Annotated in this window: 158 protein-coding genes and 2 tRNA genes (2 of these 160 cut by a window edge); 80 read left to right on the plus strand and 80 right to left on the minus strand. The window is 40.2% G+C overall.

What is annotated here, in order from left to right; translation table 11 throughout:
* From ACPUEN_RS05625 to ACPUEN_RS05710, 18 genes are all read left to right on the plus strand, one after another.
* On the plus strand, positions 1-108 hold the end of the coding sequence (locus ACPUEN_RS05625) for an alpha/beta hydrolase fold domain-containing protein (RefSeq protein ID WP_425639133.1). It extends 741 nt beyond the left edge of the window; the window shows 108 of its 849 coding nt (coding positions 742-849); its start codon lies off the left edge, out of view; the stop codon is at positions 106-108.
* A 199-nt stretch (positions 109-307) separates the two neighbouring features.
* Positions 308-1,342: an arabinan endo-1,5-alpha-L-arabinosidase gene (locus ACPUEN_RS05630; RefSeq protein WP_425639134.1), complete on the plus strand. Its 1,035-nt coding sequence runs from the start codon at positions 308-310 to the stop codon at positions 1,340-1,342.
* A 994-nt stretch (positions 1,343-2,336) separates the two neighbouring features.
* A complete protein-coding gene (locus ACPUEN_RS05635) occupies positions 2,337-5,474 on the plus strand; it encodes a SusC/RagA family TonB-linked outer membrane protein (RefSeq protein WP_425640155.1) in 3,138 nt (1,045 codons plus the stop codon).
* An 11-nt stretch (positions 5,475-5,485) separates the two neighbouring features.
* Positions 5,486-7,336 carry a RagB/SusD family nutrient uptake outer membrane protein gene (locus ACPUEN_RS05640; RefSeq protein WP_425639135.1) on the plus strand — a complete coding sequence of 617 codons (1,851 nt, stop codon included), beginning with the start codon at positions 5,486-5,488 and terminating at the stop codon, positions 7,334-7,336.
* Between the two features lie 13 nt (positions 7,337-7,349).
* Complete coding sequence (locus ACPUEN_RS05645; RefSeq protein WP_425639136.1) at positions 7,350-8,027, plus strand: DUF3823 domain-containing protein; 678 nt, start codon at positions 7,350-7,352, stop codon at positions 8,025-8,027.
* Positions 8,028-8,314: 287 nt separating this feature from the next.
* A complete protein-coding gene (pnuC, locus tag ACPUEN_RS05650; RefSeq protein ID WP_425639137.1) occupies positions 8,315-8,941 on the plus strand; it encodes a nicotinamide riboside transporter PnuC in 627 nt (208 codons plus the stop codon).
* Positions 8,919-9,992 carry an acyl-CoA dehydrogenase family protein gene (locus ACPUEN_RS05655; protein WP_425639138.1) on the plus strand — a complete coding sequence of 358 codons (1,074 nt, stop codon included), beginning with the start codon at positions 8,919-8,921 and terminating at the stop codon, positions 9,990-9,992. Before pnuC ends, ACPUEN_RS05655 begins: the two co-directional genes overlap by 23 nt.
* Positions 9,993-10,206: 214 nt before the next feature.
* Positions 10,207-11,709: a rhamnogalacturonan acetylesterase gene (locus ACPUEN_RS05660; protein ID WP_425639139.1), complete on the plus strand. Its 1,503-nt coding sequence runs from the start codon at positions 10,207-10,209 to the stop codon at positions 11,707-11,709.
* 57 nt (positions 11,710-11,766) lie between these two features.
* A complete protein-coding gene (gene rhaM, locus ACPUEN_RS05665; protein ID WP_425639140.1) occupies positions 11,767-12,084 on the plus strand; it encodes an L-rhamnose mutarotase in 318 nt (105 codons plus the stop codon).
* Between the two features lie 10 nt (positions 12,085-12,094).
* A complete protein-coding gene (locus ACPUEN_RS05670) occupies positions 12,095-14,872 on the plus strand; it encodes a glycosyl hydrolase (RefSeq protein WP_425639141.1) in 2,778 nt (925 codons plus the stop codon).
* Between the two features lie 106 nt (positions 14,873-14,978).
* Positions 14,979-16,403: a purine-cytosine permease family protein gene (locus tag ACPUEN_RS05675; RefSeq protein ID WP_425639142.1), complete on the plus strand. Its 1,425-nt coding sequence runs from the start codon at positions 14,979-14,981 to the stop codon at positions 16,401-16,403.
* A 2-nt stretch (positions 16,404-16,405) separates the two neighbouring features.
* Entirely contained in the window at positions 16,406-16,588 is a 183-nt protein-coding gene (locus ACPUEN_RS05680; protein WP_425639143.1) for a hypothetical protein, read from the plus strand.
* A 161-nt stretch (positions 16,589-16,749) separates the two neighbouring features.
* Entirely contained in the window at positions 16,750-18,027 is a 1,278-nt protein-coding gene (locus tag ACPUEN_RS05685) for a sugar isomerase (protein WP_425639144.1), read from the plus strand.
* Between the two features lie 374 nt (positions 18,028-18,401).
* Positions 18,402-18,632, plus strand: a complete 231-nt coding sequence (locus tag ACPUEN_RS05690) for an acyl carrier protein (protein ID WP_111611097.1) — start codon at positions 18,402-18,404, stop codon at positions 18,630-18,632.
* Positions 18,633-18,733: 101 nt separating this feature from the next.
* Complete coding sequence (locus ACPUEN_RS05695; RefSeq protein ID WP_425639145.1) at positions 18,734-19,945, plus strand: hypothetical protein; 1,212 nt, start codon at positions 18,734-18,736, stop codon at positions 19,943-19,945.
* 246 nt (positions 19,946-20,191) lie between these two features.
* Positions 20,192-20,773 (plus strand): RNA polymerase sigma-70 factor, encoded by a 582-nt coding sequence (locus ACPUEN_RS05700; protein WP_425639146.1) that lies wholly within the window; start codon positions 20,192-20,194, stop codon positions 20,771-20,773.
* A gap of 3 nt (positions 20,774-20,776) precedes the next feature.
* Entirely contained in the window at positions 20,777-21,760 is a 984-nt protein-coding gene (locus ACPUEN_RS05705) for a FecR family protein (RefSeq protein WP_425639147.1), read from the plus strand.
* A 91-nt stretch (positions 21,761-21,851) separates the two neighbouring features.
* The gene (locus ACPUEN_RS05710) at positions 21,852-23,621 is read left to right on the plus strand and encodes a hypothetical protein (protein ID WP_425639148.1); all 1,770 of its coding nucleotides are present in this window, start codon (positions 21,852-21,854) and stop codon (positions 23,619-23,621) included.
* A gap of 221 nt (positions 23,622-23,842) precedes the next feature.
* Here the strand turns inward: ACPUEN_RS05710 and ACPUEN_RS05715 are convergent, their stop codons facing one another.
* The gene (locus ACPUEN_RS05715; protein WP_425639149.1) at positions 23,843-24,787 is read right to left on the minus strand and encodes a DUF4097 family beta strand repeat-containing protein; all 945 of its coding nucleotides are present in this window, start codon (positions 24,785-24,787) and stop codon (positions 23,843-23,845) included.
* Positions 24,788-25,097: 310 nt separating this feature from the next.
* Here ACPUEN_RS05715 and ACPUEN_RS05720 point away from each other — a divergent pair, with 310 nt between their 5' ends.
* A complete protein-coding gene (locus ACPUEN_RS05720) occupies positions 25,098-25,415 on the plus strand; it encodes an antibiotic biosynthesis monooxygenase family protein (protein WP_425639150.1) in 318 nt (105 codons plus the stop codon).
* Positions 25,416-26,006: 591 nt separating this feature from the next.
* Here the strand turns inward: ACPUEN_RS05720 and ACPUEN_RS05725 are convergent.
* On the minus strand, positions 26,007-26,576 hold the full coding sequence (locus ACPUEN_RS05725; RefSeq protein WP_425639151.1) for a hypothetical protein: 570 nt from the start codon (positions 26,574-26,576) through the stop codon (positions 26,007-26,009).
* 133 nt (positions 26,577-26,709) lie between these two features.
* On the opposite strand from ACPUEN_RS05725, the gene ACPUEN_RS05730 reads away from it, so the two are divergent.
* Together ACPUEN_RS05730 and ACPUEN_RS05735 are read left to right on the plus strand one after the other, a co-directional pair.
* Positions 26,710-27,297, plus strand: coding sequence for a hypothetical protein (locus tag ACPUEN_RS05730; protein WP_425639152.1), 588 nt, complete (start codon positions 26,710-26,712; stop codon positions 27,295-27,297).
* Between the two features lie 4 nt (positions 27,298-27,301).
* Complete coding sequence (locus tag ACPUEN_RS05735) at positions 27,302-28,369, plus strand: alpha/beta hydrolase (protein WP_425639153.1); 1,068 nt, start codon at positions 27,302-27,304, stop codon at positions 28,367-28,369.
* A gap of 47 nt (positions 28,370-28,416) precedes the next feature.
* Here the strand turns inward: ACPUEN_RS05735 and ACPUEN_RS05740 are convergent, their stop codons facing one another.
* From ACPUEN_RS05740 to ACPUEN_RS05795, 12 genes are all read right to left on the minus strand, one after another.
* Positions 28,417-30,318, minus strand: coding sequence for a sialate O-acetylesterase (locus tag ACPUEN_RS05740; protein ID WP_425639154.1), 1,902 nt, complete (start codon positions 30,316-30,318; stop codon positions 28,417-28,419).
* 96 nt (positions 30,319-30,414) lie between these two features.
* Positions 30,415-32,199: a glycoside hydrolase family 9 protein gene (locus ACPUEN_RS05745; protein WP_425639155.1), complete on the minus strand. Its 1,785-nt coding sequence runs from the start codon at positions 32,197-32,199 to the stop codon at positions 30,415-30,417.
* Between the two features lie 8 nt (positions 32,200-32,207).
* Positions 32,208-35,495, minus strand: coding sequence for a VCBS repeat-containing protein (locus ACPUEN_RS05750; protein WP_425639156.1), 3,288 nt, complete (start codon positions 35,493-35,495; stop codon positions 32,208-32,210).
* Positions 35,496-35,680: 185 nt separating this feature from the next.
* Positions 35,681-36,910 carry a glycan-binding surface protein gene (locus tag ACPUEN_RS05755; RefSeq protein WP_425639157.1) on the minus strand — a complete coding sequence of 410 codons (1,230 nt, stop codon included), beginning with the start codon at positions 36,908-36,910 and terminating at the stop codon, positions 35,681-35,683.
* Positions 36,911-36,976: 66 nt separating this feature from the next.
* Entirely contained in the window at positions 36,977-38,641 is a 1,665-nt protein-coding gene (locus ACPUEN_RS05760; protein ID WP_425639158.1) for a RagB/SusD family nutrient uptake outer membrane protein, read from the minus strand.
* Positions 38,642-38,659: 18 nt separating this feature from the next.
* The gene (locus tag ACPUEN_RS05765; RefSeq protein WP_425639159.1) at positions 38,660-41,821 is read right to left on the minus strand and encodes a SusC/RagA family TonB-linked outer membrane protein; all 3,162 of its coding nucleotides are present in this window, start codon (positions 41,819-41,821) and stop codon (positions 38,660-38,662) included.
* A 516-nt stretch (positions 41,822-42,337) separates the two neighbouring features.
* Entirely contained in the window at positions 42,338-43,330 is a 993-nt protein-coding gene (locus ACPUEN_RS05770; protein ID WP_425639160.1) for a glycoside hydrolase family 5 protein, read from the minus strand.
* Between the two features lie 941 nt (positions 43,331-44,271).
* Positions 44,272-48,372 (minus strand): hybrid sensor histidine kinase/response regulator transcription factor, encoded by a 4,101-nt coding sequence (locus ACPUEN_RS05775; RefSeq protein ID WP_425639161.1) that lies wholly within the window; start codon positions 48,370-48,372, stop codon positions 44,272-44,274.
* Between the two features lie 152 nt (positions 48,373-48,524).
* Positions 48,525-49,838, minus strand: coding sequence for a xylose isomerase (gene xylA / locus ACPUEN_RS05780; protein WP_111611113.1), 1,314 nt, complete (start codon positions 49,836-49,838; stop codon positions 48,525-48,527).
* 42 nt (positions 49,839-49,880) lie between these two features.
* Entirely contained in the window at positions 49,881-51,383 is a 1,503-nt protein-coding gene (locus ACPUEN_RS05785) for a xylulokinase (protein ID WP_425639162.1), read from the minus strand.
* Positions 51,384-51,395: 12 nt separating this feature from the next.
* Positions 51,396-53,039, minus strand: coding sequence for a sodium/sugar symporter (locus ACPUEN_RS05790; protein ID WP_425639163.1), 1,644 nt, complete (start codon positions 53,037-53,039; stop codon positions 51,396-51,398).
* A 121-nt stretch (positions 53,040-53,160) separates the two neighbouring features.
* Entirely contained in the window at positions 53,161-53,985 is an 825-nt protein-coding gene (locus tag ACPUEN_RS05795; protein WP_425639164.1) for an aminotransferase class IV, read from the minus strand.
* A gap of 156 nt (positions 53,986-54,141) precedes the next feature.
* Between ACPUEN_RS05795 and sdaAB the strand changes: the two genes are divergently transcribed.
* The 3 genes from sdaAB to ACPUEN_RS05810 are packed head-to-tail and all read left to right on the plus strand — an operon-like array spanning position 54,142 to position 57,493.
* Positions 54,142-54,819, plus strand: a complete 678-nt coding sequence (gene sdaAB / locus ACPUEN_RS05800) for an L-serine ammonia-lyase, iron-sulfur-dependent subunit beta (protein WP_425639165.1) — start codon at positions 54,142-54,144, stop codon at positions 54,817-54,819.
* 7 nt (positions 54,820-54,826) lie between these two features.
* A complete protein-coding gene (locus tag ACPUEN_RS05805; RefSeq protein ID WP_425639166.1) occupies positions 54,827-56,176 on the plus strand; it encodes a TolC family protein in 1,350 nt (449 codons plus the stop codon).
* A 3-nt stretch (positions 56,177-56,179) separates the two neighbouring features.
* Positions 56,180-57,493 (plus strand): efflux RND transporter periplasmic adaptor subunit, encoded by a 1,314-nt coding sequence (locus ACPUEN_RS05810; RefSeq protein ID WP_425639167.1) that lies wholly within the window; start codon positions 56,180-56,182, stop codon positions 57,491-57,493.
* Between the two features lie 94 nt (positions 57,494-57,587).
* Here ACPUEN_RS05810 and ACPUEN_RS05815 read toward each other — a convergent pair whose 3' ends face one another.
* Genes ACPUEN_RS05815 through ACPUEN_RS05825 form a run of 3 tightly spaced genes read right to left on the minus strand, consistent with a single transcriptional unit; the run spans position 57,588 to position 60,952 of the window.
* Complete coding sequence (locus ACPUEN_RS05815; RefSeq protein WP_425639168.1) at positions 57,588-58,175, minus strand: Maf family nucleotide pyrophosphatase; 588 nt, start codon at positions 58,173-58,175, stop codon at positions 57,588-57,590.
* Positions 58,159-59,454 (minus strand): DUF1015 domain-containing protein, encoded by a 1,296-nt coding sequence (locus ACPUEN_RS05820; RefSeq protein WP_425639169.1) that lies wholly within the window; start codon positions 59,452-59,454, stop codon positions 58,159-58,161. The genes ACPUEN_RS05815 and ACPUEN_RS05820 overlap by 17 nt, the downstream gene beginning before the upstream one ends.
* 1 nt (position 59,455) lies before the next feature.
* A complete protein-coding gene (locus ACPUEN_RS05825) occupies positions 59,456-60,952 on the minus strand; it encodes an acetyl-CoA carboxylase biotin carboxylase subunit (RefSeq protein WP_425639170.1) in 1,497 nt (498 codons plus the stop codon).
* 178 nt (positions 60,953-61,130) lie between these two features.
* On the opposite strand from ACPUEN_RS05825, the gene ACPUEN_RS05830 reads away from it, so the two are divergent.
* On the plus strand, positions 61,131-62,381 hold the full coding sequence (locus ACPUEN_RS05830; RefSeq protein WP_425639171.1) for an aminotransferase class I/II-fold pyridoxal phosphate-dependent enzyme: 1,251 nt from the start codon (positions 61,131-61,133) through the stop codon (positions 62,379-62,381).
* A gap of 102 nt (positions 62,382-62,483) precedes the next feature.
* The gene (locus ACPUEN_RS05835; protein WP_111611123.1) at positions 62,484-62,660 is read left to right on the plus strand and encodes a histone H1; all 177 of its coding nucleotides are present in this window, start codon (positions 62,484-62,486) and stop codon (positions 62,658-62,660) included.
* 67 nt (positions 62,661-62,727) lie between these two features.
* Here ACPUEN_RS05835 and ACPUEN_RS05840 read toward each other — a convergent pair whose 3' ends face one another.
* The 15 genes from ACPUEN_RS05840 to ACPUEN_RS05910 form a co-directional block, all read right to left on the minus strand.
* Complete coding sequence (locus ACPUEN_RS05840) at positions 62,728-64,569, minus strand: M1 family metallopeptidase (RefSeq protein WP_425639172.1); 1,842 nt, start codon at positions 64,567-64,569, stop codon at positions 62,728-62,730.
* A 187-nt stretch (positions 64,570-64,756) separates the two neighbouring features.
* Positions 64,757-80,989, minus strand: coding sequence for an HYR domain-containing protein (locus ACPUEN_RS05845; protein ID WP_425639173.1), 16,233 nt, complete (start codon positions 80,987-80,989; stop codon positions 64,757-64,759).
* Positions 80,990-81,173: 184 nt separating this feature from the next.
* The gene (locus ACPUEN_RS05850; RefSeq protein ID WP_425639174.1) at positions 81,174-81,764 is read right to left on the minus strand and encodes a hypothetical protein; all 591 of its coding nucleotides are present in this window, start codon (positions 81,762-81,764) and stop codon (positions 81,174-81,176) included.
* A gap of 19 nt (positions 81,765-81,783) precedes the next feature.
* Positions 81,784-82,488, minus strand: coding sequence for a hypothetical protein (locus ACPUEN_RS05855; protein ID WP_425639175.1), 705 nt, complete (start codon positions 82,486-82,488; stop codon positions 81,784-81,786).
* Positions 82,489-82,508: 20 nt separating this feature from the next.
* Positions 82,509-85,544, minus strand: a complete 3,036-nt coding sequence (locus tag ACPUEN_RS05860) for a hypothetical protein (protein ID WP_425639176.1) — start codon at positions 85,542-85,544, stop codon at positions 82,509-82,511.
* A 17-nt stretch (positions 85,545-85,561) separates the two neighbouring features.
* A complete protein-coding gene (locus ACPUEN_RS05865; RefSeq protein ID WP_425639177.1) occupies positions 85,562-85,912 on the minus strand; it encodes a DUF4870 domain-containing protein in 351 nt (116 codons plus the stop codon).
* 26 nt (positions 85,913-85,938) lie between these two features.
* Positions 85,939-86,748, minus strand: a complete 810-nt coding sequence (locus tag ACPUEN_RS05870; RefSeq protein ID WP_425639178.1) for a hypothetical protein — start codon at positions 86,746-86,748, stop codon at positions 85,939-85,941.
* Between the two features lie 123 nt (positions 86,749-86,871).
* Positions 86,872-88,818: a hypothetical protein gene (locus ACPUEN_RS05875; protein ID WP_425639179.1), complete on the minus strand. Its 1,947-nt coding sequence runs from the start codon at positions 88,816-88,818 to the stop codon at positions 86,872-86,874.
* Between the two features lie 189 nt (positions 88,819-89,007).
* The gene (locus ACPUEN_RS05880) at positions 89,008-89,508 is read right to left on the minus strand and encodes a hypothetical protein (RefSeq protein ID WP_425639180.1); all 501 of its coding nucleotides are present in this window, start codon (positions 89,506-89,508) and stop codon (positions 89,008-89,010) included.
* Positions 89,509-89,697: 189 nt separating this feature from the next.
* On the minus strand, positions 89,698-90,318 hold the full coding sequence (locus ACPUEN_RS05885) for a hypothetical protein (RefSeq protein WP_425639181.1): 621 nt from the start codon (positions 90,316-90,318) through the stop codon (positions 89,698-89,700).
* Positions 90,315-90,908 (minus strand): hypothetical protein, encoded by a 594-nt coding sequence (locus ACPUEN_RS05890; protein WP_425639182.1) that lies wholly within the window; start codon positions 90,906-90,908, stop codon positions 90,315-90,317. The genes ACPUEN_RS05885 and ACPUEN_RS05890 overlap by 4 nt, the downstream gene beginning before the upstream one ends.
* An 11-nt stretch (positions 90,909-90,919) precedes the next feature.
* On the minus strand, positions 90,920-91,516 hold the full coding sequence (locus ACPUEN_RS05895; protein WP_425639183.1) for a hypothetical protein: 597 nt from the start codon (positions 91,514-91,516) through the stop codon (positions 90,920-90,922).
* A 152-nt stretch (positions 91,517-91,668) separates the two neighbouring features.
* Entirely contained in the window at positions 91,669-93,189 is a 1,521-nt protein-coding gene (locus ACPUEN_RS05900) for a histidine kinase (protein ID WP_425639184.1), read from the minus strand.
* A 12-nt stretch (positions 93,190-93,201) separates the two neighbouring features.
* Positions 93,202-94,698, minus strand: coding sequence for a sensor histidine kinase (locus ACPUEN_RS05905; RefSeq protein ID WP_425639185.1), 1,497 nt, complete (start codon positions 94,696-94,698; stop codon positions 93,202-93,204).
* Positions 94,698-95,414: a LytR/AlgR family response regulator transcription factor gene (locus ACPUEN_RS05910; protein ID WP_425639186.1), complete on the minus strand. Its 717-nt coding sequence runs from the start codon at positions 95,412-95,414 to the stop codon at positions 94,698-94,700. Before ACPUEN_RS05910 ends, ACPUEN_RS05905 begins: the two co-directional genes overlap by 1 nt.
* A 547-nt stretch (positions 95,415-95,961) precedes the next feature.
* Between ACPUEN_RS05910 and ACPUEN_RS05915 the strand changes: the two genes are divergently transcribed.
* The 3 genes from ACPUEN_RS05915 to ACPUEN_RS05925 all read left to right on the plus strand — a co-directional run bounded on the left by ACPUEN_RS05915 (position 95,962) and on the right by ACPUEN_RS05925 (position 102,766).
* Positions 95,962-99,933 carry a two-component regulator propeller domain-containing protein gene (locus ACPUEN_RS05915; RefSeq protein ID WP_425639187.1) on the plus strand — a complete coding sequence of 1,324 codons (3,972 nt, stop codon included), beginning with the start codon at positions 95,962-95,964 and terminating at the stop codon, positions 99,931-99,933.
* Between the two features lie 192 nt (positions 99,934-100,125).
* Positions 100,126-101,949, plus strand: a complete 1,824-nt coding sequence (locus ACPUEN_RS05920) for a Xaa-Pro dipeptidyl-peptidase (RefSeq protein WP_425639188.1) — start codon at positions 100,126-100,128, stop codon at positions 101,947-101,949.
* Positions 101,950-102,286: 337 nt separating this feature from the next.
* Positions 102,287-102,766, plus strand: a complete 480-nt coding sequence (locus ACPUEN_RS05925; RefSeq protein ID WP_425639189.1) for a hypothetical protein — start codon at positions 102,287-102,289, stop codon at positions 102,764-102,766.
* Positions 102,767-103,509: 743 nt separating this feature from the next.
* Here the strand turns inward: ACPUEN_RS05925 and ACPUEN_RS05930 are convergent.
* The 3 genes from ACPUEN_RS05930 to ACPUEN_RS05940 all read right to left on the minus strand — a co-directional run bounded on the left by ACPUEN_RS05930 (position 103,510) and on the right by ACPUEN_RS05940 (position 109,376).
* Positions 103,510-104,169, minus strand: coding sequence for a DNAJC11 domain-containing protein (locus ACPUEN_RS05930; protein WP_425639190.1), 660 nt, complete (start codon positions 104,167-104,169; stop codon positions 103,510-103,512).
* Between the two features lie 33 nt (positions 104,170-104,202).
* Entirely contained in the window at positions 104,203-107,385 is a 3,183-nt protein-coding gene (locus ACPUEN_RS05935) for a type ISP restriction/modification enzyme (protein WP_425639191.1), read from the minus strand.
* Between the two features lie 458 nt (positions 107,386-107,843).
* The gene (locus ACPUEN_RS05940) at positions 107,844-109,376 is read right to left on the minus strand and encodes a Ppx/GppA phosphatase family protein (RefSeq protein WP_425639192.1); all 1,533 of its coding nucleotides are present in this window, start codon (positions 109,374-109,376) and stop codon (positions 107,844-107,846) included.
* Between the two features lie 534 nt (positions 109,377-109,910).
* Between ACPUEN_RS05940 and ACPUEN_RS05945 the strand changes: the two genes are divergently transcribed.
* From ACPUEN_RS05945 to ACPUEN_RS05960, 4 genes are all read left to right on the plus strand, one after another.
* On the plus strand, positions 109,911-110,441 hold the full coding sequence (locus ACPUEN_RS05945) for a CIA30 family protein (protein ID WP_425639193.1): 531 nt from the start codon (positions 109,911-109,913) through the stop codon (positions 110,439-110,441).
* Positions 110,442-111,055: 614 nt separating this feature from the next.
* Positions 111,056-113,443, plus strand: coding sequence for a TonB-dependent receptor (locus ACPUEN_RS05950; protein ID WP_425639194.1), 2,388 nt, complete (start codon positions 111,056-111,058; stop codon positions 113,441-113,443).
* 89 nt (positions 113,444-113,532) lie between these two features.
* Positions 113,533-114,513 carry a DUF4249 domain-containing protein gene (locus tag ACPUEN_RS05955; protein ID WP_425639195.1) on the plus strand — a complete coding sequence of 327 codons (981 nt, stop codon included), beginning with the start codon at positions 113,533-113,535 and terminating at the stop codon, positions 114,511-114,513.
* Between the two features lie 37 nt (positions 114,514-114,550).
* The gene (locus ACPUEN_RS05960) at positions 114,551-115,618 is read left to right on the plus strand and encodes a DUF4249 family protein (RefSeq protein WP_425639196.1); all 1,068 of its coding nucleotides are present in this window, start codon (positions 114,551-114,553) and stop codon (positions 115,616-115,618) included.
* 175 nt (positions 115,619-115,793) lie between these two features.
* On the opposite strand, the gene rfbB is transcribed toward ACPUEN_RS05960, so the two are convergent.
* The 6 genes from rfbB to ACPUEN_RS05990 all read right to left on the minus strand — a co-directional run bounded on the left by rfbB (position 115,794) and on the right by ACPUEN_RS05990 (position 121,075).
* Complete coding sequence (rfbB, locus tag ACPUEN_RS05965; RefSeq protein ID WP_425639197.1) at positions 115,794-116,849, minus strand: dTDP-glucose 4,6-dehydratase; 1,056 nt, start codon at positions 116,847-116,849, stop codon at positions 115,794-115,796.
* A gap of 63 nt (positions 116,850-116,912) precedes the next feature.
* Positions 116,913-117,965 (minus strand): NAD-dependent epimerase, encoded by a 1,053-nt coding sequence (locus tag ACPUEN_RS05970; protein ID WP_425639198.1) that lies wholly within the window; start codon positions 117,963-117,965, stop codon positions 116,913-116,915.
* A 38-nt stretch (positions 117,966-118,003) separates the two neighbouring features.
* Positions 118,004-119,170: a glycosyltransferase family 4 protein gene (locus ACPUEN_RS05975; protein ID WP_425639199.1), complete on the minus strand. Its 1,167-nt coding sequence runs from the start codon at positions 119,168-119,170 to the stop codon at positions 118,004-118,006.
* 89 nt (positions 119,171-119,259) lie between these two features.
* The gene (locus tag ACPUEN_RS05980) at positions 119,260-120,204 is read right to left on the minus strand and encodes a hypothetical protein (RefSeq protein WP_425639200.1); all 945 of its coding nucleotides are present in this window, start codon (positions 120,202-120,204) and stop codon (positions 119,260-119,262) included.
* A 130-nt stretch (positions 120,205-120,334) separates the two neighbouring features.
* Positions 120,335-120,535, minus strand: a complete 201-nt coding sequence (locus ACPUEN_RS05985; protein WP_425639201.1) for a helix-turn-helix transcriptional regulator — start codon at positions 120,533-120,535, stop codon at positions 120,335-120,337.
* A 123-nt stretch (positions 120,536-120,658) separates the two neighbouring features.
* Positions 120,659-121,075 (minus strand): hypothetical protein, encoded by a 417-nt coding sequence (locus tag ACPUEN_RS05990; protein ID WP_425639202.1) that lies wholly within the window; start codon positions 121,073-121,075, stop codon positions 120,659-120,661.
* Positions 121,076-121,258: 183 nt separating this feature from the next.
* Here ACPUEN_RS05990 and proC point away from each other — a divergent pair, with 183 nt between their 5' ends.
* Positions 121,259-122,059 (plus strand): pyrroline-5-carboxylate reductase, encoded by an 801-nt coding sequence (gene proC, locus ACPUEN_RS05995; RefSeq protein ID WP_425639203.1) that lies wholly within the window; start codon positions 121,259-121,261, stop codon positions 122,057-122,059.
* Between the two features lie 285 nt (positions 122,060-122,344).
* Here the strand turns inward: proC and ACPUEN_RS06000 are convergent, their stop codons facing one another.
* From ACPUEN_RS06000 to alaS, 3 genes are read right to left on the minus strand one after another with little or no spacing between them, the layout of a single operon-like run.
* Positions 122,345-123,454 carry a redoxin domain-containing protein gene (locus tag ACPUEN_RS06000; protein WP_425639204.1) on the minus strand — a complete coding sequence of 370 codons (1,110 nt, stop codon included), beginning with the start codon at positions 123,452-123,454 and terminating at the stop codon, positions 122,345-122,347.
* Positions 123,455-123,457: 3 nt separating this feature from the next.
* Positions 123,458-124,918, minus strand: coding sequence for an Asp-tRNA(Asn)/Glu-tRNA(Gln) amidotransferase subunit GatB (gatB, locus tag ACPUEN_RS06005; protein ID WP_425639205.1), 1,461 nt, complete (start codon positions 124,916-124,918; stop codon positions 123,458-123,460).
* Between the two features lie 22 nt (positions 124,919-124,940).
* A complete protein-coding gene (gene alaS, locus ACPUEN_RS06010; protein ID WP_425639206.1) occupies positions 124,941-127,565 on the minus strand; it encodes an alanine--tRNA ligase in 2,625 nt (874 codons plus the stop codon).
* Between the two features lie 432 nt (positions 127,566-127,997).
* Here alaS and ACPUEN_RS06015 point away from each other — a divergent pair, with 432 nt between their 5' ends.
* Positions 127,998-129,104 (plus strand): alanine racemase, encoded by a 1,107-nt coding sequence (locus ACPUEN_RS06015; protein WP_425639207.1) that lies wholly within the window; start codon positions 127,998-128,000, stop codon positions 129,102-129,104.
* Between the two features lie 85 nt (positions 129,105-129,189).
* On the opposite strand, the gene ACPUEN_RS06020 is transcribed toward ACPUEN_RS06015, so the two are convergent.
* The 4 genes from ACPUEN_RS06020 to ACPUEN_RS06035 all read right to left on the minus strand — a co-directional run bounded on the left by ACPUEN_RS06020 (position 129,190) and on the right by ACPUEN_RS06035 (position 135,715).
* Positions 129,190-129,582, minus strand: coding sequence for a response regulator (locus ACPUEN_RS06020; protein ID WP_425639208.1), 393 nt, complete (start codon positions 129,580-129,582; stop codon positions 129,190-129,192).
* A gap of 344 nt (positions 129,583-129,926) precedes the next feature.
* Positions 129,927-130,361 (minus strand): response regulator, encoded by a 435-nt coding sequence (locus tag ACPUEN_RS06025; protein WP_425639209.1) that lies wholly within the window; start codon positions 130,359-130,361, stop codon positions 129,927-129,929.
* Positions 130,362-130,368: 7 nt separating this feature from the next.
* Positions 130,369-134,376, minus strand: coding sequence for a CheR family methyltransferase (locus ACPUEN_RS06030; protein WP_425639210.1), 4,008 nt, complete (start codon positions 134,374-134,376; stop codon positions 130,369-130,371).
* Positions 134,360-135,715: a sensor histidine kinase gene (locus tag ACPUEN_RS06035; RefSeq protein WP_425639211.1), complete on the minus strand. Its 1,356-nt coding sequence runs from the start codon at positions 135,713-135,715 to the stop codon at positions 134,360-134,362. The genes ACPUEN_RS06030 and ACPUEN_RS06035 overlap by 17 nt, the downstream gene beginning before the upstream one ends.
* 535 nt (positions 135,716-136,250) lie before the next feature.
* On the opposite strand from ACPUEN_RS06035, the gene ACPUEN_RS06040 reads away from it, so the two are divergent.
* The 5 genes from ACPUEN_RS06040 to ACPUEN_RS06060 are packed head-to-tail and all read left to right on the plus strand — an operon-like array spanning position 136,251 to position 141,011.
* The gene (locus tag ACPUEN_RS06040) at positions 136,251-138,386 is read left to right on the plus strand and encodes a polysaccharide lyase 8 family protein (protein WP_425639212.1); all 2,136 of its coding nucleotides are present in this window, start codon (positions 136,251-136,253) and stop codon (positions 138,384-138,386) included.
* Between the two features lie 9 nt (positions 138,387-138,395).
* Positions 138,396-138,587 (plus strand): hypothetical protein, encoded by a 192-nt coding sequence (locus ACPUEN_RS06045; protein WP_425639213.1) that lies wholly within the window; start codon positions 138,396-138,398, stop codon positions 138,585-138,587.
* Positions 138,588-138,618: 31 nt separating this feature from the next.
* Positions 138,619-139,260, plus strand: coding sequence for a DUF2306 domain-containing protein (locus ACPUEN_RS06050; RefSeq protein WP_425639214.1), 642 nt, complete (start codon positions 138,619-138,621; stop codon positions 139,258-139,260).
* A 43-nt stretch (positions 139,261-139,303) separates the two neighbouring features.
* The gene (locus tag ACPUEN_RS06055; RefSeq protein WP_425639215.1) at positions 139,304-140,020 is read left to right on the plus strand and encodes a DMP19 family protein; all 717 of its coding nucleotides are present in this window, start codon (positions 139,304-139,306) and stop codon (positions 140,018-140,020) included.
* A 37-nt stretch (positions 140,021-140,057) separates the two neighbouring features.
* Positions 140,058-141,011: a CorA family divalent cation transporter gene (locus ACPUEN_RS06060; protein WP_425639216.1), complete on the plus strand. Its 954-nt coding sequence runs from the start codon at positions 140,058-140,060 to the stop codon at positions 141,009-141,011.
* Between the two features lie 71 nt (positions 141,012-141,082).
* On the opposite strand, the gene ACPUEN_RS06065 is transcribed toward ACPUEN_RS06060, so the two are convergent.
* On the minus strand, positions 141,083-141,670 hold the full coding sequence (locus tag ACPUEN_RS06065) for a hypothetical protein (protein WP_425639217.1): 588 nt from the start codon (positions 141,668-141,670) through the stop codon (positions 141,083-141,085).
* A 479-nt stretch (positions 141,671-142,149) separates the two neighbouring features.
* Between ACPUEN_RS06065 and ACPUEN_RS06070 the strand changes: the two genes are divergently transcribed.
* The 6 genes from ACPUEN_RS06070 (at position 142,150) to ACPUEN_RS06095 (ending at position 148,917) form a co-directional block, all read left to right on the plus strand.
* Complete coding sequence (locus ACPUEN_RS06070; protein WP_425639218.1) at positions 142,150-143,244, plus strand: DUF922 domain-containing protein; 1,095 nt, start codon at positions 142,150-142,152, stop codon at positions 143,242-143,244.
* A gap of 267 nt (positions 143,245-143,511) precedes the next feature.
* Positions 143,512-144,372: an ATP phosphoribosyltransferase gene (gene hisG / locus ACPUEN_RS06075; RefSeq protein ID WP_425639219.1), complete on the plus strand. Its 861-nt coding sequence runs from the start codon at positions 143,512-143,514 to the stop codon at positions 144,370-144,372.
* A gap of 40 nt (positions 144,373-144,412) precedes the next feature.
* Positions 144,413-145,708 (plus strand): histidinol dehydrogenase, encoded by a 1,296-nt coding sequence (gene hisD / locus ACPUEN_RS06080; RefSeq protein ID WP_425639220.1) that lies wholly within the window; start codon positions 144,413-144,415, stop codon positions 145,706-145,708.
* Positions 145,705-146,772 (plus strand): histidinol-phosphate transaminase, encoded by a 1,068-nt coding sequence (hisC, locus tag ACPUEN_RS06085; RefSeq protein WP_425639221.1) that lies wholly within the window; start codon positions 145,705-145,707, stop codon positions 146,770-146,772. Before hisD ends, hisC begins: the two co-directional genes overlap by 4 nt.
* Before the next feature lie 114 nt (positions 146,773-146,886).
* A complete protein-coding gene (gene hisB / locus ACPUEN_RS06090) occupies positions 146,887-147,984 on the plus strand; it encodes a bifunctional histidinol-phosphatase/imidazoleglycerol-phosphate dehydratase HisB (protein ID WP_425639222.1) in 1,098 nt (365 codons plus the stop codon).
* A gap of 120 nt (positions 147,985-148,104) precedes the next feature.
* Positions 148,105-148,917, plus strand: coding sequence for a tetratricopeptide repeat protein (locus tag ACPUEN_RS06095; RefSeq protein ID WP_425639223.1), 813 nt, complete (start codon positions 148,105-148,107; stop codon positions 148,915-148,917).
* On the opposite strand, the gene ACPUEN_RS06100 is transcribed toward ACPUEN_RS06095, so the two are convergent.
* A complete protein-coding gene (locus ACPUEN_RS06100) occupies positions 148,914-149,789 on the minus strand; it encodes an ATP-grasp domain-containing protein (RefSeq protein WP_425639224.1) in 876 nt (291 codons plus the stop codon). The two genes, ACPUEN_RS06095 and ACPUEN_RS06100, sit on opposite strands and share 4 nt — an antisense overlap.
* A 100-nt stretch (positions 149,790-149,889) precedes the next feature.
* On the opposite strand from ACPUEN_RS06100, the gene ACPUEN_RS06105 reads away from it, so the two are divergent.
* Positions 149,890-150,645 carry a polyprenol monophosphomannose synthase gene (locus tag ACPUEN_RS06105; RefSeq protein ID WP_425639225.1) on the plus strand — a complete coding sequence of 252 codons (756 nt, stop codon included), beginning with the start codon at positions 149,890-149,892 and terminating at the stop codon, positions 150,643-150,645.
* On the opposite strand, the gene ACPUEN_RS06110 is transcribed toward ACPUEN_RS06105, so the two are convergent.
* Positions 150,620-151,837, minus strand: a complete 1,218-nt coding sequence (locus ACPUEN_RS06110) for an ABC transporter permease (protein ID WP_425639226.1) — start codon at positions 151,835-151,837, stop codon at positions 150,620-150,622. The genes ACPUEN_RS06105 and ACPUEN_RS06110 overlap by 26 nt on opposite strands.
* Before the next feature lie 236 nt (positions 151,838-152,073).
* On the opposite strand from ACPUEN_RS06110, the gene fmt reads away from it, so the two are divergent.
* The 8 genes from fmt (at position 152,074) to ACPUEN_RS06150 (ending at position 161,877) form a co-directional block, all read left to right on the plus strand.
* Positions 152,074-153,000 carry a methionyl-tRNA formyltransferase gene (fmt, locus tag ACPUEN_RS06115; protein ID WP_425639227.1) on the plus strand — a complete coding sequence of 309 codons (927 nt, stop codon included), beginning with the start codon at positions 152,074-152,076 and terminating at the stop codon, positions 152,998-153,000.
* A gap of 97 nt (positions 153,001-153,097) precedes the next feature.
* A complete protein-coding gene (locus ACPUEN_RS06120) occupies positions 153,098-154,030 on the plus strand; it encodes a DUF4412 domain-containing protein (protein ID WP_425639228.1) in 933 nt (310 codons plus the stop codon).
* Between the two features lie 64 nt (positions 154,031-154,094).
* Complete coding sequence (locus ACPUEN_RS06125; protein ID WP_425639229.1) at positions 154,095-154,595, plus strand: dihydrofolate reductase; 501 nt, start codon at positions 154,095-154,097, stop codon at positions 154,593-154,595.
* A gap of 1 nt (position 154,596) precedes the next feature.
* Complete coding sequence (locus tag ACPUEN_RS06130) at positions 154,597-155,382, plus strand: SDR family oxidoreductase (protein WP_425639230.1); 786 nt, start codon at positions 154,597-154,599, stop codon at positions 155,380-155,382.
* A 4-nt stretch (positions 155,383-155,386) separates the two neighbouring features.
* Positions 155,387-156,637, plus strand: a complete 1,251-nt coding sequence (locus ACPUEN_RS06135) for a competence/damage-inducible protein A (RefSeq protein WP_425639231.1) — start codon at positions 155,387-155,389, stop codon at positions 156,635-156,637.
* Between the two features lie 95 nt (positions 156,638-156,732).
* A complete protein-coding gene (locus ACPUEN_RS06140; RefSeq protein ID WP_425639232.1) occupies positions 156,733-158,028 on the plus strand; it encodes a dihydrolipoamide acetyltransferase family protein in 1,296 nt (431 codons plus the stop codon).
* Positions 158,029-158,911: 883 nt separating this feature from the next.
* Complete coding sequence (locus ACPUEN_RS06145) at positions 158,912-161,455, plus strand: ligand-binding sensor domain-containing protein (protein WP_425639233.1); 2,544 nt, start codon at positions 158,912-158,914, stop codon at positions 161,453-161,455.
* Entirely contained in the window at positions 161,452-161,877 is a 426-nt protein-coding gene (locus tag ACPUEN_RS06150; protein WP_425639234.1) for a response regulator, read from the plus strand. Before ACPUEN_RS06145 ends, ACPUEN_RS06150 begins: the two co-directional genes overlap by 4 nt.
* 137 nt (positions 161,878-162,014) lie before the next feature.
* Here ACPUEN_RS06150 and ACPUEN_RS06155 read toward each other — a convergent pair whose 3' ends face one another.
* From ACPUEN_RS06155 to ACPUEN_RS06175, 5 genes are all read right to left on the minus strand, one after another.
* Positions 162,015-164,885 (minus strand): ATP-binding protein, encoded by a 2,871-nt coding sequence (locus tag ACPUEN_RS06155; protein WP_425639235.1) that lies wholly within the window; start codon positions 164,883-164,885, stop codon positions 162,015-162,017.
* Positions 164,882-165,880 carry a hypothetical protein gene (locus ACPUEN_RS06160; RefSeq protein WP_425639236.1) on the minus strand — a complete coding sequence of 333 codons (999 nt, stop codon included), beginning with the start codon at positions 165,878-165,880 and terminating at the stop codon, positions 164,882-164,884. The genes ACPUEN_RS06155 and ACPUEN_RS06160 overlap by 4 nt, the downstream gene beginning before the upstream one ends.
* Before the next feature lie 22 nt (positions 165,881-165,902).
* A complete protein-coding gene (locus ACPUEN_RS06165) occupies positions 165,903-166,142 on the minus strand; it encodes a hypothetical protein (protein ID WP_425639237.1) in 240 nt (79 codons plus the stop codon).
* Positions 166,142-166,555: an OsmC family protein gene (locus ACPUEN_RS06170; protein ID WP_425639238.1), complete on the minus strand. Its 414-nt coding sequence runs from the start codon at positions 166,553-166,555 to the stop codon at positions 166,142-166,144. The genes ACPUEN_RS06165 and ACPUEN_RS06170 overlap by 1 nt, the downstream gene beginning before the upstream one ends.
* A 76-nt stretch (positions 166,556-166,631) precedes the next feature.
* Positions 166,632-170,009, minus strand: coding sequence for a methylmalonyl-CoA mutase family protein (locus ACPUEN_RS06175; protein ID WP_425639239.1), 3,378 nt, complete (start codon positions 170,007-170,009; stop codon positions 166,632-166,634).
* 239 nt (positions 170,010-170,248) lie between these two features.
* Between ACPUEN_RS06175 and ACPUEN_RS06180 the strand changes: the two genes are divergently transcribed.
* The 3 genes from ACPUEN_RS06180 to ACPUEN_RS06190 all read left to right on the plus strand — a co-directional run bounded on the left by ACPUEN_RS06180 (position 170,249) and on the right by ACPUEN_RS06190 (position 173,824).
* Positions 170,249-171,541, plus strand: coding sequence for an acetyl-CoA hydrolase/transferase family protein (locus tag ACPUEN_RS06180; protein WP_425639240.1), 1,293 nt, complete (start codon positions 170,249-170,251; stop codon positions 171,539-171,541).
* Positions 171,542-171,624: 83 nt separating this feature from the next.
* Positions 171,625-172,971: a sugar porter family MFS transporter gene (locus ACPUEN_RS06185; RefSeq protein ID WP_425639241.1), complete on the plus strand. Its 1,347-nt coding sequence runs from the start codon at positions 171,625-171,627 to the stop codon at positions 172,969-172,971.
* Complete coding sequence (locus tag ACPUEN_RS06190; protein WP_425639242.1) at positions 172,961-173,824, plus strand: carbohydrate kinase family protein; 864 nt, start codon at positions 172,961-172,963, stop codon at positions 173,822-173,824. The genes ACPUEN_RS06185 and ACPUEN_RS06190 overlap by 11 nt, the downstream gene beginning before the upstream one ends.
* A gap of 53 nt (positions 173,825-173,877) precedes the next feature.
* Here the strand turns inward: ACPUEN_RS06190 and ACPUEN_RS06195 are convergent, their stop codons facing one another.
* From ACPUEN_RS06195 to rsmA, 5 genes are all read right to left on the minus strand, one after another.
* Positions 173,878-174,270 carry an HIT family protein gene (locus tag ACPUEN_RS06195; protein ID WP_425639243.1) on the minus strand — a complete coding sequence of 131 codons (393 nt, stop codon included), beginning with the start codon at positions 174,268-174,270 and terminating at the stop codon, positions 173,878-173,880.
* A 42-nt stretch (positions 174,271-174,312) separates the two neighbouring features.
* Entirely contained in the window at positions 174,313-174,786 is a 474-nt protein-coding gene (gene greA, locus ACPUEN_RS06200) for a transcription elongation factor GreA (protein WP_111611179.1), read from the minus strand.
* Between the two features lie 151 nt (positions 174,787-174,937).
* The gene (locus tag ACPUEN_RS06205) at positions 174,938-175,873 is read right to left on the minus strand and encodes a 2-hydroxyacid dehydrogenase (RefSeq protein ID WP_425639244.1); all 936 of its coding nucleotides are present in this window, start codon (positions 175,871-175,873) and stop codon (positions 174,938-174,940) included.
* Positions 175,874-175,884: 11 nt separating this feature from the next.
* Complete coding sequence (gene mgtE / locus ACPUEN_RS06210) at positions 175,885-177,252, minus strand: magnesium transporter (RefSeq protein ID WP_425639245.1); 1,368 nt, start codon at positions 177,250-177,252, stop codon at positions 175,885-175,887.
* Entirely contained in the window at positions 177,239-178,024 is a 786-nt protein-coding gene (gene rsmA, locus ACPUEN_RS06215; protein ID WP_425639246.1) for a 16S rRNA (adenine(1518)-N(6)/adenine(1519)-N(6))-dimethyltransferase RsmA, read from the minus strand. The genes mgtE and rsmA overlap by 14 nt, the downstream gene beginning before the upstream one ends.
* Positions 178,025-178,145: 121 nt before the next feature.
* Between rsmA and pdxA the strand changes: the two genes are divergently transcribed.
* The 10 genes from pdxA to ACPUEN_RS06265 all read left to right on the plus strand — a co-directional run bounded on the left by pdxA (position 178,146) and on the right by ACPUEN_RS06265 (position 189,989).
* The gene (pdxA, locus tag ACPUEN_RS06220) at positions 178,146-179,168 is read left to right on the plus strand and encodes a 4-hydroxythreonine-4-phosphate dehydrogenase PdxA (RefSeq protein WP_425639247.1); all 1,023 of its coding nucleotides are present in this window, start codon (positions 178,146-178,148) and stop codon (positions 179,166-179,168) included.
* Positions 179,169-179,277: 109 nt separating this feature from the next.
* Entirely contained in the window at positions 179,278-179,847 is a 570-nt protein-coding gene (locus ACPUEN_RS06225; RefSeq protein ID WP_425639248.1) for a YceD family protein, read from the plus strand.
* A gap of 18 nt (positions 179,848-179,865) precedes the next feature.
* On the plus strand, positions 179,866-180,057 hold the full coding sequence (gene rpmF / locus ACPUEN_RS06230; RefSeq protein WP_057938136.1) for a 50S ribosomal protein L32: 192 nt from the start codon (positions 179,866-179,868) through the stop codon (positions 180,055-180,057).
* Between the two features lie 227 nt (positions 180,058-180,284).
* A complete protein-coding gene (locus ACPUEN_RS06235; RefSeq protein WP_425639249.1) occupies positions 180,285-181,283 on the plus strand; it encodes a beta-ketoacyl-ACP synthase III in 999 nt (332 codons plus the stop codon).
* A 28-nt stretch (positions 181,284-181,311) separates the two neighbouring features.
* Positions 181,312-181,875: an elongation factor P gene (gene efp / locus ACPUEN_RS06240; RefSeq protein WP_111611186.1), complete on the plus strand. Its 564-nt coding sequence runs from the start codon at positions 181,312-181,314 to the stop codon at positions 181,873-181,875.
* 95 nt (positions 181,876-181,970) lie between these two features.
* Positions 181,971-182,450 (plus strand): acetyl-CoA carboxylase biotin carboxyl carrier protein, encoded by a 480-nt coding sequence (gene accB, locus ACPUEN_RS06245; protein WP_425639250.1) that lies wholly within the window; start codon positions 181,971-181,973, stop codon positions 182,448-182,450.
* Between the two features lie 24 nt (positions 182,451-182,474).
* On the plus strand, positions 182,475-183,824 hold the full coding sequence (accC, locus tag ACPUEN_RS06250; protein WP_425639251.1) for an acetyl-CoA carboxylase biotin carboxylase subunit: 1,350 nt from the start codon (positions 182,475-182,477) through the stop codon (positions 183,822-183,824).
* A gap of 259 nt (positions 183,825-184,083) precedes the next feature.
* Positions 184,084-186,396, plus strand: a complete 2,313-nt coding sequence (locus ACPUEN_RS06255; protein ID WP_425639252.1) for a PSD1 and planctomycete cytochrome C domain-containing protein — start codon at positions 184,084-184,086, stop codon at positions 186,394-186,396.
* Position 186,397: 1 nt separating this feature from the next.
* Complete coding sequence (locus ACPUEN_RS06260; protein ID WP_425639253.1) at positions 186,398-187,852, plus strand: DUF1501 domain-containing protein; 1,455 nt, start codon at positions 186,398-186,400, stop codon at positions 187,850-187,852.
* Positions 187,853-187,859: 7 nt separating this feature from the next.
* Positions 187,860-189,989, plus strand: coding sequence for a c-type cytochrome domain-containing protein (locus ACPUEN_RS06265; RefSeq protein WP_425639254.1), 2,130 nt, complete (start codon positions 187,860-187,862; stop codon positions 189,987-189,989).
* A 9-nt stretch (positions 189,990-189,998) separates the two neighbouring features.
* Here the strand turns inward: ACPUEN_RS06265 and ACPUEN_RS06270 are convergent, their stop codons facing one another.
* Entirely contained in the window at positions 189,999-190,883 is an 885-nt protein-coding gene (locus ACPUEN_RS06270) for a PPK2 family polyphosphate kinase (RefSeq protein WP_425639255.1), read from the minus strand.
* A 114-nt stretch (positions 190,884-190,997) separates the two neighbouring features.
* Here ACPUEN_RS06270 and ACPUEN_RS06275 point away from each other — a divergent pair, with 114 nt between their 5' ends.
* The 4 genes from ACPUEN_RS06275 (at position 190,998) to ACPUEN_RS06290 (ending at position 196,144) form a co-directional block, all read left to right on the plus strand.
* The gene (locus ACPUEN_RS06275; protein ID WP_425639256.1) at positions 190,998-192,119 is read left to right on the plus strand and encodes an acyltransferase family protein; all 1,122 of its coding nucleotides are present in this window, start codon (positions 190,998-191,000) and stop codon (positions 192,117-192,119) included.
* A gap of 77 nt (positions 192,120-192,196) precedes the next feature.
* On the plus strand, positions 192,197-193,198 hold the full coding sequence (locus tag ACPUEN_RS06280; protein ID WP_425639257.1) for an endonuclease/exonuclease/phosphatase family protein: 1,002 nt from the start codon (positions 192,197-192,199) through the stop codon (positions 193,196-193,198).
* A 5-nt stretch (positions 193,199-193,203) separates the two neighbouring features.
* Complete coding sequence (locus tag ACPUEN_RS06285; RefSeq protein WP_425639258.1) at positions 193,204-193,758, plus strand: DUF4287 domain-containing protein; 555 nt, start codon at positions 193,204-193,206, stop codon at positions 193,756-193,758.
* A gap of 100 nt (positions 193,759-193,858) precedes the next feature.
* A complete protein-coding gene (locus ACPUEN_RS06290; protein WP_425639259.1) occupies positions 193,859-196,144 on the plus strand; it encodes a prolyl oligopeptidase family serine peptidase in 2,286 nt (761 codons plus the stop codon).
* Between the two features lie 155 nt (positions 196,145-196,299).
* Here ACPUEN_RS06290 and ACPUEN_RS06295 read toward each other — a convergent pair whose 3' ends face one another.
* The 3 genes from ACPUEN_RS06295 to ACPUEN_RS06305 all read right to left on the minus strand — a co-directional run bounded on the left by ACPUEN_RS06295 (position 196,300) and on the right by ACPUEN_RS06305 (position 201,431).
* On the minus strand, positions 196,300-198,408 hold the full coding sequence (locus tag ACPUEN_RS06295) for a plastocyanin/azurin family copper-binding protein (RefSeq protein ID WP_425639260.1): 2,109 nt from the start codon (positions 198,406-198,408) through the stop codon (positions 196,300-196,302).
* A 15-nt stretch (positions 198,409-198,423) separates the two neighbouring features.
* Positions 198,424-200,301, minus strand: a complete 1,878-nt coding sequence (locus tag ACPUEN_RS06300) for a family 16 glycoside hydrolase (protein WP_425639261.1) — start codon at positions 200,299-200,301, stop codon at positions 198,424-198,426.
* Positions 200,302-200,531: 230 nt separating this feature from the next.
* Positions 200,532-201,431 (minus strand): DUF3078 domain-containing protein, encoded by a 900-nt coding sequence (locus ACPUEN_RS06305; RefSeq protein WP_425639262.1) that lies wholly within the window; start codon positions 201,429-201,431, stop codon positions 200,532-200,534.
* Between the two features lie 49 nt (positions 201,432-201,480).
* On the opposite strand from ACPUEN_RS06305, the gene ACPUEN_RS06310 reads away from it, so the two are divergent.
* Both ACPUEN_RS06310 and ACPUEN_RS06315 read left to right on the plus strand, forming a co-directional pair.
* Positions 201,481-201,756 carry a YidH family protein gene (locus tag ACPUEN_RS06310; protein ID WP_111611200.1) on the plus strand — a complete coding sequence of 92 codons (276 nt, stop codon included), beginning with the start codon at positions 201,481-201,483 and terminating at the stop codon, positions 201,754-201,756.
* A gap of 3 nt (positions 201,757-201,759) precedes the next feature.
* Entirely contained in the window at positions 201,760-203,541 is a 1,782-nt protein-coding gene (locus tag ACPUEN_RS06315) for an SLC13 family permease (RefSeq protein WP_425639263.1), read from the plus strand.
* A 130-nt stretch (positions 203,542-203,671) separates the two neighbouring features.
* On the opposite strand, the gene ppk1 is transcribed toward ACPUEN_RS06315, so the two are convergent.
* The 5 genes from ppk1 to ACPUEN_RS06340 form a co-directional block, all read right to left on the minus strand.
* Entirely contained in the window at positions 203,672-205,795 is a 2,124-nt protein-coding gene (gene ppk1 / locus ACPUEN_RS06320) for a polyphosphate kinase 1 (RefSeq protein ID WP_425639264.1), read from the minus strand.
* Between the two features lie 107 nt (positions 205,796-205,902).
* Positions 205,903-207,861 (minus strand): DNA topoisomerase (ATP-hydrolyzing) subunit B, encoded by a 1,959-nt coding sequence (gene gyrB, locus ACPUEN_RS06325; RefSeq protein ID WP_425639265.1) that lies wholly within the window; start codon positions 207,859-207,861, stop codon positions 205,903-205,905.
* Positions 207,862-208,029: 168 nt separating this feature from the next.
* Positions 208,030-208,398, minus strand: coding sequence for a CoA-binding protein (locus ACPUEN_RS06330; RefSeq protein WP_425639266.1), 369 nt, complete (start codon positions 208,396-208,398; stop codon positions 208,030-208,032).
* A 1-nt stretch (position 208,399) separates the two neighbouring features.
* Positions 208,400-209,359: a GNAT family N-acetyltransferase gene (locus ACPUEN_RS06335; protein ID WP_425639267.1), complete on the minus strand. Its 960-nt coding sequence runs from the start codon at positions 209,357-209,359 to the stop codon at positions 208,400-208,402.
* Complete coding sequence (locus tag ACPUEN_RS06340; RefSeq protein WP_425639268.1) at positions 209,352-210,173, minus strand: 1-acyl-sn-glycerol-3-phosphate acyltransferase; 822 nt, start codon at positions 210,171-210,173, stop codon at positions 209,352-209,354. The genes ACPUEN_RS06335 and ACPUEN_RS06340 overlap by 8 nt, the downstream gene beginning before the upstream one ends.
* A gap of 331 nt (positions 210,174-210,504) precedes the next feature.
* On the opposite strand from ACPUEN_RS06340, the gene ACPUEN_RS06345 reads away from it, so the two are divergent.
* The 3 genes from ACPUEN_RS06345 (at position 210,505) to msrB (ending at position 213,097) form a co-directional block, all read left to right on the plus strand.
* Complete coding sequence (locus tag ACPUEN_RS06345; protein ID WP_425639269.1) at positions 210,505-211,401, plus strand: class I SAM-dependent methyltransferase; 897 nt, start codon at positions 210,505-210,507, stop codon at positions 211,399-211,401.
* A gap of 14 nt (positions 211,402-211,415) precedes the next feature.
* Positions 211,416-212,606, plus strand: coding sequence for an aspartate aminotransferase family protein (locus ACPUEN_RS06350; RefSeq protein WP_425639270.1), 1,191 nt, complete (start codon positions 211,416-211,418; stop codon positions 212,604-212,606).
* Positions 212,607-212,677: 71 nt separating this feature from the next.
* Complete coding sequence (msrB, locus tag ACPUEN_RS06355; RefSeq protein ID WP_425639271.1) at positions 212,678-213,097, plus strand: peptide-methionine (R)-S-oxide reductase MsrB; 420 nt, start codon at positions 212,678-212,680, stop codon at positions 213,095-213,097.
* A 16-nt stretch (positions 213,098-213,113) separates the two neighbouring features.
* Here msrB and ACPUEN_RS06360 read toward each other — a convergent pair whose 3' ends face one another.
* The 10 genes from ACPUEN_RS06360 to ACPUEN_RS06405 all read right to left on the minus strand — a co-directional run bounded on the left by ACPUEN_RS06360 (position 213,114) and on the right by ACPUEN_RS06405 (position 227,058).
* Positions 213,114-214,262 carry a DUF4221 family protein gene (locus ACPUEN_RS06360; protein ID WP_425639272.1) on the minus strand — a complete coding sequence of 383 codons (1,149 nt, stop codon included), beginning with the start codon at positions 214,260-214,262 and terminating at the stop codon, positions 213,114-213,116.
* A gap of 132 nt (positions 214,263-214,394) precedes the next feature.
* Positions 214,395-214,955, minus strand: coding sequence for a 1-acyl-sn-glycerol-3-phosphate acyltransferase (locus ACPUEN_RS06365; RefSeq protein WP_425639273.1), 561 nt, complete (start codon positions 214,953-214,955; stop codon positions 214,395-214,397).
* Complete coding sequence (locus ACPUEN_RS06370; protein WP_425639274.1) at positions 214,952-215,755, minus strand: patatin-like phospholipase family protein; 804 nt, start codon at positions 215,753-215,755, stop codon at positions 214,952-214,954. Before ACPUEN_RS06370 ends, ACPUEN_RS06365 begins: the two co-directional genes overlap by 4 nt.
* Positions 215,745-216,584 (minus strand): MBL fold metallo-hydrolase, encoded by an 840-nt coding sequence (locus ACPUEN_RS06375; RefSeq protein WP_425639275.1) that lies wholly within the window; start codon positions 216,582-216,584, stop codon positions 215,745-215,747. The genes ACPUEN_RS06370 and ACPUEN_RS06375 overlap by 11 nt, the downstream gene beginning before the upstream one ends.
* Positions 216,585-216,635: 51 nt before the next feature.
* Positions 216,636-217,583 carry an acetyl-CoA carboxylase carboxyltransferase subunit alpha gene (locus tag ACPUEN_RS06380; RefSeq protein ID WP_425639276.1) on the minus strand — a complete coding sequence of 316 codons (948 nt, stop codon included), beginning with the start codon at positions 217,581-217,583 and terminating at the stop codon, positions 216,636-216,638.
* A gap of 140 nt (positions 217,584-217,723) precedes the next feature.
* Positions 217,724-217,797: transfer RNA gene (locus ACPUEN_RS06385), tRNA-Asp, on the minus strand.
* Between the two features lie 60 nt (positions 217,798-217,857).
* A tRNA-Asp gene (locus ACPUEN_RS06390) sits at positions 217,858-217,931 on the minus strand.
* A gap of 209 nt (positions 217,932-218,140) precedes the next feature.
* Complete coding sequence (locus ACPUEN_RS06395) at positions 218,141-222,490, minus strand: PAS domain S-box protein (RefSeq protein ID WP_425639277.1); 4,350 nt, start codon at positions 222,488-222,490, stop codon at positions 218,141-218,143.
* Positions 222,491-222,806: 316 nt separating this feature from the next.
* Positions 222,807-223,814: a UDP-glucose 4-epimerase GalE gene (gene galE, locus ACPUEN_RS06400; protein ID WP_425639278.1), complete on the minus strand. Its 1,008-nt coding sequence runs from the start codon at positions 223,812-223,814 to the stop codon at positions 222,807-222,809.
* Between the two features lie 139 nt (positions 223,815-223,953).
* The gene (locus ACPUEN_RS06405) at positions 223,954-227,058 is read right to left on the minus strand and encodes a PKD domain-containing protein (protein ID WP_425639279.1); all 3,105 of its coding nucleotides are present in this window, start codon (positions 227,056-227,058) and stop codon (positions 223,954-223,956) included.
* Between the two features lie 167 nt (positions 227,059-227,225).
* Between ACPUEN_RS06405 and ACPUEN_RS06410 the strand changes: the two genes are divergently transcribed.
* The 3 genes in view from ACPUEN_RS06410 to ACPUEN_RS06420 are tightly spaced (at most 10 nt apart) and all read left to right on the plus strand, a layout consistent with a single transcriptional unit that may run on beyond the window.
* Positions 227,226-228,845: an ABC-F family ATP-binding cassette domain-containing protein gene (locus ACPUEN_RS06410; RefSeq protein ID WP_425639280.1), complete on the plus strand. Its 1,620-nt coding sequence runs from the start codon at positions 227,226-227,228 to the stop codon at positions 228,843-228,845.
* 10 nt (positions 228,846-228,855) lie between these two features.
* Positions 228,856-230,253: a sodium:solute symporter family protein gene (locus ACPUEN_RS06415; RefSeq protein ID WP_425639281.1), complete on the plus strand. Its 1,398-nt coding sequence runs from the start codon at positions 228,856-228,858 to the stop codon at positions 230,251-230,253.
* Positions 230,240-230,686 carry the beginning of a class I SAM-dependent rRNA methyltransferase gene (locus ACPUEN_RS06420; RefSeq protein WP_425639282.1) on the plus strand. It continues 735 nt past the right edge of the window, so only the first 447 of its 1,182 coding nucleotides appear in the window; the start codon lies at positions 230,240-230,242; its stop codon lies off the right edge, out of view. The genes ACPUEN_RS06415 and ACPUEN_RS06420 overlap by 14 nt, the downstream gene beginning before the upstream one ends.

The following is a 230,686-nucleotide window of genomic DNA, read 5'->3' on the forward strand; positions in this document are numbered from 1 at the left end:
ATAGAATATATAGAGGTAAGTGGTGGTCATGATGTGGCATATTCAAGCCAACTCGAAGTGACCGATCCCGCAATCGAAAAGTTTTTTGGCAAACACCTGAAGCCATAAACCTAGAAATTCAAGAAGAATCTGTAACCGCAAAACACCAAAGCACTTCTGATTTATTCAGTATCATAAATAAGTTTTGGTTCAGTTCATCTCTGAGTATTGACTTTGAAAACTACATTTCCATTTCGTTGACATATAAATATTCAGATGGTTAAAATTATTATTTCCTCTGTTTATGCTACATAAAAATCTTACCCAAATGACTAATCCTAATCAAACAAAATTTAAACTAGCTCATTATACAGCTGCTTTTTTTATTGCCTACCTGCTTTTTGCCACAGGACTTATGGCCCAACGTGTTCAAGATGATAGCAAAGGATTAATTGTTCACGATCCGGTGATGATGAAGCAGGATAGTTTATACTACCTTTTTATGACTCACGGTGGAGTGGCAAAGAGTAGTGATTTAGAAAATTGGACCAGAATAGAACCACTTCCTAGAAATCTGGAATGGGTGACTAATGATATTGTTCCAGGTTATAGAGGTGGTTTCTGGGCTCCAGATATTCAATTTTACAATGGCCTTTATTACCTCTATTATTCACCTTCTGCCTTTGGGAAAAACACCTCTGCGATTGGCGTCATGACAAACAAGACGCTGGATCAAACAAGCTCTGATTATAAATGGGAGGATCAGGGTATGATCTTACAATCAGTTCCAGGAAGAGACTATTGGAATGCGATTGACGCAAATGTGATTTTTGTCGAAGAGGAAACAGGTACAACTACAGGCTGGTTGTCCTTCGGTTCATTTTGGGGAGGTTTGAAGTTGGTTAAACTTGGGCCAGATATGAAATCAGTGGCAGAACCACAAGAGTGGTACGGAATTGCTCAACAAGAGCGCACCTTTGGAAGGGCAGACGATAATGCTGGAAATGGTGCAATTGAAGCCCCTTATATCTACCAAAGAGAGGAATATTTTTATCTTTTTGCCTCTATAGATTATTGTTGCAAAGGCTTGAATAGCACTTATAAAACAATAGTTGGTAGGTCAAAGGATATCCGTGGACCTTATTTAGACAAGGCGGATAAACCTATGTATGCAGGTGGTGGAGAGCTAATCGCAGGTGAGACCGATAAATATGCAGGTATTGGACATTGCTCGGTATATGATTACGATGGCAAAACACTATTTGTAGCCCATGGATATGACAAGGAAGATAACGGACGGTCCAAGCTGGTTATCAAAGAAATTGACTGGGATGAAGAAGGTTGGCCTACTATTAAATTTTGAAACCTAAGGTTAACATGCTTATTAATACTCTTCACAAAAAGTAATTTGCTTAAATTATCTTTTATGAGTATATCGATAACTTCTACTTTAAGCTAATTTACTTGTGGTTTAATTTGCTATAATTTTCCCTGTAAAAGGATATAAAAATAATGCTATTTAGGGAGGAATTATTAGTATGAAATTTATAAAATAATTACATTCAATTGAAATAATCCATAAAAATCAAGTAGTTAGGGACAAGGTCTTGATGTTGTGCCTGCTATCCTCTTGAATTCCTGATACAGATCCAATGGTATTTGCATATAGTACAATTACCTGAGAATACTTGTATGATTTTTTCCTGCTAAACTGACTTGATTTCATATCTATTATGAGATGTTCCAAAAAATATTTTTAGAAAATACTCTAGCCAAAACATACTTTAATAATTTAATTTTTGGTCATAAAACAGTAAATAAAAGGTTTTATACAGTTGGTTTTTTAAAATCTATATCGAGAAATTAGTATCGAGTAAATAGTAAAATAAAAAAAGATCTGGTCTAGCCAAATTTGAAAACCAACCAGGCCAAGTCGCAAAATGAAAATTTACCTTCGACTTCACTTCAGCAGGAAGATTCGTCGAAGAATAAATTGGACATATTTTGTTTTAATTATTTGTCTAACTAAACCCAAAAACCAATGTCAAAACACTTCATGCAGGCTGTATTTACCTGCACACATGGCTTTCTCTGAGAAGCTCTCCACAAAACTCACAAGAGTTCCCTAAAAAATTTTAATAATCTGGATATCAGCAGATTAATTCGATTTCATAATCTAATGTAGAAGAGTAGTTTTTTCAGAATTTTTCTTCAATGATTTTGAATTTCGTGCTAATGGTACTTGCCTAAAATTAGGCAGGGTAGAATAATATTGATTTTAAAATAATGTTTATTTCAATCTAACACATAATAATATGAAATGTAATTCTTTACAAAAGAGTGCCTTTTTTATCTGTATGTTGTTGTTGTCAAGTTTTATAAGTATCACCGAGAGTATTGCTAATAAGTTAGAGTCAGCAACTATTACTATGGATGATATGGCTATAGATGTCAGCGGCACTGTATATGATGCTAAAGGTTTCCCACTACCTGGTGTCACTGTAATGGTGAAAGGCACGACTACAGGTGTAGCAACAGATTTGGACGGAAGGTATTCCCTCTCGGTGCCAGACTCTGAAAGTACTTTGGTATTCACCTTCATTGGATTTAATTCACAAGAAATCCAGGTAGGTAATCAATCCACAATTAATGTAACACTTACAGAAAATCTTGCCGATCTCGAAGAGGTTTTGGTTGTAGGATATGGTGTTCAGAAGCGAGGCACTATTACAGGAGCTGTCAGTGAAGTAAAAGCAGAAGATCTTTTACGAACTCCAGCTATCACTACTTCTGGTGCTTTAGTAGGTAAAATGCAAGGTGTGACTGCAAGGCAGACAGATGCGCGTCCAGGAGCTAGTACATCCATTCAAATTAGAAATATGGGTGCTCCCTTATACGTAATTGACGGGATTCCCTCAGATGCAGCGCAATTTAATAACCTAGGACAATCTGATATTGAGACTATCTCTGTATTGAAAGATGCATCAGCTGCAATTTATGGTATGAGAGCTTCCAACGGTGTGGTGCTAGTTACTACCAAAAGAGGTAGCCAAAATAGAAAACCTGAAATCTCATTATCAGGATATTATGGACTACAAAACTTTACCAGATATCCTCAGCCAGCCAATGCTTTTCAGCACGTTCGCGCAAATGCCGAATCAGAAGTAAACTTGGGAGGAACACCAACCATCAGTCCTGAGGATTTGGCAAAATGGGAACAAGGAACTGAGCGGGGATTTCAAAGCTTTGACTACTATGATTTCATCATGAAGCCAAACGTCCCGCAATCCTCAATCAATGCAAGTGCTACCGGAGGATCTGAAAACACGAAGTATTTCTTCTCTCTTTCTCATTTGGGACAAGACGCACTTATTGATGATTACTTATTCCAGAGAACTAACTTTCAGTCGAATATTGATATGACACTGGCAGATGGATTTACTGTAGGTACTCAACTTAGTGGTCGTCTGGAAAATAGAGAGCAGGTAGGTGTACCTGGACTAGATGATTATTTCAATCCATTCTTGAGTATTTTCACCATGTGGCCAACTGAAAGACCATATGCGAATGATAATCCAAATTATGTAAATGGAGATGTTCACAATATCAATGTGAACCCTGCAACCTACACGAACGAAGTTACAGGCTACGTTGATGAAATCAATAGAGCAATTAAGGCTAACTTCTTCGCGCAATATGAATTTGACTTCGGGTTATCCTTAAAAGCTACATACTCTTATAGTTTCAATAATTTTGATTTTGATGGATTCGAATATACCTATGATGGTTATATCTACAATGAGGATACTGGAATCTATGAAACTCGACCGGAATGGGGAAATCAAAACCCTTGGAGGGAAAGAAGAAAGCGTAATACGATTGATAAAGTAGCTCAGCTTCAAGCTAATTACAGCAAAAAATTTGGAGATCACTTCCTTTCAGCAATTGGTGTATATGAGCGTTGGAGTCAAGATTCTCACTACATGGTAGTGCATACCGTGCCACCAAACAATTACATACCTCTCATGTCTTTCGCGGATCAGGATCTATTAATTGATCAGATCTACCAGGAAGCCAGAGAAGGATATCTAGCCAAAATAAATTATAACTACAAAGAGAAATACCTATTAGAGGTTTTTGGTAGATATGATGGAACCTTCCTATTTGACGAAGAAAATCGCTATGGTTTCTTCCCTGGAGTATCTGCAGGATGGCAAGTATCAAATGAGTCATTCATGGAAAATGTAAAGGGCAAATTCCTAAGTGGATTGAAACTGCGTGCATCCTGGGGACAAACAGGAAGTGATCGTACTGGCGGATTCATTGTAGACCCATTCAGCTATTATTCTGGATATAATTTTATCCCGACTGCGGGCGGAAGCGCAATTTTGAATGGTTCATTCGTGCCCGGAGTTGATCCTAGAGGAATTCCAGTTACCAATCTTTCCTGGATTGTCAATACCAACATAAACTTTGGATTGGATTCTTATTTCTTTGATAATAAGTTGTTTTTACAGGCAGATATCTTCGAAAGAAGAAGAACAGGCCTTCCTGCTGGACGATACGATGTGCTTCTTCCTGCAGAAGTAGGTTATGGTTTACCGCCTGAAAACCTAGAATCAGATGCCCATAGAGGCGTAGAGGGTATTATTACCTATGCAAGCAAAGTTGGCGAATTGAATTTCAGCGTTAGTGCTAACGCAACTATCTCGAGATTGAAAACTATAGATCGCTACAAGCCTAGATTTGGTAATTCTTGGAATGAGTACAGAAATGACCAAGAAGGAAGATGGGCAAATATCAACTGGGGCTATGAGGTAGAAGGCAGATTTGAAAGTCAGGAACAAATCAACAACCACCCTGTCAATATTGATGGGCAAGGAAATAGAAACCTGCTCCCAGGTGATTTCATCTACAAAGATGTGAACGGAGATGGTTTGATAAATGGCATGGATGAGCGACCTATTGGATATTCGGAAGGAGCCAATCCATATGCGAGTTTCGGTATTAATGCTTCGATGAACTATAAAGGTTTTGATGTCTTTCTTGGTTTTGCTGGTGCTTCTATGCAGACATTCAACAGAAACTGGGAGCTTAGATATCCATTCCAAAATAATGGTACTTCTCCAGACTTTATGTTTGAAGACAGATGGCACAGAGAAGATTTATACAACGCAGACAGCGAGTGGATTCCAGGTCACTACCCTGCTATCAGAAGATTTGGAGCAGATCACTTGTACAATAGAAAAAACACATTCTGGTTGACCAATGTGAAGTACATGAGACTTAGAAACCTAGAAGTAGGATACCGCTTATCTCCTGCTACTTTGGATAAAATCGGAATAACTGCTCTTCGTATCTACGCCAATGGTACTAACCTTTTCTCTTTTGACAATGTGAAGGAGTTTGGAATTGATCCAGAGATCGGAGCAGCTAACGGACTCGTTTATCCACAACAACGTTTGTTCAACTTTGGATTTAGCATAACCCTGTAAACCCAAGACTTATGAAAAAATTCAATATTTATATAATAGGATTAGCACTTATAGGTGCTGTCACAACTTCTTGTGATCCAGATTACCTGGAGCTTGAGCCACCAAATATTCTACTTGATAATCAAGTTTGGAATGATACCAAATTGGTAACTGGAGTCCTTTCAAATTATTATGATAGACTCCCTTCTCACACTAGTCTAACTGGTGGTTGGGCAGATTTTGCAGCCTATGACGAAGCGATGTGGTCAGGTTATTCAGGAAACGATGGACTAAATAACATCGGTTCATATGGTTTTAATCGCTGGCAAATATGGGATTACGGCTTGATTAGAGATATAAACCTCTCAATTAACAAGTTAAACACCATATCTACCCTGCCAGACAATCAAAAAACTCAATTCCTAAGTGAGCTTCGATTTATCCGAGCCTACGTTTATTTTGAGCATGTAAAACGTATGGGCGGAATACCTATCATCACAGAAGAATTAATCTATGACTTCAGTGGAGATCCAAGTTACCTGCAAAACCCAAGGAATACAGAAGCTGAAGTATATGATTTCATCATCAGTGAAATGGAGGAGATCATACCTACGATTGGTAACAATGGGAGCAATACCCGTGCAAATAGGTTTACTGCCCTGGCTGTGATCAGCAGATCAGCACTTTATGCTGGTTCTTTGGCAAAGTATAACTCCGCTATGAGTGCTCCTATTCAGTTACCTGGAAATGAGGTAGGCATAGATGGCTCGCGTGCTCAGGGGTATTACACTAAATCACTGTCGGCATCCAAAACTATTCTTGAAGAAGGTGGATATAGTCTATATAAATCTAATCCAGATTTAGGTGAGAACTTCTATGAAGCTGTCATCAACAAAAATGGAAACCCTGAAGTAATTTGGGCACAGGATTTTCTTCTTTCAGCTGATAAGCGCCATGGATTTACCTACGACAATGTGGCTAGATCTGCTCGTGAAGATAACTTAGGTTCCTCAGCTATTACTCCTAGTCTTAATTTAGTAGAAGATTACGAATACTTAGATGGAAGCTCAGGAGAACTAAAAATCCGTACTCCAGATGATTCAGACTATATTTACTATGATGAGGTAAGTGATATTTTCGAAGGTAAAGATGCCCGCTTATACGGAACAATCATCTATCCTGGTGCCACTTTTAGAGGTCAAGAAATCTTCATGCAAGCTGGCGTAATGGTTTGGAATGGAAATAGTTATGACAGAATTGAATCTGATGGATTAGCCACAGAATATATTGATGGCGGAACTCTAGTAGCGGCAGGTGGCCCACATAGATCTATTCAAGAAGTATCTAATACTGGTTTCTACCTTAGAAAATATGTGGATAATGCCGTTGGTGCAAGTACAAGAGGTATTCGAAGTGAAGTTTGGTGGGTAAGATTCCGATTAGGAGAAATTTACCTAAATGCCGCAGAAGCTGCGCTAGAACTAGGTCAAACAGGGGAAGCTTTAGGCTATATCAATACCCTAAGAGAAAGAGCTGGATTTGGTGCGAATAGCCTCAGCAGCCTGACTATGGAGGATATCATGCATGAGCGAAGAGTAGAGCTAGCTTTCGAAGACCATGTAGTCTGGGATTATAAAAGATGGAGAGTTGCCCATGAAAAGTGGTCTGGCAGCACAACTAATCCTGAAAGCATGATTTATAGTCTTTATCCTTATCGTGTGGTACGCCCAGGAGATCCTCGTGATGGAAAATTCATCTTCATGAAGTCCGTTGCACCAAGATTCCGCGCACCGAGATTCTTTCAGTTGGGAAACTATTACTCCGAGATTAGTCAAGGTGTAATTGACGCCAACCCGAAAATCGTAAGAAACCCATTCCACTAAAACAGGAAACGCTATGAAATTAAAATCAATAAATACTTATTTGATCCTACTGATAGGCCTAGTGGCTGCCAGTTGCGAGTTTGATAACTTCGAAGAACCTAAATCCACCTTGTCTGGAAGAATAGTTTATAACGATCAGCCTTTGGGGCTAAGAAGCAACGGTGTACAACTGGAACTTTGGCAAAGAGGCTATGACCTCTTTCAGAAGATACCTGTTTATGTCGCTCAAGATGGTACATTCTCAGCTGTGATTTTTGATGGGGATTATCAGATGACCTTGATTAGAGGTAATGGCCCTTGGATGGACAGAACTGATTCAATTGCTGTACAAGTAAGAGGATCACAGATGATTGATGTTGAGGTGCAGCCGTATTTCGTGATCAACGATACTAGTTTTGATGTAAATGAAAACTCTATTTCAGTAACCTTTACTCTTGAGAATACTAACAGTGGTAGAAACTTGGAGTATGCATCAATTTACATGGGTAGAACCATGCTCACTGATGCTGTCAGAAATGATGGGGTTTTTAGAGTACCAATGGATCAGATAGTATACGGGACACCAATCACAGTAAATGTTCCTATCCCAGGAGGATTAGCTTCTAGAAGTGATATTTTCGTAAGGGTAGGCGCCAAAACAGCCGGTGTAGCCGAACTTGTCTATTCACAAGCACAGAGCAAACCATTATAATTCTTTAGCATAGGGTACAATGTATAGGCCGGTTGACGAAAGTTGACTGGCCTTTTTTTAAAGGACTACTGAAACGCGCATATTTTTCAAACTATTTTATCCTTCATCTTTCTCTCGAGGAAATTAATATTTTCTATATTTGAACCATCAAATGAGGGGTGCCCTAGAAGTTACGGGCTGAGATCATACCCATCCCGATTTATCGGGAGCACCTGATCCGGGTAATGCCGGCGTAGGGACTAGATTGCTGTTCTCCCTTTTTTGAATAATCATAAAACGTTATTCAAATGTTATTTTCTATTGACCTGAATCTGCTACTTGAGCAGATCAAAGCCACCAGTTTACTGGAATGGATTGGTGTGAGTTTTGGAGTCACAGAAGTACTCCTTGCTAAAAAAAATAATGTCCTACTCTACCCTGCAGGCATTATTGGAATTCTGTGTTCAGGATTTCTGCTGGTCGATGCCAAGCTGTATGCAGAAACCTTACTTCATGCCTATTACTTGGTAATGAGCATTTATGGCTGGGCAATGTGGAAAAATCGCTCTGCCAGCGGAGCTTCCCAAATCTCCCGAAGTACTGCTAAGGAAAAGAAAATCACCTGGGCCATCGCTGTTCTTGGCTGGGGTTTTCTGTACTTTATGCTCACCAACTTTACAGACTCTGACGTGCCTATTGTAGATGCTTTTGTGTCGTCTACAGCTTGGGCTGGCATGTGGCTTTTGGCCAAAAGAAAGCTGGAAAACTGGATTTGGCTGAATGTATCCAACATAATAGCCATTCCTTTACTCTTTCATAAAGAGTTGATTTTAATGTCATTACTAACCATATTCCTTTTCGTGGTAGCTATTTTTGGCTATTTCGATTGGAAAAAAGAACTGGACCAACCCGATGCAAAACTCGCAACTGTTTAACCATGAACTAGCCCAAAAAGCAGAAAAACTAGGACAGCTTCCCGAAGAGTGGCTGACTGAAATTTATGCGGAAAAATGGTTTAAGCTCTTCGTCCCTAAGGATTTGGGGGGTCTAGGATGCACCTTGCCTGAAGCGCTTAAAATTGAAGAGAAATTAGCAAAGCTGGACGGAAGTTTGGGATGGACGGTGACTCTTTGCGCAGGAGCTGCTTGGTTTGTGGGCTTTATGGATGAATCCGTTCGAAAAGACATTTTTCCTGACGAAAAACTATGTCTGGCAGGTAGTGGATTTGTGGGAGGAAAAGCTAACAAGGTTGGTGATAGATACATCATCACTGGAAGCTGGACCTATGCTTCCGGTGCTTTGCATGCGACACACCTCACAGCCAACTGTGAAATCTTAGAAGATGGTAAGCCACTTTTGGATAAAAAAGGAATGCCAGTGATCAAAGCCTTCGTCTTGGATCGAAAAGATGTGGAGATTCTGGATGGCTGGAATTACATGGGAATGATCGCAACCGGAAGTCATGCTTTCAAGTGCGAAAATCTATCCGTTCCACTAGACAGATGTTTTGAAATTCTTCCTGAGAAAGCTCAGCTCATCGCTCCTATTTATCAATACCCCTTCTTGCAATTTGCAGAAGCTACACTAGCGGCAAATATTCTGGGAATTTCTAAACATTTGATAGAACTGATTGAACATTCCTTTTGGAAGAGACATGAGTATAGAAAGTACGATAAAAAACACCTTCGCTATTTTCAAAACCTCCTTAGTCAACAAGACAAAAAACTTCAAAAACTACGGGATGAATTTTATAGTCAAGTAGACTCATCCTGGAAAGAACTTAATGAAAATGGCAAAATATCGGAGTCTAGATTAAAGAAAGTCAGTAAAATCAGTAGAAAACTCACACAAAAATGTAGAGAGATAAATGGAAAGCTTTATCCTTTCGCTGGTTTGGAAGCTGCAAAAACCCATACAGAAATGAATCGGGTTTGGCGGGATTTCAATACCGTTGGACAACATGCACTGTTGATATTTCCATTTTAAATTATTTTTTTTCCGCAGATTTTCGGAGATCAATCCCGCAGATTTACGCAGAGTAGAAGTTGACGACAATAAAATCTGCGAATATCTGCGTTGGTTTTCTGCGTCAATCTGCGGGAAAATTTTTCTTAGGACACCACAGGTTATTCCCCTTCTATTCTTTTGTTAAATTGGGCTCCTTAAAATTTGTAATTCTTTTCGCTCAGCCTAGTAATTGATGAATCTCAGCAAACCCACTAATTCCGTATTAATACTTGTTTTAGCTCTCCTACTCACTGCTTTTCATCAACCTTTTGGTGAAAAGAAAACCATTTACCTCATCGGAGATTCCACTGTTAGAAATGGTGGTGAAGGCAATTTACAGCGAGGTTGGGGGAATTTTTTACAGGAGTTTTTTGACAGCACAAAAGTAGAAGTCAGCAATCAAGCCATGGCAGGAAGAAGCACCCGAACCTTTATCAAAGAAGGAAGATGGGAAAAAGTGCTGGAAACCCTGAATCCAGGTGATTATGTCATCATGCAATTTGGGCACAATGAGGGATCTGTCACCGACACTACCAAAGCTGGTTACAGAGGTGTTTTAAGAGGAATGGGTGATGAAACGAAGGAGCTCACTTGGCCGGATGGCACCAAAGAAACTGTCCATACTTATGGCTGGTATTTAGAGAAATTCATCAGCGATACCAAAGCTAAAGGCGCCACTCCGATCGTGGCGTCCATGATTCCTCGCAACACATTTCAAGACGGAGAAGTCGAAAGAGCCAATCAGGATTTTGGCAAATGGGCTAGAGATGCAGCCAGAAGGCAAGGCGCTTTTTTCATTGACCTGAATTCAATAGTGGCAGATCAATACGATAAATGGGGTCAGGAGGTTGTAAAAGGCCTTTTTGAACGAGATCACACGCATACCAATGAAGCTGGAGCCAGGATCAATGCTTGGTCTGTTACTGAGGGCTTGCGGGGACTGAAAGACTGTGACATTAAAGATTATTTGAAAAAGGATAAACCTACCCTATTCCTGATTGGCGATTCTACCGTCAAAAATGGTCAAGGTGATGGAGCTGGCGGACTTTGGGGATGGGGTGATTTTATAGCTCCTTATTTTGACTCAGACCAAATCAAAGTGCAAAACCATGCGCTGGGCGGCACGAGTAGCCGTACGTTCCAGACATATGGAATGTGGCAAACGGTATTGGATAAATTAGAACCTGGTGATTATCTCATCATGCAATTTGGTCACAATGACTCCAGCCCACTTGACGATGAAGCTAGGGCACGTGGTACGATCAAAAGTGCCGGTTTGGAAGCTCAAAACATTTACAATCCAATCACCAAAAGCCAGGAAACAGTGTATTCTTACGGACAGTATTTGAGGCAGATGATTTTGGCAGCCAAAGCAAAGGGTGTCACTCCTATCGTGTGCTCTCTGATTCCAAGAAATAGCTGGGAAGAAGGAAAAGTTGTCACTGCAGAAAAGGACTATGGCCTTTGGGCTAAGCAAGTCGCTGAAGATACCGAAACAACCTTTATAGATTTGAACCAGTTGGTGGCTGATCAGTATGATGAGTTGGGTGAAACCTATGTAAAAGCACACTACTTCATTGACACAGATCACACGCATACCATTGAAGCAGGCGCAGAATTGAATGCGAAGATTGTAGCGGAAGCAATTGAAAGTCTCAATGGAATTGACCTAAAAGACTTTTTAAAAAATGAATAGCTTTAACTTAATTTAGCTAAACTCTACCTCCTTTTCAATCAACAAATTCAACCCAACATGCCTCAAAAACTAGCCTTTCGAATGAAACTCATTCGCGGATTCGAAGAAGAATACGAACGAAGACATCGTGAGATCTGGCCTGAATTAGTCACTTTACTCAAGGACACAGGAATCATTGATTATCAGATATTTTTGGACAAAGAGACATCTAATCTTTTCGCCTATCAAGTAATCGAGGGGGAAGCCAATTCCCAGGATCTGGGAAGCACAGAAATCGTTCAACGTTGGTGGAAATACATGGCTGACATCATGGAAACTAATCCTGACAACTCTCCTATTTCAGTGGCACTGCCAAATGTTTTTGACTTACAATAACCCATTACCTATGTTCTCAAAATCCAAATACCTCCTACTCCTTTTTCCCATCCTAGCTTTTTTGGGCTTTCAACTTTTAGATAAAAAGCCGCCTGCTTCAGCTGAATGGCCAGAAATCACCCAGACCGCAAAACCTTGGACTCGCTGGTGGTGGATGGGAAATGCCGTGGATGAAAAGAACCTGTCCAAACTATTGGAAACGTATAATGAAGCTGGACTTGGAGGAGTGGAAATCGCACCTATTTATGGAGCAAAAGGCTATGAAGATCGCTACCTAGAATTTCTTTCAGAAGAGTGGTTGAGCATGTTGGATTTGACTGTAAACAAAGCTCAGTCTCTTGGAATGGGTGTTGATATGACTCAGGGAACGGGTTGGCCTTATGGAGGACCTCAGGTAAGTGTGGAAAATGCCGCAACAAGAATGGTGATTCAGGACTATGAAAAGGCTGATGGCCAAGCATTTTCAACTCCTATTAAATTCCAAAAGAGAAGAGAAAATCAATACGATGCTAAGCTGATCGCTGTGATGGCTTACGACAAAGACTTAAATGCAAAAGATATCACCTCGTCTGTGACTGCCGATGGGCAACTTGATTGGAATGAAGCCGGATCTTGGCAGATCAAGGCTATTTTCTTAGATAAAACAGGTCAAATGGTAAAGCGTGCGGCTCCAGGCGGAGTCGGATTTACTTTAGATCACTTCAGCAAATCTGCGGTTGATTCCTACAATTCATATTTCGAAAAAGCATTTGCCGGAAAGGATTATGGTATTCGGTCATTTTACAATGACAGTTTTGAAGTTTACGGAGCAGACTTTACAGCCAGCTTTTTTGAGGAATTTGAAAAACAAAGAGGATACGATTTAAAAGAGTTCCTGCCCTTTTTGGAAAGTGAAGAAAAGACTGAGAAAGTTCGGAGAGTAAAATCTGATTATAGAGAAACGATCAATGACCTTTTGTTGACCAACTTCACTAAAAACTGGACGAGTTGGGCACATAGTCAATCCAAACTCACCAAGAACCAAGCACACGGTTCCCCAGGGAATTTGCTTGATCTTTATGCTGCGGTGGATATCCCGGAGTGTGAGACTTTCGGCTCCAGCTACTTCCCTATTCCAGGTTTGCGAAGAGATAGCGCAGACATTAGAAATGTAGATCCAGATCCTATCATGTTGAAGTTTGCCTCTTCTGCGGCACATTTGACAGGCAAAAATCTAGTTTCATCCGAGACCTTTACTTGGCTGGGTGAGCATTTCAAATCTTCATTTTCCCAGATGAAACCTGAGGTAGAGCAGGCATTCTTGGCAGGGGTTAATCACATTTTCTATCATGGTGTGACTTACAGTCCAGAGGATATTCCTTATCCTGGTTGGTTGTTTTACGCTTCGCTGAATCTTACTCAGCAAAACAGTCTTTGGCCTCACTTCAAGGGCTTTAATGAGTACATCGCTAGATCACAGGCTATTTTGCAAGCTGGCAAAGCAGATAATGAATTGTTGGTTTACTGGCCGGTGTATGATGTCTGGGCGGAGCCAAAGGGCAAAATGGAAATGATCACAGTTCATGCTGTCGATGAATGGCTGCATCCTACTGAATTTTATAAGCAGTCCAAAAGCCTGATGGAAGCAGGTTATTCCCTTGATTTTATCTCGGATGATATGATTGGTAAATCATCCGTGAAAGATGAGTTGATTCATACCTCTCCTACTAACTCAGCGAAAGTTTTGCTTATTCCAGAAACAGAGTTTATGCCCATTGAGACTTTGAGAGACATCCTGAAATTGGCGGTAGATGGTGCAAAAGTGATTTTCCAATCCAAGCCAAAATCCATCCCTGGTTATCATTCTGACCAAGAGTCAAGGCAAGCTGAGTTTGATGCTTTATGGGCTTCTTTGGTATTTCAAGGTGGAAAGGTAAACATGGGAAAGGGTCAGGTCATTCTAAATCAAGACTCCCGTAATGCTTTAGAAGATTTAGGGATTTATAGGGAAAAGCTAGTGGATTCTGGGTTGGATTTTATCCGTAGAAAAGTGGCTGATGGTACTTACTATTTCTTGGTGAATCACAGTGCGAATACTATTTCCCAAACCATTTCCCTAAACACAAAAGCAGGAACTGTAATGGCCATGGATCCGCTGACCGGAAAAACTGGAGAAATTCCTACTTCAAGTGCCTCTGAAGGCACAAGTGTTTCTATCTATCTAAAATCCGGAGAATCCATTTTCCTCAAGACTTTTGATGAGAAAGTTCAATTAAACATTCCAGCTTGGCCAGATTACAGCAAAGCATTTTATACTACGGTTATTTCTAAAAACTGGGAACTGACTTTTACCCAAGGCCAGCCTAAAGTTCCTGCTTCCCAAAAGATGGAAACAGTCAAACCTTGGACTGATAACAATTCCCCAGAAGCGGATGATTTCTCAGGACAGGCAAGTTATACCAGCGAATTTGATATCAAAAAAACTGAAGGAAAGCAGTATTTAATGACGATCGATAAGGTATATGAATCTGCCAAAATCTGGATCAATGGAGAATACGCAGGTAATATTTGGAGTATTCCTTATCAACTGGATATCACTGAGGAATTACAAAACGGCAAAAACACCATTAAAATAGAAGTAGCAAACCTGATGGCGAATAGCATCAGGTACTTGGATAGAAATGGAATTGAATGGAGAAATTACCATGAAATCAACTTTGTCAACATCGATTATAAGCCTTTTGATGCAAGTAACTGGAAAACCATGCCTTCTGGCTTGGGTGGCAAAATCGAAATCGCTGAATTTTAGCTCCAAAGCTAATTAAAAAGATGTTTTCGTTTAAAAAACCCATATAGCACAGGATACATGACAGCATCTCCAAACCTAATTTGAACGCTAGCTCAAAAGAAAACCTATGTCATCAAACCAAAACTTGAAACAGCGGCTCGAAGCTGTCAACGAATACGAGCGAACTCCAATACCAAAAAACAAACTTAAAGGTTGGAAAAGCTTTATCGGAACCTATGCCGGAGAACATACCGCAGGGACTGAATTTGTACTTGGTCCACTTTTCGTCGCTCACGGTGCTTCTGCAGGTGATTTGGTGAGCGGACTTATTGTAGGTAATATTTTAGCAGTTTTGAGTTGGGCATTTTTCACTGGAAAAGTAGCTGTTAAGACTAGAACGACCCTTTATTACCAGCTGGAAAAAATAGCTGGAAACAGATTTACTCTTGTTTATAACGTAGTAAACGCTGCGCTTTTTTGCTTTTTGGCTGGTTCTATGATCGCTGTTTCAGCCACAGCTGTTGGAATACCTTTCAACCTTCAGATGCCCTCTCTTACTGATGTGTATCCAAATAGTATAGGCTGGGTTATTACGGTTTTTGGTATTGGAACCATTACCACAGTAGTAGCCATGTTTGGTTTCAATGTGATTTCAAAATTCGCGAATATCGCAGCGCCATGGATGATTATGATCTTTATCGCAGCAGCTGTAGGCGTATTGCCAAGATTAGGAATCACTTCCTTTTCTGAGTTTTGGCCTGTAGCCGACAGCACGATTTGGAATGGAGTTCCACTGGAAGGGCAAAGCAAATTCACATTTTGGCATATCATGTTTTTTGCCTGGTTTTGTAATATGGGTATGCATATCGGAATGGCCGATATGTCTCTCCTACGCTATGCAAAGAAATGGACGTATGGATTTTCATCCGCTACCGGTGTTTTCTTAGGCCACTTTATCGCTTGGATGGCTTCAGGCATTTTGTATTCTCTTTTCCTTTTGGAGTCCAAAGGCAGTTTAGTATTCGCCCCAGGACCTATCGCTTATGAAGCTGCTGGAATAGCAGGAGCAGTTTGCGTAGTGATCGCAGGCTGGACGACCGCAAACCCCACTCTATATCGGGCTGGACTTGCTATCCAATCTATCAATCCGAAATGGAAGACTTGGAAAGTAACTCTCTTTGTAGGTTTGGTGACAACGATCGCCGCCTGTTTCCCTGCCTTGGTGATGCAGCTGTTAGAATTCGTAGCACTTTATGGATTGATCCTGATGCCACTTGGCGCAGTGATTTTCTTGGATGTATTTGTGTTACCAAAAATGGGACTTGTCAGCAACTATGCTGAACTGACCAAATCCAACTTCAATCCTGCTGTGGGAATCACTTGGGCAATATCTCTTATCTTTTGTTTGGGCTTGAATATTTATGGAGGAGTGGAAATTTTCTTCCTTGGACTTCCAGGCTGGTTTGTAGCTGTATTTGTTTATCTACTAGCTTCAAAAGCGCTACAGAAAAAGACTACAAACGTCTCTCCTACCATTCCTTTAACTTACTGATTGTGAAAAATATACTAAAAATAATATCATTCGCTGCTTTAGCACTGACACTGTCTCCATCCTTTCTGGTTTTCAAAGGAATAATTACTCCCGAACTTTCCAAAACACTGATGTTAATCGGGACGATAATATGGTTCTCCACAGCTTCCCTTTGGATGAATAAGTCTGAAGAGGAAGAAGTTTAATTTGTCTACAGTAAACAGTCAACAGTCCACGGACCACAGAACTATTTTAGTAACTGAGATAGTAAGTACTTAAATTACTATTTCTGCACTCATTTCTGTTGACGGTCGTCTGTGGACTGTCGACAAAATTCAAATATGTCTAATACGAATAAATCATCCCAATGAAACTTACCCTCGATCAAATACAATCACAAAACAACTCCCAAAGTGCAGAGCACAACAGAAGCTTTGAATTCCTAGCGGAAAGTCTGGACAAAAAAGGAGTTGATGTAGAAGCTCTAATTTCCAAGGTTCAAGCTTTGCAAATTGCAATTCCAAGTTGGGCTCTGGGAACAGGCGGCACACGGTTCGGGAGATTTTCTGGAGGCGGAGAACCGGCCACTTTGATACAAAAAATCCAGGATGTAGGAATCATACATGCTCTTAATCAGTCCAGCAACGCTGTTTCCCTGCATATTCCTTGGGATATCCCAAGTGATTATCAAGCCATCAAAGACAGTGCTTCGGAAGTTGGTATCAGTTTCGATGCGGTAAACTCCAATACTTTTCAGGATCAGGCAAATCAAGCTCATAGCTATAAATTTGGTTCTCTAGCGAATTCTGAGCAAGCTGTTCGAGAATTGGCAGTAGAGCATAATAAGCAGGTAATTGAGATTGGGGAAAAATTAGGTTCCAAAGCATTGACTGTCTGGTTGGCTGATGGAAGCAGTTTCCCTGGACAGCATAGCTTGAGAAAAGCGCTGGAAAACACACATTTATCTCTTCAAGAGATCTATAAGGATATTCCTGAAGACTGGAAGCTACTGATTGAATATAAACCTTACGAGCCGAATTTCTACAGCACCGTGATTCATGATTGGGGAACATCTTTTTTACTAGCTAACAAACTGGGTAAAAAGGCTTATACGCTAGTTGATCTAGGGCATCATCTGCCTAACACAAATATTGAACAGATTGTCACCACGTTAATGTCTGAGGAGAAATTGGGTGGATTTCACTTCAACGACTCCAAATACGGTGATGATGATCTTACTGTGGGCAGTGTCAAACCGTACCAATTATTCCTGATTTTCCAGGAACTGGTAAAAGGTTTTGAAGAGACAAACAATCCCCCACTTTCTTGGATGATCGATGCAAGCCACAATCTGAAAGACCCAATGGAAGACTTGTTGCAATCCGTGCAAGCTATCAAATTGGCATATGCTCAGGCACTTTTAGTGGACAGCAAGTCTTTGGAAGCAGCTCAGGAAGTCCATGATGTGGCAGGAGCACAAGAGATTTTGCAGGATGCTTATAGAACTGATCTCCGACCTTTACTAGCTGAAGCCATCAGAAGATCTGGAGGGGCAATTGACCCTATCCAAGCATTCCGATCACTTAAAGTAAGAGAAACACTGATTGAAGAAAGAGGCTTAAAATCAATAGCTTCTGGGTTGTAAATAAGCTATTTTTTTTTCAAATATTCCGTCAATTCCTTAATCGAAAATTCATTGTGGATTGAAATCCCCCTAACCCCCTTAAGAAGGGGGATTGCCTCAAATGGTACTTCGATCTTTCTTGTAAATGGAATCCATTTGAGAAATTTAACTCTGAGGTTCAAGTTGATGTAACTCTCCCTTTACAAAGGGGGCAGGGGGATTTTTTTCATAAAGCCCAGAAGTTTTTTCAAATAACATTTTGGTTTTTAACACAGTGCGCTCTCTGCGTAACACTCTGCGATCACTGCGGTTAAATTTTTATCGTTTTTTTCTTTCCCACTAAGGGTAATCCCCAACCCAGCTGTCATAAAAGCAACATCACAAAAAATGACAACATGGGAAAATATAGCCAACTCCGAAAAATCACTCAAGTCTTCAGCGAATACGGAATCGTATTGACAGGCCAGAGAAAACACGACCACTTCCTCTTCGATCTACGAATGGACAAGATCTTCCTCAATGGATTGATTTACGAATTGGAATATGCACTCAACATTGAGCTAGAAGATAAAAAGGTAATCAACATTGATGCACCCTCTCAATTGATCGCGCTTCTGCTCGATTAATTACACAAGCAAAATTTCACTATTCAAACTCCTGCAAAATCTCCAAGGCCAGCATTCAATGCTGACGCCTTAGGAAGGTGGAATTACTAAAACTCACTCTCATGAAAACTCTCGTTTTGAAATCATCTCTCTTCTCACTTATTTTCTTCACACTCCTTTCAATTTGCTTAGCTCAGGAAAAAAGCCCTACTCATCTTGGCGTATTCTACCCTATTTCCACCCATGGCACGAAAGCCGAAGAGTACACCAACAATTTCAGTTTACATGTGCTTACTGGCTTGTCAGGCGGTGAAAATGGTGCAGCAATTTATGGTCTGGCAGGAATGGTCAAAGGAGATGTAAACGGAGCTCAGATCTCCGGACTCTGGAATCATGTCTCTGGAAATGTCACTGGATTTCAGGCGGCTGGAATCCTCAATCAAAGTGAAGATGCAACTCAGGGTGCTCAATTCTCGGGTATCGCCAACATTAACCAAGGCAATTCAGCTTTTCAGGCAGCAGGAATTTTCAACCTTGCAAAAGATGTGGACGGAGCTCAATTTGCTGGTATTACCAACATTGCTGATACGCTAAGCGGAATTCAGGCGGCGGGAATATCCAGTTTGTCCAAATCTGTAAATGGACTGCAAATCGGAGGAATCACCACCATTTCTCAAAATATTGATGGAGGACAAATTGCAGGAATAGCCACTGTAGCCAAAACCGTCAAGGGAATCCAGATCGCGGGGATTTCTAATGTAGCTGAGCAAGTAGATGGTCTTCAAATAGCCGGATTGGTAAACCAAGCCAGAAAAGTAAATGGCATGCAAATCGGCTTAATTAATATTGCTGACAGTAGTGACGTCACGATAGGTCTGGTCAACATTGTGAAAAATGGAGATCACAGACTTGGTGTATCCATCGATGAAAACTTCAATTCCTTTTTGACCTTTCGCTCTGGAGGGAAGCGTGTATATGGAATTGTCGGTTTAGGTACGAATGTGGAAGTAAAGGATTTACCGTTCGGGTTTGAAGTTGGATTAGGGCTGAATTTGACAGAATCGAATCACTTTCGCTTGGATGCCGAAGTAGTTAGCAAATACCTGACTGATTTTGAAGGCAATGATTTCAACAAATCAAGCTTACAACTACTTCCTGCATTAAAGATCTCTCGGGGCATTCATCTGTTTGCTGGACCAAGCCTTTCCTATATGCACTCCAATGAACTCGATACCGTTGACCATACAGGATTGACAATTTGGGATGATCACTGGAATGGAAATTACCACACTGTCCTTTTGGGATTTACTGCGGGGTTGAATGTAAGATTTTAAAAAAGACAGGAGACGGAAGACAGGAGACAGAAGAATTGTAGCATCTTACGACATTCGCTATCAGTTAGGCTAATCGTTAAGTCAAAATTTCTCTAACTAGTTCTATGAAAAACCACCGTTTAAGGCCACTTCGGTCTCCCGTCTTCGGTCTTCCAGCCTACACTAATTCTTGCTATTTTTACTAAATGCACTAAGGGTAAAGCCAGTTCAGCTTGTCATAGCTATGAAAGCATCAAAAAATCGAAGGTGACCGAGAAACTATTACATCCGTCAAACACATCCACTCTCGTCGATGAAGAGTCGTTCGAAGCAGTTTTTAAGATTTATTTCAAGGCTTTGCACGCCTACGCAATGGCTATTTTGAAAGAGTCGGAATCTGCAGAGGAAATAGTCCAGAGCGTATTTCTCAAGCTTTGGGAAAAGCGGGAATCCTTAGAAATCAACAGTTCGCTGAAGGCTTACCTCTACCGAGCTGTTTACCATGACAGTCTGAACCATATCAACCATCAGAAAGTGAAACGGAAGCATTGGGATCATGCACACTACGAAATGACACAGGGAAAACCTGAGCAAGTCGGTGAGCAGATCAAAGGGCAAGAAAATGAATTATATGAGCGCTTTCAATTGGCGCTGGAAAAACTACCTGAGAAATGCCGAATGGTATTCAATCTCAGCAGGTTTGAGGAACTGAAATATCAGGAAATAGCCGATAGGCTAGACATCTCCATCAAAACGGTGGAAGCGCATATGGGTAAAGCACTGAAAACACTGCGAGTAGAATTGGCAGAGTTTCTTCCGCTGCTTTTGATGTTTTTGATAAATCTATAAGCTATGGAAACCATGAACGAAGAAAAATTAATCAAATATTTGCTTCAGGAAAGTGATTCGGAGGAGACCAAGGCTGTTCAAGAGTGGATTTCAGAAGATGAATCAAATAAAAAGCAATTTGAAGAAATTCAGTGGGTTTGGAACTCCAGTAAGGTTTTACTTGAAAAAAGCGAGTTGGATGAAAATCAAGCTTGGCAAAGGTTCACTGACCTTAGAGACAAGAAATTAGCTATTGCTCCAAAACAAAACCAGCGCTTTTTACAAAGTAATTGGTTTAGAGCAGCCGCGGCAATAACCTTACTATTTATATCAGCTTGGGTCTATTCGGCTTTTCTACCACAATCAGGAAGAGCCTATTTCAGTTCTGTTGAACTTCAGTCAGAAGCTACTCCTATTGAAGTTCCGCTACTTGATGGTACAGCGATTACTTTGAATAGAAATACATCCCTAAGCTACTCACAAATGCTTTTTGCCAAAGAAAGAAAAGTAATCCTAGAGAGCGGAGAGGCCTTTTTTGATGTAAAGCGAAATGAGCAAAAGCCATTTGTTATTCAATCTGAAGCTGTTCAAATAACTGTGTTAGGAACAAGTTTCCACGTTAAAACAACAGGGAATATCACTGAAGTAATTGTCGTGACTGGGTCCGTCCAAGTTGAGATTGATGGTAAAAAAGAGGTGCTGAGGCCTGAAGAAAAACTTTCTGTAAATCAGGAATCCGGAGAGATGCTAAAGACTATTCCTTCCAATAACCTGTACAATTATTACGTCAGTAAGAAATTCCAGGCAGATGGAATTCCATTGCAGGAATTAGTCACCTCCTTGAATGAAGCCTACGATTCAAACATAGAAATTGCTAGAGAGGAATTGAAAGTTTTAGCAATCACCACCACTTTGGAATTTGACTCGCTTGACAAGAATCTAGAAGTGCTTCGAGAAACGCTAAATCTTACCATCATTCGTCAAGACGGAAAGATTATCATTCAGTAAACAGCCTTTTCATGGAAATAAAGGACTATGGTTGAAAAAATCATAGTCCTTACTTTGTTAAATTACCCCAGATTTTAATCCCAAGTTTTCAATGTTGAGATTCAACCCACTTTTTCGGTACACTCTCCTACTTTTGGTTTTTTTGATGAATTCATTGGAAGGTTTTTCTCAGATGATGCTGGAGAAAAAAATCCAATTTGAAAGTAAAGATGCATTTAGCCTTGGACAGATGCTGGATACACTTTCATCCAAAAACGATTTTTATTTTTCCTATGAAAGCGCTTTGCTACCATTGGACAACCCTCTATCAAATGAAAACTATTCAGGAACCATTGGTGATTTTCTTCTAAAAGAGCTTGGAAATGAATATGAGTACAAGGAATTGCCTGGTTATATTATCATCCGCTATGCGCCGGAAAAATTGGATCTGGATGCAGAAATGGACAAGCGATTCAATACCGTCACCGTAAAAGGATACATTAGAAATAGCAGTACACAAGAAGCGGTAAGCCGGGCCAGTATTTATGATAAAAATAGCCTTGCTTCGACATTGACGGATCAGAATGGCTATTTCAAGCTGAAATATAAAAAGCAGAATTCTTCGATTTGGCTTACGTTGAGTAAGGAAAATTACCGGGACACCACTTTTTTGCTAATGCCCACAGTAGATATTGTAGCGGAAAAAGAGAACCGCCGATTTCGATACATCCCTGGCGATAGCACTACCAAGGCTTTGGAAGAGAGTTTTCTTGGAAAAGCTTTTATCGGTTTCAAACAAAGGCTTCAAGGAATCAACATGGGTAGCTTCTTTGCCGAAAGCCCTGTGCAAATGTCGCTCATTCCAGGTCTGAGCACCAAAGGAATGTTCAGCAGTCAGACGATTAGCAAGTTTTCGCTTAACCTAATCGGCGGATATACTGCTGGAATTGAGGGAATGGAAATAGCGGGGATTTTCAACATCAACAAGCGGGATGTTAAATCTCTTCAAGTTGCCGGGATTTTCAACTTGGTTGGCGGAAGTTCCAAAGGTCTGCAGGTCGGTGGAATCTACAACTCTGTCTATAAAAATGTAGACGGACTTCAAGTTGGTGGGATTTTCAATCAAGTAAAAGGCAGTGTAAAAGGACTTCAGGTGGGAGGAATCGCCAACTATGTCCAAGATACAGCTGCTGTGCAAATTGCAGGAATTGTAAATCACGCTGAAAAATCAAAACATTTTCAACTTGCCGGAATCACTAATAACACCTCAAAATCCGCTGGCTTCCAATTAGCTGGAATTTCAAATCTTGCCGGAGACTCTGTTGACAATCAACTCACATCCATTGTCAACCGAGCCAAAATTGTCAATGGATTTCAATTTGCGCTGATCAATGTGGCCCAAGAAAGTGATTACCCTGTTGGCTTACTTAACATTGTCAAAAATGGAGAAAAGAACTTAGGTCTTTCGATTGATGAATCTGGTTTTACACATTTTGACTTTAGGTCAGGTGGGCGAAAAATGTATGGGATTCTTGGATTGGCTTACAACCTGAGAGACATCAACACTCCGATCGGACTGGAAGCAGGATTGGGAATTCATTTGATTCCAGACCGGAAGTTTACATTGGACACAGAGTTTGTGTCAATGACAGCAAGCGATTTTGTAGAGGTCACAAATCATATCCAATCGTTTCGACTTATCCCTGGCTTTAGATTCGGAAACCATCTTCGTGCTTATGTTGGCCCAAGTTTAAACTTCGCCTTCCTGGATCCTGGGCAGGATGATTTCACAAGCGGTTGGAATATCCTCGAAAAAACGACTACCAATGGTATTTATAGAAGTTTCGGAGGAGTTAGTGGAGGGTTGCAAGTGATTTTTTAAAATTAAGCAATCTGGTGCATGTCTTCAGACCCGTCCGATGGCAAGAGAGCTTGAACCAAAATCATTGATCTCTTCACACTCCTTTATAATAATATCAGACGAAAATGTTTCGCCCCAATTGTACTCCTTTGCGTATACTTCAGCGATCAATGTGATTCAAAATTACACATAAAAAACCCGACCTCGGTCGGGTTTTTGGGTGGTTTGAAAACAACCTTTCACTAGTTTTCTATTTTAATGTTGCCACTAGAGACAACACCTGACACAGTATAATGAGAACCGTTATTTATTTTCAAAGAGCCTGAAGAGGTACTCTCTCCTACTCTGATATTTCCGCTGGAAGTTTTAATGTCAAAATTAAAATCACTTAAGTGGGAGTCTGTCTGTATGTCAAAATTTCCTGAAGAACCTTCCAATTTGGTGGTAGATCCAAAATAAGAATCATTTACGGTGTAATTTCCTGAAGAAATTTTCAACCTCCCAATTTCCTGAACTCCGTTCAAAACACCATTTCCAGAATTAAGTGAGCTATTTACCTTACCCTTAATCATTTTGAATGTAAACTTCCCGCTTGATCCGACTGCATTTAGATCTCCTTCAAGGTTTGAAATAGTGGCATTTCCTGAGGAAATTTCCAGCTCCACATTCCCCACAAGATCATAAGCATTAATCCTACCCGAACTTAACTTCAAATCCAGTTCCGGTGCACTGATATCTGACAATTCCACATTTCCGGAACCTCCATCAAACTCGAATTCATTTGCAATCACCTGGCTGATTTGAATATTCCCAGATCCAGCTTCCAGCTCTATATCCATCAGTTCTGGCCCTGTAAGGTTAATATAACCTCGATTATTGCCAGCCCCGGAGCCATGGCGCTCTACCTCTATGATCAACTTGTTCTTATCTACTTTGTACTCGATAGAATAATTTCCTGCCCTGCTGGATTCCAAAACTCCAATAAGCTGCACAGACTCCAAATTTGGATTACCTATATAGGAAACATCCAAAAAAGATGATTCTATTTCTATAGAATTCACTTCGGTGAACTCTTCATTAATTGACTGTACCAACTCGAGGTTAGTATCACAAGACGTCAAAGAAGCAATCGTATAACTTACTAGCGCAATTGCTAAAACTCGAAATTTAATTTGCTTTGTTTTCATAAACAGAAGGTTTTCAGAATTAACTGTTGAATGTTTTTTATCACCTATTCTGCTTGCATACTATGGTATGCCGATTTAATAAATCCTGTTTTCCAAAATTCAATTCCTTGATATTAGTTAAACCCAATTATTCAAGTGAAAGATTAATTAAACTTTCAGAAGAAGTTAATCTCAAACTTATAAAAGCGGTTTACCTAAAATTGGCTAAACAAGAAAGTTTTGAATTTTTGTAATAGAATTTCAAATCATCTTTAGCAGATAAAAGTATGACAGTTACATTTGCTCCTACCCCTAGTCCAAATCAAAAAAAATGATAGCAGCAACACCAAGCCCTCCCTATTACGCTGTGATTTTCTCAAATATGCGTACAGAAATCAATGATGGATATGCAGAAACAGCCGAAGAAATGGCAAGGTTAGCTGAAGCTCAAGAAGGATATTTAGGACACGAAAGTGTAAGAGATGAGTTGGGAATTACTATAAGTTATTGGACCAACCTAGAAGCTATTCGCAGTTGGAAGCAGCAAACAGATCATCTACTTGCCCAAAGAATGGGAAGAGATAAATGGTACTCAGCTTATAAAACAAGAATTTGTTTAGTTGAGAGGGATTATGAGTTTTCAATTTGAAGGTACTACCCTGACTTTTGTGGAGAAGCTAAGTGAGTTCTAGCTCAAATTTATATTAGAGAATTAAGGATCTATGTTGTGAAAATTTCCTTGCAATTCAGAACTTTACACTTTTGAGCATATTTAATCGTTAGCTAGTGGTTTTTCTTTGTCACTTTTTGGCGGCCAAAAAGTAATCAAAAAACCCTGAGCCTCGGTCTTTTCTTTCCGCTGGGAGGTTTATTGCTATTTTGAGCTGAGTAGACAGCGGAATTTTGTACTGAATTTCACACCTAAAAATGACTGGATCTCTCTCGTACCTCGTGAGCTAAGTCATTTTCTTAACGGCGTTCAATCCAGTACAAAACCGAAAATCCCGTAAGGCTCACCCATCCGGATGTTAGCCTCCGGAAACGTTCATCATAAAAAATCAGCTGTAACCTCCATTAAAATCGTGGTAGTACCAATTTGAATATTAATTAAGGAATAATTTGAATTGATATTCAATTACCTCAGTAAAAGCAAGCCTGGTATCATACTACTAAAATAGGCTTAGGGTTTATAACCCTAAGCCTATTTTATCATTAAACTTATACTAATTAAAATCTTTGCTTAAAAAGCATACCCAAGACCAACTCCTGCAAATAGAGGCCAAAATCCATTTTTATTAAAGATCGGGTTCAAGTTTATTTTCCACATAAAGCCCCCATCTGTCGGTACTCTTCTATAACCAAAATTCATCACTCCCATAATTGAAGGAGAATTGTCTATATCAAGAATGAAGCTGGTATAACCACTTTCTGAATAGGAGTCGCAGACATAATTTCCATTACCGTCATAATAACAACTTTCGTAATAGTAATTTTGATTATTGAATGCCAAAAAAGTTGCGCCAAACCCCATTTCAAAAAAATGGTTTCCTTTTCCATAAAGCTTATTTACCATTACAGGAAGAGAAAAAAATGAATCACCATCCACAGCATATCCCCCGAAACCTACTCTCATTCCCCAAGAGTCAATTTTAGTTTTGTCAAATCTGAAATCATAGTTAAAACTATAAGGAAGTCCTGGCCCACCCAATTCCATATAAATTGCCTGAGTTGCCAATTTGGGTTCGACTTCTTGAGCGTGTACTACCTGTGTACTAATTAGCAATAGCAATCCTAGTATTAAACGTTTCATAAATGTTGGTTTAAGATATATTAATACGAAATAACGCTATTTGCTTTAAATAGATGGTTAGATTTGATTAAATTTTACTGTTTAATTAGTTTTTAATTTTTCAAAATTATTATCCTGACCTAAGAATACTAGTATGAATGCAAAAAAACTGAAATTGACTGGGGGGGTGATTTCTGCCTACATGTTGTTGATGGTTTTTGTGTCATGTGTAAATGACCCCGAAATCAATCCTTTTGGTGAATGTGGAGGACCTAGGAAGGCAAATGCTACGGATTTAACCTTATACTATGAACCTTCACAAAATAGTGCTTCCGCTACGGAGTCTGATACAGTAAATTTTAAAGACTTCAATATTTATCTTAGAATCAACTGGGAATTAGTATCTGAAGCTTCAACTGGCTCGAGTTTTCCGGGGATGGCATTCGCTCTTTCCTGCGCTCCAAATTTAAATTTTCAAAATATTACTGGCCTTAGAATAGAACTGCTTGCGCCCTATGGAGGTCAAGAAGCAGGTACAGATATTTCTAATTTAGTCAGCACTCACGACGATATTAAACTATCCGAGCTGAAAGATTTTAACGGCTCTATGGGTCAATATAGGCTAACAGTTGACCTTGAACCTAGCAATCAAAGTCAATTGAAAACCAGAACTGTTTTAACCCTTAAAAATGGCTCAGAGAAAATCTTAGAATCCACTTCTCCAGTACTTTTAACAAACTGATCTTATGCTAAGAAAAATCCTTTTAGGTGTTTTTGCCGCAGCAATGGTACTTGCCATTGTGTACATGCTGGGTCCTAAGCTAAAGGATCAAGAAATAACCATTGAGTATCCGCAGGTGCCGACTCGCCTGACCGAGTTACAAGACTATGTAAATCAGAGGGAAGATACTGTGATAGGTCTTAAGCCAGGCAATGAAGCCTATATAGTCTGGGCAGATAGCATGAATAAGCACAAAACTCCCTATTCAATTGTATATATCCATGGTTTTGGTGCCAGTCCAATGGAAGGAGATCCAGTTCATCGGTTTCTTTCAGCACATTTTGGAGCCAATCTTTTTGTGACGAGGCTTCCAGATCACGGCGTAAGGAGGGAGAATGGCTTAGAATATGTAAGTGCACAGGCATTGGCAAACGCCGCCGGTGAAGCATATCAAATCGGGAAAAGTCTAGGAGATGAAGTAATCGTAGTTGGGACCTCCATGGGAGGAGCTTTGACTCTACTATTGGCAAGTCAACAACCCGATATCAAGGCGGTAACAGTATATTCTCCTGCTGTTCGGGATTATGGTGAGAAGCTTTCTGCATTTTTTTCCCCTTGGATGCAAAAATTGATGCAATGGACGATGATGAAAAATAAAATAATTCATCAAGATAGAGAAGGTGAAAAAGCAATGTATTGGTCAGAAGACTACCACATGAACATTTACGAAAGTCTGGCAATCATCCTTTACAGTAATATGAATGAAAGCACCTTCACTAAAATTAAACAGCCATTTTTTCTGGCTTATTATTACGAAGATGAGCAAAATCAGGATGATGTGGTCTCAGTGCCCAAAATGCTGGATATGTATGAGCAGATAAGTACCCCATCCGAAATGAAAAGAAAGAAAGCATTCCCAAAAGCTGCTGATCATGTAATTGCCAGTTCAATTACCTCTGGAGATTGGGAAGGAGTTCTTTTTAGTACAATTGATTTCTTAGAAAATGTGGTGAAAATCCCAGCCAAACCGGAATATCAGGAAAAAGTGAATGAATTGCTGATGGTGCAGGAGTCACAAGGAAAAATAGACTAGAAAAACACAAAAGACCAAGCTGTAAAACTTGGTCTTTTTAATTTCCTCTATTCAAACTTAGCTCTGAACGGCTCAGTGGGAAGGCCTAGATTATTCACCAAATTCACTTCCGGATTATCAGCCCAAGCATAGCGTATTTCTCCAACTTCAACTCCTTCAGGAAGTATTACTCTTACCGATGACTTATCTGAAATCATTGCAGTCACTTGCTGAAAATCACCATTTTCTTTAGCAGCAATAAAACCTTTGACTTCCTCTCCCTCAGTTAATTTCAGTCCTTCCCCCACAGATTTAAACTTGACAAGTAATTCATTCCCTTGTCTCGATAGCGAATCAAACTGAGGCCCTGAAGCGACATTTTTCTCACCATAAGCTACTTTTCTGGCTTGGAGCCAAAGTCTTTCTCCTACATCTTTCTTGTTTCTAGGATGAATATCTTCAGCTTCTCCAATGTCTATAATTGTAGCCATTCCTGTATTTGGTAATTCTAAGGTTTGGGTCTGAGCCTCTCTCAAAAACGCCCAATTGCTATCTGCTTGGACATCCTTACGCTCCATATAGTTTGCTAACTGTACAAAAAGGAAAGGAAAATCACCCAACCCCCAATCTTTTCTCCAATTGGTAATCATAGTAGAGAAAAGTGCTTTGTATTCTTCATGACGACCTGCATTGCTTTCGCCTTGGTACCAAATTGCTCCTTTGATGGAATAATTCGTGATCGGAACAATCATGGCATTATACATCATACCCGGCATCCAATTAAACCATTCAACTTTTGGAAGCTGAGGCTCTACGACTGAATTTGAGTAAGACCAAGTTCCTTCAAGCGAAATCTTTTCACCAGAATCTAAAATATACATCTCGCCTTCCTGTCCTACTCTAGGCTGATTATTCCAAGTATTTATAGCTCGAATAGTTAACACATTACCGCCCTTCAATAGCATGTCAGAAGGAATCTCGATGTCTGACATAGAAACTCCCCAATCTTTGTAATGAAGCAATTTCCCATTTACATAGACATAGGCCATTTGATCCAATGCAGGCAAATGCAAGATTATATCATCCGTATTAGTAAGATTGAATTTCTTACGAACCCAAGCTATATGTGCTAGTGGATTGGCATCGGGCAAGTTTATTTTTCTCCAGCTTGAATCATCATAACCAAGAGAGGCAACGTTCCTTGCTGCAAGCGTATCAGGATTGCTCACCAGGGAGTCCCGAAGCTGCTGATTCATCTCATTTTCGTTCAGCTTTGCTATCCAAGTATCTCTATTTTCTACCACGTCTTTTGCCTGAGCCAGGAAAGAACCTTCCATCTCAACTAGAATCTCAGCATCTGTCCAGCCTTCCACGGGAGTTCCACCCCAGTTGGACTCAATGATTCCTACTGGCACTTTCATTTCCTGATTATTTCGCTTCGCAAAAAACCAAGCTACAGCTGAAAAGTCCTTCATATTCACTGAATCAGCTACTTTCCACTCTCCTCCTACCACATCGTCAAGTTTCTCAGCACTATAGGAATTGGGAACCTTAAAAAACCGGATCTCTTGGTTTCCTCCTTCTGCAAATTCTTTTTCCGCACCAATTACCTGAGATTTCAATCGCCATTCCATATTGGATTGACCACCTGCTACCCAAACATCGCCTATATATACATCGTTGATTTTCTGATTATTAACCTCAAGCACAAAAGGTCCACCAGCTGCTAATTCTGGCAATTGCAAGAACCATGTACTATCCGCTTCAACAGTTCCACTTGTTATTGCTCCTGCCAAACTGACTCGTACATTTTCTCCAGGAACACCTTTTCCCCAAATAGAAATAGCCTCTTGCCGCTGTAAAACCATACCATCACCAAACAGCCTAGGCAAGGAAACTTCCGATTCAAACTTTGTGGACTCACATGAAAATAGAATCAGGAGGACAAATAATTTCCAGGTATGTTTCATAGATTTTTGTAAATTCTTATGGAAAAATGCCTAAAAAATTTGAAACATCTAAACATAACTCCCATTAAGAAAGTCTAAAACTCCCGCCAATTGGAATTATTGATTAATCGCCTCCAATGAATTGGCTAAATAAGCAAATGGTGCATTCCAATTAATAGCAATCTCATTCGAAGCATAGCTACAGCTTTCATCTGTATAAGATTCGTCTGGAAATGAACTCGTGTAGTTACAGCCATCCTGCTGCCTTGGATTTGGACCACCCACTATAAAACCAGGCAAAGGAGGCAAATCAGGTCGGGAAGTGGCTAATCGATGATGCGGGTGCAAGGGAGATTTTGTTCCAAATCCAGTAACATAGGAATATCCAGTAGCATTTCTACCAAGGATATAATCCAGATTATCCAATGCCCTTTCAAGAAATATTCGCTCATTGCTTTGCTTAAAAGCATAAATCAAAAGTATTCCTTGATTAGCAGCAACTGCATTCGAGCCCCAGACGAAATTCTTGGAGTTGGTTTCAATAGGAGTGTTGAAAGCCGTTCCCACCGTACCTTCAATTTGCTCTCTAGCTGCCGAAAGTAGATTTATTTTTAGCATTGCCACCCATTCTTGTGGTAGCAAGGTAATATGGTCCTGATGCCTCAACAGAGAGTAATAACCTAACCAGGCTACCTGATTCCAAGACGGAAGATTGAAGCTCTGATCAGCATTGGCTAGTTCTTCCCAATAGGTCAAGTTATGAGTGGTGATAAAAAGCTCTGATGCAGCCCAGATCCATTCATCGCTGGTACTGTTATCTCCATAGGCACCAGTAACTACATCCGGATCAAAAGCTTCATTCAATTCATTTTGTTTGTAAAGGACATCAGGATTTTCTTTTGCCCAACTCCAAGCTTTCTCTGCAGCTTTTAAATACATGACAGATTCTTCAGGAAAATACGCCTTGTAAATACGTGAAGCTTGAGCCATCACTGCTGCAAAATCCAATGTTGCTGTGGTACTTTTCGCGACAAAATAGCGCTGGGAAACTGCCAGATGAGGCTCAACCATTCCTTCAAACTTGGCTGTAGTCAGCTTGTGATAAACGCCACCATCGGTAGGGTCCTGCATGGTGATCATCCACTCCAAATTCCAGCGAATCTCATCCAAAAGGTCAGGAACTTGATCCCCGGATTCTGGAATATTCAATTCTAGTTTCTCAAAATAATTAGGATAATCTTCATACAGTGACAACAGAGTACCAACTGTAATTCCTGAGTTCACTACATATTTGTTGTAATCTCCGGCATCATACCATCCCTTTGGAGAAGATAATACCTCTCCAGACTTTCGGGAGGCAGAAATCGCTGAAGGATGAATCATTACTTGATCATCAGGATGACCCATTGGCCTGGACCAGATACCAGCATAATTCTCCTCCAGGTCTAAACTTGCTCTTTGATAATAAAATGCTTTAATACTCGCCTTTCCTAATTCTTGATTGACTTGAGGCTTGATTTCAAATGGATAAGATTTCCCAACTCCATTCAAGACCAAAATATATTTCCCAATTTCAGAAAAAGTAGAGAAGTCAGCAATTCTAGTGTTACTACCCGAAAAGGTCTTCTTTACTGAAGAGGATAACTTCCCTTCAAATACAATGCTCTTGCCAGCTGTATCCCATATCACAAAATCTTCTCCATCTTCATGATTTAACACCACTGCCAATTTTTGTTGATTTGGATAGAAGCCAAGTTGATTAAGTCGTATGGATTCATCAACAGGTAGGTTTTCGTCTATCATGGGAGCTTTGCATCCCATAATTAAGATCAAGAAAAGCAATCCCGCCGAAGCAGCACTTCTTTTTCTTAAATAACTGATGTATAAAGTATTAGTACTCATCGTTTCAATTAATATAGATATCTAAAAGCTCCTTTATTGGGGATCCCAATCCAGAGCGTATTATTAAAATTCAATGAACTGGAGACATTTGATTTCAAATCCATTCCATTGAATTTTCTGTCCAAAACCTTCCAATTTCCATCTTCGCTTTTTCTTATTACCCATCCTGGGTTTGCATCGATTCTTCCGATTTTCAATCTAGCTTCCAATTGATTTCCCAGAAATATCAAATCATATCCAGCGCCTTTTTTCAATGCATTTATAGCTTGGATAGGCGATGCTTGAACTATAGTGGGTAATGCTATTTCTTCGAATAGCCCATTCTTCAAAGTGAACATCTTAGTTTCCAAATTTTGAGCTTCCACTTTGTTGGCTTTTTCAAGCTCCTCAGCAGTAAGAATATCTTGGATTTTTGCTTTGGAAAATACTTCATGGCTAGGAAAAAGCGCTTTTTTCTTATACATCTGAGCGGCTAACTCATCTCTGGAAAAGAACGGGAACTCCTCTCCCATCACTGGAAAAGTCATCAGTGGATCAACTGAGCCATTGCTGTCAAAATCTTCGAAGTAGATCCGAACTGGATTTTCAGCATCTGTTTGTAAACGTGAATTCAAGCCCCAATTTCCCGCTATCAATTCTGGACTTCCATCTCCATCCAGATCCTGAATTAATATGGACGACCAAAGTCCTGTTTTTCCACTGGGCAAAAACTCTTCAGAGCGATCTACTATTTCGCCATCTTTAAAATTTAGAATTCGGATTCTATCAAATTCAGACGCAATAATCAACTCATCAAGTCCATCCTGATCGAGATCATAGGTTTGTGAAGCTTTTACTCTGGATATATTTTCTAAGACAATTGGAGAAAAAGTACCATTTCCTTCATTAAGCCAAAGTTGGCTAGAAACTGATTCCGGCCATCTTCCAGGAACATATCCTGTCCCTACAAACAAGTCATCCAATCCATCTCCATTAGCATCCCAAGTACTAGCATGCTCGGTAGAAAATATACCAAAGTCAAAAGAGGATTCGGTGAAAACTCCATTTCCATTATTGATCAAAAGCACATCTTTCTGTCTTTCGTCCCCTTCCGTCAAATCAAAGTACCCACCTTTTGCCACGTAGATATCCAAATCAGAATCTCCGTCTGTATCCAATGTCGCCATTGAGGTAATGGTTGGGTTTTCAGAGGAATAAAGCAATTCAAATTTCTCTTTGTATCCTCCAACCTCTCTTGGATAGGATTTGATAGATGATCCATCAGATACGATTATTTCATCTACACTATCGCCATTTAGATCCGCTTCAATCATGGAAACTTTGCTTTCTGAAAGGCTATAAAGCAACTGGCTTTGTCGCTTGTAATCATTCGGAAGAGTTGCTTTTGAATCGATCAAAAACTCGCCTAAGGCAACAAAATAGGGCTCTGTTTTATATTCTACTCTATATTCTATTTCTGCGTCAGCTTCAGAAATTTCCAAAATTTGATTGCTTTCGACATTCTTAATCCTGTTGATTTTGCTGTTTTTCCATCGTACCTCGATTGAATCAACTTTTTCATTGCCCAATCCGAAGTGCAGAATCGAACTCACATTTCCTTGGTATCCTTTGTAAACCTGCTGCTCCTGATAGTAGAGTTCGCCATTTTGATAGACTGTCACGCGAGCCCCTATACCATCGGCATTCCCCTTCAGTCCTTTAAGCTTGATTTGGATAAAATTCGATTGAGAGCGATCAGAAGTCATGTTTCTAAAAATCTGAGCAGGTTCATTCAGATTATTGATCACCAAATCCAAATCTCCATCCTGATCCAAATCTACGTAAACAGCTCCATTAGAATTTCCCGGAGTATCTATTCCCCAGTTTTTAGATTGATTCTCAAACTGAATTCCGTTGATATTTCTGAAGGCATAATTACCAACTTTTGTCGCGGGCATTTTCTTTATCAGCGCATTGATCCCAGTCGCCGTAACCTTTTCATTTTGCAAGTATTCATTTCGGTAATTGATGAAATCCAGATTGGTAAAATCCTTCAAGAAACCATTACTGACGAAGAGATCCGTGTAGCCATCGTTGTCAAAATCTGCGAATAACGGTGCCCAACTCCAATCGGTAGCACTGATCCCTGCTAGCTGTCCAATCTCGGAGAAAGTACCGTCACCATTATTGAGCTGCAGCATATTTCGCATCAATTGATGTCCCAAACCTGCCTTCAGAAACAGATTGTAATGCTCATAATTCTCAGGGGAGAAAAGCAATTTCTGTCTGGAATTATCCTCTGGAAGCATGTCCAAACTTATCAAATCTAACCTTCCGTCTCTGTTGATATCCGCAGCATCCACGCCCATGGTATAGAGACTTGTGTGTCCGATTGCTTCATTTATTTCATTGGAAAAAGTGCCTTCTCCCTGATTGATGTAGAGATAATCGGGAGCAGAATAATCATTTCCCAAATAGATATCAGGATAACCGTCTCCGTTGAAATCAGCGATAGAGGCTCCCAAACCATAACTCAAGCCCGTTTCTGTCAATCCAGATGCTTTAGTGACATTTGTAAAAACGCCGGTATCATTTCTATAAATTTTGGTGCTGCTCAAGGAATCAGCGGTGCTAAGCATAGCTTCGAATGCATTGATGTTGAGATTATTAAAAAGTCTTGGATTGTGATTTAGCAATAGCATATCCAAATCCCCATCTTGATCAAGATCAGAAAAATATACTGCGGTACTGAAACCTGTATCGTCTAATCCAAATTCAGCAGCTCTTTCTTCAAAAAATGGTATTCCCTGCTTGTCTAACCCTTGATTTACAAACAACTGATTTCTTCTCTGCTCATCTGGCAAATCACCAGAATAGCAGACGTAAATGTCTTTTAGGCCATCGCCGTTGATATCAACGATTGCGGTGCCAGTAGTCCAGGCATTGTCTTTACCTGCTGTACCCGTTGCCAGGGTAATATCCCTGAAATTCAGGTTACCCTGATTCAAAAAAAGCTTGTTTTGACCTTGGTTGGCAGTAAAATAGAGATCTTCAAGACCGTCATTGTTCAGATCACCGACAGCTACTCCACCTCCATTGTAGAAATATTGATAGGTGAGAATATTGGCGACTTCGGTTTCTTGGATTTGATTGGTAAATGCAAGGTTGGTGGAGTCAGTACTTACTAACTCAAAAAGTGTTTGGACTGTTTCCTGCTGTTTTTTTTGGCAAGAGCCAATGAAAATTAGTGCTCCTAGTGCAAGGACTTGGAGGATTCTTAATGATTTATTCTTTCTAAAGGTAAGTTGGGGGTTCAAGCTCTAGGATAAATTAAGATTTCAAAAGAAGCTAGTCATTTGAATTATAGCTTAAAATGAGGTGGGGTTTAATTTACTGGTGTGGCCTCAGTGACCTTATAGGTTAATTAAGTCATTTAGTATAATCTCCGAGGCAGAACATTCTACCCCGGAGACTGATTAAACAAACCTCTTATGCTATACTATTAATTTACTGCTCTAATCACTCGAATGTTATCCACGCCTACTACAGCTTGTATATCATTTGATGTAGTATTTATCACTACCAATCTTAGCTGTTTTGTAAACCCGTCGCCTTTCAAGAAATCTCCATAGGTATTTAATCTAGTAGATCCATTAGTCAGTCGAGTCATGTTTGCAGATAAGGTGTGCCAGCTTCCATCAGTAGCTTTGATCACTTCATTTAGTGGAATATTGTAACTCAATTCATTGCCATTACTATCCGGATACCAGATTTGCATTTCTAATCCTGCGATAGATTCAGTTGTATTGATTGCTACTTCGAAACGAATATCAAAGTTCGTTGCTGGAGTACTTGGCTCATAACCTTCGCCTTCTGGGAAAATTTGAACACCACCCCAATTTGCAAGATTGATAACCTTATCATTATTCCAGCCCCAATTTGCTGGAAACGCCTGATTCATACCTGCGAAACTACCATCTAAACTAGAGATTCCCGGTTGAGAAGGCTGAATCATATCACCTGATATGCCCCATCCCCAGTTCCATGGCCATTCTAGAGCTCCATTAGTATCGAAATCAGCCACCATACCTTCTTGTGCAAAGATTTGGGTATTTCTATTTACAGCTGATCCACCAGATTTGGAAACAACTCTGATAGATTGACCTTCAGAGAAATCTAAATTATCAGGTACTGTTACCTTAAGTGTAGATCCAGCAGAATTCGTCTCAATTCCTGAAGTAACATAAACGTCTTCGCCTGGGAAATAAACTGTATCTACGAAGTAGAAGTATCTACCGAAAAGAGTCAATTCATCACCAGCTTGTACATACTGATTCTTTACTTGAGTGACCTGCGGTGCTGGCGGAAGTGTCTGGAATTCTATGATAGCCTCCCCTGATTTATTTACCAATCTTAAGGTGTTTGGAACATTTGGATCAGTAGCTACAGTCGGCACTGAATCTCCTACAGTTACAATCACGGTATTATTAGTCACGTAAGCGGTATTCACTCCTAAAGGATAATCATTCAAATACACTTGCTGCGTACCCAAAAGATTATTACCCAAAATCGCAATTGTACTTCCCAATGTAGCAGAAGTAAATGCACTGTCAGCCGTGGTTGGATCAGTATTTCTAACCCGCTCTATAGTTGGAGGTCCAACATTAATTTCATCCTCCTCCGTACAGGCACCAAGTGCAAGTACCATTAGTAGCGCGGATGCTACTAGCATTGAGTGTGAGGATCTTATATTTTTTATGATGTTCATATGTTTAGCATTTCAATGTAAGTCCACAAATTAATTTTCTGCTGAGAAATCATACGGTACAGCAGGCTTTCTCAAGTTTGGAGCCCTAGACAATTCTGCTGAAGGAATTGGAATTAGGAAATTAGAAGCATTAACATCAAAATATCTTGGAGATGTATCGCTGTCTGGAATTTCAATTTCCCAAAGTGTAGGATCCGGAATTTTGTCGGCATAGATTCTGAACGTGCCTCTATCTTGGCTAGAAAGGATATCATAAGCCTTTGCTGGATCATAGTAGTGCAGTTTGGTGAATTCATACCAAGCCTGACCTTCCATTGCAAATTCTTTGATTCGCTCCTCAAATATATCCTGCCAAGTGACAGAGGTCAAGGCGTTTACCCCTGCTCTGGCTCTTACCATGTTCACATATTTTAGAGCTTCAGCTGGATTTTTACTCAATACTGCTTCTGCATAAGTCAAGTAAACATCAGCCAATCTTAGAATGTAAGTATTGATTTCCGTGCCTTGTTGAACGACTTTTCCGGCATTATCTTCAGGACGACCCACTACATATTTTTTCACCCATGCGCGAGTATTATATTCTCTACCTCCCTCTATACTTCTTGCAGGAACCCTAAGCTCTTGAGCTGATCCTCCCGGAGGCACTTGAGTGATGTAAGGATAGTGATCACCTGGGAACATGTAAGTGGCTTTTCTTCTTTCGTCAAAAACTAAATCATCGTATAGATCTAATACCCACTTGGAAGCTCCAATATCTCCACCCCATCCGTCACCGAAACCAGTGATTTCAGATCCGAAAGCCAAGAAAGCCTGAACAGAGTTTTGTGCTCCCCATGCGCCAGCCTGACCTGCATTATAAGTCCATTGTAAAGCTGCAAGTGTTTCTATGTTGTTATTATTCGCTGTCTTGAATAGATCCTCATAATTCTCCACCAAAGAAGCTCCCGAATTATCGATCACTCGTTTAGCAAAGTAAGCAGCAGAATCAAGGTCTGATTGGTTTCTTGAACCACCTACTCCAGCTTTAGTCAGGTACATTTTAGCAAGCATACCTTCAGCGGACCACTTGGTCAAGCGGCCATTTAATACTGCAGTTTCAGGAAGATTATCCACTGCATAGCGAAAATCCTTAATGATGAATTGCCAAACAGACTCTTCAGTATTTCTAGCGATAGTCGTATCCTGAAGAAGTGCCGTGTTATTTGTAATAATCGGAACTGGTCCCCAGTTTTGAACTAAGTAAGAATAAGCCAAACCTCTCATGAATCTGCCTTCAGCAATTCCATGATTTTTGATTCGCTCTGTCACATCTTCGCCTGCAAAGGCATCAATGTTATTGATCAAACTATTAGATTGTGCGACTACGTTATAGAAAGCTCTCCAAGATGTGCCATTTTCAGGAGTCTCACCCGTAGTATTGAATCGTACGTTTTCTAGTTGGTAAGATCCTGAGGTCAAAGTTCCGCCTCTTGCATCGCCTATACCATGGCTAGCTTTATCGTTATAAGCAAACCAAACTATGTTATATAGTGGCGCAGAAGCCGCTAAGATTTGGTCGTCAGTTTTGTAGAAGTTTGCATCTACAATTGCATCCAATGGGGGTCTATCCAAGAAATCTTCTGAACAGCCCACCATTCCTCCCAGTAGCAAAGTAGCTCCTAAGACTAGTTTATGGAATTTCGTGTTTGTTGTCATGTGTTTATAATTTTTGGATTAGAAGTCAACACCTAAGCTGAATGTGTACATTCTCGTCTGAGGATATCTACCGTAATCCACACCAATCAATTGATTACCGGCAGAAACGTTATTACCTACTGAAGCACCTACCTCAGGATCGTATCCTTTGTATTTAGTGAATGTGAAAGCATTCTGAACACCGAAACCAACCTTCAGACCTCTGACTACATTCTGCTTACTTAACAATTCATTAGGCACAACATAGGAAAGGTTGATATTCTTGATTCTTACATAAGAACCGTCTTCAACAAACTTATCTGAGATTCTAGTACCATTTCCGTTAAGGTCAGTTGCAGTGATTCTAGGTACATCTGTTCCTGCATTTGCTATAAATGGATTTCCTGATCCATCCATTTCAATTCTTGCATAATCATAAGTCTCCAACAACATGTTTCTACCCAAGTTTACATTGTTTGGGTTGATGTTTAGGAATCTGTTGTAGTTGTAGATATCTACTCCAAGTGCTCCTGTAAACAACACATCAAGCGCGAATCCTTTGTATGCGAATTGCTGAGTCATACCAAAAGTGAATTTTGGCCAAGGATTCCCGATGAAAGTCTGATCACGCTCATCGATTACTCCATCCTCATTGATATCTTTGTATTTGATATCACCTACATAAATACCATTATCACGATCGACCTGAATTGGGTTTCCAGAGTTATCTACTGGTCTTGGAGATGATTCCACTTCCTCAATAGTTTGGAACAAACCATCAGCCTGATATCCGTAGAATAACCAAGGAGCAAATCCTGGCTGAGCTCGAGCCGTGAAGCTATTCAACCACCAAGCAGTACGGTCGATAAAAGCAGTTTCAGAGAAGAATTTGGTCACTTCAGTTTGGAAGCCTGAGAAGTTATAATTGGAGCTCCAAGAGAATCCGCTAGCTCTGTTATCAATGTTGATTGTGTTGATCGTGATACCATAACCTCTGTTTTCCAACGCACCAATATTAACTGTTGGCGTACCTATACTTCCTTCAGCAGATGTACCCATATACCATGGTAGCGGGTTAGGCAAAAGCAGGTTATCAGTTTTCTTCAAGTAGAAATCACCTTCGATCTGAAGTCTGTTGTTGAACATATTCAAGTTGAAACCCAAGTTCACTGTAGAAGTTTCTTCCCACTTCAGGTTTGGATTACCGAATCTAGAAACCAGGAATCCACCTCCCCAAGGAGTAGGAATACTTGGTGAGCTCAATGGCGCGAAGATCGCACCTGCATTACCTTGGTTACCAGTAAGACCTGTTTCAAATCTGATCTTTAATTCATCCATCCATGTAGCATTCTGTAAGAAGCTTTCTTCAGAAACTCTCCATGCTGCTGAAACAGATGGGAAATAACCCCAACGATTCTCAGGACCGAAATTCGCAGATCCATCAGCTCTGAATGCACCTAATAAAATGTATTTTTCATTGAAGGTATAATTCGCTCTTGCAAAGTAAGACTCCATAGCCCAGTGATTGGCTCCACCACTATTAGTAGCACCTTGCGCTGAGCCAAGACCCAACTCCTGCAAATCATTTGAAGGGAAATTAAGTCTAGCTGCATTCATAAACTCATATTGAGACTCCTGTGCTTCATGGGAAGCCATCACGTCCAACGCATGCTTACCCCAAACTGCACTGTAGGTTAACATTTGGTTCCAGTTCCAATAAAAGCTATTGCTGGATTCCTGCGAAAGTGTATTCGTGTCATTAGTCACTACACCAAGCGTATAAGTAGGTGTAAAGAAGTGGCCATTATTGTAGTTAATGCTGGTGTTCACCATAGAACGGAATTTCAATCCTTTGACAATGTCAATTTCTACGTTGAAACCTCCTTGCATACCTCTTCTTTTATAGTTTCTATCCAATAGATTCGCAAGAGCGATAGGGTTAGCTGGAGTAAACTGCAGGCTTGATCCATTTACAGGATCCGCACCACCCCAAGATCCATCAGGATTGGTTACTGGTACATTTGGAGCCATTTGGATCGCATTGTTGATTACATCAGAACTACCTGTAGCCAGTTGCTCATCCGTGTGGAAAAGCTGAAGGTTCAAGCCTAACTTCAACCATTTTCTGGTTTGGTTATCAATATTTGTTCGAACAGAATATCGGTCAAATGAAGACCCTATTGCTACACCTTCCTGATTGAAGTATTCACCAGAAATGAAAAACTGAGTTTTCTCATCTCCACCAGTTAGGGTGATATTATGCTTGTTCAATGGCGCGGTTTTGAAAAGCGCATCTTGCCAGTTTGTTCCTTCTCCCAAAATAGAAGGATCGAGGAATGCTGCTGGAGGATCACCGCCTGTGATTTCCCTGATATCATTAGTCATCGTAGCATACTGGCTCAATGACATCACTTCTAAATTCTCAGGCTTATCTTGAAGCGTGTACAGGTAATTGTAAGAGATTTTGGTTTCACCAGACTTACCACGCTTTGTAGTGATCATGATTACACCATTTGTACCTCTAGAACCATAGATCGCTGTCGCTGAAGGGCCTTGAAGAACCTCCATTGATTCGATATCGCTAGGGTTCAAACCTGCCAAAGGATTTGTAGATGAGGTATTGCCATACGAAACAGCAGAAGGCTGAATCTGAACTCCATCAATTACATATAAAGGCTGATTGGTACCACTGATAGAGTTTACACCTCGGATATTCACAGAAATCCCTCCTCCTGGAGCACCTGTATTTTGAGTGACATACACACCGGCAGCACGTCCCTGAAGGGCTTGCTCTATTGTTGTATTGACTGTACGCTCTATATCTTCAGATGTCACAGAAACCTGTGCACTAGACATATCACGTTTTTTCATAGTACCGTAACCTACCACCACAACTTCATCCAAAGAAGCCATATCTTCTTCCATGGAAATGTTAATTGTGGACTGGTTACCTACCACGACTTCCTGAGACTTATAGCCGATAAAGCTAAAGACAAGGACAGATTGTGAAGAAGGAGCCGTAATTGCATACGTTCCGTCAACTTCAGTTGCTACACCAGTGGTGGTTCCTTTCACCAACACTGTGACACCTGGTAAAGCTAGTCCATCGGCTTCAGATTTTACGGTACCATTGACCGTAACTTGAGCCTGAACTACACCTACCAGAAGCATGAGCCAAAGCGGTAATAGTTTTTTCATCATGAGGGGTTTAATTGTAAGAAATTGGTATATAGGTTTTGAGCGGGAAAAGGTATTCCCGAAGCAAATTGTGATAAATGTAATAGCTTGTTTCGCTTCATACAGGTTAGGTTTTGTTTAAAAATCTTAGCAACAAACACCAAAAACTGAGATGAATTCCTATCACCGAACTTGCATATTCGATGAGAATTGAATTTTTAATAATTCAATTGAAGAGAAATTAGATCAGGTTTTTGGGTTTATTTCTTTGATCCGAATAAATGTAGTTTGAGTTATTGCTGCATAGGGTATTCAAATGTTTTTATTAAGGGTATCAAATGTTAACCGCTCCGAAATCGTTTGCATTATGCAATTAAAGGCAGTTTTTATGGTTTAAATCAGGGGTGTTTTACTTGAAAACATCTTTTTATCAAACGCTGTGTTCGCTGAGGATAGCGAAGAGGGCACTAATCTAACTTCGAACTTTTAATCACTTTGATTATTGAATTTGAAAACTGAACATTGAGAATTTTCTTCGCCTTAGTTCAAATTCTTTTCCAGCGCCTTTTTCACCACCTCTCCCCATGGCTTAATTTGAGAATCTGTCCAATCGCCTTCGGAAGATGCCGACGGCAAAAGCATAGAACAGGTCTCATCCTTATCCGCTATAGACCAAGCAGCCCAAGAGATTTTTCTGCTCTCCATCCAAGAGAGCCAGGCTCCCCAAGACGCTGAATCTATAGGTCCATCGCCGGTAGCTTCCATTCCAGCACACTCGGATACGAAAAGAGGCAGCCCCGCTTTATAGGCTTGCTCTGCCCTTTCTCTCAAATAGTCCTTATGAGTAGCTGCGTAAAAATGAAGCACATACATGATATTTTCCTGATTCAGAATTGGATTCTGAGCGACTTTGTGAATGTCCTGGCTCCAAGTAGGTGAACCCACCAAAATCAAATTATCTGGGTCATTCTTCCTGATTTCAGTAATAATCTCTTCACTGTAAGCTTTCACTTCCTCCCAGGTTTCGTAATCCGGTTCATTGAAAAGCTCATAAATCACATGAGGATTGGCTCCGTAGGTCTGCGCCATTTCACTAAAAAATGCCTTCGCCTCTTCTGGATACAGATCATGACTATGCCAATCAATAATCACATACATATCCTCAGCAATGGCGGCCTCGACTACTGCCTTGATTTTTTGAAGTGCAAACTCGGGATTATCTAAGTATGCTCCATCAGGATCCACTCCCATAGCTGCGCGAACCAAGTTGGCTTTCCAGTCACTCTTTAAAAATTTCACTGCTGAGGTGTTGTAAAATCTAGGCCACCAGTTGTGCCAGCCAAAGCTCACTCCTCTTAACATAACGGGTTCACCGTTGCTATCAGTAAGCTTGCCGTCGGTTACTTTTAATTGCCCAAAGTATTCCACCTCCCCTATGGGATCAGGAACTGCTGGTGTGGGTAAAGGATCAGGTGGTGAAGCTTCGGAGCAGGAAGATATAATCAAGCCAGCTACGATTAGTAGTTTTTTCATTTGTTGGGTTGTTAATTGATCATCAAGTTTACACCAACAAATCTTACCCTAAGGGTATGTATTGTTTCAGATTAGGGTATAGTAGGTTAAAAGAACAGCCCAGTCAGCTTTTTATAGACTTATGTCAGCAAAAAGTAGCGTTAGGTCTATATTTTCAGGTACTACCACTAATTTAATGGAATCGATAATTGAATACCTGGTGAAGATGGTTTCCGGAGGCTAGCATCCGGATGGGTGAGCCTTTCGGGATTTTCGGTTTTGTACTGGATTGAACACCGTGAAGAAAATGACTTAGCTCCCGAGGTACGAGAGGACAAGTCGTAAAGAAAATGCCCCTTAGGCATTTTTAGACTTGGGCCAGGTTTGGGCAGGGAGTCATTTTTAGGTGTGAAATGCAGTACAAAATTCCGCTGTTTGCTGAGCATAAAGTAGCACTACACCACACAGCGGAAAGAAAAGACCGAGGCTCAGGGCTTTTTGGTTACTTTTTGGCCGCCAAAAAGTGACAAAGAAAACCTATAGAGAAAGGCGTAATGTGTTAGAAATATGTTAAGTCTCCTAAAGAAAAAATCCGCAATGATATTCCGAACCTATACTCTCTACTAGGGAAATTAGTTTAAAACCCAACTTGCTTTTCCATTAAATTCAGGGTAGAACCTATTTTCATGGACTAGATCAACAAAAAGTAGAGTCGTGTCACCTTTTAGTAAACCCATGTCAGCAAAAAGTAGAGTTCAGTCATCTTTTATTAGACTAATGTTAGCTAAAAGTAGAGTCGAGTCATCTTTTAATAGACTGATGTCAGAAAAAAAGTAAAGCTGGGTCACCAGTTAGAAAACCTTTGTCATCAAAAGCTGAGTCCAGTCTCCTCTTAATATACTCATGCCAGCAAAAAGTAGAGTCGAGTTAGCTTTTAGTAGTGATGAGTCAGCATAATTAGATTATTCCGTAGCTATTTCTTGCTGGCGGGCGGCATATTCTGAAGGAAGGATCGAAAACTCTGCCTTAAAGTGCTTGGCAAAATACTTGGCATTATTATACCCAACCATATAGGCGATTTCAGATACATTGAGCTGGCTCTTTGCCAAAAGCTGAGAAGCTCGTTTCAATCGAATCAATCTAATGAACTCAATTGGGCTTTTCCCTGTGATAGATTGTAGTTTTTTATACAAATGCACTCTGCTCATGCCTAATTCCTTACTTAGAAATTCAACGGATAGCTGAGGATCTTCCATATACTTTTCTACTAGTGCAACAGCTTTTTGAATCAATTGATCGTCCAAGGAAGTGACATTTACCTCTGACGCATTGATCTGGATTTTATTCCTGTTTTGCTCCTGAATCATATTTCGCTCACGCAAAAGATTCTTTATACTTAGGAGTAATACCTCCAGATTAAAAGGCTTAGTGAGGTAAAGGTTACAGCCACTGTCTAATCCCTGAACCATGGTTTCCTCAGATTTTTTAGCCGTCAGCAAGATGACAGGTATGTGGGAAGTTTTGATGTCCGTTTTTACCTTTTGGGTAAACTCCTTACCATCCATCTGAGGCATCATCACATCAGAGATGATCAAATCTGGTATATGCTGCTGTGCCAAATCCCATCCCTGAGCTCCATTTGTAGCCGTAAGAACCTGATACGAGTCCGAAAGGCAGTCTTTGAGGTAATTCCTAAACTCCACATGATCTTCTGCTACCAGAATTAAATCTTTTTGGTTTGCTCTTTCAAGAACGTTTTCATCTTCATCTACTTCCTCCCAATTTTCTTGAATAATCAGATTTATAGGTATACTTAAAGTAAAAACAGAGCCCATTTCCGGCTCACTTTCCACCAGAACTTCACCATTCATCGTGCGGGCAAAATCCTGCACCAACGACAACCCAATACCACTTCCTTGATTGAGCTGTTGCTTATGCCCCTCTGTGGTGTAGAATCTGTCGAAGATCTTATGCTGATCATCTATGGAAATACCAATCCCTGTATCTGAAACTGAAAGATTTAGCATGGCCAATTCTTCATTCTCCTGCTGAAGTTCTAAAGTGACAGTGATTGCACCATCTTCAGGCGTGAATTTGAAGGCGTTTGATAGCAAATTAAAGATGATCTTCTCCAGCTTGTCCGGGTCAAATATTGCCTGCTGACTATGCTTATTCGTCTCAAAACTCAGGTGTATATGTTTATTTTCAGATAATTCATGGAAATCGGATACACATTCCTTGATAAACTGAACTACATCTCCTTCCGAAGGATGAAAAACTAATCCGCCCTTCTCTACATTTTTCACATCCAACAGCTGGTTGATCAACTTTAGCAGACGTCTGGCGTTACGCTGAATGATTTTGTACTGACCTAGCAAGCCCACATTGTCAGTCTCCGAAATTAGATGTTCTGTTGGGGTTAGAATCAAGGAAAGCGGAGTTCTGAATTCATGACTCAGATTTGTGAAAAACTTGGTTTTCAACCGATCCAAATCCTGCACTCTTTTAGCTTCCTGCATCGCCTGTTCCTTGTCAAATTTCTCACGTTGCCGGGATAAAAGCTGATTTCTGAAGTAGAAAATAATGGCGACTATGAGAATAAAATACAAAAAATAGGCAATTGGTGTTTTCCAAAAAGGCGCTAGAATTTTTATATCCAATTGATACTCATACAAACTCCAGCCGTCCAAAACAGTCCCAGGTTGCACTACAAGAGTATAATTACCAGGATCTAGGTTAGTGAAGGTTACTTTCGCTAAGTCATCATTTAGATAAATCCAATCATCATTGAAGCCAATAAGTTTGTACCGGTACTTGTTTTTCTCTGGATAAAGGAAATTCAACGCGCTAAAGCCAATAGAAAATATGTTCTCATCATGCCGCAACACAAGCTCGTCCATATTCTCAAGAGATTTTGGCAATACCACCCTATTACTCAAGACCTCTCCTACTTTGACTTCTTCATTGAAAAGCTGAAAATCTGTAAAAACTACTGCTGGGTTGTTCCGCTCAAAGGCAAAATTTTCAGATTTAAAGATGTTGTACCCATTTGGTCCACCAAAAATAAATTCATTCTTACTGGTTTTTAATGCAGAATTTTTATTGAATAAAGCGGCTTGAAGACCATCTTTTTGATCAAAATTCTGAAATGAAATCGAGTATGGTTCTACGCTTCTATTAATCTCGGCAAAGATCAACCCCATTTGAGAACTGATCCAAAGGTTATTGTCCTCGTCCTCCAATAAATCCACAAGATAGGAAGTGGGCAAGCCTTCTTCTTCTCCATAATGGACAAATGAGCTATCCGAAGTATTAAAATAATAGAGGCCAGTCATACTTGTCACCCATAGTACGCCCGCCTTATCCATAAATAAATCGGTGGTATTAGAGTCTACTAATCCATTTCCTTCAGTTTCTGAATAAAATCCATGTTCCCCGGTTTCATAATTCAGCACGTTAATTCCACTCCCACCCGAGATCCAAATATTACCGGATTTATCCTCGGCAAAGCCAGTGATGTACTGATTATTGGTATAGAATGGAGCACTACCAGCTGGATAATTATGAAAAACCTTTCTCTCCTTATCTAGCATAGAGATCCCTGAGCGAAGCGTTCCTATCCAGATTTTTCCAGTGCTATCTTCGAAAAGCTTCCAAATACTTGGTCCTGGTATTCCAGCTTGTTTATCGGGCTGGTATTGATAGTTTTTAAATTGTTTGCCGTCAAAGCTTCCCAAGCCATTCAGGTATGTACCAATCCAAAGAACTCCTTCCTTATCTATCATCAAATCAACGATGACGTCTCCAATGAGGCTGTTTTTAGATGAAGGGTCATGCTTATAATGAGTGTAGGTATTTGATTTCCTATTGTGATAGTAGAGACCACCTCCATTTGTACCAATATAAAGGTTGCCTAAACTGTCCTCTGCAAAGGCATTGACATCATTGAATGGAAGTGAATTAGGATCTGAAAAATTTTTTCGGACGTGAGAAAAGCGCAACAATCCCTGATGGTAAAAGGCAACTCCCTTTTTATGCGTACCTACCCAAATAATGTCTTCATTGTCTTTATACAAAGCATAAATCACATTATGAGGCATGGTATTATCCAAGGAATTCTCACCAGTTAAATATTTGACCCTGCCGCTAGATTTATCAATCACATTAATACCACCATGATCAGTACCAAGCCAAATTTGCCCTTTCTTGGCTTCAACCACCGATTTCACCATGTTATTATTCAGACGATATTTACCTCTACTTTCTTGGTTAGCCTGTACTTCATGCGTGAAGCCATCCACCTTAAAAACGCCCAGATCTCGATCTGGATCATAAATCCAGGCATCTCCATCTGAGTCTATTGTCATTTCATAATTAGCAACTGCCGGAATCTCATCTTTCGGAAGCTTCAAAGTTTTTGTGACTATAAGACGGTTTGGGTCGAGCAAGTCTATCACTCCAGAATTGTGAATCACCCAAACAAGTCCATCTGGAGCCTCTCCTATGGAGACTATTTGATTTGAAAAAAGACTTCCAATCGACTTATTCTTTTGTACATAAACAGTTTCGCCTGAATCTCCATCATATATGCTGATACCTTTTGATGGATGTGTAAACCAAAATCTATTTTGGCGATCCTTCATCAGCATCCCAACTGAGTCTGATGCTAAATCATAAACCGATGAAAAAACTGTAACTCCTCTGGAAAATTGCTCAGTTTCAGGGTTATAAATATCAAAAATACCGTTTACATTTTTTATCCAGAGCTTATCATTAGGTCCTACAAACAACCTGTGGATGTTGTTGTGTGAAATAGAGGTGGAATCTTTCGTATTTAAAAAAACTTTGGTGCGGGTACCATCATACCGGTACAAACCATATGCGGTACCATACCACATCATGCCGTCAGCATCTCTTATTATGCTCAGAATATTTGAATTTGATAACCCTAGGTTTTCATCCAAATTTCGAAACACGAGCTTCTCAACTTCATCCTGTGCAGTAAGAGGTCCTGCCCAAAATAAAAGCAAACAAGTAATTCCGAATAGCACAATTCCTTTCATACACGACAAACTAGGGCTGACAAATTATGAGAATAATAAGTAAAATCTTACTTCAATAACTAAAATTCACAATCCCAGGTTAATATTTTTCGCAAAAAAAGTCCGATTGAAGAAAATCAACCGGACTTTTAAGATTTTTTTAATAAAGAGACTTAGATGAATCTATTTAATAGATTTTCAAAGTATTCTTGCTTACCACTTGTCTGTATCGGCTCTCCTACTTCTGCTGCATAGTTTCTCAGATCTTCTAGTGTAAGTTGTCCTGTTTCAAAGGATTTGCCTTTACCAGTATCGAAACTTGCATATCGGTTCTTTCTTCTTTCTAAGTAATCAGATTTATCCAAGATATCCTGAGCGATCAACATTCCTCTTGCAAAAGCATCCATACTGCCGATGTGAGCTAAGAAAAGATCATCCATATCAGTAGAGTTCCTTCTGATTTTAGCATCAAAGTTTACTCCACCGCCTTGAATACCTGCTGTAGTCAACAAAACAAGCATTGCTTCTGTCATCTCTTGCAAGTTCATAGCAAACTGATCAGTGTCCCATCCATTTTGATAGTCACCTCTGTTGGCATCGATACTTCCTAGCATACCTGCATCAGCACATACTTGAAGCTCGTGTTGGAAGGTGTGACCTGCAAGAGTTGCGTGATTTACTTCAATATTCAATTTGAAATCTTTGTCCAATCCGTGCTGTCTCAAGAAACCAATCACAGTAGCCGCATCGTAATCGTACTGATGTTTAGTCGGCTCCATTGGCTTAGGCTCAATGAAGAATGTTCCTTTAAAACCATTCTTTCTAGCATAATCACGAGACATGGTTAGAAATTGAGCCAAATGCTCAGTTTCGCGCTTCATATCAGTATTTAGCAAAGACATATAACCTTCACGGCCGCCCCAGAATACGTAGTTCTCACCATTCAGGGCAATAGTTGCATCAATGGCATTTTTCACTTGTGTTCCAGCCCATGAAACGACATTGAAATCAGGGTTAGTAGAAGCACCGTTCATGTAGCGAGGATTGCTAAATACGTTTGCAGTTCCCCATAGCAATTTCACTCCAGTTTCTGCCTGCTTTTGCTTAGCATATTCAGTGATGATTTGCATTCTTTTCTCATACTCTGCAAGACTTGGTCCTTCATCGATCAAGTCTATATCATGAAAGCAATAGTAAGGAGCTCCGATTTTGGTAATGAATTCGAAAGCAGCGTCCATTTTATCTTTAGCTCTCTGAATTGGGTCTGCAGCAGCATCCCAAGGATGAACGATCGTTCCAGGCCCAAATGGATCTCCACCAGTTCCACAGAAGGAATGCCAATAGGCAATAGCAAATTTGAAATGCTCCTTCATTGTTTTGCCGGCAATGATACGATTCTCATCGTAAAATCTAAAAGCTAATGGATTATCGCTTTCCTTACCCTCAAAAGGGATTTTATCGATTGAAGAGAAATAAGTTTTTGACATTTTTACTTTGGTTTATTAGGTATTTATAGGTTTGAAATTTAATTAATTGGATGCTTTTCGGATTGTCTCTAAGTGACTTTTCCAAGTTTCATATACTTCTTCATAAGGATCGTAGAAGTGCTCATTTGGTTCTATGGTCTCTAGCAATTCTAATCCAGCAAAAGCCTCCGTTTCGCTTGCATAGACGCCAGCACCAATGCCTGCACCTCTTGCTGCCCCTTGTGCCCCATCTGTGTCGTACAGTTCCAAAACCACTTTATTCATATGAACAAAAGTCTTTCTGAAAACTGGACTTAGAAACATGTTTGCTTTTCCTGCTTTAACAGTATTTAGGTCTAGCCCCATATCCTGCATTATCCTGAATCCAAAGGTAAGAGCTGAAACTATTCCTTCCTGAGCAGAACGGATAAAATGTCTTTTATCATGCTTCAACAGGTCCAGACCCATCATATGTGCTCCGACATGTTGGTTTTGCATAATACGCTCGGCTCCATTTCCAAATGGAATAAAGGTCAAGCCATCAGATCCAATTGGAGCAGATCCACCTAGATTGTTCATTTCATCATACTCAATGTGAGCAGCTCCCATGACTTTTTTCAACCAGCTATTTAAAATCCCGGTACCATTCACACAGAGTAATACGCCATAGGAAGGGTTCTCTTTTGTATGATTCACGTGTACAAAGGTATTAACTCTGGACAAAGGATCATGAAGTGGTTTATCGGCTACTCCATAGACTGTACCTGAAGTACCGGCAGTTGTCGCTAGCTCACCTGGCTTTAATACTTGAAGTGAAAAAGCATTGTTTGGCTGATCTCCAGCACGATATGAAATAGGTATGCCTTCTTCCAGTCCGGTTACTTCAGAGGCAAAAGCAGAGACTCTTCCTTGAATAGAATAGGAAGGGACTACTTCAGGAATCCATGATTTAGAGATTTGATAGTTTGCTAGGACCTGATCACTTAGGCCATTTTTTTGAAAGTCCCAAAATATTCCTTCCGACAAACCTGTCTCAGAAGTACAGATTTCTCCTGTTAATCTCATCGCAATGAAATCTCCTGGAAGCATCATTTTATGAATTTTGGCTGCAATTGCAGGCTCATTTTCTATGACCCAGCGTAGTTTGGAAGCAGTGAAATTACCTGGTGAATTCAAGAGATTTTTCTGACAGTATTCTTCACCGAGTTCTTTATAGGCTTTTTCTCCAATTCCTACTGCCCTACTGTCACACCAAATAATTGATGGTCGAAGCACATTTTGATCCTTATCAACTAATACAAGGCCGTGCATTTGGTAAGCAATACCAATCCCTTTCAATTCGCCCTTCTTAACTGATGTTTTGTTAAGCACATAGCGTATTGAGTGTTGAACGTACTTCCACCAGGTATCTGGATCTTGCTCAGCCCATCCTTTTTCAGGGGCGTTTATAATCATTTCCTCTTCAGGAAAAGCTTTTGATAAGATTGACTTACCTGTATCTGCGTCAAGTAGTGAGGTTTTGACAGAGGAGCTCCCAATGTCAATTCCTAATAATAATCGTCTCATTAAATCTATTTTTTACCAGAATGCGATGTACAAAGCTGCAGTAATTCCTGCGATGAGTACCGCACCAATTTTGAATTTGGTACTTGTTTTGAACAATTCCTTGTTAATATCAATACTGTTTGGATGGTCTTTTCCTTTACCTTCTACCAAACTTATGATAATCATAAGTGCAGCCAACACTAAGAAAACTACTCCCATTCGATCGAGGAATGGTAATCCAGGAAAAATGACCTTCAGCACGACTGAAAGAGGAATACTCAACGCAGCTCCTGTTAATGCTGCATTTGATGTGGTTTTCTTCCAGAATACTCCAAAAAAGAATATTGCAAAAACACCTGGGCTAATAAAACCTGTGTATTCCTGAATAAACTGGAATGCTTGATCAAGTGCTCCAAGTGCAGGCGCAACGATAGAGGCTACTCCAAAAGCAACAAGAGCCGTAATTCGTCCAACTTTTACCTGATTAGCCTCAGAAGCGTCTTTCTTGATGTATTTATTGTAAATGTCCATCGTGAAGATAGTAGAGGTACTATTGGCCATAGACGCCAAGGAAGATACAATAGCTGCTGTTAATGCTGCAAAAGCAAGTCCTTTCAAGCCGACTGGCAACAATTGAAGCAAAGTAGGATATGCTCGATCAGATTTGACCAATCCGGTTACCGGGTCTTTCATGGACTCGATGAACCCGACGTCTATGCCATTATTTACAATTACAAAAGCAGCAATTCCTGGAATTACTACGATCAAAGGCATAAGTAGCTTTAAGAAGCCAGCGAAAATCATCCCTTTCTGAGCTTCATCCAAGCTTTTGGCAGCTAAGGCTCTCTGTGTAATATATTGGTTGAAGCCCCAATAGCTAAGATTGGTAATCCACATACCTCCTACCAAAACGGAAATTCCGGGAAGATCCAGGTAAGCATCACGAGTTCCGCCAGATCCATCAGGAATCATCATTTCTCCTTTTGACAAGATCATGGAAAAATGACCAGGAACTTCTCTGCGCAATAAACCAAGTCCTTCCCAAGCATCCCCGCCTCCTACCATCTGAAGCGCAATGTAAGTAGTCGCTAAACCACCAGCGATCAAGAAAACCACCTGAATTACATCAGTCCAAGCCACAGCTTTAAGACCGCCGTAGATAGAATAAATCATGGCGAATAGCGCCAATCCGAAAATACCATATCCCAAAGGCACATCTAATATGGTATTTAAGCTTAATGCTCCTAAGTACAAAACAGATGTCAGGTTGACAAATACATAAAGCAGCAGCCAGAAAATGGCCATGGTAGTTCTTACACGAGTATCATATCGATCAAGTAAGAATCCAGGCATGGTGTAAATGCCCTTTTTGATATAAACTGGTAAGAAGAAAATAGCAACTACCAATAAGGTCACTGCCGCCATCCATTCATAGGTGGAAATAGCTAAACCCAGGGCGAAACCTGAGCCTGACATACCAATAAATTGTTCAGCTGAAATGTTGGAAGCTATTAATGAAGCTCCTACTGCCCACCAGGGCAATGCCTTTGAGGCAAGAAAATAATCAGAAGAGTTTTTGACGTGCCCCTTCTTTTCACGTGATACAAAAATACCCATCCCTATGATGAGTAAGCAATAGCCTATAAAGACGGCTAAATCTAAAGGTTCTAAGAGCATAAATGTTAGGTTAGGTTTGGGAGGTTAGTTTTTTTGGGTAAAAGACTAATCTTAGTAGAATAGGCGGTTAAAGATAATATTTTCATCATAATGACTGTAATAAAAAGACGCTATTTCATTTTCATTCAAATAAATCATTTAGGTGCTGTAGCGGAAAAGTTGAGTAGTGTGTTTTATTATAACTCTCTAAATAACTGATTCCCGTACAGTTACTGACAAATGCTTGATCAGCAGCTTCCAATTCTGAGGGTAAAAACTCCCCTTCTTCAAAAGGAATATTTTTTAGGATTAAATAATCTAAAATCACCTGACGACTAACTCCATTGATACAACTACAACTCAAAGCTGGTGTAAAAAAAACTTCATCTTTAACCCAAAAAATATTTGATGCTCCAGATTCAGAAATGTAGCCCCTATGATCAAGAAGTATAATTTCATCTAATCCTCTATCTTTTCTCTCCTGATTTGCCAAAACATAAGGCAAAGCATTTAGGGTTTTGAATGCAGACCAGCTGTTTGGAAACAACTGAGTTTTCAGGGATACATCTACTTTCTTTTTGATTTTTGGAGCCGGTTTGAATTCAGAAATTTGAAGCATTTGTTTTACCTCGTTTCCTTCCGGCGTGTATTTGCCTTGGCCACTTCGATAAACATTCCATCTGACTCGCATTCGTTGACTAGGGAAACTACTCGCTAGAAACTGAATTAGTCCGTCTGCATTAATACTTGAATCGTCCAGATTTAATAGCTGCATTCCTCCTGAAAGTCTCTTTAAATGCTTCTCGAAAAACCTGATTTCTTTGAAATCCCAAACCATAGTTTCAAACAGCCCATCCCCAAAATTCATAGCACGATTAGGTATTTCAGAAGAATCAAGAGATATCCAATCATTGCCAGATAAGGAGTTAGTAAAGATTGTATCGATTTCGATCATAAAATTGTTCATTATCGGTCATAAGGTGTTTTTGTTTACTAAATCTGTTGTTAAACTATGTCAACACACGACCATTTAAATGGTATTCTATGTAATAAATAAGAATTTTTGCATGATTTACATGCGACGATTTTACCTTAGCATCAAAATTGGAACATAAAGACCTAGATGGCAAATAAAAGTAGCGTTTTTGATATGATCGGACCGATAATGATAGGACCATCCTCTTCGCATACGGCTGGAGTAGTTAGAATCGCTAGAGCGGCAATTCGCGTTTTAGGAGGAATCCCTGACGATGCAGTCATCACATTTTATAATTCTTTTGCCAGAACCTATGAAGGTCATGGTAGTGATCGAGCGATAATCGGCGGTTTGATGGATTTTAAAACGGATGATGCCAATATCAAAAACTCGCTGGAAATAGCTAAGGAAAAAGGGTTAACCTTTAAATTCAAGTCCATCGGAAACTCTTCCATCCACCACCCAAATACCATAAAACTCAATCTAAAAAAGGGTGAAAGATCTGTGGAAGTGGTGGGTGAAAGCCTGGGCGGAGGAGTAATTAATATTGCCGAAGTGGATGGTTTTGTAGCAAATTTCTCAGCAGCAGATCATACACTTATTATCAAGGCTAAAGATATTGCTGGTGCTATTGCCTTCATTTCTGCTGTAATTGCACAGGAGAAAGCAAATATTGCTACTATGTCTGTTTCCCGAAAAGGAAAAAATGACCTTGCATGTCATGTGATCGAAATGGATTCTGGAATCCAAGAAATCACGCTTACTTACCTGAAATCACTATCCTGGATTACTGAACTAATTTATATACCTGACATTGACCTTTAACTACACCATGAGAAAATTCCTATTGGGTATTGCCCTAGTTTCAGGAATTTGTTTTTCAACTTTTGCACAAGAACCAGTGATTCCTACGTTTCCTTTGGATTTGGAAACAGCTGTTGATATTGCATTGAAAAACAACCTGACACTGAAAAGAAGTGAACTGAACCAACTCTCTAATGAGGCTACATTGCTTCAAAATCAGGGACAGCGCTACCCAAATCTAACTACTGGAGCAAGCTCTGGCTATAGGTGGGGTAGATCTATTAACCCGGTTACCAACCTTTTTGAAACGGCACGTATCGGAAATATAAACGTCTCTGCCTCTTCGAATGCAACAATTTTTGCAGGCAACCAAATCAATAATTCAATCAAACAGTCGAAAGTGGATTTGGAAGCTGGCTTGTATACTATTCAGGCTACAAAAAATGACATTACGCTAAATATTATCAATCTGTTTATCAATGTTGTATTTAACAGAGAACAGGTAAATGTTGCCGAAAATCAGCTTGCAACAACAAAAGACCAGTTGGTTCGAACCACTAAATTGGTCGATGCAGGGTCTTTGCCATTGTCTGACCAACTGGATGTGCAAGCACAAAATGCTACAAACCAAGTGAATCTGGTAAATGCAAAAAACAACTACAATATTTCCAAGCTTAATTTAGCTCAAGCTCTCCAAATTCCCTTCACATCGGAATTCGCAGTGATTGAGCCGGAGTTTGAGATAAATGAATCTCTAATGGCGACGGAAACCCCAAAAGACATTTACGAAACTGCTTTGGGAATTATGCCAGAAATCAAGATAGCCCAGGCTAATATTGAAAGTGCTGAATATGGAGTTAAACTCGCTAAAGCTGGCTACTATCCTACTTTAGGAATTGGAGCGAATATTTTCTCAAACTATATAGATCAAGCATTTGGGACAGATCGACCGTCTTTCATACAGCAACTGGACAACAACCTTTCGGAAGCTGTAAGTCTTCAATTGAGCATCCCGATTTTTTCAAGACTGAATAATAAGGCTGGGGTGCAGCGTGCAAGAGTGCAAAAACAAATCAGCGAGGTAGCAGCACTTGAAGCTGAAAATCAGCTGAGGAATGACATAGAAACAGCTTATAATAGTGCCCTTGCCGCACAGTTGACCTATGAATCATCACTTGTACAGGTCGAGAGCCTACAGGAAACCTTCAGAATTTCACAGCAAAGATTTGATTTAGGTGCTATCAACTCAGTAGATTTTCAGGTAGCGCAAAATAATCTTTTCAATGCTCAAGCAAATCTGCTAAACGCAAAATACACTTATATTTTCAGAGTAAAAGTTCTTGATTTTTACCTGGGTAATCCTATTAATTTAAATTAAACCATGGCCAATAAGAAATCAAATAAGCTATTATATTACCTCTTAGGCGGTATAGTGGTATTAATCATCTTTGCAGTAATTGCCCGGAATGCTGGATGGGTAGGTGGAGAAAAAGAAACACAGGTAGAAGTCTCCACTGTAAAGAAAACTGCAATTATAGAGAAGGTAAGCGCCTCCGGCGAGATTCAACCTGAAGTGGAAGTAAATCTAAGTCCTGACGTAGCAGGTGAGATTATTGAACTGAATGTAAAAGAAGGAGATTCTGTAGCTGTAGGTAAGCTTTTGGTGAAAATCAGACCTGATAATTTTATTTCAGCCTTAGCCAGAACAAGAGCTAATTTCAACCAGCAAGAAGCTAACCTTTCTCAATCAAAGGCGGCGCTGCAGAGATCAGAAGCTCAATTCACTCAAGCTGAACAAAATTTCAATCGTCAAAAGGCTCTTTATGAGCAGAAAGCCATTTCTCAGGCAGACTATGAGCAGGCTCAAGCTACCTTCATCTCCGCACAAAAAGATCTGGAAGCAGCCAAGCAAAGCGTACTAGCTTCAGAATTCGTAGTCAAAAGTTCTCAGGCATCTGTGAATGAAGCTGAAGAAAACCTTCGATTGACAAATGTATATTCACCGGTGAGTGGTATCGTGTCCAATCTTTTGGTGGAGCAAGGAGAACGTGTGGTAGGTACACAACAAATGGCTGGTACGGAAATGTTGACCATCGCTGACCTTTCTAAAATGGAAGTAAGAGTAGATGTCAACGAGAACGATATCGTGAGATTGAGCTTGGGAGACACCACCATCATCGATGTTGATTCCTATGCATATACTGGCAAAACATTTAAAGGAGTAGTGACAAGTATTGCTAACACTGCAAATACAAAAGCCTCTGCAGATGCTGTTACCGAATTCAAAGTGAAAATCAGAATTCTTAACGACTCCTATCAAGAGCTAGTCGATGAAGGTAAAAAATACCCTTTCAGACCAGGAATGACTGCTTCAGTTGAGATTATCACAAATTCTAAGAGCAACGCACTTTCAGTTCCTCTGGCAGCTGTGACGACCAGAGAAAATAAGCTAGATACACTTGCAGCTGGTACTACCCGACTTAAAGAATTGGTATTTGTAAATGAAGGTGGAGTTGCAAAACTGAAAGAGATCAAAACCGGAATTTCTGACTTCCAAAACATTGAAGTATTAGGAGGCCTAACCGAAGGTGATCAAATCATCTCTGGCCCATACTTTATCGTCAGTAAGGACCTAAAAGAAGGCGACAAAGTAGCACCAGTGGAAGGAAAAATTATGGCAATCAAACAAGATTAAGCCTGTAGATAATTTCTTCAATACTTATTCCCTAATGCAAAAGCCCTGTGACCATTGAAAGTTACAGGGCTTTTCACTTGTAGTCAACGTGTAATTACCATTTTTTCAATTGAGCATAAACCAGGTGAAGTGGAAAGCCCATTACATTGTAATAAGAACCTTCAATTTTTTCTACACCTATAAAACCTATCCACTCCTGAATACCATAAGCCCCAGCTTTATCCATGGGTTTGTATTGATGAATATAATGCCATATTTCCTCCTCTTCGAGAAATCTAAACGTCACTATAGTCTCATCTTCCAGGGTTATTTGTCTGAAAATATCCCTAATAGTGACCGCAGTCATCACCGTATGAGTAGAGCCCGAAATGCTTTTTAACATATCAAAAGCTTCTTCCTCAGTATTGGGCTTACCAAGCACATGTCCATTTTCAATGACTACAGTATCTGAGGTAATGAGAATTTCATTTTCAGCTAGTTGTCCTTTAAAAGACTCAGATTTCAATTTAGAAAGATACGCAGCAACATATTCGGCTCGAAGATCCTTCGGGATAGTCTCATCAACAGAATTTACCCGAACATCAAATTCTACTTCCAAACCTTTTAACAGTTCTTGGCGCCTCGGGGAGTTTGAGGCTAGGATAAGTTTCTTTCCACTCAGGTTACTAAAGAAAGGATTCATATTCGAAATCAAATTCATCTTGTTTAATACTGGCGAAAAGTAATCCGCCTAATGCTTTTGGATAGAAATAGGTAGACTTCTGAGGCATCACTTGACCACTTCTGCACACTTCCAATACTTGCTCCAATTCCAATTCTCGAGTAATGATAGCAAAGCTTGCCTGTCCAGATCGAACTTGCTGAATACATTTTGAAAAATTTCGCTCGTAGAAAATTTGATCGGAATTTCTCTGTTCAGCTACTGGAATACCCAAAATCCTCCCAAACAAAACCTCATGAAGAACAGAGAGATCCAACTGTCTTATACTTTCAGGTAAGTGCACATTGAGTTGATCCATCATTTCTGACTTCAATTGTAGCGTATAGCTCTCCTCTCCCATTACCAGCCCAAAGGTATGAGGTTTATGAAAAGCATATGCACCTAATTCTTCTGGATCAGCAAATTTTTTCACCTGAAACCATTCTTGGATCTTTCCCAGACAATCGACGTGAGTTAATTCCAATCCATAATAGAGCCGATGAGTAGGAAGTATTTTCAAATGATTCCCACTGGTATTGGTGAGATACATCAGGTGATAATCATAGCCTTTCCACTTTTTATCAGGCAATTTCCCTCTCATAGATTTCCGGTATTCTATCGCACCTTCTATTCTATGGTGGCCATCGGCCAAAATCACTTGTTTATCCTTTAGCACTTTTAGAAAATGCTTAATGATTTCAGGATTTTGAATGATCCCCATCACTTCTCTTACACCCTGGTAATCTTCCAATTCATACAAAGGATTAGAGATAGCTTCGTCCATATAATACTCCAACTGTTCGTCCTTATCTTCATACAGACCATGAGTTGGACTTGCTTGAATCTGCGTCGTTTTCAGTAAATCTATTCTATCATTTACAGCTGAGACAATTGTATTCTCATGCCTCAAAATCACTTCTTCACTCCAATCATAGGCTTTGATTTGAGTGATGAACCCTTTTCTGCATCGCTCATCATGCTCTCCCGGAAGACGGAAATATTGATAATACACATAAATTCCAGGCAAAGTGTCCTGCTGAATTACTCCTTCTGATTTCCACTTTATAAGGGTTTCTAAAGCATTTTGAGATGGATTATTACCCTGAGGCACTGAAAGATGAATACTATTGAGGGGGTTCTCATAGAGTAACTGCCGCTGTCGGGTCGAAACTACATCAAACAATGGAGCAGTTAATTCTTCCATTTTTGGAGTCAAAGCCTCTGCATAGCGCCAAGCTTTTAGTGGTAGTATTTCTGCCATTCTACTGTAATCTATTTCTCCAATCACTTTGGGACTTTGGAGCAGCTTCACTTTGCCCAGTATTCTGAGAATTACGCTGTGAATAAAACTCAACCGCTAAAGCAGCTAACAATTCCATTTCTGAGTCTGAAAATTGCTGCTCAAGAACTGTAGGGTCAAAATAGTTCTCTACAAACTTGGTATCAAAGTCTCCACTGACAAATGCTTCATGAGTGATTGCAAACTTGCAGAACTCAAGCGTAGTCTGAATCCCTACTATCTTATAGTCATCGATGGCACGAACCATCTTTTCGATAGCAGCAGTTCTATTCTCGGCATGAGTAATCAACTTCGCAATCATAGGATCATAATAAATAGGAATTTTCATCCCTTCTTCAAATCCATCATCCACACGAATTCCTGCACCTTGTGGCCTCTGATAGGTTTTTAGTGTTCCGATGTCCGGAAGGAAATTATTGCTTGGATCTTCAGCATAGACTCGCACTTCAAGTGCATGTCCATTAATTTTTAGATCTTCTTGGGCAAAAGAAAGTGGCTTCCCTTCGGCAATTAAGATTTGCTCACGAACGAGGTCTTTTCCGGAGATCATTTCCGTCACAGGATGCTCCACTTGCAGACGGGTATTCATTTCCAAAAAGTAGAAATCCAATTTCTCATCCACGATAAACTCCACAGTTCCTGCTCCATAATAGTCACATGCCTTAGCCACACCTACTGCCGCTTCACCCATCGCTTTTCTCATTTCTGGAGAAACTACAGCCGAAGGAGCTTCCTCAATCACTTTTTGATGACGTCTTTGAATAGAGCATTCACGCTCAAAGAGGTAGACAATATTTCCTTGCTGATCTCCCAGAATTTGGATTTCTATATGTCTCGGTGAAGTGATGTATTTTTCTATGAAAACAGCACTATCTCCAAAGGAAGATTGTGCCTCACTGACTGCCCGCTGCATTTGCTCTTCGAATTCCCCTTCATTTTCCACAATTCGCATTCCTTTTCCACCTCCTCCGGCACTTGCTTTAATCAGAATAGGATAACCGATTTCAGCAGCACGAGCCTTGGCAAGAGGAATATCCGAAATAGCTTCTTCAGTTCCTGGCACCAAAGGAATATTGTATTTCGCGACAGCCTGTTTGGCAGCAAGCTTAGACCCCATCACTTCAATTGACTCTGAGGAAGGACCGATGAATATCAAACCCGCAGCTTTAACTTTCTTGGCGAAATCAGCATTTTCTGAAAGAAATCCATATCCTGGATGAATCGCGTCGACTCCCAACTCCTTACAAACGTCAATTATTTTATCACCGAGCAAATAGGATTGTGAGGAGGCAGGCGGACCTAAGCATACTGCCTCATCGGCAAAAACTACATGCGGGGATAGTCTATCTGCCTCACTATAAACCGCAACTGTCGAAATGCCCATTTCTCTGGCAGTCCGCATGATTCGCAGGCTTATCTCCCCTCTGTTTGCTACTAGAATTTTTTTGATTTTGGCCATTATCTCTGATATTATTAGCTAGAATTTGGGTTTAAGCGAAATAAAGAAATTTATCTGAGCTTTGTTAAGAATCATTTGTTTCCCTGTTGTTTTTTGCTTGGGAGGCTTTAAAGTTTTATTTTTGTCGGATTTTAATGAACAGATCATTAAATCCCTTATCACTTAAATTCGAAACACTTTGGATCTATTTGCAAAATTAAAAATGAACATGGGCCCTTTGGGCAAGCACTCTGAATTTGCTGACGGTTATTTCTCTTTCCCCAAACTTGAAGGTGAAATTGCCCCTAGAATGAAGTTTCAGGGAAAAAATGTTCTTACCTGGAGTTTGAATAATTACCTAGGCCTAGCAAATCATCCTGAAGTACGTAAAGCTGATGCTGATGCGGCCGCTGAATATGGCGCAGCCTATCCGATGGGCGCGCGTATGATGTCAGGTCAAACTAGCCTTCACGAGCAACTAGAAGATGAATTAGCAGCTTTTGTAAAGAAAGAAAAAGCCTACTTATTGAATTACGGATACCAAGGAATCATGTCTGTCATAGATTCACTTCTAGACAGAAAAGATGTTGTAGTCTATGATTCTGAATGCCATGCTTGTATTATTGATGCACTTAGAATGCACTTGGGTAAACGTTACGTTTTCCCTCATAATGATATTGAAAACTGCGAAAAGCAGCTAGAAAGAGCAACCAAGCTTGCAAATGAAACCGGCGGAGGAATCCTCGTGATTACTGAAGGAGTCTTCGGAATGACTGGTGATCAAGGCAAGCTGAAGGAAATCGTTGAGCTGAAGAAGAAATTTGAATTCAGATTATTGATCGACGATGCGCATGGCTTTGGTACTATGGGTAAAACCGGTGCAGGTACAGATGAAGAGCAAGGAGTTCAGGATCAAGTGGATCTTTACTTCTCCACTTTTGCTAAGTCTATGGCTAGTATTGGTGCCTTCATCGCTGGTGATCCAGAGGTGATCTTGTTTTTGAGATATAACATGCGTTCTCAGATTTTTGCTAAGTCTCTTCCTATGCTTTTGGTGAAAGGTGCTTTGAAGCGTCTCGAGCTATTGAGAACTCAGCCTGAGCTCAAAGACAATCTCTGGACAATTGTCAATGCACTTAGAGATGGACTTCATAAGAATGGATTTAGCACAGGCAAATCAAATTCGCCAGTGACCCCAGTAGTACTTAATGGTACCGTAGGTGAAGCAGCAGCTTTGACTAAGGACCTGAGAGAAAACTACAGTATCTTCTGTTCTGTAGTGATTTACCCAGTGATACCTAAAGGAATGATTATCTTGAGATTGATTCCTACGGCTGTCCATACGTTGGAAGATGTAAAAGAAACCATCACAGCATTTGCAGCGATAAAAGAGAAATTAACAAGCGGTGTTTATAAGAATTCCGAGTTTGCTATTTCGGTTGGTGAATAAAAATAATTCAAAAAAAATGCCCTCAGGATTGAATTAGCAAGTATTTGGGCTATATTGAATTACAAATAAACTTATCATCAACTTTAAAAAAACACTTTTACTATGAGCAAATTTAGTGAAGTAAGCGAACTGGTTAATTCTCTTAAAGACGATTTTGAAAAGTTCTACGACAAAGGAAATCAGGCAGCTGGTACTCGCGTAAGAAAAGGAATGCAAGACTTGAAGAACATGGCTCAAGACATCAGAAAAGAAGTTCAAGACATGAAGAACGCAGGTTGATTCCAACAATAAAAAAAGGTGACTGTTCAGTCACCTTTTTTTATGCAAAATGAAATGAAAGTGGAGTTTAAAACTCCACTTTATTGTTTTCTTGAGCTATATCTGCTAGCCTTTTGCTAGGATCAATCTCGATAGATTTAATCAGATCAGATTTTTTGTTCACTGTAATAGTCTTGGTAAGATTTGTCCATGGCCAATCTTCAGAAATCACTCTAGTAGGAGATCCATCTTCCTGGGCCTTTTCACCTCTCATTATTTCCAAAGGCAAATAAACCATCTCAGAAGTCCCGTCCTTGTAGGTGATTACCAAATCTATAGGCATCGGCATCAGGCCAATTCTCTCAAGTGTGATTTCAGTTTTGTCACCTTGGGCTTTTACCGCTTTTATTCCATAATCAATTGTCTTGGTAGTATACACAAAGTATTCTTTGTACCAATCCAATTCCAAGCCACTCTCTTTTTCCATAATACGGATGTAGTCATTTACATTTGGGTGTTTGAAACTCCACGTATTGAAATACCTATGTATTCCTCTATCTCTAGCTTCTTCACCAATAATGTAACCCATTTGAGCCATGAATACGGCTCCTTTTGAGTAGGCTGCCGCACCATACGCTGAGTTGGTATGGTAATGGTCTGAGTGCGTGCTCATCGGCTCTTCTTTACCAGAACTCACCAATCGATAATATCCTGCATAAGAACCTCTAAGTGGATTTTCACTTGGTCTGAAAATAGCAGAAGAAGTTAGGGCAGCCGCGTAACTAGTAAATCCTTCGTCCATCCATGGGTATAGCGCCTCATTAGTTGCAATGACACCCTGATACCAGCTATGGCCCAACTCATGAATCATTACACCTACAAGGCTATTTAGGTTACGACCACCAGTCACTAGCGTAGCCATAGGATATTCCATTCCTCCATCGCCACCTTGTATTACTGAGTATTGCTTGTAGGGATACTGACCAAAATGCTCAGACATAAACTCTATTGCCTTTGGCGTGTATTCCATCAGTTTCTCCCAGTTTTCGGTGGCGCCATCTTCAGGAATATACAGGTGATGAACAGTTATCCCATTATCCATCAGGAATTTATCGTGACGGTATTTAGGATCTGCTGCCCACATAAAATCGTGAACCTGCGGAGCTTTGAAGTGCCAGGTCAGGTTCTCTCCCTTTGGCTCAGGCACTTTTACACCCGCATCTTCATAGCCATGACCGATTTCATTTGGATTTTGTAAATAACCCGTTCCACCGATGACATACGTTTTATCGATGGTGATTTTCACATCAAAATCTCCCCAAATACCATAAAATTCACGTCCGATGTAGGGATTTGCATGCCATCCTTGCTCGTCATACTCAGACATTTTAGGATACCATTGTGACATGGAATATCTCACGCCTTCCTCGCTGTCACGACCTGATCTTCTGATCTGTAGCGGTACTTGACCGTTGAAAGACATTTCAAATGTAGCATCCGAATTTGGCAGAATTGGCTCGGTAAGCTCTACCTCCAAAATCGTCCCTACCTCTTCAAAATCAACATCTTTACCATTCATGGTCAGGCTATTTACTCTCAAATAACCTATCTCTTCTGGCTTTAATTTGCTGATGCGATCCCCTACTCTACGGTCAGGATCAGCGATGCTTCTGGATCTTTCATCCATCATACTACCCGGCTGAAAAGCATTGTAATACAAATGATAAAAAACACGATGAAGCGTGTCAGGTGAATTATTGGTGTAAACCAACACTTGTGTTCCAGTGTATTGATTGGTTTTGACGTCCATCTTGACGTCCATTTGATAATCAGCTGCCTGCTGGAATCTCCCTGTTTGAGCAAAGACTCCACTGCTACCTATCATCAAAAGAAAAAGCCCATAAAAAGGCTTTGCCAACTTAATATGCATAGTGATTAGTTTTTTAACAAAGAAAACCAAATCCAAAAGCGTTCCAAAACCACCCGTAAAAAATAGGAGTGCATATTTTAAATATCTTAGAATATATTTTTAAGCCTCTACTTCTTCAGATTAGTTCTAAAAAGAAAACCGCTTGGATAAAATCCAAAACGGCTTTCCACTATCCAGTCACTCTTCATTAATTATTTTTCACAAGTCTTTTAGTAATAATCTGGAACCCTATCTGAACCTGAACCTGATACATTCCTGCACTGAAAGTTCTCAGATCAAGATTTCTGATAAAGCCTTTTTCATAATAACCAGACTCCTCAAAAACCAGTTTACCTACAGCATCAAAAAGTTGGATAGTGACTTCATTAGCTTGATTAAGATCTACCTTAATGTTTGTCTCTATGGATGTTGGATTTGGATAAATTGTGACTTCATTGGCGCCAAACTCTCGGGTAATTCGAATCTCCTTGGAAATACTTTGCCCAACACGATCAGTACTGCTGACAGCAATTGTGTATTCATGCCGAAGTTCATCTTCACCAATCCATACCACTTGGTTTCCATCTAACTCAAAATGCGTTGATTGTTCAAGTTTATACTCGTGGATATCATCAGCAGGATCCTCCGTTTCGAGGATTCCGATAACCTGGCCTGCTGCCTGATTCTTGTCGATCACCACATTGCTTAGCGAGATATTCAGTGGCATCGGTTTATCCATTACCAATACAAACATGCTGAAATCGTTGACCGGAATACTTCTGATAGAATTCAACTGTTTTACTTTTCCACTGACCTCGTAAATTCCTGGCTCCAGTGGATCGTAACCCTCCTCATTCCAGTCCACCTTGATTTCCAAAGTTTCATCTTCCAGCACATATCGCACAGTATAATCCTTCAGCTCCTCAAATGGAGTATTCCAGGCCACTTGAATCATTCCCGAAGGATCGATAGATTTATTTTTGCCTTTTTGAGGCTGATGGATGACGATACTTCCACCTGAAATTGAGGTACTGGCATCCGCATTGTCTGAACTTCCAGCCTGGTTGTCATATACAATTTCACCTGAATCTGTTCTCCATATCTTAATTCTAAACTTATCCGCTTCCATAGGGTCTTTCAAGTTGCCATCGATAGCAGAAACCATGAAGGAGTAACCCTCTTCTCGGTTGATACTACCTTTGCCTTTATAGATCCCCTTATGTCCAGCGATTACCAGAGACATATCATCATGAGAAGAGCTGTTGAAGTTGAGGTCTCCATTTTTGAATTGGAATTCGGTATTGCCATCTACGATATTTTTACCCTTTCTATATTTAGCTACAAAACCGAAGTTAGCTCGACCTTCAGCATTCAAATCTTGCTGATATGCGCCCTTCGGAGACCAAATCCAACCTCCTCCTGTTATAAATCCACCGTCAGGGTCAAAGATTACAGCTAAGTCGGTCAGACCCACAATTTCATTTCCACATTCATCTGTCAAAATCAACTTGATTTGATAAACTCCAGGAGTTGTGTAAGCGTATTGAGATGAGAAATCACCAAATGGAGCGTTAAGGAATGTTTCTTCTCCATTATCCCAAACCCACTTAGCTTCAACAACTTCTCCAGAAACAACTGCAGATACCGAAACCGGATTATTGATTTGAATTGGGTCTAATGGACCTGAAACACTTATTATCTCAAGAGCTTCCTCACATGGATCTTCATCGCATGATCCGATGATTCCAGGATTTTTACCAGGGTCTGAATCATCACAATCTGTGTTATTTAGCGCATAGCCTGAAGGAGCTAAGCAGAAATATGCCGGTTCTGCATTTTTATCCCCAAATCCATCTCCATCAGCATCGACATAGAAGGCGGTTTGAACTCCTTCATCTATAGTTCCGTCGCAGTTATTGTCTTTGCCATCGCAGAATTCAACGGCACCAGGATAAACTGTGTCGTCTAAATCATCGCAATCCGAATTATCAGTAACAAAGCCTTCTGGTACAGAACATGCGAATACTGGTGTAGCATTTTTGTCTCCAAATCCATCTCCATCAGCATCGACATAGAAGGCGGTTTGAACTCCTTCATCTATAGTTCCGTCGCAGTTATTGTCTTTGCCATCGCAGAATTCAACGGCGCCAGGATATACGGTATCGTCTGTATCCTCGCAATCCGTATTGTCCGTGACATAACCTTCAGGTGCAGCACAGGCGAAGATTGGATCTGCATTTCTATCCCCAAATCCATCCTCATCCGCATCAACATAGAAAGCGGTCTGTACATCTTCATCCACAATACCATCACAGTTATTGTCTTTACCATCGCATAGTTCGGGAGCTCCTGGATAAACTGTGTCGTCTAAATCATCGCAATCCGAATTATCAGTAACAAAGCCTTCTGGTACAGAACATGCGAATACTGGTGTAGCATTTTTGTCTCCAAATCCATCCCCATCCACATCAACATAGAAGGCGGTTTGAACTCCTTCATCTATTGTACCGTCGCAGTTATTGTCTTTACCATCGCAGAATTCAACGGCACCAGGATAAACTGTGTCGTCTAAATCCTCGCAATCCGTATTGTCCGTGACATACCCTTCAGGTGCAGCACAGGCGAAGATTGGATCTGCATTTCTATCCCCAAATCCATCCTCATCCGCATCAACATAGAAAGCGGTCTGTACATCTTCATCCACAATACCATCACAGTTATTGTCTTTACCATCGCATAGTTCGGGAGCTCCTGGATAAACTGTGTCGTCTAAATCATCGCAATCCGAATTATCAGTAACAAAGCCTTCTGGTGCAGAACATGCGAATACTGGTGTAGCATTTTTGTCTCCAAATCCATCCCCATCCACATCAACATAGAAGGCGGTTTGAACTCCTTCATCTATTGTACCGTCGCAGTTATTGTCTTTACCATCGCAGAATTCAACGGCACCAGGATAAACTGTGTCGTCTGCATCATCACAATCGCCCTGATTTGGAGTGAAACCATCTCCATCTGAATCCAGATCTCCAGAATCAATACCATCCACTAAAATTGTAATGATGGCTTGTCCAAATGCTTCATTTCCATTTACATCGGTAACTGTAAGCGTTATTAAATTCTCTCCCTCATCAGCTACTGTAAATGAGGTCTTACTTAATTCCAACGATTGCATCCCACAATTATCTGTCGATCCATCATCGATATCAGAAGCTTGTACAATCAACACGTCATCCTGATGAAGATTAAATGTTCTGTTTATGGTAATTACGACTGGTACCTGAGTGTCATTCACCGTGACATTGAATTTACAGGTTGACTGATTTCCTGCTTCATCGGTAGCCGTGTAGACCACTTCGGTAATTCCCACAGGGAACACATGTCCCGGTTCAAAATTACTGGTCAGCGTCACCGAACTACTATTATCTGTTGCAGTCGGTGCTGTCCAAGTTACCTCAGCACTACAGTTATCCGTATCATTTGAAACTGTTACTTCAACAGGACAATCAATTATTACAGGTTCTTCATTGTCATCACTTTCGGTGACAGTTACTGTAAAGCTGCATTCGGCTGTGTTGCCAGCAGCATCGGTTGCTCGATAAGTCAATGTTGTTTCACCCAGCGGGAAGATCGCTCCACTTTCCAGGCCACTAACCAATTCCAATGTTTGAACACCGCAGTTATCGCTTACGCTAGGTAAATCATACATGATTATTTTTCCAGTCTCTCCGAATTCAACCGTTGTGCTGATGTCGGCAGGACAGGTAATCACAGGAACCTGAGTATCGATCACCGTAATGGTCTGCATTACTTCAGATGCTGGATTATTATTGATATCACTCACATTCCAAGTAATTGTAGTAATACCCATAGGATAAGGATCGGTCAATGCAAGTCCGTCACTTCGAACGCCAGTTGGATCACCAACTGAACAGTTGTCGGTAGCAGAAGCAATCGCCGTAAAGCTTGCCTCGCAAAGTCCTTCTGCCGCATTCAGAGTCTGATCTCCATTGGTGGTAATCACAGGAACTTGATTATCTGTAACTGTAATAGTCTGAACTACCGCTTCAGCAGCATTGCCATTTACATCCGATACAGTCCAGGTGATCGTGGTTACTCCCACTGGATAAGAATCGGTCAATAGCTTACCGTCGCTTCTTGTTCCGGTAATTTCTCCAACGCCACAGTTGTCCACGGCTGTCGCAGCAACTATTTCAACCACAGCACCACATTGTTCTGCATCAGCTGTCTGGATAATGTTCGCAGGGGCAGTGAGCACAGGAACTTGATTATCTGTAACTGTAATAGTCTGAACTACCGCTTCAGCGGCATTGCCATTTACATCCGATACAGTCCAGGTGATCGTGGTTACTCCCACTGGATAAGAATCGGTCAATAGCTTACCGTCGCTTCTTGTTCCGGTAATTTCTCCAACGCCACAGTTGTCCACGGCTGTCGCAGCAACTATTTCAACCACAGCACCACATTGTTCTGCATCAGCTGTCTGGATAATGTTCGCAGGGGCAGTGAGCACAGGAACTTGATTATCTGTAACTGTAATAGTCTGAACTACCGCTTCAGCGGCATTGCCATTTACATCCGATACAGTCCAGGTGATCGTGGTTACTCCCACTGGATAAGAATCGGTCAATAGCTTACCGTCGCTTCTTGTTCCGGTAATTTCTCCAACGCCACAGTTGTCCACGGCTGTCGCAGCAACTATTTCAACCACAGCACCACATTGTTCTGCATCAGCTGTCTGGATAATGTTCGCAGGGGCAGTGAGCACAGGAACTTGATTATCTGTAACTGTAATAGTCTGAACTACCGCTTCAGCGGCATTGCCATTTACATCCGATACAGTCCAGGTGATCGTGGTTACTCCCACTGGATAAGAATCGGTCAATAGCTTACCGTCGCTTCTTGTTCCGGTAATTTCTCCAACGCCACAGTTGTCCACGGCTGTCGCAGCAACTATTTCAACCACAGCACCACATTGTTCTGCATCAGCTGTCTGGATAATGTTCGCAGGGGCAGTGAGCACAGGAACTTGATTATCTGTAACTGTAATAGTCTGAACTACCGCTTCAGCGGCATTGCCATTTACATCCGATACAGTCCAAGTGATCGTGGTTACTCCCACTGGATAAGAATCGGTCAATAGCTTACCGTCGCTTCTTGTTCCGGTAATTTCTCCAACTGAACAGTTGTCCACGGCTGTCGCAGCAACAATTTCAACCACAGCACCACATTGTTCTGCATCAGCTGACTGGGTAATGTTCGCAGGGGCAGTGAGCACAGGAGACTGAGTATCCGTTACCGTTATCGTGAAGCTCGCAGTTTCTGTATTGTTGTGCTTGTCTGTAGCCGTGTAGGTCACCGTCGTGGTGCCAACCGGGAAGACTGCACCTGAGGCAAAGTCTGAAGTGAAGCTGTCAATTCCACAGTTGTCTTCAGCATTTGGCTCGGTCCAGCTCACCACTGCACTGCATACATCTATATCAGTGCTGATTTCGATATTCGCAGGAATATTCGTGAGCACTGGTTTCAATTGATCCCGAACAATCACATTAAAGGATTTCACAGAAACATTTCCATTGGTATCCTCAACTTTAAAATCTACGGAAACAGCCTCTCCTATAGCTGTACAATTGAAATCCAGAGTTGCTAAGCCATCATTAAAGAATTTGGATTTGATTCCACAGTTGTCAAAGGATTCATCGTTTATTTCCTGAATAGAAAGAGAACCGAGACCGTTTCCGTCCAAAAACACTAAAACTTCTGTCGGAATTACCACAATTGGATACTGGAAGTCTCCCACGATGATCTCTACCTCTTCGGTCAATGTCATGGAATTGGAATCAGTTGCCCGAACCTCATAAATTCCAGCAGATAAGTTGCTAATAATTGTACCTGATTCGGACAACAACTCACCATTTTTATACCATTCTATAGAGTATGGAGCTAGTCCGGCAAAAATATCCACTTCAAGACGCCCATCTGCCGCTTCAAAACAAGATTCATTCGTGACTTTTAGCCTTATTCGGTAGTTTTCACTAAACTCTGCCACCACATTTGACTCCTTATTTATAGTCAACTGATAAGGATTTTGACTTCCTGAAATATCACCAGACCATTGCACAAAACTCCAACCTTCTGCAGGTATAGCGGTGAGCGTCACTTCCGAACCTTCATTATAAAGGTTAAGATTAGGGTCTCTTTGAACAATACCCTGACCGATTACACTGGTATTCAAGGCATATTGTGCTGTTTCTTGACAGAAAGATCCCTCAATAGTATTATCCAAATCATTAAATTCGATTGGATTAGCTCCCGAAAGTTCGGCATAGATACTAAGCGTATTGCTCAAAAGAATTATGGGAACACTCACTTCAATTGTATCCCTCGGATCTACAGAAATAGATTCTTCCGAAATGAGGTCAAGTACCTCTCCTGATTTATAATAAAGTTTCAAGATGGCGTTTGTTCCCAAATCACCTTCATTGACAACTTTGGCAGTAACGGTTATTTCCTCACCACTCTCCGGGCAATCATTACTGAATAACAAGCCTGCAAATCGAAGATTAGGAGCATCTCCAACAAAAATATTCCTTACCGCGGAGTTGTTTCTTCTATCCGGATCAGGTTGCTCTTCCAAAACGTCGACAATAGCTTCCACAGATTTCAATCCTCCAATTGAAGATGAATAAGGTGATGCGATGGCTACCGTTCCATCTTCTCCAGCGGCTACACCATTTACCTCAACATCTTCACCTAATTGAATACCATCTACCAACAATCGGACTTTGAAGGATCCAGCAGGCACTACGCCTATATTTTCATAGGAAACAAAGAAATTCACTTGCTCATCTAGGTCCGGGTTCAGCTTAGATGGAGAGATAAATTGAGTTTCAACTTTTAAGTCAGGACCAGGAGTAGTAATTGTGATTTGACGACTATACTCATTATTTCCTTCATTACACTCAATGTATTTATTCTCCTCATCAAGGACTACCCTTAAAGTATAAGTGCCTGCCTCGGTAAAAATATGAGGTATTCGAATCGAACTATACCAATTAGGTCTGATATCGAAGAGATCGGAAGCAATCAATACATCATCTAGATAAAATTTGACTGATACATCCTCAGCCTCAAATAAGCCTGTATTTTCAACTGAAATTCGAAGATCTTGCTGAGTATAAATTTGGAATCCACCCCACCAAACATCAAAAATTGAGTCTATATATGGACTAAGTTCAACACAAAGAAGTCCATTATAATCATTGTCCGTCTCTTTAGATTCATCAATTTCGAAATTGGAGTCTCCCATAAATCGAACTTGATTATTCCCGTAAGACTGTATACTCGTGATAATGCTATCAGATTGAAATTCGCGTACCTTAAGGGGATTCAAAATCTGATTTTCAAAAATTGTTTCTACTCCATCATTATTTACAGTAAATGAATTGGTATAGGGTACAACAATATCAGTAGTGCCGGTATTTTGATATCGAGTTTTTATTTTAAACAACTCACCAATTGCCGGAGAGGCAGGCTCAACAGATACATAACGATTGAAAACAGTGATATCTGGTTTTTTAGGTTTATATGTTATTGTAAATTTTATTTCATTGTTATCCTCTTGATATTCATCAATAGCACCACTACCCATTGGATCATCCACCACAATACGAACCTCTTTATCCTCAGTACCTTCGAATAAGGTGCTTAGCGTATAACTTCGTAATGAATTACAAACATTAATCGGATCAGAAATTAATCTTGAATCAAACAATACATCATCTATATAAACATTGATGAGGAATGGATCCTGAACCTGAAAACCTCCAATATTCTTTGTCCAAATTCTGAAATTATAATTGTCTTCAAGATTAAAGGTTGTTGGATAAGCATTGGGTAACGATCCTTCAAAAGGAATTAAATCAGGTTTTTCTCCAAAAATTTTGAAGCTTTGAGTTTTATAATTATCTGATTTCAAAGTTTCGGTGACAGTTCCAAAAACGTCTGCAGTTGCTGTAAACCTACATACATCCACATAGCCTATGCATTCTGTAACCAAATTATCATTGAGAACAGAGGTGACGAATGGATATTCTATAAATTCACCAGGTTGAAGAATTGGGATAAGTACTTCTCCAATTAATCCCTGACATGAAGAATATCTGAACACAAAATTTTCGGCTGGAGCATTCCCCTCATTGGAAACTTTTGCTACTCCATTGATCGACTCAGTTCTTACGAAATGATCTCTGCCCTCTTTTTTCTCCAAAATAATGGAGGAAACCAAATTTGGTAATGGCGTGGCATCTCGATCATCTTCTACCACTTCGAAGGTGTATGGACCAAAAGGTTGAATAAAGCGTCCATCATCTACTTCACCTGTAACGGTATATATTCCCAAATCCAAAGGACCGGCAAAAGATCTAGTGAAACCTCCTGTTGAATTGGTTAAGGTGGTCAAATTCCTTCCATCACTGACAAACATTCTAACGGTAGCACCAGAAACCTTTGGCGTGACAGTTTGGTCTAAACCGAAGTAATTTGCCACTCCGGAAAGTGTAATAAGTTGATCGGGATATATTACAGACCTGTTGAGTGAGGCAGAAACATTGATTCCTTCTGGAAGTGCATAGAATCGAATTGCAAAATTGTTCAATTCATTTTTTTCATCAAGAGCCTCAGTTTCATCAAGCACTACTTTAACTTCATGATAGCCGGGAGTAGTAAAGCTGTAATCAAAATCAACTTCAGTGGTAGACTGTGCTTCTAAAAATGCTACGGTAGTCAAATCGATAAAATCTTCATCAACATAGAGCGAAACTTTAAAACTCTCAGCTGGAAAATCGGAGGTATTTCGGATTGTCCCAGTTATGGTAAACAGCTCATTTAAAGCAGGTTCATCATTGCTAAAATCAATGTCTCCTGCAAAAATAGCCACATCTAACAAATCACTGGAAACCAATGGAAGCGAATTAAATCCAGTTGAAACCTCGCAGCCTTTGGTATGTTTAACTCTAATCTCGCTTTGCCAATCTCCATCTTCGGTAAGGTTCGAAGCACTTACGCGATAAATTTTTCCGTCAGTGACATCCTGATCAGTTGCATCCTCTTCAATCATGATCAGTTCCCGGGTCTCCAAGAAACTTCTCAAGGTGAGTTTAGGGAAACCAGATTCAGGCAAATAGCCGGAACTTTCCACATAATTAAATCTAAAGACAAACTCAGTAGCACTAGTTCCCACTTCAGGAGAAACGAAGCTGTCAGTGTATTCTCCTTCACCAACAAAAAGAATTTCAGGAACCGATTCTACGGTGACTGTTACAGAACGCTCAAGGGTACAGCCATTTTCATCCGTGATTAATACAGAATAGGTAGTGGTCTCCTCAGGTTGTACAAACTGACCATCAAAAGTAACTCCATTACTCCATTGATAGGATACTCCTCCAGTTGCAAAAAGGCTTACTCCACTACCCTTACAAATCACCTGGTCTTCAGTGAGCGTGACTATGGGTTCAGGGAAATGCGTGACGCTTTTCTCTAGAGAATTATTGGTCAGATCCTCATCATCTTCTATTATACCGGCTACTATCGTAAAATCTCCTTTAAGACTGAAATCCGCCAATCCTTCAAAAGCATAGAGATATGATTGACCAGGGGCCAATACCACAGATGCTGGCAAAGACTCTGTCACCACCGTTCCCTCATTAATTTGATAAGAAAGAGAGATATTTCCAGCAAAAGAACTTCCCACATTAGAAATCCTGACTGTCACTACCTCTTGATCCGTCAGCAAGCAGGCAGAATTAGGTGTCGAAATTTCTACCAAAGCCAAATCCCGTCCACTATCAGAGAAAAACTGAACAGCGCCAATACTTACTGGCACAAATCGAGGAACTCCATTGATATCATCGGATACGATGGCTGTCAAATCCGTACCATTTACAGCCAAAGCTTCTTCCTGAGGAGTCAAATCTGTGGCACTGACGAATTGGGGATCCACAGTCAAAGTATTGACATCCTTGCCAGAAGTCGTTTTCCAACTTTCAAGATCGGAAGCATCAGTATTGCCCCATCGACCAAGAAATGAGCCCGAGGTGTATAAATTATTGTAATCAATTGTAGTAAATGCTTCAGTTGTGCCTATTCGGACTGCATAGCCATTTGTTCCTTGGAAAATATTATTCACCAAGTCATTATTTGATCCACTGGAAGCATATTCCAATGCAGCTCCTCCAGCCTGATTCCAAACAGAGTTATGATAAAATTGAAGGTAATTGGTATTTGAAAAGTAAACGGTACGATTATTTCCCCCACCTTGGAGAAAATTATTATAAACCAAAATCGGCATTGAGACACTTCCCGATCCATTGATGATTCGAAGTGCATTTCCTGTTTGACTGCTTACTCTGTTATTTTTAACTAAAGCTCCATCAGATGAGTTTTCCAAAAGTATGGCAATTTGATCTGCCGAGGATGTGGTGTTGACGACATTTCCAATCACTTCAGGAGCATTGCAGTAATTCAGGTAAATCCATCTGAAGTAAACATCATCCAACTCATTTTCAGACACAATCACTTGACCTGCTCTGGATGACGTACTGGCGCCTTTTACATAAATACCATAAGCTCCTCCGTAAATTTTGTTATTGAGGATTCGGATATTTTCGGTGAAAGTCCCCGAAATATCGATTCCACTTCTAACTCCAGAAGTATTGGTTGTAGTAGGACTTTCAATAATGTTGTTTTCGAAAAGTAAGTTTACGGCTCTATTTCTCACCTGAACTACCTGAGCCGTTCCCAAGTTCTTAAAAGTCATACTTGAGAAACTGTAATGCTCCGCATTATCCAGCTTCATCGTATAGGTGTCCGTGTGGACAATAATTACAGCTAGAGGATCATTACTTGAAGATTTCAAATTAACATTGAATTCAGATGAAGCACCCGGTACCGTTCCAAAATTCAACTGCTCTTCGTAAGTACCTTCAGCCACCAAAAAGTCCACTCGGCCGGCAACCCCATTCAGTCTCAAAGCCTCAGAGGCAGCTGCAAAAGATATAAAGTTTCGATCCCCAGACCCTGCCGGATCAATGGAGTATTCTCCAATCAGTGGATCCCCTGCCTGCGCAAATTCAACCGCTCCAATACTTACCGGAACAGTCCTTGGATTTCCATCAATATCTGTAGAAACAAAGTCTGTCAAATCCGTTCCGGCCTCGGTTAGAACGGGGTTTTGCGGAGTCAAATCCGTGTCAGACACGAATAGAGGGTCTTCGTTTAAGGAATTCGCATCAAGAGAAGAAATAGATTTCCAGATAGCAAGATCAGAAGCATATGTATTTGACCATCTTCCTAAACTTGTCCCCGAAGTAAACAGGTCATTGTAATCCATCTCCAACAAGCCAGTACTGTTGCCTACATACACCGCCTGTCCGGTGTTGGCCCTGAAAATGTTGTTCTTGATCCGGTTGCCCGTAGAGCCGGTTCCGTTGTATTGGATTGCCTCCCCTGCAGCAGTATTCAACACCGAGTTGTGGTAGAAATTCACATGCGTGTTGTAGTACATAAATACCGTCTGACCTCCGCTGCTGCTCCCGATCATGTTGTTGGCCACCAGCGCAGGCGAACCTTCCTCCGCGTTGCAAAACTGCATGTTCAATCCGTATTGCCGAGCTCCGAAAAGCCTGTTCCCTACCACTCGGGTCGCTCCTTCCACTTCACTCAGCTCCAGCGCATAGGAGGAACTCCAGGACGTAGCCCGCATCGTTACCCGGTTGTCCTCAACCACTGCTTCAGTCAGTCTGTCCAGATAAATACCGTATTGAAACGGTCCGGTGATTTCATTGCCACGCATCTCAAAACCAGGTGCCCGGTAAGCAGAAGAACTGCCGCCACGGTAATAAACCCCTTTCCTTCCTCCTACAATCTGATTGTTGATCAGTCGAACATTGGTCGAGATCGAGGCATCTAGTCGGACATTGCCCAGCTCAGCATTCGTGCCCCCCGTGTCCGGACTCTCGATCCTACAACCTTCGATCAGTATATTGTCCAATCTGCTCACTGCCCAGATTGTTCTGGCAAAAGAAGTACTTGTAGCTTCGATCACCAGATTCCTGAAGATCAGATCACTCGCATTGTCGAGCTTGATCACATAATTATCCGCTGAAACGGTCGAACTGAACTGAATCGTCACGTCACCCAAGGTTCCGCTTGCTGGAACATAGGTCACCGTGTTAGTCTCCGAGCCTCCGGCAATGTCATTGATCAGCACCTGCTCTTCATAGACGCCTGGTGCTATTTCAAACACCACCGGGCCAGCTATCCCGTTAAGCACCATTGCATCTACAGTCGCCTGTATCGTGGTGAAGTTTTGATCTCCTGTCCCCGAAGGATTTATGGTGTAAGGTCCCGACAGCGGACTAAGACCGTCTGAATCGTATTCGTTCGCTCCCATACTCGGGGTGGCCTTTCTGGCTACTCCGTTGATGTCCGTGGTTACTTCTGCCAAAGGCGTTCCCGCATTGGCCAAAGCCGGGGAGCTCGCCGTCAGGTCCGTGTCACTGGTAAACTGTGGATCGAAGCTCAGCGAATTGGCATCTTGTGAGGAAAGTACCCTCCATTCGTTGACATCACCGGCATAGCTGCTTCCCCAGCGTCCCACATAGGTCCCTGAAGTAAACAGGTCATTGTAATCCATCTCCACCAGGCCCGTGCTGTTACTCACATAAACCGCCTGACCCGTGTTGGCTCGAAAGATATTGTTCTTGATCCGGTTGCCCGTAGAGCCGGTTCCGTTGTATTGGATTGCCTCCCCTGCAGCAGTATTCAACACCGAGTTGTGGTAGAAATTCACATGCGTGTTGTAGTACATAAATACCGTCTGACCTCCGCTGCTGCTCCCGATCATGTTGTTGGCCACCAGCGCAGGCGAACCTTCCTCCGCGTTACAAAACTGCATGTTCAATCCGTATTGCCGAGCTCCGAAAAGCCTGTTGCCTACCACTCGGGTCGCTCCTTCCACTTCACTCAGCTCCAGCGTATAGGAGGAACTCCAGGACGTAGCCCGCATCGTTACCCGGTTGTCCTCAACCACTGCTTCAGTCAGTCTGTCCAGATAAATACCGTATTGAAACGGTCCGGTGATTTCATTGCCACGCATCTCAAAACCAGGTGCCCGGTAAGCAGAAGAACTGCCGCCACGGTAATAAACCCCTTTCCTTCCTCCTACAATCTGATTGTTGATCAGTCGAACATTGGTCGAGATCGAGGCATCTAGTCGGACATTGCCCAGCTCAGCATTCGTGCCCCCCGTGTCCGGACTCTCGATCCTACAACCTTCGATCAGTATATTGTCCAATCTGCTCACTGCCCAGATTGTTCTGGCAAAAGAAGTACTTGTAGCTTCGATCACCAGATTCCTGAAGATCAGATCACTCGCATTGTCGAGCTTGATCACATAATTATCCGCTGAAACGGTCGAACTGAACTGAATCGTCACGTCACCCAAGGTTCCGTTTGCAGGAACATAAGTTACCGTGTTGGTCGATGAGCCCCCAGCTATGTCTTTGATCAGCACCTGCTCCTCATAGACGCCTGGTGCTATTTCAAACACCACCGGGCCAGCTATCCCGTTAAGCACCATTGCATCTACGGTCGCCTGTATCGTGGTGAAGTTTTGATCTCCTGTCCCCGAAGGATTTATGGTGTAAGGTCCCGACAGCGGACTCAGGCCGTCTGAATCGTATTCGTTCGCTCCCATACTCGGGGTGGCCTTTCTGGCTACTCCGTTGATGTCCGTAGTTACTTCTGCTAAAGGCGTTCCTGCATTGGCCAAAGCCGGGGAGCTCGCCGTCAGGTCCGTATCGCTCACAAACTGCGGATCAAAGCTGATCGAGTTGGCATCCAATGAGGAAAGTGTTCTCCATTCGAGCACATCTCCCGCATAGCTGCTTCCCCAACGGCCCACATAAGTCCCCGAGGTAAACAGATCGTTGTAGTCCAGCTCCACCAAGCCAGTACTGTTGCCTACATACACCGCCTGTCCGGTGTTGGCACTGAAAATGTTGTTCTTGATCCGGTTGCCCGTAGAGCCGGTTCCGTTGTATTGGATTGCCTCCCCTGCAGCAGTATTCAACACCGAGTTGTGGTAGAAATTCACATGCGTGTTGTAGTACATAAATACCGTCTGACCTCCGCTGCTGCTCCCGATCATGTTGTTGGCCACCAGCGCAGGCGAACCTTCCTCCGCGTTGCAAAACTGCATGTTCAATCCGTATTGCCGAGCTCCGAAAAGCCTGTTCCCTACCACTCGGGTCGCTCCTTCCACTTCACTCAGCTCCAGCGCATAGGAGGAACTCCAGGACGTAGCCCGCATCGTTACCCGGTTGTCCTCAACCACTGCTTCAGTCAGTCTGTCCAGATAAATACCGTATTGAAACGGTCCGGTGATTTCATTGCCACGCATCTCAAAACCAGGTGCCCGGTAAGCAGAAGAACTGCCGCCACGGTAATAAACCCCTTTCCTTCCTCCTACAATCTGATTGTTGATCAGTCGAACATTGGTCGAGATCGAGGCATCTAGTCGGACATTGCCCAGCTCAGCATTCGTGCCCCCCGTGTCCGGACTCTCGATCCTACAACCTTCGATCAGTATATTGTCCAATCTGCTCACTGCCCAGATTGTTCTGGCAAAAGAAGTACTTGTAGCTTCGATCACCAGATTCCTGAAGATCAGATCACTCGCATTGTCGAGCTTGATCACATAATTATCCGCTGAAACGGTCGAACTGAACTGAATCGTCACGTCACCCAAGGTTCCGTTTGCAGGAACATAAGTTACCGTGTTGGTCGATGAGCCCCCAGCTATGTCTTTGATCAGCACCTGCTCCTCATACGTCCCCGAAGCAATCTTAAACACCACCGGACCCTCAATCCCGTTCAGGATCATTGCATCCACTGTGGACTGAATCGCGGTAAAGTTCCGATCTCCCGACCCCTCAGGATCAACCGTATAAGTCCCCGAAAGTGGACTCAAACCTTCCGAATCGTATTCGTTCGCTCCCATGCTTGGCGTGGCCTTTCTGGCTACTCCGTTGATGTCCGTAGTTACTTCTGCTAAAGGCGTTCCTGCATTGGCCAAAGCCGGGGAGCTCGCCGTCAGGTCCGTATCGCTCACAAACTGCGGATCAAAGCTGATCGAGTTGGCATCCAATGAGGAAAGTGTTCTCCATTCGAGCACATCTCCCGCATAGCTGCTTCCCCAACGGCCCACATAAGTCCCCGAGGTAAACAGATCGTTGTAGTCCAGCTCCACCAAGCCAGTACTGTTGCCTACATACACCGCCTGTCCGGTGTTGGCTCGAAAGATATTGTTCTTGATCCGGTTGCCCGTAGAGCCGGTTCCGTTGTATTGGATTGCCTCCCCTGCAGCAGTATTCAACACCGAGTTGTGGTAGAAATTCACATGCGTGTTGTAGTACATAAATACCGTCTGACCTCCGCTGCTGCTCCCGATCATGTTGTTGGCCACCAGCGCAGGCGAACCTTCCACCGCATTGCAAAACTGCATGTTCAATCCGTATTGCCGAGCTCCGAAAAGCCTGTTGCCTACTACCCGGGTAGCCCCTTCTACCTCACTCAGCTCCAGCGTATAGGAGGAGCTCCATGAAGTAGCACGCATCGTCACCCGGTTGTCTTCTACTACCGCTCCGGTTAGTCTGTCTAGGTAAATGCCGTAAGAATAAATCTCTGAAATCGTATTATTACTTACCTCAATACCAGCTCCTCTAAAACTACTGTTGGTACCTCCTCTAAAATAAATCCCATTGGACCCACCAGTAATCTGATTGTCAATAAATCGAATATTCTCAGATGTAGTAGGAGTTAATACTACATTCCCCCGTTCAAAATTAACTGTAGTCGTAAGGGGAGCAATTAAATGACTCCCTTCAATCAGAATATTTTGAATGGCATTTTGCGCAAAAATTGTCCTAGCATACGCAGTCCCTTGTGACTGAATAGTAAAATTCCTAAGAATGATATTAGCAGCATTGTCTAATTGGATTACAAAATTATCAGCTACTGCAACTGCGGAATGTTGGATTTCTACATCTGCAGGATTCCCCGACTGACTTTGAAAAGTCACTGTGTTTACCTCAGAAGCTCCTGGAATGGCCCCAATCGTCACCTGCTCGGTATAGGTTCCATTCTGAATATTGAAAATCACCGGACCTGAGATCCCATTGATCGTCAGTGCCGAAACAGCGTCTGTAAAAGTTGGATAATCGGCAGAGGATCCTATGGAATAAGTTCCTGAGAGCTGCTGCGCGTAACTATTTCCTGAGAAAAGAGAGAAAAAAAGTACTAGAGCGAAAAATGATTTTCTGACTTTTTTGCTGATTTGGAAATACAAAATTGATTCCATAACGCATTGGATTTGGTCGAATGGTTCAGGGTTTTCCTGAAAACTTATCTAAAAATCAAAAACCTAAAGCCCAATGGATATCAATATTGTACCTGATGATATCACTTGTGTAACATGACTATTAAAACCAATAAAAAAGCCTCAGAAAAACCTGGGGCTTATTTAATGGTTGTTAATAAGAAGCTCAATTAATCCTCATTACAAAAAATTCTCCTTCGGTTATCAATACCGATTCCTTGGTAATCATATCATATACTCGCCCTGAGAATGTTCCTTTCGCTTCCTTGTCCGTAAGTTGAGTAAATTCAAACACGGGATCTTCCTCATCGACGTCAGAAACATAAGTTTTTGAATTTTCCTTGCTGTAATATCCTAAACTAGCTCCCCGAAGGCCGTAGCCTGTATTCTCAAAAGGTTCCAAGAAATTATAGTTGCCCTCCTGTATTTCTTCTTCATCCTTTATTGCAATATTGAAACCTTCAGGGCTGCCATTATCCTCTTCATTCATCGCACCTCCTACAATACTCGCTTCAAAAATTCCAGGAACAAAACTTCCAACCATGATATAAAGCATATCAGGGCTATTGAACTCCCTCAGTTTTCCATCTACTTTCGCTCGGATATAGTATATCAACTCTTCTCTTTCTTCTACTTCCATGACATTTAGATCCTCTCCTTTTTCGTTCGTCTTATCACTTGAAGAGGTACAGGAAGACACCAATAAGATAAAACAAGCTAAAAGTTTAAACGGATTTATCAATCGTAAATCATTCATATCGAATTGTTTCTTAAGGTTAAAAATACTTACCGATCCATCGGAACTGACTTGGATCATCCAGATTTCGAATAGTGATTTTTGAAGGGAAATTTGCCCGAATCTTCGGGTCAGTTACAAACACTTCTTCTATATCATATTGAACCCAGTTGAATCCAGGTTCAAGACTAAGACTAAACTGATATTCAACTGGAATTTCCTGATCTTGATAAGGCATTTGTGTGGTCAGAGGAAAATCCAGTGTAACCGGCTGCTCCAAATAGACAATGTTGAGGTATGAGCCAGGTATTGCATTATTGTAAGCATCATCTTCCAGCCAATTTTTCAATTCTTCGCTGGTTACAGGGAAAACATTTCCAGCCCAGCGGTTTTTAGCATCCATGATCGATATGTATCGATTTTGAAGCGCTAAAAAATCTGCGACTAATCCAAAATCATCATTGGAAAATGGTCCATCAAAAGCTGTATTTAAATCTCCAAAAAAGAGAGCCATATCTTCAATAGGCATCTCCTCGGGGAGTAATGCTTGCGATAAGTCCATCGTAAATTCTCCTTTTTTTGCAACCGTTCCCAGTTCTATAGGATAATCAAGTCCGAGAGTAAATAACACCAATTTCATCTCTGGTAACTTTCCGTAACCTTCAATTGACCCCTTGATTGGAGCTTCACTTTTCAAAGTCATGGACATCAGTCCAATCAATACAAATCCTAGTAGTCTTTTCATAGTTATCATTTGTCTAAAATTCATTTACATGGAAAATCATCGCTTGTTTTATCCATTATTCGGATGAGATTAGCCAATCCACCCATAATTTTTTCCTGCCTTCCGGAGATCCCGCCATAAATAAAGTTGGCTGCTTCACAGGCATCCAGCTGTAAGGCTCGAAGCACATCAGCTTCCAAATTCGTCGTGTCCATTGTTTTGATCGCATGAGATGCCACTGCATACAATCTGAGCAGGATCAATTGATAGCCTAATAAGCTTGTGCTACGACCTGGATTCTTATTAAACTTTCTAGTATAAGCCTTGATTACCGTATTCAGATCATCATACTGAGTATACACTTTTCGCTTGCCCCCTCCAGTTTGATCAGGCAAAATCCCCAACAGTTCACCCGTTGTTTTGTCAAGCTGCCAATAAGCCAAGGATTCCAATTCTTTTCCAAAAATCTTGTGCGCCCCATCGGCACGATTCCAATATTCTCGGATATAGCTAGCATGAGGACTATTTCGAAGTTGATCTTTAAACCAATCCTGATCCCTAGCAACATCTGCACTGATCAAATCCGCATTGGAGAGGAGACTATGGGTACTCTCTTCATAAAACGCGTTTTCGACCAAGGCTAAATGGGCAGTTTTCTTAAGGTTGATTTTAAAACTTTCAGCTGGAAAATCAGAAATCGTGACAAAATTTGAAGTTGGCAAAATATCCACTGAGTCCTCCGAGAAGTCCTTGTCTAATCCTACGGTCCGTTTAACTAGCACAATTCTCGGACCGCTGGCAAAAGTCATCGAATCAGTAGTCACTTGATCAGGAAGGGGAGCAAGAAGATGTATCATTGAGGGATCATAAGCCCAAATGAATTTATCGATTTCCTTGAGGGTATTTTCCAGATTTTTTTCTTCTAGAGCCTCGACATAATCCTGATTTCGCAGTCTAAATTCCAAAAGTTCATCCAAGGCAGTGGCGAATGTCGCACCTTGTCCTTCTATACCTATGGAGAGGGATCCAAAAACAAAATTCCTTACGTTATCAGCATGTTTTTTTCCGATGCTATCTACCTGATCAAGGATAGGATTCCAGCCTGCTAAAACCCTATTTACAGATTGACTTCCAATTTTTATCTTCAGGTATATTCCAATGAGCTTTGGACCTATAGCCTGGGCTTTTTCTCTATACTTAAATTGATAGTCTACTTTGGTGGTAATTCGATTAGCATCCAATCCCAACTTGACTTCATTTTTTTCTTGTAAAAGAGAACCGTAGTAAGTAAAAACATATGGAGGTAAATCAATCAAAGCGATCTGCTTAAATATCTCATTGAGTGCGTTCTGCTGGTCAGCTGAGTTGATAATGGTCCCCTCGCTGGATACTGAAAGGTTTTCGAATACTTCACGGCTACTCGCTCGAGTAGAATTAAATACATCCAAAACAATAACCGGAGGTCCTGCACGAAAGGCATCCAAGTCTTCCTCTTTTAAATCATCCTTATTATCCCCATCTGTTGCGAAAAGAATGAGATCAAATGAAGTTCTACAGGCTTTGCGAAGCCACTTGTATAAGGAGGAATCAGTAGCCCAACTTGTAATTGAGGCTTTAGGAAAATCTTGACGGATACCAGTTTCCAGTTGACCTAAAAATGAATCCATTCCTTCATTTCGATAATCAGTCGGCATACTCAAGGAAGTGTCGAAGAGTATAAGCAACTTAGGAGCGATTTCATTTGACTCCATCAAAGGCATCACAGGGATTTCATTTTCATAGAATGAAAAATCACCCGCCATAAGTCCGCTCACCAATTCTCCTTGCTTATTAGTTGGCCACACTTCCACTTTAACTAGGGATGGAAGCCCAGCTGTAATTTTCACTTTCAACTCACTCACTTCCTTTGACCGAGTTGATTTTTCTACCCAGTTAATCGGAAAACCATTTACTCTGATAGTTTGATTGGCCTCATCTATTTTGATCTGATGACCTTCTAAGGTGATCGTCTCCCCCAGTTGGGTAAGCCTATTAATCTCATCTTGTGATACTTCAGGTCCCATCAAGCTTAACTCTGGAGTAAAAATTCTTACTTGATTGAATGTAGTGCTAGCCTGCTCCAACAAATCTAAACCATGATAAAATCCCAAATGTAGCTGTCGCCCAACTAAATCTTGAGCATCATATGACTTGGAAAGAAGTAGCTTTTCCTCCTCAGGGTAGATGTTATCCCGGTAGGTCAATTCAAACTCTACGGGTCCGAGTACAAACTCGGCAGGGCTGGCGTTTTTTACTCCCTTGCCCTTAGCATAGGCTTGGCCAAATGGGACTTCCGGATCAAAAAGGTGTGCTACCAGTTCTTGATTTTGCCAAGTAAATTTCACCGCAGGAGATCTGGAATTATCCCATCTGAAATCAAAATCATGAAAGCGAATTTGTTCCTTATCTGGAAGAAGATCCCAAAGACGATTAGCCAGTTTTTCAGCTTCTCTTTCATTTGGATTAATAAATGAAAGCTCCTGAAGATCAGACTCAGTAAGCTTAAGCATGTTGATCCATCTGTCGACCTGACCTTCAGTCAACTCCTCAAGTATTTTATGGTTTTGAGGTTTAAAAAAGAAGGATTTGGCCTTTTGCTCGTCAAAATCAGTACGCTCAAAAACAACCTCTGATCTGATTCCTGAATCCGAAAAAAGTTGGTTAAGGATTTCTGCTTTTTCTCGTGGTGTAGCAAAACCATCCCGCAAAGCCCCGCGCACGCCATAAATTGAGGCTGTACCCATTCCCCGAAGCGAAGATTTGTTTGCAGGGATCAAGTAAATGCTATCCCTGACAAATTCCAGCATCTTTTCAGGGTCTTTAATCTCCTTCAGCCGATTGTACTCTTGCGCAAGATGATCTGCGCTCTTTCGAAGGAGTTGCTGCATCTCTCGCCACACTTGAAAGGTTCCGCCTTCCGGATTCTCTAGATTGAGTTCAGTAGAATCGCAAGAAGTTAAGCCCCCACCTACGGTAGACAGTAACCCCAATAAGGCCATTTTCTTTAAAAAATCTCTCCGATCTGACAATTTCGGCATCGTTGAAAAGTTTTGATTTATAGATTCTTAAATAACTCTTCAAAACGACTTCCTAGAATAGGGATTGACTCCATCCGACCGTTGACCGCATGGATCAAACCCATTACCCACATGTAGACCATCAGAACTAACCCAAGCAGGTAGACTATCCAACCTATGATTGGAATTAGGCTGATGAGGACGAGAATCAAACCCAAGACTACCAACCCCAGAGATTGCTTGATATGATATTTGGCAAAGGGATATTTTTTCTCATTGTTCATCACAAAAGCGATAATCAACCCAATGACAGTGATATATGCTAAAATTGCCTCAGTTTTTCCCTCCGGATTAGTGGTCAACGCGAGATTTTCATTTGTTTCTTCCATGGTGTTGAGTTTTTCAGTTAATTAAATTATCGGTTAGAAATGGAGTAATCATATTCTTCAAAGGCCACACATTCCATAGTAGCACTACCATTCTTTTTGCCTTTGTTTTCTTTGTCCTCCATCTCCATATACATCATCAAGCTGCCTTGATTCTCTTCTACAAAGCGCTGAAGTTCAGGAGGGAGGTTGCCTTGCGTATTTTTAAACACGTTATCAAAATTGGCAGGCATATCGTTGGCGAAATAGACAATAAACTTGTACTGCTCATTTTCCATTTGTCTCCCCATGCAATCATAGCCCAAGAATTCTCGATTGGGTAGCTCAGTCAGGGTGAAGCTGTTATAATCCATATCATTATCTTCTTCAAAAGCTATCCCTTCTTCCCCAATATCCATAGAGGTAGCGATGGGCTGCCCTTCGATATAGTTCACGATGACTTTTCTTTCTTCATCGATGATCGAAAAAAGATCCATTCCCATATTCATTTTGTACCCCAAGTAGGATTCATCAGGATTAAGGAAATAATCAAACTGCATTTCACCGGCCGAAGTAGACATTTTCATAGCATACCGATAATAGAAATTATAGGAGTCAGGAAGCTCAGAAGCATCCACAGACATGCCCTTCTTCCCTCCCTGCATCAGTCCACCTAGATTGGGATTAAGGATCTTCTCCATGGCATTTTCCGTGAGTTGGCCAGCTTTGTCTGCTGCCTTGTATTCTATGACTTCTTTGGTTCGCTCTTCTACCCGCTTTTTAAGGTTTTTGATAAACTGGGCCTGCGCCAATGGAATAGTAAATCCAATCGCAAGCACTATTAAAATTAGTTTTTTCATGATAGTTGTTTTTTGACCAGGTTAAAGATCATCCCGAATTAAAAAATAGGATGTCAAGGATGTATCAAATGATATTAAAATGGTAACAACACCCTTCCTGAGAGCAGGAAGGGCGATATTATTTTAATTTAACAATTCAAAGCGAACCCAGATGGCTGCTTTTTCTCCAGCTTTTCCTGCTTTTATGGGGCCTTCAATAATAAATTTCCCACTGTTAGACTCGACATTGGTAAGCCAGAGATTTCCGGGAACATCAAAATTTGTAAATCGGTAGGCACCTTGAGCAATTTGACCGTCCGGAAATGTCAGTGTGGGATCTAATGCTTTTATTCCTGACAAGACATCCAACACTTCCCTCAGCTCCACCCCAATTGAACTATCATGAATCACTTTGTCATTCGAACCTGTATATTCCTTCAGCCAAGTGTAGATTTTCAGTTCATGGTTTGGATCGATATAGGCATCCCAAGGAATATCAAACACGAGTGTATTGTTTATCTGAAAGGGATCTCTGGAAGTTCGATTTTCAGGGACATGGATTTGGGTATTCACCCCTCCTCCTATCCAACAGGCATAGGGGCCAGAGATTTGATTACGGCTGGGGTCTCCAAAACCACAGGAGCCTCCTGGGAATTTATTTATTTGTTTGGAGCTAGGTTGAAGCACTTTATTTTGGGCTTTTAAAACTACCGCCATCTGGAGCCCATAATCATCCGGATCATCTCCTCCTCCATCTCGACCATCTACATTTTGAATATCCGTCAAGGTCATTTTCAGGCGGTAACTTCGCTTTTCTACGCAAGTTTCAATCTCCTGAATCATTGAATTATCCATTCCTACCTGCTGGTTCCACAGGTTTTTTAATTCAAATCCAATAGGCAAGGCAAACCGATGGTTTCCAGCCTGTGCTTTGATCCAGTTTCCAATATTTGGGATTCCTTGATCTTGGACATCGACAATGGAATTAGCTGCACTTGAGCTCGTCCCTCCATACATAAAAGCTTTGATCTCTACTTCGCTATTCTCGTACAGTTGATTGTACAGTAGATTCAATTCTGCTTGTGATATTGCTGAAAACCCAGATTTCGCTTTTACATTGACATTGTATTCTTCAATGGATCGTTTGCTTTTAAAAAGTACTCCTCCTCGCCTTCCGTAATTAACTTTTGAGATGTAGACATAATCTTTGTAAGGCACTTGGGCAGAGGTTTTGAAAATCTGCTCAGGAGATAGCCCGTCAACTTCCAGTGAAAACATATATTGAGAGAATTCCACCAAATAATAATGGTAATTTTTTTGTGTATTGGATTCAATTCCCAGTGAGGTGGCAAAAGAACCTAATCCTCCCGAATAACGCCCATTGAGCTTAAAGCTTAAATCTTCTTTGCTTTTGATTTCTGTCATCTGATAGCTCATATTCGCAGATACTTCGCCTGCACTTTGAGAAATCAATTGGTTTTCAGCATTGGATATGCTTGATTTTGCCTTTGGGTTTGGGATCGTAACTGCTGTTTTACTGATATTCAGTAAGCCTGAGGTTGATATCGTGATGGGATATCGATCATAGTTTTCCTCGATTTGGTAAGAACCATTTACAAAGCTTTGGGCTTTTAGGATTATTCCCGGCTTGAGCCAATCGGGTCTGGAACCCACAGGCATTTCTTTGAATTGCTTAATCTTTGACTCCAAATTGAGCCGCTCACGAGTACAGTAAACGGTAGAACTATTTCGATCGCTCAACTTTCGGACATCCGATTTATGGGAATCATCAATGTAGTCGTTCGTAATAGCCATCAAACTTTTCTTTCCTCCAGTGGAAGTAGGACTACCTTCGGTGATGGTTGCAAAAACATCCATTGGAATCACCGATGTGAGTACAGTAGCTTCACGGACAGAATAAATAGGTAAGTTAGTTTTTGGGTCCTTTTTTACCGGTTCTGTAGATTTTGTTTGGGTCTTGGTTCGCCGGGTTACTTGCCCTTGGACTTCGGCAATAATTGTAAGGAAGAGCAAAGTCGAGACTGAATAAATCAAAAATAAATTCAAGCGATTTTTAGTGGTAATTTTCATAGCAGACTTATTTAGTTAAAATTTAAAAGCGACTTAAAATTCCCGCATTAGCTCTTATTTGGATAAAAGAATCCTACCAGAAAATGTCAATTTTGTATCCTGAGGAGATAAAATAAATACCTACAAACAAAAAAAGACCTTGATCGACGTGATCAAGGCCATAATTAGCAAATCTATTTCCCTTGCACTTTATTCAATCCGAAAACTAAACTCAGCAGGAGAAATTGATCCACGGATTTCACCGACTGGTACCATTTCCAATCGAACAGTATAGCTGCCTTTTGGAAGATTGGATTCCAACTTGGGCCAATCGAGCCGAGGAACAGGCATTTCATATACCTCATTTTGCAAAGCAGGAATCAAGTCAAAAGCTTCAATTGGCACATACATGTCTCCTGGTAGCCATGGCCAATTCTTTCGAGTACTTTGATGGATAGTTTTACCATCTTTAATTAAAGTGGTTTTCATTTCAAAGAGTACAATTCCACGCTTTCCCACTTGACCGGCTTTGTAAGAAAACTGGATTTTATATTTGTTTTCTTTAAAGCTCTTGAATAAATCTACTGGTACTGACTCTTCGAGGACCTTTCCACTTGCTAGGCCCTCAACTCTAATCCTACCATCAAGTGTTTGGGCAGTTAGGGAATAGGAATAGAAAATCACTGCAAAAAAAAGAATTAGATTTTTCATAAACGATTGGTTTTTAGAGTTATGGGTTGTTTTAAAATACTTAATAGTTTGATTAGAAATAATGCAAGTAATTTTTTCATTCTTTTAAATGGAAAATGAATTTTCTATGGATCTCTTTAACTGAAGGCCTAGAAAAATCATCTCTGGAACGAGATATCATTGTCATGCTTGATTTCACAAGTTGAAAAGTTATTGGTGACTAAAACTTGCGCTATCAGAAAATCCCCAGAGTTGAGGTATACTTATTCCAAAGCCAGTCAGGTGAAACAAAAAGCGGCTTTGGTCGACAAATTCAATCTCAGAATAGTTTTGTGCAGCATTCTCAGTTTCTCGGACACGGAGTCCATTTCGAAGGTAAATCCGGGTAACTGTTCCATTTTTATTTTCTTCAATATCCAGGTTAAGCCTTTCTTGAGATGCCTTAATCAACAATGATCCATTTTCACCTGCACCATCTAAAATTTCGACTTTGACAGCGACCTTTGAAGAATCCGGAATCTGGTAATCAGCCAAGACGGAAATTATCCCTGATTGATCCCGATGACCAGAAAGCATCTGGACACGTTCAAAATTATTGACCCTCTCTGGCAACCATGTTTTTAGAACTGCCTTAGAAATCGGAATTTCATTTCGAAGGCTAATTTCTTCTTCCAAATCTTCCAATCCGCTTGAATCTCTATGATTTTGCGAGCCATTTAGGACTTTTACCGGAGCCTCTATTTTATCCAAAATACGATTCGCACGCTGGCAGTAGACTGACAGTGAACTGACTACAAGGACTGTGACAAGTCTGGAAATCATGCGATTCATTGCTTCAGTTCAGTTGGTATTAAGACCTTTTTAAATTCCCAAAAAATTTCTGGCGCTACATTTTCTCCTTTGAAGTTGAAGTAAAACCGATCGTCGATTGCATACTGCAAAAAAGACTTTCGGTCTGCCGGTGTATGCCGCTCAAAAGCTTTGACACCCTCTTTCTGATAAACTTTAGCATACCCATCTAACAGTGGTTCATTGTATTCTTCGCCTAGATTTGTCTTTATCATTCCAGTTACAGCGACGATCAAAGGACCTTTGCCATCTAGCACATCGAGGGTAAATTGTTTCTTGGAATCCTGATCGTGTATGTATCTTACTTGGACTCTTGGTAAGTCACCGTAGTCAGTGGATGGTTCTTTTTCTCGGGAAAACCCCGCATAATTCATCGGCAACCAATCCAAAAATGCGCTGGATGTCACTGGACCTGTGTTGGATTTTGAGTTTTCTTCTTGTCCTGCTTCAGCACTTTCTGAAACTTCTTGATGATTTGAACTCTCACGTTGCTGATCTACCTTTTCTTCACAGGAAGAAAAAAGGAAAAACGATAGCAGTATAATTAAGTGTGGATAGTTGCTGACTTTCATCTTGACTTGATTTATTGGGGAAACTGATTGCTTTGTAGCTCTTCAAATGCACCATAGATCACGTCAGGCTTTACCAAGTTCCCAATGATTCCAATGTGATAACGCTGATTCTGAAGATATTCGAGTTGGAAGTTCTCTTCCTTGTTTTTTATCTTTTTGACAAAGAGAATCCGCTCACCTTTGTAGTCTTTGATCTGTGATTCGAAATCATCACCTGATTCACTCCTCACGTTTTCGAGCATTTTATAGACTGCATTGACATGCTGAAATTGAACTTGACCTGCTCCATCAATCACTTCAAGCTTTAAGCCTGGATGCTCGTGGCCTTGTTCATTGCCATAGAATGCAATAAATCCATTTAAACCACGCTGGGGTTCTTTCATCTGCAGCGGATAACCCTGAAGATTTTCTGGAACCAAAGCCAAATAGCCCTGTTCCGTTAAGGGTTCTTTTTCCATCAACTCCATCAACCAAGTGGTAGAGCTAGCAGTATTTTGCGCAGGATCGGAGTCTAATAAGCGCTCTTTAGCTGTTGAGGATGATTCTCCACAGGAGCATAGTAGAATTAAAATTAGATTACTTAAGACAGCAGCAAACACCTTGTACATAGCAGAGTTTTTAAATCGATTAAACTTTTGAACAAGGTAGGTCAAGCCAAAATCGTAGGATAAAAATCCTGAACCAAATGATATTAAAATTGTAACATCAGGAAAAAAGTGGGCTGTAGGCTCAGTTTAAAGCATATCTATGAAAGATGAAATCACATACCCAACTCAAAAATCACTTCAGTTCCCGGCACCTCTGATTCCGATTCGTGGTCAACAATGCTGAATTGATACCACACAGACTCATTTTGATTGAAAAGCTCCAATCGCTCCTTGGACAAACTCATGCCAATAGAGTCTTTTTTCATCGTGCGCTTTTCATTGATTTCATGGGCAGCTTTTCTCCCAACACCATTATCCCGGATAGATAGTTGAATTCCATCGGCTTGATTTTTATTCAAGCATACATGAATCCACTTTTCTCCTGATTTATTCATTAAACCATGCCAAATCGCATTCTCAAAAAAGGGTTGTAAAAGTAATGGAGGTATAATTATTTGATCCAAATTTATCTCTTCAGCAAGGTCAATATTCAACTCTATTCCACCTTCAAACCTGATGGATTCTAAGGTTAGGTATAACTTGGCTATGTCAAGTTCTTCGCGCAATGTGATTTTTGACTTTCTCGAACTCTCTAACACAAGGCGGATTAGCTTGGCAAACCTGTTTAAGTAAAGAATTGCCCTATCTTTTTCTCTATCTATTAAAAAAACCTTGATTGAATTCAGCGCATTAAAAATAAAATGGGGATTCATCTGACTTCTCAAAGACTGTAAATGAAGTTCGGTGATTTGACGATCATAATGCGCCTTGATTCTTGCCATCCTTTCCACTTCAGCGTCAGATTCAAGCTCTATAATTTTTTCTTCCCGCTGCACAATTTCATGCTGTAATTGTTTGTTCAACAGGCTACGTAATTCGTCATTTTCTTTGTAGCGAAACATTAACTCTTCCTGAATTTTTATTTTTTCTTTAAACAGTAATTTTTGTTTTATCGCTAAAGAATAGGTGAAAAAAAAGTTCTCAATTAAAAGGCCCAGGTAAAAGATGTAGATATATTTATCTGTAAAAGCCACACCTTTCTCTACCGTCATAAAACCAAACAAGAATGAGGCTAGGGCAATAGTCAAAAATCCATAAAGAATTGGGACTTTTATCTTTTCTTGGGTTTTAATAATCAAGAAAACTCCAATTATCATGTAAACAAAAGTGATCGGCATAAACACAAAAAAGTAAAACTGCCGCATCAAAGTGTACCCATCCCAAATAAATACACCTAGAAAAAAGACAGCATAAACTGCAGAAATGAAAATCGTATAATAACCATAAAATCTTATGAATCTCGGATAATAAGAACTTAATCGTAAAACCTCAATCAGAAAATAAGAAAAGACAAGAAAGCTTATAAATTGTAGCGGGGTTATACTCAGTCTAAAAAATTCAGGATAAGAAAAATAAATATCTTTTAAAAAACTATGATAAGGCCTTCCAATTAATGCTACGGAATTGACAAAAGCATAGATACTATAATACAAAAAAAAAGATTCCCTATTTTTGATATAAAGGATAAGGTGAAATACCGAAAGATAAAATAAGATGGAAATAGCCATCAGAGCCAGACCATTGCGATTGCTGTTTTCCAGAAAATTCAAAAAGTAGCCAAAAGCTTGATCCATTTTCAATGTTGCTTAGAACCAGAAAATTATTTCCGTTCCCGAGTCGTCAGGACTGGTGTAATCAACAATCTCGAAGCTGTAATTGACCAGTTCACTCTGATTGAATAGTTCCAAGCGATCTTTAGAAAGGCTCATACCAATAGATTCCTTTTTCATAGTTCGCTTTCCATTGATCTCTTGTGAAGCTTTTCGCCCAATACCATTATCTCTAATAGACAACTTATGGCAATCCTCCAATTTACTCAACTCTACATTGATCCACTTTTCGCCTGATTTATTCATCAGACCATGCCAAATCGCGTTTTCAAAGAAAGGCTGAAGCAATAAAGGCGGTATCTGTATGGAACTTAGGCGAATATCCTCAGCTATGGTAGTTTTCATATCAATCCCATCTTCAAATCGAATTGATTCTAATGTCAAATAAAGTTTGGCGATTTCCAGTTCCTCACCAAGTGAAATCTTCGTTTTACGTGAACTTTCTAGAACCATCCGAATCAATTTCGAGAACCGGTTCAGATACAAAATCGCTCTATCCTTGTCATTGTCGATAAGAAAAACCTTTATTGAATTCAATGCATTAAAGATAAAATGAGGATTCATCTGACTACGAAGTGACCTCAAATGCAATTCTGTAATTTCACGTTCGTAGTATGCCTTGGCCTTAGCCATGCGCTCGCTTTCTGCATCTGCTGCCAAGGTGACTATCCTTTCCTCTTTCTGAGTAAGTTCATTTTGAAGTCGCTGATTCAATTTCTCTCTCAACTCTTCATTTTCCTTAAGCTTGACGACGAGCTCCTCCTGAAAATGTAATTTATCTTTATATACTTTACTCTGCTTGATAGCTAATGCATAGGTGAACAGGAGATTTTCTACCAACACTGCGATATAATACACATAGAAATTCTTGTCTATGATTTCTGCAGGCTGACCGATAGTTAAGATTGCAGACAAAATAGCTCCAACACCCAAAACCAAGGAACCCGTTAAAATATAACTTTTTACATTTTCATCAATTTTTAATATCAATAGTGAGCCATAGATCATCACAAAGAAATAAATCGGCAAAAAAACAAAATAGAAAAATCCCTGAAGTATGTTTAATTCTGGCTTAAATATCTCTACGACACCCAAAACCAGGTAAGTAACTATTCCAAAAAGCGTGAAATAGTTGAAAAACCGAACGAATTTAGGTAAGTGATTTTTTAAATGGAGAACTTCGATTACGAAGTACGAGAACAAAATATAACTTGCAAATTTAAATGGAGAATCCAATTCAATAAAAAAATCCGGAAAAGCGAAAAAGATATCTTGTAAAAAAACATTATACGGAATGGGAACTAATATTAAAACATTAATAAATGCATACGTGCTATAAAAAAGATAAAACTTCTCCTTGTTTTCTAAATAGAGAATGAAGTGATAAATAGACAAATAAAAGAGTATGGAAATCACTCCAAAACCAATGCCGTTATAATTGCTATTTTGCAAAAAATCCATGAATTTTTCCATCAGTAAATTTTTAAAATAGACTTTAAATTTTTGATGAATTCCTTTTTCCTCAGTCTTGAAAGTGGAAGACTAGCTCCAGAATCTAACAGAATTTGGGATTGGCTCTTATCGAATAGGCTGATCCAATGTATATTGATTAGATAACTGTGGTGAATTCTGAAAAAATAAGAATCAGGTAAAATCTTCTCCAAATATTTTAAATTTTTTGAAACCAAGATTTTTGTGCCGTCCTTAGAATACACCCAGGTATAACTACCCTCACTTTGGCAATATTCAATCTCTCGAGGGTCAAGCATGTGAGCTTCCTTGTCGGTATTCAGAATTACTCGCTCAGGATTTAGATCTGCTTTCTTAGATCTAATTTTTAATTCCAGTTCGCTTAACACCCGATCCAAGTCTTCACCATCCACAGGTTTAAGCAAATAATCAAAGGCTCGATTTCTTAGTGCTTGTATGGCATATTCTGAATATGCTGTGACGAAAACTACTTCGAAGTCCCTATTCTTCAAATGTTCTAAAAACCGAAAGCCATCCATTTGTGGCATTTCTACATCCAAAAATAAACAGTCAATTTGCGTTTCATTGACCAGGTTCAGTGCCTCTTGCACTTGTCCATATTGAGCTACAATTTCAATTCGATCACCAAATTGTTGTAATTCATAAACCAAGGATCGAATGGACTTCGATTCATCATCTAGTATTGCAACTTTAACCATGAAAAAGATTTTTATAAAACCAATATGTAAAAGATTGATAATTTAAAATACACTTTTTTAAGAAATCGAGGAAACTTATGTCATTTAGCACCCATTGTTCTCTTAAAAACCAGGCTATTTTTTAATGTTTATTATGATTATACGCAATTCTGCCAGTAAAGAAATTTATAAAAACAAAATTTGGTATTCGGTATTCAAACCGCATAATTCCATGGTTAGCTCCGAAGGAGCAAGACTATTCATGACCCTGTACGAAGTGCAGGGTAAAAGAATTGATAGCATTTCGAGCCCTGAAAGGGCAAAACTATAAAGTGACACCCCTTCGGGGCTTGTTAAACTAAGTATCTTCTATACCCCCGGCTCCGCCGAGGGTTATGAATTGTCTCAATCCTTCGGATCTTGCTTGTCATAGAATATTTGGCTACTGGCGCGATTCCGTATAACCACAATGTTTATTCTAAAATAATCTAGTTACAAAAAATTCGATACATATCGACATATCTACTTTTTTGATGAATACTTTAGATTGAAAATTTTAGGATATAAAATGATTAAGCATATTTTTTACTTTTTGGTTTTTGCTGTTTCGATTGTTTGCTTTCATGACCTTGAGGCTAAAGACAAGATTAGATTCCGGCAATTTTGGCTCCCTGAAGGTCAGTCAAATAACAGGGTTTTGGCAATCAATCAAGACAAAAATGGATTCCTTTGGGTCATTACCGAAAAAGGCTTAAATCGATACGACGGATATGAAGTAAAAACCTATCGCAAAGATTTCAATTTTTTATTGGACGATGACCTTTTCATAAAAAGCAGTTTGTTCATCAACTCAAAAAATACGGTTTGGACCATTTCCGCATCACTTGTGCCTGAGTATTTTGATCAGAAACATGAAAAATTCATCCCTTTAAATGACTTAAATTCGGTCACAGCCATGAGCGAAGTTGCTGACGACAAGATGATTTTTGGTACCATAAGTGGTCAACTTTTTATTTGGAATCCAGCAAACGAAACCAAAGAATTGATCTTGGCCAAAACCAGCCAAGAGATCGTAAAGCTTATCCAGAATCCCTACGTCGAAAATGAGATGCTTGTCCTTTTCAAAAATGAGGTGGGCATCATCAATACAGCTACAAAAGAGTACAACGCTTATATTTCTTTGCCCAAATCAAATCCGCTCCAATTAAGTACTGCGGCATTTGCTCCCAATGGGAATTTATGGTTGGGAACATTTGAGCATGGCGTTTTTGAATGGAACCCCAAACAGGAACTAGTTCCAATGCCTGTTAAAACTGGAAGTCAACTCATCACCGAAACGATTTTAGACTTGCATTTGGATTCATCTGGTCGACTTTGGATAGGAACCTATGGATCTGGCGTATTCCTCTATGAGTCCTCTACCCAAGCTTTGCAGCAGTTTGAATATTCTAAAAACAGTCCCCATTCTATCGGCGCAAGTGATATCCTTTGTATATATCAGGATTACTCGGGCACAATTTGGATTGGAACGCTAGGTGGAGGCTTGAATTTTTATGATTCATTTTTGGATAAATTTCAACTTCTTTCAAATGACCAAATAGCTGAATCTATTCATCTTGAAAATATTAGGTCTCTTTACTTGAACAGCGATGGACTTCTGTGGGTAGGTAGTGCAAGTAACGGCATTCTCTCCTATGATTTTCTTTCCCAGAACTGGGCGAGATACTCTTCCGCTGATGGAAATCAGCCACGATTACAAGAAAATAGGGTGTTGAGTCTTGCTGGCCATGATGATAAACTGTGGATTGGATACCAAACCGAAGGCTTGAGCATCCTCAATCAAAACGATGAGACAATCTCTCATTACAACGAATTTTCAACGCCTGTTTTACCCGCAGATCAGATCAATTCGATTTTTAAAGATCAGATTGACCGGTTCTGGCTTGGAACCAGAAATCAAGGTCTCCTTCAATTTGACCCAGCAAAAGGTGTGATCAAGACTTTTTCCTTTGACCCGAAAAAGAAAAATTCCTTTCCTGACAATCATATCACAGCGATCAACCAGTCAAACAATCAAAATTTATGGGTTGCTACTTACTCAAAAGGATTAATCAAACTCAATATTGAATCCGGAGAATTTCAACAAATTCCTTTGCCTGATGATAACTCACTGCCTGATGATAACTTAAAAATAGCAGTGATTTATAGTGATAAGATGGATAGACTTTGGGTAGGAACAGGTGTTAATGGCCTGTATGTTTTAGATACCAAATCCGAAAATTGGTTGAAAATCCCTGAACTAGCATTTTTCGAAAGTTCGCATATCCACGGAATTCTAGAGGATAAGTCAGGTATAATATGGGTAAGCTCGGATAAGGGGATTACATCAATATCTACCGCAGCGGACTTCTCACTAGAACTAAAGCACTTTGATAACTTCGATAAAACTACAGGCTTATTTACTTCTGGCGCTAGTTTTTCAGATCCAGACTATGGGTTATTTTTTGGAGGAATAGGTCATATACTTCATTTCAGAGGTGAAGAAATCTACTTAAATCAAGTAAAGCCAAAACTGGCTTTGACCAAGATCATCAATGGAAATTCCGAGATTCTACAACTACCCAATCAAACTTTCGAAGCCGATGAAAATAACCTTACCCTTCATTTTTCAAGTTTGATGTTTTCGGCACCGGAAAAAAACCAATACAAATACAGACTTAAAGGGCATGAAGAAGAGTGGAAAATTCAGCAGGGAACCAATTGGGTAAACTATACAAAATTGGGCCCGGGAGATTATGAATTCGAAGTTATGGGGAGTAATTACGATGGAATCTGGAATGAAACACCAGTGAGTTTTAAGTTTCAAATCAATCCCCCCTGGTACCAAAGCAATCTTTTGAAAATCATTTATTTCTTGATTTTTCTGGCTTTCCTAACCTTCATCTATCGTTACCTGAAATGGCGTTGGATGATCAAGTACATGCTGGAAGTTAAAAATCAAGAAGCAATTCGATTGAAAGAAATTGATCAGTTGAAATCAGCATTTTTCAGTAACATCTCACATGAATTGCGAACTCCGCTATCCTTAATCATGGGTCCTACTGAGCGCTTGATTCAAGACTGTGAAAATCCAATTCAAAAATCTCAGTTAAACCTTATCCAAAGCAATTCTAAAAAGCTTTTGGCACTGGTGGACAAAATCCTTTCAATCCGAAAAATCACAGCTGAAAAACCTACCCTCAACGTTCAGAAAGGAAATTTGGGACTTTTGATCCAATCCGTACTAATTAATTTCTATTATTTGAGCTCAAAAAAGAATCTGGTGATTCAATCCCATATTCCGCTTATCACAGAAGTTTGGTTTGATTTGGATCAAATGGAGCGAATACTTGAAAACTTAATCCATTTTGTTATTGACGAGGCCGAGGAAAAAAGCAGTATAATTTTCGAATCGAAATTCAAAAATCAACAAGTCACTCTGGCGCTAAGCTACACACCTTCACACCGATCGAAACTGTGGAAGGGAAATGGGAAATCCCCAGAAATTGAACTAGGAAACCAATCTAATGATGCTGCACTCAAGCTTCAACTAATCAAAAAATTAATCGACTCTCATTATGGTAAATTGATTTTATCCTCTGATGATGCCACCCGAAATGATATACTACTAGAGTTTTCTGTCGATAAATATTCCTTCCATCCAGCTCAAGTGATTGATGAAGAAGAATGGGAGGTGGAAAAAACAGAAACTACTGAACTGACTGCCAAACTGGGTGATGACGCTCCAAAAGTCTTGATTGTGGAGGACAACCAGGGTCTAAGAAACTTCTTAGTCAGAGAGCTGAGCAACACCTATCATATAGTCGAAGCTTCAGATGGCAAGGAAGGTATTTATGAAGCATATAATCATATCCCTGATCTAATCTTATCCGACATCATGATGCCGGAAATAGACGGCCTAACGCTCTGTAAAGAGCTAAAAAATAATGAGAAAACTTCTCACATCCCTATCATTCTACTGACAGCCAAAATCGAAGAAGACACCCAACTTCTAGGCTTGGAACTGGGGGCAGATGATTACATTCAAAAACCCTTTTCGGCAAGGCAACTTGCCCTGAGAATCGAAAAATTGATTGAATTGAGGAAAAAACTTAGAATCAGATTTTCGCAGGGAACAATCCTAGCACCAAAGGAAATAGCAACCAGCTCAACCGATGAGAAATTCCTTCACAAAATTCAGGAAATAGTCGAATCAGACCTACTGGATTCCGAATTTTCTGCCGAGGATTTCAGCAAAAGACTAGGCATGAGTCGTATGCAGTTACACAGAAAACTGACAGCATTGACCGGCTTTTCAACTTCTTCATTCATTCGGGATCAGCGATTGCGAAAAGCAATTCAAAAGCTTGAAAAGACAGATGAGACTGTCGCAGAAATAGGTTACTCGGTAGGGTTCAGCTCACCCTCCTATTTTATAAAATGCTTCAAAGAAACCTATCAAATGACTCCCTTGGAATATCAGCAAAAACACTCCAGGTAAAAGCACATTTACATTTTTGGCTACTCTTGATAATGCTTATCGTACTACTCCTGATTCCCTCCAGCAGTCACATGCTCCAGCCATTGCCCCGCCATAGCTAGCATGCAATTAACCACAGCCGTAAAATCAACTACTAAATTCCTACCAAAAGCTTATATTGATTACCGGTATAAAATCACTAACTCAGACTTCATGAAATCCTTCAAACTCCCCCTACTTTTTCTCCTAATCTTGCTGATAGGAACCCCCAATCTACTCGCTCAGGTCAAACCTATTTTTGAAAATGGGGAAGCACAAATCGTCCCGGAACTGAAAGATTCCGCCAACTGGATTCGTACTGATCTCTGGGTGGAAACGGAGTTTGACACCGACGGAGACGGTAAAAAAGACCGGATGCATGTGGATGTGACCCGCCCCCAGCAAACCGAAACGGAAGGACTCAAGCTTCCTGTGGTCTATGCCAGCAGTCCTTATTACGCAGGCACTGCAGGAAACGCTCCTATTTTTTGGGAGGTAAAGCATGAACTAGGCGAGGCAGCTCCTCCGAGAAATAAAACCGAGATCGTACGCACAGGTAAGCGGCCGATTATTTCCAATTCCGAAATTATGAATTGGGTGCCTCGTGGCTACATCGTGGTGCACTCCTCCTCTCCGGGCACCGGACTTTCGCAGGGTTCGCCCACCGTCGGTGGAGACAATGAATCTTTGGCACCAAAGGCCGTAATCGAATGGCTCACCGGCAAAGACAATGGCTACACCACGCCGGATGGAAATGAAAAAGTGATGGCATTTTGGTCCACTGGCAAAGTGGGCATGACCGGAACTTCCTACAACGGCACCCTCCCACTGGCCGCGGCAACTACTGGCGTAGAAGGGTTGGAAGCAATTATTCCCATCGCTCCCAACACGTCCTATTATCACTATTACCGATCCAACGGACTTGTCCGATCACCGGGAGGGTATCTGGGCGAAGACATCGATGTCTTGTATGATTTCATCCATAGCGGCGATGAGTCCAAGCGAGCCTATAACAACAAAACTGTCCGTGACACCGAAATGGCGCAGGGAATGGACAGAATCACCGGAGACTACAATGACTTCTGGGCTGGCCGTGACTACCTCAATGACATGGAGCCGATGACTGCGGCCTTGCTGATGTCTCATGGCTTTAATGACTGGAACGTGATGCCAGAGCACAGCTATAGAATCTACGATGCGGCTCGCGCAAAAGGGATTCCTGCCAAAATCTATTATCACCAAAACGGTCATGGTGGCCCTCCCCCATTTTCTATGATGAACCGCTGGTTTACCCGCTACCTTCATGGCGTGGAAAATGGCGTGGAAGAAGGACCTAAAGCCTATATCGTCCGGGAACGGGACGAGCAAAGCAACCCAACTCCTTATGCGGACTTCCCAAATCCTGAAGCTTCAGATGTGAACTTTTACCTCAAAGCTGGAGCTCCGGCAGCCGGTACAATGGGGCTGGAGAAAGAGACTTTTGGCAAGCAGGAAACCCTGGTGGATAACTATTCCTTTCCTGGGTCTGCACTGGCGCAGGCGGATTACACCAAGCATCGTTTGCTCTACCTCAGCCCTGTACTCACAGAGCCGATTCATATTTCAGGAATCTCGACGATTACCGTGAAACTGGCATCAAGTACTCCTGCTGCCAACCTTTCTGTATGGTTGGTTTCCCTGCCTTGGACAGCCGGGAGAAATGCAAAAATCACCGACAATATCATCACCCGAGGCTGGGCAGATCCACAAAACCATGCCTCTATCCGCAAGGGAGAACCTCTAGTACCAGGTCAATTCTACGAGGTCACTTTCGACTTGCAGCCAGACGATCAGATCATCTCAGCAGGTCAGCAGATCGGCCTGATGATCTTCTCCTCAGATGCCGAGTTCACTCTCCTACCTAAGCCAGGCACAGAACTGACCATTGATCTGGATGGAACTGTCCTGACTCTTCCGATCGTGGGAGGAAAAGGTATGGTAGAGAAAGCTGTGAGGTAAAAAAGCTTCCTAATCGGTGAAAATTACCCTGTAAAGGGGAAAATGAAAAGTAAAGACGGTTTTACCGTAACAACAAACAAGTTACAATCAAAGCCAGGATTTAATCCTGGCCTTTTTTTTAAAGTTTTTTGATCGAAAGGGAAGCCAAAAATCCCCATTTTCCTACTTGCCCCTTCCCTCCCAAACACACCTTCTTTGACCTGCATTTTAAGCGCTAACTGATTTGATTATGAGTGAGTTAATTTTGAAAGAAATTTTTAATGATCGAATTGAAATTAAAAATTTCTTAATTATCTTGAACTACAATTAATTTTTATTGACATAAACAATTTTTACAATGGAAAATCGTGTATCGATTACTATCCCCCCAGCAGACCTTCAAGCCATCAATGATGCAGTGAAGGTATTGCAAGAGAAGTTAGGGCCACTTTTAATCGCCCTGACAGTAGATGAACGAAGAACACTCACGAAGATGGGTGAAGCTTCGAGGCCCTTTGCAGAAAAGGTAATGGAGTATGTAGTGACCAATCCTGAATTTTTGCCTCCTTATGCCGATGTAGCAGAAATGCAGAAAGATTGGAAAGCAATTAGTGAATTGGGACCGGTGTATAATGCCATGAACCAGCTTACAAGCAACTTGGACGATACGCTGATGGAGGCGGGCTCAGAAGTGATGGAGCAGGCCAACATGTATTATCGATCTGTGCAGGGTGCTGTTAAAGCAAATGTGCCAAGTTCCAAGCCGGTGTTTGCAGACCTGAGAGTGCGCTACGAAAAGCGAAGCAAGCGCAGTGGCGGAGATCCAGCGGGAGTTTAAAAAGTTGCTCAACTCACCTGAAGCCGGGAAGAAATTCCCGGCTTTTTTTATGGGTGAATCGCAAAGACAAAGAATAAAACGCAAAGTCACGCAAAGACCTTCCAGGTTTTGAAAACCTGGAAGGTCTCATCTAGGTCGCCATTCCCTAGAAGCAGCACAAAATCTGATCAGATCTGCTCAAGATCACCTCCAAACTGCTAGCTAATCATTCCAAGGTGATCATGATCTGTTCCTAGCAGATCCACAGCGGCTTTAAGCTGATAATTATGTGTTCTGTGCTGATAAATATGTGCTCCGGACTGATAATTATGTGTTCGGAGGTGATAATTATGTGTTCGGAACTGATAATTATGTACTCGGAGGTGATAAATAGGAGATCGGAAGTGATAATCAAGTGTTTGAGTCTGATATTGTTCGACCCTTTCAGGGTCGTGGGGTATCTTGGTGTTATTTCGTCCATGGGTCCCGATAGCTATCGCGGACACCCATGGCTATTAATGGTTTGACCCCATTCGGGGTCTTGCTTTTAGTTCTAGATTCATACGCACGACCACGGAGTGGTCAAACTTTTCAATAACCTCGGGTGCAACCCGTGGATATCATGATATTAAGTTGAAATGGCAACCCTGAAGTGCCTGTCCCGATTATTTCGGGAGGTTGAACTTAGGTGAAGGAATTACAAATTCCATAAAATAAGAAAGTGTAGATACAATCTACGCTTAGACCGAGTAAAAAAATAACTACTATTCTGGAATATTAATTACACTTCCTTCAGCTCCAGTTATAGAATGTTTTTTACCGTTATAGTTGTATTCAATTATTAATTCCTTTTTAACGTTTAGTACTGGATCTCCTGCAAGTTGATTACTCGCCCTCACCGATAGAGAATTATTCACAATTAATTGAGAAACTTTTTTTGTAACATCTATGTATGTACCACCGATTCCATATTTAGCATTAATTATATACAAAACTGGATTTGACTTAATTTTAATTTTATTTTCAGATTTAAATATATTTATAAATTCATATAATGAATTCAGCGAAAATGACCAAATAATATTTGAAACAACCCAAGTTAGAGGGATGAAAAAAAATGCCGTTATTAAATAAGAAGCCAAATATTTATACCATTCCTCTTCAACCCAATATACACTTATATTTTCTACCAAAAATATTATCAAAATTATCTGAAAGAGATAATTTCCAAAATGAAGAATAAAAATAAATGCAACAAATATAATTCCTAACCTAAGCAGATAGGATAAAAACCTATTTGTTTTAAGAGCAAGTACATTATCAAATTTTGAAATCATAGACCACCTTATAGCTAATAATATCCCTCCAACTGTAATAAAATCTGCCGTTATTGATATCAATTTTAAAAATGAATCTAATGTCATAATGATTTTATTTAAACATTTAAAAATTGAATTTTAAAAAAAGGATATAACATCAATCTCCCTCATCACCCTCTCTGTCTCCGCAAGCGCCTTGATGATCTTCTGATAATGCAGAATATCCTGAAAATCCAGGGTTCGGCCTTTGCGGTCTTTGAGCCATTTTTGGGCGGGTTGGTAGCCGCCGATGTAGAAGTTCCAAGCGAGTTCGGGTACGTTGTCGAAGTACTGCTCGGAGTTGATGTAGACTCGGCCTTCCTTATAAACTGGCTTCTCCACTTCATTATCACCACCTACGGGGTATTGGGTAATGTATTCGTTTAGACTTGGGCTTTCCATCAGGTGCAGGGATCGGAGTTCTCCGCCTAGGGCGACTAGTCTCCAGAACTCCTCTACATCGGTAGGATAGGGCACGCGAGGGAAATCTATCTTCAAAAACTCCTTGTACGTCTCTCTATAGCTCGGCGAGTGCAACACCGCATAGATGTAATCCAATAAATCTATGGGGGCAAACGTGGTTTTTATGTCACCCTGAGCGAAGTCGAAGGGCTCCGGCACAAACCTCAACCCCAATCCCTTGGCGATTTCTGCAACCAGTTTCATATCCAGATTGGGAGTACGGATAGGTTTGGAGTCTAGGAAAAGTTGTGAATCTGAATCTGGGTAGAGGTAGAGGGGAAAAACTGCTGATTGAGTAGTCCTTTCTCCACATTTTGTCTCCATTAAATTTTTTGTAATATAAAAATGATCACAAGTTTCTGATTTATTACTCCGAGCTGTAATTAAACCTAGATTTTCACTAATTAAAAAATTACTCATTACACCTTTTCTATCTCTTTCTATAAAATCACTATCGAAATAAATAAATCTTGTATCAAAAGGCCTATAAGATATATTATGAATTAATGCGGAATTAAATTTTTTAGCTTTCTCCTTAACTTGATCAATTTTCCAAGTGCTATTTTCTTTCAGATTATACTGTTTAATCAATTCATTTTTATCTAAAACAAAAAAATCTTTAATATTCCTTTCTAATTCAATCTTCTTTTCAGTAATAACAAATGAATCTCTTGAAGTAACAATACCAACAGTACTGATTCGGAAAAATATTGCAATTTCAAAACCACTATTATATATTTTTTCTTTTAATTGATCTCTTTCTATAAAAGTGAAAAATGGAGATGTAATAGAAATTTGATTGAATTTAATGTCTGAAAAATTTGATCCAATTAAGAATCCGTATTTCTCCTCTCTCTTTCCATATACATCTTTGTGAAAAACATTAGCGAGAGACTCCTTTCCTTTCTTTCCATTTTTGATGAAAATATTTATTGAGACTCCTTGTTTAATATCGAAAACATTTTCATCCTTACTTCCATCAGGTGCAGTTTCTTTTTTGTTAGAATTTCCATGAAGATCAATGGTATAGATCTTATCAAATGTCTTTAGCAGATTCCATCGCATTCCACGAAAGGTGGGATTATCCAAGAATCCATGGGGATTGATAAAGGCTAGAATACCAGATCCATTTTTCTCTATAAAGTGCTGTCCATAGCGGATGAATTTTACATAGTCATCGTTGATCCATTTTGGATTTCGCTCTTTCAGTTTCTCTTTTCCTCCGGGCTCTTTTTTGTAATCCTCCATAAGATTCATAATCCACTCGCCTTTATTCGAGCTTTCTCCACTATAAGGTGGATTTCCTGCCACGATCATCACGGGCGCATCGCGCTTAATCTGATTGGCTTCGTTGGCTTCGGCAGAAAGCCAGTTGGCGAAGAGGGTACCCGTGTCCTTGTGGTATTCTTCGAGCGAATTAGTGAGATAGATTCGGAAGCGTTGGCCTTTGGTGCCGGTGTAGCCCGTCTGCTTGAGCACCAGATCCAGCTTCAGATGCGCCATGGCATAGGATGCCATCAGAAGTTCGAAGCCGTTGATGCGGGGCAGCAGGTGATTTTCCACATAGGAATTCCATAGCCCCTGCTGTCCTTTGAATTTGGAATAAATATGATTGATCGCCTCCGCGACGAAGGTGCCCGTGCCTGTAGCCGGATCTAAGAATTGCACCCGATGAACTTCCTGATCCACTTCCCGCATACCACCGGAGAATCGCTTGTCATGCGTAGCGATGGGTACTTTGATGGTGGTTTTGGAGGTATCTGCCAGTCCCATCGGCAGGTCGAATTCATCGATCAGAATATCATCCAAAGCGCGGATGATAAAATTCACCACGGGATGCGGCGTGTACCATACGCCCCGGGCTTTGCGCAGCTTCGGATCATAGGTACTCAGGAAAGTCTCGTAAAAGTGGATGATGGGATCCTCGGTTTGGGTGGCTTTACCGAAGTTGCTTAGGATAGCGTTCACATCGGCAGCTCGGAAAATATCCGCCAGCGCATCCACGATCCAGGTAATTCTATCGTCTAGGTCATAGCCGGCTATGTATTGGAAAAGCTTTCGCAGGAAAGGATTGGACTTGGGGATCAGTTCGGCAGCTTCCTGTCTGGAAAATGAATCTAAGGACTCATCATATAATCGAGCCGCAAACATTCCATAGGATATGGTCTGGGCATAGACATCTGAAAATTCCTTTGGCGTAATGTCATGAATCAAAATTTCCTTGAAGGCATTCATCTGCTCTCTCAGGGTGGAATTCTCCTGATTGATCTCATCGGAATTCAGGGAGTTTTCGATCACATTAGCCAGCATTCTAGCTTTGCCCGCCATCATCTCAGCCAGTTTCTTTGGGCTTTTGATACTTTGGCTGATATGGGTAGTAAACTCCCGGATGAGAAGTTCGAAAGCCGGAAAATTATGAGGAAGGGCAAGGATTTTTCCACTATCCACCACACCGATGCAAATGGAAGTAACGAGTTCCCCGTTTTTGTAATAGTAAAAATCGAGGTAATCTGTAAAGATCAGGTTGTCCAGTGAGCCCTTGTATCGGTCGAATTGTTCTTTGTTTCCGTTCTTTTTCGTACCTGTAAGATCAGCATCTCCTATATCTTTTGCCTCAATGAAGCCAACGGGGATTTCCTTTTTGTTCGTCAGAATGTAATCAGGAGCTCCACAAGCCTGTCGTTTGGGTTCGTTGGTTGCGGAGATATTAGGAACTAGCGATTCAATTAGATTTTGTAGATCACCCCGAAAGGTATGCTCGGTGGCATGGCCTAACTTATAGCGGGTATTGATACTCTGTAAGTATTCGGAAACAGTCATGAAAAATGGGTTGATAAAAATTGATTCCTAAAGATATCATTTACCAGTAAAACGAAAAGTCTTTTTTATACCTGCTGATCGATTTGTAATCAACACTGTTCGAGATTTGTAATCTCGAACACTTATCCATGGATTTTTAATCTTCCCCGGTAGGTGTAGATTGTTGGACTAAGCGTAGTCCGCGACAGTTGTACGGGAGTAACTACGCTTTCTTATTATAAGAATTTGCAATTTTTTTATAGCCCTAGAGTGTAATAAAAGAAAATGATTTGGCTAAAGCCATCTTATCCTATAACCAAATCTCAAATGAATGGGCTAAAGCCACATTCCAATTCAACTAGTGTCGTTAAAATGCTACATGTAATTGAATTCCGAATTGCCTTCTGCCCCGATTCCTATCGGGGCTGGAGGCACCGAAATGATTGCTAATCCCCTTCCCTTCCGCTCGGGTAATTGCCTCACCCCTTGACAATTTCTACTTCCAAGCCTAAAAACTCTTCCAAGGTATCCGAAAAACGCTGTGCTTCCCAGATCTCCAGATCCAGGCTCTCTTCCCCGAATAGCTTGATGCACAGCTTATCCTCCGAAGGGATGCAATAGACGTTTTCCACCCATTGATTTTTGGTTTTATCCAATCCTACTGCGACTCTCAAAATCCCTGAAAGTCCTTTGACCAATCTTCGTAAATTCTTATCCAGCTTTTTGAACTTTTTGTGACGTTTTTTTGGACCGGATTTCCTGTGGTATCTGGACAGATGGGCCAGTATGGTGAGTTCATCATTGTTGAAGCCCCTCAGCCTTCCCTTCAAAATCAAATACCTGGAATGCTTATGGAAATCCTTAAAATTCACATACTGACCTATATCATAGATCAGACTTGCATGGTGCAGCAACTCCCGGCTTGAATCCTCCAGGCCGTGCAGGTCTTTCAGTTGGTCAAAGAGCTGAAGTGCTAACTTCGATATATGCTTTTTCTCCTCGATATCGGTATCATAGCGCAAGGCCATCATCAGCGAACTGCTTTCACGGACATCTTTACCCTGCTCCAGTCGGTCTAGTTTCTGGCCATTTTTCTCAAGATAGTCAATGATCAATCCGTCTCTCAAGGAAGCATCAGAAAGGGTGATTTCATCCACCTTGGACATTTTCAACAACTCCAAAAGCAACAATCCACCCAGATGGATAGCATCCACACGGTTGGCACTGATTCCGGGAATAGCTGCTCTTTTCCCAGGCTCAAGTTCCAGGAGCTGAGAGATGATTTTTTCCAGATCCTTTATTTTGACCACCTCAGCATTGACGGAGCTGATGATGGTTTTATTAGTTAGTGCCAAAGCTGCCTCTCCCAGGGTTCGGATGGTACCTGAAGTCCCTACTACCTTGGAAAAACCCACCTGTGAAGCTTTTGGAATGATTTTACCAGCAATGGAACGGATATGTTCTTTCAGGTCTTTTTGCTGTTTTCTGTCCAGAGGATTCTGATTTCCTACCAGATCCAATAGTCTCAGGACACCCAATTTCATACTGCTCATGAACAGTACTTCTTCCCGATTTCCTACCACTGCCTCAGTACTTCCACCGCCTATATCAAGGACCATAGCATTTTCTTTGCCTAGATCTATGGTTTTGTTCACTGCCAAAAAAATCAATCTGGATTCCTCTTTTCCGGAGATCAACTGGGGTGATAATCCCACGTCCTGTATCAATCGGTCTAAGAATTCCCTACCGTTTTTGGCTTCACGAGTGGCGGAGGTAGCTGCAGTGATGATATGCTCCACCCCATATTGGTCGGCAAGCTTCACATACCTGGAGATGGTTTGCAGGCCATTGTCAAAGGCTTCCTGACTGATTACCTTATTTGCAAAAACCCCGACACCGAGTTTGACCATTTCCTTCTCCTGAACCAACACTTCATAAGTTTGTCTCGAGGTGACTTTAACGATTATCATGTGAATGGAATTGGTTCCGATGTCTATGGCAGCGAGATTCATGGATCTTTTTTTGGGATTGATGAATATTAAAAATACACTATAAAAAATAAATAAGCTGTTCGAGATTAATAATCACGAACAACTTAAACAAACCCTTCCTCGTTTTGGCGAACCGTCATTTTCTCAATTGACATCTTCCTGGCCAAAACCCGGAAATAATGGATTCTTCGTCAACCCCGAGCTGAAGCTCGGAGCTACAAAAAATGCCGTCCCTATGGGACTTCCCTACCCTCGATCAAATAGATAATTCTCGGCATTATCAATCCCGTAGCCTGTGTCTCATAGACCAATACATCTACCAGACCTTCCCTCGTTTTGGCAAGCCGTAATTTTCTCAATTGACATCTTCCTGGCCAAAACCCGGAAATAATGGATTCTTCGTCAACCCCGAGCTGAAGCTCGGAGCTACAAAAATACCGTCCCTTTGGGACTTCGCTGTCTGGGTGTAGGTGCTTTCCTCAAAAACTATTTGTTACCTAACCTGTTCTTTGATTGAGCAAGGCTCGAACTCGACCCTGCTAAAACACAATGCATATGAAAGCTTTACTTTTAACCTTCTTTCTCCCCTTACTTATGAGCAGTTTACTTGTTTTTGATTTTAGTGCTAATTCTGATTGGTCCGTTTGGGAAATAGAGAATGACACGGTAATGGGCGGGGTATCGGCTAGCAAATTATCAAAGAGTGAAGCAGGTCACGCGGTTTTTACAGGAACTGTTTCTCTGGAGAATGACGGGGGATTTGCTTCGATGCAATATCATTTTGCACCAAAAAACATAAGCGGCTATACCAAAGCTGTCATCCGCATCAAGGGAGATGGCAAGGATTATCAATTTAGAATTAAAGCCAATCTGAAGGAATGGGCAGACTATATCTATACATTCCATACTACCGGCGAATGGCAAAGCATCGAAATTCCGCTCAACAAGATGGAGCCTTCCTACCACGGAAATAAGCTGAATATCCCTAACTTCAATGCAGATCAAATCCAGGAAGTCCGCTTCATGATCGGTAACGGCAAATCTGAAAGTTTTCGGTTGGAGGTGGATAAGATCGAGTTGCAGTAAAAGGAAAGCGATTCGAGAAATCTCTTCAATATTCCTGACTCCCATCACTCTAGTGCTTTCAATTAAAGATTCATTTACCCGTTAGAAATTCGGCTCAGTCCTGGCGTAGCGAAAAGTTACCGTAGGAACCTTACAGGAAATACTGTTTTAGCTTTAGGCAAAACAATAGAGGCCAATACAGAAAATGGGGCTCTAGTGGTTAAAGTCGCCGTCGATGATTTATAAAAAAATGCCTGACTATCTCCACCATGGCATTTTGTGAGTCGCTTTTTGAGGATGATCAAGCTTGTATGAAATAAAATTTCTTTTTATCTCCGCCCGAATTATATAATTTACTATTCCTCTGATCCTTGCATGTGGTAAGCTACTGGTTGTTCAAATGAATTTAGAAATTTAGCTTGTCCCATATCAAAGGTTAATTTTCTATTGCTAGGTTCAAAAATTCAGGAATTTCAAAAAGTCAATCTTGAATTTGGATAAATAGATGAAGTGCCAATTCAATTACATAACCCAAAATCGAGCAAGTGAAAATCGCACAGCTACATTTTTTTCAACTAATAAAGGAAAGTCTATTCCATAGAAATATAGGGGTCAAACCTCATCTATTGTTTCTGATGCTCATGCCATTAATGGCAATGCATTTCCAACCAAGTTATGGGCAGACTGAATTTACAGAAGTCAGTTTTGAGCAGGGAAATAACCCCAAGAGATCGAAATACTTTTTAACAGGCAAGGTCACACAATTAGAGACTTCCGAACCACTGGCAGGTGTTGCCATTCATATAGACGGAATCTTTGCCGGAAACAATACAGATGCAGCTGGGCAATATGCCCTTACCCTTGATTCAGGAAAACATCGGCTCGTTTTCCGGGAGTTTGGAAAAAAACCAGCTCATTATATTATTTTACTATTTGGAGATGGCAAATTGGACGTAACTCTAGCCGACCGCGATTTTGAATTAGAGGTATTTACGGTACAGGCAGAGGAGCGCGACAGAAATATCCGGAGTCCCATTACCGGTGTCACCAAAATGAACATCGACGAGATAAAACTTGTGCCGGCATTTTTGGGGGAGGCTGATGTGTTCAATGTGCTTCAATCCATGCCGGGAGTGACTTCTGTAGGTGAAGGTTCTGCAGGAATGAATATAAGGGGCGGTCAGGCAGATCAAAACCTGATCATGATGAACGAGGCCATAGTGCTCAGTAACAGCCACGCATTGGGTTTCCTGTCATCATTTAATGGGGATGCGCTCCAAAATTTCACCTTGTTTAAAGGAACAGTGCCTAGCTACTTTGGGGGAAGGAGTGCCTCAGCATTGAACATTGAAATGAGAAAAGGTAACAGGGAAAACTGGAAAGGAAGTGCTTCTTTAGGAACTTCGGTCAGCAAATTCCTGGTAGAGGGGCCTATCGTTCCAGAAAAGACTTCGCTGTTATTTGCCACTAGGTTATCTAACGCTAATTGGCTTTTGGAGAATGCAAATGAAGTTGATGTCAAAAAAAGTAAGATTAACTTCCACGATTTTTACCTGGGGATCAGCCACCAATTTTCTGAGAATAACAGCCTTGATTTCAACCTGCTGAATACCGGAGATTACTTTAGGTTTTCCAATAAGTTTGGATTTGAATGGGACAATCTCGTCGGGTCTTTAACCAGCCGAAACCTATTGACCGATAATTTCTCTCTGGTCGGCTTGGCAGCTTTTGGGTCATTCAACAATGGTTTTTTTGAACCATCTGAAGTAGACCCATCCAAAATTGATAATGGACTTTACTATTTCCAAGGAAAAATAACCGGTTTGTTAACTCTCGAAAAGGTGGACATCAACTTCGGCGTAGAAGCTGTGCAATACCAAATGAGGCCAGAATCGCTCCGTCCTCTAACGGAAGAGTCAGGGATTGCTGCGAAAACAATTCAGAAAGAAAGAGGATTAGAATATGCACCCTTTGTATCAGCTGATTGGAATCCATCAGAAAACTTTTCTGTATCAGGAGGAATCAGGTATTCAAATTATATACAACAAGGACCGGATTCAGTCTATAGATATCAAGAAGGAGCTCCAATGTCGAGATTGACGATTGAAGGAGTTGATTACATAGAGAGCGGACAAGTGGTCAAGTTCAGTGGTTTTGAACCAAGGTTCTCCTTCCGTCGGACATTTGACAACTCCAGTTCAATTAAAGGCGGCTATTCGGTCATGAACCAATACCTTCAAACCATCTCCAATGCTACGGGACCAACTCCAATAGATCTTTGGCAGCTAAGCACAACCTATATCCTACCACAAAGATCCCAAAATGCTTCTTTAGGATATTTCCGAAACTTCAAAGAGGATGAGTGGTCTACCTCTCTCGAGGGTTTTTACAGGACTACGGACAACCAATTGGAGTACCGGGATTTTGCTGATTTGTTTGCAAATCCGCACATAGAGACCGAACTGATCCAAGGGAAAGGCAAATCTTATGGTGCAGAAGTATTGATCCAAAGAAATAGTGGTGGTATCACAGGTTGGCTAGCCTATACCTATACCAGGTCATTAATAAGAACCACCTCTAATTTTGCAGAAATTCAGGTTAATCAGGGCAATTGGTTTGCTACAAATTTTGACAAACCGCATAACATTTCTCTTGTCACCAACATCCATATAGGAAGGGGACGGACTTTCAATACAAATTTCAACTTTTCGTCGGGCAGGCCTGTTACAGGGCTTACCTCCAACTATGTGGTCGGAGGGATTTTTGTTCCAAATTTTGGGAACAGAAATGAATTCAGGATACCAAACTATTTTAGAATAGACATTTCTTACCTCACCAATGGATTTATAAGAAAATGGGATGACAAGATCAATTTTAGTGTCTACAACCTCACAGGTCGCAGAAATGCCTATTCGGTATTTTTTCAAAGAGAAGGCAGAAACCAACGATTGGTACCTTATCAGATTTCAATTTTGGGTACCGCATTTCCATCATTCACTTACACTGTTTCTTTTGGCAAATGATCTCACGCACTAAAAAATCTGTCCGGCTCCTTGTGGTATTATCTTTTTACTTTTTTTTACCGTTTTCCTGTATTGACAAACTTGAGTTTTTGGAAGATAAGCAAGAAGTGCAATTGGTAATTTATGGACTTTTGACCGATGTCAATGAAAGACAAGTCGTCACAGTCTCTGAAACTTCAGCTATTGGCCTCAGGCCAATGGAAATTAGGGATGCTAGGGTTTCCTTATTAACAGCATCTGGAGACAGATTTAGATACGTTCCTAGTGGATTAGGAGAGTATTTCTTAGAAGGATTTGCAGCACTAGAAGGAGAAAGTTATGCCATCGAGGTAATTCTGGAGGATAAAGTCTACCGGTCAAACTATGAGAAGATTCCTGAGCTTCTTGCCGATGATGTAATCAGTTTTGAATTTAATAAAGAACCATTTAGGACTGAGTCTCCGGAATCGGTTTTCACGGTGAATTCGGAGACAACACTGCCTAATTCGACAGATCCCATCTACCTGAGATGGATGGTGGAAGAGACATATTTTTGGCCTTTGGTTTATTTACCGGGGACGGGATTTCCTCCTCCACCTCCCCCGCCTTGTTTTATATCGGATGTCATTGAACCCAATAGACTCAATTTATTTGACGGTTCGGGTAGTAGCACCCGAAAAGGGAATTTTGCATTAGCAAAAAGATTAGTGGACAATTCCTTCCTATATCCATTTTTTGTGAGCGTCAAGCAACTCAGCATCAATCGGGAAGCCTATGAGTATTGGAAGAAAATAGAAACTGTGATCAATAACCAAGGATCCTTATTTGATATTCCTCCTGCTTCGGTGCATGGAAACATCTCCAATGTAGAAGATCAAAATGAAAGAGTATTGGGCTATTTTGAAGTAGCCAAAACCAAGGTGACCAGGATTTATACAACACGTGCAGATGTCCCGTTTAGTCTCGTGGACCCATGTCAGTATTTTCCAAATAAACCTGAAGATTCTTATGCCGCTGAATGCAGGTCTTGCGAAGCGCGCGCAGAAGGCAGAAGTTGGACAAATGACGCACCTGATTGGTGGAAGTTTTAGTGAGATAATTGGCTTTGGTGTAGAATAATTTCTTAAAATGAAAAAGAACCTCTATTCAATATTTAAGCAACTTCTTTGCCTTCTTTCGCTGTTATTTGGAGCATTCTCTTGTATTGAACCACTTGATTTTTGGCAGGAAACACAAGAGGGACAATTGATCATCTATGGATTGTTTACTGATATTGATGATAAGCATGTTGTCAATATTAGTACCTCCGCACCTTTGGCTTTTCGTCCCAAAGGTGTTTCAAATGCAGCCGTTTATTTACTGACCGATGGGGAAAATAGAACACAATATTTCAGCAAAGGAAATGGTGTTTATGAATTGCAAGGGGTGAAATCAACAGAAGGAAAAAGTTATGCTTTAGAGGTGGTTTTGGAAGGGGTGACATATAGGTCAAAATTTCAAGAAATGCCGAAGGTTGTTGGCAAGGACAGTCTCAGCTACCAAGTTGCGTATGAACCGTTCAGATCCTCGCAGGATGAGCATGTTTTTAAGGTCTTTGCAAAATCAGAAATACCGGAAACCAAAGACCAGCTATTCCTCCGGTGGATAGTTGAAGAAGCGCATTATTGGCAGTTGCTCTGGATTCCTCCTGGCACCCCTCCGCCTCCACCCTGTTTTATTTTTGATGTCATGGATCCAACACGAGTTAATTTATTTGACGGGACAGTCACATCGAGTCGACAAACTGAGAGGTTGGTGGCTACCAGGAAATTCGACAATGCCTTCTTATTCCCATATTTCGTAACAGTCAAACAGCTAAGTATCAACAGAGAGGCTTTTGAATACTGGCAACAAATCAATATAGTCCTTAACAACAAAGGCTCCCTTTTTGACATACCGCCCGCTCCGGTATTTGGTAATATCACCAATACTGAAAATCCAAATGAACTTGTGCTTGGCTTTTTTGAGGTTGCAAAATCATCAGTATCTAGATTCTTTGTGACCTCTGAGATTTCTCCCATTTATTTGCAACCAATCTGTGAATACATTCCCGGAAAACCCACCAATCAATATCCAGCAGAATGCCTATCCTGTGAAGGTCGTGCAGCAGGCAGGGATTGGACAAGTACTGTACCTGACTGGTGGGTTTACGATTGACCTGAAAATCAATAGAGTAATCAAAAAATAATATCATAGGTAAAACCCTAAATCTAGATCTGGACTTTGATACCAACAATCGGCCTAATTCCTAGCTTTAACACTCAATTAAACTATTCTTTATCCGTCCAACTTTTGAGGGCTATTCCAAACGCTTCTTTTAGACTAAAGCTTCTTATCTATTTTCATATAACTGAGAATAGTAATCTTGATAAGCTCCGGAAGTTACATGATCCAGCCACTCCTGATTGTTCAAGTACCAATCAATCGTAATTTCAATTCCTTCTTCAAATTGCAGACTTGGCTCCCAGCCTAGCTCTTGTTGGATTTTGGTGGCGTCTATTGCATAGCGGTGGTCATGGCCTGCACGATCCTGGACGTAAGTGATTAGCTTTTCAGAAGTTCCAGCTTCTCGCCCAAGCTTCTGATCCATTTTGGCACAAAGCAATTTCACTATATCTATGTTCTTCCACTCATTGAAGCCACCGATGTTGTAGGTTTCCCCAGGCTTTCCATTGTGAAACACCGTATCAATCGCTCTGGCATGATCTTTCACAAATAGCCAATCTCGAACGTTCTCCCCTTTTCCATAAACTGGAAGTGGTTTGGAATTCTTAATGTTATTGATGCAAAGTGGGATGAGTTTTTCAGGGAAATGATTTGGCCCATAATTGTTGGAGCAATTAGAGACCACGGTTTTCATTTTGTAGGTATTGGCATAGGCTCGTACAAAATGGTCTGAGGCTGCTTTGGATGCTGAATAAGGGGACTGAGGATCATAAGCAGTGGTTTCCAAAAAGAAGCTATCGTCATCAAGTGATCCGTAAACTTCATCTGTGGAAACGTGGTAAAACAAATGATCCGAAAGATTTTCCTTCCAATATTCCTTTGCCGCATTTAACAAGTTGACAGTTCCAAAAACATTGGTCTTCACAAAAGCTAATGGATCCGAGATGGATCTGTCTACATGCGACTCTGCTGCCAGATGGATTACATCGGTGATCTGATACTTTTCAAAAATAGCTGTAAGAGCATTTGCATCTTGAATATCTGCTTTTTCGAATACGTAATTTGAAGCTCCCTCAACTGCTTTTAAATTCTCCAAATTACCTGCATAAGTCAAGGCATCCAGATTGACGATTTTGTACTGAGGGTATTTTTGAACAAAAAGTTGAATCACGTGGCTGCCTATGAACCCCGCACCCCCTGTGATCAATATTGATTTTTTCATGAGATACTATTTATGCTCAATTATCTTTCACCAAGTAAAACCTGAGACCTGCCCGAAAAGAACTTATTTTTTGTAATAGTCTAAATACCATTCGGTAAAGGATCTTACCCCTTGCTCGATTGGAGTATCAGGTTTATACCCAGTATCTCTTACCAAATCAGATACTTCCGCATGGGAAGCTGGCACGTCACCTGGCTGAAGGGGAAGCAGGTTCATTTTTGCCTCCTTACCTAATCCCTTTTCTACCGCATGAATGTAATCCATCAATAAAACCGGGGATGAGTTACCAATATTATAAACTTTATAAGGTGCTTTAGAGCTTCCCGGATCTGGTTTCTGCGGATCAAAATCAGCATTTGGACTGGCGGGTCTATCGGCTACTTTTAGGACTCCTTTTACGATGTCATCTATGTAAGTGAAGTCTCGCTTCATATTACCATGGTTGAATACCTGAATAGGTTCTCCTTTTATGATTGCTTCTGTAAACAGAAACAAGGCCATATCAGGTCTTCCCCATGGTCCGTAAACGGTAAAGAATCTTAAGCCAGTCGTTGGAATATTAAAGAGATGACTGTAGGTATGTGCCATCAGCTCGTTTGACTTTTTTGATGCTGCATACAAACTGATTGGATGATCCACAGAATCTGAAGTGGAAAAAGGCATCTTCTCATTCGAGCCATAGACAGAGCTGGAAGAGGCATACACCAAATGCTTGACAGGATGAAATCTGCAGCACTCAATGATATTCAAAAAGGAAATAATATTGCTTTCTATATATACCTCAGGATGGGTCAAGGAATATCGAACACCAGCCTGAGCTGCCAGATGAATCACTACATCAAATTTCTCTTGAGCAAAAAGCGCTAGCAAGGGCTCCTTTACAGATAAATCCAGCTGAATAAATCTATAGCTGGGCACAGTATCGGATTGCACTAGCTCACCCTTTTTCACCAAATCACGCTGAATTCCCATATGGGCCAAACGGGCATATTTCAGGTTGATGTCATAATAATCATTGACGATATCCAGACCAACTACCTCGTCTCCCCTCTCCAAAAGTTTTTTAGCAACGTGAAATCCAATAAATCCAGCAGTTCCGGTAACCAGGTATTTCATAAAAGAATTTTATTAGGTGATGAAGGCTTAAATATAAGTCATTCGGACGGACTGACCGCCCCAAGAAGGGTTTGATATCTTTCAAAAATTTCTTGGTGAATTTGAGGTCTGTTATAATTTGAAACCACTTCATTATACAATGTCATAGCCATCTGGGTCATTTTGTCCCGCTTTACAAAAGCAAATTCCATTGCTTCTTTTAAAATAGCTACGTCTTTCACCGGAAATATTAATCCCGTCTTTTGTTGGGTAATGAGATCAGTATTTCCAATAATATCAGAGCAAATAACTGGTAACTGCATCGCTCCAGCTTCTAAAAGCACATTTGGAAAGCCTTCGCGATGTGAAGGGTGAACCAATACATCGGCAAGCGCCAAATAATGCGCGACATGATCTGACCAGTCTATCTGTACTATTCGAGGGTGATCGGTAATGATTTTTATAGTCTCTGGACTAAGCGGATTTAGGTCCTGTTCAAAACTGCCAAGAAGTACCAGTTTGGATTTACCCACAATCTTCGAACTCAAAAAAGCATCCACCAATTCCTGAATCCCCTTGTCTTTCACTAATCTACCAACTGATAAAATGATAAAATCATCTTCGCCAGGAAGTATGCGCATGGTGGCAGCTACCAAGTGATTTTCTTTGAGAACTCCACGGTTAAATTTCTCCAAATCTACCCCATTTGATGAGCCTCTACCGATTACGGTCAATTTCTCTGAGGGACAGAGATCATTTTCAAGTACGAAATTTTTAAGCCCATTGGAATTTGGCCAAACCTCAGTACCATAGCTGTAGGTAATCTTCTCCATTTTTTCCAGCAGATTCTTTTTTCCGCCTTCGGCAGCCATGAATGGAATTCCAGCCAGTGTGTGAATTCTCACTTTCACCCCAGCTAATTTTGCAGCGATCATCCCCAACAATCCCGCTTTTGGGGTATGCGTGTGCACAATATCAGGTTGCTCTTTTTTGATCAACTGATACAATTGCCACAGGCATTTTAAATCTTGAAGTGGAGTGATTTTTCGTGTAAATGGAATGACCTCATGCCTAACTCCTTCCTCTTTGACTACTTTAGGAAGTTCTCTACCATCTGCACTCACCATCAGCACATCCCAACCCTGCTCTCTCATAAACTTCATTTGCCCGGCAAGCAATAATTTGAGAGAAATCGGAACGGTGGTTATTCGAATAAGTTTTGGCATCAAAAAGGGATTCTATCTAAAACGACGAAGGTAAGACTTTTGAGTCTTTTAACCCTTAAAAAAGTGCAAATGGTATTCCAAATGAGTTGTTACAATATTTCTATGGTGCGAATTTCCCAATTTACCAATCCGTTTCCTGTTGTTCTTCTAATCTGTTGCGAATAAATTGGCCAACCCCAACCATGCATCACTGTTACATCTTCTCTTGTGTTGGTGATTTCTCCTGCTTGAAGCATTAAAGTATCAATATCATCATCCGAGCTATCGGGAATAAAGGCCTTAAGTAGTTCACGAGTTTGAGCTACTAATTGCTCAGCGTCTGCTTCTACAAAAGAAACAAGTCTGAAATCGTTATCTTCTTCGAAAATCTCTTCTAATTCCACAAAAAAATCCCCATCTACTAAGCCTTGATCATACAATCCGGGGAGCTTCATTTTACCTGTTAAAGACTCGTTTAAACGTAATTTTGCCCCATGATAATTCAAAAATTGGAATACGTCCTTAGTGCTAGATAGTTGTACCTGCGATTGTGTTTGATTTGCCCCATACATGGAATCAACGAGCTGATTTACATTGGGAAGTGTATCAAAATCAACTAATAACTGCTCCCTTACTTTATCATAATAATCGCGTATTTGCTCCCAATTAACCAGAGTTTTGAATGTCCCAAGGTTATTGGTTTTAAAAATCACCACATCTCCTCCTTCAATATCCCTTGCTCTATTTGCTACTTCCTCGAGTGATTCATTACCTGGCCCAAACGAATTTTGAAGATCTCTATAAGTCCATTTTACAGTGTATTCAACATCAGTCGAATCCAATATCTCCATATCCACCAAATAAGAAGTAGTGCCATGAAAAGTTGTGTCTTCACCGTTTACAGTAATATTTTCTAGCACCATAGAATAGGAAGTTATTTCTCCTAAATCCCAGTATGCTATAACCTGCACGGTTGAATCCTCCATATTAATCTGAGCGTATCCCAACTGTGAAATGATCAGTAACTTGATCAGCAAAAATAATTTCCTTTTCATAGCCGAATAATTTACCCGCAAGAAAGCTATTTTCTCGAATCAAACTACAACCTGCATTATAAAAATGGGCAGCTATTACTCAGGAAAAACACAAATGACTGGTTAACAGCGCAGAATATAAGTGAAGCAGCTAATCCCCTTCTTCCAACTGAAAAATCTCTTCAAGACTTACAGAAAAGACTTGAGAAATTTTCAGTGCCAGCACTGTAGAAGGCACATACTTCCCAGCCTCTATGCTGTTGATTGTTTGCCTGGATACGCTGACTTTTTCCGCCAGGTCCTGCTGAGTCATATTATGTCGGGCACGTTCAATTTTTATGGTGTTTTTCATCGAACCTATATCAAAAAGCAAGGGTAGATTGCCCCTGTTTGTAAAGAACCCATTTGAATCGTCCGATGAAAATTAGTTGAATACTAAAGAGTATTTTAGAAAGCATAATAGCGTCAGTTTAGATTAGTCTTTGGTAGCCATGAATTTTTGGTACTGAAATGCTGCATAGACGTAAGCATTCAATAGAAACAAAACCAAATAGGCTGTGAATATCTCTGAGGTAATTCTATCAAAGCGCAGGTAATTGATCAGCATCAAAGCGCCAACACCCCAGATAAGCCAGTAGGATCCTGTTTGGTATGCCTGAAGCCTAAATGATTTAATCATCTCGTCTTCATCTTTCTCCCTTGAAAGGTTCAATAGGCCAAAGCCAATAGCCCAGCAACCGTAAATCACTTGGGCAGATTCGTCCGGACTAATATCCATTCTAGTAACAGCCATCCCAATGACTAGAAGGATCGGAAGCGGAAAAAACAAAAACGCTACTTTCTTCCAACCTGGAGAAAGTAAGGGCACATGTAATATAGATTTGTTGTTCATAAGACAAGTTGTTTTGACCAAATGTAAAACAAACTTTACTTAATGACAAAATATTTTGTCACAAAAATTTATCAGAGCTTTTGATTTTAAGCATCACACCTTCATAATATTTTATGAATTCACATAAAAACAGTCGTATTGTTTACCTTTAGGCAATAAATCCATTCAATAATTATATTTTCCATGATTTCGAAAATGAAAATAGCCATCATAGGCTGTGGCAACTTAGGAGCTTCTATCGCAAACGGACTTTTAAAGCGGGATGATTTTGATCCTAAAAACCTGACGTTGACCAAAAGACATGTGGATAGTCTCAGCGGTTTTGCAGTCTTGGGAGTAAATGTCCAAAGCGACAATATCTATGCGGCAGCAAACGCTGATATTATTATTCTTGGAGTGAAGCCATACAACATCGCTCCTATTCTAACTGAAATCAACCCATCGCTGAATCCAAAAAAACAAATCATCATCTCTTTGGCTACGGGGATCACCCTTGCAGAAATGTATCAGGTAATTGACTCAAACAGTATCACCTTCCGCGCTATGCCAAATATTGCTGCAGATATTCAGGAATCTATTACTTGCATCTGTTCTCAAAATGCGGATCAAGATCAAGTAAAGCTTATCTCTGAGTTATTTGACGGAATAGGTTTTACTATTCCAATTGATGAAAACCTGATGGAAGCCGCAACCGTATTGGGTGCCTGCGGGATAGCCTATGTGTTGAGGTTTATGCGAGCGATGATCCAAGGAGGAATTCAGATTGGATTTGATTCAGTCACTGCCAGTAAAATCGTAAACCAAACTGTAAAGGGTGCTGCTGAATTGATGATCCAGAAAAACATGCACCCTGAAGCCGCAATCGACAAAGTAACCACCCCAAAAGGTTGCACTATTGTGGGCTTAAATGAAATGGAACATCGAGGCTTCAGTTCGGCAATGGTGAGAGGCGTAATAGCCAGTTACGAGAAAATTGCGAAATGATTGATTTAGTAATGATATAGCAATACTCAAGGAATATTAAATCTAAATCAGGAAAAATTACTATTTAATTGAATAGGAATAACTTTAAGATTGTTTTTCTTTTGAATCTTTTTACTAGATTTGTCCCGGGTGATAAACAACTTTTGCTATTCCTTTTTCAATGACACGATTTTTAAAGGAAGGACTGTTTGGTACTTTTTCTTCCTTCCTTTCATATTTTCACCCAATAAAAAACCCTTTCCATTTTAAAATGGAAAGGGTTTTTTGTTGGTATCTTGGAATAATTTAGTCGAAAATCTCGGCAAGTTTAGCCTCCAAACTCGGCCCACGAAGGTCTTTGCCTATGATTTTTCCGTCAGGATCAATTAGATAGGTTGCTGGAATCGCGTTGATTTGATAGGTTTCTGCTGCGGCTGAATTGAAATATTGCAAATCAGATACCTGAGTCCAAGTCAAGCCATCTTCCGCAATAGCATCTACCCAAGCCTCTTTCGTGCGATCTAGAGATACACCATATACCTCAAAGCCTTTTTCATTATATTCATTATAAAGCCTAACTACGTTTGGGTTTTCTTCACGACATGGCTTACACCAAGCAGCCCAAAAATCAATCATAACATACTTTCCTCTTAGATCAGAAAGCTTGATAACTTCCCCATCAGGATTAGGAAGCTCGATTTCCGGAGCGATTTGCCCCATAGAAAGAGCTCGCATCTCATCGAGTTGCTGCTTTATCTGAATAATTGACTTAGTCTCTGGGTAAATTTCATCCAGCTTAGCTACCAAACTATCCATAAATTGGAATTCATTTTTGGGATTTAACAAACCTATCGCAGCCAAGGAAGCGAAACTGTCTCCCATACTATTGATGACGTTCTTCACTTCCGTAGATTGATTACTCTCCAATAGCATAGCTTCAGTCTGAATCTCCTTGATCTTTTCGGTATTGTTCTCACCCATTGCTTGATAATAGGACTCATTTAGGGCATTGACTTTAGTCTGGTAAGACTCCATCAATTTTTCGATTTTCTGCATTTCCTGAGAATCTTGAGATCCATTAATTACCAAGCTTTCAGGGTTTGCAAAATCATAAGAAATGTCAACATCTTCATTATAGAGAGCTAGACGAATTACTTTTTCCCCATACATATTCAACTCGTAAAAAGTTGGAGTATTTACCTCCACTTCATAGCTGAATTTCCCATTATTATCTACTTCCAGAGTATCCAAAACTTTAGGACGACTATCCGTAAACTGCGATAGTATTACCGCACCAACCCTAGCGTTTTCTATAGTTCCTGAGATTTCTACCATCCCTTCATTTTTTTGCTTTTCCTCACAGGAGAAAAAAGACAAGAATAATAGAAATACGATTCCGTTCATTTTGTTCATCATGGGTTATTTCTGTAATAATTCAGTTAATATTTTTGTGGCTACTTTCGGATCAGCTTTACCTTGGGACTGCTTCATTACCTGTCCCATAAACAAGCCCATCAAACCTTTTTTGCCTGATTTATATTCTTTTACTTTCGCCGCATTTGCAGCCAATACTTGTTCTACAATTGGCTTTAAAGAAGACTCGTCACTTTCCTGGATCAAATTCAGCCGTTGTGCTATCTCCATAGGATTCTCGCCTAAATTCTTCAACAACTCAGGGAAAACATGCTGTGCAGCTGCCGTGTAGCTTACTTTGCCGTCCTCAACTAAAGCAATCAAAGTAGCCAATGCTTCATGAGTAATTGGATAAGTCTCTTTTGATAAAGATTGTTCACCAAGCGACAATTTTACCGGCCCCATCACCCAATTAGAAGCTGCTTTGTAGTTTTTGGTTTTGGTACAAAGCTCATTAAACCATAAAGCAATGTCCTTAGATTCAGTCAAAAAGCTCGCGTCGTAATCAGGAAGCCCGAATTCCTCTACAAACTTCTTGTGAAGATCTCTAGGCAACACAGGCATGGTTGCTTTCACTGCATTCAACCATTCGTCAGAAATTACCACGGGACTCAGGTCTGGCTCTGGGAAATAGCGATAATCATTCAAATCTTCCTTGGTCCGCATACTGGCAGTAAGTCCGGTATTTGCATCGAAGGTCCTAGTTTCGGAAATAACCTCCTCACCTGCTTCAATCAACCCGATCAGACGCTCATGCTCATGCTCAATGGCTCGGAATACATTACGGAAAGAATTCATGTTCTTCACTTCCACTTTTTTGCCTAACTCCGTAGCACCTTTCAGCATTACTGAGACGTTGGCATCACAGCGAAGCGACCCTTCTTCCATGTTTCCATCACAGATATCGAGGTATTTCACCAGTTTCTTAACCTCTGCTAGGAATGCATAGGCTTCCTCGGGACTGTGCAGATCAGGTTCAGTTACTATTTCTATCAATGGCGTACCAGCACGGTTAAAATCCACCAAAGTATCGGCTTCCTCAGCCAAATGAATAGATTTCCCTGCATCTTCTTCCATGTGAACACGGTTCAGTATCACGTCCTTCTTTCGACCATCTGCCAGCTGAATCGGCACAGTGCCTCCAACACAAATTGGCCCTTTGTCTTGGGTCAATTGATAACCCTTAGGAAGATCTGGGTAAAAATAATTTTTTCTTGCGAAGACATTATGTCTAGTGATCTCAGAATTACAAGCCAATCCCATCTTGATGGCATAGGCGATTGCCTTGCGATTTACCTTTGGTAAAGTTCCTGGGTGTCCCAAAGTGATGGCCGAGATCTGCGTGTTGGGTGCCTGACCGTAAAGATTCGCATCAGCTGCAAACATTTTACTCTCGGTCAAAAGCTGCGCATGCACCTCCAAACCGATGATCAACTGATATTTATTCCTTAATTCTTCGCTTAGCATTCGCGCGTTTTTTCTGTGTTTTTTAAAGGTACAACTCTCTGGCTTTTACCACTACATTTTCTAGTCCAGCTAGGTTTTTTCCTCCTGCAGTGGCAAAAAACGCTTGTCCACCTCCTCCACCTTGTATCTCTTTAGCCAATTCTCTTACGATTTGACCAGCATTTAAATTTTTGCTTGCAATCAATTCTTCGTCTATAATAACCGCAATTTGAGGTTTGTCATCAATTTTAGCAGCTAAGATTACTAAAGCTTTTTCCGTTTCATTTTTCAACTCATAAGCCAGCTTCTTCAAGGAATCCGCATTTGGCAATTCCACTTGAGCTATCAAAGTATTGATGCCTTCTCCTGCCACAAATTGCTTAAGCAACTCAACTTTCACACCCGAAGCTTTCTCCAGATGCAACGCATCGATCTCTTTTTTCAAGTCATTTCGTTCTTGAAGCAAAGATTCAATTGACTTCATCAGATCCTTAGGGTTCTTCAGCAACTCCTGAATTTCTTTCACCAAATGCTCTTGTTTTCGGAAATACTCCTCGGCTGCTTTTGCGGTAATAGCTTCTATTCTTCGAACGCCAGAAGCGCTGGAAGCTTCAGAAATAATCTTAAACAAACCAATTTTACTTGTTTGAGGAACGTGAGTGCCCCCGCAAAGTTCTACAGAAAATTCCTTGTCAAAAGTGATTACACGTACAAAGTCACCATATTTCTCTCCGAAAAGCGCAGTTGCTCCTTGCTTTTTTGCCTCTTCTATTGGCACATTTCTTTGCTCGGAAAGTGCGATGTTCTGTCTGATTTTATCATTTACAATATCCTCCACTTTAGCAATTTCGGAATCAGTCAATTTGCTGAAATGAGAAAAATCGAAGCGAAGTAAATTCTGATTCACCAAAGACCCTCGCTGTTGGATATGATCACCCAGAACTTCTTTCAAAGCAGCCTGAAGCAAATGCGTAGCTGTGTGATTATTTTCAGTCAAAAAGCGCTTGTCTGCATCTACTTCTGCACCAAACTTAGCTTCAGGATTTGTGGGAAGCTTCTCCACAAAATGAACAATCAAGTCATTCTCCTTCTTGGTGTCAATCACCTTTACTGTTTCGGTTTCAGAAATTAATAAACCTGTGTCACCGACCTGTCCCCCGCTTTCGGCATAGAAAGGAGTTTTATCTAACACGATTTGGTACTTATCGCCTTTTTTATCTGAGATCACGCGGTACTTGATGATCTGGGCATGCGCTTTAAGGAAATCATATCCTACGAATTCAACCCCGTTGTCTTCGTTTACAATTACCCAATCACCGGTTTCAGATTCAGAGGCTGCGCGGGAACGTGTTTTCTGGGCTTCCATTTCAAGTGCAAAGCCTTTTTCATCAAGCGAAAGTCCACTTTCTCGAGCGATCAGCGAAGTCAGATCAAGTGGGAATCCGAAGGTATCGTACAATTCAAATGCAGTTTTCCCTGGGATTACATTTTCACCTTTCGCACTTAATTCAGACTTAATCTGGTCTAGTATCTTCAATCCATTATCAAGTGTTCTGAGAAAAGAAGTTTCCTCTTCAAAAATCACTTTCGCTATAAATTCCTGTTGCTGTCTTACTTCTGGGAAAATATCCCCAAAATTATCTGCAATGAGGCTAGTCAATTCATATAAAAATGGTTCTTGGAAACCCAAAAACGTATATCCATAACGAACTGCTCTTCTGAGAATTCTACGAATCACATAGCCAGCCTTGTTATTGGAAGGCAATTGCCCGTCCGCGATAGTAAATGAAATCGCACGAATGTGATCGACGATCACACGGAATGCAATATCAGTCGGCAAATCCTCGCCGTAAACTTTGCCTGATTTCTTTGCCAAAGCAGCCAAGAATGGCGCAAATAAATCTGTATCGTAATTGGATGATTTGTCTTGAATAGCTCTCACCAAACGCTCAAAACCCATTCCTGTATCCACGTGAGTCGCAGGTAGCGGCTTCAAAGATCCATCTGAAACTCTGTTGAACTGCATGAATACCAAGTTCCAAATCTCGATCACTTGCTCGTGATCATTATTAACTAAGTCTTTACCAGCAACAAGAGCGCGCTCCGCATCGGATCTTAAGTCAACATGGATTTCAGAACAAGGTCCGCAAGGCCCAACGTCACCCATTTCCCAAAAATTATCCTTTTTGGAACCCATTATAATACGGTCTTCAGGAACAATAGCCTTCCAAAGATCATAGGCTTCCTGATCCAGGCCTAGATTATCTCCAGTGTCACCTTGGAACACCGAAACATACAACCTGTCTTTATCTAGTCCATAGACTTCGGTCAATAACTCCCAAGCCCATTCAATTGCTTCTTTCTTGAAGTAATCACCAAATGACCAGTTGCCAAGCATCTCAAACATGGTGTGGTGATAGGTATCCACGCCCACTTCCTCCAAATCATTGTGCTTGCCACTTACCCTCAGGCATTTCTGGGAATTTGCGACACGGGAATATTTGGCTATTTCATTTCCTAGAAATGCGTCTTTGAACTGGTTCATTCCCGCATTTGTAAACATCAGCGTGGGGTCATTTTTGACCACAATCGGTGATGAAGGAACGTAGTGATGCTGCTTGGATTGGAAAAACTCAATAAAGGTGCTCCGTATTTTCTTTGCTTCCATGAAGGTTTTGAGGCAATTAAGAATGCTATTTAGGCCGTTTTACAGGCGTTATTATCGGGAAGCAAAATTAACAGAATTGATGGTGTTACCTGCATTGGGGTGAGAATTTCTCTCTTGGCAAATCTCCCGCAAGGGCGGAAAAATAAAAAATATTCACACGGCAGCCCGGCGAATGAAAAAGCATAGTTCTATGGATTAAACGAATTGACAATCTCCCGCAATGGCGCAAAGACGCAATTTTCCATTTGAAAACCTTTGAGTGTTTAGAACCTCAAAGGTTTTCAAACGCTGCGCCGCCGCGTGAAACACAAACCTCAACTCATCGGGAATCTCGTAAATCGTAAATCAAAATTCGGAAATGCCCTTTCAGCTTGTTATTCCCCTCCTCTGAGATTACTTTCAATAAAATTTTTACGAACTCAACCATTACTCATGAGCTACCTTGATCAAATAACCTCACCTACGCTTCTCCTTGACGAAAAAATCTGCCGCGCCAACATCAAACGAATGGCAGATAAAGCTACTCGGCACAATATGAAGCTCGTTCCACATTTCAAAACCGCTCAGTCAAACCAAATTGGTGATTGGGCAAAAGAATATAATATTACAGAGGTAACTGCCTCTTCCATCAAAATGGCAGAATACCTCTCAGGGCAAGGCTGGGTGAATATTCACATCGCATTTCCATTCAATCCTCTTGAGATCCCAAAGCTTAATAAAATAGCAGAAAGGCAATCTATTTCTGTGCAGTTGATCAATGCTGAAACTACCCAAATGCTTTCCGATCAATTGGAGCATTCTGTAGGGTTTTTCATAGAAATCGATGCTGGTTATGGAAGAACAGGTGTAGAAGTATCCGACTTCGGTTTGATTGAGGAGATTTTGTTGATTGCCAAAAAGTCAGACAAGCTAAAATTCAAAGGTTTTTACATCCATGCAGGTCACTCCTATTATATGCCTGATATCCCTGCCCTTTACGAGCAAACCCGGAATGCCCTTAGCATGCTGAAGCACAAGTACAATTCAGAATATCCCAAGCTAATTACTCGAACTGGAGATACTCCCGGGTGTGCAGTGATGGAAGACTTCGGAGACATAGACGAGATGGGGCCGGGAAATTTTGTGTTTTATGACCTGATGCAGGCAGAATTAGGCGGCTGTGACAAAAAGGATATTGCTGTTTGTCTCGCCGTGCCAGTCGTGGATATCAAAAAGGACCGAAAGGAAATACTAATTCATGGCGGTGGAGTTCACTTGGCCAAAGACGTGCTGGTAGGAGAAAATGGCCTGAAAAACTTCGGAGAGGTTGTTTACCTCCATGAAAATGGTTGGATTATTCCTGAAACCAAATCCTTTCTCAAAAACATTTCCCAGGAACATGGGATTATAAAAGCTTCGGATGAGTTGCTTGCAAAAGTGAAAGTTGGAGACATCTTAGGTATTCTTCCCGTTCATTCCTGCATGACAGCAGATGCGATGGGCGAATACATGACGCTGGATGGGAAAATGGTGGATCACGCGGAAGGTAGTGTTCAGTAATCAGTTTCAGTATTGAGTACATTTTACAAAACAAACCTAGAACACATCACTAGGCTTAGTTTCCGGAGGGTTGGATTCGGATGGGTTAATGCGTGGTTATTATTGATTTTAATGAATCCAAGGAAAGTGGCTTATGTATGAATCCATCTACTATTTCATATGATTTAGACTTATCCAAATCACTAGCATCTGTTGACGAAGAAACGATGTAGATAGAAATATTTTTTAAACCAAAGGACTTTTGCAATACCATTTCCTCCAAGAATTCCCAACCACTTAAAACGGGCATATTTATATCCAAAAAAACAATAACCTCCTCATCAAGATCTCTTTTCAGGGCTAGTTCATTCAAGCCAATTTGCCCGTTTTCGCACTCGCATATTGACAGGTATGGCAAGCGCAAATTATTTAACATTTTAAGCGTTATCAACCTAAAAATCTTATCATCTTCTATTAAAAAAACATGCTTATTTTTCATTTTTATTGAAGTCAAATGTCTGAGTTTCTTTCATATTATTCTTTACTATTTCATCTAATTCTTTGGAGCTTACCGTCAACTGTTCTAAGGAAAAAAGGCTACTCATTAGAGTCCACCCCTCCGATTTGAATTAAATTAATAATGCCTAACATAAGGAAAAGTGGCGTCCTTAACACCTGCGATTGAGTTCATGCAATGCAATATTTCTTACTTTGGACATCGTTCTGAGTTATATAGTGATTTCTACTTAGTGCGAATTCGATACTCTTAATCAAATCTATACCCGCGGTTTTCTTCAATCACCAAAACTGAGAAGGCTGTATTATACTCATCTCTTTCAGTCATTATTTATTAGATAAAGTGGTGAGCTGCAGCCAGAATTCTTCAATTTTTATAATAGCTTTCAAGAACTCATTCATATCAAGCGGCTTTTTTACATAACTATTGCAGTATTGTTTGTAGGCTTCATCGATATCCTTTTGATTGGAAGAAGTAGTCAACATGATCACAGGGATTGATTTTAATTCTTCATCATCCTTTATTTGACTTAGAACCTCATGCCCATTAAAAATAGGAATATTGATATCCAATAAAATCAAATCCGGACGCTTCGCCTCAGTAAATTCATTCTTTCTGTAGAGAAAGTCTAAAGCCTCTTGTCCGTTTCTGGCAATGCTGATCTCTGTTTTCAACTTGCTCTCTTCAAAGGCCTCAAGCGTTAAAACAATATCTCCTTCATTATCTTCAACTAAGAGTATATGTGCAGGTTTTGTACTCATATCCTTATTATCGATTAATTGCTATTTCAAATTTAAAAACTGCACCTTCTCCAAGTTCAGACACAGCCCACATCTCCCCCCCATGGAGCTCGACAACTTTTCTACAAACTGCAAGGCCTATCCCGTTGCTATCATTACTTGGATTTAAAGAATGGAAGATTTTGAACACATTTTCAAGCTGATTCTCTGGAATTCCGATACCATTATCTTTCACTGCAAAGGTTACTTTTTCCTCATTACTTTGTGACGTGATCTGTATGATAGGGTTTTGGTCTCCGCGGTATTTTAAAGCATTGCTGATCAGGTTGGTGAGCAAACGCTTAAAAAGAATAGGATAAACTGCGAGCTCAGTAATGTCCAGATTATATATAATTTTACCATTCAGGTCTTCTAGCTCTTTACTAAATTGCATCAAGACCTCCTCAAAAAGATCAGGTAACTTTACCTCTTCCAAGCTCTCGTTGAGTCTTCCAGTTCTAGAAAACTCCAATAGGTTGGTGATCATCTTGTCCATTTCATTTGCTGAGGAATTAATAATTTCAAAATATTGCTTCTGTTTGCCTTTTTCTAAAAGGTTGCCCTTTTTTTCAATTATGCTAAGTAAACCTTTAATACTTCTCAAAGGAGCTTTCAAATCATGAGAAGCGACATAGGCAAATTCTTCCAGTGACTTGTTTACATCCTGCAGCTGCTTGTTTTGTGCTTTAATGACATCATTCAATTTACTGACTTGGTAGATATATTCTTCCTCCGTAGTGACATCGTCTTGAATAGAGAAAAAGCCTATAAACTCCTCTTCTAAATTGTAAAGAGGACGAGCTTTGATATGGGTAAGGTATTTATTGCCAAGTTTAGTATAATTAATAATGTTGACTTCAAATGAATCTCTATTGGCGATGGCCTCTGCCATTTGCCTAACTACGTCTGGATCACTTTCTTTTCCTTGAAGAACTCTGCCAGGTATTTTATTTAAAACTTCACATTCTTCATAACCTGTCATTTTCTCAAAGGTTTCATTCACATAAATAATTCTGCCTTGAGTGTCTGTCATGATTACTGCATTGGGTGACTGCTCTGCGATCAATGAAACTTTTTGAAGTTCTTGTTCTGCATTTTTTCGGTGATTTATATCCCTGATTGTCAATAGATATTTCTTTCCTTCACTATGGCGCAGTGTAATAGCCTTGACAGTAGCCTCCAACCAGCGCAAATTTTCGTTGGATTTCTGAAACTGAAACTCAACTAAGCCTGGCTCCTGGCCTGAATCAATACTTTTTAAGGCTATTTTTAACCCATCTGCATGGCGCTGACTGGGGATTTTCTTGAATAAATTCAGTTTATAAAGCTTATCCAGCTTATATCCAGTGACTAAAAAACCTGAAGGAGTGCAATACTCTATATCCCCCGCACTATTGATGATGCATACCATATCCCTTAAATTTTGGGATATCAAGCCCAAAATCTCTGCTTGGTCGGTATGCTTTGAGTTTAGCTCTTTGAGTGCTTTATCTGATACCTCTAATGCTTTTTGAAGCCTGTTTGCTTGGGTCAAATCGACAAAGACTAGAATCACACCTTTTATTTCGTCTTTTTGAGTACGGAAAGGTGATATTTTGAGTAGGTACTCCCGCTTTTTGATATCCTCTATTCTTGACTCAAAAGAGGAATGATTTTCCAGTACCATACCAATTCGATCTAGTAGATTTTCCAACTTGATCTTTCCACGAAACTGGCTGATATTTCGTCCGATATCATGTGGAACAAGGTCTAATATTTTTTTGAGTGAGGGAGTGAATTTCCGAATATTCAGGTTGACGTCAAGAAATAGCAGTGCGATCTCGGTACTTTGAATCAGGTTGTTCAGATCATCATTGTTATTCGCCAGCTCACTGTTTTTTTGCTGATATTCAGCGTTGACGGTATAAAGTTCTTCGTTGACGGATTCTAATTCTTCATTGGAACTCTGCAACTCTTCGTTGGCAGCTTGTAGCTCCTCATTGCTAGACTCCAGCTCTTCGACGGTGGTCTGAAGAGTTTCTCGGTTCACCCGTAATTCCCGTTCCAGAATATTGATTTTCTCCTTAGAAACAGCACTTAGGTTAATTCTTTCAGCAGCCTCTACCTTATTGCTATTGTCCGATACCTGCTCAAAGGTGATGAATACATACTTCATACCTTCCAACAATTCCTTAGTTCTGATGTGAATATCCAACGTAGAATTGGGCTGAAAATGCATCCGGAGATCCTCCGGAACGGCAAGGTCTCCAAGAATAATGGCATTTCCGTCTTGCAAGACTTTATTTACTGCAACTTCTAAGGGAGCAGCAAATACTTCAGGAAGCATGCGTAAGACATTAGCGCTGATTTCACCCGGAGGAATACGTAGCCAACGGTGACTGCTACCTGAAGTATGTAACAAATTAAAATGTTGGTCTATCACCATCGAGTCAGGAACATACTCTTGAATCAGGGTATGTTGGATTTCACTCTGCAGTTTCCCTTTAGTTGTTACAAGAGGCTGTTCAATTTGCCTAGCTACTGGTGCTCTATCCCAGCTTTGCTTCTGAAATCTCTGGGCGGTATGGAGCCTTTGTATGAATTTTTTACTTTCAATATTCTGAAAAATCTTGTATCGATGGCTTACCTCCCTAAACTCTTCACTTTCAGCCCCTAGAGATTCACTTGGACCTAGGAAGAGATATCCACCTGTCCTCAACGCATACTGAAACAGTTTGAAGAGCTGCTGCTGAACTGGATCATTCAGGTAAATCAACAAGTTTCGGCAGCTTACTAGGTCAATTTTATTGAAAGCAGGATCTTGGATCAAATTTTGCACCGAGAAAACAATCATCTCCCTGATTTCTTTGACAATGCTATACCCGCCTTTTTGCGAAATAAAGTAAGTATTCAGGATCTCTACTGGCACCTCAGAAGTAATGTTCTCCGAGAAAATTCTATTAGAAGCTAGTTTGATCGCATCCTTGTCTAGGTCGGTGGCAAAAATGCTTACATCAAACTGCAGTTTGTTTTTCCGCAGGTAATCTTTCACCAGAATAGCTAAAGAATAGGCTTCCTCTCCAGTGGAGCAGGCAGGAACCCAAATACGCAGGGTTTTGGTCTCAAGGTTTTCTTCGACGAGCTTTGGGATTACTTCAGTGCTCAAGGCTTCAAAAGCCTCTTCATCTCTAAAAAACCGTGTCACACCAATAAGTAACTCCTTAGAAAGCAAATGTGCTTCAGCGGGATTGTCCTTTAGTAAACTGTAATATTCTTCAATTTTGGTGACATCCAATAAATTCATCCGCCGGTGAATTCTACGGGAGACGGTAGTATGCTTATAACCTGTAAAATCAATAGCAATAAGCTCAAGGACTGTTTTGAGGATTTTTGAAATAACCGTGCTCCCTCCTTCCTGATTTTGATATTTCTGTATCAGTAGTTTTCGGTTTGTGAAAAAAGAAGTGATTTCATGTGGCATTTCTTCTATAGAACAGACCTTATCTACTACTCCCGTATGGATAGCATTGTTAGGCATTCCATTGAACTTGGCATCATCTGGAGACTGTACTAGCACCAGACCTCCTTTTTCTTTCACGTACTTCAGGCCTTCAGCGCCATCACTACCGGTTCCTGAAAGGATAATAGCACAGGCATTATCTTGGAGGTTTTCTGCCAGTGACATAAAAAAGCTAGTGATTGGAAAACTGAGTTTCCTGTCTTCCTTATCATTTAATACAAATTTTTCATTTCTTATTTCAACAAACTTTTTGGGAGGGTTCAAGTAAATAGCACCAGGATTAATGGACATCCCATCCTCAATAATATAGATGGGCAACTTAGTGTGCCTAGCCAGTAATTCATCCATCAAGCTCTTGTGATTGGGGGCCAAATGCTGTATGACAACATAGGCGCCTATCGGGTCATCAGCTGTTTTTTCAAAAAACAACTCCAAGGGTTCAAGACCGCCTGCAGATGCACCTAAAGCGATTATTGGAAATTTAATCTTGTCTTTCATTAATTTTTTTCGGTATTGTAAAATAAAAAGTTGAGCCAACCCCCACTAGTGAATGAAGCCCTATTTGTCCTCCCATAAACTCGACACTTCTTTTGGCTATTGAAAGCCCTACTCCTGTACCTTCATATTCATTGCTATTATGTAGTCTCTGAAACAGCTTAAAAATTTTATCATAAAACTGAGATTCTATACCTATTCCATTATCAGAAATAGCAAATTCCCAATAATCTTTCTGCTCACGTGCCGATATATCGATACTAGGAGCAGTGTCTTTTTTTCTATACTTCAACCCATTATCCAGCAGGTTGTGAAATACTGTGGTAATCAAAGGCTTGATAGTCCAAATGGTAGGCATGTCAGTCCAATTGATTTTAGCAGAAGCAGCAGCGATGGTCCCTTCTCTCAACTCCAAATAATTCGATAGTAAAGCATCAAGATCTACTCGTTCCAGTTTATCACTAGGTCTATTGACCCTGGAGAAGTCCAGCAAATCCAAGACAATCTGCTTCATACGCACAGCTCCATTTTCGGCAAAAGTAATATACTTCTTTCCTTTTTCATCCAGCTGGTCTCCATAGTTTGAACTAAGCTTATGCATAAAGCTTGTAACCATTCTTAAAGGTTCCTGCAGATCATGCGAAGCTACATAAGCATAATGTTCAAGTTCTTCATTTTTGACTTGGAGTGCCTTTTTACTCGCCTCAAGCTCGGTCTTTAGTTGTTGCTGCTCGGAAATGTAGTTTTCAATTCCTTTGAAAATCTTGGGAATAAGGGCTGATGAGAGGTAACATAGAAAGATAAGATTAGAGCTGACAGCAATCCATTCATTCACGGAACTCATATCTACATTATGACTGAAATCAATCAAATCGAACGCTATAGCAAACCCAAAAAAGATAGAAATAAACAGCACAAGATGACTCCACCAATAAGCGTATTTATTATCGAAAATTATAATAGAATAGACACAGGCCGCCAAAAAGTATACTAAAACAGAACCTGAGGAGGGTGAGGTGAAAATATTAAGCGTGATGGCAAACGCATAAACAGTAAGAGAAAATATCAACTTCCTAGTAGCTGTTTTTACGCTAGGTACAAAGGCTATAAAACACATCAAACCAATAGTAATGAAGTGCAATAAGGTGATATACTCTTTGTTTTCGAAGGTGCTCAGGAATAATGATGGAATCAGCGCAATAAAGCAAAGCGGCAGAATAAATATTAAGGTGGTTGCAAAAAGGCTATTTCTCCAATAATTCACACCTTTGTTTGCTTCAACTGAAGATAGGACACAGTTTGCCAATATTGCTCTCTTGTATTTACTCCAAATTTCTATCATCAATTCTTAGGTACTGTAAAGTGGACTCCTCCTTCATCCAGAAATCCCCCATAACTTGTGAATTTAGAAGAAATAGAATTGCACTCCAAAGGGAAGAAAAACCTTTCCTTAATGCTACAGCCAGTGGTTGGCTGGCAAATGCTTTTCATAGTACATGAAAAACAATTGGCTTTGAGAACAATCTAAATAAGTAGAAAGCAAAGCTTTAAAACAGGATTTAAAAACATGTTACTCGAAAAGCATCCTCATAAATTCCAAGAAATTTGCCTGATCTCAAGGTCAGACCGACAAAAAATACGTCTTGATTAGAAGCGAAAAAAGCCTACCAGCTTCCCATAATTGTTTGTTTGTAGTGTACTACTAAAAATGCTGATTAATTAAATTTTTAAATATTTTTCAGTACTATAGAGCTACAACTCACAATGATTTTGGACAACCTGGCATTTACCCTTATACATCCTATTCCTAAGAAGAAATCAACTTCAAAGTGATTTCTACCGGAATCACTCAGTGATATCCATTTTATTTCATGATTATGAAACGATTAGCCAATTATTTATTTCTCTTTCTTCTTTTAGCTCATGTTCAGTCACTTCAAGCCCAGCAGGATTTAGACTTTGATATTGTCCAACAAAATATTTTCACCCAATATCAGCAAGCTATAAGCGCAGCAGATCTAAATACTTTGGCAAACAAGGTACAAAAGGAAATACAGGCAGATGGGAGCTGGAAAGATATCAACTATGCTGACAACTCCCTGTCGAGTTGGGAGCCAGATGTACACATCAAGAGAATCGGACTTATGGCAAAGGCTTATAGTCGAAAAGACAACAAGTTCTACTTGAGTGCCAGTACGCATCAGCGTATACTTAATGCCATCAGGTATTGGGTTGAATTAAAACCTGAGCCAACTTCAAAAAACTGGTGGTGGCTCAGTATAAGCGTCCCCAAAGAGATCGGGCAGCTTTTGGTGGCCATGCGCACAGTAGAGCCAGGGGTACCGGAAGATTTAGAGAAAAAATTAATAAGCTGGATGAGTAAAACTGCCTCAATCACAAAATCTCCCGGAAGAGACGGATCCAATTTGACTGATATTGCGCAGCATATGATCATGGAGGCAGCACTCACCAAAGATGCAGCTTTACTCAAGCGGGCTGTAGACGCGACAGCTGCTACGATCAAAATCTCCCCAGGTGATGGTATACAGCGAGACATGTCTTTTCATGCTCATGGCCCCGAAAACTACATGCATGGCTATGGCAGAGAATACCTATCGGGTATTAGAAATGTGGCCACTTACATCCAAGGAACAAGGTTTTCATTTACTCCTGATCAGATTTCTTTAATATCAGATTTTACCCGAAATGGGTTCTTGCAGGTGATCCGTGGTCGGTATGTAGATTTTAGTGTGATTGGCCGGGGAATCGCCAGAAATAATGCGACCCGGGTAAATGTAGGGATAGTGAAGCAAATTAGAGAAATCGACATCAACCGTCACCAAGAAGAATACGATAAGGCAATTGCAAGAATAGAAGGCAAAGCAGATCCATCAGAAGGAATCAGCCCTAAGCATATTTATTACTGGAGATCTGATTATACCGTACACCACAGACCTGAATTTATGGTTGGACTTAATATAGCTTCTAGCCGAAGTGTACGTACCGAATCCGGAAACGGTGAAAATCTCACTGGGCAGTTTCTTACTGAAGGCGCTACTTTCATAGCAGTAGAGGGAAATGAATACCACAATATTTTTCCAAACTGGGAGTGGAATAAGATTCCCGGAACCACCACGCCTGAGGTCAGCCCGCTTAAAAAGCGTAGAAACTGGGTCGCAAATAGAGGGAAAACTGATTTTGTAGGAGGAGTAAGCGACGGACTGAATGGCATTTCGGTTTATCAGATGTCCGATTACACTACCAAAGCCAACAAAAGTTGGTTCTTCTTTGATGATAAAGTCATTTGTTTGGGATCAGCAATTTCAGCAGATAGACAGGAATTTATCACTACTACCTTAAATCAATCCTGGTTGAAAGGACCTGTTCTACTATCTCAAAATGGAGATTTTGAAGAGTTTAAGAGCGAGAAAGCTGACAAACTAAAAAACATCCAGTGGATCTATCATGATAAAGTCGGTTACTATTTCCCGGAAAATCAAAGTGTAATGCTCTTTGCAGATAAGCAGCCGGGTGCTTGGGCAGAAATTAATTCCAATTCATCTTCCAAGATCATAGAAAAGGATGTCTTTAAACTCTGGGTTAATCATGGAAAAAACCCGAAAGAAGCCTCCTACGCCTACATTCTTTTACCAGGTGTTGAAAACGCTCAAGAGTTGACCAACAAGAATATTTCATCGGTAGTTATCCTCCAAAACTCGCCCGAGGTTCAGGCTGTCCAGGACAAAAAAAATGGGTTACTTGGGGTGGTTTTTTATAAGAAGGGTAGATTCTACTGGGAAAATAACAGGTTGGAGACCAGCCAACCTGTATTAGTTCAATTGGAAAATATAACTTCAAAAACCTGGAACATATCTCTATCAGAACCTACGCAAAAGGTGACAGGCTCAATAGAAATAAAGCTACAAGTGGAGGGAGTCGAAAAGACCATCAAATTTGAGCTGCCAGAAGGAGATATGGCAGGTTCTTCAATCACTAAATCCGTTCAATTCTAACCAAAACCCATGTTTTCGCAACTTGAAATGATCGTAGATCTTGAGTTTATTATAGAAAACAGCCAAACTATAATTGATATGGTCTCATTTCCGCATCAGGTTTCTGATGCTTCCAAAAAAGTGTTTGAAGAGGATATCAGCAATATGGAGCAAAGATTTATAGGCACGTTTGACCAACTGAATAACTATCTTTCGAAGTAAATCATTCAGCCAACACAAATATCTAGTTTCTATGAACCCCGTTTTAAAAAAGATCAATTGGTGGATATTTGGAATCCTTTGCACAGTCATTGGTCTTTATCCATTTCTCTACTTTGTTTACGGTAGAAATTTCGCTTTACTCCAATCTAAAACAGCTGAACTCCTAAGTTCCAATATCTGGAATTTTGGATTCTACACTCATATCATACTCGGCGGACTTGCACTTATTATTGGGTGGGTACAATTCCATAAAGGATTTCGGGATAGGAATAGAAAACTCCACAAGAAAATCGGAATGGCCTATGTCACCCTTGTCTTTTTCAGTGGCTTGGCTGCCATCTATTTGGGTTTTAATGCCACTGGAGGATTGGTCAGTATGTTAGGCTTTATCACTTTGGGAATCGTCTGGCTTGGCACTACGATGATGGGCTGGTTCACTGCCAAAAAACATAGGTATGATGACCATGAGGACTGGATGATATTTAGCTACGCGGCAACTTTCGCAGCTGTGACGCTCAGGATTTGGCTCCCTATTCTGATCATCTTGCATCAAGGAGAATTTATCCCCGCTTACCGTATCGTTGCTTGGCTGTGTTGGGTTCCAAATATGATAGTGGCGTGGTGGATTGTGAGGAGAAGGAAGGAAACACATTCATATGTTCAACAAAAATAAACTAGTCCCATTATACCAGAATTTGATAATCTAATAAACTACAATGAAAATAGGATTAATTATATCAATAGGCGTATTTCTCTTAATAATTGGTTTTTTCATTTGGAAAAGGAAATCCAAAAATACGCAAAATGCTCCAACCGAATTTTTGAAGCTTGAATCAGAAAATCAATCCAATAAGCATATTCCAAAACTACCCGAAAACTGGATTGCTGAAATCGAGAAAAAGTGGGATGGAAAAGCTTGGAACAAGTATAAAAACGCATACTACGATATCTGGGCTAAAGCATGTGAGGATGTTTATGATAAAAATAAATATTGGGAAAAGAATCAAACTCACGCTGATTTTCTAAAGGAGGTTACAAAGGAGCAACGTGTTTATTTTACTCTTATAAACTTTGAGTCACAAGTGAATAATGGTGGCGTTTACCAGTTTTTATTTAACTACCCAGAACTTTCCATACTTGCTTTACAAGCAATGCAAGAAACTGGATTGGAAAAATTAGAGAAAGATTATGAGATCGTTTTAAAAGAGTTTTTCGGCAATTTCAAAACTATTCAAGACTTACATTCCAAGTTTAATGATAACCACAGAGATTGGAATAATCGTTGGACTTCCTTTTCTGAAGGATACAAAGAGCTTACTTCAACCGAAGTAATTGAAAGCTACTTTTTTACCGAAATATTCACAAAAGACTATCAACAGAAATTGATTGATTATGTAAAAAGTAACCCAGATAAAATTTACAAGATTGAATAATTGATAATTGTATAAACCATTTTTTTACGAATACCCCATGATCGAAATCCTCCTCAAAAATAAAAAGTCTTTTAAGGCTCACTCAGTGGAAGAGCTTTTAGTTTCTGAACTGGAATTCCAGGTCATGCAATTCACGGATTATACCAATGCAGAATTGAGTTGGCTGGAGCAGAATTATGGACTTGACTTCAAGATCATGAAGCATTTTGAGGATATAGAAATCAGCTCCCACTTTTTAGAAAATGAGAATCAGGCGGCATTTCACTTTTCAATCCCCTATCACAACAAGGAAAAAAATATGGTGGAGGAACCTTTATTTATTATAGTTTCTCAAACAGGCTTATTTCTATTCATGAGTGCCAACCTTGATGTTTACTTCAATGGCATGTATCCAGCCAAAATCAATTCTTTGCAGAGAATCAATGATATGGATGGTATTTTCAAATTTCAGTTTGAGTTTATTTCTGACTATTTCGCAGATATCACAGAGAGTCTCAGTAGAAAAGTAAAGGCCCTTGCCAACGAAATCCTGATAGAAAAGGAGTTCTCAAGCAATGTGATGGATATTATTACAAAATATAACTTCAACAATTTATTGATTAAGGAAGCACTTCTGGAAACCACTCGAGTATTGCGATTATACATCAAAAGCGACTGGGAAAAACATGTAGAATTGAGGGAAAGTGTACGTACAGAATTGAATGACCTTGACGTAATTTCCGATTACATTCAGTTCAATTTTGATCGTTTGGATGATCTCAGAGAAAACGTATCAAACAAAATTGACTTGGAACAAAACCATATATTCAAAATGCTAACAGTGGTTACAGTATGCATTTCCCTTCCTACATTCATTGCAGGTGTGTATGGGATGAATTTTGAATATATGCCTGAATTGAACTTCCATTTTGGATATCCTATCGTGGTCATTGCTATGATTTGCTCAGCTATTCTGCCCTTCATTTACTTCAAAAGAAAAAAATGGCTCTAGCCTATCCTTAAATTTGAACAAAAAAAAGCCCTGAACGTCAAATCAGGGCTCTTCATAATAGTTGGTTTAACTTAGAAATAAAGGGTTTTGATTCGTCCTTTGGAGTCAGTCACTTTGAGGTAGATATCCTTGGCATTCACATTTGTGAAAGAATAGTCTTTTTTAAATCCTTCCTCTTGATCAACATGCTCCGTGTAAATCACCGCTCCACTGATGGATGAAATAACTTCCACATCGACGCCAGGCTCATTTAGCCCAAACACTGATAGACTTACGGTATTATGATCAATTTGTTTACCGAAGGCTACCAAAGGCAATACTTCCACTGGAGTTAGCTTTTCAAATGTTTCTACGGAGTAGGTTACTTCTTCATCTTCTGTCACGATTTTGACTAGGTATTCTCCAGTCGGCAGGCTTTCCATATTATAAGGAAGCATCAAAGTTTCCCCTTTCACACGGACACTCCTATTGTTCAGAACTTTTCCATCTGGGGTAATAATAGAGATTTTGGCCTTGCCCACTCCCTCATTTAGGGTAACGTTGATTTTTTTGAAATTCGAGTTTACTGCTGAAAGTGCTTTCAAATCTTCACTTGCGTTTGCTGCGAATGAGCTAAAAGATAATGCGCTTGCTAATGCTACTGTTAATAAAGTTTTCATAATAAGTTGGTTTAGAAGTGTTGTGATCTCCCTAATGCGAAGCGCATACCAAAGCCAAAAAACCACCTTCGCCCAAACCCCATATTATTTTTAGAAATTAAATTTCTCACGAGGAATTCAGAATTAAATTCTGAAAAAATCAGGATTTATTAACACAACCTGTATACTAACTGAACATATCTTTGACCGACTGTCATGTCATCGAACACTTTTAAGCTAATTATGGTTTTTCTGAGGTTGCACCATATTACACTTGTTAAGGAAATTTAATTTTGAAAAAATGATAGAATCACTGATTTGAATTATGTGCCAACAAATAGCGTGTACGCTTATGAACACACTTCGTCCGAAAGAATACAAGTAGGTGATCACATTTACAATTCGCTTTTACCTACTTTCCAAAACCTGCTGCAATTGCTATTCGTTAGGCTTAGTCTGATTAATCAATCCTAACTGAATTCTATTTCTTTTCCCAATACATGAGAATCTTCCAACTCGCTATAGTATATCTTCTACTCACTGTTGGGATAGCTATAGGTCAGCAATTGACTTTGAAGCTCACTCCCAGCAGTAATATTGGAAAGAGGAAAGAATATATCATTAGTAAAGTGCTGGATTCCAGAGTTCAGAAATCAGTAGGACTGGTTTACGATTCAGAACGGAATAAACTGACTGCTTCATTTGACGGGAAACTAGCTGAGCAAGCAAAGCTTTTTTATAATTCAAGAATTACAACCTCTCAAAATACTACATACAATATTCTAGTTAAAGTCTACAATTTAGATCTTAAAGAAATCTACCAAGCTAATCAACGAGGATATAAAGGAGAGATTCAACTAAGTCTTGGTTTTTTTGTCCAAGGAGAAGGCAGTCCAGTTCATTTGGTTGACTTCAACGGAAAAGCTAACTATGGAAGACCTGCCAACCAACTGGGTAATGTGCAGACGAGTGTGGAGAGATTATTTGAAAATAGTTGGAATTACTTCGATGCCTGGTTTAGCAGCCAAGCTTCAACCAATAGAACCTTGGCAAAAACAGTGAAATTGAATATCCTTGACCCCGTTCTTCCTAGCAACAAAGACACTGTTTTTTATGATCCGAAGAGACCTTTGACCTGGGATGACTTCTCAGATACGCCTGATCCTACGAGTTCTTTCAATGCTTCTATTTTTAGCAGTTTGTCCATCGAAGGAAATGCAGAAATAGTAGCTGGAGAGATCATACAGACGATTTTGATAAAAGTATACATGCTTCCCGATCAGTCTTGGGTAAAGAATGCAGATGACTATGCCAGCAATCATGAACAGAAGCATTTTGACTTGACGAGAATCGCTGCCGACCGAATGATCCATACATTAAATAACGCAGACCTGGAACCGACCCTCTTCGAGGCAACGCTCAATGACATCTATTTGGACTCCTATAGGGAGATGAATAAGCTGCAGGAACTATATGATGGGCAAACCCGAAATGGTTTAAACAGAGATGTACAGGCAAGATGGAACCAGATAATTAAAGAGTCTCTGGCTGGAAATTGGGAAAAACTAGATCAATTATTGGAAACAAATAACTAAATCATTTAGTTGTATAAGCTGAAGTTCATTAAAATAAGCCATCTCGATTTGCATTTTCTCAGTGACCTCCTATCTTTGCCAACAATAATGGAAAACAGCAATAGAAATATTGATTTTTTAGCAATTGCACATCAAAGCAACTTGATGCATCATTTCCATCATTCCTCCTGAGGAATAGTTGCACACACCCGGTGAAGCCGATGATAGGGATTCCGCTTTTCACCAATATTTATTATAACCTTTTATTTCTTAGCGTAACTTGCCAACATGGAACAAATAATCCGTATTGCCGTGCAGAAAAGCGGCAGACTATCTGACGATTCACTTAGCCTCATCAAAGAATGTGGCATCAAATTTTACAATGGAACGGGCAAACTCAAGTCCACTTCCACCAATTTTCCAATCGAATTTTTATTCCTTAGAGATGATGATATCCCTGGATATGTAGCCGATGGTGTTGCTGATCTTGGGATTGTAGGACAAAATGAAGTCGTAGAAAAAGACAAGAATGTCACCACGATGAAAGCGCTTGGCTTTTCCAAATGTCGATTATCACTTGCCGTAGCCAAAGGTCAGGAATATAATGGCGTGCAATTTTTCGAAGGAAAAAATATAGCTACCTCCTATCCTAAAATCCTTGGTGATTACCTCAAGAGCCAAAATATCAATGCAGATATCCATGAAATTTCAGGTTCGGTTGAGATCGCTCCTAGCATTGGATTAGCAGAGGGCATTTGTGATATCGTAAGCTCAGGCTCCACCCTCATGATGAATGGCCTGAAGGAAGTGGAGGAGATTTTCAAATCCGAAGCCGTTCTGATCGCAAACAACAATCTATCAGATTGGAAAAAGGAAATTGCGGAGAAACTTCTCTTTAGAATCAACGCAGTACAAAAAGGAAAAAGCAATAAATATGTGCTCCTAAATGCTCCAAACGAATCTATTGAGAAAATCACAAGTCTAATTCCTGGAATGCGTAGCCCTACGATATTGCCACTGGCCCAAGAAGGTTGGTCTTCTGTTCACTCAGTTTTGAACGAGGATCAATTCTGGGAAAACATTGAAGAGCTCAGAGCTGCCGGAGCAGAAGGAATCCTAGTCGTTCCTATAGAAAAGATGATTCTTTAATTCTGCAAAACTATTTGCACAACCCTAGACCAGAAATCAAATGAACATCCTGGATAATCCTAGTAAAGACACTTGGAAGAAACAGTTGGCAAGGCCTACTTTTAAAACCAAACAAATAAATAAGATTGTAAAACCAATCTTGCGCAAAGTGAAAAGAAATGGTGACAAAGCCCTTTTCAAATTTGCAATGGAATACGATCACGTGGAATTATATTCACTTTTTCCCTCTGAAGTAGAAATCCAAGCCGCATCTGCAACACTTTCTCCTGCTTTGAAAGAAGCAATAAATGTGGCCAAAAGAAATATCGAACGTTTCCATATGGCTCAAGCGACTCCAGAGTTGGTAGATGAAGTGATGCCGGGAGTAGTATGTAGTAGGAAAAGTGTACCCATTCAAAAAGTCGGTTTATATATTCCGGGTGGAACAGCACCGCTTTTTAGCACGGTATTGATGCTTGGAATCCCTGCGGTGTTGGCGGGATGTAAGGAAATTGTACTTTGCTCACCACCTAGTAAAGAAGGGAAAATCCACCCCGCTATACTTTATACAGCATCACTAATAGGTATCACCAAAATCGTAAAAGCAGGTGGAGCACAAGCCATCGCGGCAATGACTTTTGGCACAGAAAGCGTACCTAAGGTGGATAAGATCTTTGGTCCAGGTAATCAGTTTGTAACGGCAGCGAAGCAAATAGCTACAAAATATGGTGTGGCGATCGATATGCCTGCAGGACCTTCAGAAGTGCTGGTTTATGCAGATGATTCGGCAAACGCTGCTTTTGTAGCTGCGGATTTACTTTCTCAGGCTGAGCATGGCGTAGATAGTCAGGTTATTTTGGTAACTGATACTGAGAAATTTGCGAAGCGGGTTATTAAAGAAATAGCCGAGCAGTTGGAAGATCTTCCTAGAAAAGACATTGCTAAAAAGGCTCTTGCCAATTCCAGAGCAGTTATCATGGACAGCTCGGCAGATGCATTGGAGTTGATCAACTACTACGCTCCGGAGCATTTGATTATAAGTGTGGTCGAAGAAGACGAAGCTGTGGCTTCGATTTACAATGCTGGATCGATATTCATTGGCAATTACACGCCTGAATCTGCCGGTGATTATGCATCAGGAACCAATCACACCTTACCTACTTATGGCTATGCTAGAAATTACAGTGGTGTTTCATTGGATAGCTTTGTTAAAAAGATCACCTATCAAAAACTCAGTCCGGAAGGATTGAAAAATATTGGGCCTACCATTGAGATAATGGCAGAAAACGAATTATTAGAAGCCCACAAGAATGCAGTAACTATAAGACTCAAACAGCTCAAAAAACAAAAGAAATGAAGTTTGACTTAACCCCATTACTTAGACCACACATTGTAAACCTTCTGCCTTATACCTCAGCTCGTGATGAGTATACCGGCAAAGATGGTATTTTCCTGGATGCAAACGAAAACCCTTACGGTTCCGTGACGGATGCTGATCATAATCGTTATCCTGATCCTTACCAGCTGGATTTAAAAGAAGAAATTGCCAAGATCAAACGGGTAAAGCCTTCTCAAATATTCCTAGGAAATGGCTCTGATGAAGCGATTGACTTGCTTTTCAGGGCATTTTGCAATCCTGGCAAGGACAATGTAATTCTTCTTCCTCCTACTTACGGGATGTATGAAGTCAGCGCTGGAATCAATGATGTTGAAACCCGCAAAATCCCATTGACTCCAGATTTCCAACTTCAGCCTGACCTGATTCTAAAAGCAGTAGATGCAAATACTAAGATCATCTTTGTATGCTCACCAAATAATCCAAGTGGAAACAAGGTTAATCGCGAGGATATTCTGCGATTACTTCGTGAATTCAAAGGATTGGTAGTTGTGGATGAAGCTTACATTGACTTCAGTGATGAGCCAAGTTTTACTACTCATATGGGAGAGTTCGGAAATCTACTGGTCATGCAAACTTTCTCGAAAGCTTGGGGACTTGCTTCCTTAAGACTTGGGATGGCTTTTGCCAGCAAGAAAATGATCAAAATCTTAAACCGAATTAAGCCTCCATATAATATCTCTGGCCTGACGCAAGAGACTGTTTTGGCGGCTATACAGAAGGTAGATAAGGTCAATGCGATGATCGCGGATATTCTTCAGGAGCGCGAATACCTCAGAGCAGAGATGAGCAAACTGGATTTTGTGCAGAAAATTCATCCTTCACATGCCAACTTTCTTCTGGTTCAAATCCCAAACGCAAGTCATGTGTATGACGATTTGATTGAGGAAAAAATCATTGTAAGGAACAGATCCAAAGTGCAGCTTTGCGAGGAATGTTTACGAATCTCTGTAGGAACTAGAACAGAAAATGAAGCCTTCATTCAAGCTTTAAAAAAAATCTATGAAGAAAGCTATAACCTATAAACCATGAAATCGAGCTTGCCTGGGGCGGGCAGGCATGTCGAAAACGACACACTGAAGGATGGTTATTCATCATGCGAGATTCCATCTGACCATTGAAAAACAAAAAATAAACCGATGAAAAAGAAAGTACTTTTTATAGATCGTGATGGAACCATCATCAAAGAACCACCAACTGATTTTCAAGTAGATAGCTTAGAGAAATTAGAGTTTTTGCCGAAGGCTATTTCTAACCTTCGTAAAATTGCAGAAGAGACTGATTTTGAGTTGGTCATGGTTACCAATCAGGATGGGTTAGGGACAGATTCATTTCCGGAAAACACGTTTTGGCCAGCCCAATTTAAAATGCTAAAAACGCTTGAACAAGAGAATATCTTCTTTAAGGAAATACACGTCGACAAGACTTTTGAAAGTGAAAATGCACCAACCCGAAAGCCGAAGACTGGTCTTTTGACAGCTTATTTTTCTGAAGAATATGACTTGGCTAATTCTTATGTAATCGGAGATAGACTCACAGACGTGAAGCTTGCTGAGAACCTTGGAGCCAAGGCGATTTTCATTGGAGAAAAAGTGGAAAATGCAGCATTAAGCACCACTAACTGGGATGAGATTTACGAATTCTTGAAAATGCCTCCTAGGTCTGCTGAAGTAATCCGCAAGACTTCCGAAACTGATATTTACATCAAGTTAAATCTAGATGGAAATGGCCACTGCGATATCAAAACTGGCTTGCATTTCTTTGACCATATGCTCGAGCAACTAGGCAAACATGGAAGCACAGATCTGGAGATCAAGGTGAATGGTGATTTACACATCGATGAGCATCATACGATTGAAGATACTGGATTGGCTCTGGGAGAAGCCTATTTAAAAGCTTTGGGTGATAAGAAAGGCATCTACCGGTACGGATTTCTATTGCCAATGGATGATGTGCTAGCACAAGCTGCAATTGACTTTGGCGGTAGGCCTTGGATTATGTGGGAGGCTGATTTCAAACGGGAAAAAGTCGGTGATATGCCCACGGAGATGTTTTATCATTTCTTCAAATCCTTCTCTGATACTGCAAAGTGCAATCTAAATATCAAAGCAGAAGGAGATAACGAGCATCACAAAATTGAAGCGATTTTCAAGGCACTTGCTCGGGCTATAAAAATGGCAGTGATGCGTGATCCTAGAAATATCAATCAACTTCCAAGTACGAAGGGCGTTCTTTAAAAAACATCAGATTATAGTCTTTTCTAAATGCGAAAGGGTTAATTCTGAAAATTTCGTAGGGATTAGGAAAATTTCACATCAATAATTTTTCCTAATCCCTTTTTTTTTGTTCTTTCAGTTATGAAACGACTTTTACGTACCCTGCCTATTATTTTAATACTAATTATAAGTAGCTCTTGTTCAAGCAGCCTTCAAGAAGCTGAACGTCAATTTAGCAACGGGCAATATGAAGAGGCTATTTCTAATTTGAATTCGTACTTATTTTTCAATGTCACTGATGTAAAAGCATTACATATTCGTGCCAGGTGCTACGAAGAGCTGGGAGAAATTGAAAAGTCAAAATCAGATTACGAGCGAATCATTTCAATCGATAAGGAATATGCCCATGCATATGGAGGTTTGGCTAAACTACTTTTTGAGCAAAAGGATTACGAAAGTGCAGAAACTATGATTCTTCGTGCAGCTACACTAGATGCAGAAGATTTTGACATCATGTATCTACTTGGTAGGACTATGTTAATGAATGGGAAATTCAGAAAGGCGGAGGAATTTCTACGATTAGCAGCAGATCTGAATCCTGATTATGCCCAAGTTTATTACTACACAGGAATGGCTCTCGCTTATCAAGGGGATGCCTTAGGATGCGCAGCTTCTTTTAATTCTTATGTAAGTCGTGAGCCAAACAACTTAGTAGGCCGCTACAATCGTGGATTTGCCTATATGAATGCAGGTTTTATACCAGGGGCATTAGAATGGGCAGTAGAAGATTTTGATGCTGTGCTGAAGGAAAACCCAAACCACCTAGAAGCTATGGCTCGTAAGGGCCTGTGTATGGCTTCTCTTGGTGATACTGAGGGTTGTCAGCTCATCCAAACTGCTGCAAACAAGGGAAGTGCCTATGCAAAAGCACAACTTGACTTCTGTAACACTTAAAGCAATCGACTTGAAATGGCCTTTTTATAGTTTAATAGGGCTTCGGCAGAAATAGCAAGAAATAAATAAGGTTCGATCATTTCCAACTCCATTAAGTTAAATACGCTATCAATCTCTACCCCATCCACTCTTACGTATAAGCTATCTGCTGCAAATTCATTAATCAAATTCTGACAGGATGCTAGCATAGATTCAGACGGGTTAACAGGCTTTATCGTTCCGCCAAAATAGTGTTGCACCCGGAAATCTTTACTTGCTGGTGTTTTCAAAACTGCATGGGAAAACATTCCATTGAAAAAAATAAGTGAATACTCTCCTACCTCTTCAATTTCAGTGACAAAAGGTTGAACCAAAAATGCTTCTTCCTTCACCCAGGATTGAATTTTATCAACATGATTCTCCCAGTTCTCAGAATTTATTTTCAAGGTATTCTTTGCTCCTCCGCTCACCAAAGGCTTCACTACCCAGGTTTTTGATGTGATTTTTGATTCAATATTCTCCTTAGAAATTGGCATTCCTTTCTCTAAAATCATCCCTGCAATAACTGGATAACCTTTGGATTCAATTTCCAGAAGATATCTTTTGGAAGAGTTCCAAAGAATGGTATCCATGCTATTTAAGGCAGGTATGCCCAGCTTTTTGATTTTATCTATCCAACTCAAAAATTCAGGATAATAGTCAAAATAGTCCCAGGTTGACTTGATTAGCAAGAGTGAAAACTGCTCCCATTTAACTTCAGGGTCAGACCAACTTACAATCTCATGAGAAATTTGAAGTTCGGATAGAATTCCCGACAACATTTGATTTTCATCGAGTGTATTGTTATCATACGCCCCAACTGAGAAATAACTGACTATAGCTACATGGATCATTCTTGGTGAATTTTACGCAAATCTATGCTTTAACCAAAATTTATAGTAACCACTCTTCTAAAATCACTCTTTAGCCTTATTTTTGGCCTTTGCTCTAGCTATGAACCATCGTAAACTCGTCATAATCCCAACTTTTAATGAGAAGGAAAACATCGTAGACATGATCCATGCGGTCATGAAGCTGGATGGTGGATTTGAGCTTTTAGTGATTGACGACGGTAGTCCCGATGGAACCGGTAATTTGGTAAAGAGCCAACAAATTGTTTTTCCGGATAGACTTCACTTGTTGGAGCGTAAAGGAAAGCTAGGTTTAGGTACAGCCTATATTACTGGTTTTAAATGGGCTTTAGAGAAGGATTATGATTTCATTTTCGAAATGGATGCAGATTTTTCGCACAACCCTAATGACTTAATACGGCTTTATGAAGCATGTGCTGATCGGAGTTTTGACCTAGCTATTGGTTCCAGATACATCACAGGAGTAAATGTGGTAAACTGGCCTATGGGGAGAGTTTTGATGTCTTACTTCGCCAGTGTATATGTGAAATTTATTACTGGATTGCCAGTAAAAGACGCAACTGCCGGATTTAAATGCTACCATAAGTCAGTCCTAAAGGGAATAAAACTGGATGAAATCCGATTTGTAGGCTATGCATTTCAAATAGAAATGAAATTTACCTCTTGGAAGCTTGGGTATAAACTCGTAGAAATTCCAATCATTTTCACTGACCGTACCAAAGGAACTTCAAAAATGAGCCCAGGGATTTTTAAGGAAGCTGGATTTGGAGTTATCTCTATGAAAATCAAAAGTATTTTCAGCCCATATAAGGCTAATCAAAGCGTATTGACCGAATAGGGTCAACCTTAGAAATCACCATTACCGGTATCCACAATACAGCTGCTGTCAACACTACAATACCAATATTTATCAGGACAAAAGCTGGCCAATTCCAATCAATTGGAACGTAACTCATGTAGTAACTTTCAGCTTCTAAAGGGATTAATCTGAATTTATCCTGCAAAAAGCCAATTCCTAGTCCTATCACATTTCCTATTATCATTCCCCGCAATAGAATATTGATCCCATTCCAAAAGAATATCCTTCGGATTTGTTGATTGGTAGAACCCAAAGCTTTCAGCAAACCGATCATTTGAGTTCGCTCCATGATCAAAATAAAGAGAATTGCTCCCATATTAAAGATTGCCACAAAGCCAATCAAGCCAATGAATACATAGACATTGTTGTCCAATAAACTAAGCCAGTCAAAGATTTCCAGGAATTTATCTTGGCTATTTATCAACTTTAAGTCATAATCCATATACTCTTCTATAACAGGCGTATATGTATCAACATTATTAAAATCATCCACGAAAACCTCCATCCCGCCAATCTGATCTTTGGTCCAATCATTCAGATTTCTGATGGTTTGTAATTCTCCAATTATAATTTTCTCATCAAAATTCTCAAGGTATGTTTGAAAGATTCCTACTACTTCAACTCTCCTGTATCTAGGTGGATCCTGCACAAAATAAAGCGTGATCTTATCACCTACTTTCAGCAGCAATTTATTGGCAATAAACTGACTCAGCATGACTTCATTACTCGTTCCTTCTTTGGGAATCTGAAGCATTCTACCTTCTATTACATACTTTTTAAAACCCAGCGTGTCAAAATCCTGGCCTACACCCTTCATCAATACCCCTTCTACTTCCTCATCTCCTTTTATTAAAGCTGCCTTGTGGGCAAATGACTGAACCTTAGTAATAAAAGGAAGTTCTCGATAGGTTTTGCTGAACTCGGAATTCAAAGAAAAAGGAGCTTCCTCGAAGGCATTACTCATTGTGAATCGCTGCACTTGATAGTGACCTGTGAAACCGTAGACTTTTTCGGAAACGGTACTTTGAAAACCTCCCAAAACCATAAAGGAAACAAGAGATACGGCTAGACCAAGTGCTAGACTTCCTACTGCAATTTTATGTATAGTGGCCGAAAACCCACCAGCTTTCTTGAAACTGATTCTTTTGGCGATGAAATAGGAAAGGTTCAAAGGACTGCTTTAATTTGTTCGATGAGACCGCAAAATAGCATGAAGCAAACGAAACTTTCGCCCTTTATTTACTTTTTGAGTATAGTAGCGTTAATTCTTTCAAATTCTGTTCAGCTTGGCTAAGATCATAGCTAGTAATAGTTAGGAACCAACAAGCTCTAACTTGCCAAAAGCCTTATCAATAATTGAGTTTGACTATTTCAAATTCTAAATTCAAATTTCAAATTAACTTCACTATGAAAAAGAATCTTCGAATTATATACATGGGTACTCCTGAGTTCGCAGTGCCTGCTTTAGAGTTATTAGTGGAAAATGGATGGAATATCGTAGGAGTGATTACGGCACCGGATAAGCCCAAAGGACGTGGTCAGAAGCTAATTCCCTCACCGGTAAAAGAGGCTGCGCTGAAACTGAATTTGAATATTCTTCAACCGACAAATTTAAAATCGCCAGAATTTCAGGATGAACTACGTGCGCTAAAGGCTGATCTACAGATTGTAGTTGCTTTCCGAATGCTTCCTGAGTCCGTGTGGAATATGCCTCCATTAGGCACATTCAATCTGCATGCATCTCTTTTGCCCAATTATCGAGGTGCAGCTCCTATCAATTGGGCTATTATCAATGGCGATACCGAAACAGGAGTGACAACATTCTTTCTTAAGCATGAGATTGACACTGGAAGTATTATCTATCAAGAAAAAGTAGCGATTCTAGCTGAAGATGATCTCGGTACTGTTTATGAAAAACTGATGAACGTTGGTTCAGAGTTGGTTCTTAAGACCGTAGAAGATATTGCAGAAGATAGGGTTAAAGCTTTGCCTCAAGACGAATCCAAAGCTATTCATCATGCTCCAAAAATTTTCAAAGAGACCTGCGAAATAAACTGGGATAAATCAGCTGAATCCATTCACAATTTGGTTCGCGGACTCTCTCCCTACCCTGCTGCTTGGACTAGGTTTGAAGACAAAATCTGTAAAATTTACAAAACCAGCTTCTCCTCAAAACAATCCACAGACAAATCCATCGGGCAATTGGAAACTGACAATAAAAGCTATATGAAAGTCCAAACAGGTGAAGGAATCCTGGACATTTTAGAACTTCAGTTGGAAGGCAAAAAACGCATGAAAGTTGACGAATTACTCAGGGGGTATAAGTTTTCATGATTAGAGAAAAGCTGAAATAAAGCGATAAATATTTCATTTTTACACTGATTTTAAGGAACTTAAAGGAAGTAAATACCAATTTTTAAAATATAGAATCATGAAAAATCTGTTAAGTGGCATCCTATTATTGCTTTTCATAACCTCTTTTTCCTTTTCTGCCGAAGCTCAATTCATTAAAAAAATTCAGAAAGCTGCAAATAGAGGTGTAGAGAAAGCCATACAAAACAAAGTAGAGAAAGAAGCGACCAAAATGACCGAAAAGCAGCTTGAAAAATTGTTTTCCGATATGTATGGTGATGGGTCCGACAGGTCTTCCACTGGAGGTTTTGATATGAGCAAGGTTTTAGGCGGTCTTGGAGAACCTGTAGACACGGAGGATGAGTATGAATTCTTTGGATATTTAGTACTAGAAATGGTCAGCACAAATGAAAAAGGAAAGACAGAGGATCCTTTTCTTTTAAAATCCTATCTAGCTGAATCCACAGATTATACTGGAATGGAATTAATTGATCCTAAAAACCCAAAAGCCACTACATCTATGATTTTTGATGTGAAAAATCAGGCATCAATCGTATTTCTAGAAAATAAAGGCGAAAAATCAAGTTTCGCTTACAAACTAGATATGGACGATTTGGATGAAATGGTGGATGAAAAAATAGAGTCAAATAGTGATGAGTATGATGTAACAATTGAAAAAACAGGAAATTCCAAAGATATTCTAGGGTATGCCTGTGAAGAGTATCATGTAGTCAGCGAGGATGGAGAAGGCTATTACTGGTTGACAGATAAACCAATTGGAGGATATGCTTCCTTTTGGGGCACCAACAGCCCTATGATGACATCTAAAGCTCAGGAAAGATACGCGCAGCATTTCAAAAATATGCCCGAAGGCAATTTCATGGAATTGACTTTCACCTCCAAAGACTCAGAGAAAGTAGAGATGAAAGTGATAGAAATAGATGAATCATCTCCTAAATCCCTTACCATGGCAGATTATCCAAACATCATGAATAACATGGAGAAGAAGTAATTCTGGCTTTTTTTATTTTTTATGGGGTTAAGGCCTATTATCTTCAAGGCAAGAAGGATTTTGCATGAAGATATCACTAATAGCCGCATTGGCTACCAACAATGTAATTGGTAAGGAAAATGGACTTGTTTGGCGATTGCCAGACGATTTCAGACGATTTAAAAGACTCACTTCCGATCATTTTATTCTCATGGGGAGAAAGACATTTGAGTCATTGGGAAAACCTCTTCCGCATAGAACCCATATCGTAATTACCAGAAATAAGGACTATAAAGTACCTGAAGGTCATTATGTGTTTGAAAATGTAGAAAAAGCATTTGTATTTTGCCAAAAGAGGGATATAGAACATCTCTATGTCATCGGAGGTGGTGAAATCTACCGTCAAACATTGCCTATGGCTGACGAGTTGGTTCTCACTGAAGTAGAAGCCTCTCCTGATGGAGACACCCATTTCCCGGAATTCAACAAGGAAAACTGGAAGATAACTTTCAGTGAATTTCATCCTGCTGATGATCGCAATCAGTACCCGTTCACTTACGTCAATTACGAAAGAATCCATAAGTAGTATGTCTAAAAAAGTAATCTGGATCACTGGAGCATCTTCAGGTATTGGAGAAGCATCTGCCTATAAATTTGTAAGTGAGGGATACCAAGTAATTCTATCAGCGAGAAAAGTAGAAGCACTTGAAAAAGTGAAATCAACTAGCTCACATCCGGAAAATTGCAAAGTACTTCCTCTTGACCTGATAGATCAGGCCTCATTTCCAGAGAAAACAGCTCAAGCAATTGCTGCTTTTGGGCATATTGATTCGGTGCTTCATAATGGTGGCATTAGCCAGCGCTCACTGATTAGGGACACTCCAATTGAAGTGGATAGAAAGCTTATGGAAGTTAATTTCTTTGGCACAGTGGCTCTTACAAAAGCAATACTCCCTCATTTTATTGAAAGAAAATCTGGGCAATTTGGAGTCATTTCCTCCTTGGTAGGAAAATTTGGCTCTCCGTATCGATCAAGTTACGCAGCGGCAAAGCATGCACTCCATGGATTCTTCGAATCATTAAGATTAGAACATTTTGAGGAAAATATTTCTGTGACGATGATTTGCCCTGGTTTTATCAAGACAGATGTTTCCAAAAATGCCTTGACTGCCGACGGTTCTCCACTGAATGAAATGGATAAAGCCCAGGAAAATGGAATGAGTGCTGAAGATTGTGCTAAGGAGATTTTTACTGCGCTTAAAAAGAAAAAAGAAGAAGTATATATAGGAGGAAAAGAGACGTTGGGAATTTATCTGAAGCGATTTGTCCCAACAGTTTTCACAAAAATCCTCCGCAAATCAGAAGTGAGATAAAAGAATGAAAGTAGTCAGAGCTGAAATAATAGCCATAGGAGATGAGTTGCTCTATGGTCAAATCGTAGATACAAATAGTCATTGGATCAGCAAAGAGTTGGATCTTATGGGTGTCAAAGTGGTGAGAAAAACCACGGTGGGCGATGATAGAAAAGATATCCTGGCTGCTTTTACTTCAGCAGAAGCCCGAGCTGATATCATTTTGATTACTGGAGGACTTGGTCCTACGCAAGATGATTTGACCAAACCCTTGATGGCAGAATACTTTAATTGCCCAATTGTAGAAAATCCTGTAGCAGTGGAAGCCGTCACAGAATTTTTCAAAAAACGTGGAAGAGAAATCACTCCTCTAAACATCCTGCAAGGTCATTTGCCTGCCTGCTGTACTTATGTGCCAAATGAGGTAGGGACAGCTCCAGGGATGTGGTTTGAAAGAAATGGAACCTACTGGATGTCAATGCCTGGTGTTCCCCATGAGATGAAAAAGCTGATGACTGACTTCGTTTTACCAAAGCTTCCTACCCTATTCCCCCTTCCAATCATTGTACATCGCATGGTAAAAACCGTTGGTATTGGAGAAAGCTGGCTGGCTGATTTAATACGGGAATGGGAAAATGCCTTGCCAAAGAATATTCGCTTGGCCTACCTACCGTCCTTAGGTCATGTCAAGTTAAGACTTACAGGTTTTGGCCAGGATAAAACCCAAATAGAAAAAGATATACAAGCACAAATCAATCTGGTCTTGCCGAGTATTGAGAAATATGTATATGGCTATGATTCTGAAACTTTAGAAACTGCAATTGGTAAGCTTTTAACAACAAATAATAAAACAATAGCCTTAGCCGAAAGCTGTTCGGGAGGCTACATTTCACATTTAATTACAAGTATTTCCGGCAGTAGTTCGTATTTTCAAGGAGCAGTAATACCTTATCATAACCAATTCAAAAATGAAATTCTTCAGGTTAAGAATGAAACTTTAAGCTCTTTTGGTGCCGTTAGTGAAGAGACTGTCAGAGAAATGGCCACAGGAGTTAGAGATTTATTCAATGCTGATTTTGGTTTATCAAGTAGCGGTATTGCTGGTCCAAATGGGGGAACTGATGAAAAACCGGTTGGTACTGTTTGGATATCCTGTGCTGGAGAGGGTTTTATTGAGACCAAAAAACTACAGCTTACACAAGACAGAATGCTCAATATACAATTGACTGGAGTTGCAGTTTTGAATCTCCTTCGAATTTGTATTTTGGAGAAATAACAAATAAAATTTCTATTGAAAGGTTTGGGTTAGTGTTTTATAAAATTTAATTTTAAAACTTGTATATAAACCCAATAAATTATTAAATAATAACCATGGCGATTGTAGAAATGCTAATGCCCAAAATGGGCGAAAGTATCATAGAAGGTACAGTGCTTACTTGGCTTAAGAAAGAGGGTGACACGATTGAACAGGATGAATCTGTATTGGAAGTGGCTACGGATAAAGTTGATACTGAAGTTCCTTCTACCCATGCTGGTGTACTGAAGCAAATCCTTGCAAAAGAAGGAGATGTGATCGCCGTGGGTGCTCCTATTGCAATCATTGAAACTGAAGGAGAGGAAAAAAATACAGCACCTACTTCTGGGTCTAAAACAGCAAGTAAGAAAGAAGAATTAATTGCTGAGGCCCCAGAAAACACAGCTGCAATCCTAGCAAAAGAAGAAACTCCTCAATCCACTGACGCCAGTGATGAAAGATTCTACTCACCTCTAGTTCAAAGTATAGCCAAGGAAGAAGGAATTTCTAAAGCTGAGCTTGCCAAAGTGCCAGGTACTGGCAAAGAGGCACGAGTGACCAAGCAGGACATGTTAGATTACCTTGAATCCAGAAAAGCTCCTGTCATAGAAACTACCTCAATTCCATCTATTTCTACTCCGAAGGTACAAGTTAGTGTTTCGGGTGAAGATGAGATTATCGAAATGGATCGCATGCGCAAAATGATTGCTCAGCGCATGGTGGAGTCAAAACGTATTTCTGCCCATGTTACATCATTTGTAGAAGCTGATATGACGAATATAGTCCTATGGAGAGAGCGTCATAAGTTAGACTATAAAGCAAAATTTGGCGAGTCAATCACATATACTCCATTCTTTATCGAAGCTGTTGCAAAAGCCATTCGGGATTTTCCAATGATCAATATCTCAGTTGATGGAGATAGATTGATTAGGAAAAAAGACATCAATATTGGTATGGCGGTAGCATTACCAAGCGGTAATCTCATCGTACCCATCATTAGAAAAGCTGATCAACTTAATCTTGTCGGCATTTCAAAAAAAGTAAATGAGCTCGCAAACCTTGCTAGAAACAATAAACTAAACGCTGATCATCTAGCTGGAGGTACTTATACCGTTTCCAATGTTGGATCTTTTGGCAATGTAATGGGAACACCTATCATCCCTCAGCCTCAGGTAGCAATCATGGCAGTAGGTGCTATAGTGAAGAAACCAGCGGTAATAGAGACACCGACTGGCGATGTGATTGCAATCAGACATAAAATGTTTTTATCTCACTCTTATGACCATCGGGTTGTTGATGGTTCACTTGGAGGCAAGTTTGTCAAGCGAGTTTCAGATTATCTGGAAGCATTTGATATCAATACTCCACTATAAAAATTAAAAGCCGGTCAGCCCGGCTTTTTTTATACCTTTCTATGCGATAATTCAGTTTTTCAGGAATAATCTTTGAATTTTCCAGCCTATGAAAATAGCCTATTAGGCTTGATAAAATTATCATCCATATCAGCTTCCACTACTTTTTCCAGATTTTCATCGAAGACATTGGTTAATAAGCCAACGATAAAAGCTTTCCCCTGCTCTCCCAACAATAAAATTTCACTTGCTGCATCTAAACCCTTTTAAAAAGGTATTTGTACATTCATCAGAATGATTTCAAACACTTTTTCCTCACTTCGACACTGGGACACCCAAACTCAATATTGATGTTGGCTTCGATCCTGCATTGTTTGAAATGGTTAACCTGCCTTAAATTTTGCCGGAGTTAACTTCTCTCTAAAGCTCTCTTTTTGCAAAATCAAATTCTATTTCGATTTTCTATAAAAATTAAAGAAATATTTTTATCTAATAAGAATCAAATAACCTAGGTTTTTATACTTATAAAGGTACTTTTCTGTAGTTGATAATTTACCTTAAAAAAGACTCGGTTTTATATAAAAAATGCATGCAAATACATTCACGAAATATTACTTTGCACGCTAAAACGAGGGGAAAATATATCCTATATTTAAGCTTATTAAACCCAGTTTTATAAAAAAACAAATCAAAAATCTCAGAAAAAAAACTAAGTGATTTTAGCGCAGTACTTTCCAAAATTAGCAATTCCCCGATCTCCTCAGTTTTGAATCTTAAGGTTATAATTATATCAGCTTTCTTTGTCATCATCCAATTTGCAACCTTAATTACAGGGAATGTAAATGTTTATGCCCGGTCGGAATTTTATTTTCAGGATTCAACCATAGTTCCCAGCAATTACATCATGAATATCTGGGACAATTCTAATGGTCTACCCCAAAATAATATTTACGCTCTGGAAAAAGACAATCACGGTTACCTTTGGACTGCCACTGAGGAGGGTTTGGTGCGACTGGACGGAACCAACACCAAGATCTTTGACCAGGAGACCAATCCTCTGATGATCGAACAGACGTATTACACATTTTTCAAAACTGAGGAAGGTATCTGGGCATCCGCTGATCGGAGTATCGCGCTTTTGGAAAAGAACATAATTAAAGTCATCGACTGCCATGAAATCGCCGACAAGACTTGGATTAGGGCAATTTCTAAAAATCAAAAGGGAGAATTATTGATAGGTACCCAAACTGGAAAAATCCATACTTGGAAAAATGGGACATTTGGCACACTTGATTTTTGGCAACCTGACTTTCCCCTGGAAATTTTTTCATTTTACGCTCTAAGCCCATCCAAGCTATTGGTGGGGACTACACGAGGACTCTATGAATTGGATATGATCGCAGAAAAATCCCAATTAATATCCTCCGATTCATTTGTAGTCCAAAAAGTGTTTGGTAATGCTGACTTCTTACTTATATCGAATCCAAATGAGGGGATTTATAGATTGAAGGAAGATTATGAAATGGAATTGATCGTTTCCTATCGGGAATATCCAGACATCAACTCAACTAGTCTGACTATCGACTCCAAAAACAAGATATGGGCAGGGTCTATGGAAAAGGGGATTTTATCGATTGATAACGGTAAAATATCCCGCTATATCTACCCAGAGCTAAAAAATTATATAGTTCGAAAAATAATCAAAGAGGATAATATCATCTATTTGGGAACCTTAGGAAAAGGTGTGGCAGTAGTAAAAGATGCAAAAGTAAAACAACTGAATTTTGATGTGCTTCATGAAAAAAACATCAAACCCATTTTTCAAGCACAGGACAGCAGCATTTGGATAGGAACTATGGCAGATGGCCTTCACCGGATCAAAGGCCAAACCATCCATTCCTTGTCCACCAGAGATGGATTGATCCAAAACAGAGTGACTACTATAGGTGCCTCAAAAGGAAAAATATACGCTGGTTCGTCGACCGGCATCTCGGTTATTGACCAAAAATCAGGCAAAGTGATCAATACCATCACTTCAAAGGATGGACTAAAAAGTCACTATGTTCAAGCCATTTATGAGGATTCGAAAGGATGGCTTTGGATTTTGACGCGCCATGGCGGTATGCACTATTATGATACAGCTGGTATCCTCCATTCGGTAGAACTTCCTGCTGAATTTGATCGAACCAGCTTCATCAGCATCCTGGAACTTAAAAACAAGCAAATCATCATTGGAACCCTAAACGGAGGAATCTTCAGGATAGAAAACGGTAAATTTCTCAATAACCAAAAACTGCCACTTACCCCCGGAGAAGACGTAGTATACGATATCCATGAAGATAAGAGTGGCGATTTGTGGTTTGCCACTCACGGAGGAATTCTTTTTAATTCAAAGGGCGAATTCAATTCCATCAAGAAGCCTAACGGGCTTAAATCAAAGAGCGTGTATAGCATCACTGAGGATCCTGTAGATGGAATCTGGATTAGCAATAACTTTGGGGTTCAATATTTTTCAGATTCAGAACTGGAATATTTTAAAAATAATTCTGAGCAAGATTTTTTTCTTGCTTCCACCCTCTATAACCAGGAAATGGGGATGCCAAATTCGGAATCTAACGGATTGATTTTCCCTGCTGCCATGCTTGATTATTCGGGTAAAATCTGGGTTCCGACTGTAGAAGGAGTAGGTATAATAGATCCCATTTCACTCTCGACAATTCCAAAAAATCCAATCAACTTTATTTGGGACGAGCTTAGTGTCGGCGATCAAATCACAGCGATTGAAAATCAAATTATAATTCCTGCAGGAGTTAGAATGTTTCAGGTTTCTTTCAGCCTGATAGAGTTTGAAAACCCTTCGCAGTATTCACTTTTCTATAGAATTGGTAAAAATTCAGGCCCTTGGATTCCCATCGAAAATCAAAGGCAATTAAACTTTAATGGGTGGAAACCCGGAAAATATGAATTAGAAATAATCATGCTTAGAAATGGTCAGCTCGAAATGAACCAAACCATTCCTATCAAAGTAGAAGCCACATTTTTTGAAACTCCGTACTTTTGGACCCTTATCGCCTTAGCAATAATTCTTTTGGCATACTTCATCTTTCAACACTACTTCAACAGCAAGATGAAAAAGGACCTGGAGGCAAAAGTAGCTAAGCGGACTTTGGAACTAAGCTATTCTAATAAAAAACTAAAAATCGCTGTAAATGAAATTGAGGATCAAAATTTGATTCTGAAGGAAATCACATGGAATCAATCTCATCTGGTACGGGCACCACTGACCAAAGCAATGGGAATCAATCAACTATTGATCAACTACCCTAAATACACCAATGTGGGTAAAAGCAAAGAACAACTCGAATTGGAACTTTTGGATGCTTTGAAACAGCTTGATAAAATAGTGAAGGAAACACATTACATGTCCGAAAACCTACAAAAGAAATGACATTTAACACACCTCAGGTACTTATCATTGACGATGATCCTGGAGTACTCTTTCTCCACGAAATCATCGTCAAAGAAGGTGCGCTCAATAGGGACCCAAGCACTTTTCTAAATGCGGAAAAGGCGCTGGACTACATAATTCCTATAGATGCATCTACTACCAAAATTTTGATTTTTTTAGACATCAATATGCCCCGAATCAACGGGTGGGAATTCTTGGAAATTCTAGTCGAGAAAATCAAACATGCGGATATCAAAGTGGTGATGGTTACTTCTTCCCTAAGTAAAAGTGAATTTGAAAAATCCAAGGAATACGAGTTCATTATTGATTTTTGGCAAAAACCGATGGAGGAAGAACAAGTATATCTTCTTAAGGAAAATTTGGGGAGTTGGCTAGGGGAACACTTAGCTAATGAAAACTAAGATGTAATAGTTAATACTAGTTGGTAAAATCCTTGTATAGTCCATCAATTCTATGCAGTAATCCACGAAGATGGTAGATGTTGTAACTCCATTGATTTCAATACTCCAGTATAAAAAAGCCAGTCAAACCGGCTTTTTTATACTTTTTTAGGTGACAGTTCAGTCTTTAAGGAATACTCTTTCAATTTTTCTGCTAACGAAAATAGCCTAATTGGCTTGGTCAAATAATCATCCATACCTGCTTCTACAGCTTTTTTCTGATCCTCATCAAAGACATTGGCTGACAAGCCAACAATAAAAACTCTCCCCTGCTCTCCCAACATTCTAATCTCCTTTGCTGCATCCAAACCATTTAAAATAGGCATTTGTACATCCATCAGAATGATGTCAAACTCTTTTTCTTTGACCATTTGCAAGGCTTCTTGCCCATTTCTAACTACCTCAAATTCATAGCCTAGTTGATCCAGCATAAGATGCATAAGCTGAAGATTTAAGTCATTATCCTCTGCCAAAAGAATTCTGAGCGGAAATTCCTTGGCCATTCCATTCCAATTTACCCTCCTTGGCTGATCATTTAAAGAGTATTCTGTTACTGTGTCTGCTGCTTTCTTAACAATCACCGAAAAGGAAAAGACAGAACCTTTCCCTAGCTCACTTGATATGGTGAGCTCTCCTCCCATCAACTCTACAATCTTCTTTGCAATGGCCAAACCTAGTCCAGTTCCTTGATAACTTCTTGAGCTTGAGCTTTCAACCTGATAAAATGGATCTGTGAGTTTAGGGATTTCCTCTGCTGGAATACCTATTCCACTGTCTTGAACTATACATTTTAAATAATTAATTCCTCCTGAAATATTTTCAATCTCCAGCTTTGCCAACACCGTCCCTCCCTTTGGGGTAAACTTCACAGCATTGCCAACCAGGTTCAGAATTATTTGATTGATTTTCTCCACGTCTCCTTCCATCATCTCCTCGGTTTTTGGCTGATGGATAGTTTTGAGGATAACTCCTTTCTTTTGAGCTAGTCCAAAGAGAATTTGAACTTGCTTTTCAAGCTCATCAGCAGGACAAAAATTATTGGAATTGATTTCTATCTTTCCGGCCTCAATTTTAGAATAATCGAGGATGTCCTTAATAATACTCAATAAGGAATTACCTGAATTTTTGATTACATCCAGGTATTGAAGCTGCTCATCATTCAAAGTCGTTTGGTCAAGCAAATCAATTATTCCCAAGAGCCCATTCATTGGTGTCCTTATCTCATGACTCATGTTTGCCAAAAATTCGGATTTAGCTCTACTAGCTTGATCTGCAGCATTCATAGCTTCTACCAAGCCCTTCTCCCAAACACGCTGACTGGTAATATCCTTGGTAATAGACATCATTCGCTTGGTATCCAAAGGGAAAAAACGAATCTCAAAGTACTGACTATCGTGTCCAGAATTGAAATTTAAATCTACCGTCTGAATTTGTCCGGATTTTCTGGCAAGATTAAAAGCAAATTTCGTCTGGTCACGTTGTTTTTTTGGAACCAAATCAAATACAGACTCTCCGATTACCGAGGTACCTAAGGACTTTAGAAATTTCTGATCTTTGGCATAAGACTCCAATAAAACCCCATCATTATCATACGCAAAAATAATATCTGGAATATTGTCGATGAGGTTTTGGAGACGTTTACCACTTTCAATCAACTCCTGCTTACTTTGAAATTGGTCAGAAATATCTGTGCAAATCCCAAGTCCACCATTAAATCTACTGAGCTTATCAAAGATTAGTTTTTCGAAGATTCTTAACCTGACTACTGACCCATCTGGCTTATTAAAATCATATTCAAGATCAATAAATGACTTATTCTGACTCAACGCTCCTTTCACCAACCTTTTTACATTCAAAACATCTACATGGTTTGCATTACTTCCAAATGCCTCCAAAAACTCGGATTTAGGATGTCCTAATATCTCTTCCACTTCGTCACTTACGCGAGTTATCTGTCCTTTGTTATCGTGAAAAAACACAAAGCCCCTGAGCTCCTTAAGTAAAATATTTTGCTGGTCAAATAGTTCTGAAATCTCCGTGGCACTTTCTTCTAGTAGTTTTTGAGACTCCAATCTGTTTTGTAGTGAAAGCGTAAAAAATACTACGGTACCAATTAATAGTAATACAAAACCGGTAAATAAAAATAGATAAGTACTATAAATCCCACTTGTGATTGAACTGGATTCAATCATAAATAATAGGGCTACATTTTCATAAATACTTCCGTAGTCAAAAGGATATTCTACCAATACTCCAATGCCGGCTTCTGTCTCCTGCTCCCAATCAATTTCGTATATCCCAATTACACCTATAGAAGCATCATTTTGAATACTTTTAAGCGAAACGGCATCAATCTCTAAATTGGATTGCGCATTCTCAAGATCAAGGCTTACCAGTTCTTCATCTATAAGTAACAATTTTTTACCCCCATTATTCAAATAATAATGAGTGACAAAATTCTTGGTAAACTTTACCGGATCTAACGAAAATGTAACTTCAAATCCCTTCCCGGTCCCTTCTGTGAAATAGAGAAAATTACGACTTCCTTTAAGTGGTACTTTCTTGGTATATCTATTTCGAATGAAATCGTTTCGGTCAGTTTTGGTCATGTACACCACCGAATCCTGAAGATTTACCCATGCAGTGTCAATGAGGCCTGGATAGTTATTATAGATTTTTCTTACAGCTTTGGTTAGATCTTCTCTGAAATCATCCCCATCCAGATCATCGTCTTCAAGATAGTCTGTAAGTCCATTGGCGTTTTCTTCAAATCTATCAATAGCTAGCTCAATCTCGGAAGCAGCAAGTTCCGTCTGTTTTATCAAGAACTCCTTTCTAGCCTTGACTTCAGCGTCAGAAATAGCAATAAAAAAACTGACACCTAATAGGACCACCATAAAGACCAACCCACTACCAATCACAAGAGTGAGCCAAAAATCTCTACGGTATCCTAATCTATTTTTCATCATAAACTTGGCTCAATCTCTATTAAATACCACTCTAGAAGATTAAAAGGAGCCGCATAGGCTGCTTCTGGACTAAATTCATCCTTGAATTGATAAAATTTTTCCTTTTTCAAAATGATAGATTTTGCCATTTCTCTAACTTCCTTATTCTTGCTATTAAACAAATTGTAGTCAGAAACTCTGTAGTTGTCTGACAGGATTGTTTCTCTATATACATGGTTTAACAAAGGAGGAAAACTGAGAGCCTCGATAGCACCGGAATTCCCTCCGACTATATCGCCTTTGCTATTTACGATCAAATACTCACCTTTTTTGTTTTCTAAATATCGTTCAAAAATTTCTTCTACTGTGATATCAATGCCCAATACAGCATATAATTCACCATCCAAGAGAACCGGGTGAACCAATGACAATATCCATCCCCTTCCTGCAGGATCTACATATACTTCAGGTATCCATTTTGGACCCTTTTCTGGATTATGATTAAAATCCCCTTCATAGAAAAAATTAAACGCTGTAACATCAATATTTAAATCCAATAGTGCTTTTGCATCATAAGGAGGAAAAACTCTCGACACTTGATCTATGGCATTGTAATAGACCTGAGCAATAATCCCATACTTTTCAAGCGAGTTCTTAAATAGAGAATCCATACTATTAGTTATCAACACACTTTCCATTGATTTATCAAAATCACTGGTTGTATTTAAAATAACTACAGAGCTCAGATTTTCAGAATCTTGAGGAGTATTAGTAGAATATCCCCCATCAAAACTATACTTAGTACGGTCTGCTTTTTTCAGAATACTATCCCGATTTTCCAGAAGAAATTCGAAATGATCTTTTAATAAAATGATTTCCTTTTCCAATATTTTAAGCTCAGATTCCATTTCCAAAATAATGGAATCATCAAAGCCAAGGCTATGGTCCCGCTGCGTTTTATCAGAAGAATTGCAGGATGTTAGAAAAAGGACAAAACAAAGAAAATTGAACTTCATAGGATTCAAACTAATCAGGAAATTATAAATTTCCCACTTCAGCCCTAAATGAATCTCCCATTTCTTTAAATCTTACCTTCACTTTTTCAAAAAAATCTCCCTTCCAAAAAATTTCCAAATCAGCTTCATCTAGAACATCCGTTTCAGGTATTTTGAAAGTTTGCTCCATTGGCCCCAATTCAAATTTGAGGATATATTTATTATTCCAGGAGAATATACTGATGCGAATATCCTCCTGGTTAAATTCTTTGACAACTCTCATTAAACTGCTTTTACTTCTGATGAAAATGTAATGGTTGACTTCAAAGAAGAAGCTACCGAGCAGTACTTCTCTACCGATAGCGCAACCACTTTTGCAAACTCCTCTTCTTTGGCATCCGGAGAGGTGAGGATAAACCTCAAATGAATATCGGTGTAAAATGCAGGAACGCCATCGTTTCTAATTCCTTCTACCTCTACGATCAAATCATTCACTGTTTTACGCTTCTTTTTCATCATCAAGACAGCATCTACAGAGGCACATGAACCTAACGCGGAAAGTAGCATATCCATTGGAGACTGTGCTTTTTTATCCTGAGGATCATACATATCTATCTGTACTACATTCCCTTGTGGATTCACTGACTCATATTCGTGATCCGCTTTCATGCGAACTGTCACATTTCTCTTTGCCATTTTATCTCTAATTAATCAATAGACTTATTATTCTTAAGAATTTTCAATCTTGCAATTTTTCAATCTTGAATTAAGATTACATATTTCGGCGATACTGCCCGCCTACTTGGTATAACGCATGTGTAATCTGACCAAGTGAACAATACTTAACTGCCTCCATTAGTTCCTCAAATATATTTTCATTCTTTACAGAAACCCTCTTCAATGCCTCTAGGTGCTTATTCACCAATTCTGGGTTTGCTGAATGGAGTATCTGCAAGGTCTTGATCTGAGCTTCTTTTTCATACTTTTCTGCTCTGATAACTTCTCCAGGAGTGACCGTAGGGGAACCGTCGGAGGAGAGGAAAGTATTCACACCGATGATCGGATATTCTCCTGTATGCTTCAGCATTTCGTAATGCATACTTTCCTCCTGTATTTTCCCACGCTGATACATGGTCTCCATAGCTCCTAGCACTCCGCCTCGCTCGGTAATTCTATCAAACTCAATATAAACAGCTTCTTCTATTAAGTCGGTCAACTCCTCTATAATGAAGGCTCCTTGTATAGGATTTTCATTCTTAGCTAATCCCAATTCCTTATTGATAATCAATTGGATAGCCATCGCTCTACGAACTGATGCTTCAGTAGGTGTCGTAATCGCTTCATCGTAAGCATTAGTATGCAGAGAGTTGCAATTATCATAGATCGCGTATAACGCCTGAAGGGTAGTTCTGATATCGTTGAAGTCAATTTCCTGTGCATGAAGGGAGCGACCAGAAGTCTGAATATGATACTTAAGCATCTGGGAGCGTTCATTAGCACCATACTTTAGCTTCATGGCTTTGGCCCAAATCCTACGCGCTACTCTACCGATAACCGCATATTCCGGATCGATACCGTTCGAGAAAAAGAAGGAAAGGTTTGGCGCAAATTGGTTGATATCCATGCCACGGCTCACGTAATATTCCACGTAAGTAAAGCCATTGGAAAGCGTCAAAGCCAGCTGCGTGATTGGATTTGCTCCTGCCTCAGCAATATGATAACCGGAAATAGAAACCGAATAGAAATTGCGGATGGCATTTTCTATAAAATACTGCTGAACATCCCCCATCAATCTAAGAGAAAATTCAGTAGAAAAAATACAGGTATTCTGTGCCTGATCTTCTTTCAAAATGTCAGCTTGTACGGTTCCTCTCACTTTCGCAATGGTATCAGCTTTGATCTTTTGATAAACCTCTGCAGGTAACACCTGATCACCCGTGACTCCTAAAAGCATCAGTCCTAAACCATTGTTTCCCTCCGGAACCTTGGCATTGTATGTAGGTCTTGGAAGGTTTTTAGCTTTATAGATTTGATTGATTTTTTGGTCAATCTCATCTTCTAGTCCATTCGCTTTGATGTAAACTTCGCATTGTTGATCTATGGCAGCATTCATGAAAAATGCTGTCATAGTAGCAGCAGGACCATTTATAGTCATTGACACAGAGGTCATTGGATTTACTAAGTTAAAGCCAGAGTAAAGCTTCTTTGCGTCGTCCAAACAGCAAACACTCACACCTGAATTCCCTATTTTACCATAGATATCGGGGCGGTGATCCGGATCTTCTCCATATAATGTCACGGAGTCAAAGGCAGTGGAAAGACGCTTAGCGTCTGTATCCTTGGACACATAATGGAAGCGTTTATTGGTACGCTCTGGTCCGCCTTCGCCTGCAAACATCCTTGTTGGATCTTCTCCTTCTCTTTTAAATGGAAAAACGCCTGCAGTGTATGGAAACTTGCCTGGAACATTTTCCCGCAATCCCCATTTCAAAATGTCGCCCCAAGCTTCATATTTAGGCAAGGAAACCTTTGGGATTTTGGAGTCAGAAAGTGACATGGAGAAAGTTTTAATCTTGATCTCCTTATCTCTCACTTTGAAAATATAATAGTCTTCACCGTATTTAGCTGCTTCTGCGGGCCATTCCTCCAACCACTTTTTATTCTTTGGATCAAATTCAAGTTCTACTTGCGCGTATACTTCCTGAAGTTCTTTGATCAGACGATCCTTATCCTCCACTTTCGTGTTTTCTATGGCTTCAATAGACTTTGTGATGCTGTAAAGCTGCTGAGCGATCTCCTTTTGCTCCTCCACCCAGACATCGTAGTTTCTATTGATCTCCGAGATCTCGGAAAGGTATCTGGTTCTTGCTGGGGGAATAATATAAATCTTCTCAGAACTTCCGGCTGTCAAAACAAAGTCACTACTCATCTCAGGATGGCTTTCAGCAATCTTGGATATCAAAGTGCGATACAGCTGATTCATCCCAGGGTCATTGAATTGGGAAGCTATGGTTCCGAAAACTGGAAGCTCCTCATCTTTTGCTTCCCAAAGATTATGATTGCGCTTAAATTGCTTCTTCACATCCCGAATGGCATCCAAAGCTCCACGCTTATCAAACTTGTTCAAAGCGATTACATCAGCAAAGTCAAGCATATCGATTTTTTCCAATTGGGAAGCAGCTCCATATTCCGGCGTCATCACATACAGGGAAAGATCTGAATGCTCAATAATCTCCGTATCAGATTGACCAATTCCGGAAGTCTCCAAAATCACCATATCGAAACCAGCAGCTTTCACCGTATCCACCGCATCTTGCACATAGCGTGACAGTGCTAGATTTGATTGTCTGGTAGCTAAAGAACGCATATACACACGTGGATGATGAATTGCATTCATACGAATTCTATCTCCAAGGAGTGCTCCACCAGTTTTTCGCTTAGATGGGTCAACAGATATGATAGCCAATGTCTTATCTTCGAAATCCATAATGAATCTTCGAACCAATTCATCCACAAGGGAAGACTTACCAGCACCTCCTGTACCGGTAATACCAAGCACAGGAGTTTTACACTCATTACTTTGTTTTCTAACTTTTTCTAGAAGCTGGGTGGAGTTTTCCGGGAAATTTTCGAAAGCAGAAATGGCTCTTGCCACATGCTCTTTACTCTTCACTCCGAGTACAAAACCTTCCGGTAGCTCATCTCCAATGGCGAAATCACATTGACTTACCAAGTCATTGATCATTCCCTGCAATCCCATGGAGCGTCCATCGTCTGGCGCATAAATTCTAGTAATCCCATACTCATGCAGTTCCTTGATCTCTTCAGGAAGGATTGTCCCTCCCCCTCCACCAAAAATCTTAACATGTGCGGCTCCCTTTTCACGAAGCAAGTCATACATGTATTTGAAAAACTCCACATGCCCACCTTGATAAGATGTAATTGCGATTGCCTGGACATCTTCTTGAATCGCACAATCAACGATCTCCTGTACAGATCGATTATGACCTAAATGTATTACCTCACAGCCGGTAGACTGTATGATACGGCGCATGATATTAATCGCAGCATCATGCCCGTCAAACAATGAGGCAGCGGTAACAATTCTAATGTGATTTTTGGGTTTATAGCTCTCAGGAATCGTAGTCATGGAGTTGGTTTAGCTAGATGTAGTTTTCTATTTTCATGAGCAAAACAGGCTTCAAACCCATTTTCTCAGCAGACAAATATAGTAATTTTAAAGGGGCTTCACTTCCGCGATTGGGTGAAAAACAAAATATTATTTGGCTTAATTGATTCATAAATTTTCTACGCTAATCTATTTTTTGATAATTTTTCCGACCTTGGAATCTGTCCATTACTAGTTTACTACTCTTAATTTTTACTGCCATGATCAACTATGTCACGCCAGAAATTGCTGTTTCTTCTATCCAGAGCCATCAACGAGTATTTATCCATGGAAGTGCAGCGACACCGACGACCCTACTTCATGCGTTGGCTGACAGAAAAGATGAACTCAATAACGTTGAAATAGTCGCCATTACTACCTTGGGAGATATGCCTTTAGTTTCTGATGACTGCAAAAAGAGCTTTTACATGAATTCTCTTTTTGTATCACAAAATGTGCGAGGGGCTGTCAATTCTGAGCATGGAGGTTATGTTCCTATCTTTCTAAGTGAAATCGGTCATCTTTTCCGCCAAAATATTCTCAAAATAGATGTTGCCATTGTACAGGTTTCGGAGCCAGATGCACATGGATTTTGCTCACTTGGGACTTCTGTGGATGTAGCCAAGCCTGCTGTGGAAACTGCTCGGACTATCATAGCGCAAGTGAACAAGCAAATGCCAAGAACCCACGGTGATGGACAAATTCATATCTCGAAATTTCATGCGGCAATTTATGTGGATGAGCCACTTCCAATAGTTGATTATGGTGAAAAAATCACAGAAACAGAACGAAGAATAGGCAACCATTGCGCGGCACTTATTGAAGATAGATCTACGCTTCAAATGGGAATCGGTGCTATTCCGGATGCTGTTCTAGATTCACTAAAGCAGCACAAAGACCTTGGAATTCATACAGAAATGTTTTCAAATGGAATCTTGGGACTTCTCAAATCTGGTGCTATTACCAATAAATACAAGAAAAAACATCCGGGTAAAATAGTCTCTTCTTTCGTCACTGGTACGAAAGAACTATACGATGCTATAGATGATAATCCTGAATTTTCATTTCATGAGGCAGCCTATGTCAATGATACTGCTGTCATTCGTAAGAATCCCAAAGTCATCTCCATCAACAGTTGTGTGGAAATGGATCTTACAGGCCAGGTATGCGCAGATTCCATAGGAAGCTTTCAATACTCAGGCGTAGGTGGGCAAATGGACTTCATGCGAGGTGCTTCACTTTCTGAAGGAGGAAAACCCATTATGGCCATGACTTCAGTTACTCGAAAGGGAACTTCCAAAATAGTCCCTTTCCTAAAAGAAGGGGCTGGGGTAGTCACCACCCGAGCGCACATGCAATATGTGGTGACGGAGTACGGTATGGTCAATCTTTATGGGAAAAACTTACGTCAGCGTGCATATGAGCTCATGAAAATCGCTCATCCCGAACACAGAGAAACTCTTGAAAAAGCTATCGTAGAGAGGTTCGGCAGTTTTATTTACCCTTTTCGATAAAATCAAGGTAAATTGATTCAGTTAGTTTTAATTTATTCCGCTTCTCTCTAGATTAGCAAACTAAAAACAACCCAAAACAGCTAATGACTTCTAAACAATACGCCTTTTTTGTCTCAATCACAGCTGCATTGGGCGGCTTTTTGTTTGGATTTGATACTGCTGTTATATCAGGTGCAGAGCGAGCCATTCAGGATATCTGGAAATTAAATGACCTCACACATGGTCTTGCCATAGCAATGGCGCTTTATGGTACTGTAATCGGCGCCTTGTTTGGAGGAATCCCAGCAGATAAATTTGGAAGAAAAAAGAGTTTACTCTGGATTGGTGCCCTGTATCTAATCTCTGCGATTGGATCAGGAATGGCTCCAGATGAGTATTCCTTTATGTTTTTTAGATTTATTGGGGGCTTGGGAGTTGGTGCTTCTTCCGTGGTTGCTCCTATGTATATCTCTGAAATAGCGCCTGCCAAAAACAGAGGATTACTCGTAGCACTTTATCAATTCAATATCGTGTTTGGTATCCTGATGGCTTATTTGTCAAACTACTTGATTGGCACAGCGGAAATTGCAAACGACTGGCGCTGGATGCTTGGGATGGAGGCGGTTCCTGCGTTGATTTATACTGTAATGATATTCAAAATACCGGAAAGTCCACGTTGGCTAATTGCCAAGTTCAACGATCAGGTAAAAGCAAGAGAAATCCTAACCAGAACTGATCCAGAGGGAGTAGATGAAGCTATTCGACTGGCAATAATTGAAGAACAAACTATCAAACAGAAGGGAAGTTTTGCAGCTTTATTCAGTAAAGCGTTTTTGTCCACCACCATGCTGGCAATATTTATCGCCTTTTTCAACCAAGTTTCCGGCATCAACGCAATAATCTATTTTGCTCCAAGAATCTTTGAAATGGCAGGCATCTCAACCGAATCAGCGCTTTTCTCTACTATTGGAATAGGCGTGGTGAATCTGCTGGCGACCTTTGTTGGATTGTATTTGATAGATAGAATCGGTAGAAAAAAGCTAATGTATATCGGCTCGATGGGCTATATCATTTCTCTTTCTCTTATGGCTTACAATTTTCTTGTAGGAGGAATTGACAACTTCTGGCTACCTATATTTATTTTTACGTTTATAGCCTCCCATGCGGTAGGTCAAGGAGCCGTGATTTGGGTTTTCATATCTGAGGTTTTCCCCAATGAACTCCGCGCATATGGTCAATCCATCGGAAGTTTTACCCACTGGATATTCGCTGCAGTGATTGCCAACGTCTTTCCATATTTTGCCAATCAATTTGGACCAGGATATATTTTTGGTTTTTTCGCCTTGATGATGGTTTGGCAGTTACTCTGGGTGAAATACAAAATGCCAGAAACCAAGGGAAGATCCTTAGAAGAAATTCAACAAGACTTACATAATACCAATGCAGCATAAAGTAGTCATATTCGGGGAGATGCTTTGGGATTGCTTACCATCTGGTCCAGTACCTGGCGGAGCCCCTATGAACGTTACGCTTAATCTCCACCAGCTTGGGCTGAAATCAAGATTAATCTCCGCCATAGGCAATGATATTGACGGACAAAAGCTTCTAGACTTTTTAGAAACGTTTAACCTACCAGTTGATCTGATTCAGGTAAATGAGGAGAATGAAACCTCAAAAGTTTTGGTAAATGACGACGATCCCGAGAACATCAAGTACACCATCGTCTCTCCAGTGGCTTGGGATTTTATCCAGTGGAATAATGAAATAGATGAGGCTGTTGCTACTTCGGATGCTTTTGTCTTTGGAACACTTGGAGTTCGGAACTCTGCAAGTCTAACAACCTTACTCAGGTTACTTCATCATAAAACCTTACGCATTTTTGATGCGAATTTTCGTCCTCCTTTTTATGATTTTGAGATCATAGAAAACTTATTGGGTTTTACAGATATTCTAAAGATCAACGAGGATGAGTTAGAGATTTTTGCGGATTATTTTAATGTATTGCCAAATATAGAAAGCGTTTGTAACTACCTGGATGAGCATTATCCTATGGATTTGATCTGCGTTACACTAGGTTCGAAAGGAGCCTTAATCTATAAAGGCGGTAAAATAGTCTCTCATAAAGGATACAAAGTACAAGTCGCGGACAGCATCGGTGCAGGAGATGCTTTCCTCAGTGGTTTTATCAAAACCTATTTGGAAAAGCATCCATTAGATCAGGTTTTGGATTTCGCTTGTAAACTAGGAGCTTTTGTAGCAAGCAAAAAAGGTGGGACACCGAGGTATGAGGTTTCTGATATATGAAAAAGTTGAGTGCTAAGTTACCAGGACTGTAACCTGACCACTGATCACTGAGACTAAAACCCTCCTTTAATCTTCTCAGCAATTTCGGCCAACTCTTCTTTGGAAAGCTTCAGCTTTGGACGATTGAAATTGATGTCATCCATTGATCTCAAAGGAATAAGGTGCACATGGACGTGGGGAACTTCCAATCCTATCACAGCAACGCCAACACGTGTGCACTTGATAGTTTTATCTATCGCTTTTGCTACTTGCTGCGCAAAAAGATGTAATCCTGAAAGTACTTCAGGTTCCAAATCAAAAATGTAATCTACTTCCTGTTTGGGAACCACCAACACATGTCCTTTGACCAAAGGCATGATATCTAGAAAAGCAATGTAATTTTCATCCTCGGCTACGATGTGACCGAGAATTTCTCGATTGATTATTTTTGTGAATATTGATGCCATAATCTGTAAAAATAAAAATCCCGACGTATGCCGGGATTAGTTTTAGAAAGTAATATCTAATATTTCGAATTGTAGAGTTCCTGCTGGAGCTTTTACTTCAGCGATATCTCCCACCTTTTTTCCTACTAGGCCTTTTCCAAACGGAGAACCCAAGGAAATTTTGCCTGCTTTCAAATCAGCCTCCTGCTCAGATACCAAGGTGTAGCTGACGGTCATTCCATTCTTAACATTTTTGATTTTGACAGTAGTCAATATCCCAACTTTGGAAGTATCCAACTGAGAGCTATCCAAAACTCTAGCATTACCTACTACAGCCTCTAACTTGGCGATCTTAAGCTCCAAGTGACCTTGGGCGTCCTTTGCCGCATCATATTCTGCATTCTCACTTAGGTCGCCTTTATCTCTTGCCTCTGCAATCTGCAGGGAAATATCAGTTCTCCCTTTAGTTTTAAGCATTTGAAGTTCGTCCTTCAATCTCTTTAGGCCCTCTTCAGTATAATATTGTATTTCTCCCATAATCTACTCTGTTATAAGCTACAAAAACAAAGTAACGGTCGCAAGACGTGACCGTTACCTTGTTTTTAGCTTGAATTTGATGAACAAAGATAGCAAAAGCTTTGAAACAAAGCAAAGCATGGTTTCTTGTCACAAGCTTTTAAAAACCCAATTAACAGGCCGTATACGCCTTTTTAATCCTTTTGGCTAAAACTTTATTAATCTTCTCGTAGGATTCAAAAGTCCAGCCAGCCACATGTGGACTAAACAACACATTATCTCTTGCTGCCAATTTCTCAAACTCAGCCTTTTGCTCAGGAGTAAACTTTTGAAACTTCTCATTTTCCAAAACATCCAGCAATGCTCCTCGCAAAATCCCTTGATCAAGTGCTTCATTCAACGTCTTAAAACTGACCACTTCTCCCCTAGCTGTATTAATCAGCCAAAAAGGTTTGGCGAAACTTTGCAGCTCTTTTAGGGTAAAAAAATTCTTGGTCTCAGGAGTAAGCGGAACATGAATACTCAGGATATCAGCTTCGGCTTTCAACTTTTCCCACATCACTTCTTGGACGAAATCATCAGCAAAGTCCAACTTGTACTTATCATATGCCAGAATATTTACATGAAACCCTCTAAGTCTATGAGCAAATGACTTGCCCATATTTCCAAATCCCATGATCCCAACGGTCTTACCCATCAGCTCATGACCACGATTTCCTTCTCGATCCCAGACACCCTTTCGAACTTCCTGATCAGCATTTTTAACATTATTAAAAAGTGCCAAAAGCATCCCCACAGCATGCTCTGCTACTGCATCGCGATTTCCTTTGGCTGCATGGAAAAGCTTAATTCCCCTTTCAGCCATATACTCCAAATCAATTTTATCTAACCCCGCTCCTGCTCTTCCTATGAATTTAAGGTTGGTAGCTTTCTCCAAAAGCTCTCGATCCATAGGAGTTTTGGAACGAATGATCAATCCATCATATTCAGCGACGGTTGCTACAATTTCCTCTCGTGTGATTTCCGGACAATACTCGACTTCATGTCCTTCTTTCTGAAGTAGGGGCATGATACTTTCGTGCATTTCGTCAATGATAAGAATCTTCATTTTTCTACTAATTAAATGTGCAAAAGTGACATAGCTACCAAAAAGTAAACAGCAAGACCTATCAGATCATTTGCTGTTGTGATAAAAGGTCCAGAGGCCAAAGCAGGATTAATCCCGATTTTATCCAGTATGATCGGTGTGATTGTTCCCATAAAGGAAGCAAGAAGTACGACTGAAAATAGGGCTATTGAGACTACCATGGCAAATGATACCTCGGTTTTATAAAACAGCACGACCACACCAAAGACAAATGTGGCCAGAATCAATCCATTTAGAATCGCTACTAAAAGCACTTTCAGAAATCTTTTGGCCATGGAATCATCGAAAATAGATTTACTGGCAAGAGACTGAACCACTATAGAGGAAGTCTGAATCCCTACATTCCCGCCAGTTGCAGTGATCAACGGGATAAAAAAGGCAAGTGCAGTAACTTTACTCAGCCCTTCCTCAAAAAAGCCTATAAATCCCGCACCTAGCAGTCCACCACAAATTCCTATCAATAACCAAGGAAGCCTGGCTTTGGAGAGTTTTATGACGCTATCATACTCATCAACGGTATCAGATATACCAGTCATTGCTTGAATATCCTCCTCAGCTTCCTCTCGGATTACGTCCAAAATATCATCGACGGTGATTCTACCTACCAACTTATTCTTACTATTCACTACAGGAAGTGATTCCAGATCATACTTTCGCATGACCTCCGCCACCTCTTCCTGATCCATGTAAGTTGGAACGGAGATCACTTCTTCTTCATAGATGTCTTCAATCTTTGTTTCGTCTGAAGCCAGTACGATGCGCTTCAGCGATACAATTCCCATCAATTGCTGTCGATTATTCACAACAAAAATGGAATAGATCTTACTTACATTTTCTGCCTGCCGACGAATCTCATTAATAGTCTGAACTACATTCCAGTTCTTATTGGCCCGGATATATTCCTTTGCCATAATACCACCGGCAGTGTCTTCATCGTAGCGTAGGAGTTCGAGGATTTGATCTGATTTTACCTTATCCTGGAAATGACTGATAATATCTTCCCGTTCTCTTTCGAGAAAAAGATTTAAAATATCGGCACCATCATCCGAGTCCATCAACTCAATCAGATTAGCCATTTCCTGTACTTCCAACTCCTTGAGGACCCGATGCTGATTAGTCGCTTCCAGCTCTATAATAATATCAGCCGCCAATTGCGCATCCAATACCCGCAGCACAAAGATTGACTCAGACATGGACAACTCATCGAGCAAGGCAGCAATATCAGCCACATTGACCCCATCAAGCGACTCTTGAATGAAGTTCAAGTCCTCTGCTTCAATTGCCTGCTGTAGGCTTTCTAAGTACTCCTTCGAAAGTTCAAACTGCTTAATGATTTCCACGGGAAGCTTCGATAGTTTGGGTTAAAAATATAAAATCTGCTACGTCCAATTGCTCTGCTCGCAGATTCAAAATTGGATTTGTATTAAACTCTCCGGGAAGATTAAAGGGCTTTAGGCAGTTACGAAGTGTCTTCCTTCTATTACCAAAACCTGCCTTTACAACCTGTTTGAAGAGCTTTTCATTACAATCTAATTTCTCTGTGGCATTTCGGGTAAGGCGAATCACACCTGAATTAACTTTTGGAGGCGGATCAAATACATGCGGAGGAACGGTAAACAAGTATTCTATATCGTAAAAAGCCTGCAGTAATACAGACAGTATTCCATAGTCTTTATTTCCTTTAGGAGAAGCGATGCGTTCAGCTACTTCCTTTTGAAGCATACAAACCACTTCGGTCACCTGATCTTTTACTTCCAAAACTTTGAAGAAAATCTGAGAGGAAATATTGTAAGGGAAATTACCCACGATAGCAAACTTATCGGTGAACAGATCTTCCAAATTCATTTTGAGAAAATCCCCTTCTATAATCTTATCACCGAGTTCGGGGTATTTCTTATGAAGGTAAACAATGGACTCTTTATCAATATCTATTAGATACAAATCCAGACTTTCCTTCATCAGAAAATCAGTGAGCACCCCCATACCTGGTCCTATTTCCAGAACTTTAGATACTTCGTTATGTCCTTTGACCGCTTGAGCTATTTGCTCCGCAATACTCAAATCGGTCAAAAAATGCTGTCCCAAGTGTTTCTTGGCCTTGACCTTTTCCATCGGTTAGCTCAGATAAATTTTTATAAATTGCAATCTCAAAATTAAGAGAATAATTCTAAAGGACTAGCTTACGCAAGGCGGCTTGACCAAACCTTAACACCTAGTCCACATTATAATTTATATGCATCAACGAAAGATCAAACCCATTATCGGAATAAGCATTGGCGACATCAACGGAATAGGCGTAGAAGTCACTATGAAAGCCTTGCTAGACAACAGAACCTATAAGTCATTTACCCCGCTAATCTATGCGCATGGTAAAGCCTTGACTTTCTATAGGAAACAGTTGGGTTTGGATGATTTCAATTTTGCGCAGATTAGAAGCATAGATGAGATTCAGCACAAGCGCATCAACGTAATCAACGTTACCGAAGAATGTCCAGAAGTAATTCCGGGAGTAGAAACTCAGGAAGCTGGAAAATTTGCTTTGGAAGCTTTGAAAATGGCAGTTGATGATCTAAAGGAAGGGAAAATCCAAGCTTTAGTCACTGCACCACTTAATAAGAATAATGTCAATTCAGAAGAACTGCCTTTTGTGGGACACACAGAATTCATCACTCAGGCAGTAGGATCTAAAGACAGTCTGATGCTTATGGTTGCCGAGCAGTTTAGGGTGGGATTGATTACAGGTCATGTGCCTTTGGCAAAAGTGGCTGAAAATGTAACTCAGGAGCGCATTATAGAAAAAGCCAAAATTCTTCTTAAAACCTTATCAAAAGATTTTGGTATCAATAAACCAAAAATCGCTATCCTAGGTCTTAACCCACATGCCGGAGAAGATGGACTTTTGGGCGAAGAAGAAGAGCAAATTATCAAACCAGCTATTCACACATTGAAGGATCAGAACAAAATGGTGTTCGGTCCCTACCCCGCTGATGGGTTTTTCGGAATGGCTCATCAAACCAAATTTGATGGTGTATTGGCCATGTATCACGATCAGGGATTGGTTCCATTCAAATCCATGGCATTCAGCACAGGCGTAAACTTCACCGCTGGATTACCCGTAGTAAGAACTTCGCCAGATCATGGCACTGCGTACAATATAGCTGGGAAAAACGTCGCAGACGAAGGCTCTATGCGAGCAGCAATTTTCCTGGCAGCAGACATTATTCAACAACACAACCCGCAGGAATCGGAGGATTGAGAAGGAAAACCAGAGATTTATTGAATTTAACCAAAGATTATTTCAATATCTCTTTCATCCTTTTATAATTATTCACTATTTTTGCGGTCTTAAATCGAGAGGAGGCATCGTGAAATTCTGGAGAACATTTGATATTGAGGTCATTAAGTTCCTCGAAGGTATCCACGAAATTGACTTCGAAATTGGAGATTCATTTTTCCAGCACTTCGAAGACAACGAATTAGTAGAAAAAGGCAAGTTGACCGCACGGGTCATCATGAAAGTCGGAGCTAACTTAATTGAAATGGATTTTCATATTGCGGGGAAAGTAACCTTGACCTGTGATAGAAGTTTGGAGCAGTTTGAACAGCCTCTGGATTTTCACGAAAAGATGATTTACAAATACGGCTCTGAAGAAAAGGAAATCGATGAAAACGTCAGCATGATTACCCGGGACACCCCGAAAATCAATGTTGCTCAGTTGATTTACGAATTTATTTTACTGGCTTTGCCTTTAAAAAAGATTCATCCTGATTACAGAAACCAAATGGATGATGAGGAATACGAAGGAGAAGGAATTTATGCTTACATAGATGGGCAAGATTCCAATGACTCCGAGAATGACTCAGAATCCGATGAAGATAATACACCAGTCGATCCTAGATGGGATCTTTTAAAAAAGTTAAAAAACAAGGAATAATCATAAACCACGCATAAAATGGCACATCCTAAACGAAAAATTTCGAAAACCAGAAGAGATAAAAGAAGAACTCACTACAAGTTAGAGGCTCCAGGTTTGGCTAAATGTCCTACTACGGGCGAAATGCACCTTCCACACAGAGCTTTCTGGTTGGACGGTAAATTGTACTACAAAGGACAAGTTATCATTGAGAAAGAAATATTGGCTTAATCAGTCATCTGAATATTATAAAAATCCATTCGCTATATGCGAATGGATTTTTTTTTAGCCCTAATTAAAACAGCTTGTTTATCAAGCCTATTACCTTCCGTTAATGGATTTCTTTTGGTAGAGAATGACAATTGTAATATTTTTGCCTTCCTTACAGGACAGAATACATCCATAACAAATAGTTTTAGATGATTGTGAATTGATCATCTTACCTTAAACCAAGCATAATGGACAAACTCAGAGCCATGATCACCGGAATACAAGGTTACGTTCCGGAATACAGGTTGACCAACAAAGAACTTGAGGAGCTCGTGGAGACAAACGACGAGTGGATAGTCTCAAGGACTGGCATAAAAGAAAGAAGAATACTTAAAGGAGAAGATCAAGGAACATCTGTAATGGGTGCTGCAGCGGTAAAAGGTTTGTTAGAAAAAACAGGCATAGACCCTTTAGATGTAGATTTGATTATTTGTGCCACTGTCACACCCGACATGCCTTTTCCCGCTACTGCAAATATCATTGCTGATATGGTTGGAGCTAAAAACAGCTTCAGCTTTGACATAGGAGCCGCTTGTTCAGGCTTTCTATATGCTTTGCAAATGGGTAGCCAATTCATACAAACTGGAACGCACAAGAAAGTAATTGTAGTAGGTGCAGATAAAATGTCTTCTATCGTCAATTATAAAGACAGAACAACTTGTATACTTTTTGGAGATGGTGCAGGAGCAGTAATGCTAGAGCCAACCACTGATGATCTAGGAATAGTGGATGCTATCCTCAAATCAGATGGTTCTGGAGCGCCATTCTTACATATGAAAGCTGGAGGAAGTCGTAGACCAGCTACTCATGAAACGTTAGATGCCGATGAGCATTTTGCTTTTCAAGAAGGTTCTTCAGTTTTCAAGTTTGCTGTCACCAATATGGCAGACGTCAGCGCAGAGATTATGGAGAAAAATGGATTGACTAGCGATGATATCGCTTGGCTTGTACCTCACCAAGCAAACCTTAGAATTATCAATGCCACGGCCAATCGGATGGGAATCGGATCAGATAAGGTGATGATGAATATTGAAAAGTACGGTAACACTACTGCTGCGACAATCCCGCTTTGCCTTTGGGACTATGAAAGTCAATTGAAGAAGGGTGACAATTTGGTATTAGCTGCTTTTGGGGGTGGATTCACATGGGGATCTATCTATTTGAAGTGGGCCTATGACCCGAAATAAGTTAAAATAAATAACACGATAATACTATATGGCTAGTACTGCAGATTTTAAAAACGGACTTTGTTTGGTCATGAACAATGACATCTACACGATTACAGAGTTTCAGCATGTCAAACCTGGAAAGGGCCCTGCATTTGTAAGAACAAAAATGAAAGGCATCACCTCAGGCAAAACACTTGATAAAACATTCAGTGCTGGGGAAAAGGTAGAAACAGCCAGAGTGGAAAAAAGACCACATCAGTTTCTATACAAAGATGACTTGGGTTTTCACTTTATGGACACCAACACGTTTGAGCAAATTACGCTACAAGAAAACCTGCTGGAAAGAGCTAATTTGATGAAAGACGGTCAACTTTGTGATATTTTGATTCACGACGAAACAGAAACTCCCCTTGCTGTGGAGCTACCGCCTTTCGTAGAGCTAATGATCACTTACACAGAGCCAGGAATCAAAGGAGATACAGCTACAAATGCTTTAAAACCAGCAACTGTAGAAACTGGAGCTACTGTAATGGTACCTTTATTTGTAGAGCAGGATATCATGATCAAGGTTGATACTCGCGACGGTTCTTACTCAGAAAGAGTAAAATAAGTAACTTAGGCTGTGTGATTTTCTTAAATTACACAGCTTTATTCTTTTTAACCCATTTATAAAATTGCCTTTTGGCACATCTAACTAATAGACCTATGAAAGCAAAAGAGATTCAGGAGTTGATCGATTACATCTCCAATTCTGGTTTGGCGGAAGTTAAAATCAAGACTGACGAGTTTGAACTTTCTATTAAAAAATACGCTGATTCTTCAGCTCAGAGAATGGTAGAAGTATCCGCACCTGCTCCTGTAGCAGCGCCAACACCTTCACCTGCTCCTGCAGCATCTCCTGCCCCAGCGGCAGCTCCCGCTCCCGCTGAGGCTCCTTCAAACTTAGTGGAGATCAAATCTCCAATGATTGGAACATTCTACCTTACATCAAGTCCAGATGCTGATCCATTTGTAGCTGTAGGTGATCCTGTAAAAGCAGGAGAAACAGTTTGTATTATCGAAGCAATGAAGCTTTTCAATGAGATCGAATCTGAAATTTCCGGTAAAATCGTCAAAATCTTGGTTAGCAATTCTACTCCAGTAGAATATGATCAGCCGTTATTCCTTGTAGATCCAGCAGGTTAATTTTTTCACCCAAAATAAATAGCTGTGTTTAAAAAAATACTAATTGCCAATAGAGGTGAAATTGCCTTAAGAATCATCCGCACCTGTAAAGAGATGGGGATAGAAACTGTAGCGGTTTATTCCACTGCGGATAAAGACAGTTTGCATGTCAGATTTGCTGATGAAGCTGTCTGCATAGGTCCTGCTCCTAGCCGAGATTCATACCTGAATATACCAAGAATCATCGCTGCTGCAGAAATTACAAATGCAGATGCAATTCATCCTGGTTATGGATTCCTTTCTGAAAATGCTGAATTTTCTAAAATCTGTGAAGAATACGGGATCAAATTCATCGGTGCTAGCGCTGAGATGATCAATCAAATGGGTGATAAAGCTACGGCTAAGGCAACCATGAAAGCTGCTGGCGTTCCTACTATCCCAGGTTCTGAGGGGATATTAGAAACAATGGAGCAAGGAATCAAGCTAGCCAATGAAATGGGCTATCCTGTTATTCTAAAAGCAACTGCCGGCGGTGGTGGACGTGGAATGAGGATTGTGAAGGAACAAGCGGGATTCAAAAAAGCTTGGGACGACGCACGTATGGAGTCTGGTGCAGCCTTCGGAAACGACGGGCTATACCTTGAAAAGTACGTAGAAGAACCTCGACATATCGAAATTCAAATTATTGGAGACAAAACTGGGAAAGCATGTCATCTATCTGAGCGTGATTGCTCAATCCAAAGAAGACATCAGAAACTGGTCGAAGAAACCCCTTCCCCATTCATAACGGATGAGTTGAGAGAAGAAATGGGTAAAGCTGCCATCAAAGGAGCCGAAGCTATTGGATACGAAGGTGCAGGAACTGTAGAGTTTTTGGTTGATAAGCACCGCAACTTCTTCTTTATGGAGATGAATACCCGTATTCAGGTAGAGCATCCAATCACTGAGGAGGTTACTGATTTTGACTTGATCAAAGAACAAATCAAAGTAGCTGCTGGAGAAACTATTTCAGGAAGAAACTACTATCCTAAGCTTTATGCAATGGAATGTAGAATCAATGCAGAAGATCCTGCTCATGGTTTCAGACCAAGTCCAGGTAAAATCCAAAACCTCCATATCCCAGGTGGGCGTGGCGTAAGAATCGATTCTCATGTTTATGCAGGATATATAATTCCTCCTAACTATGATTCCATGATTGCAAAGCTGATCGTGAGTGGCCAATCTAGGGAGGAAGTAATCGTAAGGATGAAAAGAGCACTAGAAGAGTTCGTGATCGACGGTATCAAAACCACCATTCCTTTTCATATCGCATTATTAGAAGATGAGCAATTCAAAGCAGGAAATTTCACGACTAAGTTCCTGGAAGACTTTGACTTCTCTGTGATTAAAGGATAATTCGAAGTACATACATTAAACAAAAAAAGCTGTCCAGATGGGCAGCTTTTTTTGTTTAGAGAAACTATTGCTATTTCAAATTAAAAATCGCAATCAGGTTTTTTCTAAAAATCACGAAACAATCTTCTATTAAATAATATTTTAGACAAAGTTAATTTCCTTTCAATAAAAAAGAATGAGAATATTCTTCTAATCATGACGGCTTTTCTTCAAATTATCACTAGTTTGAAGACGATTTAACTATCGAATTGACCCAGAAATGACTTATCCTACCATTAATAGACTTCTTGCTTTTGCCTGCATTGGATTTACGATTTTTAGTTGCAACCAAAAGGAATCCAGTGAAATACAAATTTCGGAGATCGATCAGGTCAGCTACAACTTTCATATACGACCTATTCTTTCTGATAAATGCTTCGCTTGTCACGGACCTGATGCAAATAAGCGGGAATCAGAACTTCGCTTAGATACAGAAGCAGGAGCATATGCAGCTTTAAAAGATGATCCCAGCCAGTTTGTGATCAAACCTGGCAACTTAGAAGAATCAACCGTCTACCATAGAATCACCTCCGAAGATCCGGGAGAGTTGATGCCTCCGCCAGAATCAAATCTTGCACTATCACAAACAGAGATTCAACTGATTAAAAAATGGATTGAACAAGGAGCTAAATACGAACCACATTGGGCTTTCGTAGCTCCTGAAAAATCTCCGTTACCTGAGGAAACAGATTGGACGACAAATGAAATTGATCGCTTTGCCTTGAAGAAAATGACCGAAAAAGGTCTTCAACCAAATCCAGAAGCTAAACCTCATGAACTAATTAAGAGAGCAAGTTTAGATCTCACAGGATTACCCCCTAGCCCAGAAGTTTTGGATAGTTTTGGGGATTTCTCTGGCGATCTGACTTATGAGGATTTACTGGATGGATTGCTTGCAGATCCGGGATTTGGAGAAAAAATGGCAATTATCTGGATGGATATATCCAGATATTCAGATAGTTACGGGTATCAGGATGATAATATCCGAACGCAATGGCCTTACCGTGACTGGGTGATTCATGCGTTCAACGAGAACATGTCTTATGATCAATTTATCACCTGGCAACTGGCAGGAGATCTTTTACCGAATGCCAACAAAGAGCAGATTTTGGCGACAGCCTTCAACAGAAACCATAAATACACCGAAGAAGGTGGCGTAATCGACGAGGAATATCGAATCGAGTATGTGCTTGACAAAACAAACACAGTCAGCAAAGGACTTCTCGGCATCACCATGGAATGTGCCCAGTGTCATGATCACAAGTATGATCCTTTTTCTCAGAAGGAATATTATGAGATGTTCGCCTTTTTTAACAATACACCTGAGAAAGGATACCAAGGCGATGTTTCTCAATCCAAACCTGCCAAAACTCCAATTCTATGGGTTGATCAGGAAGACCTTTCGGGAGTAATGAGCTTCATTAACTACGCTGACACTTCTAAATTAAGTGTTTCAGTGATGGGAGAATTGGATGAGCAGCGCCCAACTTACATCCTTGATCGAGGGGTCTATGATGCTCCTACAGTGGAAGTTGAGCCTTCTACGCCAAGTTCGATAATGAAATTTCCAGATGATCTAGAAGAGAACCGTCTTGGATTAGCTAAATGGATGACTGCAAAAGAGAATCCACTTACCGCACGAGTATTTGTCAATCTGATGTGGCAGGAAATTTTCGGACAGGGCATCGTCAAATCTGCAGGTGACTTTGGCATGCAGGGAGATCTTCCTACTCACCCAGAGTTACTGGATTGGCTTGCTGTAGATTTTATAGAAAATGGTTGGGATATCAAGAGACTAATGAAGCAAATACTGACTTCGTCTACTTATAAGCAAAGTGCTGTGATTTCAGAAAATCACCTTAAGACTGATCCTGAAAACCTCTACTTGGCTAGAGCTCCTCGACTTAGACTGCCTGCGGAAAACATTCAGGATTTAGTATTAGCTAGTAGTGGCTTACTTGTTAGTAAGCTGGGGGGACCTAGCGTAAAACCATATATGCCTGAAGGAATATGGGAAGCAGCAACTTCCGGAAGAGGTGTATTGGCAACATACGTTCAAGATAAAGGTGACAAACTCTATAGAAGAGGTCTATATAATTTCATCAAATTAACTGTTCCACCCCCAAAGGCTATCATTTTCGATTCTAGTAATCGGGACCGATGTGAAATTGGCAGAAGTAGAACAAATACACCATTACAAGCACTGGTGATGATGAATGACCCCATGATTTTGGAAGCATCTCGTGTGTTAGCAGGTAAGATGTGGGAAGAAAATTCGGATGAAGAAAATGCTATTACAACTTCATTCAAGCGGATAGTTTGTAGAGAGATGAGTGGTGAAGAAAAGTCCATCCTTCTCTCCTACTATGAAGATCAATTGGAAAGATTTAAAGAAAACCCAGACCAGATACTTTCATCTTTAAGTGTAGGCGAGTATCCTTTGGAAGAAAAAAACATAAACCCGGAAACTGCAGCGCTCATGCAGGTGATCGTGAGCATTTACAATCTGGAAGAAACCATTACCAAGAGCTGATATGGAAAAGGAAATATTAGAAGAGGGACTGAATCACAACCGCAGAAAATTTCTCTCCAGGCTTAGTCTTGGAGTTGGAAGTCTGGCATTAGGTTCCCTATTAGTACCAGATCTTTTCTCAGGAAAATCTGAAGCTGAAGAAGCAATGATGAATGCTTTGCCTCATTTTGCACCTAAAGCAAAACGAGTGATTTATCTGTTCCAAAATGGGGCTCCAAGCCAACTGGAGTCGTTTGATTACAAGCCTGAGTTAATAAAAAGAATGGGAGAAGAACTCCCTGAATCCATTCGTGGAACTCAGCGACTTACGGGAATGACTGCTGGTCAGTCCTCCTTTCCTTTAGTAGGCTCCAATTATAAATTTGATCAATACGGAGAATCAAGAGCCTGGATATCAGAGGTTTTTCCACATACCGCAGGAATAGTAGATGATATCTGTATCGTGAAGTCAATGCACACAGATGCGATCAATCACGATCCAGCACTTACTTTCTTCCAAACAGGAGCTCAAGTAGGCAATCGCCCTAGCATGGGATCTTGGTTAAGCTATGGTTTAGGTAGCGAAAACAGCAACTTACCTGCATTTTCTGTATTACTTAGCCGCGGAAGAGGTAATGGTCAGGGAGTTTATTCTAAACTTTGGAGCAATGGATTCTTAGATGCCACTCACCAAGGTGTTCAGTTTTCAAATTCTGAAGATCCCGTACTTTATCTCAAAGATCCAGAATCAATGAGTCGCTCTGAGCGCCGCAAAATGATAGATCAGATTGCCGCGATGAATGACCTCAGCATGCAACAGTTTAATGATCCAGAAATAGCTGCTAAAGTAAAGCAATATGAAATGGCGTACCGTATGCAAACGGCTGTTCCGGAAATGACAGATATTTCCAAAGAGCCGGAAAGCATTATCAAACTTTATGGTCCAGATTGCCTTGTGCCTGGTACCTATGCTGCCAATTGTCTTTTGGCAAGGAAACTCTCAGAAAGTGGCGTAAGATTCGTCCAACTGTATCATCAAGGTTGGGATCAGCATGGAAATTTACCAAATGAAATGCGCCTTCAAGCTGAAGATGTAGATCAAGCTTCGGCAGCCCTAATTACAGATTTAAAGCAAAGAGGATTACTCGATGAGACTTTGGTTATTTGGGGAGGTGAATTTGGAAGAACAAATTACTGCCAAGGAAAAATCCAGGTTGATAATTACGGGCGCGATCACCACCCTAGAGCTTTCTCAATCTGGATGGCCGGAGGTGGTGTGAAATCTGGAATGGTGTATGGAGAAACTGATGAGTTCGGTTACAATATCACAGAAAACCCGGTTCACGTGCATGATTTTCAAGCCACAGTACTTCATTTGATGGGAATCGACCATGAGCGTATGACCTATAAACACCTAGGAAGAAGATATCGTCTTACTGATGTCTCTGGTCAAGTTGTAAAAGACTTAATTGCTTAAAATCCATATGCTCAAGATTTCTTCGATCAGATCTTTTCTGGAAAGCACCCTTTTTATCTGGATAGGTCTCACGTTAATCATTACAATTGCAGGAAATGCACTTGTTTTGCCCGATTGGTTGCAGGTTGTTGGCAGGAGTCATCCTATTATCCTACACTTCCCAATTGTTTTACTTTTGATGGGGTTGCTTTTCTTTTGGATTCCAGGAATAGACAAAAAACCTGAAATCAGAGAAATGGGTGAACTCAGCTTTTTGGCTGGTTGCAATTTCGCTGGCATCACAGTGCTAGCAGGTTTGATTTTAGCACAGGAAGAATATACTGGAGAGATCTTGACTTGGCATAAATGGGGAGGCCTAATCGTTTTTGCCGGGTGTGTTTTACTCTATTTTTACAGATCTATCAAAGCCAATCTTATACGCTTATCGAGCATTGCTCTTGCTTTAGCGATAATAGCTACAGGACATTGGGGAGCAGGATTGACTCATGGTGAGGATTTTCTGCTAGCTCCTATTCAGTCTAATGAAATTGAAATTATCCCTTTGGCCGAAGCTGAAATTTTTGGAGATGTAGTTCAGCCGATTTTACAGGCAAAGTGCGTAAGCTGTCACAAAGAGGGAAAAATCAAAGGAGAGCTAAGAATGGATCATATCGAAGGCTTGCAAAAAGGTGGTAAATCGGGCCCGTTCGTTTTGGCTGGTGATTTTGAAAATTCAATGCTTATCCAAAGAATCAATCTTCCTGAAGATGATAAAAAGCACATGCCGCCTAAAAACAAGGCTCAGCTAACAGATGAAGAACTATTGATTTTAAGTGAATGGGTTGCATCAGGAGCCAGTTTTGAACAAAAGCTGGTGACATTGCCTGCAAAAAATGAGCTGTACCAATTGGCGTCTGTGAAGTTTGAAGGAAATAAAATCTATTCCTTTGATGCTGCTGATTCAGATGATATCCAAGAATTAAACACCTCCTTTCGTTCAGTTCAACCATTGTTTCCAGAATCACCTGCATTAGATGTCTCCTATTTTGGTATTTCAGCATTTCAGCCTGAATCCTTAACCGACCTCAAAAAGGTAAAGAATCAAGTAGTTCGATTTAGCCTAAATAAGATGCCTCTAGCTGGGATTGATCTCACATTCTTGAAGGATTTCACACATTTGGAGGAACTTCAATTAAACTTTACTGACCTAAATACAGATCAGCTTAAACTCATTTTCAGTCTAAATACCCTAGAAGTTTTAGCAATTTCTGGGAATTCAATCGACGAACAATCCTTGAGTAATCTTGCTAAAATGACTTCATTGAAGAAGCTTTTTGTATGGCAAACTGGCTTGAGTGACAAAGATCAAGAAATGCTAAAGAAAGCACTTCCTGAAACTATTATTGAATTTGGCTTTGACGGAAAAGGGGTCATATATGAACTGAATAGCCCTATCATCACTCAATCTGAAATGATCTATCAAGACAGTTTGGAGCTGAAACTTTCACATCCAATCCCAACAGCTGAAATTCGCTACACGCTTGATGGAACCGAACCTGACAGTATCTCTGGAAAAGTATATACCGAACCAATCTTTACAAAAAGCACAGGCAAAATCATTGCAAAAGCTTACGCAGCAGAATGGAAAGGATCAAAATCGTCGGAATCAATCTATATACATTCCGGAATTCAGCCTACCGAATCAGTTTTGGTAAATGATCCAAATCCAAAATACAAAGCCACTGGAGTTGCTACTCTTTTTGACTTAGTAAAAGCTGAAGCTCCAAACCATGGTCAAAAATGGCTAGGATTTCAGGATCATCCAATGGTCTTAGAAGTAAGCTTTGCAAAGGAAAATAATCCGAAAGAAGTTTCACTTAGCCTGCTATACAACGAGGGCGCCCATATCTTCCCTCCTTCCAAAGTAACAGTTCAAGGCTTGGAAAATGGGAAATGGCAACTCTTAGCAAGCAATTCTCCGGAGGTATCTTCCAAAGCAGCACCGGCAAGATCAGAACTAATGAATATGGAACTAGCGAACACCAACTACGAAAAGCTCAAAATCACCTTAACTCCACTTTCTAGGCTCCCAAAATGGCATCCTTTTGCTGGAGATAAGGGCTGGGTGTTTGTGGATGAAGTGATATTTAACGAGTAGAAAAGAGAATCAACTTTTCTCAGCACTCAAAATCTCCTTATACATTTCAATGTTTTCCTGAATCTTCGCATCCAGTTCTGGCTCTTCTATATCCTTGATTTTCTTCATTTCATCATGGATGATTTGAGCCACAATCACACGTGCCGCCTCTTTATTGTCTGAGGGAATAATAAACCAGGGAGCATGAGGTTTAGAAGTCTTATTGATTGCCTCTTCGTAGTATCGCTGGTAGTCGTCCCAGCGCTCTCGCTCTTTTAGATCACCCGGTGAAAACTTCCAGTTATGCTTTGACTTGTTCAATCTTCGAAGTAATCGCTGCCTTTGCTCTTCTTTTCCCAAATGCAGGAAAAACTTAAAAACAATGGTACCATTATCACTGATTTGCTTCTCAAAGTTGTTAATCTGCTCAAATCTCTTTTCCCAAAACTCCTCTGTGATATCATCCACAGAATTTATCCCCGGTATATTTTCCCCAAGAATATAAGAGGGATGTACTCTGGTCACCAAGACATTCTCGTAATGAGTTCGGTTGAAAACCCCATATTTTCCCCGCTGAGGCAAAGCAATCACATGTCTCCATAAGTAGTCATGCTGTAACTCTAATTTAGAAGGGGTTTTGAAACTATGAACCACCACACCTCTGGGATTGAATTCTTTGAAAACCTCACGAATCAGACTGTCTTTCCCCGCAGTATCCATTCCTTGCAAGCAGATGAGAACCGAGTATTTGTTATGTGCATACATGGTATCCTGATGATCGCTTAGCTTCTCTCTTACCTTGTTGAGTTCCTTCTCTTTCTTTTTCTCTGAAGCTTCCAGGTCTATGGAAGTAGGAATATCCTTGAGGGAAATAGTGTTGGTCACTTTAAAGTAGTCAATGGAAATATCTTTCATCTGTATTAAGTTCTAGGTGGATAAAACGTCTGTTTTCAAGTATTGAACAAGATAATATTTTATCTTAACCCTACAGAAAAACCCCATCTTTTATCCCTTATCCCCAACTTTATAATGACCCAAAATCCTATCTTACCAGGCCTCAGCAACAGATACTTGGCCTTGGACGTCTTACGCGGATTGACTATTGCGTTCATGATTGTCGTCAATACAGCAGGCGACTGGAGTAATTTGTTTGCTCCGCTTGCTCACGCAAAATGGCACGGCTTCACTCCTACTGACCTTGTTTTCCCGACATTTCTCTTTGTTGTGGGCAATGCGATGAGCTTTTCTATGAAAAAGCTTCAGCAAACATCAAGTACTGATTTCTTTAAAAAAGTAGGAAAAAGGACGGTGTTGATTTTTATGATTGGATGGTTATTAAGCGCTTTTCCTTTCTACGATGTGACAAATATTCTTGAAGTCAGACTATTTGGAGTTTTACAGAGAATAGCTCTTTGCTATTTCTTTGGCGCAGTTGTATTGTATTATGGAGGAATCAGAGACGCATGGATTTTCAGTGCAATTTCCCTACTTGGCTATTGGGCGATCATGTATTTCTTTGGAGATTCAGGAGACCCGTATTCCCTAACTGGCAATGCTGCAATCAAGTTGGATTTAGCTTTGATGGGCCCTGAAAGAATGTATGGTGGTGAAGGAATTCCATTTGACCCAGAAGGGATCTTAAGTACACTTCCTGCTATTGTGAATGTATTAGCCGGTTATTTGGCTGGAAAAATGATCCAAAAGCTAGGAAACACAATGGATACTGTGAGGAAAATGCTTGCCATTGGATTGGTTCTTATTGTGGTAAGTTATGCTTGGGACATCCTTTTCCCTATCAATAAAAAAATCTGGACGAGTTCTTATGTCTTGCTTACAGTAGGCATAGACCTGATTTTACTAGCGCTTTTGATCGCAGTAATCGAAATCAAAAACTGGAAAGGATGGACTTATTTCTTCGAAGTATTTGGTAGAAATCCACTGATTCTTTATGTACTATCAGGCTTGGTAGTAACTATTTTATCGCTGATTCCTGTTGGCGACACTACGCTAAAAGGCTTTGTTTATCAGAATTTCTATACCAATTGGCTTTCGCCAAAAATGGCCTCCTTCCTATTTGCATTCAGCTATATGCTGGTCATTTGGCTGATTGGACTATGGATGGACAAAAGAAAAATCTACATAAAAGTATAAATACAATAACTTCACAATCAGATAAATACCTATAAAAATGTAACTTAAGGGTGATTTTTAACCTAAGTTACATTTTTATGATACTGAAAATTGGAGTATACAATGTGGAGTGGATGCGGGATCTCTTTGATACCGAAGGAAATCCAAAAATGACTGGAAAGGAGCTTATCCGTAGTCAACAGCTTGCAGAAATAATAACTGCAATGAGTCCGGATTTTCTGGGAATAGTGGAAGGTCCAAACACCTTGGTAGATGGATCAAAAACTGCCTCCGCACAGATGGAAATTTGGACTCAAACCTTTATCCCTGGCTCCAATTACAAAGGAATTCATGGGTTCCCTTCAGCAGGTCAGCAGGAGCTTTGTGCTATTTATAATCCTGACAAAGTGAATGTGTTATTTACACCAGAGACGAAAGCTGGAAAGCGTTTTGACGAACCATTTTTGCAAGATACAACCAATCGACTCATCAAAGAGCAATACAAACATTACCGTCCGCCCCTTGAATTAAGTATTTTGGGATTAGATGATAGTTTGATTACTCGTGTGATCATTGCGCATACAAAATCCAAAGGCATATTCGACATGGTAGATTATGCACGTTTTGAGCAGATTTCCGCACGTGATCGACTCAAGCTCTTTGCAGAATGCATGTCTATCCGCGAGCGCTGTGATGAGTATTTGGAAAAAAATCAACAAGTCATGGTGATGGGTGATATTAACGACGGTTTTGAACTGGATTTCTATGAGAATAAATTCTCTAAGAGTGCTGTAGAAATATTACTTGGAGACCTATGGAAGCCCGAGTTTGTGCTAAAATCTGTATTGCCCAAGCCGAAATTGAACAGTTATGGCTTCACTCCAAATTCAAGCAGATACAAGGATAGAATTACCGGAGACCAAATTAATGTCCTGATTGACCATATATTGGCTAGTCAGAAGTTAAGTGTGATATCAGGAACTGTCTGGAATCCTTATTTGGAGAAGGCAAATCCTACCATCCAATCGGTAAGTAATTCATTAAAAAAAGCATCCGACCATTTTCCCATACTCTGCGAAATCGAAACAACAAACCCCTAAAAACTATGGATCCAGCCGTACAAACAATGATCGACAACCTAGAAAAAAATACAGGTAAAAGCCTGGATCAATGGGTTGCAATCGTTCAACAAGAAGAGTTTAAAAAGCATGGAGAAATCGTCAAATTTCTAAAGACAGATCATGGTTTCACCCATGGTTTTGCAAATCTAGTCGCTCATAAATCGCTGAAATCAGATGCCGGATCAGCTTCAGACACGGATGAGTTGATAGAAAAACAATATAAGGGCAAGGAGCATTTTCTGCCTATTTTCCAGAAACTGAAATCTGAAATTGCTGCCTTTGGAAAGGACGTGGAATTCGTTCCAAAAAATGCTTATGTCAGCGTAAAAAGAAAAAAACAATTTGCTATGCTCGTCCCTGCAACTAAAAGCCGCTATGAAGTTGGAATCAATTTGAAGGGACAGGAACCATCAGGAATACTTGAGTTAGATACCAAGTCCAGCGGCATGATCAGTCACCGAGTCGTCATAAATCATGAGGAGCAATATTCCAAAGAACTAGTAGACTGGCTCAAAAAGGCTTATGAAGCTGCTGGATAAATAATGCCACTTACAAAATAGGACCACTATTGGTCAATTATTGAAGTGTTTCTTCCAGTTTTTGGGGATATCTTGATTATTAAAGCTATCCCCTCCTTTTATGTCTAATCTTCATATTTTCAACTATTTACAATTCAGGTATTTACTTGTAGTCTTGCTGACTTTTGCTGGTCAAAATTCCTTTGCCCAAATCACAGAAGAAACCTACCACAAAGCGGAATATTTTCTGAGTGGAAACATTCAAAAAGAAGTTTATCACTTAGATGTAATTCCCAATTGGCTGGATGACAAAAAGAGTTTTTGGCATCAAACCTATACGAAGGACGGAAAGCGTTTTTTTATAACGGACATAGAAAAAGGGGAAACAAAAGAAGCCTTTGACCATGAAGTGTTGGCTAAACTTCTATCCGAGCAAAGTGGTGGTTCGATTAATTCAAGCAACCTACCTTTCAATCGAATTCAGGTCAAAGGAGATGGGGCTCTTTTTTTCGAGTGGTTGAATAAAAATTGGACCTATGCCGATGGCAGTTTGGAGTCGAAAAAGATTACTGCAGACTCCAGAGACGGATCCGTATCAATTTCTCCAGATGGGAATTGGAAAGCTTATGTGAAAAATTTCAATCTGTTCGTGGAAAATCTAGAAACTGGAGAAGAAATCCAGTTGAGCTATGACGGAAGGAAAGACTATGAATATGCGTCATATTGGGGCTGGTCTGATATGGTTTTGGGAGAAAATGGCGCGCGACCAGAGCATTTAAGTATCAATTGGTCTCCCGATTCGAAAAAGATCCAAACTCAGATTGTTGATTTACGATTGGCAGAAAAAATGCTTCTGCTGGATAACAGCCAGGACGATAAATTCCGACCTCAGCTCATGGGATATTATCGAGCCTCACCTGGCGATACTACTGTAGTGATGTATACGCCGGTTGTATTTGAGATAGAAAATAAAGAGACTGCCAAATTCCCTGAGCTTTCACTTCCTCATTTCATGGGGATGTATTTCAATTGGGATGCTGATAGTAATCACATGTTCGGAACTTACCTGGAAAGAGGTTTCAAAAGCTTTGACTTACTTGAGATCAATACCGACTCCAAAGAAATTCGGAAAGTCTATTCAGAATCTTCTCCAACTCATGTCAACAATAACAATATTTTCAGAAGACTGGATAATGGTCAATTTATCCTAGGAACAGAGAAATCAGGCTGGAATCAGTTGTATTTGATGGATTGGCAAACTGGAAAACTAGTAAATCGAATTACTAACGGAGATTATGTAGTCAAGAATCTGCTTAAAGTCGATGAGGAAAACAGCATCATCTATTTTGAAGCTGCCGGCAAGGAAAAAGATATAAACCCATATTACTCCTTTGTTTATAAAGTGAATTTTGATGGAACGGGGTTGGAATTACTAACTCCTGAGAATGCCTTTCACGACATCAGTTATGGACGAGGTGAGGATTACTTTATAGACAATTATTCTACTGTAAATCAACCTACAGTATCGGTAGTCCGAGAATTGAAGACCGGTAAAATCGTCCTTGAGGTTTCCAAAGCTGATATTTCGAATTTGCTTAATAAAGGCTATCAAAGCCCGAAGCAGTTCACTGCAACAGCTAAGGATGGTAAAACCACGATCTATGGAATTTATTACGTTCCAACGGATTTCAATGCCAAAAAAAGTTATCCCATCATTGACTACACCTACTCAGGACCTCATACAGATATTACTCCAAAGACATTTAGAGCAGGATTAATAGGATTACAGCAGCCGATGGCAGAATTGGGTTTTGTGGTAGTGACGGTAGATGGTTTGGGCACAAGCGGCCGTGGTAAAGCTTTCAATGATATCTCTTACAATAACTTGGGTGATGGCACGACTGATCACGTGTTGGCTATCAAAGAATTAGCGTCTAAAAACAAGTTCATGGATGTGGAAAAAGTAGGCATATTTGGTCACTCCGCAGGAGGATATGACGCTGGAAGAGCGATGCTTTTACATCCTGATTTCTATAAAGTTGGAGTGGCTTCCGCAGGAGATCATGATCATCGAATGGAAAAAGCCTGGTGGCCAGAGATGTACATGGGATATCCAGTTGGAGATTTCTACCATGAGCAATCCAATATCACCAATGCAGCAAATCTAAAAGGACACTTGCTTTTAGCACATGGAGGAATTGATGAAAATGTGAATCCCTCTGCTACTTTCAAGTTTGCGGAAGCTCTGATCAAAGCAGGAAAAGACTTCGATCTATTTATCTGGCCAAGCAGAAATCATAGTTTTGGCAGAACTGACGGGGATTATTTCACCAAAAAGCGTTGGGATTATTTTATAGAGCACTTGCTCGGAGAGGAGCCGATTAGGCATTATCAAATTCAGAAGTGAGGGGAATTTGAGATTTCAAATTTGAAATTTGAAAGCAAAAAAGCGCAGACCTCACGATCTGCGCTTTTTTGATTCAAAGGCGAAAGCAACCTAGGATTATTCTAATTCTACAATTTAGACTATTGCGTCCTTCCACCTCCCGTCTTCCAGCCAAATTACTTCACCACTTTCAAAATTCCCTGCATGGTATAAAAATGCCCAGGAACAGTACACACGTAGGTATATTCACCAGGCTCTGTCGGAGCGATGAAATAGATCGTAGCTGACTCACTTGGTTGAAGTAATTTTGTATTGAATAAGACTTTGCTTGTATTCGGAATGTAGTCTTTTTGCTGCCCTTCCAGTCCAAGTTTCATCGCAGCCTCTCCTACTTCTATCGCAGTTCCTGGCATCACGATTACAAAATTATGAAGCATGTCATCCACATTTTGGAAGACTAGCTTCACTTTGCTACCCGCTTTCACCTGAAGTTGAGCTGGGTCAAATTTCAGACCTGGCTTAGTCCCCATATTGATGGTGATATCAGCTTTTCCATCCCATGCTGCTGGCATAGTGGTGGTGTTTTTTGCCAATTTTGGAGCGACCGGTTTAGTGGCAGCTGCCTGCTTTTTGGCTTCGGCAGCTTTTGCTTTTGCTTCAGCATCAGCTTGTGCCTTTGCGGCACTATCAGCTGCGGCTTTCATCATCATTTCATGCTCGTGACGCGCTGTCAAAAAAGGTGTTTGATCTATTTTTTCTCCTGCACCAAAATTGTTCAGCGTGTAATATCCCACATTATGCAAAAGCGGCTTTCCTTCAGTAGACTTCACTCCTTCTGCTTTGATCTCATGGATGTAACCTAAGCGTAGATTTTCGACAAGCAATCGAGCCTTCATTCCATCTTCAGAAACTACCACTCCTATGATATCACAATTTTCATTATTAATCACAGGGCTACCGTATTGAGCTTGATACTTGTAAGTGAAGCCAGTTACTTGGTAGTTTGCTGGGTCTTTTGCCAACTCCTTATTTACAGGCTCAGTAAACTCAATCTCAAAACCATCAGGCTTGGATTTAATCGTCTTCATTTCAAAAGGCATTCTTCCAGTCCACACCAATCGCTGCAAACTGAACAGCTCCTTACCAGTTGAAGACCAACCACGACTAGTCATTCCTACGAACATGGAAGCATCATTCCCCCAAACCATTCTCAAGATTCCAGAAGAAAAGCCTTCTCTAAATGGAAATACCACACCTTGATATACTCCATCAATTTTCTCAAAATCAACTCTGGAAATAATACTTTGACCCTGATCTCCTACAAAGACCTGATTGGCAAATGGACCAAATCCACCTTCCGTATTATCATTCAAAAATCCAGAGGTAGAGATACCCAGGATTCCATGAGGCAACCAAATGGCTGGCGCTTTAAGACCAGGCACCCGCTGCGCTACGTCATACATGGGTTCACCGGTATTAGGAATATCTCCTGTCGTCAATGTTACTGGAGATCCTGGTAAGTCTGACCATTCCAAACTCTCTGCATTCCCTAAGAAATCACCTTTTTCCACATGGGAAATCCGGCCTGAACCCACCCAATCACCTTGGTTTTCAGTGTAAAAGAAATCTCCTTCAGCGTTCATTCCATAACCTGCAGGTGAGCGCATGCCTGCTGCAAAAGGAATCATCTCACCTTCTGGTGTAATCTCCAAAGCCCAACCTCTCCATGGCACCAAACTTACACCATGCCCAAGGCTATTACTCCAGCCAACATTAAGGGTCACCAGCATATTTCCGTTAGGGAGAAATGTAGGACCATAAGAATACTCATGGTAATTCCCTGAAAGAGGCCAAGAAACAATTTTCTTATAAACATCTGCCCGACCATCTCCATCGGTATCACTGAGGCGGGTCAATTCACTTCGTTGTGTGACATAAATATCCCCATCATGATAGGCCAAACCCAAAGGTTCGTGCAATCCTGAAGCGAACTTTTTATACACTGGTTTTTCATTTCCTGAAATATTCGGACTGGACACTATCCACACTTCACCTCTTCGTGTACATATAGCCAAACTACCGTCTGGTAAGGTTGCCATACCTCCTACTTCCAAAATCACGTCTTCTGGTACTGGCAGAGAGATTAGTTTATAAAAATCATCTTCTGTATCAGGCAATAAATTGGGTTCTTTAGCCTGAGCTCTTAATTCAGCTTGTCCGAAAAATAGGCAAGCCAAGGCTAAAGCAAATCCTTTTATAGTATTGAGTTTCATTAGATTTTTCATGCTTCTTCCTATTTATTACCAAACAATTGAATAAGTAATCACCCCAACGTTATTTTTCAAACTCACTGGTAAAACCAATTCTTTTGAACCATCCGCTGAGTTTCTCACCATCGGTGATTCCTTTCCTTCGAATTCGATGTAGTAAGATTTGTCATCTATCGCATAAAGTCCATTTGGCAATTTTTCAATCGTAGACCCCTGAGCTACCAAACAATAGATTTGTGATGCATTGGTTTCTGAAACAAGGTTTAAAGTATGTACTAACTTCTTTCCTGATTCTTTGGTGTCTAAAGTTTCTTTAAAACTCACGCCCGGCATCTTATAGCTAATAACTGGCGATCCATCTTGTTTCAATTCATACCCTTCATAGGTAAAGCCATCAATTTCTGTAGGCCAAGCTGCCTCCTTTGATGCAAGCACAGATAAACTTGGCTTTCCTGCGAATTCAATGACATTCCCCAAAGGCAGCATCAATTGAGTTTCGCCACGGCCATACCACATTGGCGTTGTCTCTACAAAATCCCCTCTCCAGACACTCAACAGCTCTCCTCGGCTTAAATCAATGGCATAATTTGCTCCACCAGGTTCACCTACTGCTACGGTATGGGTGCGCTTTTCTCCATCGTGCATGATAAACCCACGTTGCATTTCTGCCTTACTATCCACATTCAATGCAATCTGTCCAACTGGATCGTACGCTCTTATTGGAGAGTTTAGAGCAGTTTTAGCAACTCCATTTCCTTCAACAGTCAATGTGATATCATTACTTGGGGCATACCAGTGACCATATTTCTTAAAGTAATTCAATTTGACCTTGTGGTTTCCAGCAGTTAATTGTGTAGATCCACTCGCTTTCCCAGTTACACCATCAACATAGACCACTTCCTTATCATCTATGAAAAGCTTACCAGCTCCATTAATATTGCCAGGGGGGGTATCATCCGGAACCCATGCTAGGTTCAGGTTGAAAAAATATTCCCCGTCACTTGGTATAACTAGCGTCCCTTCGACCGTTCCTGAAAACTCATTTCGAGTTGCCGGAGCTAAATGAGCTAACACATCGATATCCATTTCCCCCCTTGGATTAGCTGTCGCAAAATCACTGATGGATTTGATGCTGTCATAATAAGTGAGCTTCATTTGCTCCAAAGTCACATTTTCTGATCCATAGGTTTTGTACTTGATGTTTCGAATAGCTACTCCACCATGATCTCCTTGAATCACTAACGGGCCTAATGCCTGCTCATCTTCAAAAAATGCGGCCTGAGTAGGCCCAGTGACTTCAATATTCTTTTGAACTAGCACATCGTTTTGATAAACAGAAATAAATTTGGCGTTAGCCACCTTTTTCCCATTAGAATCAAAGCGAGGAGCTTGGAAAACAATTCTTAGTGATTGCCAAAGTCCAGGCGCTCTACTTACATTCACAAGTGGAGGATGCCCTTCATAACCTTCTCTTCCAGCTCCTCTGCTTGCATCCCATCTTTGGTAGATTGCACCAGCGTCGGAATATTTAGGGTCTTTCTCGGCCCAAGAATCAAATAATTGCACCTCGTATCTCCCCTGAAGATAAACACCTGAATTACTACCCTTTGGCATCATAAAATCAAGCTCCAGTTCAATATCTCCATGCTCAAAGGCAGTCTTTATCGCTTGATTATCCCCTTTTTGTAAGGTGTTCAGCAATACGCCTGTCCCGTTTGTAGCTTTAGATTTACCTCCATTGAGATCATAATACACATCTTGGACAATCTGCCAATTAGCACTCGTGGATTGAAATTCACTTAGACTTTGTAATGGTAGCACTTCAAATGGAATTGGGCTATCCTGTGCTATAGAAGCTATTGCCTTGATATACAGACAACAACAAATCAGAAATATTTTATTATTCATTTTAGGTTAATTAGGTATTGAATACCAAAGGTAACCTCCTGAGCATTTTAAAAAAATAGGATTATTTCAAGTAAAAATTTATTGGTATAGTATATATACAATAAAAAAGCAGGAGAAAATCTCCTGCCCTTTATTTGAAAACTAAACCAACTATTATTTAACTACCACAATGAATTCAAAAATAATACATTTATAATAGAATCAAAATTCCAAATAAAAATTTGTTGAGATTATTTCTTCTTTGGGAAGTTACCTCGTTTAAATGCAATTCCTAATGCTAAACCTTGGGAAAATTGAATTTTACTGTCCTGATCCAAATCATAGATCATCAAACTTGTCAAACTAACGTTTACAAGATTGGATACTTTGGCAGTAAGTCCGAAGTCTAAGCGATGATCTATCGCATCAAAGGCGAAAGTCTCATAATTAGCAAACATCTGGTATCTAATCATCAGCGACAAATTATCCGAGAGTTTCTTATTGTAATCAGCCAACAAACTAAAAGCTAACCATTCAGTACGAACCGTTTCTCCTATTTCCACGCCATAATTGTTAGGAACATTGAGATAGAGGTCTGTATCTGTCACAAAAGTCCATCTTGGAGAAAGTGGAGACATTCTTAAACTAAACTCATCATTTGGTTTATATTCTATACCAAGAGATGTCGTTAGATAGGCTGGATTTGCGAACTTAGAAATCAGCACTTTTTCTTGATCTTCTGGAAATTCGTAGCCAGGTGCAAATTGCGATAGGAAATTAACAGCAAAGAAATAATTCCATTTATCATTGATTTTATAGCCCACTTTAGAATCAAGGAATATTCGGTCATTAGATTTACGGCCATCTTCACCTTTGTTTTTCACGACACCATAAATGAAATCCATGGTATTGTCCCATGACCACTTTTCCTTGGCATAGTTTGCTCTGCCAACCAAATAGATTCCCAGGGCTACAGAATTGACACCACCACCTTGCCAGTTTCCACTAAATGCCGCCTGATTTAAATTCAAACCACCGCTTATTTCTTTAAGCCAATAGCTAGTATCTTGTGGTATTAGCGCAGCTTCTTCCTGTGCAAAAACTTGCCCACAGAATAAAATAATGAGGAAAAATGTAGAAATTCTTTTCATAAGTACTAATGTTTGAATTATTTCATTGTAAAATAAATAGAATACAAATATGGAAAATGACTTGGAAAGAGAATTAATAATTCGGGATTTTTTGGCACGACAGCGCACTACCCTGGCTAATAATAGGACCCTGTTATCATTTATTCGTACTTCTTTGTATTTCTTGGTTTCAGGTACGGCTCTTTTTGAAGTGAAGGAGTTAAACCATGTACGGGATCTGGGGTATTTGGCATTTGGATTGAGCTTAGTTATTCTTATAGTTGGAATTGTTAATTACTTCCGAATCAGACAAAAACTCAAAAAAGGAAACTATCTAAAAATGTAATAAATGACCTTTGAAATAGGACTCGTCTTTTCAATTATTGGTCTCGCTATAATTTTATTTTTTACCGAGAAGTTTACCATTGATACCGTCTCTATAGGCGTAATGGTAGCCTTTCTTCTGACAGGAATTTTGAATGTAGAAGAAGGTCTTTCTGGATTTGCAAATCCAGCAACGATCACCGTTGCTGCTATGTTTGTGGTATCTGCAGCGATTTTCAATACCGGTTTATTGGATAGTTTTACTCAAAAACTAAGTTCCCAAGCTGGAAAAAGCCATACTCATCTCTTATTCACTTTAATGTTGTCTGCCGGTTTTTTATCGGCATTTATTAGCGACACTGCGGTGGTTGCTTTGCTGATGCCTGCTGTGATAAGACTCCATAAGACAGACAACATCGCTCCTTCTAAGCTTCTAATGCCGCTTTCATTTGGAGCCTTGATGGGAGGGATTTGTACACTACTGGGTACTAGTACTAATATTTTGGTAAGTGGTATAGTTGAAAAAGCAGGTCTACCTTCCTTTGGTGTTTTTGAAATGAGTTTGATGGGGCTGGTGTTTTTTGCCACAGGATTAGTCTATATGCTGACTATAGGAAGATGGCTCACACCTAACCGTAAACCAAAATCCGAATTGGGGGATAGCATTCAGCTGGGTAATTACCTTTCCGAATTAATCATTCTTCATGATTTTGAGCAATTAAATGAGCCCCTTTTAAAGCAGAATCTTTTTGAAAAGCTTCCCGTCAAACCCCTTCAAATTATCCGATCAGATGGAAGAAAAGTCCGTGTATATCCAAACACATCAATTCAGGAAGGTGATATCATTCGCATCAATTGTGATAAAGAGACCCTTGAAAAAATAAAAACCCGAAAGGGAATTGAAATAAAGGCTGACTTAAAATGGAATGAAGAAGACATAGTCGATGAGGAAGAACGACTTTATGAAGCGTTGGTAATTCCTAATTCATTTTTGATAGGCGAAAGCATCAAAAGCCTAAATTTCAAGAAAATTTACAATCAAGTTCTAGTCATAGGGATTAGGCATAGATCTGATATGCTCAACTCACTCCTTTCCAAAACAGCCCTACGCGCCGGAGACATCTTGCTTTTGAGAGCAACAGAGGAATCAATTAAAAGTATAGAAACGAGTGATGATCTGCTTTTACTTTCAGAATCAAAAAGTCTTCCTTTCAACAAGATAAAAACTGTAATAACATTAGTCATACTTGCCCTGATCATAGGATTGGCTACAATGGAGGTGTTCCCAATTGTTGTCACGGCAGTCGCAGGCGCGATTGCTTTGATCATGGTAGGTTCAATTAACACTGAACAAGCTTACAAAGCCATAGACTGGAAGGTAATCCTGATGCTTGCCGGGGTTTTATCCATGGGTTTAGCGCTAGAAAAAACTGGTGGGTCTCAACTTATTGGGACATCAATAGTGGAAAGTGTAGGACAGTTTGGTCCAAGAGCGGTCATGAGCGCTTTATTTGCCTTGACTTTCCTGATGACTAATGTGATGTCAAATAATGCAACTGCTGCTTTGCTGGCGCCTATTGCGATCAGTATTGCTACCGCTTTGGATGTAGATTCCAGACCCATGCTGATGGCTGTCACATTCGCTGCCAGTCTGAGTTTCATGACTCCTATGGGCTACCAAACCAATACCATGATCTATACGCCCGGAAACTATAGATTCAGTGATTACATAAGAGTGGGCACTCCGCTCAATCTACTCCTTTGGATCGTTGCGACATTTGGAATCCCTTATTTCTTCCCCTTTTAATAAGCATAAATCCTAAACCGTCTTGTACTTTGAAAAGGATAGCTGCTTTTCCCAAATCAGCTAAAACCAAAAAAAGCATTGAGTGTAGACTCAATGCTTTTTCCTGTTTATCCAAACAGAGACTTGATTTTTAGTCAACAAGCTTCACCTGAAAGACGTTATCTGCATCCAAATTAAAGAATTCTCGGTGCACATTAAATTCAGGTTCGTCTCCTACCGGGTGCTTCGCTAAATACGTACCATCTTCTTGCATGACATAAGCGTTTACATTGTCCTTAAGATTGTAAGCCAGAATATTCATCAACTGCTTTTCGAGCAAAGGAGACTCTACTTTGAATAGTGCTTCCAATCTTTTATCAAAACTACGAACCATCATATCCGCACTTCCAGCGTAAGTTCTTGTGTCTCCATTGTTGTGGAAATAATAAATTCTGGAGTGCTCCAGAAAATCCCCAACTATAGAAAGTACTTCGATATTTTCGCTCAAGCCAATTCTACCTGGTCTGATGCAACAAATCCCTCGAACAATCAACTTAATTGTAACACCTGACTGCGATGCACGATACAAGGCATAAATCATCTCAGAATCCTCCAGAGAGTTTACCTTGATAAAAACACCACTTGGCAATCCATTCCTTGCGTTCTCAGCCTCTTTCTCGATGTACTCTATCAATTGATTCCTCATATCACGAGGTGCAGTGATTAGATTTTGATATTGGGAAGGCATGGAGTGCCCGGTGATTACGTTGAAAAATTCCGAAACATCATTTGCCAAAGTTTCATTGGTAGTCATCAAGCCAATATCAGTGTAAAGCCTTGCTGTGTCTTCATTGTAATTACCCGATCCTAAGTGTACATAGCGGGTAATCTCACCCCCATCCCGCTTCACGATCAGTAGAAGTTTGGTATGAGTTTTCAGATGAGAAATCCCATAAATCACAAAGCAACCTGCCTTCTGAAGTTTCTTCGCTTCACGAATATTATTTTCCTCATCAAATCTAGCTTTGACCTCAAAAAGCACCGAAACGTGTTTCCCATTTTCAGCAGCTTTTAGCAATGCTTTAGTAATCCGGCTTTCCTTCGCAAGACGATAAATTGTCATCTTAATAGCCATTACATCAGGATCTTCAGATGCTTTTTCTATCAAATCTAAAATAGAATCGATGTTATTATATGGATGATGAAGTAGAATATCCTTCTCCTTCAGCACATCAAAAATATCTGCAACACCTTCATCCTGGTAGGAAAGTGGCTTTACTGGATCAGGGATATGAGGTAAACGCTCACGGAATTTTTTATTTCCCACGATCTGCCAAAGACCTGTAAAATCTAGGAGGCTTTCTCTTTTGATCAGAAACACAGAGTCCATTTTGAGATTCCATCTTTCCAAAAGTGAATTCATCATCCACTTGCTGTAACCTTCTTCAATTTCTATTTTTACCACCCTCCCACTCTTTCTTTCCATCAACTTTCGCTTTACTTCTTCCAAGAAGTTCGCGTCCATATCTTCACTTTCTTCCAAGGTAAAGTCGCCATTTCTGGTAATTCGGAAAAGGCTGATCCCTTCGATTTCCACATTTCTGAAAAGTGAAACAATGTTCTCCCTGATTACTTCTTCAATAGGAATTAGGAGTAAAGAGTCTTCTCGCTCGATTTCGAAGAACCTTGGAATATTTGCTGGAATCTGCACAAAACTCATCTTGCGCATATCCTGTCGATCTCCTGGACTTGTGGTTACTACACCAAAAACCAAGAGTTTATTCATCAAAATTGGGAATGTACGATAGCCATCATAAACCATCGGTGTAAGCATGGGATAAATAGCTTTTAAAAAGTAATCCTGTACTTTTTCCTGTTCTTTATCAGTAAGCTTTGAGGTATTGCACAGAACCACCCCCTGTTCCTGAAGCTCAGGCATTATCGTCTGAGTGAAATGTTCATGCTGAGCATCATGAAAAATATGACTATCGTTCATCAATTTAGCCTTGAAGGGCTCTTCCCTCAAGCCAGAGTAATCAACTCTTTCCTTATCGTAATCTAGGTAGTTATAAAGTGATCCTACACGAATCATGAAAAACTCGTCCAGATTGGAGGCTGTAATAGCAAGGAACTTAAGCTTTTCAAAAACACTACGGTGGGATTTTTTGGACTGATCCAACACACGTTCGTTGAATCTTAACCAACTCAAATCTCTACTTACAAGATCACTATGTTGTATAATCGAATCGTATTTTTCAACAACTTCCAATTTCATCACTTTTAAAGTTAATAGTTAGAAGCAAGTTAAGTTATGCTTGCTTAATTTGGGTTTATAATTGTGTTAAGAATTAAAAAAAGGGGCTGAAAAGCCCCTTTGAATGATTAGGTATCGATTTTTGCGTATTTCGCATTTTTCTCGATAAAATCTCTACGCGGGGCAACTTCATCTCCCATTAGCACACTGAAGAGATGATCTGCTTCGGCGGCTGATTCAATATTAACCTGTTTAATCGTTCGAACATTTGGATCCATTGTTGTAGTCCAAAGTTGCTCAGGGTTCATTTCACCAAGACCTTTGTATCGCTGAATACCTACGCTATCTTCTTTACCGTCCTTTGCCATTTCTGCGGTAAGAATTTTTCGTTCCTCCTCAGTCCAGCAGTACCTCTCGTCTTTTCCTCTTTTCAATAAATATAAAGGAGGTAAGGCGATATATACGTACCCGTTTTCGATCAATGTTCTCATGTATCTAAAGAACAAAGTAAGTATCAAGGTTCTAATGTGGGAACCATCAATATCAGCATCCGTCATGATGATGATTTTGTGATATCTTAGACCAGTAAGATCTAATTCTTTATCATCATTCACAGTCCCAAATTTAACCCCAAGCGCAGTCAGAATGTTTTTTATTTCTTCGTTATCGTAGATTTTATGTTCATGCGCTTTTTCTACGTTTAGAATCTTTCCTTTCAAAGGCAAAATAGCCTGGAAATCTCGATCTCGGCCTTGCTTAGCAGAACCACCTGCCGAGTCCCCTTCGACTAGGTATAATTCACATACCGTAGGATCGCTATTTGCACAATCGGCAAGCTTACCTGGAAGACCACCGCCTCCAAGCACATTTTTACGCTGCACCATTTCACGCGCTTTTCTAGCGGCGTGTCTGGCTTGTGCAGCTAATATCACTTTACCAACGATAATCTTAGCCTCTTTTGGATGCTCCTCTAACCAAAATTGTAACGCTTCAGAAACAGCAGAATCCACAGCACCAACTACATCAGAGTTACCCAATTTGGTTTTGGTCTGTCCTTCAAACTGAGGTTCAGCCACTTTCACAGAAATTACTGCTGTAAGACCTTCACGGAAATCATCTCCGGAAACTTCCATCTTTAGCTTTTCCAGCATACCGGACTTATCAGCATAAGATTTTAGCGTTCTAGTCAATGCTCTTCTAAAACCGGAAACGTGGCTACCTCCTTCGTAGGTATTGATGGTGTTCACATAAGACACCACGTTCTCTGAATAAGAACTATTGTAATTCATGGCTACCTGAACAGGCACTCCATTTTTTTCTGTGTCTATTGAAATTGGAGTGTCGATGATTTTCTCACGGCTCACGTCCAAGTACTGAACAAATTCGACCAAGCCACCTTCTGAGTAGAACTCATCAGATTTTACAGACCCATCATCTTCAGTTTCACGAAGATCAGTTAAGAAAATTCTGATACCAGCGTTCAAAAATGACATTTCACGAAGTCTATTCGCAATGGTCTCATACTTGAATTCTGTTATCGCAAAAATGCTTGCATCTGGCTTAAAGTGGATAGTAGTTCCTCTTTTATCTGTAGTTCCAACTTGCTTTGCAGGATACTGAGGAACACCAATTTTAAATTCCTGCTCGGTGATCACACCGTTACGGTACACGGTGGCTTTCAGATCTGTAGAAAGTGCATTCACACAAGACACACCCACTCCGTGCAAACCTCCGGAAACCTTGTATGTATCTTTATCAAATTTACCACCCGCATGAAGTACCGTCAACACCACTTCTAGCGCAGACTTTTTCTCCTTTTCGTGCATGTCGGTAGGAATTCCACGACCGTTATCTTCAACAGTAATTGAATTATCTACATTGACGGTAACTTTAATAGTATCACAATGTCCAGCAAGTGCCTCATCGATAGAGTTATCTACAACTTCCCAAATTAGGTGATGGAGCCCTTTGACCCCAACATCACCGATATACATAGCAGGTCTCTTACGAACCGCTTCGAGGCCTTCTAATACCTGAATATTTCCGGCACCGTATTCGCCTAGATTCTTCGCTTTTTCTTCACTCATATGTTTTGGAGAAAACCCTCAAACTGGGGCTAAAAAGGTGATTTTATGTTCTTTTTAAGATACGGCAAGTTAGGTAAAAAATGTGACTTTACACAGCTTTTCCCGAGGATCAGTAGCACAAAAAAGGATTTCAAAACCAAGCAGTCAACAGGCTGGTTCACAAGGATTTTAGTATTGATTTGTATTCAACATAACTAAAGTACAAGCCGGTAAAACTTCAATTCCTGCAGCTTTAGCTTTCTGAAAAAATATAGGATTTTCGGTTCCTGGATTGAAGATGATTCTTTTCGGCTGCAGACTAATCAAATAATCAATCCACTCTTTCTGATGTGCAGGACCTATGTAGAGCGTGATTGTATGTATATTGTGTAAATCTGGCTTACTTCTAAGATCTAGAATTTTTTGGCCAAAAACTTCTCCTGATTTAATACCAATCGGCAAAAAGGGAATGCCATTATTAGCCAATCTATCTGCAGCAAAATAAGCAAATCTAGATTTGTTTGTTGTAGCTCCTACGATCAATGTTAATTTTTCCATCTTACCGGCTTCCAAAGATTCTATCTCGCTCGAAAGTATCCATATGCCTATGTTTTTTGGTCTCGTAGATATCATCAAGTGTAATCAATATCCCGGTTTCTTCCACTTCACCAAATTCATCATTCAGCGCAGTACCAAAAGTCATCATAGTCGGTGAAAGATTCATATAGGTGTTGATTAGCGGAGGAATATTCTCTCCATAGGTCCGAATCCTGCCATTCAGCAACTTATATCCTTCCTTATATCCCAATCCTTCAAACGGGTTTCCTGCTTTGGGAAGATCTGTTTCATAGCCTAGCCTCAATTTATCTTTTGGCTTCACCAATCCATCTTTATCAGGAAAATAGAAATTCATAAACATCAGCAATAAGTCTCGCGCTTCACGACTAAAGTGTGGGTACATCGTTACCTTTCCGAAAAGATACTTCACCTCTGGGTTCAACAAAACCACAGCTCCCAATCCATCCCAAAGGTTGTCAAGGCTGAAAATGCCTTTCCTATTATCGAGGGCCGGCTGATATTTTGGCTGCACAAAGGATCTTCCAAGCTCGATAGTGTATGGAATATAATCCTGAATAAAGCGCTCAGTGAAATCAAATAAATGGGTGGTGGAAAGATTGATACTTCCGTCCCCATTGATTGAGTTTTTACAATTAATCAATCTGTATCCAGCTACGATTTCTTCATCTTCAGGATTCCAAGTGACCAACTGCTCGTAGCAATTTTGACAAATATCATTTTCATCAAGATCCAACTCCAAGCCAGTCCCTCCTCCTGCAGCTCTAAAAGTCAATTCTCGCAATCTGCCTATTTCTCGAACTACATTCGGAGAATTATGAAAATTAACTAGGTAAACCAGGTTATCCCCATTATTAGTATATCGTAAAAATCGATCCGGAGTCAACTCAGACTTTAAAAGCTCTTTGTCAATTGCCGGAATTATTTCTGCTTCTTTATTCATTCTTTTTACCAAGTTCGTAAACCAAATCCTTCACTTTTTCGGCCCATTGTGCATCCGTTTTGGAGGAGTCAAAGGTCTGATAGGAAATTTGTTTACCTACGGTGATCACCACTTTTTTCCCTTGCTGCTTATACAACTCATCAGCCAGGTACAACATTTCAATATTAGCTTTTATACCTAACCTCTTTCTCCAATAAGCCAAATTGTAGAAAAATTTGGAATTTTTACCTCCAATAAAACAAGGTAGTACATCTTTTTTGTATTTCTTCGCTTTAGAAATAAAGCTCTTTTTCCACTGCAAATCCCGTATTCCAGTTTCATCTTTCCTTGAAACTAGTCCCGCAGGAAAGATTAAGACAGCATAACCACCTGAGTAAGCGGCTTCTATTGCCGCTAAGGTATCTCCGGAATTCTTACCATGCTTGTTGATTGGTATAAATAAGGGATCAAAATTTTTAAGAGCCATCAACAAGTCATTGACAAGAAACCTCATATCCGGTCTCACTTGTCCAATTGCCTTCATCAGCGTTATTCCATCAATTCCGCCTAGAGGATGGTTTGCTGCAATTATAATCCCGCCGGACTTTGGAATATTCTCTGCTCCAACCAACTCAACTTCAATGTTCAGTTCCTTTATTATCCCGTTTCCAAAGTCAAGTCCATGGAGATGATCTACCTTATCCAGTACATCATTCATCCAATCTTCATGCGTTACCCGCTTGATATACCTAAGCAAAAAGCCCGGCATCCACTTCAAAAGCGCAGGGTTTTTGGAAGCAATAGATTTTTCTATGTCAATAAATTTCTTGGACATCTTAGAGCTCAGATTACTGATTGGGCGATGAAATAGAGGTAAACTTGTTCTATCTTCTTTTCTAAATAAAGCTAAAAGTACAAAAAATCAGGTTTAACCTTACGATAGGTAAAGACTGTGGTGATTAGAGTCCTGAAAACCAATCCACTTAATTTGAATCATCACCGAATAGGACCCTGCCCGAATGATGAATTAATCCTATTCTGCCTAATTGAAATCTCTAAAACAACAATTTCATTATCTCGAATCTATTAAACCCTAGGTAAAAAGCCTCCTCTGACCTTGCCTCCAATTAATTTCTTATTTTTGCCTTCCGATAATAACACACCTTATGAGCGAATCCATACTATCACTTTGTCCTGGCCCTTGGAAAGATTACGAACTTATTGACACAGGAGGATTTGAAAAATTAGAGCGCTTTGGAGAGTTTATCCTCAGCAGACCAGAACCGCAGGCAATATGGGACAAAACCCTTCCAGAAAGTGAATGGAGAAATCTAGCTCATGCGCATTTTGCAAAAGAAAAAAGCAATCCTGAAAAAGGAAATTGGGAGCAATTGAAAAAAATGCCTCATAACTGGGCAATTGAATATGACAACCCTGATGGTTTGAGCCTAAAGCTTAATCTTGCTCAAACTTCCTTCAAGCATATCGGCCTTTTCCCTGAGCAAGCTGTCAACTGGGATTACCTATACAAAACCATTAAACGTTCTCCAATATCAAAGCCTAAAGTCCTCAACCTTTTCGCCTATACTGGTGCAGCAAGTGTGGCTGCAAAGGCAGCAGGTGCTGACGTCACGCACTTGGATTCTGTGAAGCAGGTTGTGACCTGGTCTAGACACAACATGGAGTCTTCCGGGCAATCCGACATACGCTGGATGGTGGATGATGCAATGAAATTCATCAAGCGGGAAGCTCGACGAGGCAATAAATACAATGGAATAATCCTGGACCCGCCTGCCTATGGCCGTGGTCCGGATGGAGAAAAGTGGGTGCTGGAAGAGCAGATCAATGAAATGCTAAAAGTATGTGCAGAGATCCTCGACCCAAAAGATCACTTCCTCCTACTCAACATGTACTCCCTGAGCTTCTCATCACTCATCGCTGCCAATTTGATCAATACTACGTTCAAGAATGTGCAGAACGCCGAACATGGAGAACTCTATCTCCAAGACAATCAAAATAAAAAATTACCGCTCGGAATCTTCTTCAGGTTCTCAAGCTTTTGAAACAAACCTCAGTAATGAATAACCGTCAGCTTTTCCTTCAGCATTTAGCACAAACAACAGATTTCCCTTTGATGATAGAAGTGGAAAAGGCAGAGGGAATCTATCTTTTTGGACCCAAGGGAGAAAAATATATAGATCTCATTTCGGGTATTGGAGTTAGTAACGTGGGCCACAGGCACCCAAAAGTGCTGGAAGCAATCCAAGGTCAACTGGATAAATACCTACACCTAATGGTCTATGGAGAGTATGTGCAAAGCCCACAGTCCGAATTGGCCAAGGCACTTTGTGATACGTTACCTGAGCATTTAGATAATGTCTATCTGGTAAATAGTGGAAGCGAGGCAATAGAAGGCGCATTGAAACTGGCAAAGCGATACACGGGAAAGCCAAATTTGATTTCCTGCGTAAATGCCTATCATGGGAGTTCTCATGGCGCTTTGAGTGTGGGTGGAAACGAGATTTTCAAGCAAGCCTACCGTCCACTTCTTCCAGGTATTAGCCATATCAACCATGGAAAAATATCGGATTTAGAAAATATCAATTCTGATACTGCAGCAGTTTTAATTGAAACTGTACAAGGAGAAGCTGGAATCAGGGTTGGGGATAAAGAATATTTTCATGCGCTGAGAAAGCGCTGTGATGAAACAGGCACTTTGTTGATTTTGGATGAGGTGCAGTGTGGATTCGGAAGAACAGGTAAATTCTGGGCGTTCGAGCACTTTGGGTTCGTTCCTGATATCGTTGTTTGCGCCAAAGGAATGGGCGGAGGTATGCCGATTGGGGCATTTATCGCCAATAAAGAAGTAATGGGAGTTTTCAAAAACAACCCAATTCTAGGGCATATCACTACGTTTGGAGGACATCCAGTGAGTGCTGTAGCTTCTTTGGCAACTATCAAGATTCTTTTAGAGGAAAAACTGATAGAGCAAGTGGAAGCAAAGGCAAATCTGATCAAGTCCCTTTTGGTTCATCCAAAAATCAAAGGCATCAGAAATAAAGGTTTACTGATGGCTGTAGAGTTTGAGTCTTTTGATGTGTTGAAACCAATTATCGATACAGCGATTGAAATGGGAGTAATCACCGATTGGTTTTTATTTTGTGACGATTCCATGCGAATCGCACCTCCTTTGACTATAACCAAAGATCAAATACATGAAGCATGTGAAATGATTTTGAGGGCCATAGACCAGGTATTTCCACGATAATGTTCCACCATTTTTTTAAGTCAGAAACTTCTTATTCGCTCAAAGAGTTACAACTACTAAATGACATAAGTATGAAGAATCAAGAAAACAAAAGCTACCCAGGACAAAAATCAGAAGAGGAGTATCGTAAGAACTTAGATGCTGATTCCTATAGAGTTTTGAGAGAAAAAGGAACAGAAAGAGCATTCACGGGGGAATATTACCTGAATAAGGAAACGGGCATTTACGAGTGCAAAGCCTGCGGAAATGAGATTTTTCACTCTTCCAATAAATATGACAGCGGTTGCGGATGGCCGAGTTTTACCAAACCGGTGAAACCAGAAGCAATAGATGTGCACATGGATTATACTCATGGCATGATCCGCGAAGAGATTCTTTGCGCCAATTGCGGTTCGCACTTAGGACATAGATTTCCGGATGGACCGTCAGATCAAGGAGGAATCAGGTATTGTATTAATTCGGTGAGCTTGGATTTTGAGAAAGAAAAGTAATTTCAATTTTGAAACCCTAATCCACTTCCACATCAACCACAACAAAAGCCATCTCATCATCTATGTTTTCAAAAATCCAGATGTTGCCATCTTTGGCAAAATGAACATTGGGAGTTTGAGTCAATTCTGAGATCTGGGCTTCGGCTGTTAAATTGAAATCTTTGTCAAAGATGCTAAGAAAAACCTCAGCACTAGTCGTGACATAGCTATCATATTCATTGAGTTCTTCACTATAATGCTTCTTATCTGAAAATCTGAAATAGCGTTGGTTTTTCTCATCCCAAACAAAGCTTCCATAAGAAATTTCCTCGCCAATCTTCCGTTCAACATCTTTTATGCCTCCTGAGGTATATTCCACAGTCTTGGGTGGTACGTATTCTTTCTCATAACCCAGCAAGGGAGTATCCCATTTTTTTACGCTAACACTATCACTTTTGAAATCAAACATTTGAACTTCGTTGAATGCATTCGAACTGAACAAAAAGTTCCCATTTGCCTGTAATGGATAAGCCCCAGTTCCGTACCCTCCTGCATCATTTCCATTGTAAAGAATCTTAATATACCGCTCAGAATTTTTAACCCAATCAGGGAGCTCAACCTTTTTGTAGGCGCGATCCTTCAAGTCAATATCAAGTATAAAGTCCGTATTAGTTTCCCAATGAGTGACTAAGGCTATATATCGTTCAGGATTGCTTTCATCCTGTTCTAGGGATCGAGCAAAATACTCATTAACACCGAGGTACTCTTCAACTATTTTTTCCAATTCCAAATCTCTAACTAGCTCGCCATTCTGATCAAAAATTTTGTAGAATTGGTAGTGCCAGAAAAGCAGGTTTTGGTTTGGCAAAATTGATAATTGAGGATAATCGCCTATTCCATTAGGACCTTCTTTTTCATATTGGATCTTTTTCTCCAATTTGAGATTATTTAGATCAATTTTCTCAGCCGAATTATTCTTTCTATTGAAATTGAGGAGGTAGCTTTTGTCATCGGACAAACTGGAGGAATACAACTGATCCTGTAAATAAAGAAACTCCTGCCCAGCATCTATCATGACAGTATCCAAAGACACTTTTATCTGATCTGATACGGTCAATTTTACCTCTTCTGATGAAGCACAGGAACTGGCAAGTAATAATAGTAAAATCCCGGTACACAATCTCATAGCATATCCTTTTGAAGTTCAATTAAAAATTTATTGCACTAAAAGGTAATTGATAACTTCCAAATATGCTGAACCTGAGATGTTACAAAAAGTTAAAACTGATTTCAGAATTTAGACCTTAGACTTTAGACTTCAAAGAATCCCCTTCTCTGGATGTCTTCCAGTCACAGTTCTTCCAAAAACTTTCAGTTCCTCAATCTGAGCATCCATATTTCCATCTGGGTAAATCACTGGCCCAATTCCAGCTTCTTTTTTCTTATAATCCAAATACCCAACCACCACTGGAACATTTGCTCCAAGTGCAATATGGTAAAAACCTGATTTCCATTTTTTTACCTGACTTCTAGTGCCCTCAGGAGTAACCATAATTACGAGCTCATCACGCTCGCTGAGCATGGATACCATGGATTCAGTATAAGTCTGTTTTCTACCTCCAGGCACACGCTTTCTATCTATAGCTATTGCCCCTAGCCCACTTAGCAACCAACCCAGTGGGCCTACCATCACTTCTTTTTTGATCGTAAAACGAACAGGGATATCCATCAAGAAAAAAGCTGCACGGGCATACAAAATATCCCAATTGGAAGTATGAGGAATAGCTATAAGTACAGCCTTCTTAAGACCTTCTGGCCAATTATCATTTAGGGACCAACCCGAAAGCCAAAACACAATACGCGACAGAAACTTCATCATGCTTTTATAGATTTATTGGGTTGAATAGCTAATTCTAAAATTGAAGGATTTTCCTCGATATATTTTATGGTGTGATCGTATCCCACACTAAATAATTCAGGCGCCTTTTTGATATCAAAAACCCCATATTTACCCAACTCAGGTGGTTCAATAAAATAATCACACTTAGCTTTTCGGCTATACACATTATAATTCATCGCCATAATCACAGAGCGCTCGATCAGTTTTTTCATATTACTGATATTAGCCTCTTCGGGAAGTTGATTACAATTAACTCCAATCACAATATCGCAAGTCCCATCCAAGGGCTCCACTGGAAGATTATTCAAGACCCCGCCATCCACAAGGTATCGATTGCCTATCACAATAGGATCAAACATTCCCGGAATACAAGAAGAAGCCATGATTGGCCGAATCAACTCACCTTCTGAATAATATCGGACCTTACCCTTTTTGATATCTGTAGCTGCTACAGTCAACGGAATCTGCAACTCCGAAAAATCATCGTGATTAAGGTAGAGTTTGAATAAGCTACCCACGGAATCCATTTTCAAAAAGCCAGTTAAAGAAATTGCCGGGCGCAAAAACTTAAAATAATTAGTCTCTACAATAATTTTTAGAATTTCTTCAGGCTTATAACCTTGACAAAACATCGCTCCAACGATTGCTCCAGCTGAAGTTCCAGATACTTTTGTAGGAATGATACCAGCATCAGTGAGTGCTTTCAACACTCCCAAATGCGCAATCCCACGTACTCCTCCTCCGGAGAGAGCTAACCCGATTTTCATTTTAGATTTCATCAAATCGGAATGTTTGATCTAACCGAACTCCTTTTTCTGTCATTTTAACTGTACAGCATTCGTTAACTGCATCATGTTCCATAAATAAAACATACTCTTCTCTTGCTGCTTCTTCCAAAAACTTGGCTTTTTCGTCCATAGTCAGAAGCGGCCTTGTATCATAGCCCATCACATATGGCAGAGGAATATGACCTACTGAAGGAAGCAAATCGGCCACAAAAACGACCGTTTTTCCCTTGTACTGGATTTTTGGAAGCATCTGCTTATCTGTGTGTCCATCAGCAGTAATAAAATCAAATCCCGGAAGAAATGATTTCCTCTCCATGTCAACGAAGTCTAATTGACCCATTTCCTGCATTGGAAGTATATTCTCTTCTAGAAAAGAGGCTTTTTCGCGAGGATTAGGAACTGTTGCCCACTGCCAATGATCCTTGTTGGACCAATAGGTAGCTCTGGGGAAAGTCATTTCATACTGTCCATGAGACCCATATTTTACTCCGCCTCCACAGTGATCAAAATGCAAATGGGTGAGAAAATTATCTGTTATCTGCTGAGGACTTACACCGAGTTTTCGTAGACTTTTTTCCAGGGAATCATCACCATGTAAATAGTAATGGGAGAAAAATTTCGCATCCTGCTTATCACCTATCCCATTATCAATTAAGACGATTCTATTGCCATCAACCACAAGAAGCGATCTCATAGCCCAGGTACAAAGGTTATTTTCGTCAGCCTGATTTGTGCGCGACCAAAGTGTTTTTGGAACGACGCCAAACATGGCTCCTCCGTCCAATTTGAAAAATCCGGTATTGACTACGTGTAATTCCATGATATGAAAGAAAAATCCCGGACTTTGTAAGAAATCCGGGCTTTAAATATTTTACTCAACAACTACACCCATCGAGCAAAACTTGTCGATGCGCTGTTCTATTCTTTTCTCAGGCTTGATCTTATCCAGTTCCTTCAAGGCTTGAAGAATGGCTTCTTTAAGGGTGATAGCCATTTTCTTCATGTTCTTATGGGCTCCGCCTAAAGGCTCTGGAATTATCCCATCCACTAAGCCATTGCCTTGCATGTCAAGTGCTGTCAGTTTGAGAGACTCTGCAGCTTGCTCCTTGTAATCCCAACTTCTCCAAAGAATAGTGGAACAGTTTTCCGGAGAAATTACAGAATACCAAGAGTTCTCTAGCATCATAACACGATCTCCAATTGCAATACCTAAAGCACCACCTGAAGCACCTTCACCAATGATGATGCAGATCACAGGTACTTTTAGCATAAACATCTCCTTGATATTTCTGGCTATTGCTTCACCTTGGCCTCTTTCTTCAGCTTCCAAACCTGGAAATGCACCAGGAGTATCGATCAAAGTAACAATTGGCTTACCAAATTTCTCTGCCATTTTCATCAGGCGAAGTGCCTTTCTGTAACCTTCAGGATTTGCCATCCCAAAGTTTCTCATTTGGCGCTGCTTGGTATTTCTACCTTTTTGCTGCCCCACGAACATGACAGATCGGCCATCCAAATCGCCAAGACCTCCAACCATAGCTTTGTCATCGGCTACATTTCTATCTCCATGAAGTTCTATAAAATCATTGGTCATCTCATAGATATAATCCAATGCATAGGGTCTTTCAGCATGTCTGGAAAGCTGAACTCGCTGCCAGCGGGTCAGATTTTGAAAGGTTTCTTTTTTCAAAGCAAGAATTTTTTCTTCAAGAGATTCAATATCTGAACTTAAATCAATATTTCTGCCGGTAGCCAACTCCTTCATTTCCTGAAGTTTTTGCTCTAAATCAGCTATAGGTTTTTCGAATTCTAATACCATTTTGGTGATTTTTGGGAAAAACAAAGATAAGCATATACCCTTGGGAATTAAAATTTTTAATGATGTCCCTCGATAATTCAATGAGATAAAATGCAAAAGGGCTAAAACAAAAAAGTCCCGAATTTCTTCGGGACTTTAAGCGGAATGGACGGGACTCGAACCCGCGACCTCCTGCGTGACAGGCAGGCATTCTAACCAGCTGAACTACCACTCCAATGGTTTTAAGCTTTAATCTAATTGTTTTAAATCAATGATCTTTTTCATCAATTTTAAGCGGAATGGACGGGACTCGAACCCGCGACCTCCTGCGTGACAGGCAGGCATTCTAACCAGCTGAACTACCACTCCGTTTGCTTCAAAAAAAGATCGTTTTAGATTTCTCGTCAACTACCCTGTTTTTGAGTGATGCAAAGGTATGTTTTAGATTTGTTAATGCAAAAGTAGATTTAATAATTTGCTTTAATAATTCGTATTAACTTCAATTTCAAGGAGATATTTTTTGATAAATTTTGAATCATTTCCAGTTTATGACGATTCATCACAGCTATTAATCAATTTTACACCTCCTCTTTTTTAATGATTCCCATCAAATAACCTATCTCTGACTCTATCTCTTTAAATCTCCGCTTTACAGATTCTGACTCAAATTCCTCTAAATGCTCCAGTGAACTTGCCATTTTTGCAAGCTTAGGCATTCCAGCAGAAACAGCCGTCCCATAAAGCTTGTGCCCTGCCTCATTTATCAGGTTTAGGTCTTCCTTTTTAAGTAAGTCATTCAGAGACTCCAAAGACCCAGTTAACTCCAGCTTCAAGATTTCTATAATATTCTCTAAAATCTGAGGGTCATTGTCAGTGTAGCTCTTCAACTTTTCCGGATTATAGCGAATATCCTCCTGACCATTGTTATTATCCTGAGACAGCATAATATCCGATTGTGAATCAAGCCATTTATTCAGAACCATAGCAACAGTTTCCTCTACCACAGGTTTGACCACGAAATCGTCCATTCCAGCTGCCAGACATTTATCACGTTCACCCTTTACATTACCCGCAGTAAAAGCAATAATAGGGACATGCCTATCCTTCTCCAACAGCCTAATGTTTTTGGTAGCCTCATATCCATTCATTACAGGCATCTGTACATCCATGAGGATTATATCCGGCAACTGTTTTTGACAATACTCTACAGCTTCAAGACCATTACTCACTTGCACCAATATGGAATTCGGAGCGATTTTGTTTATAATCGTTTTTGCCAGTAGCATGTTCACCAGATTATCTTCCGCTACCAGCACCGTAAATTGTTCCTCAGAACTTTGCGCAATCGCCATTGGGCGCGATTCCTTAAATGACTCTACCGTATAAAGTCTGGATAATGCCTGATAGAAATCATTAATCTTCAAGGGTTTGATCAAACGATGGTGAATATGAAGCTCTCTACTGCTATCTATAATTCTCTGATCATCTGACGAACTATGAAGTAACATGATCGGCTCATGTCCACTCCAAGATGGAAAACCTTCCCTGATTTTACGGATTGTCTCCAGTCCATCCATAAAAGGCATGTGATAATCCATAAGAATCACATCAAACTCCTCACCTGAGGCAAGAATCTGTAAAGCCTCGAACCCATGTGCTGCTTCCTTAGATTTAATATTCTTCAAAAGCAACATTTGCTTGACTATCAGCCTATTATTTTCGTTATCATCAACGATCAGTACATTCTTTATTTTTTCTACATCAAACCAAGCAATTGCATCTCCTTCCTCAGTTTTCAGTTCAACATCAAAGTAAAATGTACTCCCTTCACCTAGCTTGCTTTCCAAATCAAGTTTACTGTCCATTAATCTGAGTAAACTATTTGATATCGTCAGTCCCAGTCCCGTTCCTCCATATTTTTTGGTAGTGGAGCTATCCTCCTGCGAGAATGCCTCGAAAATTTTTGATTGCTTCTCTGCCTTGATTCCAATCCCCGTATCTCTAACTGAAAAGCGGATTTTATGCAAATCTCCCTTAGCTCCTAAGCTCTCTACTTTCAGTTCTATTTCACCCTTTTCGGTGAATTTGGATGCATTTCCCAGGAGGTTCACCAGTATTTGTTTCAAACGAACCGAATCGCCAAAGACAAACCTTGGCAAGTCGTTGGAAATATTCAGCAGCATTTCCAGACCCTTACTTTGGATTTGATAGGTAATAATATCCGTGGCCTGGGAGCACATCTCGTACAGATCGCATTTATCCACATCTAATTCCAGACGTCCAGCCTCAATTTTTGAAAAATCGAGAATGTCATTTATGATACTCAGCAATGCATTTCCTGATTGGTTCACTATGGATAGGTATTGATGCTGAGTTTCGTTGAGATTTGTTTTTAATACTAAATCTGTAAAGCCGATCACACCATTTAGAGGCGTACGAATTTCGTGGCTCATATTTGCAAGAAATTCTGATTTGGCAACACTGGCTTCCTCAGCCTGTATTTTTGCCTTTTTCAACTCTTGGCGCTGCTTAATACTATTCGTAATGTTTTTGGTAAAAAGCATTACGCCTCCGATTTCGCTATCATTGAGATACCATGGCCTTAATTCCCAGGTGACGTATTGTTCTTCTGAATATCCGGATAGATTTATCAGATCCTCTTCCTTTTTTTCAACTGCGCCTTTTAAAATACGCTGATGCCTTTCCTTTCTTTCTTGATCTACAAATGAAAAAATATCATAATGAGATTCACCGATAATCTGCTGATCTTGCAAGCGATAATCCTCTATATAGCGATTGCTGACAGCAATATATTTCATATTGGTATCAAACATTGCTACAGCTGCTGGAGTATGCTGCACAAATGCCGAAAGGCGACTCTTCTCGCTGATCAGATCCAGTTCCATTCTTCGCATATCAGTGATATCTGTTGCAAAGCCTAAATATCCTATAGTCACATGATCAACTCCTTTGATCGGCGTGATTACCAAGGAAACTGTTCTTCTATCGCCAGATTTAGAAATATAGGTCCAATCACGTTGTTCTTTTCCCAGCCTATCAGCCTTCGCATGAAACACTTCCTTTTCATCTATATCATTTCCAAATTCCTGTCTCAAAGCCAAAATATGCTCTTCTAATTCAATCGGGTCATGAAAGAAACTAGGCCGGTGTTTACCAATCATTTCTTCAGCAGTATAGCCAAGCATTTTCTCCGCCCCTGAATTAAAAACAGAAATATATCCAGTTTTGTCAGTTGCGATTATACTCACTTCAGAAGATGCCTCAAATACATCATCTAGCACCTTTCTGGTATGCTCTAAGTCTAATTGGGCCCTTTTACTTTCATCTATATCCTGAAACGTCCCGAAAACTCTTACACATTTTTCATCAATAAATTCCATTTGGCCAATTGCCCGGACCCAAATTTCATTCCCTTTGGCTGTAATAAGCTGCAAGTCCTCATCCCATCCTTCCCCTGTCTCTATGCCGTGTTGAAGCGCATTGGTAATCGTATTACGGCTTTCTCCCTCTTTATAAAAATTAATCCCAGTAGAAATGTCAGGGACAAAATCGAAAGGAACTTCATGGATAATCTTGGTCATTGGACTCCAGTAAACTTCCTGAGTAATTAGGTCAACGTTCCATCCACCGACTCTCGCTACTTTACCTGTCTCTTCTAAAAGTTCTCTAGTTCGCGTTAAATCTGCCTCCAATTGAACACGTTTAGTAATATCAATAGCATTCCCTATCACATACACTCCAGCTCCAAAAGGATCCTTCTCAATGACGTTATTGAACATCCAAATCAGCTGAGACCCCTCTTTATCATGGGTGATCATTTGTCCAGAGGCTTTGCCCTCCTTTTGAACAGTTAATAAGTATTGATTTATTAATTCATGACGATTTTCTGGTACAATATCATACAAGCTTTTTCCGATAATCTCGCTCGCACTATATCCTATTTTCCTTGCTCCAGCCTCATTTACTGAGAGAAAAACACCTTTCAAATCATGTGTACACATCAAGCCTTGAGAGTTTTCAAAAAATACCCGTAGCCTTGCCTCGCTATGAGCTAATTGCTGTTCCTTTGCTTGAGAATCAGTGACATCCCTACCAATACTATAAATGTTTCCTGTCTTAGGATCTGGAGTAGACATCCAAGATAAAACCTTGTAAGTCCCGTCTTTGCATAAAAACCTATTTGAAAATTCTACTGAAGAATCCCCTTTAGTCAATTTCGAAAACTTTCTAATTGACTTTTTAATGTCTTTGGGATGAATCAATTCGAAAAAAGATCTTTTTAATAAGACTTCATCATCCCAACCCAATAAATGAGTAAATGAAGGATTAATTTTCTTGAAATAACCATCTGTGTTTGCTACACAAATCAAATCATTAGATAGGTTAAACAATTTCTCCACAGTACTGAATTCAGCAATCAACTGTCGCTCTTGGATAATGATCACTGCCTCACTCACCAATAATTCTAGTCCTGTTTTGGCTTTCTCATTAAGGGAAATAGGGTCACTTCCTACTAGTACCAAGCAGCCTTTGGCTACGCCAAATTCATTAATCAATGGAAGGCAAACAAAGAAACCAATACCATGGGATTGTAATGAGCTCTTGAACTTTTCAGAAAGTGAAAGTTCATGAACATTAAAAGAAGCAAAAGCTGAATCCTGATGTAATGCTTGACTTTTGAAAAAAGTAAGGAGTTCATCATTATCGATATTAATCCCAGTTTCTACTTTGAAACCAACCGTATCTGTGCCTTCAATTAGAATCAGTGCATTTTCGGTGCCTGACACTATAGCACTCAACTGGCAAACTCTATACAAAGAAACATCCTGGGTAGGATCTAGATTTTGATAGCTATTAACACGTGGTGATTCTAACTCTGTTTTTCCGTAGGCGGAACTATTACCCATAACTCACAATTGGTTTTCTCATAAAGTAATCAAATCCTACCTATGGAATGATCTCTATTGGGCAGCCAAATTATTACTCTTTAGCAACAATAAAAATTAATTGAACGCTAATAAAAAACCTTTCCAAAATGCTCTCATGCAGTTATTTAATAGCCTAATACGGCTATACACTATAAAATGCCTATTGAATCACCGAATCCGATTTTCATATTTTAGGATGGTATTTAAACAAGAAAAACCCTCTTGATGATTTTTTTCACCTCAAGAGAGTCCTTTTCACTTTATAGAAATTTTAGCGTTTAATTGTCACGCAGAATCACAAAGTCATTTGCCAGTTCCAGCTATCTCTTAGCGAGTCTTCCAGGGAATAACTTGGATGCCAATTGAGTACAGAATTGATTTTAGCAGTATCTGCCCAGATCTTTACAATGTCACCCGGCCTTCTTGCACCTATTTCAAAATTTACTTTTACCCGATTGACTTTTTCAAATGTCCTAATGACTTCCAAAACAGTATTTCCGTTTCCAGTGCCTACATTAAAAACATCATAGAAATCATCCTGCTGCTCACCCAAATAGGCCAAAGCTTTTACGTGAGCATCCGCTAAATCCATCACATGGATAAAATCACGAACACAAGAACCATCCATAGTATCATAATCATCTCCAAAAACAGTAAGCTTCTCACGAATACCCGCAGCAGTCTGTGTGACAAAAGGAACCAAGTTGGCGGGTGTGCCTATTGGTAACTCACCAATTTTTCCACTTGGATGAGCTCCTACCGGATTGAAATACCTGAGAGAAATCACGCGGATACCTGCTTGACTTTTCACAAAATCCATCAATATATCCTCACATATTTTTTTGGTGTTTCCATAAGGGCTTTCGGCATCTTGTCTAGGTGTTTCTTCAGTCACAGGCAATACTTCGGGCTGTCCATATACCGTACAAGAAGAAGAAAAAACCAAATCTTTAATTCGATTGGCTTTCATGAAATCCAATATGGTAACCAGGGAAAGAATATTGTTTTGGTAATATTTTAATGGGAAAATTGTACTCTCGCCTACTGCTTTAAAGGCAGCAAAATGAATTACCCCTGAGAGCTCAAAGTCTGAAGCAATTTTATCCAAGAGACTTTTATCACTGCAGTCCCCCTTATAAAAGGTAAGCTTTCTGCCAGTGATCTCTTCCAGTCGATCCAAAACCTTTTCCTCAGAATTGGATAAATCGTCGATGATAATCGGATTGTAACCTGCTTCAATTAATTGAACCGCTGTGTGTGAACCAATGTATCCGGCTCCCCCGGTGATTAAAATATTCTTCATTTATGTTTAAAAGTTTGAGCTTACAAAACTATCCAATTGCATGGATTATAGAATTCTTTTAAGAATAGATTTGGGTAAAGACTTTATAGAAATGTCAGATCAAAAGGATAATGTATGACCCTACCCATCTAAATGCTGATCATTTAATTAACAGGAAAGTCCCTCTTTTTTCCACACGTTGAATCTCTTCCTCTAAAGGAAAGCTATACTGCATTAGGAAGGTGTAGGTTCCCAAAGATGCATTTTCACCATTCACCATTCCATTCCAGCCTTCTTTGCCTTGGTAGATCAATTGCCCCCATCGGTTAAAAATCCAGAGGTCAAAATCGATCTCACAATTTGAAACACCTTCAAAAAGACCTCCGTCTTTTGAAGGATTATACCCTGTAGGCATTCGCACCTCTGGAGCTTTTTCAGTGACTATTCCAGTTCCTAGACTCACACAGCCGGAAGCATCTGTGACTGAAATAGGATAAGCGCCTTTTCCTAAACCTGTAATTGAATTACCAGATTGATTTTGCTCATCCCACAAATAGACATAAGGAGCATTGCCTCCTGCCGGAAAAGCAAACAACTCTCCATTACTTCCGCCTGGACAAGCTGGTTTGGTCAGTCTTACATCCACATCTAAAGCGCGAGGTGAACTTATTTCGAAATTAAGAGGAACAGAACATCCATTCTGATCTGTAACAGTAAGTTCATAAATCCCTTGCGCAACATCTGCCAAATTCAAACTACCTGTGAACTCTACCCCATCTTCCAGATCAATAATATAAGGTGCAGTACCTCCTCTTACGTTCAAGTTTAATATGCCATCTCTTTTCCCATAACAACTCACACCAGCCACATCAAAAGAAACCAACTCCAATACAGGCGGCTCCTTAATCTCTAGGTTTTCCAGCATTCTTTCACAACCTAATTGATCTGTGACTGTAACCGAGTAAATACCAGCAGACAAACCTTCTGCGGTGGAAGCATTTAAAGTAGGGTCATGAGACCAGGAAAAATTAAAGGGTGCAACACCGCCTGTAATATCCAAAACTATTTGCCCATTGAATTCACTAAAGCATTTGACGTCATCTATGCTAGCCACCGTCAGCAGGAACTCTTCTTCTACGTTTACTTCTACCGGATCAGAAGTTCCTTCACAGTATTGATCAACCAAACTATAGGTCAAATAGCTTACGGTTCCGACTATCCCAGGCACATTCCAGCTGATTTCAACGGTACTTTCATTTAGTCCAGATACAATCTCTCCTCCAGTTACCATCCATTCATAACCTCTACTGCTTGATGAGTTTGGTGCAGAATAAAAGTGAGTAGCGAGCGGGTCAAAACACACATCCAAATTACCGATAGGCTCTTCTGCATCCAGCTCAATATTGATGACTACATCCAAAGTAAGAGATTCTAGCACACAGCCGTTGGTACTGATTGGATTAGCCGTGATACTTGCGTTAGGATTTGATGGTCCCCAATTGACCAGTACAGAATCTCCGTAATTTTGAACAACTGAACCTCCTATTACTTCAAAAGTCACAGATCCAATATTTTCCTGTGAGCTAAGCTTATAAATCAGTTCCTCCACATCTGGACAAACAGAATTAGCTCCAAGTAGCTCAGCTTGTGACTCTAGCACTTCTACTTCAAAGGTCTCTTCCTCTTGCTGATCACAGGTATTTGGACTGATTGAAGCAGTGACTGTAACTTCGTAAACTCCTGCCTCAGTAAAGATATGGGGCACTTCTTGACCTTCTTGGAGGGCAGAGCCATCTCCAAAATCCCAAGTAAAATAAGTAAAGGCTTCATTTTCCGGCTCAATACTCCAAGTGCCTTCCTGATCTAGGCAAGCGGTCCTTTCGCCTATCACTTCAAACTCATAGTCAGCCAGTATCTCAAAATTGAGATTATCCAGAGCCGCCCCTACCGCATACCCATAAGATTCCAAAAAGCCAAAACCATACACATAGGCTATAAAGCCTTCAGGATTTGTCAACTGGTGTACTCCTTGGAAAATCCGGATGCGGGCATAATAAAAAGAGGCATTGCCTGGAACCACTGAAAATGAAGCTCCTATATTACTTCCATCCAAAATTGTTTGGTTTTGCGCACCGGCTGGAACCACTATATTCACATAATGATCTTGGATAGACTGAAGTGAAAGTGCAGAAAATTTCACACTCTTAAGAAGCTGCTCATTTGGGCTATAAGAAATCATAAAAGGATCACCCTGATCGAACAATGGCTGGGTTACTTGATTGCACTCTTGACTTTTGGCCAGGACTGTCACAGAGGAAGGCTTGCTTGTCTCAATCGAAACTGTCTCATCTGGAGCAAAGTCAAAGGTCAAAAATTGAGTTGCACCTATGATACCTCGGCTATTTCCATTGACAAATACCTCCGTATTGTCCTCTGCCGCCAGAACCTTCACCAGTTCTCCTGAGGATCTTCCTTCCAAGGCTACGTGAATATAGGACTGACCCCAGGTAGATATAGGGTAAGCCTGCTGAAATAAGTTGTCGTTAGCTGCGCCACAATTACCAACAGAAGTCCACTTATTTCCTCCGAAAACAGCTATTTTCTTACAGGAATTGGCATCATCTCCGATTACCCGTACGCGGGTTCCAGTCAGATCAAAGCGCTCTTTAATCTGGTAACTTTGGCCACGGTTAAGTCTCTGGGTAAATGGCACAGAACTATTACTTCTGGTAATTTCAATCTCAGTATCATCCTCAGTGGCAATCACCAGCATCAAACTTTCATTATCAATATTACCATCATACTCCACTGGGTAGGTAAGGCGCTCGAAATGTGAGGTAATCAAGTAATCTTTACCCAAAGCACTTACTGGAAGCACAACTGTCCCATCAGCACTTCTTACCCGCTCATTAAAGGCATACACAGATAAATTTCCTGTGGAAGAAATGAAAACCCCTTTGTTCTCTACGATTCCAGATCCCCGATGAAAAACATCTATGTCCTGGGAATCAACTATCAAAGTAAAGCGCTCTCCTTCATTCAGGGATTGTGAGCTGGTATTCCCAAGGTATTCTATGGTGAAATCAGCAGCTTCCACAGCTGTAATCTCCAACATTGCTCTATCAGTAGCTCCCGGTAAAATCCGATTGTTTTCCATATAGCCTACCCAAAATTCCTTACCTACAGTAGAGATCTGCGCATGCGAAAAAAAAGCAAAGAATTGCAAGCAAAACACAAAGCACACTACACGGTAAAGTCTCTCCATATGGTCTAATTGGGCAGATTGAAGATCCAATATAGGCAACTGCAAAGGATTAAACACCTCCGTTGATACAAAGCTTCCTAGCTATCTTTCAAAAGCTTGGGAATCACTTAGCCATCACATATATAATTCCTATCTTTGCGCCTCCAAAAAAGAAGAAAACCTCAATTATGATATCAGTAGATAACTTGTCATTAAAATTTGGCAAACGAACACTTTTCGACGAAGTCTCCCTCAAATTCAACCCTGGCAATTGCTATGGTGTGATCGGGGCAAATGGCGCCGGAAAGTCAACTTTTTTGAAAATCCTCTCCGGAGAAATGGACAGCACCAGCGGAGGAATCAGCATCACTCCTGGTCAGCGTATGGCTGTGCTCAGCCAAAATCACTTTGGTTTCGATGAAGTGGAAGTGCTAAAAACTGTGTTGATGGGACATAAGACACTTTATGCCATCATGGAGGAAAAGGACGCCATCTACATGAAGGAGGATTTTTCTGAAGAGGATGGTTTGCGTGCTTCTCAGTTGGAAGCTGACTTCGCAGAAATGGACGGGTGGAATGCAGAATCTGACGCAGCAGCATTGCTTTCAGGCCTGGGAATCACCGAGGATTTGCATTACATGCAAATGAAAGATTTGGCTGGTAACCAAAAGGTACGGGTTTTATTGGCTCAGGCACTTTTCGGAAATCCGGATATCCTGATTCTTGATGAGCCTACCAATGACTTGGATGCATCCACCATCGAATGGTTAGAGAACTTCCTGCTTGATTTCAAAAACTTGGTGATAGTCGTTTCTCACGATAGACACTTCCTGGATTCAGTTTCCACGCATATAGTGGATATTGATTTTGGGAAAATTAAAATCTACTCCGGTAATTATACCTTCTGGTACGAGTCTTCTCAACTTGCTTTGAAGCAGAGATCTGATTCCAACAAAAAGGCAGAGGATAAGAAAAAGGAATTGCAGGCATTTATCGACCGATTCTCTGCCAACGTAGCCAAATCCAAGCAGGCAACGGCTCGTAAGAAGATGATCGAGAAATTGAACATCGATGAGATTGAGCCATCAATGAGAAAATACCCTGGCATCATTTTCAAACCTGAAAGAGAAGCCGGAGATCAGATCTTCATGACTGAAAACCTGGAATTGAAAGCGGATGGCGTGACTTATTTCACAGATGTAAATCTGATGGTGGACAAGGGCGATAAAATTGCTTTTATATCTAAGACCAAGCAGGCAGTAAACAAATTCTTCCAAGTGATCATGGAAGAAATACCTGCTTCCAAAGGAAGCTTCAAATGGGGAGTAACGATCAACAAAGCGTATTTACCAAACGATAACTCGGAGTATTTCAAATCTGATCTTTCACTGATCGAGTGGCTAAGACAATTTTCTGGCAATCAGGAAGAAGCTTACGTAAGAACATTCTTAGGAAGAATGCTCTTCACAGGTGAGGAATCTTTGAAAAAGTGTTCTGTACTTTCCGGAGGAGAAAAAGTTCGTTGTATGATCTCCAAGATGATGCTTCAGAATCCTAACCTTTTGGTTATGGACGAGCCTACCAACCACCTGGATCTGGAATCCATTACTGCATTTAACAACGCAATTATTGAATTCACAGGAACAGTTTTAATGTCATCTTATGATCACGCGTTTGTACAGTCTTCCGCAAACAGAATTGTAGAATTCACGCCAAACGGTACGATTGATAGAAGAATGCCTTATGATGATTATTTGGAGAGCGAAGAAATCAAAGCTTTGAGGGAGAAAATGTACGCAACCAAGTAACCTAAGGTAGTTGCTACTCACCGCAATCATAATATACCTGGCGATCACAATCGCCGTCGGAGCCTGGGCTTCAAAATTCGTAAAGGGATCGAATGACTTTGTTTTGGCAGGTCGTTCGCTCCCTTTATTTCTTTCCGCCTCTGCCCTTTTTGCAACATGGTTTGGTTCAGAGACCATTTTCGGAGCTTCCTCGGTTTATTTGGAAGAAGGTCTTCAAGGCGTGATCGAAGATCCATTTGGGGGAGCGCTTTGCTTGGTTCTTTTTGGAATGTTTTATCTCCGCCCCATGTATCGCATGGGTGTATTGACTATAGGTGATGTTTTCAAGAAGATCTATGGCAAGCAAATAGAATTTCTATCGACGATTTTCATGGTTCCGGTATTCTTTGGGTATGTAGCTGCGCAATTGGTTGCACTGAGTCTGCTTTTCGGAATTGTCACTGGAATGAGTTTGACAGAAGGAATTCTCCTATCTGCCGGCATTGTCGTCATTTATACATTTCTGGGCGGGATGTGGGCCATTTCTATTACCGACTTTATCCAAACCATCATGATAGTCCTAGGACTGATCACAGTAGCAATCCTGGTGACCAAAGATGCTGGTGGAGTCAGTGTGATATTAGATTCGGCTACGGAGGAAAGCTTCCAGTTTTTCCCTGATTCAGGTTTCGACTCCTGGATCAATTACTTCGGTGCTTGGATCATTATCGGTCTGGGAAGTATTCCAAGCCAAGACATCTACCAACGCGTGATGTCTGCTAAATCAGAAAAAGTAGCCGTCCAATCCACTTATCTAGCAGGAGGATTTTACCTAACTTTTGGGCTTTTGCCTCTTTTCATAGCGCTTGGCGCAAAGGCGTTGTATCCAGAACTCTATTTAGAAAATAAGCAACTTATGTTACCATCTATGGTTTTGGCACATGGAGGTTTACCGGTGCAAATCATCTTCTTTGGAGCATTGATATCAGCTATTATGAGTACTGCGAGTTCGGGTATGCTTGCACCTGCTGCTTTGATCTCTGAAAACCTCATCAAACCACTTTTCAAAGGCAAACTTACCGACAAACACCTGCTTTGGATTTTAAGAATAAGTGTACTCGGCGTAGCTATTTTGGCCGTGTGGATGGCGCTACAGGATTCTAATATTTACGAGTTAGTAGCTGGAGCCTCTATCCTGATGCTGGTTTCCTTGTTCGTTCCCCTCACCTCCGGGTTGTATTGGAAAAAGTCTTCAAAAATTGGCGCTATGCTCTCCATGATTATCGGTATGCTTACCTATTTAATAATGGATAATTTTGAGCCGGAAATTTCTTCTCACATTTATGGGTTGCTCGCCAGTGCTTTAGCTATGGTAGCGGGCAGCTTGCTATTCCCCAACAAACCTCAACTTAGTCATGAACTATCCTAAAATAATACTGAAACACGGCAAAGAGATTTCCCTGAAAAGAAAGCATCACTGGGTATTTTCAGGAGCTATTTTCCAGAAAGATTCTAATCTTGAAAATGGTCAGTTAGTAGCTGTTTACTCCTCCAAAAATGAGTTTTTGGGAATTGGTCATTTTGCTGAAGGCTCTATCATGGTTCGGATAATTTCCTTCGAAGAGCGGGAAATCGATCAGTCCTTTTGGGATGAGAAAATTACTTCAGCCCTTTCTTTGCGAAAAAGCCTAGGACTCAATGAAAATGAAGAAACTAACGTCTATCGATTAGTTCATGGTGAAGGTGATTTGCTTCCAGGATTGATCGTGGATTTCTACAATGGCACGGCCGTTATCCAAGCGCATCAAATCGGCATGCATGCGCATTTAAATGAAATTGCCCAAGCGATAAAGAATGTCTAT

It is taken from the genome of Algoriphagus yeomjeoni (assembly GCF_049821175.1).
In the GTDB taxonomy this organism is placed as follows: Bacteria; Bacteroidota; Bacteroidia; order Cytophagales; family Cyclobacteriaceae; genus Algoriphagus; species Algoriphagus yeomjeoni_A.

Excerpts from the sequence above, each read along its gene's own strand:
- ACPUEN_RS05810 (WP_425639167.1), top strand. The coding sequence starts at position 56,180 with ATGGCCAATAAGAAATCAAATAAGCTATTATATTACCTCTTAGGCGGT.
- ACPUEN_RS06095 (WP_425639223.1), top strand. The coding sequence starts at position 148,105 with ATGAAACGACTTTTACGTACCCTGCCTATTATTTTAATACTAATTATA.
- ACPUEN_RS05860 (WP_425639176.1), bottom strand. The coding sequence starts at position 85,544 with ATGCCGAAATTGTCAGATCGGAGAGATTTTTTAAAGAAAATGGCCTTA.
- ACPUEN_RS05960 (WP_425639196.1), top strand. The coding sequence starts at position 114,551 with ATGAAAAAGAACCTCTATTCAATATTTAAGCAACTTCTTTGCCTTCTT.
- ACPUEN_RS06410 (WP_425639280.1), top strand. The coding sequence starts at position 227,226 with ATGATATCAGTAGATAACTTGTCATTAAAATTTGGCAAACGAACACTT.
- ACPUEN_RS06360 (WP_425639272.1), bottom strand. The coding sequence starts at position 214,262 with ATGAGATTGTGTACCGGGATTTTACTATTATTACTTGCCAGTTCCTGT.
- ACPUEN_RS05710 (WP_425639148.1), top strand. The coding sequence starts at position 21,852 with ATGTTGAGATTCAACCCACTTTTTCGGTACACTCTCCTACTTTTGGTT.
- ACPUEN_RS05740 (WP_425639154.1), bottom strand. The coding sequence starts at position 30,318 with ATGAAACATACCTGGAAATTATTTGTCCTCCTGATTCTATTTTCATGT.
- hisB (WP_425639222.1), top strand. The coding sequence starts at position 146,887 with ATGAAAAAGAAAGTACTTTTTATAGATCGTGATGGAACCATCATCAAA.
- ACPUEN_RS06265 (WP_425639254.1), top strand. The coding sequence starts at position 187,860 with ATGCTCAAGATTTCTTCGATCAGATCTTTTCTGGAAAGCACCCTTTTT.
- ACPUEN_RS05925 (WP_425639189.1), top strand. The coding sequence starts at position 102,287 with ATGGAAAATCGTGTATCGATTACTATCCCCCCAGCAGACCTTCAAGCC.
- ACPUEN_RS05985 (WP_425639201.1), bottom strand. The coding sequence starts at position 120,535 with ATGAAAAACACCATAAAAATTGAACGTGCCCGACATAATATGACTCAG.
- ACPUEN_RS05825 (WP_425639170.1), bottom strand. The coding sequence starts at position 60,952 with ATGGCCAAAATCAAAAAAATTCTAGTAGCAAACAGAGGGGAGATAAGC.
- ACPUEN_RS05935 (WP_425639191.1), bottom strand. The coding sequence starts at position 107,385 with ATGACTGTTTCCGAATACTTACAGAGTATCAATACCCGCTATAAGTTA.
- hisG (WP_425639219.1), top strand. The coding sequence starts at position 143,512 with ATGGAACAAATAATCCGTATTGCCGTGCAGAAAAGCGGCAGACTATCT.
- ACPUEN_RS06300 (WP_425639261.1), bottom strand. The coding sequence starts at position 200,301 with ATGAATAATAAAATATTTCTGATTTGTTGTTGTCTGTATATCAAGGCA.
- ACPUEN_RS05970 (WP_425639198.1), bottom strand. The coding sequence starts at position 117,965 with ATGAAATACCTGGTTACCGGAACTGCTGGATTTATTGGATTTCACGTT.
- ACPUEN_RS05630 (WP_425639134.1), top strand. The coding sequence starts at position 308 with ATGACTAATCCTAATCAAACAAAATTTAAACTAGCTCATTATACAGCT.
- ACPUEN_RS06170 (WP_425639238.1), bottom strand. The coding sequence starts at position 166,555 with ATGGCAAAGAGAAATGTGACAGTTCGCATGAAAGCGGATCACGAATAT.
- ACPUEN_RS05770 (WP_425639160.1), bottom strand. The coding sequence starts at position 43,330 with ATGAAAAAACTACTAATCGTAGCTGGCTTGATTATATCTTCCTGCTCC.
- rhaM (WP_425639140.1), top strand. The coding sequence starts at position 11,767 with ATGCCTCAAAAACTAGCCTTTCGAATGAAACTCATTCGCGGATTCGAA.
- ACPUEN_RS06270 (WP_425639255.1), bottom strand. The coding sequence starts at position 190,883 with ATGAAAGATATTTCCATTGACTACTTTAAAGTGACCAACACTATTTCC.
- ACPUEN_RS06185 (WP_425639241.1), top strand. The coding sequence starts at position 171,625 with ATGACTTCTAAACAATACGCCTTTTTTGTCTCAATCACAGCTGCATTG.
- ACPUEN_RS05785 (WP_425639162.1), bottom strand. The coding sequence starts at position 51,383 with ATGAGACGATTATTATTAGGAATTGACATTGGGAGCTCCTCTGTCAAA.
- ACPUEN_RS06055 (WP_425639215.1), top strand. The coding sequence starts at position 139,304 with ATGAAAATAGGATTAATTATATCAATAGGCGTATTTCTCTTAATAATT.
- hisC (WP_425639221.1), top strand. The coding sequence starts at position 145,705 with ATGAAGTTTGACTTAACCCCATTACTTAGACCACACATTGTAAACCTT.
- ACPUEN_RS05725 (WP_425639151.1), bottom strand. The coding sequence starts at position 26,576 with ATGAAACGTTTAATACTAGGATTGCTATTGCTAATTAGTACACAGGTA.
- ACPUEN_RS06155 (WP_425639235.1), bottom strand. The coding sequence starts at position 164,885 with ATGATGAAAAATAGATTAGGATACCGTAGAGATTTTTGGCTCACTCTT.
- ACPUEN_RS05715 (WP_425639149.1), bottom strand. The coding sequence starts at position 24,787 with ATGAAAACAAAGCAAATTAAATTTCGAGTTTTAGCAATTGCGCTAGTA.
- ACPUEN_RS06365 (WP_425639273.1), bottom strand. The coding sequence starts at position 214,955 with ATGATGAAGTTTCTGTCGCGTATTGTGTTTTGGCTTTCGGGTTGGTCC.
- ACPUEN_RS06350 (WP_425639270.1), top strand. The coding sequence starts at position 211,416 with ATGAATAACCGTCAGCTTTTCCTTCAGCATTTAGCACAAACAACAGAT.
- ACPUEN_RS06050 (WP_425639214.1), top strand. The coding sequence starts at position 138,619 with ATGAACCCCGTTTTAAAAAAGATCAATTGGTGGATATTTGGAATCCTT.
- ACPUEN_RS06000 (WP_425639204.1), bottom strand. The coding sequence starts at position 123,454 with ATGATGAACAAAATGAACGGAATCGTATTTCTATTATTCTTGTCTTTT.
- ACPUEN_RS05790 (WP_425639163.1), bottom strand. The coding sequence starts at position 53,039 with ATGCTCTTAGAACCTTTAGATTTAGCCGTCTTTATAGGCTATTGCTTA.
- ACPUEN_RS05950 (WP_425639194.1), top strand. The coding sequence starts at position 111,056 with ATGCTCATGCCATTAATGGCAATGCATTTCCAACCAAGTTATGGGCAG.
- ACPUEN_RS05975 (WP_425639199.1), bottom strand. The coding sequence starts at position 119,170 with ATGCCAAAACTTATTCGAATAACCACCGTTCCGATTTCTCTCAAATTA.
- ACPUEN_RS05940 (WP_425639192.1), bottom strand. The coding sequence starts at position 109,376 with ATGAATCTCGCTGCCATAGACATCGGAACCAATTCCATTCACATGATA.
- ACPUEN_RS06275 (WP_425639256.1), top strand. The coding sequence starts at position 190,998 with ATGACCCAAAATCCTATCTTACCAGGCCTCAGCAACAGATACTTGGCC.
- ACPUEN_RS06310 (WP_111611200.1), top strand. The coding sequence starts at position 201,481 with ATGGAAAATGACTTGGAAAGAGAATTAATAATTCGGGATTTTTTGGCA.
- fmt (WP_425639227.1), top strand. The coding sequence starts at position 152,074 with ATGAAAAAGAATCTTCGAATTATATACATGGGTACTCCTGAGTTCGCA.
- ACPUEN_RS06135 (WP_425639231.1), top strand. The coding sequence starts at position 155,387 with ATGAAAGTAGTCAGAGCTGAAATAATAGCCATAGGAGATGAGTTGCTC.
- ACPUEN_RS05835 (WP_111611123.1), top strand. The coding sequence starts at position 62,484 with ATGAGCAAATTTAGTGAAGTAAGCGAACTGGTTAATTCTCTTAAAGAC.
- ACPUEN_RS06175 (WP_425639239.1), bottom strand. The coding sequence starts at position 170,009 with ATGACTACGATTCCTGAGAGCTATAAACCCAAAAATCACATTAGAATT.
- ACPUEN_RS05930 (WP_425639190.1), bottom strand. The coding sequence starts at position 104,169 with ATGACATTAGATTCATTTTTAAAATTGATATCAATAACGGCAGATTTT.
- ACPUEN_RS06025 (WP_425639209.1), bottom strand. The coding sequence starts at position 130,361 with ATGAGTACAAAACCTGCACATATACTCTTAGTTGAAGATAATGAAGGA.
- ACPUEN_RS06035 (WP_425639211.1), bottom strand. The coding sequence starts at position 135,715 with ATGATAGAAATTTGGAGTAAATACAAGAGAGCAATATTGGCAAACTGT.
- rfbB (WP_425639197.1), bottom strand. The coding sequence starts at position 116,849 with ATGAAAAAATCAATATTGATCACAGGGGGTGCGGGGTTCATAGGCAGC.
- ACPUEN_RS05945 (WP_425639193.1), top strand. The coding sequence starts at position 109,911 with ATGAAAGCTTTACTTTTAACCTTCTTTCTCCCCTTACTTATGAGCAGT.
- rsmA (WP_425639246.1), bottom strand. The coding sequence starts at position 178,024 with ATGGAAAAGGTCAAGGCCAAGAAACACTTGGGACAGCATTTTTTGACC.
- ACPUEN_RS05815 (WP_425639168.1), bottom strand. The coding sequence starts at position 58,175 with ATGAATCCTTTCTTTAGTAACCTGAGTGGAAAGAAACTTATCCTAGCC.
- ACPUEN_RS06315 (WP_425639263.1), top strand. The coding sequence starts at position 201,760 with ATGACCTTTGAAATAGGACTCGTCTTTTCAATTATTGGTCTCGCTATA.
- ACPUEN_RS06130 (WP_425639230.1), top strand. The coding sequence starts at position 154,597 with ATGTCTAAAAAAGTAATCTGGATCACTGGAGCATCTTCAGGTATTGGA.
- ACPUEN_RS06295 (WP_425639260.1), bottom strand. The coding sequence starts at position 198,408 with ATGAAAAATCTAATGAAACTCAATACTATAAAAGGATTTGCTTTAGCC.
- ACPUEN_RS06290 (WP_425639259.1), top strand. The coding sequence starts at position 193,859 with ATGTCTAATCTTCATATTTTCAACTATTTACAATTCAGGTATTTACTT.
- ACPUEN_RS06020 (WP_425639208.1), bottom strand. The coding sequence starts at position 129,582 with ATGAAAAATAAGCATGTTTTTTTAATAGAAGATGATAAGATTTTTAGG.
- ACPUEN_RS06070 (WP_425639218.1), top strand. The coding sequence starts at position 142,150 with ATGAGAATCTTCCAACTCGCTATAGTATATCTTCTACTCACTGTTGGG.
- ACPUEN_RS05655 (WP_425639138.1), top strand. The coding sequence starts at position 8,919 with ATGCAAAACTCGCAACTGTTTAACCATGAACTAGCCCAAAAAGCAGAA.
- ACPUEN_RS06395 (WP_425639277.1), bottom strand. The coding sequence starts at position 222,490 with ATGGGTAATAGTTCCGCCTACGGAAAAACAGAGTTAGAATCACCACGT.
- ACPUEN_RS06195 (WP_425639243.1), bottom strand. The coding sequence starts at position 174,270 with ATGGCATCAATATTCACAAAAATAATCAATCGAGAAATTCTCGGTCAC.
- ACPUEN_RS05735 (WP_425639153.1), top strand. The coding sequence starts at position 27,302 with ATGCTAAGAAAAATCCTTTTAGGTGTTTTTGCCGCAGCAATGGTACTT.
- ACPUEN_RS05850 (WP_425639174.1), bottom strand. The coding sequence starts at position 81,764 with ATGAATGATTTACGATTGATAAATCCGTTTAAACTTTTAGCTTGTTTT.
- ACPUEN_RS05690 (WP_111611097.1), top strand. The coding sequence starts at position 18,402 with ATGGGAAAATATAGCCAACTCCGAAAAATCACTCAAGTCTTCAGCGAA.
- ACPUEN_RS06375 (WP_425639275.1), bottom strand. The coding sequence starts at position 216,584 with ATGGAATTACACGTAGTCAATACCGGATTTTTCAAATTGGACGGAGGA.
- ppk1 (WP_425639264.1), bottom strand. The coding sequence starts at position 205,795 with ATGAAATTGGAAGTTGTTGAAAAATACGATTCGATTATACAACATAGT.
- ACPUEN_RS06100 (WP_425639224.1), bottom strand. The coding sequence starts at position 149,789 with ATGATCCATGTAGCTATAGTCAGTTATTTCTCAGTTGGGGCGTATGAT.
- ACPUEN_RS05900 (WP_425639184.1), bottom strand. The coding sequence starts at position 93,189 with ATGGATCAAGCTTTTGGCTACTTTTTGAATTTTCTGGAAAACAGCAAT.
- ACPUEN_RS06235 (WP_425639249.1), top strand. The coding sequence starts at position 180,285 with ATGGACAAACTCAGAGCCATGATCACCGGAATACAAGGTTACGTTCCG.
- greA (WP_111611179.1), bottom strand. The coding sequence starts at position 174,786 with ATGGGAGAAATACAATATTATACTGAAGAGGGCCTAAAGAGATTGAAG.
- ACPUEN_RS06015 (WP_425639207.1), top strand. The coding sequence starts at position 127,998 with ATGAGCTACCTTGATCAAATAACCTCACCTACGCTTCTCCTTGACGAA.
- ACPUEN_RS05685 (WP_425639144.1), top strand. The coding sequence starts at position 16,750 with ATGAAACTTACCCTCGATCAAATACAATCACAAAACAACTCCCAAAGT.
- ACPUEN_RS05755 (WP_425639157.1), bottom strand. The coding sequence starts at position 36,910 with ATGCTAGTAGCATCCGCGCTACTAATGGTACTTGCACTTGGTGCCTGT.
- ACPUEN_RS05870 (WP_425639178.1), bottom strand. The coding sequence starts at position 86,748 with ATGAAAAAACTAATTTTAATAGTGCTTGCGATTGGATTTACTATTCCA.
- hisD (WP_425639220.1), top strand. The coding sequence starts at position 144,413 with ATGAACATCCTGGATAATCCTAGTAAAGACACTTGGAAGAAACAGTTG.
- ACPUEN_RS05765 (WP_425639159.1), bottom strand. The coding sequence starts at position 41,821 with ATGATGAAAAAACTATTACCGCTTTGGCTCATGCTTCTGGTAGGTGTA.
- pdxA (WP_425639247.1), top strand. The coding sequence starts at position 178,146 with ATGCATCAACGAAAGATCAAACCCATTATCGGAATAAGCATTGGCGAC.
- alaS (WP_425639206.1), bottom strand. The coding sequence starts at position 127,565 with ATGGAAGCAAAGAAAATACGGAGCACCTTTATTGAGTTTTTCCAATCC.
- ACPUEN_RS06335 (WP_425639267.1), bottom strand. The coding sequence starts at position 209,359 with ATGAATAAAGAAGCAGAAATAATTCCGGCAATTGACAAAGAGCTTTTA.
- ACPUEN_RS06340 (WP_425639268.1), bottom strand. The coding sequence starts at position 210,173 with ATGTCCAAGAAATTTATTGACATAGAAAAATCTATTGCTTCCAAAAAC.
- ACPUEN_RS05845 (WP_425639173.1), bottom strand. The coding sequence starts at position 80,989 with ATGGAATCAATTTTGTATTTCCAAATCAGCAAAAAAGTCAGAAAATCA.
- ACPUEN_RS06330 (WP_425639266.1), bottom strand. The coding sequence starts at position 208,398 with ATGGAAAAATTAACATTGATCGTAGGAGCTACAACAAACAAATCTAGA.
- ACPUEN_RS06380 (WP_425639276.1), bottom strand. The coding sequence starts at position 217,583 with ATGGTATTAGAATTCGAAAAACCTATAGCTGATTTAGAGCAAAAACTT.
- ACPUEN_RS05875 (WP_425639179.1), bottom strand. The coding sequence starts at position 88,818 with ATGAAAATTACCACTAAAAATCGCTTGAATTTATTTTTGATTTATTCA.
- ACPUEN_RS06140 (WP_425639232.1), top strand. The coding sequence starts at position 156,733 with ATGGCGATTGTAGAAATGCTAATGCCCAAAATGGGCGAAAGTATCATA.
- ACPUEN_RS06125 (WP_425639229.1), top strand. The coding sequence starts at position 154,095 with ATGAAGATATCACTAATAGCCGCATTGGCTACCAACAATGTAATTGGT.
- ACPUEN_RS05695 (WP_425639145.1), top strand. The coding sequence starts at position 18,734 with ATGAAAACTCTCGTTTTGAAATCATCTCTCTTCTCACTTATTTTCTTC.
- ACPUEN_RS06205 (WP_425639244.1), bottom strand. The coding sequence starts at position 175,873 with ATGAAGATTCTTATCATTGACGAAATGCACGAAAGTATCATGCCCCTA.
- ACPUEN_RS06120 (WP_425639228.1), top strand. The coding sequence starts at position 153,098 with ATGAAAAATCTGTTAAGTGGCATCCTATTATTGCTTTTCATAACCTCT.
- gatB (WP_425639205.1), bottom strand. The coding sequence starts at position 124,918 with ATGCTAAGCGAAGAATTAAGGAATAAATATCAGTTGATCATCGGTTTG.
- ACPUEN_RS05660 (WP_425639139.1), top strand. The coding sequence starts at position 10,207 with ATGAATCTCAGCAAACCCACTAATTCCGTATTAATACTTGTTTTAGCT.
- ACPUEN_RS05775 (WP_425639161.1), bottom strand. The coding sequence starts at position 48,372 with ATGAAAGGAATTGTGCTATTCGGAATTACTTGTTTGCTTTTATTTTGG.
- ACPUEN_RS05675 (WP_425639142.1), top strand. The coding sequence starts at position 14,979 with ATGTCATCAAACCAAAACTTGAAACAGCGGCTCGAAGCTGTCAACGAA.
- ACPUEN_RS05910 (WP_425639186.1), bottom strand. The coding sequence starts at position 95,414 with ATGGTTAAAGTTGCAATACTAGATGATGAATCGAAGTCCATTCGATCC.
- ACPUEN_RS06180 (WP_425639240.1), top strand. The coding sequence starts at position 170,249 with ATGATCAACTATGTCACGCCAGAAATTGCTGTTTCTTCTATCCAGAGC.
- ACPUEN_RS06145 (WP_425639233.1), top strand. The coding sequence starts at position 158,912 with ATGAATATCTGGGACAATTCTAATGGTCTACCCCAAAATAATATTTAC.
- gyrB (WP_425639265.1), bottom strand. The coding sequence starts at position 207,861 with ATGAGTGAAGAAAAAGCGAAGAATCTAGGCGAATACGGTGCCGGAAAT.
- ACPUEN_RS06040 (WP_425639212.1), top strand. The coding sequence starts at position 136,251 with ATGAAACGATTAGCCAATTATTTATTTCTCTTTCTTCTTTTAGCTCAT.
- ACPUEN_RS05980 (WP_425639200.1), bottom strand. The coding sequence starts at position 120,204 with ATGAAAAGGAAATTATTTTTGCTGATCAAGTTACTGATCATTTCACAG.
- ACPUEN_RS06105 (WP_425639225.1), top strand. The coding sequence starts at position 149,890 with ATGAACCATCGTAAACTCGTCATAATCCCAACTTTTAATGAGAAGGAA.
- ACPUEN_RS06060 (WP_425639216.1), top strand. The coding sequence starts at position 140,058 with ATGATCGAAATCCTCCTCAAAAATAAAAAGTCTTTTAAGGCTCACTCA.
- ACPUEN_RS05915 (WP_425639187.1), top strand. The coding sequence starts at position 95,962 with ATGATTAAGCATATTTTTTACTTTTTGGTTTTTGCTGTTTCGATTGTT.
- sdaAB (WP_425639165.1), top strand. The coding sequence starts at position 54,142 with ATGGCAAATAAAAGTAGCGTTTTTGATATGATCGGACCGATAATGATA.
- ACPUEN_RS05730 (WP_425639152.1), top strand. The coding sequence starts at position 26,710 with ATGAATGCAAAAAAACTGAAATTGACTGGGGGGGTGATTTCTGCCTAC.
- ACPUEN_RS05705 (WP_425639147.1), top strand. The coding sequence starts at position 20,777 with ATGGAAACCATGAACGAAGAAAAATTAATCAAATATTTGCTTCAGGAA.
- ACPUEN_RS06260 (WP_425639253.1), top strand. The coding sequence starts at position 186,398 with ATGGAAAAGGAAATATTAGAAGAGGGACTGAATCACAACCGCAGAAAA.
- pnuC (WP_425639137.1), top strand. The coding sequence starts at position 8,315 with ATGTTATTTTCTATTGACCTGAATCTGCTACTTGAGCAGATCAAAGCC.
- ACPUEN_RS05795 (WP_425639164.1), bottom strand. The coding sequence starts at position 53,985 with ATGAACAATTTTATGATCGAAATCGATACAATCTTTACTAACTCCTTA.
- ACPUEN_RS05890 (WP_425639182.1), bottom strand. The coding sequence starts at position 90,908 with ATGAAAGTCAGCAACTATCCACACTTAATTATACTGCTATCGTTTTTC.
- ACPUEN_RS06150 (WP_425639234.1), top strand. The coding sequence starts at position 161,452 with ATGACATTTAACACACCTCAGGTACTTATCATTGACGATGATCCTGGA.
- ACPUEN_RS06030 (WP_425639210.1), bottom strand. The coding sequence starts at position 134,376 with ATGAAAGACAAGATTAAATTTCCAATAATCGCTTTAGGTGCATCTGCA.
- ACPUEN_RS06405 (WP_425639279.1), bottom strand. The coding sequence starts at position 227,058 with ATGGAGAGACTTTACCGTGTAGTGTGCTTTGTGTTTTGCTTGCAATTC.
- proC (WP_425639203.1), top strand. The coding sequence starts at position 121,259 with ATGATTTCGAAAATGAAAATAGCCATCATAGGCTGTGGCAACTTAGGA.
- ACPUEN_RS05670 (WP_425639141.1), top strand. The coding sequence starts at position 12,095 with ATGTTCTCAAAATCCAAATACCTCCTACTCCTTTTTCCCATCCTAGCT.
- ACPUEN_RS05920 (WP_425639188.1), top strand. The coding sequence starts at position 100,126 with ATGAAATCCTTCAAACTCCCCCTACTTTTTCTCCTAATCTTGCTGATA.
- efp (WP_111611186.1), top strand. The coding sequence starts at position 181,312 with ATGGCTAGTACTGCAGATTTTAAAAACGGACTTTGTTTGGTCATGAAC.
- ACPUEN_RS05990 (WP_425639202.1), bottom strand. The coding sequence starts at position 121,075 with ATGAACAACAAATCTATATTACATGTGCCCTTACTTTCTCCAGGTTGG.
- ACPUEN_RS05895 (WP_425639183.1), bottom strand. The coding sequence starts at position 91,516 with ATGTACAAGGTGTTTGCTGCTGTCTTAAGTAATCTAATTTTAATTCTA.
- msrB (WP_425639271.1), top strand. The coding sequence starts at position 212,678 with ATGAAGAATCAAGAAAACAAAAGCTACCCAGGACAAAAATCAGAAGAG.
- xylA (WP_111611113.1), bottom strand. The coding sequence starts at position 49,838 with ATGTCAAAAACTTATTTCTCTTCAATCGATAAAATCCCTTTTGAGGGT.
- ACPUEN_RS06190 (WP_425639242.1), top strand. The coding sequence starts at position 172,961 with ATGCAGCATAAAGTAGTCATATTCGGGGAGATGCTTTGGGATTGCTTA.
- ACPUEN_RS05640 (WP_425639135.1), top strand. The coding sequence starts at position 5,486 with ATGAAAAAATTCAATATTTATATAATAGGATTAGCACTTATAGGTGCT.
- ACPUEN_RS05645 (WP_425639136.1), top strand. The coding sequence starts at position 7,350 with ATGAAATTAAAATCAATAAATACTTATTTGATCCTACTGATAGGCCTA.
- ACPUEN_RS05820 (WP_425639169.1), bottom strand. The coding sequence starts at position 59,454 with ATGGCAGAAATACTACCACTAAAAGCTTGGCGCTATGCAGAGGCTTTG.
- ACPUEN_RS06285 (WP_425639258.1), top strand. The coding sequence starts at position 193,204 with ATGGATCCAGCCGTACAAACAATGATCGACAACCTAGAAAAAAATACA.
- ACPUEN_RS06255 (WP_425639252.1), top strand. The coding sequence starts at position 184,084 with ATGACTTATCCTACCATTAATAGACTTCTTGCTTTTGCCTGCATTGGA.
- ACPUEN_RS05905 (WP_425639185.1), bottom strand. The coding sequence starts at position 94,698 with ATGGAAAAATTCATGGATTTTTTGCAAAATAGCAATTATAACGGCATT.
- ACPUEN_RS05865 (WP_425639177.1), bottom strand. The coding sequence starts at position 85,912 with ATGGAAGAAACAAATGAAAATCTCGCGTTGACCACTAATCCGGAGGGA.
- ACPUEN_RS06280 (WP_425639257.1), top strand. The coding sequence starts at position 192,197 with ATGATACTGAAAATTGGAGTATACAATGTGGAGTGGATGCGGGATCTC.
- galE (WP_425639278.1), bottom strand. The coding sequence starts at position 223,814 with ATGAAGAATATTTTAATCACCGGGGGAGCCGGATACATTGGTTCACAC.
- ACPUEN_RS05805 (WP_425639166.1), top strand. The coding sequence starts at position 54,827 with ATGAGAAAATTCCTATTGGGTATTGCCCTAGTTTCAGGAATTTGTTTT.
- ACPUEN_RS05745 (WP_425639155.1), bottom strand. The coding sequence starts at position 32,199 with ATGAGTACTAATACTTTATACATCAGTTATTTAAGAAAAAGAAGTGCT.
- rpmF (WP_057938136.1), top strand. The coding sequence starts at position 179,866 with ATGGCACATCCTAAACGAAAAATTTCGAAAACCAGAAGAGATAAAAGA.
- ACPUEN_RS05885 (WP_425639181.1), bottom strand. The coding sequence starts at position 90,318 with ATGAATCGCATGATTTCCAGACTTGTCACAGTCCTTGTAGTCAGTTCA.
- ACPUEN_RS06305 (WP_425639262.1), bottom strand. The coding sequence starts at position 201,431 with ATGAAAAGAATTTCTACATTTTTCCTCATTATTTTATTCTGTGGGCAA.
- ACPUEN_RS06045 (WP_425639213.1), top strand. The coding sequence starts at position 138,396 with ATGTTTTCGCAACTTGAAATGATCGTAGATCTTGAGTTTATTATAGAA.
- ACPUEN_RS05720 (WP_425639150.1), top strand. The coding sequence starts at position 25,098 with ATGATAGCAGCAACACCAAGCCCTCCCTATTACGCTGTGATTTTCTCA.
- ACPUEN_RS05635 (WP_425640155.1), top strand. The coding sequence starts at position 2,337 with ATGTTGTTGTTGTCAAGTTTTATAAGTATCACCGAGAGTATTGCTAAT.
- ACPUEN_RS06370 (WP_425639274.1), bottom strand. The coding sequence starts at position 215,755 with ATGAAATCTAAAATGAAAATCGGGTTAGCTCTCTCCGGAGGAGGAGTA.
- ACPUEN_RS05855 (WP_425639175.1), bottom strand. The coding sequence starts at position 82,488 with ATGAAAAGACTACTAGGATTTGTATTGATTGGACTGATGTCCATGACT.
- ACPUEN_RS06345 (WP_425639269.1), top strand. The coding sequence starts at position 210,505 with ATGAGCGAATCCATACTATCACTTTGTCCTGGCCCTTGGAAAGATTAC.
- accB (WP_425639250.1), top strand. The coding sequence starts at position 181,971 with ATGAAAGCAAAAGAGATTCAGGAGTTGATCGATTACATCTCCAATTCT.
- ACPUEN_RS06160 (WP_425639236.1), bottom strand. The coding sequence starts at position 165,880 with ATGAAGTTCAATTTTCTTTGTTTTGTCCTTTTTCTAACATCCTGCAAT.
- ACPUEN_RS06165 (WP_425639237.1), bottom strand. The coding sequence starts at position 166,142 with ATGAGAGTTGTCAAAGAATTTAACCAGGAGGATATTCGCATCAGTATA.
- ACPUEN_RS05840 (WP_425639172.1), bottom strand. The coding sequence starts at position 64,569 with ATGCATATTAAGTTGGCAAAGCCTTTTTATGGGCTTTTTCTTTTGATG.
- ACPUEN_RS05880 (WP_425639180.1), bottom strand. The coding sequence starts at position 89,508 with ATGAAAAATCTAATTCTTTTTTTTGCAGTGATTTTCTATTCCTATTCC.
- ACPUEN_RS06065 (WP_425639217.1), bottom strand. The coding sequence starts at position 141,670 with ATGAAAACTTTATTAACAGTAGCATTAGCAAGCGCATTATCTTTTAGC.
- ACPUEN_RS05760 (WP_425639158.1), bottom strand. The coding sequence starts at position 38,641 with ATGACAACAAACACGAAATTCCATAAACTAGTCTTAGGAGCTACTTTG.